Source organism: Streptomyces sp. RKAG337 (genome assembly GCF_023701715.1).
Lineage (GTDB): Bacteria > Actinomycetota > Actinomycetes > Streptomycetales > Streptomycetaceae > Actinacidiphila.
Genome location: NZ_JAJOZA010000001.1, coordinates 1,543,282 through 1,773,967 on the forward strand (window position 1 = coordinate 1,543,282; position 230,686 = coordinate 1,773,967).

At 71.9% G+C, this 230,686-nt stretch carries 193 protein-coding genes, 4 pseudogenes and 1 riboswitch (1 of these 198 cut by a window edge); of the genes and pseudogenes, 72 read left to right on the forward strand and 125 right to left on the reverse strand.

The window, feature by feature from the left end:
• Both LNW73_RS06815 and LNW73_RS06820 read left to right on the forward strand, forming a co-directional pair.
• Positions 1-128, forward strand: partial view of a GNAT family N-acetyltransferase gene (locus LNW73_RS06815; protein WP_250989320.1) — the end only. The gene continues 700 nt to the left of window position 1, outside the view; the window shows 128 of its 828 coding nt (coding positions 701-828); its start codon lies off the left edge, out of view; its stop codon occupies positions 126-128.
• Positions 129-190: 62 nt separating this feature from the next.
• Complete coding sequence (locus LNW73_RS06820) at positions 191-1,069, forward strand: lysophospholipid acyltransferase family protein (RefSeq protein ID WP_250992834.1); 879 nt, start codon at positions 191-193, stop codon at positions 1,067-1,069.
• 85 nt (positions 1,070-1,154) lie between these two features.
• On the opposite strand, the gene LNW73_RS06825 is transcribed toward LNW73_RS06820, so the two are convergent.
• The 3 genes from LNW73_RS06825 to LNW73_RS06835 all read right to left on the reverse strand — a co-directional run bounded on the left by LNW73_RS06825 (position 1,155) and on the right by LNW73_RS06835 (position 3,322).
• Entirely contained in the window at positions 1,155-1,832 is a 678-nt protein-coding gene (locus LNW73_RS06825) for an AIM24 family protein (protein WP_250989321.1), read from the reverse strand.
• Positions 1,833-1,925: 93 nt separating this feature from the next.
• Positions 1,926-2,585 carry a ScbR family autoregulator-binding transcription factor gene (locus LNW73_RS06830; RefSeq protein ID WP_250989322.1) on the reverse strand — a complete coding sequence of 220 codons (660 nt, stop codon included), beginning with the start codon at positions 2,583-2,585 and terminating at the stop codon, positions 1,926-1,928.
• Positions 2,586-2,626: 41 nt separating this feature from the next.
• On the reverse strand, positions 2,627-3,322 hold the full coding sequence (locus LNW73_RS06835; RefSeq protein ID WP_250992835.1) for a 4'-phosphopantetheinyl transferase family protein: 696 nt from the start codon (positions 3,320-3,322) through the stop codon (positions 2,627-2,629).
• A gap of 175 nt (positions 3,323-3,497) precedes the next feature.
• On the opposite strand from LNW73_RS06835, the gene LNW73_RS06840 reads away from it, so the two are divergent.
• The 5 genes and pseudogenes from LNW73_RS06840 (at position 3,498) to LNW73_RS06860 (ending at position 9,276) form a co-directional block, all read left to right on the forward strand.
• Complete coding sequence (locus tag LNW73_RS06840) at positions 3,498-4,187, forward strand: peptidyl-tRNA hydrolase (protein ID WP_250978217.1); 690 nt, start codon at positions 3,498-3,500, stop codon at positions 4,185-4,187.
• Between the two features lie 137 nt (positions 4,188-4,324).
• A pseudogene (locus LNW73_RS06845) lies at positions 4,325-5,668 on the forward strand (DUF692 domain-containing protein).
• 5 nt (positions 5,669-5,673) lie between these two features.
• Positions 5,674-6,696, forward strand: a complete 1,023-nt coding sequence (locus tag LNW73_RS06850; protein ID WP_250989323.1) for a TIGR04222 domain-containing membrane protein — start codon at positions 5,674-5,676, stop codon at positions 6,694-6,696.
• 109 nt (positions 6,697-6,805) lie between these two features.
• Complete coding sequence (locus tag LNW73_RS06855; protein ID WP_250989324.1) at positions 6,806-7,546, forward strand: TIGR04222 domain-containing membrane protein; 741 nt, start codon at positions 6,806-6,808, stop codon at positions 7,544-7,546.
• 158 nt (positions 7,547-7,704) lie between these two features.
• Entirely contained in the window at positions 7,705-9,276 is a 1,572-nt protein-coding gene (locus LNW73_RS06860) for an alpha/beta hydrolase (RefSeq protein ID WP_250989325.1), read from the forward strand.
• 8 nt (positions 9,277-9,284) lie between these two features.
• Here LNW73_RS06860 and hemQ read toward each other — a convergent pair whose 3' ends face one another.
• Both hemQ and hemG read right to left on the reverse strand, forming a co-directional pair.
• On the reverse strand, positions 9,285-10,019 hold the full coding sequence (hemQ, locus tag LNW73_RS06865) for a hydrogen peroxide-dependent heme synthase (protein WP_250978213.1): 735 nt from the start codon (positions 10,017-10,019) through the stop codon (positions 9,285-9,287).
• A gap of 4 nt (positions 10,020-10,023) precedes the next feature.
• A complete protein-coding gene (gene hemG, locus LNW73_RS06870) occupies positions 10,024-11,466 on the reverse strand; it encodes a protoporphyrinogen oxidase (RefSeq protein WP_250989326.1) in 1,443 nt (480 codons plus the stop codon).
• Positions 11,467-11,617: 151 nt separating this feature from the next.
• Between hemG and LNW73_RS06875 the strand changes: the two genes are divergently transcribed.
• Positions 11,618-12,571 (forward strand): DUF4349 domain-containing protein, encoded by a 954-nt coding sequence (locus LNW73_RS06875; protein WP_250989327.1) that lies wholly within the window; start codon positions 11,618-11,620, stop codon positions 12,569-12,571.
• A 7-nt stretch (positions 12,572-12,578) separates the two neighbouring features.
• Here LNW73_RS06875 and hemE read toward each other — a convergent pair whose 3' ends face one another.
• Positions 12,579-13,649 (reverse strand): uroporphyrinogen decarboxylase, encoded by a 1,071-nt coding sequence (gene hemE, locus LNW73_RS06880; protein WP_374117430.1) that lies wholly within the window; start codon positions 13,647-13,649, stop codon positions 12,579-12,581.
• Positions 13,650-13,712: 63 nt separating this feature from the next.
• Here hemE and LNW73_RS06885 point away from each other — a divergent pair, with 63 nt between their 5' ends.
• The 5 genes from LNW73_RS06885 to LNW73_RS06905 all read left to right on the forward strand — a co-directional run bounded on the left by LNW73_RS06885 (position 13,713) and on the right by LNW73_RS06905 (position 20,092).
• The gene (locus LNW73_RS06885) at positions 13,713-14,339 is read left to right on the forward strand and encodes a DUF3000 domain-containing protein (RefSeq protein WP_250978210.1); all 627 of its coding nucleotides are present in this window, start codon (positions 13,713-13,715) and stop codon (positions 14,337-14,339) included.
• A 218-nt stretch (positions 14,340-14,557) separates the two neighbouring features.
• Positions 14,558-15,223 carry a response regulator transcription factor gene (locus LNW73_RS06890; protein ID WP_138354287.1) on the forward strand — a complete coding sequence of 222 codons (666 nt, stop codon included), beginning with the start codon at positions 14,558-14,560 and terminating at the stop codon, positions 15,221-15,223.
• Positions 15,224-15,309: 86 nt separating this feature from the next.
• A complete protein-coding gene (locus LNW73_RS06895; protein WP_250989328.1) occupies positions 15,310-16,572 on the forward strand; it encodes an HRDC domain-containing protein in 1,263 nt (420 codons plus the stop codon).
• A gap of 176 nt (positions 16,573-16,748) precedes the next feature.
• Positions 16,749-17,969 carry a thiolase family protein gene (locus LNW73_RS06900; protein ID WP_138354285.1) on the forward strand — a complete coding sequence of 407 codons (1,221 nt, stop codon included), beginning with the start codon at positions 16,749-16,751 and terminating at the stop codon, positions 17,967-17,969.
• Positions 17,966-20,092, forward strand: coding sequence for a 3-hydroxyacyl-CoA dehydrogenase NAD-binding domain-containing protein (locus LNW73_RS06905; RefSeq protein WP_250989329.1), 2,127 nt, complete (start codon positions 17,966-17,968; stop codon positions 20,090-20,092). The genes LNW73_RS06900 and LNW73_RS06905 overlap by 4 nt, the downstream gene beginning before the upstream one ends.
• 60 nt (positions 20,093-20,152) lie before the next feature.
• Here the strand turns inward: LNW73_RS06905 and LNW73_RS06910 are convergent, their stop codons facing one another.
• From LNW73_RS06910 to LNW73_RS06975, 14 genes are all read right to left on the reverse strand, one after another.
• A complete protein-coding gene (locus LNW73_RS06910) occupies positions 20,153-21,151 on the reverse strand; it encodes an SPFH domain-containing protein (protein WP_250989330.1) in 999 nt (332 codons plus the stop codon).
• On the reverse strand, positions 21,148-22,431 hold the full coding sequence (locus tag LNW73_RS06915; protein ID WP_250989331.1) for a peptidoglycan-binding protein: 1,284 nt from the start codon (positions 22,429-22,431) through the stop codon (positions 21,148-21,150). The genes LNW73_RS06910 and LNW73_RS06915 overlap by 4 nt, the downstream gene beginning before the upstream one ends.
• 150 nt (positions 22,432-22,581) lie before the next feature.
• Complete coding sequence (locus tag LNW73_RS06920) at positions 22,582-23,388, reverse strand: DsbA family protein (RefSeq protein ID WP_250989332.1); 807 nt, start codon at positions 23,386-23,388, stop codon at positions 22,582-22,584.
• Between the two features lie 125 nt (positions 23,389-23,513).
• Positions 23,514-25,049 carry a glycosyltransferase family 39 protein gene (locus LNW73_RS06925; protein WP_374118050.1) on the reverse strand — a complete coding sequence of 512 codons (1,536 nt, stop codon included), beginning with the start codon at positions 25,047-25,049 and terminating at the stop codon, positions 23,514-23,516.
• Positions 25,050-25,070: 21 nt separating this feature from the next.
• The gene (locus LNW73_RS06930; RefSeq protein WP_250980365.1) at positions 25,071-26,513 is read right to left on the reverse strand and encodes an amino acid permease; all 1,443 of its coding nucleotides are present in this window, start codon (positions 26,511-26,513) and stop codon (positions 25,071-25,073) included.
• A gap of 246 nt (positions 26,514-26,759) precedes the next feature.
• Positions 26,760-28,697: a 1-deoxy-D-xylulose-5-phosphate synthase gene (gene dxs / locus LNW73_RS06935; protein ID WP_250978203.1), complete on the reverse strand. Its 1,938-nt coding sequence runs from the start codon at positions 28,695-28,697 to the stop codon at positions 26,760-26,762.
• Between the two features lie 217 nt (positions 28,698-28,914).
• Positions 28,915-30,207, reverse strand: a complete 1,293-nt coding sequence (locus LNW73_RS06940) for a sugar ABC transporter permease (protein WP_250989333.1) — start codon at positions 30,205-30,207, stop codon at positions 28,915-28,917.
• Entirely contained in the window at positions 30,204-30,992 is a 789-nt protein-coding gene (locus tag LNW73_RS06945) for an ATP-binding cassette domain-containing protein (RefSeq protein ID WP_250980364.1), read from the reverse strand. Before LNW73_RS06945 ends, LNW73_RS06940 begins: the two co-directional genes overlap by 4 nt.
• A 214-nt stretch (positions 30,993-31,206) precedes the next feature.
• Positions 31,207-32,277 carry a sugar ABC transporter substrate-binding protein gene (locus tag LNW73_RS06950; RefSeq protein ID WP_250992837.1) on the reverse strand — a complete coding sequence of 357 codons (1,071 nt, stop codon included), beginning with the start codon at positions 32,275-32,277 and terminating at the stop codon, positions 31,207-31,209.
• A gap of 150 nt (positions 32,278-32,427) precedes the next feature.
• Complete coding sequence (locus LNW73_RS06955) at positions 32,428-33,642, reverse strand: ROK family transcriptional regulator (protein ID WP_138354276.1); 1,215 nt, start codon at positions 33,640-33,642, stop codon at positions 32,428-32,430.
• Positions 33,643-33,826: 184 nt separating this feature from the next.
• The gene (locus tag LNW73_RS06960; RefSeq protein ID WP_285390722.1) at positions 33,827-34,930 is read right to left on the reverse strand and encodes a glycosyltransferase family 2 protein; all 1,104 of its coding nucleotides are present in this window, start codon (positions 34,928-34,930) and stop codon (positions 33,827-33,829) included.
• Complete coding sequence (locus LNW73_RS06965; RefSeq protein ID WP_250989335.1) at positions 34,869-36,584, reverse strand: condensation domain-containing protein; 1,716 nt, start codon at positions 36,582-36,584, stop codon at positions 34,869-34,871. Before LNW73_RS06965 ends, LNW73_RS06960 begins: the two co-directional genes overlap by 62 nt.
• Positions 36,581-37,216, reverse strand: coding sequence for an HAD family hydrolase (locus LNW73_RS06970; protein ID WP_250989336.1), 636 nt, complete (start codon positions 37,214-37,216; stop codon positions 36,581-36,583). The genes LNW73_RS06965 and LNW73_RS06970 overlap by 4 nt, the downstream gene beginning before the upstream one ends.
• On the reverse strand, positions 37,213-38,436 hold the full coding sequence (locus LNW73_RS06975; protein ID WP_250989337.1) for a nicotinate-nucleotide--dimethylbenzimidazole phosphoribosyltransferase: 1,224 nt from the start codon (positions 38,434-38,436) through the stop codon (positions 37,213-37,215). Before LNW73_RS06975 ends, LNW73_RS06970 begins: the two co-directional genes overlap by 4 nt.
• 280 nt (positions 38,437-38,716) lie before the next feature.
• On the opposite strand from LNW73_RS06975, the gene LNW73_RS06980 reads away from it, so the two are divergent.
• The 5 genes from LNW73_RS06980 to LNW73_RS07000 are packed head-to-tail and all read left to right on the forward strand — an operon-like array spanning position 38,717 to position 43,301.
• Positions 38,717-38,968, forward strand: coding sequence for an acyl carrier protein (locus tag LNW73_RS06980; RefSeq protein WP_138354271.1), 252 nt, complete (start codon positions 38,717-38,719; stop codon positions 38,966-38,968).
• A gap of 31 nt (positions 38,969-38,999) precedes the next feature.
• Positions 39,000-40,439: a class I adenylate-forming enzyme family protein gene (locus tag LNW73_RS06985; RefSeq protein WP_250989338.1), complete on the forward strand. Its 1,440-nt coding sequence runs from the start codon at positions 39,000-39,002 to the stop codon at positions 40,437-40,439.
• Positions 40,440-40,441: 2 nt separating this feature from the next.
• Positions 40,442-40,978: a hypothetical protein gene (locus LNW73_RS06990; RefSeq protein WP_250989339.1), complete on the forward strand. Its 537-nt coding sequence runs from the start codon at positions 40,442-40,444 to the stop codon at positions 40,976-40,978.
• Positions 40,975-42,264, forward strand: coding sequence for an NDP-hexose 2,3-dehydratase family protein (locus tag LNW73_RS06995; RefSeq protein WP_250989340.1), 1,290 nt, complete (start codon positions 40,975-40,977; stop codon positions 42,262-42,264). Before LNW73_RS06990 ends, LNW73_RS06995 begins: the two co-directional genes overlap by 4 nt.
• Before the next feature lie 38 nt (positions 42,265-42,302).
• Entirely contained in the window at positions 42,303-43,301 is a 999-nt protein-coding gene (locus LNW73_RS07000; RefSeq protein ID WP_250989341.1) for a Gfo/Idh/MocA family protein, read from the forward strand.
• Positions 43,302-43,306: 5 nt separating this feature from the next.
• Here the strand turns inward: LNW73_RS07000 and LNW73_RS07005 are convergent, their stop codons facing one another.
• The 5 genes from LNW73_RS07005 to acnA all read right to left on the reverse strand — a co-directional run bounded on the left by LNW73_RS07005 (position 43,307) and on the right by acnA (position 50,644).
• Entirely contained in the window at positions 43,307-44,131 is an 825-nt protein-coding gene (locus LNW73_RS07005) for an aldo/keto reductase (RefSeq protein ID WP_250989342.1), read from the reverse strand.
• Between the two features lie 31 nt (positions 44,132-44,162).
• Positions 44,163-45,074, reverse strand: a complete 912-nt coding sequence (locus tag LNW73_RS07010; RefSeq protein WP_250989343.1) for a carbohydrate ABC transporter permease — start codon at positions 45,072-45,074, stop codon at positions 44,163-44,165.
• 11 nt (positions 45,075-45,085) lie between these two features.
• Positions 45,086-46,015 carry a carbohydrate ABC transporter permease gene (locus LNW73_RS07015; RefSeq protein WP_250989344.1) on the reverse strand — a complete coding sequence of 310 codons (930 nt, stop codon included), beginning with the start codon at positions 46,013-46,015 and terminating at the stop codon, positions 45,086-45,088.
• A gap of 43 nt (positions 46,016-46,058) precedes the next feature.
• On the reverse strand, positions 46,059-47,477 hold the full coding sequence (gene ngcE / locus LNW73_RS07020) for an N-acetylglucosamine/diacetylchitobiose ABC transporter substrate-binding protein (RefSeq protein ID WP_250989345.1): 1,419 nt from the start codon (positions 47,475-47,477) through the stop codon (positions 46,059-46,061).
• Positions 47,478-47,932: 455 nt separating this feature from the next.
• The gene (gene acnA / locus LNW73_RS07025; protein WP_308407643.1) at positions 47,933-50,644 is read right to left on the reverse strand and encodes an aconitate hydratase AcnA; all 2,712 of its coding nucleotides are present in this window, start codon (positions 50,642-50,644) and stop codon (positions 47,933-47,935) included.
• Positions 50,645-51,084: 440 nt separating this feature from the next.
• On the opposite strand from acnA, the gene LNW73_RS07030 reads away from it, so the two are divergent.
• From LNW73_RS07030 to LNW73_RS07040, 3 genes are all read left to right on the forward strand, one after another.
• Entirely contained in the window at positions 51,085-52,614 is a 1,530-nt protein-coding gene (locus LNW73_RS07030; protein ID WP_138354261.1) for a helix-turn-helix domain-containing protein, read from the forward strand.
• A gap of 198 nt (positions 52,615-52,812) precedes the next feature.
• Entirely contained in the window at positions 52,813-53,772 is a 960-nt protein-coding gene (locus LNW73_RS07035; RefSeq protein WP_250989347.1) for an ATP-binding cassette domain-containing protein, read from the forward strand.
• A gap of 49 nt (positions 53,773-53,821) precedes the next feature.
• The gene (locus LNW73_RS07040) at positions 53,822-54,655 is read left to right on the forward strand and encodes an ABC transporter permease (protein WP_250989348.1); all 834 of its coding nucleotides are present in this window, start codon (positions 53,822-53,824) and stop codon (positions 54,653-54,655) included.
• A 100-nt stretch (positions 54,656-54,755) separates the two neighbouring features.
• Here LNW73_RS07040 and LNW73_RS07045 read toward each other — a convergent pair whose 3' ends face one another.
• Entirely contained in the window at positions 54,756-57,884 is a 3,129-nt protein-coding gene (locus LNW73_RS07045) for a BTAD domain-containing putative transcriptional regulator (protein ID WP_250989349.1), read from the reverse strand.
• Positions 57,885-58,099: 215 nt separating this feature from the next.
• On the opposite strand from LNW73_RS07045, the gene LNW73_RS07050 reads away from it, so the two are divergent.
• Complete coding sequence (locus LNW73_RS07050; protein ID WP_250989350.1) at positions 58,100-58,726, forward strand: TetR/AcrR family transcriptional regulator; 627 nt, start codon at positions 58,100-58,102, stop codon at positions 58,724-58,726.
• Positions 58,723-59,376 carry a VC0807 family protein gene (locus LNW73_RS07055; RefSeq protein ID WP_250989351.1) on the forward strand — a complete coding sequence of 218 codons (654 nt, stop codon included), beginning with the start codon at positions 58,723-58,725 and terminating at the stop codon, positions 59,374-59,376. The genes LNW73_RS07050 and LNW73_RS07055 overlap by 4 nt, the downstream gene beginning before the upstream one ends.
• Before the next feature lie 26 nt (positions 59,377-59,402).
• Here LNW73_RS07055 and LNW73_RS07060 read toward each other — a convergent pair whose 3' ends face one another.
• The gene (locus LNW73_RS07060) at positions 59,403-60,236 is read right to left on the reverse strand and encodes an alpha/beta fold hydrolase (protein ID WP_250989352.1); all 834 of its coding nucleotides are present in this window, start codon (positions 60,234-60,236) and stop codon (positions 59,403-59,405) included.
• A 180-nt stretch (positions 60,237-60,416) separates the two neighbouring features.
• On the opposite strand from LNW73_RS07060, the gene LNW73_RS07065 reads away from it, so the two are divergent.
• On the forward strand, positions 60,417-62,792 hold the full coding sequence (locus tag LNW73_RS07065; protein ID WP_250989353.1) for an immune inhibitor A domain-containing protein: 2,376 nt from the start codon (positions 60,417-60,419) through the stop codon (positions 62,790-62,792).
• Positions 62,793-62,867: 75 nt separating this feature from the next.
• On the opposite strand, the gene LNW73_RS07070 is transcribed toward LNW73_RS07065, so the two are convergent.
• From LNW73_RS07070 to LNW73_RS07095, 6 genes are all read right to left on the reverse strand, one after another.
• Positions 62,868-65,234 carry a collagenase gene (locus tag LNW73_RS07070; protein ID WP_250992838.1) on the reverse strand — a complete coding sequence of 789 codons (2,367 nt, stop codon included), beginning with the start codon at positions 65,232-65,234 and terminating at the stop codon, positions 62,868-62,870.
• 195 nt (positions 65,235-65,429) lie between these two features.
• The gene (locus LNW73_RS07075) at positions 65,430-66,488 is read right to left on the reverse strand and encodes an ABC transporter ATP-binding protein (protein WP_250989354.1); all 1,059 of its coding nucleotides are present in this window, start codon (positions 66,486-66,488) and stop codon (positions 65,430-65,432) included.
• Positions 66,485-67,576 carry an ABC transporter ATP-binding protein gene (locus LNW73_RS07080; protein WP_250989355.1) on the reverse strand — a complete coding sequence of 364 codons (1,092 nt, stop codon included), beginning with the start codon at positions 67,574-67,576 and terminating at the stop codon, positions 66,485-66,487. Before LNW73_RS07080 ends, LNW73_RS07075 begins: the two co-directional genes overlap by 4 nt.
• A complete protein-coding gene (locus LNW73_RS07085; protein ID WP_164294559.1) occupies positions 67,576-68,562 on the reverse strand; it encodes an ABC transporter permease in 987 nt (328 codons plus the stop codon). The genes LNW73_RS07080 and LNW73_RS07085 overlap by 1 nt, the downstream gene beginning before the upstream one ends.
• On the reverse strand, positions 68,559-69,539 hold the full coding sequence (locus LNW73_RS07090) for an ABC transporter permease (protein WP_250989356.1): 981 nt from the start codon (positions 69,537-69,539) through the stop codon (positions 68,559-68,561). The genes LNW73_RS07085 and LNW73_RS07090 overlap by 4 nt, the downstream gene beginning before the upstream one ends.
• 13 nt (positions 69,540-69,552) lie before the next feature.
• Positions 69,553-71,298 (reverse strand): ABC transporter substrate-binding protein, encoded by a 1,746-nt coding sequence (locus LNW73_RS07095; RefSeq protein ID WP_250989357.1) that lies wholly within the window; start codon positions 71,296-71,298, stop codon positions 69,553-69,555.
• A gap of 121 nt (positions 71,299-71,419) precedes the next feature.
• On the opposite strand from LNW73_RS07095, the gene LNW73_RS07100 reads away from it, so the two are divergent.
• A complete protein-coding gene (locus LNW73_RS07100) occupies positions 71,420-72,805 on the forward strand; it encodes an aminopeptidase P family protein (RefSeq protein WP_250989358.1) in 1,386 nt (461 codons plus the stop codon).
• 42 nt (positions 72,806-72,847) lie between these two features.
• On the opposite strand, the gene LNW73_RS07105 is transcribed toward LNW73_RS07100, so the two are convergent.
• The 9 genes from LNW73_RS07105 to LNW73_RS07145 form a co-directional block, all read right to left on the reverse strand.
• Positions 72,848-73,570, reverse strand: a complete 723-nt coding sequence (locus LNW73_RS07105; RefSeq protein WP_138356540.1) for a GntR family transcriptional regulator — start codon at positions 73,568-73,570, stop codon at positions 72,848-72,850.
• Between the two features lie 41 nt (positions 73,571-73,611).
• Positions 73,612-74,541 carry an ornithine cyclodeaminase family protein gene (locus LNW73_RS07110; RefSeq protein WP_250989359.1) on the reverse strand — a complete coding sequence of 310 codons (930 nt, stop codon included), beginning with the start codon at positions 74,539-74,541 and terminating at the stop codon, positions 73,612-73,614.
• Positions 74,542-74,629: 88 nt separating this feature from the next.
• Positions 74,630-75,631: a proline racemase family protein gene (locus tag LNW73_RS07115; RefSeq protein WP_250989360.1), complete on the reverse strand. Its 1,002-nt coding sequence runs from the start codon at positions 75,629-75,631 to the stop codon at positions 74,630-74,632.
• A 92-nt stretch (positions 75,632-75,723) separates the two neighbouring features.
• The gene (locus LNW73_RS07120) at positions 75,724-76,587 is read right to left on the reverse strand and encodes a dihydrodipicolinate synthase family protein (protein WP_374117429.1); all 864 of its coding nucleotides are present in this window, start codon (positions 76,585-76,587) and stop codon (positions 75,724-75,726) included.
• Positions 76,588-76,710: 123 nt separating this feature from the next.
• Positions 76,711-78,231, reverse strand: coding sequence for an FAD/NAD(P)-dependent oxidoreductase (locus LNW73_RS07125; protein WP_374118051.1), 1,521 nt, complete (start codon positions 78,229-78,231; stop codon positions 76,711-76,713).
• On the reverse strand, positions 78,212-78,526 hold the full coding sequence (locus tag LNW73_RS07130) for a (2Fe-2S)-binding protein (protein ID WP_250989362.1): 315 nt from the start codon (positions 78,524-78,526) through the stop codon (positions 78,212-78,214). The genes LNW73_RS07125 and LNW73_RS07130 overlap by 20 nt, the downstream gene beginning before the upstream one ends.
• Positions 78,516-79,751: an NAD(P)/FAD-dependent oxidoreductase gene (locus LNW73_RS07135; RefSeq protein ID WP_250989363.1), complete on the reverse strand. Its 1,236-nt coding sequence runs from the start codon at positions 79,749-79,751 to the stop codon at positions 78,516-78,518. The genes LNW73_RS07130 and LNW73_RS07135 overlap by 11 nt, the downstream gene beginning before the upstream one ends.
• Positions 79,752-79,834: 83 nt before the next feature.
• Positions 79,835-80,233, reverse strand: a complete 399-nt coding sequence (locus tag LNW73_RS07140) for a RidA family protein (RefSeq protein ID WP_250989364.1) — start codon at positions 80,231-80,233, stop codon at positions 79,835-79,837.
• Entirely contained in the window at positions 80,230-81,345 is a 1,116-nt protein-coding gene (locus LNW73_RS07145; protein ID WP_250989365.1) for an acyl-CoA dehydrogenase family protein, read from the reverse strand. Before LNW73_RS07145 ends, LNW73_RS07140 begins: the two co-directional genes overlap by 4 nt.
• A gap of 98 nt (positions 81,346-81,443) precedes the next feature.
• Between LNW73_RS07145 and LNW73_RS07150 the strand changes: the two genes are divergently transcribed.
• Positions 81,444-83,063, forward strand: coding sequence for an AMP-binding protein (locus tag LNW73_RS07150; protein WP_250989366.1), 1,620 nt, complete (start codon positions 81,444-81,446; stop codon positions 83,061-83,063).
• A gap of 4 nt (positions 83,064-83,067) precedes the next feature.
• The gene (locus LNW73_RS07155; protein ID WP_250989367.1) at positions 83,068-83,931 is read left to right on the forward strand and encodes a PaaX family transcriptional regulator; all 864 of its coding nucleotides are present in this window, start codon (positions 83,068-83,070) and stop codon (positions 83,929-83,931) included.
• Between the two features lie 73 nt (positions 83,932-84,004).
• On the opposite strand, the gene LNW73_RS07160 is transcribed toward LNW73_RS07155, so the two are convergent.
• The 10 genes from LNW73_RS07160 to LNW73_RS07205 all read right to left on the reverse strand — a co-directional run bounded on the left by LNW73_RS07160 (position 84,005) and on the right by LNW73_RS07205 (position 95,537).
• On the reverse strand, positions 84,005-85,216 hold the full coding sequence (locus LNW73_RS07160; protein ID WP_250989368.1) for a serine hydrolase domain-containing protein: 1,212 nt from the start codon (positions 85,214-85,216) through the stop codon (positions 84,005-84,007).
• Between the two features lie 182 nt (positions 85,217-85,398).
• Positions 85,399-87,660: a bifunctional salicylyl-CoA 5-hydroxylase/oxidoreductase gene (locus LNW73_RS07165; protein WP_250989369.1), complete on the reverse strand. Its 2,262-nt coding sequence runs from the start codon at positions 87,658-87,660 to the stop codon at positions 85,399-85,401.
• Between the two features lie 2 nt (positions 87,661-87,662).
• Complete coding sequence (locus LNW73_RS07170; RefSeq protein ID WP_250989370.1) at positions 87,663-88,490, reverse strand: enoyl-CoA hydratase family protein; 828 nt, start codon at positions 88,488-88,490, stop codon at positions 87,663-87,665.
• A gap of 123 nt (positions 88,491-88,613) precedes the next feature.
• The gene (gene argF / locus LNW73_RS07175) at positions 88,614-89,612 is read right to left on the reverse strand and encodes an ornithine carbamoyltransferase (RefSeq protein WP_250989371.1); all 999 of its coding nucleotides are present in this window, start codon (positions 89,610-89,612) and stop codon (positions 88,614-88,616) included.
• Positions 89,613-89,713: 101 nt separating this feature from the next.
• Positions 89,714-90,937, reverse strand: coding sequence for an arginine deiminase (locus tag LNW73_RS07180; RefSeq protein ID WP_250978155.1), 1,224 nt, complete (start codon positions 90,935-90,937; stop codon positions 89,714-89,716).
• A 144-nt stretch (positions 90,938-91,081) separates the two neighbouring features.
• Positions 91,082-91,972 (reverse strand): homocysteine S-methyltransferase, encoded by an 891-nt coding sequence (gene mmuM, locus LNW73_RS07185; protein ID WP_250989372.1) that lies wholly within the window; start codon positions 91,970-91,972, stop codon positions 91,082-91,084.
• Between the two features lie 98 nt (positions 91,973-92,070).
• The gene (locus LNW73_RS07190; protein WP_250989373.1) at positions 92,071-92,994 is read right to left on the reverse strand and encodes an LLM class F420-dependent oxidoreductase; all 924 of its coding nucleotides are present in this window, start codon (positions 92,992-92,994) and stop codon (positions 92,071-92,073) included.
• 188 nt (positions 92,995-93,182) lie between these two features.
• Positions 93,183-93,632 carry a DUF6099 family protein gene (locus LNW73_RS07195; protein WP_250989374.1) on the reverse strand — a complete coding sequence of 150 codons (450 nt, stop codon included), beginning with the start codon at positions 93,630-93,632 and terminating at the stop codon, positions 93,183-93,185.
• 119 nt (positions 93,633-93,751) lie between these two features.
• On the reverse strand, positions 93,752-94,111 hold the full coding sequence (locus LNW73_RS07200; protein ID WP_138356521.1) for a nucleotide pyrophosphohydrolase: 360 nt from the start codon (positions 94,109-94,111) through the stop codon (positions 93,752-93,754).
• A gap of 10 nt (positions 94,112-94,121) precedes the next feature.
• Entirely contained in the window at positions 94,122-95,537 is a 1,416-nt protein-coding gene (locus LNW73_RS07205; RefSeq protein WP_250989375.1) for an AAA family ATPase, read from the reverse strand.
• 89 nt (positions 95,538-95,626) lie between these two features.
• Here LNW73_RS07205 and LNW73_RS07210 point away from each other — a divergent pair, with 89 nt between their 5' ends.
• Positions 95,627-96,028: a hypothetical protein gene (locus LNW73_RS07210; protein ID WP_250989376.1), complete on the forward strand. Its 402-nt coding sequence runs from the start codon at positions 95,627-95,629 to the stop codon at positions 96,026-96,028.
• A 55-nt stretch (positions 96,029-96,083) separates the two neighbouring features.
• Positions 96,084-96,635 (forward strand): DUF1697 domain-containing protein, encoded by a 552-nt coding sequence (locus LNW73_RS07215; RefSeq protein ID WP_250989377.1) that lies wholly within the window; start codon positions 96,084-96,086, stop codon positions 96,633-96,635.
• A gap of 40 nt (positions 96,636-96,675) precedes the next feature.
• Here the strand turns inward: LNW73_RS07215 and LNW73_RS07220 are convergent.
• Positions 96,676-98,006, reverse strand: a pseudogene (locus LNW73_RS07220) (class I SAM-dependent RNA methyltransferase).
• Positions 98,007-98,110: 104 nt separating this feature from the next.
• Positions 98,111-100,162 carry an APC family permease gene (locus LNW73_RS07225; protein WP_250978133.1) on the reverse strand — a complete coding sequence of 684 codons (2,052 nt, stop codon included), beginning with the start codon at positions 100,160-100,162 and terminating at the stop codon, positions 98,111-98,113.
• 180 nt (positions 100,163-100,342) lie between these two features.
• On the opposite strand from LNW73_RS07225, the gene LNW73_RS07230 reads away from it, so the two are divergent.
• A complete protein-coding gene (locus LNW73_RS07230) occupies positions 100,343-101,008 on the forward strand; it encodes a potassium channel family protein (protein WP_250978132.1) in 666 nt (221 codons plus the stop codon).
• Positions 101,008-101,676 carry a potassium channel family protein gene (locus tag LNW73_RS07235; RefSeq protein WP_250978131.1) on the forward strand — a complete coding sequence of 223 codons (669 nt, stop codon included), beginning with the start codon at positions 101,008-101,010 and terminating at the stop codon, positions 101,674-101,676. Before LNW73_RS07230 ends, LNW73_RS07235 begins: the two co-directional genes overlap by 1 nt.
• A gap of 131 nt (positions 101,677-101,807) precedes the next feature.
• On the opposite strand, the gene LNW73_RS07240 is transcribed toward LNW73_RS07235, so the two are convergent.
• The 4 genes from LNW73_RS07240 to LNW73_RS07255 form a co-directional block, all read right to left on the reverse strand.
• On the reverse strand, positions 101,808-102,530 hold the full coding sequence (locus tag LNW73_RS07240) for a DUF3159 domain-containing protein (protein WP_138356514.1): 723 nt from the start codon (positions 102,528-102,530) through the stop codon (positions 101,808-101,810).
• A 3-nt stretch (positions 102,531-102,533) separates the two neighbouring features.
• Positions 102,534-102,932, reverse strand: coding sequence for an OB-fold nucleic acid binding domain-containing protein (locus tag LNW73_RS07245; protein WP_138356513.1), 399 nt, complete (start codon positions 102,930-102,932; stop codon positions 102,534-102,536).
• Between the two features lie 116 nt (positions 102,933-103,048).
• The gene (locus tag LNW73_RS07250) at positions 103,049-103,732 is read right to left on the reverse strand and encodes a response regulator (RefSeq protein ID WP_138356561.1); all 684 of its coding nucleotides are present in this window, start codon (positions 103,730-103,732) and stop codon (positions 103,049-103,051) included.
• A gap of 125 nt (positions 103,733-103,857) precedes the next feature.
• Entirely contained in the window at positions 103,858-106,398 is a 2,541-nt protein-coding gene (locus tag LNW73_RS07255; protein ID WP_250989378.1) for a DUF4118 domain-containing protein, read from the reverse strand.
• 281 nt (positions 106,399-106,679) lie between these two features.
• On the opposite strand from LNW73_RS07255, the gene LNW73_RS07260 reads away from it, so the two are divergent.
• The 5 genes from LNW73_RS07260 (at position 106,680) to LNW73_RS07280 (ending at position 110,638) form a co-directional block, all read left to right on the forward strand.
• Positions 106,680-107,912 carry an ROK family transcriptional regulator gene (locus tag LNW73_RS07260; RefSeq protein ID WP_250989379.1) on the forward strand — a complete coding sequence of 411 codons (1,233 nt, stop codon included), beginning with the start codon at positions 106,680-106,682 and terminating at the stop codon, positions 107,910-107,912.
• 76 nt (positions 107,913-107,988) lie between these two features.
• The gene (locus LNW73_RS07265) at positions 107,989-108,150 is read left to right on the forward strand and encodes a hypothetical protein (protein ID WP_250989380.1); all 162 of its coding nucleotides are present in this window, start codon (positions 107,989-107,991) and stop codon (positions 108,148-108,150) included.
• A gap of 225 nt (positions 108,151-108,375) precedes the next feature.
• Positions 108,376-109,329: a TauD/TfdA dioxygenase family protein gene (locus LNW73_RS07270; protein ID WP_250989381.1), complete on the forward strand. Its 954-nt coding sequence runs from the start codon at positions 108,376-108,378 to the stop codon at positions 109,327-109,329.
• A gap of 162 nt (positions 109,330-109,491) precedes the next feature.
• Entirely contained in the window at positions 109,492-110,439 is a 948-nt protein-coding gene (locus LNW73_RS07275) for a TauD/TfdA dioxygenase family protein (RefSeq protein ID WP_250989382.1), read from the forward strand.
• Positions 110,432-110,638, forward strand: coding sequence for a hypothetical protein (locus LNW73_RS07280; RefSeq protein ID WP_250989383.1), 207 nt, complete (start codon positions 110,432-110,434; stop codon positions 110,636-110,638). The genes LNW73_RS07275 and LNW73_RS07280 overlap by 8 nt, the downstream gene beginning before the upstream one ends.
• A 40-nt stretch (positions 110,639-110,678) precedes the next feature.
• On the opposite strand, the gene LNW73_RS07285 is transcribed toward LNW73_RS07280, so the two are convergent.
• The 4 genes from LNW73_RS07285 to LNW73_RS07300 all read right to left on the reverse strand — a co-directional run bounded on the left by LNW73_RS07285 (position 110,679) and on the right by LNW73_RS07300 (position 113,635).
• Positions 110,679-111,413: an ABC transporter ATP-binding protein gene (locus tag LNW73_RS07285; RefSeq protein WP_250978123.1), complete on the reverse strand. Its 735-nt coding sequence runs from the start codon at positions 111,411-111,413 to the stop codon at positions 110,679-110,681.
• A gap of 304 nt (positions 111,414-111,717) precedes the next feature.
• Entirely contained in the window at positions 111,718-112,497 is a 780-nt protein-coding gene (locus LNW73_RS07290) for a DUF3710 domain-containing protein (protein WP_250978122.1), read from the reverse strand.
• Between the two features lie 2 nt (positions 112,498-112,499).
• Positions 112,500-113,033: a dUTP diphosphatase gene (gene dut / locus LNW73_RS07295; protein ID WP_250978121.1), complete on the reverse strand. Its 534-nt coding sequence runs from the start codon at positions 113,031-113,033 to the stop codon at positions 112,500-112,502.
• Positions 113,030-113,635, reverse strand: coding sequence for a PaaI family thioesterase (locus LNW73_RS07300; protein ID WP_250978120.1), 606 nt, complete (start codon positions 113,633-113,635; stop codon positions 113,030-113,032). Before LNW73_RS07300 ends, dut begins: the two co-directional genes overlap by 4 nt.
• Before the next feature lie 89 nt (positions 113,636-113,724).
• Between LNW73_RS07300 and LNW73_RS07305 the strand changes: the two genes are divergently transcribed.
• Both LNW73_RS07305 and LNW73_RS07310 read left to right on the forward strand, forming a co-directional pair.
• On the forward strand, positions 113,725-114,609 hold the full coding sequence (locus LNW73_RS07305; RefSeq protein ID WP_250989384.1) for an SDR family oxidoreductase: 885 nt from the start codon (positions 113,725-113,727) through the stop codon (positions 114,607-114,609).
• A 46-nt stretch (positions 114,610-114,655) separates the two neighbouring features.
• The gene (locus tag LNW73_RS07310; RefSeq protein ID WP_138356504.1) at positions 114,656-115,102 is read left to right on the forward strand and encodes a DUF3093 domain-containing protein; all 447 of its coding nucleotides are present in this window, start codon (positions 114,656-114,658) and stop codon (positions 115,100-115,102) included.
• Here the strand turns inward: LNW73_RS07310 and LNW73_RS07315 are convergent.
• From LNW73_RS07315 to LNW73_RS07330, 4 genes are all read right to left on the reverse strand, one after another.
• Positions 115,089-115,871 (reverse strand): hypothetical protein, encoded by a 783-nt coding sequence (locus LNW73_RS07315; RefSeq protein ID WP_374118257.1) that lies wholly within the window; start codon positions 115,869-115,871, stop codon positions 115,089-115,091. The two genes, LNW73_RS07310 and LNW73_RS07315, sit on opposite strands and share 14 nt — an antisense overlap.
• Positions 115,850-116,152, reverse strand: a complete 303-nt coding sequence (locus LNW73_RS07320; protein ID WP_138356502.1) for a DUF4193 domain-containing protein — start codon at positions 116,150-116,152, stop codon at positions 115,850-115,852. Before LNW73_RS07320 ends, LNW73_RS07315 begins: the two co-directional genes overlap by 22 nt.
• A gap of 484 nt (positions 116,153-116,636) precedes the next feature.
• Positions 116,637-117,887 carry a sensor histidine kinase gene (locus LNW73_RS07325; RefSeq protein ID WP_250989385.1) on the reverse strand — a complete coding sequence of 417 codons (1,251 nt, stop codon included), beginning with the start codon at positions 117,885-117,887 and terminating at the stop codon, positions 116,637-116,639.
• Complete coding sequence (locus LNW73_RS07330) at positions 117,887-118,540, reverse strand: response regulator transcription factor (RefSeq protein WP_138357505.1); 654 nt, start codon at positions 118,538-118,540, stop codon at positions 117,887-117,889. Before LNW73_RS07330 ends, LNW73_RS07325 begins: the two co-directional genes overlap by 1 nt.
• Before the next feature lie 236 nt (positions 118,541-118,776).
• On the opposite strand from LNW73_RS07330, the gene LNW73_RS07335 reads away from it, so the two are divergent.
• The gene (locus LNW73_RS07335; protein ID WP_250978115.1) at positions 118,777-118,950 is read left to right on the forward strand and encodes a hypothetical protein; all 174 of its coding nucleotides are present in this window, start codon (positions 118,777-118,779) and stop codon (positions 118,948-118,950) included.
• A 211-nt stretch (positions 118,951-119,161) separates the two neighbouring features.
• On the opposite strand, the gene LNW73_RS07340 is transcribed toward LNW73_RS07335, so the two are convergent.
• Positions 119,162-119,950 carry an inositol monophosphatase family protein gene (locus tag LNW73_RS07340; protein WP_374118052.1) on the reverse strand — a complete coding sequence of 263 codons (789 nt, stop codon included), beginning with the start codon at positions 119,948-119,950 and terminating at the stop codon, positions 119,162-119,164.
• 8 nt (positions 119,951-119,958) lie between these two features.
• A complete protein-coding gene (locus LNW73_RS07345) occupies positions 119,959-121,086 on the reverse strand; it encodes a ferrochelatase (protein WP_250989386.1) in 1,128 nt (375 codons plus the stop codon).
• Positions 121,087-121,201: 115 nt separating this feature from the next.
• On the opposite strand from LNW73_RS07345, the gene LNW73_RS07350 reads away from it, so the two are divergent.
• Positions 121,202-122,452: an MFS transporter gene (locus tag LNW73_RS07350; RefSeq protein WP_250989387.1), complete on the forward strand. Its 1,251-nt coding sequence runs from the start codon at positions 121,202-121,204 to the stop codon at positions 122,450-122,452.
• A complete protein-coding gene (locus tag LNW73_RS07355; protein ID WP_250989388.1) occupies positions 122,403-123,731 on the forward strand; it encodes a D-arabinono-1,4-lactone oxidase in 1,329 nt (442 codons plus the stop codon). Before LNW73_RS07350 ends, LNW73_RS07355 begins: the two co-directional genes overlap by 50 nt.
• Before the next feature lie 22 nt (positions 123,732-123,753).
• Here the strand turns inward: LNW73_RS07355 and LNW73_RS07360 are convergent, their stop codons facing one another.
• A complete protein-coding gene (locus LNW73_RS07360) occupies positions 123,754-124,596 on the reverse strand; it encodes a hypothetical protein (protein WP_250989389.1) in 843 nt (280 codons plus the stop codon).
• A gap of 431 nt (positions 124,597-125,027) precedes the next feature.
• On the opposite strand from LNW73_RS07360, the gene sepH reads away from it, so the two are divergent.
• Complete coding sequence (gene sepH / locus LNW73_RS07365; protein ID WP_250989390.1) at positions 125,028-126,092, forward strand: septation protein SepH; 1,065 nt, start codon at positions 125,028-125,030, stop codon at positions 126,090-126,092.
• Positions 126,093-126,195: 103 nt separating this feature from the next.
• On the opposite strand, the gene LNW73_RS07370 is transcribed toward sepH, so the two are convergent.
• Positions 126,196-127,023: a sulfurtransferase gene (locus LNW73_RS07370; protein ID WP_250978108.1), complete on the reverse strand. Its 828-nt coding sequence runs from the start codon at positions 127,021-127,023 to the stop codon at positions 126,196-126,198.
• A 214-nt stretch (positions 127,024-127,237) separates the two neighbouring features.
• Here LNW73_RS07370 and LNW73_RS07375 point away from each other — a divergent pair, with 214 nt between their 5' ends.
• A complete protein-coding gene (locus LNW73_RS07375) occupies positions 127,238-128,011 on the forward strand; it encodes a VOC family protein (RefSeq protein ID WP_250989391.1) in 774 nt (257 codons plus the stop codon).
• Here the strand turns inward: LNW73_RS07375 and LNW73_RS07380 are convergent.
• Genes LNW73_RS07380 through LNW73_RS07395 form a run of 4 tightly spaced genes read right to left on the reverse strand, consistent with a single transcriptional unit; the run spans position 127,992 to position 133,307 of the window.
• Positions 127,992-128,675, reverse strand: coding sequence for a thymidine kinase (locus LNW73_RS07380; protein ID WP_138357497.1), 684 nt, complete (start codon positions 128,673-128,675; stop codon positions 127,992-127,994). The two genes, LNW73_RS07375 and LNW73_RS07380, sit on opposite strands and share 20 nt — an antisense overlap.
• A 55-nt stretch (positions 128,676-128,730) precedes the next feature.
• A complete protein-coding gene (locus LNW73_RS07385) occupies positions 128,731-129,930 on the reverse strand; it encodes an alkaline phosphatase family protein (RefSeq protein ID WP_250989392.1) in 1,200 nt (399 codons plus the stop codon).
• Complete coding sequence (locus LNW73_RS07390; protein WP_138357495.1) at positions 129,930-130,514, reverse strand: DUF5998 family protein; 585 nt, start codon at positions 130,512-130,514, stop codon at positions 129,930-129,932. Before LNW73_RS07390 ends, LNW73_RS07385 begins: the two co-directional genes overlap by 1 nt.
• Positions 130,515-130,541: 27 nt before the next feature.
• The gene (locus LNW73_RS07395; protein ID WP_250989393.1) at positions 130,542-133,307 is read right to left on the reverse strand and encodes a bifunctional acetate--CoA ligase family protein/GNAT family N-acetyltransferase; all 2,766 of its coding nucleotides are present in this window, start codon (positions 133,305-133,307) and stop codon (positions 130,542-130,544) included.
• Between the two features lie 228 nt (positions 133,308-133,535).
• Between LNW73_RS07395 and LNW73_RS07400 the strand changes: the two genes are divergently transcribed.
• Entirely contained in the window at positions 133,536-133,817 is a 282-nt protein-coding gene (locus LNW73_RS07400; RefSeq protein WP_138357493.1) for an HPr family phosphocarrier protein, read from the forward strand.
• Between the two features lie 122 nt (positions 133,818-133,939).
• On the opposite strand, the gene LNW73_RS07405 is transcribed toward LNW73_RS07400, so the two are convergent.
• From LNW73_RS07405 to LNW73_RS07420, 4 genes are all read right to left on the reverse strand, one after another.
• On the reverse strand, positions 133,940-134,641 hold the full coding sequence (locus LNW73_RS07405; RefSeq protein WP_250978104.1) for a GntR family transcriptional regulator: 702 nt from the start codon (positions 134,639-134,641) through the stop codon (positions 133,940-133,942).
• A 150-nt stretch (positions 134,642-134,791) separates the two neighbouring features.
• The gene (locus LNW73_RS07410) at positions 134,792-135,634 is read right to left on the reverse strand and encodes a M23 family metallopeptidase (RefSeq protein WP_250989394.1); all 843 of its coding nucleotides are present in this window, start codon (positions 135,632-135,634) and stop codon (positions 134,792-134,794) included.
• Between the two features lie 15 nt (positions 135,635-135,649).
• A riboswitch (cyclic di-AMP (ydaO/yuaA leader) is annotated at positions 135,650-135,806 on the reverse strand.
• Between the two features lie 210 nt (positions 135,807-136,016).
• On the reverse strand, positions 136,017-137,387 hold the full coding sequence (locus tag LNW73_RS07415) for a M16 family metallopeptidase (protein ID WP_285370810.1): 1,371 nt from the start codon (positions 137,385-137,387) through the stop codon (positions 136,017-136,019).
• Between the two features lie 17 nt (positions 137,388-137,404).
• Positions 137,405-138,763 carry a M16 family metallopeptidase gene (locus LNW73_RS07420; RefSeq protein WP_250978101.1) on the reverse strand — a complete coding sequence of 453 codons (1,359 nt, stop codon included), beginning with the start codon at positions 138,761-138,763 and terminating at the stop codon, positions 137,405-137,407.
• Positions 138,764-138,956: 193 nt separating this feature from the next.
• Between LNW73_RS07420 and LNW73_RS07425 the strand changes: the two genes are divergently transcribed.
• Complete coding sequence (locus LNW73_RS07425) at positions 138,957-141,407, forward strand: DNA gyrase/topoisomerase IV subunit A (RefSeq protein ID WP_250978100.1); 2,451 nt, start codon at positions 138,957-138,959, stop codon at positions 141,405-141,407.
• An 84-nt stretch (positions 141,408-141,491) separates the two neighbouring features.
• Positions 141,492-142,403, forward strand: a complete 912-nt coding sequence (locus tag LNW73_RS07430; protein WP_250989395.1) for a sucrase ferredoxin — start codon at positions 141,492-141,494, stop codon at positions 142,401-142,403.
• A 33-nt stretch (positions 142,404-142,436) separates the two neighbouring features.
• Here the strand turns inward: LNW73_RS07430 and LNW73_RS07435 are convergent, their stop codons facing one another.
• From LNW73_RS07435 to LNW73_RS07445, 3 genes are all read right to left on the reverse strand, one after another.
• Positions 142,437-143,465, reverse strand: a complete 1,029-nt coding sequence (locus LNW73_RS07435) for an ABC transporter substrate-binding protein (RefSeq protein WP_250989396.1) — start codon at positions 143,463-143,465, stop codon at positions 142,437-142,439.
• A gap of 76 nt (positions 143,466-143,541) precedes the next feature.
• Positions 143,542-144,426, reverse strand: a complete 885-nt coding sequence (locus tag LNW73_RS07440; RefSeq protein ID WP_250989397.1) for an ABC transporter permease — start codon at positions 144,424-144,426, stop codon at positions 143,542-143,544.
• Positions 144,416-145,231, reverse strand: a complete 816-nt coding sequence (locus tag LNW73_RS07445) for an ABC transporter ATP-binding protein (protein ID WP_250989398.1) — start codon at positions 145,229-145,231, stop codon at positions 144,416-144,418. Before LNW73_RS07445 ends, LNW73_RS07440 begins: the two co-directional genes overlap by 11 nt.
• Positions 145,232-145,477: 246 nt before the next feature.
• On the opposite strand from LNW73_RS07445, the gene LNW73_RS07450 reads away from it, so the two are divergent.
• Both LNW73_RS07450 and LNW73_RS07455 read left to right on the forward strand, forming a co-directional pair.
• Positions 145,478-147,160, forward strand: a complete 1,683-nt coding sequence (locus LNW73_RS07450) for a sensor histidine kinase (protein WP_250989399.1) — start codon at positions 145,478-145,480, stop codon at positions 147,158-147,160.
• Positions 147,157-147,849 carry a response regulator gene (locus LNW73_RS07455; protein ID WP_250989400.1) on the forward strand — a complete coding sequence of 231 codons (693 nt, stop codon included), beginning with the start codon at positions 147,157-147,159 and terminating at the stop codon, positions 147,847-147,849. The genes LNW73_RS07450 and LNW73_RS07455 overlap by 4 nt, the downstream gene beginning before the upstream one ends.
• Positions 147,850-147,880: 31 nt before the next feature.
• Here the strand turns inward: LNW73_RS07455 and LNW73_RS07460 are convergent, their stop codons facing one another.
• The 3 genes from LNW73_RS07460 to LNW73_RS07470 form a co-directional block, all read right to left on the reverse strand.
• Positions 147,881-149,506, reverse strand: a complete 1,626-nt coding sequence (locus LNW73_RS07460) for a solute symporter family protein (protein ID WP_250989401.1) — start codon at positions 149,504-149,506, stop codon at positions 147,881-147,883.
• Positions 149,506-149,976: a DUF485 domain-containing protein gene (locus tag LNW73_RS07465; RefSeq protein WP_250989402.1), complete on the reverse strand. Its 471-nt coding sequence runs from the start codon at positions 149,974-149,976 to the stop codon at positions 149,506-149,508. Before LNW73_RS07465 ends, LNW73_RS07460 begins: the two co-directional genes overlap by 1 nt.
• A 195-nt stretch (positions 149,977-150,171) precedes the next feature.
• Positions 150,172-152,295, reverse strand: a complete 2,124-nt coding sequence (locus LNW73_RS07470) for a DNA gyrase/topoisomerase IV subunit B (protein WP_250978091.1) — start codon at positions 152,293-152,295, stop codon at positions 150,172-150,174.
• Between the two features lie 406 nt (positions 152,296-152,701).
• Between LNW73_RS07470 and LNW73_RS07475 the strand changes: the two genes are divergently transcribed.
• Positions 152,702-152,932, forward strand: a complete 231-nt coding sequence (locus LNW73_RS07475; RefSeq protein ID WP_138357478.1) for a DUF7455 domain-containing protein — start codon at positions 152,702-152,704, stop codon at positions 152,930-152,932.
• A gap of 84 nt (positions 152,933-153,016) precedes the next feature.
• On the opposite strand, the gene LNW73_RS07480 is transcribed toward LNW73_RS07475, so the two are convergent.
• From LNW73_RS07480 to LNW73_RS07505, 6 genes are all read right to left on the reverse strand, one after another.
• The gene (locus LNW73_RS07480) at positions 153,017-153,865 is read right to left on the reverse strand and encodes a S1 family serine peptidase (RefSeq protein WP_250989403.1); all 849 of its coding nucleotides are present in this window, start codon (positions 153,863-153,865) and stop codon (positions 153,017-153,019) included.
• A gap of 83 nt (positions 153,866-153,948) precedes the next feature.
• A complete protein-coding gene (locus LNW73_RS07485; protein ID WP_250978089.1) occupies positions 153,949-155,505 on the reverse strand; it encodes an RNA polymerase sigma factor in 1,557 nt (518 codons plus the stop codon).
• Positions 155,506-155,764: 259 nt separating this feature from the next.
• Entirely contained in the window at positions 155,765-156,715 is a 951-nt protein-coding gene (locus LNW73_RS07490) for a FadR/GntR family transcriptional regulator (RefSeq protein ID WP_308402049.1), read from the reverse strand.
• A gap of 111 nt (positions 156,716-156,826) precedes the next feature.
• Positions 156,827-158,578: an ATP-binding cassette domain-containing protein gene (locus LNW73_RS07495; RefSeq protein WP_250989404.1), complete on the reverse strand. Its 1,752-nt coding sequence runs from the start codon at positions 158,576-158,578 to the stop codon at positions 156,827-156,829.
• 22 nt (positions 158,579-158,600) lie between these two features.
• On the reverse strand, positions 158,601-159,335 hold the full coding sequence (locus LNW73_RS07500) for an NUDIX hydrolase (RefSeq protein WP_250989405.1): 735 nt from the start codon (positions 159,333-159,335) through the stop codon (positions 158,601-158,603).
• A 271-nt stretch (positions 159,336-159,606) separates the two neighbouring features.
• The gene (locus LNW73_RS07505; RefSeq protein WP_374118053.1) at positions 159,607-161,616 is read right to left on the reverse strand and encodes a glycogen debranching N-terminal domain-containing protein; all 2,010 of its coding nucleotides are present in this window, start codon (positions 161,614-161,616) and stop codon (positions 159,607-159,609) included.
• Positions 161,617-161,720: 104 nt separating this feature from the next.
• Here LNW73_RS07505 and LNW73_RS07510 point away from each other — a divergent pair, with 104 nt between their 5' ends.
• Positions 161,721-163,031: an alpha/beta fold hydrolase gene (locus LNW73_RS07510; RefSeq protein WP_250989406.1), complete on the forward strand. Its 1,311-nt coding sequence runs from the start codon at positions 161,721-161,723 to the stop codon at positions 163,029-163,031.
• Here the strand turns inward: LNW73_RS07510 and LNW73_RS07515 are convergent.
• Positions 162,943-164,172, reverse strand: coding sequence for a DUF4192 domain-containing protein (locus LNW73_RS07515; protein WP_250989407.1), 1,230 nt, complete (start codon positions 164,170-164,172; stop codon positions 162,943-162,945). The two genes, LNW73_RS07510 and LNW73_RS07515, sit on opposite strands and share 89 nt — an antisense overlap.
• A 133-nt stretch (positions 164,173-164,305) precedes the next feature.
• Here LNW73_RS07515 and LNW73_RS07520 point away from each other — a divergent pair, with 133 nt between their 5' ends.
• Together LNW73_RS07520 and LNW73_RS07525 are read left to right on the forward strand one after the other, a co-directional pair.
• Positions 164,306-166,486, forward strand: coding sequence for a RecQ family ATP-dependent DNA helicase (locus tag LNW73_RS07520; RefSeq protein ID WP_250978084.1), 2,181 nt, complete (start codon positions 164,306-164,308; stop codon positions 166,484-166,486).
• Positions 166,487-166,684: 198 nt separating this feature from the next.
• Positions 166,685-167,275 carry a hypothetical protein gene (locus tag LNW73_RS07525; RefSeq protein ID WP_250989408.1) on the forward strand — a complete coding sequence of 197 codons (591 nt, stop codon included), beginning with the start codon at positions 166,685-166,687 and terminating at the stop codon, positions 167,273-167,275.
• Between the two features lie 12 nt (positions 167,276-167,287).
• On the opposite strand, the gene LNW73_RS07530 is transcribed toward LNW73_RS07525, so the two are convergent.
• The 3 genes from LNW73_RS07530 to LNW73_RS07540 form a co-directional block, all read right to left on the reverse strand.
• Complete coding sequence (locus tag LNW73_RS07530; protein WP_250989409.1) at positions 167,288-167,746, reverse strand: hypothetical protein; 459 nt, start codon at positions 167,744-167,746, stop codon at positions 167,288-167,290.
• Positions 167,747-168,004: 258 nt separating this feature from the next.
• Positions 168,005-168,691 (reverse strand): ribonuclease HII, encoded by a 687-nt coding sequence (locus LNW73_RS07535; RefSeq protein WP_250989410.1) that lies wholly within the window; start codon positions 168,689-168,691, stop codon positions 168,005-168,007.
• 24 nt (positions 168,692-168,715) lie between these two features.
• Positions 168,716-169,327: a TetR/AcrR family transcriptional regulator gene (locus tag LNW73_RS07540; RefSeq protein ID WP_250989411.1), complete on the reverse strand. Its 612-nt coding sequence runs from the start codon at positions 169,325-169,327 to the stop codon at positions 168,716-168,718.
• A gap of 67 nt (positions 169,328-169,394) precedes the next feature.
• Between LNW73_RS07540 and LNW73_RS07545 the strand changes: the two genes are divergently transcribed.
• The gene (locus LNW73_RS07545) at positions 169,395-170,942 is read left to right on the forward strand and encodes an MFS transporter (protein WP_250989412.1); all 1,548 of its coding nucleotides are present in this window, start codon (positions 169,395-169,397) and stop codon (positions 170,940-170,942) included.
• Between the two features lie 67 nt (positions 170,943-171,009).
• Here the strand turns inward: LNW73_RS07545 and LNW73_RS07550 are convergent, their stop codons facing one another.
• The 3 genes from LNW73_RS07550 to LNW73_RS07560 all read right to left on the reverse strand — a co-directional run bounded on the left by LNW73_RS07550 (position 171,010) and on the right by LNW73_RS07560 (position 173,355).
• Entirely contained in the window at positions 171,010-171,924 is a 915-nt protein-coding gene (locus tag LNW73_RS07550; RefSeq protein WP_250989413.1) for an ADP-ribosylglycohydrolase family protein, read from the reverse strand.
• Between the two features lie 56 nt (positions 171,925-171,980).
• Complete coding sequence (locus LNW73_RS07555; protein WP_250989414.1) at positions 171,981-172,649, reverse strand: histidine phosphatase family protein; 669 nt, start codon at positions 172,647-172,649, stop codon at positions 171,981-171,983.
• A gap of 97 nt (positions 172,650-172,746) precedes the next feature.
• Positions 172,747-173,355 carry a YdbC family protein gene (locus tag LNW73_RS07560; RefSeq protein WP_250989415.1) on the reverse strand — a complete coding sequence of 203 codons (609 nt, stop codon included), beginning with the start codon at positions 173,353-173,355 and terminating at the stop codon, positions 172,747-172,749.
• Between the two features lie 86 nt (positions 173,356-173,441).
• On the opposite strand from LNW73_RS07560, the gene LNW73_RS07565 reads away from it, so the two are divergent.
• Positions 173,442-173,846, forward strand: coding sequence for a VOC family protein (locus LNW73_RS07565; protein ID WP_250989416.1), 405 nt, complete (start codon positions 173,442-173,444; stop codon positions 173,844-173,846).
• Between the two features lie 55 nt (positions 173,847-173,901).
• On the opposite strand, the gene LNW73_RS07570 is transcribed toward LNW73_RS07565, so the two are convergent.
• The 4 genes from LNW73_RS07570 to nrdR all read right to left on the reverse strand — a co-directional run bounded on the left by LNW73_RS07570 (position 173,902) and on the right by nrdR (position 179,354).
• The gene (locus LNW73_RS07570; protein ID WP_250989417.1) at positions 173,902-174,795 is read right to left on the reverse strand and encodes an arylamine N-acetyltransferase family protein; all 894 of its coding nucleotides are present in this window, start codon (positions 174,793-174,795) and stop codon (positions 173,902-173,904) included.
• Positions 174,792-175,574: an MBL fold metallo-hydrolase gene (locus tag LNW73_RS07575; protein ID WP_250989418.1), complete on the reverse strand. Its 783-nt coding sequence runs from the start codon at positions 175,572-175,574 to the stop codon at positions 174,792-174,794. Before LNW73_RS07575 ends, LNW73_RS07570 begins: the two co-directional genes overlap by 4 nt.
• A gap of 239 nt (positions 175,575-175,813) precedes the next feature.
• Complete coding sequence (locus LNW73_RS07580) at positions 175,814-178,708, reverse strand: vitamin B12-dependent ribonucleotide reductase (protein WP_250989419.1); 2,895 nt, start codon at positions 178,706-178,708, stop codon at positions 175,814-175,816.
• A gap of 133 nt (positions 178,709-178,841) precedes the next feature.
• A complete protein-coding gene (gene nrdR / locus LNW73_RS07585) occupies positions 178,842-179,354 on the reverse strand; it encodes a transcriptional regulator NrdR (protein WP_138357303.1) in 513 nt (170 codons plus the stop codon).
• A 561-nt stretch (positions 179,355-179,915) separates the two neighbouring features.
• On the opposite strand from nrdR, the gene lexA reads away from it, so the two are divergent.
• Positions 179,916-180,686 (forward strand): transcriptional repressor LexA, encoded by a 771-nt coding sequence (lexA, locus tag LNW73_RS07590; protein ID WP_138357304.1) that lies wholly within the window; start codon positions 179,916-179,918, stop codon positions 180,684-180,686.
• Between the two features lie 71 nt (positions 180,687-180,757).
• Here the strand turns inward: lexA and LNW73_RS07595 are convergent, their stop codons facing one another.
• On the reverse strand, positions 180,758-182,836 hold the full coding sequence (locus LNW73_RS07595) for an ATP-dependent DNA helicase (protein WP_250989420.1): 2,079 nt from the start codon (positions 182,834-182,836) through the stop codon (positions 180,758-180,760).
• A 103-nt stretch (positions 182,837-182,939) separates the two neighbouring features.
• On the opposite strand from LNW73_RS07595, the gene LNW73_RS07600 reads away from it, so the two are divergent.
• Complete coding sequence (locus LNW73_RS07600; protein WP_250989421.1) at positions 182,940-184,172, forward strand: serine/threonine-protein kinase; 1,233 nt, start codon at positions 182,940-182,942, stop codon at positions 184,170-184,172.
• On the opposite strand, the gene LNW73_RS07605 is transcribed toward LNW73_RS07600, so the two are convergent.
• The 5 genes and pseudogenes from LNW73_RS07605 to LNW73_RS07625 form a co-directional block, all read right to left on the reverse strand.
• The gene (locus LNW73_RS07605; RefSeq protein ID WP_250989422.1) at positions 184,150-184,671 is read right to left on the reverse strand and encodes an FHA domain-containing protein; all 522 of its coding nucleotides are present in this window, start codon (positions 184,669-184,671) and stop codon (positions 184,150-184,152) included. The two genes, LNW73_RS07600 and LNW73_RS07605, sit on opposite strands and share 23 nt — an antisense overlap.
• 39 nt (positions 184,672-184,710) lie before the next feature.
• Positions 184,711-186,494, reverse strand: a pseudogene (locus LNW73_RS07610) (IucA/IucC family protein).
• A gap of 189 nt (positions 186,495-186,683) precedes the next feature.
• Positions 186,684-187,409, reverse strand: a complete 726-nt coding sequence (locus tag LNW73_RS07615) for a GNAT family N-acetyltransferase (RefSeq protein ID WP_250992842.1) — start codon at positions 187,407-187,409, stop codon at positions 186,684-186,686.
• Positions 187,406-189,340: an IucA/IucC family protein gene (locus LNW73_RS07620; RefSeq protein ID WP_250989423.1), complete on the reverse strand. Its 1,935-nt coding sequence runs from the start codon at positions 189,338-189,340 to the stop codon at positions 187,406-187,408. Before LNW73_RS07620 ends, LNW73_RS07615 begins: the two co-directional genes overlap by 4 nt.
• A gap of 74 nt (positions 189,341-189,414) precedes the next feature.
• Positions 189,415-190,830, reverse strand: coding sequence for a diaminobutyrate--2-oxoglutarate transaminase family protein (locus tag LNW73_RS07625; protein WP_250989424.1), 1,416 nt, complete (start codon positions 190,828-190,830; stop codon positions 189,415-189,417).
• 163 nt (positions 190,831-190,993) lie between these two features.
• On the opposite strand from LNW73_RS07625, the pseudogene LNW73_RS07630 reads away from it, so the two are divergent.
• Positions 190,994-192,156: pseudogene (locus LNW73_RS07630) on the forward strand (trypsin-like serine peptidase).
• Between the two features lie 109 nt (positions 192,157-192,265).
• Here LNW73_RS07630 and hflX read toward each other — a convergent pair.
• The 6 genes from hflX to miaA all read right to left on the reverse strand — a co-directional run bounded on the left by hflX (position 192,266) and on the right by miaA (position 200,363).
• Positions 192,266-193,771, reverse strand: a complete 1,506-nt coding sequence (hflX, locus tag LNW73_RS07635; protein ID WP_250989425.1) for a GTPase HflX — start codon at positions 193,769-193,771, stop codon at positions 192,266-192,268.
• A gap of 80 nt (positions 193,772-193,851) precedes the next feature.
• Entirely contained in the window at positions 193,852-195,324 is a 1,473-nt protein-coding gene (locus LNW73_RS07640; RefSeq protein ID WP_250989426.1) for a M1 family metallopeptidase, read from the reverse strand.
• A gap of 150 nt (positions 195,325-195,474) precedes the next feature.
• Positions 195,475-197,652 (reverse strand): RelA/SpoT family protein, encoded by a 2,178-nt coding sequence (locus LNW73_RS07645; protein ID WP_250989427.1) that lies wholly within the window; start codon positions 197,650-197,652, stop codon positions 195,475-195,477.
• 230 nt (positions 197,653-197,882) lie between these two features.
• Entirely contained in the window at positions 197,883-198,791 is a 909-nt protein-coding gene (gene dapF / locus LNW73_RS07650) for a diaminopimelate epimerase (protein ID WP_250989428.1), read from the reverse strand.
• Between the two features lie 57 nt (positions 198,792-198,848).
• Positions 198,849-199,307 carry a hypothetical protein gene (locus LNW73_RS07655; RefSeq protein ID WP_250992843.1) on the reverse strand — a complete coding sequence of 153 codons (459 nt, stop codon included), beginning with the start codon at positions 199,305-199,307 and terminating at the stop codon, positions 198,849-198,851.
• Positions 199,308-199,412: 105 nt separating this feature from the next.
• Positions 199,413-200,363, reverse strand: coding sequence for a tRNA (adenosine(37)-N6)-dimethylallyltransferase MiaA (gene miaA, locus LNW73_RS07660; protein WP_250992844.1), 951 nt, complete (start codon positions 200,361-200,363; stop codon positions 199,413-199,415).
• A gap of 195 nt (positions 200,364-200,558) precedes the next feature.
• Between miaA and LNW73_RS07665 the strand changes: the two genes are divergently transcribed.
• Both LNW73_RS07665 and LNW73_RS07670 read left to right on the forward strand, forming a co-directional pair.
• Complete coding sequence (locus LNW73_RS07665) at positions 200,559-200,804, forward strand: hypothetical protein (protein ID WP_250989429.1); 246 nt, start codon at positions 200,559-200,561, stop codon at positions 200,802-200,804.
• Between the two features lie 31 nt (positions 200,805-200,835).
• The gene (locus tag LNW73_RS07670) at positions 200,836-201,066 is read left to right on the forward strand and encodes an antitoxin (protein WP_308407645.1); all 231 of its coding nucleotides are present in this window, start codon (positions 200,836-200,838) and stop codon (positions 201,064-201,066) included.
• 123 nt (positions 201,067-201,189) lie between these two features.
• Here LNW73_RS07670 and LNW73_RS07675 read toward each other — a convergent pair whose 3' ends face one another.
• Together LNW73_RS07675 and miaB are read right to left on the reverse strand one after the other, a co-directional pair.
• The gene (locus tag LNW73_RS07675; protein ID WP_250989431.1) at positions 201,190-201,912 is read right to left on the reverse strand and encodes a hypothetical protein; all 723 of its coding nucleotides are present in this window, start codon (positions 201,910-201,912) and stop codon (positions 201,190-201,192) included.
• Between the two features lie 102 nt (positions 201,913-202,014).
• Entirely contained in the window at positions 202,015-203,514 is a 1,500-nt protein-coding gene (gene miaB, locus LNW73_RS07680) for a tRNA (N6-isopentenyl adenosine(37)-C2)-methylthiotransferase MiaB (protein WP_374117348.1), read from the reverse strand.
• A gap of 147 nt (positions 203,515-203,661) precedes the next feature.
• On the opposite strand from miaB, the gene LNW73_RS07685 reads away from it, so the two are divergent.
• Positions 203,662-204,645 carry a TAXI family TRAP transporter solute-binding subunit gene (locus tag LNW73_RS07685; RefSeq protein ID WP_250989432.1) on the forward strand — a complete coding sequence of 328 codons (984 nt, stop codon included), beginning with the start codon at positions 203,662-203,664 and terminating at the stop codon, positions 204,643-204,645.
• Between the two features lie 46 nt (positions 204,646-204,691).
• A complete protein-coding gene (locus LNW73_RS07690) occupies positions 204,692-206,662 on the forward strand; it encodes a bifunctional serine/threonine-protein kinase/glutamate ABC transporter substrate-binding protein (RefSeq protein WP_250989433.1) in 1,971 nt (656 codons plus the stop codon).
• 70 nt (positions 206,663-206,732) lie between these two features.
• Here LNW73_RS07690 and LNW73_RS07695 read toward each other — a convergent pair whose 3' ends face one another.
• Positions 206,733-208,139: a sensor histidine kinase gene (locus tag LNW73_RS07695; RefSeq protein WP_250989434.1), complete on the reverse strand. Its 1,407-nt coding sequence runs from the start codon at positions 208,137-208,139 to the stop codon at positions 206,733-206,735.
• Between the two features lie 17 nt (positions 208,140-208,156).
• Positions 208,157-208,891 carry a response regulator transcription factor gene (locus LNW73_RS07700; RefSeq protein ID WP_250978056.1) on the reverse strand — a complete coding sequence of 245 codons (735 nt, stop codon included), beginning with the start codon at positions 208,889-208,891 and terminating at the stop codon, positions 208,157-208,159.
• Between the two features lie 293 nt (positions 208,892-209,184).
• Between LNW73_RS07700 and LNW73_RS07705 the strand changes: the two genes are divergently transcribed.
• From LNW73_RS07705 to LNW73_RS07725, 5 genes are all read left to right on the forward strand, one after another.
• Positions 209,185-209,961, forward strand: coding sequence for an amino acid ABC transporter ATP-binding protein (locus LNW73_RS07705; protein ID WP_250978055.1), 777 nt, complete (start codon positions 209,185-209,187; stop codon positions 209,959-209,961).
• Between the two features lie 57 nt (positions 209,962-210,018).
• Positions 210,019-210,942 carry a glutamate ABC transporter substrate-binding protein gene (locus LNW73_RS07710; RefSeq protein WP_250978054.1) on the forward strand — a complete coding sequence of 308 codons (924 nt, stop codon included), beginning with the start codon at positions 210,019-210,021 and terminating at the stop codon, positions 210,940-210,942.
• 207 nt (positions 210,943-211,149) lie between these two features.
• Positions 211,150-211,797: an amino acid ABC transporter permease gene (locus LNW73_RS07715; protein ID WP_250978053.1), complete on the forward strand. Its 648-nt coding sequence runs from the start codon at positions 211,150-211,152 to the stop codon at positions 211,795-211,797.
• Positions 211,794-212,645, forward strand: a complete 852-nt coding sequence (locus LNW73_RS07720; protein WP_250989435.1) for an amino acid ABC transporter permease — start codon at positions 211,794-211,796, stop codon at positions 212,643-212,645. The genes LNW73_RS07715 and LNW73_RS07720 overlap by 4 nt, the downstream gene beginning before the upstream one ends.
• A gap of 222 nt (positions 212,646-212,867) precedes the next feature.
• A complete protein-coding gene (locus LNW73_RS07725; protein WP_250989436.1) occupies positions 212,868-214,553 on the forward strand; it encodes an FAD-dependent monooxygenase in 1,686 nt (561 codons plus the stop codon).
• Positions 214,554-214,621: 68 nt separating this feature from the next.
• Here the strand turns inward: LNW73_RS07725 and recX are convergent, their stop codons facing one another.
• The 4 genes from recX to LNW73_RS07745 form a co-directional block, all read right to left on the reverse strand.
• Positions 214,622-215,191, reverse strand: coding sequence for a recombination regulator RecX (recX, locus tag LNW73_RS07730; protein WP_250978050.1), 570 nt, complete (start codon positions 215,189-215,191; stop codon positions 214,622-214,624).
• Positions 215,192-215,195: 4 nt separating this feature from the next.
• On the reverse strand, positions 215,196-216,314 hold the full coding sequence (gene recA / locus LNW73_RS07735; protein ID WP_250978049.1) for a recombinase RecA: 1,119 nt from the start codon (positions 216,312-216,314) through the stop codon (positions 215,196-215,198).
• Between the two features lie 172 nt (positions 216,315-216,486).
• Positions 216,487-217,572: an AI-2E family transporter gene (locus LNW73_RS07740; RefSeq protein WP_250992845.1), complete on the reverse strand. Its 1,086-nt coding sequence runs from the start codon at positions 217,570-217,572 to the stop codon at positions 216,487-216,489.
• Positions 217,573-217,686: 114 nt separating this feature from the next.
• The gene (locus LNW73_RS07745; protein ID WP_250989437.1) at positions 217,687-217,881 is read right to left on the reverse strand and encodes a DUF3046 domain-containing protein; all 195 of its coding nucleotides are present in this window, start codon (positions 217,879-217,881) and stop codon (positions 217,687-217,689) included.
• A 137-nt stretch (positions 217,882-218,018) separates the two neighbouring features.
• Here LNW73_RS07745 and LNW73_RS07750 point away from each other — a divergent pair, with 137 nt between their 5' ends.
• The 3 genes from LNW73_RS07750 to LNW73_RS07760 all read left to right on the forward strand — a co-directional run bounded on the left by LNW73_RS07750 (position 218,019) and on the right by LNW73_RS07760 (position 221,020).
• A complete protein-coding gene (locus LNW73_RS07750) occupies positions 218,019-218,582 on the forward strand; it encodes a potassium channel family protein (RefSeq protein ID WP_250989438.1) in 564 nt (187 codons plus the stop codon).
• On the forward strand, positions 218,579-219,979 hold the full coding sequence (locus tag LNW73_RS07755; RefSeq protein ID WP_250989439.1) for a chloride channel protein: 1,401 nt from the start codon (positions 218,579-218,581) through the stop codon (positions 219,977-219,979). The genes LNW73_RS07750 and LNW73_RS07755 overlap by 4 nt, the downstream gene beginning before the upstream one ends.
• A gap of 126 nt (positions 219,980-220,105) precedes the next feature.
• Positions 220,106-221,020 (forward strand): hypothetical protein, encoded by a 915-nt coding sequence (locus tag LNW73_RS07760; protein ID WP_250989440.1) that lies wholly within the window; start codon positions 220,106-220,108, stop codon positions 221,018-221,020.
• Positions 221,021-221,040: 20 nt separating this feature from the next.
• On the opposite strand, the gene LNW73_RS07765 is transcribed toward LNW73_RS07760, so the two are convergent.
• From LNW73_RS07765 to LNW73_RS07775, 3 genes are all read right to left on the reverse strand, one after another.
• Positions 221,041-221,352: an AzlD domain-containing protein gene (locus LNW73_RS07765; RefSeq protein ID WP_138358577.1), complete on the reverse strand. Its 312-nt coding sequence runs from the start codon at positions 221,350-221,352 to the stop codon at positions 221,041-221,043.
• Positions 221,349-222,116, reverse strand: a complete 768-nt coding sequence (locus tag LNW73_RS07770; RefSeq protein ID WP_250992846.1) for an AzlC family ABC transporter permease — start codon at positions 222,114-222,116, stop codon at positions 221,349-221,351. Before LNW73_RS07770 ends, LNW73_RS07765 begins: the two co-directional genes overlap by 4 nt.
• A gap of 103 nt (positions 222,117-222,219) precedes the next feature.
• Positions 222,220-223,095 (reverse strand): AraC family transcriptional regulator, encoded by an 876-nt coding sequence (locus LNW73_RS07775; RefSeq protein ID WP_250989441.1) that lies wholly within the window; start codon positions 223,093-223,095, stop codon positions 222,220-222,222.
• Positions 223,096-223,235: 140 nt separating this feature from the next.
• On the opposite strand from LNW73_RS07775, the gene LNW73_RS07780 reads away from it, so the two are divergent.
• The 3 genes from LNW73_RS07780 to LNW73_RS07790 are packed head-to-tail and all read left to right on the forward strand — an operon-like array spanning position 223,236 to position 229,598.
• On the forward strand, positions 223,236-227,960 hold the full coding sequence (locus tag LNW73_RS07780) for an Lhr family ATP-dependent helicase (protein ID WP_250989442.1): 4,725 nt from the start codon (positions 223,236-223,238) through the stop codon (positions 227,958-227,960).
• Positions 227,961-227,967: 7 nt separating this feature from the next.
• A complete protein-coding gene (locus LNW73_RS07785; protein ID WP_250989443.1) occupies positions 227,968-228,768 on the forward strand; it encodes a DNA-formamidopyrimidine glycosylase family protein in 801 nt (266 codons plus the stop codon).
• Positions 228,769-228,800: 32 nt separating this feature from the next.
• On the forward strand, positions 228,801-229,598 hold the full coding sequence (locus tag LNW73_RS07790; RefSeq protein ID WP_250989444.1) for an SDR family NAD(P)-dependent oxidoreductase: 798 nt from the start codon (positions 228,801-228,803) through the stop codon (positions 229,596-229,598).
• Positions 229,599-230,195: 597 nt separating this feature from the next.
• Here LNW73_RS07790 and LNW73_RS07800 read toward each other — a convergent pair.
• On the reverse strand, positions 230,196-230,666 hold the full coding sequence (locus LNW73_RS07800) for a Dps family protein (RefSeq protein WP_250989445.1): 471 nt from the start codon (positions 230,664-230,666) through the stop codon (positions 230,196-230,198).
• Between the last annotated feature and the right edge of the window lie 20 nt (positions 230,667-230,686).

Sequence of the window (230,686 nt, forward strand, 5' to 3'; positions counted from 1 at the left end):
CCTGGGTCTGCGGCGAACCCGCGCACGACCCGGACTTCGGCGTCGCCGACCTGTACATCCTGCTGTCGCTGCGCCGGACCGACCCGCGCTATCTGCGGCACTTCCTCTCGCTCGCCCCCACCCAATGAGACTCCTGACGCGCCCGTCACCCGACACGGTGGCGGTTCCCCCCACGGCGCCGCCGACCGGTGTGCCGCACTGGCTGCCGAGTGCGCCCTGCACCCCCGGACACTGTCTGGCCGGGACCATCGCGACCGTCGGACGGCCACGTCAGGCGGCGCGCTGCGCGGCGGGGATCGTGGTGGTGGCCGCCGGGCTCGCCCTGGCGCCGCTGGTGCGCTGCTGCCGTCCGGCGCTGCGGGGCCGGCTCACCCGGGCCTGGGCCCGGACGGTGCCCGCCGCCTTCGGGGTGCGGGTCCGGATCCGGGTGTCCGGTGCGGTGGGCGTCCCGGCGGGCGGTGTGCTGGTGGTGGCCAACCACATCTCCTGGCTGGACATCCCGCTGGTCGCCGCCGTCCGCCCGGCCCGGATGCTCGCCAAGAGCGAGATCGCGTCCTGGCCCTTCCTGGGCGCCTTGGTGTCCCGCGGCGGCACCCTGTTCATCGAACGCGACCGGCTGCGGGCGCTGCCCGGCACCGTCGCCCGGATCGCCTCGGTGCTGCGCGCGGGCACCCCGGTCGTGGTGTTCCCGGAGGGCAGCACCTGGTGCGGACGGCGGCAGGGCCGCTTCCGGCCCGCCGTGTTCCAGGCGGCACTGGACGCGGGGGTCGCGGTGCAGCCGGTACTGATCCGGTACCGGCTCGGCGCGGGTCCGGCCACGGCGGCCGCGTTCGTCGGTGAGGACACACTGGTGGCCTCGCTGCTGCGGGTGACCGCCGCCCGCGGCCTCGTCGCCGAGGTCAGCGTGCTGCCCCCGATCCCGCCCGGTGCCCACCACGACCGCCGTTCGCTGGCACGGGCGGCCCAGCGGGCGGTGGCCGGGCCGGAGTCCGTCCCGCAGGACCGGCACGGCCCGCCCCCCGAATCCCGCCGGCGTCCGGAGGGCCGGCTCGTCAGCGGCGGGCGGTGAGCCGGCCGTCCGCGAAGCGGTGGACGCCCGCAGCACCCAGGGCCCGCCGAGGCCGTAGTGCCGGCCGACGCCCTCCAGCCTCATGTCAGTGGGAGTGCGGCGGGACGGAGGCGCCTTCGCTCGGCCGGACGATGACGAACCCGTCGCCCTGCAGCATGAGCTGCAGCGCTTCCCCGGAGCCGCCGCGCAGCATCGAGCCGAAGCTCTGCGAGCGGTGCAGGGAGGTCTGCAGGTGGGCGCTCCAGCCGACGACCGCGTCGGTGTCTATGTAGACCGGCGACTGCTGGCTGACGGGGATGATGATGGGGTTGCCCTCGCAGATCACGCCGAGCCGGCCGTAACCGGTGAAGACGCTGTTGAAGAGGCCGCCGCCGACCATCCCTGCGCCCTTCACCACCTTGATCTCATACGCGAGCGTGGTGTCGAAGCACAGCACGTTGCGGCCGTTCATCGTGATGGCGTCGCCCTGATCGAGGCTGATGATGAAGCAGTTGGCCGCCTCGTGCGCGAACCACGCCTCGCCCAGGCCGCGCACGGACATCAGGGGCAGTCCCTCTCCGGTGAAGGCGCGCTTGAGGAACTTGCCGACGCCCTGGCCCTTCACCTCGAACTGGAGGTTGCCGCGGAAGGCGATCATCGCCCCCTGGCGGGCGTAACACTCGCCGTTCACCGCGTACTTGATGGACTTGGCGTTCTCCAGGGTCATACCGGGCTCGGTGGCCGGCTTGGCCATGTTCTCGGCCGCGAAGAGGTCACTGTTCATGATCGCCATCCTGACCCGCCGACCCCTTCCCCGCCAAGGCTTTTGGCCCCATGGGCTGCACGGGAACCGGCCGTGCCAGGCACCTCCGACGGCTCACGGTCGAGGGCGGGACGTACCTGCCGGCGCCGATCCGGCGGTGGGCGCTGCGGCCGTCGCGAGGACCTCCGGACTGCCGTCCGGCAGGAAGCGCTTCATCCGGCGCGGTGGAACGAGGGCCGGCAGCAGCAGGTTCCACATGTCCGAGGTGCGCCGGGTGAGGTCCTGCCGTCCGGTGAGCACGTCCGACGTGAGCTGGAGTCCGGTCCAGCAGCCGACGATGAACTTCGCCACCGAGTCCACATCGACCTCGGGTTTGACGTCACCCCGGCCCTGCGCCTGTGTGAGGCAGTTGCGGAAGAGGTCGATCCAGGTGAGGTACGGCGCGGGGTTGGCGCCCCGCAGCGTGCTCTGCTCGACCACCAGCCGGATGCCGGCGCGGACCCGCTCGTTCTCCCGCAGGCTCTTCGCCATGCTGTGGAGCAGGTCGATCACCGTCTGGACACCGGGGTCCGCCACGTTCCGGAACGGGCTCCAGACGGCGAACTGCTCGGCGACGAGGGCTTCGCGGAGGGCTTCCTTCGACGCGAAGTGGAAGTAGAGCGCCCCCTTCGCAGGACCGGCGAGCCGGCCGAGCCCGACTTCGGCACGGCGGCCCGGATGCACCGCGTCCTGGACGCCGTCGAACGGTCCTCGGAGACCGGTGAACGCCGGCACCTGTGCTGAGAAGTCCGGACGCCGCGCGCGGCCCGGCCGGTTCAGTGCGCGGCGGCCTCCGTGGCCACGGAGGCCGCCGCGTCCGGGTCGGCGACGGCGACCGCGGCGGCGCGGCTCTCCCCCACGGCCACGTCGGCGATGGACCAGCCCGCCGGGCCCGGCGGGGGCGCCGCACCGGTCCCCACGTAGTCCGCCGAGGGATCGCGGCCGAGACCGATGCCCAGCCCCTTGAGGTACGCCTCCTTCCGCACCCACGCCCGCGCGAAGGCCGCTGGCCGCTCCGGCGGCTCCAGGGCGCCGAGTTCGGCGATCTCCACCCGGTGCATCACGGAGGAGATGTCCGCCACCGCGTCGGCGGACGGAACGGTCTCCACGTCCACCCCCACCGGGGTCGCGGCGAACGCCAGCAAGGCGAAGCCGCCGCTGTGCGACAGCGAGAAGTGCACCCCGCCGCCCGCCACGGCCGGCCGGCCGTGCGGCTCGCCGCACCCCGGGCAGTCCTCCCTGACCAGCCGAACGTCCGCTGGCGCGCTGCCGAGCTGGGCGCCGAGCAGCAGCCGCAGTCCGACGTGCGCGGCGCGGTAGCAGTCGCGGTCGGCGTCGGCGCGGAAGGCCGCGGCGCTGCGCAGTTCCCGCGGGTCGAGGACGTCGGCCGCCAGCCGGGCCGCGAAGGCGGCGTGCCGGGCCGCGTTCACCAGCCACAGCAGCGGTGGCTCACCGGGGGCGGGAAGCGCCATCCGCTCGACCGGTGCCACCGGGTCGAGCTCGCTGGGAACGCGTATCGCGGCCGTATCCACCCGGTCATCGTAGATCGTCGGCGGTTCCCGACGGGGCGGACCCGATGGCGGGCGCGGCGGCGAGCCCCGGCGGACCGAACGCGTCCGGCGCCCCGCTCGGTGGCAGACTGTGGCTGTGACCAGCATCGACCGCGACGCGGCGCCCCAGTTCGTCCTCCCGCTCGTCGTCCGCATCGAGAAGGACGACCCGCCGGCGCGCACCGACGCCCTGGAGACCGCGGCGCGCGCCGTGCTCACCCTGCTGTCCGACGAACGGGCCGAGGGCGAGGGCGAATGGGCCGAGGCGGTACGGGACTGGCAGGACGCCCGGATCCGCAAGGTCGTCCGCCGGGCACGCGGCTCGGAGTGGCGCCGGGCCGGATATCTGCCGGGCATCACCGTGACCGGGCTGGCGGCCGAGGTACGGGTCTATCCGCCGGTCCCGCTGGACGGCTGGCCCAAGCTGCTGGCGAAGCTCCAGGTCTCCGGCACCGAACTGGACGATCCGGAACCCCCGCCGCCGGCCGAGGCCGGGCTGCCGGTGCTGTGGATGAACCCGGAGCTCGAGATGTCCGCGGGCAAGGCCATGGCCCAGGCGGGCCACGGCGCGCAACTCGCCTGGTGGGAACTGACGGACGCCGAACGCACCGCGTGGCGCGACGCCGGTTTCCCGCTCGCGGTCCGCACTCCGGCGCCCGCCCGCTGGCCGGCGCTCACCGGCTCCGGCCTTCCCGTGGTGCGCGACGCCGGTTTCACCGAGATCGTGCCCGGCTCCTGCACCGTCGTCTCCGACTACCTCCCGCTGCGCCGCACCACCAGCGCGTAACGCCGGGCGGGCGGCGGGCCCGCACCGGCACTCGAACCTCAAATCAAGCTCTGAACCGGCCACCCGCAGGGTTCACCCGGTCCCGGCGGGGCCATCACCCCGGCACGGCGTGTGCGGGAAACGCGGAGGGGGACGGCATGAAGGACTTGGGTACGGGTATCGGCTGGCGGCCGGAGATCGCGGACGCGATCGAGGAGCTGCCCGGTGTCGACTGGGTGGAGGTCGTCTCGGAGAACCTCTGCGCCGACCACCTCCCGGAACCGCTGCGGCGGCTGCGGGAACGCGGCACGGTGGTGATCCCGCACGGCGTCTCGCTGGGCCTCGGAGGCGCGGAGCGCCCGGATCCCGGCCGGCTGGCGGCGCTCGCCACGCGGATCGGGCTGCTGGGGGCACCCCTGGTCAGCGAGCACATCGCGTTCGTGCGGGCCGGCGGGCCGATGACCGGTTCGCCGCGGCTGGAGGCCGGGCACCTGCTCCCCGTGCCCCGCACCCGTGACGCGCTCGACGTGCTCTGCGCGAACGTCCGCATCGCACAGGACGCGCTGCCCGTGCCGCTCGCGCTGGAGAACATCGCGCCGCTGCTCGGCTGGCCCGACGAGGAGTTCAGCGAGGGCGAGTTCCTGTACGAGCTGGTGGAGCGCACCGGCGTCCGGCTGCTCATCGACGTCGCCAATCTGCACACCAACCATGTGAACCGGGGCGAGGACCCGGTCGCGGTGCTCGACGAACTGCCGCTGGAGGCCATCGCCTACGTCCATGTGGCGGGCGGGACCGAGAAGGACGGCGTCTGGCACGACACGCACGCCCATCCGGTGACCCGGCCGGTACTGGACGTGCTCACGGCGCTGCGCGAGCGGATCCGGCCGCCTGGCGTCCTGCTGGAGCGGGACGACAACTTCCCGTCCGCTGCCGAACTGGCCGCGGAACTCACGGCGATCCGTGGCGTCCCGTCGGCGGCGCGGCCCCAGGAGGCGCACTGTGTCTGACACCCGCGCCGTGTCCGACCCCGACGGCGCCGACGGCGCGCGGCAGCGGCTCGCGCTCGCGCAGACGGCACTGCTGTCCGCGCTGGTGGCGGGCACGCCCGTCCCGGAGGGCTTCGACCGCGGCCGGATCGGCGTCCAGTCGCGGGCCCTCGCGGCCAAGCGCGCCGATGTGACCGCCAAGGTGGCCCCGAACTGCCGGAGATCCTCGGCGACCGCTACCGCCCCGCCTTCCTGCGGTACGCGGCCACGCACCCGCTGCGGGGCGGCTACCGCCTCGACGCGCTGTGCTTCGCGGAACATCTCCTGGACGGGAACGAGGACACGGCAGCGCTCGACGACGCCACCCGCCGCCTGCTGGACGGCTGGTGGCGGGAGCGTTCGGGTCCCGCGCCGCTGTCCGCGGCCGACCGTCCCGGCCGCCCCGCGCGGAGCGGACGGTCCGGACGGCTCGGCCGGCTCATGGACGCCGCGCGTACCGCGCTGCCGGGAAGGTGACCTCGATGACCGTCATGACCGGCCTCACGCTCACCGTGTACCTGCTGATCGCCGCCACCTCGGCGTATCTCGTCGGGGAGAAGATCCGCGCCCGCCGCTTCACCCGGCCGTACCACGGCGACATCCCCCGGGATCCGCTGGAGACCGCCTTCCTGGCCGGCGGTCCCGGCCGGGTCGCCGACACGGTGATCGCGGCGATGCACGCGGACGGCCGGATCGCGGTGGCCGCTCCCGGAGGGCTGACCGTGCTCCGGCCGGTCGCCGGGAATCCGGTCGAGACCGCCCTGCTGGAAGCCTGCGGCGCCGAGTGGGGCGGCGGGCTGCGCCAGGTGCGTACGGCGGTGCTGACCGGACCCTCGGTGCAGTCGATCGGCGACCGGCTCGCCCGCCGCGGCCTGTTCTTCCAGCCCGAGGTGCACCGCAGATGGCGGCGGGTGTCGACGCTGCACAAGACCGTCTGGTGCCTGCTGCTGTTCCTGTCGCTGGCGGAGGTGATGCCGCACCTCGTCGTCGGTTCAGGGCTGCCGCTGTTCGTACGGGTGCTGCCGGGGCTCGCCACCGGGTTGTTCGTCCTCCTGACGTGCTCGGCGCCGCGCGGCAGGCTCACACCGGCCGGCAAGCGGGTGCTGCACGGGCTCCGCCTCAGCAACCGTCCGCTGCTCGCCTCCCGCACCGCGACCACCGGCTCGGACGCCACCCTGCTGTTCGCGCTGGCGGGTGCCGCCTCGATCCAGGACACCGTGCTGCGCGACCAGTTGGCGCAGTCCTCCCAGCCGTCGTCCAACGCGTCCGACCCGGGCTCGTGGGGCGAGGCGGCGGGCGGCTGGGCCGGCGGCGGCACCGGCTGCGGTGGTTCCGCCGCGAGTTGCGGAGGATCGTCGTCCAGCTGCGGCGGCGGTTCAGGGTCCAGTTGCGGTTCGGGTTCGGGGTCGAGCTGTGGTTCGAGTTCCGGTTCCAGCTGCGGCTCGAGTTCGGGTTCCAGCTGCGGATCCAGCTCGGGTTCCAGCTGCGGCAGCAGCAGTTCGTAACGGGCCGGCCGCCGTACCGGTCCCACGGATCTCCCGGATCCCACGGGTCCCGCCGGCCGATCCGTGGAATTCCCGGCGGAGTGTCACTACCGTCGAGTAGAAATCCCTTATGTGGATGCTGTTCCTTCTCGTCGCGTGCGTCGCGGCGGTCGTCTCCTGCGCCCGTCTGTGCCGGGCCGCGATCGCGGCGGGCGCGCTGCCCGCCGCCGAGCCCGGCGGCCGGCCCCCGGTCGCCGGACTCGGTCTGTACGAGACGGCGTTCCTGTCCGGCGGACCGCGCCGCGTCACCGATCTGACGCTGGTCTCGATGGCGGGCGAGCAGCGGCTGCTGCTCGCGCACACCGGGTGGGCGACGGTGGTCGACGCCGAGGGACGCGACGATCTCGAACGGTCGCTGATCGCCTCGATCGGGCCGGGCGGCCAGTCCCCGGTCGCCGCGATACGGGTGGCGCACGCCGCGGCCGGCGCCATCCGCGCCCTCGGGGAGCGGCTCGCGGGCGACGGCCTCGCGGTGCCTGCGGCGGCCCGGGAGAGCGTCACCGCCGGGATCCGGCAGGTGCGCGGCGCCATACTCCTGAACCTGCTGATGGCCGGCGCCGCTCTGGTCCTGTCGGCCGGCGGGCAGCCCGACGGCGGACCGGCGCAGATCTGGTTCGTGCTGCCGCTGCTGCTGACCACCGGCTGCTGGATCATCGCCCGCGTGGAGGTGCACCCGTACACCCGCTGGGCCTCCCCCGCCGGGCAGGACGCGCTGCGCGCCGCTCCGGACGGCCCCGGCCCGCTCAGCGCGCTGGCGGTGCGCGGCCCGGGCGCGCTGCTGGACCCCGCGCAGCGGGCCGCGCTCGGCTGACGGCCCCGGCCGGTCCTGCCCGTCCCGCGCGGCCGGGGTGGTCGGAGTGGTCGGGGTGGTCGGGGTGGTCGAGGACGACACCCGCCGCTTGTCCTTTACTTCATCCACCACCGCCCCAAGGATCCCTTTTGTCATGACCTGACACGAGAGGATCATTGGTGCGATCAATTGCCCTGTACGGCGTCGCAGGAACCCTGGCGCTGAGCACCCTGGCCATCGCTCCCCCCGGATCGGCGGCCCAGGGACCGCCGCACGGCGACCGGGTGGCCGAGGCGCGCGGCGTGGCCGTCGCCGCCGGGCGCGCCGCTCTGGCCGGGGTGACGTACGGCAAGTGCGCCACCGCGACCCGGCTGCCCGCCTCCGTCCGGTGCGGCACCGTGTCCGTACCGCTGGACTACGCCCGGCCCGACGGCGAGCGGCTGAAGCTGGTCATCAGCCGCGTCGCCGCCACCGGACCGGCCGGCGAGCGGCAGGGCGCCCTGGTCTACAACCCCGGCGGACCCGGCGGCTCGGGGCTGTACTTCCCGCTGTTCAGCGTCCTGAAGATCAAGGAGTACGCCAAGGCCGCCCGCGCCTACGACTTCGTGGGCTTCGACCCGCGCGGCGTCGGCCGGTCGGCGCCCATCTCCTGCGAGGCCCCCGCGGACTACGCCAAGGCCCCCACCCGCGACGCGCGGCCGACCAGCGAGCGCGACAAGCAGGCCCGGATCGCGGACGCGAAGGCGTACGCGGAAGGCTGCGAGCGCCGCTCCGGGCATCTGCTGCCGTACCTCACCTCGCTCAACAGCGCCCGCGACCTCGACGTCATCCGCGCCGCGCTCGGCGAGCGCAAGCTCAACTTCTACGGCGCCTCCTACGGCACCTACCTCGGCGCGGTGTACGCGACGCTCTTCCCCCGGCATGTGCGCCGCATGGTCTTCGACAGCGTCGTCAATCCCGACCCGCGCCAGATCTGGTACCAGGCCAACCTGGAGCAGGACGCCGCCTTCGAGATCCGCTGGGCCGACTGGCGCGATTGGGTGGCGAAGTACGACTCCGCGTACCACCTGGGCACCGACCGGGCGCAGGTGCAGAAGGCCTACGACGCGGTGCGGTCCGAGCTGGCCGAGCGGCCGGCGGGCGGCGTGGTCGGCCCCGGCCAGCTGCAGGCCGCCTACCTCGGCGCCGGGTACTACGACGAGACCTGGCCGGAGCTGGCCGCCGCCCTGTCCGCGTATGTCCACGGCGACCCGAAGCCGCTGATCGCCGAGGCCTCCCCCAACCCGGCCAGGGCCGTCGAGAACGAGAACGGCAACGCGGTCTACACGGCCGTCGAGTGCGCCGACTCGCCCTGGCCGCGCGACTGGTTCACCTGGGACCGCGACAACACCGCACTGGCCCGCACCGCCCCCTTCGAGACCTGGGACAACGCCTGGATGAACCTGCCGTGCGCCTTCTGGAAGGGACCGCACCGGCAGCCCCTGGAGGTGCGCACGTTCGGCCATGAGCTGCCGCCGGTGCTGCTCGTCTCCGCCGAGCGCGACGCCGCGACGCCGCACGCGGGCGCCGTGGAACTCCAGCGCCGGCTGCCCGGTTCCGTACTCCTCACCGAGCGGCGCTCCGGCTCGCACGGCGTCGCGTACGGCCCCAACACCTGTGTCAACAACCGCGTCGACGCGTATCTGCTGCGCGGTGAGACGGGAACGGACCGCACGCCCACGTGCGGTCCGCATCCCGAGCCCAAGCCGTAGGGCCGGCGTTACGCCAGGCCGGCCACCAGCTCGCCGATCTCCTTGCGCCGCCCGGTGTAGAACGGCACCTCCTCGCGTACGTGCATCCGTGCCTCGGACGCGCGGAGGTGCCGCATCAGGTCGACGATGCGGTGCAGTTCGTCCGCCTCGAAGGCGAGGATCCACTCGTAGTCGCCGAGCGTGAAGGCCGGGACGGTGTTGGCCCGCACGTCCGGGAAGCCGCGCGCCATCTTGCCGTGGTCGGCGAGCATCCGGCGGCGGTCCTCGTCGGGCAGCAGGTACCAGTCGTAGGAGCGCACGAACGGGTAGACGCTGACGTACCTGCGCACCGTCTCGTCGGCGATGAACGCCGGGACGTGCGACTTGTTGAACTCCGCGGGGCGGTGCAGCGCCATGTTCGACCACACCGGGACCATCGCGCGGCCGAGCTGGGTGCGGCGGAAGAGGTTGTAGGCCTCCTGCAGCGCCTCCGCGGTCTCCGCGTGCCACCAGATCATGAGGTCGGCGTCCGCCCGGAGCCCCGACACGTCGTAGGTGCCGCGCACCGTGACGTCCTTCGCGGCGAGCTGCGCGAACAGCTCCTCCACCTCGTCGGCGTATCCGGAGCGGTCCTCGGGCAGCACGTCGCGCAGCCGGAAGACGGACCAGAGGGTGTAGCGGATGACCTCGTTGAGGTCCTTCGCCTTCTTGCCGGCGTTCGGAGTCCTGTCCGGGGCGTCGGGGGCAGCAGTCGAGTCAGTCATGCCGTCATTCTCCCGTGTCCCGTGCGCCGCCTGTCGCCAGGGTCGTGGCCAGGGAGGTCAGCACCTCGTCGGCCGCCCTGCGGGCGCTGGCGACGCAGGCCGGAATCCCGACCCCGTCGTACACCGCGCCGCAGACCGCGAGCCCCGGCAGCTTCCCGACCTGTTCGCGGATCCTGGCGACGCGCTCGACATGGCCGACCGGGTACTGCGGCAGTCCGCCGTCCCAGCGGGTGACACGGGCCGCGACGGGCGCCGCGGACAGCCCGATGGCCTCGCCCAGGTCGCGCCGCGACAGGCGGACGAGGTCGGTGTCGTCCCAGGCCAGGTCCGCCTCGTCGCCGTGCCGGCCGACGGAGGTGCGCAGCACGAAGGTGTCGGGTCCCGCCTCGTCGATCCATCCCCACTTGTGGGAGGAGAAGGTGGACGCCTTGATCGTCTTTCCGTCGACCGGCGGCACCAGGAAGCCGGTGCCCTTCGGCATCCGCAGCACGTCGCGCCGCCGGAACGCCATGGTGACCAGCGCCATGCTGGCGTACTCCACCGCCGACAGCTCCGCGGCGGCGACGGGCGACTCGGCCGCCAGCAGCCGGGCGGCGGCCGGGGCGGGCGCGGCGATCAGGACGGCGTCGGCGTCGAGCACCCGGTCGCCGACGGTGACCTGCCAGCCGCTCGCCGTGCGGCGCAGCTCCCTGACCGGCGCGCCGGTCTCGATGGTGACACCGGCGGCCCGGCACGCCTCGGCGACGGCGACCGGCAGCTGCCCGACGCCCCCGCGGATGCCCATGAACACCGGTCCGTCCGGGGCGGTCCTGGCGGCGCGCCGCTGGACACCGCGCACGGCCTCGATGAGGGAGCGTCCCGACCGGGCCGCCTCGAAGAGCTGGGGCATGGCCGCGCGCAGCGAGATCTCGTAGGCGTTGCCCGCGTAGACACCGCCGAGCAGCGGCTCCACCAGCCGGTCGACGACCTCGTGACCGAGCCGCGCGGCGACGAACCCGCCCACGGCGACGTCCTCGCCGATCTTCGTCCGGGGCAGTACGTGGTCCAGCGGCAGCCGGGCGAGGCCCGCGGGCGACAGCAGGCCGGAGGCCGCGAGAGGGCCCAGATCGCCGGGGACTCCCATGACGTGCCCCTGTGGCAGGGCCCGCAGCCGGCCCCGGGTCCACAGGGCGGCGCCCGACACCGCGGGCGGCTCCAGCCGGTCGCCGAGCCCCACCTCGCGGGCCAGCGCGACCGCTTCCGGCCGGCGCGCGAGCATCGACTCGGCGCCCAGGTCCACGGGCACGCCGGCGATCTCGTCCGCGTAGAGCTTTCCGCCGAGCCGGGCCGATCCCTCCAGCACCGTCACCCGCGCGCCGCCTCCGGCCAGGAAGTGGGCGGCGGCGAGTCCGGAGACGCCGCCGCCGACGACGATCACATGCCCTGTTCCGCGGTGTGTGTCGGTCATGCCCTCCACTGTCCCAGATTCCGGAACGAGCTCTGAACGTGACCGCTTCGGGACCGGGGATCCGCAACCCCGGCCGGCCTCTCCACGTCGTATCGCCAACACCGGTTCCATCACCGGTTTCCTGCCGGTGAACGATCTCTGGGGGAGTTCGATGCGCCAGCCGACCACCATCCGCCGCAGACCTTTCGCGGCCCTCGCCGCCGTCGCACTGACAGCCGTGCTCACCGTCTCGGGGTGCGGTGCCTCGGGCTCGTCGAACGACAGCAAAGCGGACAAGGCCGCCGCGGCGCCGCAGCAGGCGGACGCGCGGGGCGCGGCGGACGCGCCGTCGGCGGCGCCCGGCACCGCGAAGGGCGCCACCACCAAGACCCCCGCGCCGTCCCAGAACTACGTGGTGCGCACCGCGACGCTCAGCGTCGAGGCGAAGGACGGCGTCGCCGCCGCCCTCACGTCGGCACGGACCCTGGTCACCGGGGCGGGCGGCTACATCGGGGACGAGAACACCAGCCGCGACGGTCAGGGCCTGGAGCACTCCACCATCACCCTGCGGGTGCCGCCGGAGTCCTACGACAAGGTGCTGAACGATCTCGCCGGCCTCGGCAGGCTGCTCGAACGCAAGGTCAGCACCGAGGACGTCACCGGCCAGGTGGTGGATGTGGAGAGCCGCATCCGCTCGCAGCAGGCGAGCCTCGCGCGGGTGCGGGAGTTGATGAACCGGACCGCACAGCTCAGCGACGTGGTCACTCTTGAGGGTGAACTCAGCACCAGGGAAGCCAACTTGGAGGCGCTGCAGGCCCAGCAGGCATCGCTGAAGGAGCGCACGAACCTGGCGACCGTCACGCTGGTGCTGTCCGAGCCGGAACACCCCGCCTCCGGGCCGCCGCCGAAGAAGGACGACGGTTTCTGGGAGTCGGTCGGGAACGCGCTGGGCACCGGCTGGCACGCCTTCTACGTGGCGCTGCGCGGGATCCTGATCGTGCTCTCGGTGGCGCTGCCGTTCGCCGCCCTGGGCCTCGCCGGCTGGTTCGTCTTCGTGGTCGTCCGCCGCAGGCTCTCCCCCTCGCCGCGCGTGGTGCGGGAGAAGGAGAGCGCCGCCGAGGAGTAGAGCCCCGTCAGACCTCGGTGGTGCGGTGCACGAAGTCCACGAGGCGGGTGAGCGCGTCAGGGTCGGTGCTGGGCAGGACGCCGTGGCCGAGGTTGAAGATGTGGCCGGGCAGATCGGTCGCCGAGTAGAGCACCTCGCGGGTCTTCGTCTCGACGGCGGACGTCGGGGCGAAGAGCACCGCCGGGTCGAGGTTCCCCTGGAGCGCCTTGTGGGGGCCGACCCGGCGGGCCGCCTCGTTGAGCGGGACGCGCCAGTCGACGCCGACGACGTCCGCGCCGGCCTCGCCCATCAGCCCGAGCAGCTCACCGGTGCCGACGCCGAAGTGGATGCGCGGTACGCCGTAGCCGGCGACGGCCTCGAAGACCTTCACCGAGGACGGCATGACATAGCGCCGGTAGTCCTCCGGGGAGAGCGCCCCGACCCAGGAGTCGAAGAGCTGGACGGCGCTGGCGCCGGCCTCGATCTGCACCTTGAGGAAGGCGGCGGTGATGTCGGCGAGCCGGTCCAGCAGGTCGGCCCACAGCTCGGGGTCGCCGTACATGAGCGCCTTGGTGCGCTCGTGGTTGCGGGACGGGCCGCCCTCGACGAGGTAGCTGGCGAGGGTGAAGGGCGCGCCCGCGAAGCCGATGAGCGGGGTCTCGCCCAGCTCTCCGGTGAGCATCCCGATGGCCTCGGTCACGTACTTCACGTCGTCGGGCTCCAGCGCCCGCAGCCGGCCGAGGTCGGCGCGGGTACGGATCGGCTCCTCGACGACCGGGCCGACGCCGGGCTTGATGTCGAGGTCGAGACCGATGGCCTTGAGGGGGACGACGATGTCGCTGAAGTAGATGGCCGCGTCGACCTTGTGGCGGCGCACCGGCTGGAGCGTGATCTCGGTGACCATGTCGGGCCGCATGCAGGACTCCAGCATGGCGGTGCCCTCACGGAGCTTGAGGTACTCGGGCAGCGATCGGCCGGCCTGCCGCATGAACCACACCGGGGTGTGCGGCACGGACTGACGCCGACAGGCGCGGATGAACGGGGAAGCAGCGGTCTGCTGGTGCGCACTCACGCCGTGAATCTTCGCACGCGCCGGGATGCGACCCACGCGCCCGGGTGTTGCTCCACCCGTGGAGGCCGCGGGCGGCCTAGTCTTCCGGGCATGGCAGCGGTTCACGGGCACCTTGCGGACGGGGACGGCGCACCACTCCCCTTTCAGCGCGCGGTAGACGCGTTGAGTTCCGCGCGGGTACGGCCCGAAGTGGAGATCGACACGACAGCTCCGCCCAAGCGTCTCGCGTCGTACGCGTACGCGCTGGAGGCGGCGGTCGTGGTGGACGGCGAGGAGCTGGCCGACGGCCGGCTCATCCTGCTCCACGAACCGGACGGCCATGAGGCCTGGAACGGCACGTTCCGACTGGTCACGCTGGTGCGCGCCGATCTGGAGCCGGAGATGGCGGTGGACCCGCTGCTGCCCGAGGTGAGCTGGTCCTGGCTGACCGGCGCCCTGGAGGCGCGCGGCGCGGAGTACACCGAGCCGAGCGGAACGGTCTCGCGCAGTTCCTCGCACTACTTCGGCGGGATCGCGGAGCGACCCGACGCGACGGCGATCGAGATCCGGGCGTCCTGGACCCCCACCGAGGGCCCGGACGGGATCCCGGCCGTCGCGGACCACCTGGCGGCCTGGTGCGATCTGCTCTGCGCGTGCGCGGGGCTGCCGCCCACCGAGGGCCATGAGTCGCAGGACCTGCCCGGCGGCGTCGTGCCGATGCCCAAGCGCCGCGGCTGACTGCCCGTCCGGTAACCGCGTATTTGGCCTGTTTTCCCGGTATTTTGGCGCGATTCCGCCGCGTGTCCGACCGCCGCTCGACATGATCTTGTTCGAGCGAGCGTCCGATTTGCCGGAATTGTTACTCAACAAATCGTGATCATTCCCTAAAGGCCGGGGCAATTGCTGCCGAAGGAGACTGTGACCCTCTCAGTCCCCCCTTTGCCACAGGAGGCCCGGTGTCAGTTCTTCTCGAGCAGCCCACGAGCCTGGTCGCCTACCGTCCGAACAAGCCGACGGCCATGGTCGTCGTCGCCGACCCCCGCGTCCGATCCACCGTCACCCGGCACCTGTGGGCGCTCGGTGTGCGCGATGTGATCGAAGCCTCGTCGATCGCCGAGGCCCGGCCCCGGGTCAGCAGCCCCCGCGACATCTGCGTAGCCGATGTCCACCTCCCCGACGGTTCCGGCCTGACCCTTCTCGCCGAGACCCGCGCGGCCGGCTGGCCGAACGGCCTCGCGCTCTCCGCCGCCGATGACATCGGCGCCGTCCGCAACGCACTCGCGGGCGGCGTCAAGGGATACGTCGTCACCGGTACCCGCAACAACCTCGGCGGCATGCCGGGCCGTCCCGGCGCCGCGCCGGTCGGTTCGGCGGGCGCCCGTATGCAGCGCCGCCCGCCCGGCACGCCCGGCCACCCCGGCGGCTACCGCGAGCTCTCCGGCCGTGAGGTCGAGGTGCTGCGGCTGGTCGCCGAAGGCCAGTCGAACAAGGCGATCGGTGTCTCGATGGGCCTGTCCGCGCTCACCGTGAAGAGCCACCTGGCCCGTATCGCCCGCAAGCTCGGCACCGGCGACCGGGCCGGAATGGTCGCTGTCGCCCTGCGTACGGGCATCATCCACTAGCCCTCCCACACCCCCGCATGGCCGCTGCGCCCGTCGACGGAACGTTCCGTCGACGGGCGTTCGCGATACACGGATACCCTTAGGGGGTGACCGACGCCCGAGAGACCGCAACAGAGGCTGCCCCGGCGCCGGTCCCGCTGCTGGACCCGCGCGAAGGAATTCCGCCGGTGACCGCCAGCCCGGAGGCCCTCGCAGACATCGTCGCGGCATTCGCCGCGGGCTCCGGTCCGGTCGCCGTGGATGCCGAGCGCGCGTCCGGATACCGCTACGGACAGCGGGCCTATCTGGTCCAGCTGCGCCGTACGGGAGCCGGGACCGCGCTGATCGACCCGGTCGGCTGCCCCGACCTGTCCACCCTGGGCGCTGCCCTCACCGACACCGAATGGGTGCTGCACGCGGCCACCCAGGACCTTCCGTGTCTCGACGAGATCGGTATGCGGCCCAAGAGCCTGTTCGACACCGAGCTGGCCGGCCGGCTCGCGGGCTTCCCCCGGGTCGGACTCGGCGCCATGGTCGAGAACGTCCTGGGCTTCGCCCTGGAGAAGGGCCACTCGGCCGTCGACTGGTCCACCCGCCCGCTCCCCGAGCCCTGGCTGCGGTACGCGGCGCTCGACGTCGAGCTGCTGGTCGACCTGCGGGACGCGCTCGAGGAGGAACTGCGCGAACAGGGCAAGCTGGACTGGGCGCTGCAGGAGTTCTCGGCCATCGCCGCCGCGCCGCCGCCCTCGCCACGGGTCGACCCGTGGCGGCGCACTTCGGGCATGCACAAGGTCCGCCGCCGCCGGCAGATCGGCGTGGTGCGCGAGCTGTGGAACGCCCGCGACCAGGCCGCCCAGGAGCGGGACATCTCGCCGGGCCGGATCCTCACCGACGCCGCGATCGTCACGGCCGCCCTGGAGGGCCCGCCGAACGTGACGGTGCTCGCGACGCTGCCCGGCTTCGGGCACCGGATGGGCCGCCGCCAGCTCGACCAGTGGCAGGCCGCGATCGACCGGGCCCGCGCCCTGCCGGAGCGGGAGCTGCCGCAGCCGGGGCCGGCCTACGTCGGTCCCCCGCCGCCGCGCGCCTGGGCCGACAAGGACCCGGTGGCGGCGGCCCGGCTGTCCGCCGCGCGGGCCGCGGTGAGCAAGCTCGCCGAGGAGCTCAACCTGCCGCAGGAGAACCTGATCACCCCGGACACCGTGCGCCGGCTGTGCTGGGACCCGCCGGCCGAGGCCACCACCGAGGAGGTCGCGGCGGTGCTGACCGGCCACGGAGCGCGCGCCTGGCAGGTCGGGCTGACCACGCCGATCCTCACCGCGGCCCTCGCAGCCCAGCCGCCGGCGGCTCCGGAGGCCCCGGCGCCGTAGGGCCTGTCCGGGGTCGGCGCCCCCGCGGAACCCGGCCGGGAGCGGCCTCGTCGTATGTGACGTTCGCCGCTCCGGGCGAGGGGACTGTCCCCGTTGGTTACTGGCTAGTAGCATGGGTGTCGTAGCCGCAGCCTCGCGCCCAGTGGCAGCGAATCCGCATCTGGAGGAGAGCCAACGTGCCTCGTACCGCTAGGGACGTCGTCTTTGTCGACGGCGTCCGCACCCCGTTCGGCAAGGCGGGCCCGAAGGGCATTTACCACGAGACCCGTGCCGACGATCTCGTGATCAAGTGCATCCGGGAGCTGCTGCGGCGCAACCCGGAACTGCCCGCCGAGCGGATCGACGAGGTCGCTCTCGCCGCCACCACGCAGATCGGTGACCAGGGTCTGACCCTCGGCCGCACCGCCGGCATCCTGGCCGGCCTGCCGACCACGGTCCCCGGGTACTCGATCGACCGCATGTGTGCCGGCGCGATGACCGCGGTGACCGCGGTCGCCGGCGGCATCGCCTTCGGCGCGTACGACGTCGCCGTGGCCGGCGGTGTCGAGCACATGGGCCGCCACCCGATGGGTGAGGGCGTGGACCCGAACCCGCGCTTCGTCTCGGAGAAGCTGGTCGACGAGTCCGCCCTGTTCATGGGCATGACCGCGGAGAACCTGCACGACCGCTACCCGGCCATCACCAAGCAGCGCGTCGACGAGTACGCCGTGCGCAGCCAGGAGAAGGCCGCCAAGGCGTACGCCAACGGCAAGATCCAGCAGGACCTGGTGCCGGTCTCCGTGCGCAACAGCAACCCCGAGGCCGGCGAGACCGGCTGGGGGCTGGCGACCGCGGACGAGCCGATGCGCCCGGGCACCACCCTGGAGCAGCTGGCCGGCCTCAAGACGCCGTTCCGCGCCCACGGCCGGGTCACCGCGGGCAACGCGGCGGGCCTGAACGACGGCGCGACCGCCTCGCTGCTCGCCGCCGAGGACGTCGCCGTCGAGCTGGGCCTGCCGGTCCGCATGCGGCTGGTCTCGTACTCCTTCGTGGGTGTCGAGCCCGAGGTCATGGGCATCGGCCCGGTCCCGGCGACCGAGAAGGCGCTGGCGCAGGCCGGTCTGACCATCGACGACATCGGCCTCTTCGAGGCCAACGAGGCGTTCGCCGTCCAGGTGCTCGCCTTCCTCGACCACTTCGGCATCGCGGACGACGACCCGCGTGTCAACCAGTACGGCGGCGCGATCGCGTTCGGCCACCCGCTGGCCTCCTCCGGCGTCCGGCTGATGACGCAGCTGGCCCGCCAGTTCGAGGAGCAGCCGCACGTCCGCTACGGCCTGACGACCATGTGCGTCGGCTTCGGCATGGGCGGAACGGTCATCTGGGAGAACCCGCACTTCGACGGAGGCAGCAAGTGACATCCACCGCCGAGCTTTTGAAGGGTGCGGCCGAGCTGTTCCCCGACGAGGTCGTGACGAGCGCACACGTGCGCCACCTCGACCTCCCGGGCGCCGGACGCTTCGCGCTCATCACGCTGGACAACGGCCTGGACCACACCAAGCCGACCACCTTCGGCCCGCAGTCGCTGGCCAACCTCGACGCCGCGATCGACCAGGTCGAGGCCGAGGCCGCCGAGGGCACGATCACCGGTATCGGTGTCACCGGCAAGCCGTTCATCTTCGCGGTCGGCGCCGACCTCAAGGGTGTCGAGCTGCTGAAGCGCCACGAGGACGCGCTCGCCATCGGCAAGGGCGGCCACGAGGTCTTCAAGCGGCTCTCGCACCTCGCGGTCCCGACCTTCGCGTACTACAACGGCGCGGCGATGGGCGGCGGTGTCGAGGTGGGCCTGCACTGCGCCTACCGCACCGTCTCCGCGGCGCTGCCGGCGTTCTCGCTCCCCGAGGTCTTCCTCGGTCTCGTTCCCGGCTGGGGCGGCTGCACCCTGCTGCCGAACCTGATCGGCGCGGACCGCGCGGTGACCGTCGTCATCGAGAACTCGCTGAACCAGAACCGTCAGCTCAAGGGCTCCCAGGTCTTCGAACTCGGCATCGCCGACGCGCTGTTCGAGGGCGCGGACTTCCTGGAGCAGTCCCTCGCGTGGACCGCTGCCGTGCTGCGCGGCGAGATCGTGGTGGACCGCCCCGAGATCGACCGCGGTACGGCCTGGGACCAGGCCGTCGAGCGCGGCAAGGGCATCGCCGACTCCAAGGTGCACGGCGCCGCCCCGGCCGCGTACCGCGCGCTGGAGATCATCGCCAACGCCAAGGACGGCGACCTGCAGGCGGGCTTCGACGCCGAGGACACCGCTCTCGCGGACCTCATCATGGGCGGCGAGCTGCGCAGCGGCATCTACGCCTTCAACCTGGTGCAGAAGCGTGCCAAGCGCCCGGCCGGCGCGCCGGACAAGAACCTGGCCCGCCCGGTCACCAAGGTCGGCGTCGTCGGCGCGGGCCTGATGGCCTCGCAGCTGGCGCTGCTCTTCGCCCGCCGGCTGGAGGTGCCGGTCGTGCTGACCGACATCGACCAGGAGCGCATCGACAAGGGCGTGGGCTATGTCCACGGCGAGATCGACAAGCTGCTCGGCAAGCGCCGCATCAAGCAGGACCAGGCCAACCGCCTCAAGGCGCTGGTGACCGGTTCGCTCGACAAGGCCGCCGGTTTCGGTGACGCGGACTTCATCATCGAGGCCGTGTTCGAGGAGATGGGCGTCAAGCAGCAGGTGTTCGCGGAGGTCGAGGCGGTCGCCCCGGCGCACGCGATCCTCGCCACCAACACCTCCTCGCTGTCCGTCACCGAGATGGCGTCGAAGCTGAAGAACCCCGAGCGGGTCGTCGGCTTCCACTTCTTCAACCCGGTCGCGATCCTCCCGCTGCTGGAGATCGTGCGCGGCGAGTCGACGGACGACGCTTCGCTGGCCACCGCGTTCGGTGTGGCACGCAAGCTCAAGAAGACCGCCGTGCTCTGCAAGGACGCCCCGGCGTTCGTGGTGAACCGGATCCTGACCCGCTTCATGGGCGAGATCCAGAACATCATCGACGAGGGCACCCCGGTCGAGGTCGCCGAGAAGGGCATCGACCCGCTCGGCCTGCCGATGTCGCCGCTGGTGCTCCTGGAGCTGGTCGGCCCGGCCATCGGGCTGCATGTCTCCGAGACCCTCAACCGGGCGTTCCCCGACCGGTTCACCGTCTCGCAGAACCTGGCCGCGGTGGTCAAGGCCGGCAAGCGCGGCTTCTACGTCTACGACTCCGGCAAGCCGGAGCTGGACCCCGAGGTCGCCGCGCTGCTGGTGCAGGGTGACTCGGTGCTCACCGAGGAGCAGGTCCGTGCCCGGGTGCTGGACGCCGTGGCGCAGGAGATCGGCCTCATGCTCGACGAGGGTGTCGTCGCCGAGGCGCAGGACATCGACCTGTGCCTGATCACCGGTGCCGGCTGGCCCTTCCACCTGGGCGGGATCACCCCGTACCTGGACCGCGAGGGTGTCTCGCAGCGGGTGAACGGCAAGCCGTTCCTCGCCCCGGGCGTCGCGAGCGTGCCCGCGTAACACCGTGAGTGACGGCCCCCGGCCGGGTCCTGACCGCAGTTGGTCAGGACCCGGCCGGGGCTATTTCCTGGGCGCCTCGACCGCGGGACCGCGGGCGGTGTAGAAGGCCACGGTCAAGTCCCGGACCAGGGACTTCCGCTCGTAGTCGTCGAGCTGGACCAGCCCGCGGTCGGTCAGACCGCGCACCGTCTCGGCGACCGCCGCGAGCACGTCGTCGAGCACCGCGCGGCGGTGCCTGGCGTCGAGCGCGGTGACCTGGGCCCGCCGCATCGCGGCGGCCACCTCCGGCGCGTACTCCAGGCGTACGGGCTGCGCCGAGAAGACCTCGACGCCGACCGGGCGCATGTCGGCGGCGAGCAGCCGGGTGAGCTGGTCGCCGAGGCGTTCCGAGTCCCGCAGGGTGGGCCCGGAGCCGCGGAAGTCGTCCGCGGGCAGCCGGGAGACGGCGCGGGTGACCGCACACTCCACCTGTTCGCGCAGGTAGCGCGAGTGGTCGTCGACGGCGAAGGCGGCCCGGGCGGTGTCCCGGACCCGCCAGACGATCAGGACGCTGGCGTGCAGCGGGGTGCCGTCCGCGTCGACCGTCTCGATGGCGCGGCTGCGCCAGTGCCGCAGGCTGACGTCCATCCGGCGGCGGCCGAGCAGCGGACTGATCCACAGCAGTCCGGTGTCCCGGACGCTGCCCTGGTAGGCGCCGTGCCGGGTCAGTACCCAGACCTTGCCGGGACGGCCCCGGGTGAGGCCGCCCGCGGCGAACGCGGTCAGCGCGCCGAGCAGCAGTACCGCGCCCCACAGACCGGTCAGGTCCCGGGGCGCCGGCGCCTCGGGCAGCACGGTGTGGCCGGCGAGCCGCTCGGGCAGGACGCCCGTCCGCCACAGCAGCCAGCCGCCGGCGGCCGCCGCGGCCAGCGCGGTGAGCGCCGCGGTCCAGCCCGGCAGGCAGCGCCCTGGCTTCTCGACGAGATCGGAAACGGTGACGGTGGCGGCGGTGGGGAGGACGGCGGGGAGGACGGCGGTGGCGGCCAGGGCCGCGTCCGCCGTGGGTGCGTGAGTCGTCACAGGAAGAGTCGTCTCCAGGTCTCCGGTCCGGGATAGCCGTCCGCGTCGCGCCCGGACCAGCCCTGGGCGCGCTGGAACGCCTCGACGGCGCGGCGGTCTGCCTCGCCCCAGGTACGGCTGGGGCCCACGTGGTAGCTCTTGCCGAAGCCCTTGGCGACGAGGCGCCGTCCGAGGGTCAGCACGTGGTCGTTGGACTGTCCGGGGCGGAAGGAGGCGGCGCCCGGGTAACGGGGTGCCGTGGAGCCGCCGGCCGGCCGCGTCGTGGGGGTGCCCGCGGCGATGTTCTTGCCGCTGCCCTCCACCAGGTATCCCCAGGTGGTGGGTCCCGGCAGGCCGTCGGCGTCGCTGCCGGTCCAGCCCTGGGCGCGCTGGAAGGCGCTGGTGGCGCTGCGGTCGGCCTCGCTCCAGAGCGGGCCGGGGCCGACGATGTAGTAGGGCCTGGCACCGCGGGTCATGAGCATGGTGCCCAGCCGGGTGACGGCGGCGTTGTTCGCGCCGGGTCCGAAGGCGGCGGTGCCGGGATAGGCGCTGCTCCCCGTGGTGCCGGTGCTCCCGGGTGTTCCCGGTGCCCCTGTGGTGCCCGATCCGGAACTGCCGGTACCCGACCCCAGGTACTTGTACCGGTAGGCGACGTACTTGTCGGAGTTGGTCCAGTAGGCCATCGGCGTCGTCTGCGCGCGGGTGTGCGGCTGGGTCTGCTCGATCGCGGTGTACAGGTTGTGCCCGGAGTCGGCCCAGCCGTCGAAGATGACGGCGTGCGAGCCCTTCTCCGGGTTCGCCTGGTTGTGGAACAGCAGGATGTCACCGGGCAGCAGATCGTCCCGGTCGATCCGGGTTCCGTAGTCCGCCAGGCTGCCGGTCCAGGCGTTGGTGCCGAGGCCCCAGGCCATCGAGATGAAGCCCGAGCAGTCCTGGCGGTAACCGTCCGACCAGTACGCGGTCATGCTGTAGGGCACCTCGGCGTCCACCCAGCGCTGTGCCCGGTCCAGGATCTGGTCCCGCGTCAGATGCAGCGGGGCCGGGGCCGGCGCCGTGAGCAGGGCGTGGCCGAGCATGGAGCCGGTGGCGGCGCTCGGGGCGGTGGCCGCGGCGACCGCGCCCGCTCCGCCGCCGATGGCCGTGCCCGCGGCGGCCGCCACGACCATCACACGGGTGGCCGCGGTGGTGGTGCAGCCGGTGCCGGCGTCCCGCGTCACCGAGTCGGCGAGGCGCTGTCGCGCGCATTCCTCGCAGACGCAGCCGGAGAGCGGTTCTACCTCGTCGAACAACGGTATGGACATGCGCACACTCCTCCGTGATCGGGCGTCACATGCCTTCAATACCCGATTTCGCCAGAAAGTTGACGAAATGTCGGATACGTCTCGGCCAGGTGATGACGCGCCCGGTCACGGAGGGGTGGAGAGGAGTGCGGAAAGGGTGCGGAAAAGAGCTCAGCTCGCGAGGCTCGGCTGCCCGGACGGGACGGTCTCGTCGGACACCTTCTTGGCCTCCTTCTCCACCAGTGAGCTCAGCTTGACCGGCGTCAGCGACGTCTGGACGTCCGGCACCGTCTCGCCGTTGATCTGGACGACGGGCACCTCGCCGTAGCCGCCTGACATGAAGTCGGACTCGGACTTCGCGACCCAGCCTTCGTGGTCGTTGCCCTTCATGCACGGGACGAACTTGCCCTCGTCGATCTTCCCGGCCTTCTCCGACAGCTCCTTCAGCAGCTTCTGGCTGCTCAGCGCGTCGTCCGACGGATCGGGCTGCCGCTTCCAGACCTGCTGCACGAACTGCGTGTACCGCCCCTGGTCCTGGGCGCACGCGGCCGCGTTGGCGGCGGCCCGGGAACCGCTGCCGCCCAGCTGGGTGTCGGTGTGGGTGACCAGCCGGTACTGGATCTCCACCTGCCCGGTCGCCAGCAGCTTCGTGAAGGTGTCCGCGTACTGCTCGGCGAACGCCTTGGACTGCGGGCTGCGCAGGTCCTCGTACACGGTGAGCGTCACCGGGACGCTCGGCTTCACCGGCACCGCCAGCTTCGCCTGGCCGTCCGGCCCCGCCGCGTTCGCGGGCGGCTTCACCTTGTCGGCCTTCGCGCCGCGCACATGCGCGCCGATGGCCGCGGACGCCCCGAACACCACCACGAGCACCACAATGCCCGCGGCGTACGGCCGCCAGCGCTGCAGAAGACTGTTACGGGGCGCCGCCCCGGAGTCCGCCGTGTCGTTCCGGTCCTTGAGTCCCTTGGACTCCGTCATGAAATACCGCCACCTCGATCAGCGTGCTCTGCTACGTCGCCTGTATACCACCGGGACGCGTCGGGACCGGCCCGGGGGCCCGGCGGAGGCGCTGTGCGGGGCCGGCGGGAGCGCCCGGTGCGAGGTCAGCGCAGGGCCGGGGCCCGGGCGTAGAGGACCGCGCCTCCGACGGTGTCCACGGGACGGTATCCGGCGTCCAGCATCCGCTTCAGGGTGGGCGTCAGGGCGGGGGCGTACGGCGCTCCGCGCGAGTCGTCGACGATCAGGTCGGCCGGGCGCAGCGCCGCCTCCTCACCGAAGGTGCGCCAGGCGCCGGGGACCGCGTACTCCTCCCCCACCCGGACGCCGCCGCGGCCGCCGCTGAAGTTCGTCAGGAAGCCGGCGGTCAGATAGCGGCTCGCGGGGGCCCGGCCGGAGAGCCAGTACTGCTCGGGGTGCATGCCCCAGACCAGAACGGTGTCCCCTGGGCCGGTACGGGCCCGTACGGCGGCGGCGACGGCGGCGGCGTGGTCCAGCTCGGTCCGCGGCGCGGTCAGGCCCCAGACGGCGAATACGGCGCTCGCGAGCACCGTCCAGGCGGTGGCCGCGGGCCACCAGCGCGGCAGCCCGCGCAGCGCGGCCACGCCGGCGAGCACCAGCGGCGGGATCAGCTGCAGGAAGTAGTGGCCGTAGAACTGGAAGCCGAAGGCGGCTCCGAGCGCCGAGGCGCCCAGCCAGACCCAGAGGTCGGCGGGCAGCCGTTCGGCGCCGCTCCGGCGGGCCAGGGTGAGGACCGTGGGGACCACGAAGGCCGCCCCGGCGGCGGCCAGTATCCCGGCGTTCCCCAGGCCCCGCCCCAGCGCCACGCCCCAGGCGCCGGACGCGGAGGCGTAGGAACCGGAACCGGTGACCGTCCAGAACAGGAACCGGGACGGGCCGGTGAGGACGGCGACGGCCGCCACCGGCAGGGCGCAGCCGGCGAGCAGCCGCAGCACGGCGACCCTGCCGGGCGGCTCCGCCGCGCGGCGGGCGCTCCAGAGCATCCAGAGCACGGGCAGCAGCGCCGCGCCGCCGGTCTGCTTGGTCAGCGCCGCCCCCGCGACGGCCAGGCCCGCCAGGGCCCACCGGCGGCGGTCGGTCGCCCAGAAGGCCAGGACGGTCCACGGCACCATGAACACGCCGAAGGAGGCGGCCTGGGCGTCCTCGGGGGCCAGGCCGATGGAGAGCAGCAGATACCCGGCGCCCGCGGCGGCGCCCGCCCGGTTCCCCCAGCGGCGGCGGGCCACGGAGGCGAGCAGCAGGGCGGTGCCGAGCTGCGCCACGACGGCGGCGGCCCGCAGCGGCCACAGCGAGGCGTCGCCGAAGACCGCGAACAGCCCCTCGTAGAGCCAGGGCAGCAGCGGCGGCTTGCGGTCCACGACGGTGTCGTAGAGCACCCCGCCGTGCGCGAGCATCCGGGCCTGCACCGCGAGGTAGCCCTCGTCGGGGTTCCAGACCGGACGCAGGAACGACGGAACGCGCACGAGGGTGGCGAGCACGGCCAGCACCGCCGCCGGCCGCAGCCAGTAGCGGTCCGGCGGCCGGAGCCACCGGGCCCGACGGCGGGCGCCCCCGCCGTCCTCCGCGCACGGGGCGGGGAGTCCGGCGGGGGCGCCGCTCGTGATCTTCGGGGCCGATGGCACGCCTGACAACGTACCGGTCCGTCAGGCGCCCTTGTTCGCGCGGTTCATACGGCTGTGGCTGCGGCCGTACAGGAAGTAGACGACGACACCGATCACCATCCAGATCCCGAACCGCAGCCAGGTCTCGCTCGGCAGATTCAGCATCAGCCACAGCGAGGCGGCCACCGAGAGGATCGGCAGCACCGGCACCCAGGGGGTGCGGAAGGAACGCGGCAGGTCGGGCCGGGTATTGCGCAGGATGATGACGCCGACCGCGACGAGGACGAAGGCGAAGAGGGTGCCGATGTTCACCAGCGCCGCCAGCTCCGAGATGCTGGTGAAGCCCGCGATCACGGCGATCAGCCCGCCGAGCAGGATCGTCGAGCGGTAGGGCGTGCGGAACTTCGGGTGGACCCGGGAGAAGAACCGGGGAATGAGGCCGTCGCGGCTCATCGCGAAGAACACCCGGGTCTGGCCGAGCAGCAGGATCATGCAGACCGTGGTGAGACCGACCGCGGCCCCGAAACTGATGACGCCCGCGTACCAGGGGTGTCCGGTCGCCTTGAAGGCGTCGGCGAGCGGCGCGTCCACCGACAGTTGGGTGTACTTCTGCATACCGGTGACGACGACCGACACGGCGACGTAGAGCGCCGTGCAGATGAAGAGCGAGCCGAGGATGCCGCGCGGCATGTCCCGCTGCGGGTTCTTGGTCTCCTCGGCCGCGGTCGCCACGATGTCGAAGCCGATGAAGGCGAAGAAGACCACGGCCGCCGCGGTGAAGATGCCCTGGACGCCGAAGCTCGTCGGCGCGTAACCGAACAGCACCTGGATGAGCGGCGACTTGAGACCGGACTCCTTGACGGAACTGATCGCCGGCGGAAGGAAGGGCTTGTAGTTCTCGCTGTGGATGAAGAACGCGCCGGCGATGATGACCAGCAGCACCACGGCCACCTTGATCGCGACGACCACCGTGGTGACCCGCGCGGAGAGCTTCATACCGAGGACGAGGATCCCGGTCAGCAGCAGCACCAGCAGGAACGCGAGGAGGTCGAAGCCGAACCCGTCCGTGTCGCTGGTGCCGGACAGCGCCTGCGGCAGATGCCAGCCCGCGTTGTCCAGCAGCGACCGCACATAGCCGGACCAGCCGACCGCGACCACCGCCGTACCGAGCGCGAACTCCAGCACCAGGTCCCAGCCGATGATCCACGCCGGCAGCTCGCCGAGGGTGGCGAAGGAGAACGTGTACGCGGACCCCGCGACCGGCACCGTGGACGCCAGCTCGGCGTAACAGATGGCCGCGAGCCCGCACACCACACCGGCCGCGACGAAGGCGAGGGCGACCGCGGGTCCCGCGTTGTTCTTCGCCACCGTGCCGGTGAGCACGAAGATGCCGGTGCCGATGATGACACCGACGCCGAAGACCGTGAGGTCCAGGGCCGACAGCGACCGCTTGAGTTGGTGCTCCGGCTCCTCGGTGTCCCGCATGGACTGCTCGACGGACTTGGTCCTGAAGAGCCCGTCCTGCCTGCCCGAGGGCGGGTTGTCCTGCGTACTCGTACTCACCGGCGCGCCTCCTGTTCGTCCTGCCGACAGGTTGGGGTGCGTCGGCAGTCGCTACTCCACTCCCACGATTCGCTTCACCCGAATAGGCGCGCCTATGCCTACGCCAATGGGTGAGGGGTCCACCCGGATGGGTGGACCCCCTCACTCGACAGCTCCGCGGAGCGGGACTCAGTCGCTGACCGCCGCCGGCTCGGCCGATCCGACGCTCTCGCCGTACCGGCCGTCGATCGTCGCGACCAGGCCGGTGACCTGGCGGGCGATGTCGGGCGCGGTGAGACCGATCTCGGCCATGACCTCCTTGCGGGAGGCGTGGTCCAGGAACTCCGCCGGGATGCCGAAGTCGCGCAGCGGTACGTCCACGTCCGCGTCGCGCAGCGCCTGCGAGATCGCCGAGCCGACACCGCCGGCCCGGCAGTTGTCCTCGACGGTGACCACGACGCGGTGGCCGGCCGCGAGCCCGGGCAGCGCCGCGTCCACCGGCTTGACCCAGCGCGGGTCGACGACGGTGGTGGTGATGCCCTGGGCGTCGAGCAGATCGGCGATCTCCAGGCACATCGGGGCGAGGGCGCCGACCGAGACCAGCAGGACGTCGGGGCGCTCGAAAGCCTCGTCGGGGGTCGCCTTGCGGAGCACGTCCATGCCGCCGACCCGGCCGACGGCCTTGACCGCCGGGCCGACCGCGCCCTTGGAGTACCGGACGACGGTGGGCGCGTCGTCGACCTCGACGGCCTCGCGCAGCTGGGCGCGGACCTGGTCGGCGTCGCGCGGCGCGGCGATCCGCAGGCCGGGTACGACCTGGAGGATCGACATGTCCCACATGCCGTTGTGCGAGGCGCCGTCGGTGCCGGTGACACCGGCCCGGTCCAGCACGAAGGTGACACCGCACTTGTGCAGCGCCACGTCCATCAGCACCTGGTCGAAGGCGCGGTTCAGGAACGTCGCGTACACGGCGAAGACCGGGTGCAGGCCGCCGGTGGCCAGGCCCGCCGCCGACACGGCGGCATGCTGCTCGGCGATGCCGACGTCGTAGACCCGCTTCGGGAAGACCTTCGCGAACTTGTCCAGGCCGACCGGCTGCAGCATCGCGGCGGTGATCGCGACGATGTCCTCGCGCTCCCTGCCGAGCTTGACCATCTCCTCGCCGAAGACCGAGGTCCAGTCGGCGCCGGAGGCGGCGATCGGCAGGCCGGTGTCCGGGTGGATGGGGCCGATGCCGTGGAAGCGGTCCGCCTCGTCCTGCTCGGCCGGGCGGTAGCCGCGGCCCTTCTCGGTGAGGCAGTGCACGATGACCGGTCCGCCGAAGCGCTTGGCGCGGTGCAGCGCCGACTCCAGCGCGTCCACGTCATGGCCGTCGATCGGGCCGACGTACTTCAGGCCCAGGTCCTCGAACATGCCCTGCGGGGCGATGAAGTCCTTGAGGCCCTTCTTGGCGCCGTGCAGCGTCTCGTAGAGCGGCTGTCCGATGAGCGGGGTGCGCTCCAGCAGGTCCTTGGTGCGGGACAGGAAGCGCTCGTAGCCGTCGGTGGTGCGCAGCGTCGCCAGGTGGTCGGCGAGCCCGCCGATCGTCGGGGCGTAGCTGCGCTCGTTGTCGTTGACGACGATGACGAGCGGCCGGTCCCGGGCGGCGGCGATGTTGTTCAGCGCCTCCCAGGCCATCCCGCCGGTCAGCGCGCCGTCACCGATGACGGCCACCACGTGGTCCTGCTTGCCGAGCACCTCGTTGGCCTTGGCGAGCCCGTCGGCCCAGCCGAGCACCGTGGAGGCGTGGCTGTTCTCGATGACGTCGTGCTCGGACTCGGCGCGCGAGGGGTAGCCGGACAGGCCGCCCTTGCTCTTGAGCCGCGTGAAGTCCTGCCGCCCGGTGAGCAGCTTGTGCACATAGGACTGGTGCCCTGTGTCGAAGAGCACCTTGTCCCGGGGCGAGTCGAAGACCCGGTGCAGGGCGATGGTCAGCTCCACCACACCGAGGTTGGGGCCCAGGTGTCCGCCGGTCTTGGAGACCGCGTCGACGAGGAAGGTACGGATCTCGCCCGCCAGCTCCACCAGCTGCTCCTGGCTGAGCCGGTCGAGGTCGCGCGGTCCCTTGATACGGGTCAGCAGCGCCACCCGTGCCTCCTATGCAGTCGAACTGGTCGATCCGTCGAGTCTAATGTTCCGCGTGCGGCGCCGTGGAGCGCCCCGTGCGACGTTTGTCACCCGCGACCCGCCCGCAGCGCACCCGCGGCACACCCGGCAACACGAATGCCCGGTGCAGGGATGATCATCCCCGCACCGGGCCGGTGCCGCCACACCACCGACATGCGGAGGTGTGTGCGATGGAGCGTTACGCGCGGCCGGAGGCCTTCTGCGTCTTGCGCGACACCGAGTCGATGACCACGGCGGCGAGCAGTACGGCGCCGGTGATCATGTACTGCAGCGAGGTGTTCATGTTCAGCAGGTCGAGACCGGTCTGGATGGACTGGATGACGAGCATGCCGAGCAGGGCGGACCAGGTGTTGCCGCGACCGCCGAAGAGGCTGGTGCCACCGATGACCGCGGCCGCGATGGCCAGCATCAGGAGGTTGCCGCTACCGGCGGCCAGCGTCGCGGTGTAGGTCTGCGCGGCGAGGAACAGACCGCCGGCCGCCGCGAAGCCGCCGGAGATGGCGAACACCGAGATGCGGATCAGGGCCACGTTGATACCGGCACGGCGGGCGGCCTCGATGCTGCCACCGACGGCGAAGATCTTGCGGCCGTACGAGGTGCGCCGCAGGACGAAGTCGGTGATCACGAGCGCCACGAGGAAGATCACCAGGGCGTTGGGCACACCCGCCGCCTGGTTCAGCACGTACGCGGCGACGAAGGACACCACGGCCAGCGCACCGACACGTACGGCGATCTCGCCGGTCGGCCGGTACGGGACCCCGGCCTGGCGGCGGCGGCGCTGCTCGATGAGCGAGCCGGCGAGCAGGGCGACGGTGCCGAGACCCGCCAGCAGGTACGCGCCGGCGATGTCCTGGTTCATGAAGAAGGAGCGCTGCCCGAGCAGGTGCAGCGGGCCCTTGTCCTGGATCGAGAGGCTGCCGGTGTCGCCCAGCAGCCACAGCATCAGGCCGTTCCAGCCGAGGTTGCCGGCGAGGGTGACCACGAAGGCCGGCACACCGATCTTGGCGAAGAAGTAACCGTGCAGCGCGCCGATGGCGATACCGGTCAGGAGGGTCAGGAAGACGGCCAGCCAGGGATTCACATCGTGTGTCGTCGCCAGGATGGCGAAGACGGCGGCCGACAGACCACTGACGGAGGCGACCGACAGGTCGATCTCACCGAGCAGCAGCACGAAGACCAGGCCGATGGCGATCATGCCGGTGGCGGACATGAAGTAGCTGATGTTGAGCATGTTGCCGGCGCTCAGGAACAGGCTGTCCTGGGACTGGAACACGGACCAGATGATGATCAGACCGACGACGACGGGCAGCGAGCCCAGCTCACCACCGCGCACCTTGCGCTTGAACTCGGTCAGATAGCCCTTGAGTCCCTCTTCGCGGACCAGCAGTCGCGGGTCGACGACGGGGATCGCCGCCGCGGTGGGGTCTTCGGCCGGGGGCGTGTCCTTCACCGTCTTGGACAGGTCGCTCACTTTGCCGCCTCCGTGTTGCGCGCCTGACGACGGGTCACGGCGTTCTCCGTGGCTCCGGTGATCGCCGCGATGATCTCTTCGGGACTGGTGTCCTTCACCGGGAAGGCACCGTTGTTCTTGCCCAGGCGCAGGACGGACACCACGTCCGCCACGGCGCGCACATCGGCCATGTTGTGGCTGATGAGGATGACGGCGAGGCCGCGCTCGCGCAGCCTCTCGACCAGGTCGAGGACCTGGGCGGTCTGCTCCACACCGAGGGCGGCGGTGGGCTCGTCGAGGATGACGACCTTGGGGTCACCGATCAGTGCGCGGGCGATCGCGACGACCTGCCGCTGACCACCGGACAGACTCGCGATCGGGATCCGGACGCTCGGGATGCGGATCGACAGGGTGTCGAGCAGCTCGCGGGCGCGCTGCTCCATCGTCACCTCGTCGAGCGCCAGCCCGCGGCGCAGTTCGCGTCCGAGGTAGAGGTTGCCGACGACATCGAGGTTGTCGCACAGCGCGAGGTCCTGGTAAACGGTGGCGACGCCGAGACCCTGGGCGTCGTGCGGCCGGTTGATGCTGACCGGCTTGCCCTCCCACTCGATGACGCCTTCGTCGATGGGGTGCACACCGGCGATCGTCTTGACCAGAGTGGACTTGCCGGCACCGTTGTCGCCGACGAGCGCGACGACCTGACCGGAATGGACCTCCAGCTCGACATCGGTGAGGGCTTGCACCGCACCGAATCGCTTGGAGACTCCGCGCAACGCCAACACGGGCGTAGCGGACACGTGAATCATCTCCTTCGCCGCCTGACCGGCGGGGATGCCGCGCCCCTTGGAAGGGCGCGGAAGGACGTGCATGAAGCACAGGATTGCAAAGTCAAAACGTGGGGGTAAGTCCCGTGTCCCGTAAGCGTTTCCGTCCGGCGCCCCACCCCGAAGCGGGGATGTTGGTGGGGCGGGGCGCCGGACAGGCTTTTACCGGACCGAGGGCCCGGAGGGGCCCCGGGTTCTACTGAATGCCGGCCGTCTTGCAGGCGGCGGCGAATTCAGGGGTGCAGATCTGGGCCACGGTGAAGAGCTGGTCCTTGACGACCGTGTCCTTCACGTTGTCCTTGGTCACCGACACCGCGGTGAACAGCTTGGCGGGCACGGTGGTGCCGGAGCCGCTGGTCGCCGTGATGTCCGCGACGCTCTTGATGTCCTCGCCGTTGAGCAGCTTGACCGCGATCTCGGCGGTCGCGTCCGCCTCGGGCTTGTAGGCCTTGTAGATGTCGCTGGTCTGCGTGCCGGCGAGGAGGCGCTGGATGCCGGCGAGCTCGGCGTCCTGACCGGTCAGCGGAACGTTGATGCCCGCGCCCTTGAGGGCGGTGGCGATACCGCCGGCCATGCCGTCGTTGGCGGAGTAGACGCCGGCGATGTTCTTGGCGCCGAGCTGGGTGATGGCCGCCGTGACCTTCTGGTTGGCGACGGTGTCCTTCCACAGACCGCTCTGCTCGTACGCGATCTTGACCTTGCCGTCGAGCGCCTTGTGGGCACCGGCCTTGAACATGGCGGCGTTCGGGTCGGCGTCGTCACCGTTGATCATGACAACGTTGGCAGTCGGGGTGGCCTTGTCGCCCATGGCGGCGAGAAGCGCCTCGCCCTGCAGCTGGCCGACCTTCTCGTTGTCGTAGGAGACGTAGGCGGAGACCGGGCCCTGGGCGAAGCGGTCGTACGCCACGACCTTGATGCCCTTGTCCACGGCCGACTGGACCGAGGCCTTGATGCCGACCGCGTCCTGCGGGTCGAGGATCAGGACCTTGACGCCCTTGGTGATCATGCTGCTGACCTGCTGCGCCTGCTTGGCCGGGTCACCGGCGGCGTTCGCGTACTCGATCTTGCAGTCGGCGCAGAGCGCCTTGATCTTCGCTTCGATCAGCGGGCGGTCGAACTTCTCGTAGCGCGTCGTCGCGTTCTCCGGAAGGAGCAGGCCGATCGACTTGTCCTTGCTGCTGTCGGACTTGTCGTCTCCGGCCTTGCCGCACGCGGCCACGGACAGGGCCATCGTTACCGCAAGCGAGCCAATTACGGCACGACGCATCATTGCGTTCATTTTGGGTTGCCTCCCTGACGAGGCCGCAACGCTGCGGCCGAGGTTCACGTGAGTCAACTCCGCCGTTGCCATGCCGTCAATAAGTAAACACTTAACGAGATGGCAACGGCGCGTTTCGTTAGCTGTGTGAACTCAGGGTTATGCAGGTCGTTGCGCTGAAAGGGCCGGAACCGCCGCCGGAGCATTCCCATCAAGAAGGGTCGAATCACCCATTTCGCTCAGCACCAGAGCGAGTGCTCCGAGTACTTCCGCGCGGGCGCCGAGCCCGCCGGGGACGATCGACAGCTGCCGGGCCGCGCTGGGAATGGCGTAGCGCGCCACCGACTCGCGGATCGGCGCCAGCACCAGCTCGCCGGCCTCCGCGAGATCGCCGCCGAGGACGACCCTGCTGGGGTTGAGGAGGTTGCAGAGACTGGCCACGCCCATGCCGATGTGCCGCCCCACGTCCGCGATCACCCGGCGGCAGCCCGGATCGCCCTCACGGGCGTACTGGACCATCCGCGGCACCGTGAGATCGGCGCCGTGGCTGCTGCGCAGCAGCTCCAGGGTGTAGCGCGCGGCGGTGAAGGTCTCCAGGCAGCCGCGGTTGCCGCAGCGGCACACCGGGCCCGACTCGTCCAGCGTGATGTGCCCTATCTCGCCCGCCGTGCCGCCCGGGCCGCGGTAGATGCGGCCGTCTATCACCAGGCCCGCGCCGACGCCGCTGGCGACCTTGATGTAGGCCAGGTCCCGCACCCCGCGGCCGCCGCCCCAGACCAGTTCGCCCAGCGCGCCGAGGTTGGCGTCGTTGTCCACCTTCACGGGCATGCCGAGCCGGTCGGACAGCTCCTGACGTGGGTTGATGCCGCTCCAGCCGGGCAGGATCGCGGTCGATCCGATGGCTCCGGACTCCACGTCTATGGGGCCGGGGACACCGAGGCCGACCCCGAGCACCTTGTCCACGCCGATGCCGGTCGACTCGATCAGCTGGGCGACCAGCTGCTCGGCCCGGTCGAAGCCCTGGGACGCGGAGGCGTCCACGTCGATCGGCTCGGACTGCTCGGCCAGCACCTGGTGTGCCAGGTTCCCCACCGCGACCCGCAGGTGGGAGTGTCCGAAGTCGACGCCCACGACGATGCCGACATCGCCGGACAGCGCAACGCTGCGGGCCCGTCTTCCTCCGGAGGAGGTAGGCGTGACCTGCACCGTTCCGTTGTCCCGCAGCTCCCGGACGATATTGGAGACCGTGGCGGCGGACAGCCCGGTACTCCGGGCGATCTCCGCCTGGGTGAGCGAGCCTGCCAGCCGTACGGCGCGGACCACACGCTCTAGGTTGGCCCGGTGCAGCGATGACTGCGATCCCGGAGTCTCCACGACCATCCACTCCTGCCTCGGCAGGCGGTACTAACCGCCGCCCGAACGGACGAGGCCGCACCAGTGAGACCCCGTCGTCTACAACATGTGAACCCTAAGCTGAGCCTTTAGGGTGATGTCCCGTCAAGGGCTGAGACCATTCTGCGACGGAAAGCCCGATGCGTCATAGGTCGCCCGTGCCCGCTCAGCACCTCAGGACGTCACGGAGGGAAGACGTGTCGCGGCGCAGCAGCTCGTCCTCGACGAAGGTGACCTCGTAGTCGTTCCCCCCTCCGGTCATCCGCAGGACGAGCCGGCCGTCGTCCGCGATCACCGCCGTCGCCGGCCCGCCCGTCGATTCGTCCCGGCCGGCGAGCACCCAGCCGAGATCCGGATCCCGCCGCACGTACACAAGGTGATCGCGCCCGATGCCCGCCCGGGCGAGCACCGCCGCGTCCACCCCGGGCGCCGCCAGCGGATCGTGTGCCTCCGGCAGACCGTCCGTACCCGTCCGCTGGAGCAGGGCGATCTTGACCGCCCGGCGCAGTCGCGGGTCCCGGGTCTCGGCCAGGAAGCGGCCGAGCACCTCGGTCTCCGCCTCGTTCCGCGCGAAGCCGCCCGCGTAGCTGGAGGCCCGGACGCGGTAGACGTACGAGGGGTCCGCCGGCTTGCTGACGACCGCGCCCGCGGCGACCAGCCGCAGCCACAGGTCCCACTCCTCGCCGTAGGCGATCTTCCGGAAGCCGCCGACCTTGTCGTACAGCGCCCGGCTGTACAGCGCGCCGACCACGACGTAGTTCTGTGCGAGCAGCTGGACGAGCTGGTCGCCGGGGAGCGGCAGCCGCCCCTTGGTGTACGTGCCGGGGACGAACGGCCCGCGGCCCGTCCAGGTCAGCGGGCGGGGGCTGATCAGCCCCGGGCCGGCGTCGTAGGCGTCGCACATCGCCTCGACGTGGTGCGGAAGGAAGGCGTCGTCGCCGTCGAGCTGGCACACCAGGTCGGTGTCGAGCCGCTCGATCCCGGTCCCCCGGGCGCCCCAGACGCCGAGCCGGCGACTGTTGCGGACCAGCGTCAGCGGCAGCACCCCGCTCCAGCGCTCCACGCGCCGCACGGTGTCGTCGTCGGAGCAGTCGTCCACGACGACGATCCGGTCGACGGGCCGGGTCTGCATGGCCACCGACCCCAGGGCCTGGTCGATGAAGTCCGAGGAGTTCATGGCGGGGACGATGACGCCGACCGTCGGTCGGTCAGTGGGACGCGACACGGAACTGGGGCCTTTCGACGATGTAGTAGTGCGGGAGAACGACATCGGGCAGGACGGAGAGCGCCGCTTCGTACGCGCGCCGCACCTCCCCGACGGTGACGGGCCGGCCGCCGTCACCCCTTGGCTGCGGGACCACCCGCGCCGTCACCCGGGGCACGCCGCCGGTGTCCCGGTCGACGAGCAGTTCGGCGCCGGCCACCGGTTCCAGGCCGAGCAGGGCCCGGCGCATGGCACCGAGATCGGCCCAGGAGGAGTCGGTCAGCAGCCAGTCGTCGCCCCTTGCCAGGGGCCGGACGAGGTAGCCGTCCGGCGACGCCGCCATCGGCACCCCGGGACTGCGGGCGGACTCGGTCAGCAGCGTCTCCATGTCCAGGAGCAGCCCGCGGACGTCGTCCCTGGGCAGGTACGCGGTGTCCGCGACGAGTCGGTGCACCGTGCGCGGGCCGTCCGGCTCCGCGCTCACGTTGTAGTAGAGCTTCAGCGCCGGCAGGGCGAACGGCGGCGCCCAGGAGAAGGAGCGGTCGTCCGCGCTCTCCCGCTCCGCCGTGTCCTCTGTTTCCTCCGGTGTCCGGGTCCGTTGTGCCGGGTCGCCGAACAACAGGGTGGTGTCGTTGTGCAGGACGGACAGGTCCAGTCGCAGTCCCCGCGCCGCGCCCGCCGCCGCGATCAGCCCGTCGAGGTCCGCCGGGTCGTACTGGGCCCTGGCGTACCCGCGCAGCGTGTCCTTGTGGGTGGCGCGGACGACGTCGTCGAACGCGGGCCCGGAGACCTCCGGGCAGAGCAGGACATCGGAGGCGAGCGGGGCGACCATGCCCTGCCGGTCCGCGCCGACCCGGTTGGCGAAGATGGTCTTCAGCGCGCAGCGGGTGGTGCCGTTGCGGCGCGCGAGGAGCGTCGCGAACGCCGCGAGGTGGACGGTCGCCGTGCTCACCTGACAGCGCAGGGCGATCGTCCGGGCGGCGGCGTCCATCGGGGCGGAGCGCAGCTCGCCGTGCGCGGCGCCGGGATCGCCCGACGCCCCCGCGAACATGGACCGCGGGGCGCCGTCGAGGACCTTGCGCACATACGCGCCCGACCGGCGGTTCATCGCCCGGCCCCGCTCGGACTGCTCCTGCTCCGCCAGATCCAGCGGCTGGGTGCGCGGCGCCCCGGCCGGATCCGCGGCGGGCCGGCCCGCCAGCCGGTCCCGCAGGTCCTGTTCCAGGATCCGCAGCGCCCAGCCGTCCAGCGCCACGTGGGAGAGATAGAGGAGGACGCGGAACGGCGCTCCCCCGGGCGCCAGCAGCAACGTGACCCGGATCCCCCATTCGTGTGACAGGTCGAAGCCGGATTCCGCCATCCGGGTGTGCAGCCGGACGGTCTCGGCCTCGGGGTCGGCGCCGGCCGCCATGCGGTCGATCCGGACGGGCAGCCGTCCCTCCCCCTGGACCGACTGCCGGGGCGGCGCGCCGTCCACTCCGGGGAGGTAGACGGTGCGCAGGCTCTCGTACCCGGCCACCACCTGCCGCAGGGCGGCCAGCACGTCCTCGGTGGTGGAGGTGCCGTCCAGCTCCACGAAGTACTTGATGTTGTAGTCGTAGCCGTGCGCCTCGGTCCTGCTCAGCACCGCCTCGTAGATCACCCGCTGGCCCCATGTCAGGGGCGCCTGGGCGGAGCGCAGCCCGGTGAAGTCCAGCTGGAACGTCTGCGCGTCGCTCACCCCGCGCTCCCGGCGGTCGGCAGCGGCGAGGCGGTCAGCAGGGCGGGCAGTCCGGCGAGTGACGCCAGCGCGGCACCCGGGGCGCCGCCCACCAGATAGGTGGTGATGCCCGCCGCCTCCCCCTGCCGGACGTCGTGCGCGGTGTCCCCGGCGAAGACCACCTCGGCCGCGGAGAGTCCCAGCAGCCCGCGGGCCCGGTGCAGACCTTCCGGGGCCGGTTTGGGCTGGTCCACGTCCTCGCGGGCGACCAGCAGCGGGACGTCGAGGCCCGCGGCGGTGAGCAGCAGGGCCGCGGCGGCCCGGGAGCGGCCGGTGCACACCCCGAGGGCGAGGCCCAGCGCGGCCAGCGCCTCGATCGCCTCGGCGGCGCCCGGCCGGGGCGGCGCGGGCGCGGCCGCGAGCGCGACCGGGAAGTGCGCGTTGTAGGCCGCCATCGCCCGCTCCGCGAGCGGCTCGCCGGCCAGCCGGGCGAGCGTCGCCAGATCGGTCGCGGCCGACCGGGTCGCGATGAGGGCCGCGCTCGGCCGCGGCAGCCCGAGGTCCTGGCACGCCGCGCGCAGACAGCGCACATGCACGCCCCGGGAGTCCACGAGCGTTCCGTCGAGATCGAGGATGACGCCCCGGACCGTCATATGCGTTCGCTTCCTGAAGGGTCGGGAGTCCGCACCGTTGCGTTGCCGGACTGCTCTGCCGAGGGGGGAGAAGCCGCAGGTGGAGGGGCGGACGCGGCGGCCAGTTCGGTCACCGCGAGCAGTGCGTTGACCGGGCCGGCCGCGAGCGCGGCGCCCGATCCCATGCCGAGCCGCATCTCCAGGTCGAGCACCGGCTTCAGCCCCATCTCGTCCAGCAGCATCCGGTGGGCGGGTTCGGTGGAGACATGGGAGGCGACCAGGTACTCGCGGACCTGCGGGCACAGCCGGCAGGCGATCAGCGCGGACACCGCCGTCATACAGCCGTCGAGCACCACGAGGCAGCCGCGGGCGGCGGCGGCCAGGATCAGGCCGACATTGCCGCACAGCTCGTAGCCGCCGAGCGCGGCGAGCTGCCGGACCGGATCCCCGCCGTGGACCGGCTCGCCGGCGAGCCCGGACGTGCGCTCCAGCGCCTGCTGCACCAGCCGCGCCTTGAGCCGGACGGTCTCCTCGCCGACGCCGGAACCCCTGCCCGCGAGGTCCCCCGGATCGGCCCCGAGCAGCCGGGCGGCCAGCGCGGCGGCCGACGTCGTGTTGCCGACGCCGATCTCACCGCAGGCGGCCATGCTCCCGGCGGGGAAGACCTCGTGGGCGAACCGGGCGCCGGCCTCGATCGCGTCCAGCGCCCGCCCATAGGTCATCGCGTCGGCACGGGTGATGTCCGCCGTGCCGTTCCCGACCTTGTAGCGGTGGTCCCTGGTGTCGGTGCGCAGCCCCAGGTCCGCGGCCGCCACCCGGCCGCCCACCCGGGAGGCGAGCGCGCAGACGGGCGCCCGTCCCGCGACGATCTCCGCGAAGAGCAGGGCCGTGGACTCCGGCTGGTGGGCGGAGACTCCGTGCTCCGCCACCCCGTGGTCGCCCGCCAGCACCGAGACCACGACGGGCAGTGGCCGGACGCGGTGCGTCCGCAGGATTCCCGCGACCTGCCAGCCGATCTCGTCGAGGCGGCCGAGGCTGCCGGCCGGTCGGGATCCCGTCGCGGCGACCAGCCGTGCCAGCCGCGCGGTCCGCCGGTCGAACGCGCCGACCGCGTCGGTCAGTGCGCCCAGCCGTTCCTCCGGCAGCGCTCCGGCACGCTCGCCGGCACCACCGTGGGCACCGCCGTCGGCACGGTCACCGGCGCCGTGCCCGCTCCCGTCCGCCGCCCTCGAAACCTCCACCAGCCCTCCCCCGTCGAAGCGTTCACCGCGGCCGCTCCCCCGGCCCCGGCCGCGGCCGGGCCACACAGTACGCGGCGGTTTTGCCGATGTCACGAGGTGATCCCCAGCGCTCGGGAGCTGTCCGGGAGGCCGTTCAGGGACCGCGCCACAAGTCCAAGCGCTCTTCACGGAAAGCCCTTTCGCCCCGACCGGGCCCGCTGTTACGCTCGCGCCCTCAACCGGTCTAGACAACTTACCGGCTGAGTACGGGGCGATCCTGCCATGGCGTGGGAGAGGGACGATGATTTCACGGGAGACAGTCGTGGCGGCGCTCGTCGGCCGCCTCGCGGAAACCCTGCCGGAAGCGCGCGGTGCCGCGCTCCAGGAGACGGACGATCTGCGGCAGTTCGCCGGATTCGACTCCCTGGGAATCCTGGAGACCCTGGTGTGGCTGGAGTCGGAGTTCGACATCACCATCCCGGACGAGGACCTGGACGTGGAGAACTTCCAGTCGGTCGGCCGGATGGCCGACTTCGTCCTCACCCACCGCTGACCGGCTCTTGACCGGATATCCAGGAGGAGCAGTGGCGGACGCCGGATTCTTCGCGGCGGTTCGGGACGGGGCGGGACGGGGCGACGCCGTCGCCCTCATCTCCGGCAAGCGGGCCTGGACCTACCGTGAGCTGATCACCTCGGCGGAAGTCTTCGCCGGGCACCTCGGGCGGCACCCCACCGCGGGAGTTCCGGTGGTCGTGGACGTCGCCGACGCGGCCGTCCGCGCGGTGGTCACCCTCGCCGCGGACCTGGCCCAACTGACCGTCCTGCACAGCGATCCCGGGGCGCCCACCGACTTCGGCGGGCTCGTCGTCGGGGACAGCGCGACGCTCCAAGAGCCATCGCAACCGTCGGAGCCGTCGGAACCACCGCATCCGTCGGAGCCGCCCGCCGTGCGGACGTCGGACGGCGGTGTCGAGCTGTGGACGCACACCCGGGCCGCCACCCACAGCCTGGCCGGCATCCCGGCCCGCTCGCAGATCTTCCTCACCTCCGGATCCACCGGAACGCCCACCGGCGTGGTCCGGCCGGCCGCCACCGTCCTCACGGACGCGCACCGGATCGCGGCGTTCATGGGATACGGGCAGGGCCTGCCGGCCGTCGTCAGCACCCTGTCCTTCCACTGCTACGGCTTCGCCTACGGCATCGCCGCGCCCCTGCTGCACGGCACCCCGGTCCGGCACGTCCCCTCCCGGTCCATACCGTCCCAACTGGCCCGCGCGGTGCGCGAGCACGGGGCGGGGACGCTGGTCGGGCTGCCCTTCCAGTTCCAGCTGCTGGCGGGCATCGCCGCACCGCTGGACTTCGGGGAGCTGCGGATGGCGGTCTCCTCGGGCGCCCCGCTGCCCCCGGCCACGGCCGGCGCCATCACCGGGCGGTACGACTTCGCCCTCTACAACGCGTACGGGTCCTCGGAGACCGGGGCGCTCTCCGCGGCGCTCAGCACCGGGGAGCAGCTGCCGGGCGAGGTCGGCACGCCGTTCCCCGGCGTCTTCCCCCGGCTGGTCCCGGTCGACGGCGTGTCCGGCGGCGGTGAACTGCAGCTGCGCACCGACGCGTTGGCGGCGGGCTACACCGGCACCGACGGGCTGCTCCCGCTCGACTTCGACGGCGACTGGTACCGCACCGGCGATCTGGCCCGGATCGAGGACGGCGGCATCCGGATCAACGGCCGGCTGAAGAACATCATCAACGTCGCGGGCAAGAAGGTCAGCCCGGCGGAGATCGAACGGGTGCTGGCCCGGCACCCCGCGGTGACCGACGTCCAGGTGGTCGCGGCCCCCGACGACGTACGCGGCCAGGTACCGGCCGCCCGCATCGTCACCGGCTCCGACCTCACCGTCGCGGAACTGCTCGCGTGGTGCCAGTCCCGGCTGGCCCCGCACCAGATGCCGCGGCGGATCAGCTTCCTGGACGAGATCCCCCGGTCGGCGATGGGCAAGCCGCTCAGGGGACCGGAACCGAGCTAGCCATGGAGAACTCCGCTCCCGGTATCCACCGCACCGCACGCGGCACGTTCATGGAACTGCCCCCGCAGACCCGCATGCTGCTGGAGAGCGAGGGATCGACCACGATCCTGCTGGAGTCACTCATCGCCTGCCGGCTCACCGTCCGCGTCGACTCCCAGCTCCCGGTGGACGCCGGCTCCCTGGACCGCCGGATCCGCGACGAGCTGGGGCTGTCGCCGCACGCGAAGCCGGTGCTCCGCAGGTCCGCGCTGCTCACCCCGGCCGGGGAGGTCGTCAGCAGCAACCGTGTCGTCTTCGACGGGTCGGCCGTGCCGTGGCTGGCGGACAGCCAGGACTCCACACCGCTGGGCCGTGAACTGCGCGCCCGCAACTCCATGCAGCACCGCGTCATCCTCGACAACGGGCTGGCGAGCTGGCCGCCGGGCGGGGCCGGTACGCCCTGCGCGTTCAAGGAGTACATCATCAACTGCTCCGACGGCAGCCGCATCCACCTGCACGAGACGTTCAGCCCGCACTTCGTCCCGGTGCCCGGGCGATGAGCTGGGACGGGGTGCCCGAAGCGTTCCAGGAGTGGTGGACCAAGCGCGCCAGGGCGGGCTGGTTCGACGTCACCCGGATTCCGTTCGACGAGATGGAGGGCTGGTCCTTCGACGAGCCGACCGGGAACCTGGTCCACGGGAGCGGGAAGTTCTTCTCGGTGGAAGGGCTGCGGGTGACCGACGGGGACGGCCGCGGCACCTGGGCCCAACCGGTGATCCACCAGCCGGAGTTCGGTGTCCTCGGCATCCTCGTGAAGGACTTCGACGGGGTCCCGCACTGTCTGATGCAGGCGAAGATGGAACCCGGCAACATCAACACCCTGCAGCTGTCCCCCACCGTGCAGGCCACCCGCAGCAACTACACCCGGGTGCACGGCGGCCAGCCGACCCGCTACCTCGACCACTTCCGCGGTCCCGGCCGCGGGCAGGTCCTGGTGGACACCCTGCAGTCCGAGCAGGGCACCTGGTTCTGGCACAAGCGCAACCGCAACATGGTGGTGCGGGTGACCGAGGACGTTCCGCTGCACGAGGACCACCAGTGGATCGCCTGGGACGACCTGCGGCGGATGCTGCGCGTCGACGACCTCGTCAACATGGACAGCCGCTCGGTGATCGCCTCGCTGCCCTTCCCCCCGGGCCCCGGTTCTGCCGGGGCCGCGCACCACGCCATGAGCCACGTCCTCAGCTGGTTCACCGAGGCCAAGACCCGCTGCGACTGGTCCGCGCGGCTGGTGCCGCTGACCGGCGTGCCGGGCTGGACCCGGTCCGCGCGGCGGATAGGCGACGAGGCCGGGGACCGCTTCGACGTCATCGCGGTACGGGTGCAGGCCGGGAACCGGGAAGTGCCCGGCTGGACACAGCCGCTGCTCGCGCCCCGCGGCCTGGGACTCGCGGCGTTCCTCGTCCGCCGGATCGACGGCGTACCGCATCTGCTCGCCCGCGCCGGGCACGAGCCGGGGCTGCTGGACCGGGTCGAGATCGCGCCCACCGTGCAGCTCCCCGACGCGGCGGCGGGCGGCTTCGGCGGGGCGCCGCCGTTCCTCGACGTGGTGCTGGGTGCCTCGCAGGACCAGGTGCGCTTCGACACGGTGCTGTCCGAGGAGGGCGGCCGTTTCTACCACGCCAGGACCCGCTACCGGCTGATCGAGGTGGGTGACGAGGTGCCGGTGCGGGTGCCGGAGGACTTCTGCTGGACGACCGTGTCCCAGCTGATGGAACTGGTGGGTCACGGCCATTATCTGAACGTGGAGGCGCGCACCCTGCTCGCCTGTGCGCGGAGCCTGTGACCGGCGGCGCGCTGAGGAACGTGTGAAGGGGAACCCCGATGAGCGAGCCAGAACCGGCCTCCGGCGTCCTGCGGCTCGGGGTGCTGGGCTGCGCCGACTTCGCCTGGCGCAAGATGCTGCCCGCGATCGCCACCGTCCCGGGGCTCCGGATCACGGCGCTGGCCAGCCGCGACCCCGCGAAGGCGGCACGCTTCGCGGACCGCTTCGGCGGCGAGCCCGTCACCGGGTACGAGGCGCTGCTGGAGCGGGAGGACGTCGACGCCGTGTACGTGGTCCTGCCCACCGGCCTGCACCACACATGGGCGATGCGGGCGCTGGCCGCCGGCAAGCACGTACTGGCCGAGAAGTCCCTGACGACGGGGGCCGAGGAGGCCGCGGAACTGGTGGCCGCGGCGCGGGACCACGGTCTGTGGCTGATGGAGAACTTCCTCTTCCTCCACCACTCCCAGCACCCGGCCGTGCGCGAGCGGATCGACGCCGGCGCGATCGGTGCACCGCGGGTCTTCAGCGCCGCCTTCGGCGTCCCGCCGCGCCCCGCCGGGGACATCCGCAACAGCCCGGAACTCGGCGGCGGCGCCCTGCTGGACGTGGGTGCCTACACCGTCCGTGCGGCGACGTACTTCCTCGGCCCCGATCTCACCCTGGCCGGCTCCCAGCTGCGGATCGACGGGCGCACGGGGGTGGACGTGGGCGGCAGCGCCCTGTTCCACACGCCCGCGGGCGTCTCGGCGGAGCTCTCCTTCGGCTTCGACTCCTCCTACCGCACCACTTACGCGCTGTGGGGCAGCGAGGGCCGGATCAGCGTGGACCGGGCCTTCACCCCGCCCGCCGATCTGCTGCCGTCGGTGCGCTGGGAGCGGCAGGACTCGGTGCAGGATCTGGTCCTGCCGGCCGACGACCAGTACGCCAACGGGGCCCGGGCGTTCGCCCACCGCGTGCTGACGGGTGCGCCCTTCGACGCGTACGGGGAGTCGCTGGTGCACCAGGCGGCGCTGCTGGAGCAGATCAGGGACCGGGCGCACCACGTGACGGTCTAGAACCGTTACCCGACGCCGTTCAGGTCGGGCCCCAGCCGGTGCCCCGCGTCCAGGTCCGCGATCGCCGCCAGGTCCGCGTCGTCCAGGGTGAAGCCGAGCAGGTCCGTGTTCCGCCGGATCCGGGCCGGGTCGGCCGAGCGGGGGATCGCGATGTGGCCGAGCTGCAGATTCCAGCGCAGGACGACCTGGGCGGCGGTCACCCCGTACCGCCCGGCGATGGCGGTGAGCACCGGCAGCGCGAGCACCTCGCCCTGTCCGAGGGGGCTGTACGCCTCGGTGGCGATGCCCCGCGCACGGTGGTGGGCCCGCAGTGCGGGCCGCTGGTACCAGGGGTGCAGCTCGATCTGGTTGACGGCCGGGACGATGCCGGATCCGGCCGCCAGCCGTTCGAGGTGCGGGATACAGAAGTTGGAGACACCGATGGCGCGGGCGCGCCCCTCGGCGTGGATCCGTTCCAGCGCCCGCCAGCTCTCCGGGTACAGCTCGCGGGCCGGCTGGGGCCAGTGGATCAGGTACAGGTCGACGTACTCCAGGCCGAGCGCGGCCAGCGAGGCGTCGAAGGCGCGCAGCGTCCGGTCGTGGCCCTGGTCGGCGTTCCACAGCTTGGTGGTGACGAAGAGGTCGGCGCGCGGCAGCCCCGAGGCGGCGAGCGCCCGGCCGGTCCCGCGCTCGTTGGCGTACACCGCGGCGGTGTCGATGCCGCGGTAGCCGCATTCCAGTGCCGTCGACACCGCGACAGCGGCCTGGGCGTCGGTCAGATGACCGACGCCCAGGCCGAGCTGTGGCATCGCGGTGCCGGTGTTGAGGGTGACGCGCGGAAGACCGCTCACGCCGCCCCCGTCCGTCCCCGGCGCCGGGTGACTACTTGAGCGCACCGGCGGTGAGGCCGGCCTGGATCTGCTTCTGGAAGACGACGTAGACGGCGAGCACCGGGAGCATCGCGATGGCGAGGCCGGCGAAGAGGGCCGCCCAGTCGCCGGCGTAGCCCTGCTGGACCGCAAGATCAGCCAGGCCCTGAGTGAGCAGGTAGTTCTTCTGGTCGCCCTGATTGAGGACGATCGGCAGCAGGTACTGATTCCACTGACCCAGCACATTGAAGACGCCGATGCTGATGAGCCCCGGCTTCGACATCGGCAGCATGATCTGGAAGAAGGTCCGCGTGTGCGAGGCTCCGTCGACCAGTGCCGCTTCCGCCACCGTGGTCGGCAGCGTCCGGAAGAACGATGTCATGAAGAACACGGTGAACGGCAGCGAGTAGGCGATGTAGACCAGGATCAGCCCCGGAAAGGTGTTGAGCAGGCCCATGCTCTTCGTGACGAAGAAGAGCGGGACCAGCACCATCACGACCGGGAAGGCCATGCCGCTGACGAAGAGAAAGTAGATGAACCGGTTGCCGGGGAATTCGAAACGCGCCAGGACATAGGCCGCCATCGACCCCAGAATCATCGTGCCGACCGTCGAGAAACCGACCACGATGGCGGAGTTGATGAAGTACTGCCCGATGCTCGCTTCGCTCCAGGCGTGACTCCAGTTCTCGAAGTGCGGGTGAGTGGGGAGCGACCACGGGTGGGCGAGGATATCGCCCGAGGTCTTGAGCGAACTCCACAACACCCAGAGCATGGGCACGCCGACCATGATTCCCCACAGGAAGAGGAACCCGTGCGAGAAGACGTTGAGCACGCCGCCTTCGCTGCGCCGCCAGTTCCGGCGGGCCTTTCCGGCAGCCGGGGCCGCGGAAGTCTGATTTTCCACCGATACGGTGTTCGCCGTCATCGCGCCACCCCTTAGAACTCGATACGCTCGCGGCGCGACAGCCGCATGCTGAGAATGGCGAACACCAGTGTCACGATCAGCATGGCGACACCGATCGCCGCCGCGGAACCGTATTGGCTGTTGTCCCGGAACGCCGTCTTGTACAACAGCAGCGGCAGTACGTCGGTGCTTTCGTCGGGCCCGCCGAGGTTCACCGACATCAGCTGGACGAAGGCGAAGCCGTCCATGGCCATGATGCCCATGTAGACCCAGCCGGTGGCCACCGTGTCACGCAGCAGCGGCAGCGTGATCCTGAAGAACGTCGCGGCGCGCTCGGCGCCGTCCAGCCGTGCGGCCTCGTAGAGCTCGGTCGGGATGGAGGCCATCCCGGCGGAGAAGAGGACGACGAAGAAGCCGACGTTCGCCCAGATCATGACGACCATGATGCAGGCCAGCGCGGTGGACTTGTCCCCCAGCCACGCGTGCTGCAGCGAATCGAGACCCACGCTTCCCAGCAGGGAATTCAGAAGCCCGTCACTCGGGTCCGGGTTGTAGATCTGCTGCCAGAGGACCGCGATGATCGTGACCGACAACACCTGCGGGAAGAAGAAGACCACCTTGTAGATGGACGATCCCCGCACGCCGGAGACCCCCGCAGAGCTTCCCCTGCGGCGGCCTCCGACGTTGAGCATGAAGGCGAAGAACAGACCGAGCGACAGCGTCACCAATGGCACCACCAGCAGCATGATGATGTTGTGCGACAACGCCTTCCAGAACAGGTCGTTGTGGATGAGCTTCTGATAGTTGTCCAACCCGACCCAGTTCTGCTCGGGTGTGATACCGCTCCAGTCCGTCATCGAGATCTTGAAGTCCTGGACGAAGGGCGAGATCACGAGGACCCCGTACAGCGCCAGAGGAATCGCCAGAAACCCGATGATGAACCGGTACTTGCCATGTCGCATGTCGCCGGTCGCTCTCGTCTCAGCCAGTGGAAGTGAAGCAGCGTCAGGCGTGCTTGAACTTCGGGATCGCGGAGTCCTTCGCGGTCGCGTCCGAGGCCGCCTGCGCCTTGGTGATCCACTCAGCGGCCTTGATCTTGCCGGAGAGCAGGTCGAGGGTCAGGTTGCCGATCGTCTCTTCGTTCAGCTTCTTGTACCAGTCGCCGAGCCGCGGGTTCACGACGTTGGCGGCGGCGGCCTTGAGGCCCGCGCTCGCGGAGGCGAGACCCGGGGTCAGGGTCAGGCCCTCCTCGGCGCCCGCGACGGCGGTCAGGGACTTCAGGGACTCGGTGAAGGCCTTGGCCTGGGCCTTGCTCAGCATGATGCGGAGCAGCTCCATGCCGCCGGCCGGGTTCTTGCCGTCCTTGGCGACGATGAAGGGCTCACCGGCCGCGGCGCGGATCGCACCGTACGGAAGCTTGTCGCTGGCGGCACCCTGGATCGGGCCGACCGCCAGGTCGAAGTCCTTCGACATGGTGGGCGCTGCCTCGTTCTCCACCCAGGAACCGTTCGGGATGAAGGCGGCCTTGCCCTTCGTCCAGTCGGTCTGCGCCTGGATGTGGGTCTTGCCCTCGGAACCCTGGAGGATGTAGCCCTTGGCGGCCAGCTCCTCGTAGTACGCGATGACACCCTTGACCGCGTCGGTCTGGAACGCCTTCGGCTCCAGGTTGTCGATGGCGTTGATGCCCTCGACGCCGCCGGCCTTGGCGATCTGGGCGAAGATGTCGAAGTGCACGTAGTACGGGTACTTGCCCGGGTACGTGTAGGGCGCGATGCCCGCGGCCTTGATCTTCTCGAACAGCGCGAGCTGCTCGGTGAGGGTCTGCGGGTACGTCCAGCCCTTCTCCTTGAAGAGCTTGTTGGAGTACCAGGTGCCGTAGACGGTGAACGCGTAGTTGAGCGCGTACACCTCCTTGCCGCCGTACTGGCCCTGCTCGATGGTGCCGGCGATCAGGGTGTCGCGGACCTTCTTGGCCGGGTCGTCGAAGGACGCGGCGTCGAGCAGCGGGGTGAGGTCGACGAGCTTGCCCTGCTTGGCGAGCGCCGCGGTGTCCAGGTTGTCGGCACCCGAGTTGTCCATGACGTCGGGCGGGCTGCCACCGGCGAAGCGCGGCTGCAGCTTCGGGCCCAGGGCCTGGGTACCCGTGTGCTTGACCGTCGTCTTGTAGGTGGTGTTGTAAGCCGTCTCGGCGTTCTTGACGTAGTCGTCGCCGAAGCCGCCCTTGAAGATGAACGCCTCGAGAGGCGCGCCCTCCTTGACACCGAGCGGGTTCTTGGCGGACACCGTGCCCGTCTCCTTGGGCTTGTCGGTCTTGTCACCGCTGTCGGAGGCACATGCGGTGAGGAAAGATGCCGACGGTACGGCGACCAGGCCAACGGCCATCGCGCGCTTGACCAGATCCCGGCGGTTCAGTTCGGATCCCATGCTCAAGTCCTCGCCCTCTACAGGACTCATGCGGTGCAGCGGAATCCGCCGGCGCCCGCGAACAGATGAAGCTTCAGTGATGCTGCCATCCACCGGAGGGGTGGTCCTGCCACGAGCGGGCGTTTTCGGCCCGTCGATCCCCCCGCCCGGCCCGCGCTCGCGGGCTTCCCTGGACGCGACAGGTATAGTCCACTTCTCGTTGAGAGGGCAAGATCGAAAGCCCGTTTGGCCGTGAAGCTTTCCCGAGTTGAGACCTGGCCGAAACGCGGAGGAGCAGACTCCGTTTCTGGAACCACCTCGAACAGTAGGCATTTGCCTTCACTTATCTACCATTGATCACCCCTCTCGCGTTCACTTCTTGAAGGACAAATGCGGACGGACCGCACCCCGGGGTGAGGGGGTGCGGTCCGTCCGGACGGCCGTGGCGGGCCGTCCCGGCCCGTGTCGGGCGGTGCTTACTTGGTGATCAGCGAGCGCAGCACGTACTGCAGGATGCCGCCGTTGCGGTAGTAGTCCGCCTCGCCGGGGGTGTCGATGCGCAGCTTGGCGTCGAACTCCACGTCGCCGGCCGTCACCTTCACCGTCTCCGGGATCCCGCCGTCGTTCAGCGCGGTCACGCCGGTGAAGGAGAAGGTCTCCTCGCCGGTGAGCCCCAGGGAGGCCGCGGTCACGCCCTCCGGGTACTGCAGCGGCAGGACGCCCATGCCGATCAGGTTCGAGCGGTGGATGCGCTCGTAGGACTCGGCGATGACGGCCTTGACGCCGAGCAGCGCGGTGCCCTTGGCGGCCCAGTCGCGGGACGAGCCCGAGCCGTACTCCTTGCCCGCCAGGATGACCAGCGGGATGCCGGCGGCCTGGTAGTTCTGCGAGGCGTCGTAGATGAACGACACCGGGCCGCCCTCGACGGTGAAGTCGCGGGTGAAGCCGCCCTCGGTGCCCGGTGCGATCTGGTTGCGCAGCCGGATGTTCGCGAAGGTGCCGCGGATCATGACCTCGTGGTTGCCGCGGCGCGAGCCGTAGCTGTTGAAGTCACGGCGCTCGACCTTGTGCTCGGTGAGGTACTTGCCGGCCGGGGTGTCGGCCTTGATCGCACCGGCCGGGGAGATGTGGTCGGTGGTGACCGAGTCGCCCAGCCGGGCCAGCACCCGGGCGCCGGTGACGTCGGTGACCGGGGTGGTCTCCATCGTCATGCCGTCGAAGTACGGGGGCTTGCGGACGTAGGTGGACTCGGCGTCCCACTCGAACGTGTTGCCGGTCGGGATCGGCAGCGCCTGCCACTGCGCGTCACCCGCGAAGACGTCCTGGTAGGACTTGTTGAACATGTCCTCGCCGATGGAGTTCGCCACGACGTCGTTGACCTCGGCCTCGGTCGGCCAGATGTCCTGCAGGAAGACCGGCTTGCCCTCGGTGTCGGTGCCGATGGCGTCCTTGGTGATGTCCACCTTCATGGAGCCCGCGATGGCGTACGCGACGACCAGCGGCGGCGACGCCAGGTAGTTCATCTTGACGTCGGGGTTGATCCGGCCCTCGAAGTTGCGGTTGCCCGAGAGCACCGAGGTGACGGCCAGGTCGTGCTCGTTGATCGCCTTCGAGATCTCCTCGTCCAGCGGACCGGAGTTCCCGATGCAGGTGGTGCAGCCGTACCCGACGAGGTTGAAGCCCATCTTGTCGAGGTACGGGGTGAGGCCGGCCTTGTCGAAGTAGTCCGTGACGACCTTCGAACCCGGGGCGAGGGTGGTCTTGACCCACGGCTTGCGGGTCAGGCCCCTCTCGACCGCCTTCTTCGCCACGAGCGCGGCGGCGACCATGACGTAGGGGTTCGAGGTGTTGGTGCAGGAGGTGATCGCGGCGACGGTGACGGCGCCGTGGTCGATCTCGAAGGACGTGCCGTCCGCGAGGGTGACCAGGGTCGGACGGCTCGGGACGCCGTTCGTGGACGCCGGGGAGTCGGAGGCCGGGAAGGACTCCTTGCCTGCCTCGTCGTCGTCCTCGACGTAGTTGCGTACGTCGCGGGCGAACTGCTGCGAGGCGTTGGCGAGGACGATGCGGTCCTGCGGGCGCTTCGGGCCGGCGATGGAGGGGACGACCGTGGAGAGGTCGAGCTGCAGCTTCTCCGAGAAGTCCGGCTCGGCGGCCGGGTCCAGCCACAGGCCCTGGGCCTTGGCGTACGCCTCGACGAGCGCGACCTGCTGCGCGTCGCGGCCGGTCAGCCGCAGGTACTTCAGGGTCTCGTCGTCGATCGGGAAGATCGCGGCGGTGGAGCCGAACTCCGGCGACATGTTGCCGATGGTGGCGCGGTTGGCGAGCGAGGTGGCGGCGACGCCCTCACCGTAGAACTCGACGAACTTGCCGACGACGCCGTGCTTGCGCAGCATCTCGGTGATCGTCAGCACCAGGTCGGTGGCGGTGGTGCCGGCCGGCAGCTCGCCGGTCAGCTTGAAGCCGACGACGCGCGGGATGAGCATCGACACCGGCTGGCCGAGCATCGCTGCCTCGGCCTCGATGCCGCCCACGCCCCAGCCCAGCACACCCAGGCCGTTGACCATGGTGGTGTGCGAGTCGGTGCCGACGAGGGTGTCGGGGTACGCCTGGCCGTTGCGGACCATGACGGTACGGGCCAGGTGCTCGATGTTCACCTGGTGAACGATGCCGGTGCCCGGCGGCACGACCTTGAACTCGTCGAACGCGGTCTGGCCCCAGCGCAGGAACTGGTAGCGCTCCCGGTTCCGGCCGTACTCCAGCTCCACGTTCTGCGCGAACGCCTCCGGCGTACCGAACTTGTCGGCGATCACGGAGTGGTCGATGACCAGCTCGGCCGGGGCCAGCGGGTTGATGCGGGACGGGTCGCCGCCGAGCTCCTTGACGGCCTCACGCATGGTGGCGAGGTCCACCACGCAGGGCACGCCGGTGAAGTCCTGCATGATCACGCGGGCCGGCGTGAACTGGATCTCCTGGCTGGGCTGGGCGCTCGAGTCCCAGTTGCCGATGGCCCGGATGTGGTCGGCGGTGATGTTCGCGCCGTCCTCGGTGCGGAGCAGGTTCTCCAGCAGGACCTTCAAGCTGTAGGGAAGGCGGGCGGAGCCCTCGACCTTGTCCAGCTTGAAGATCTCGTACGACTCGTCGCCCACCTGCAGCGTGCTGCGGGCGTCGAAGCTGTTCGCCGACACGACAGTCTCCTTCATGCATGTAATTCGCGCGTACCACCGCAATCCTGCCGACACGACCGACACGACTCCATGCCGATCCGCTAAGGTGAGCGCTAGGTTAGGTATGCCTTACCTAGTAGCTCGGTGACTGCGGCGTGGTACGCCTCGGCAGATATCTCGATGTCGAGATAACTCTAGTACATCACCGGTGCGGGGTCATGCCCCGGCACCCCTGTGGCGCTCGCGCGCGCCCGGCGCCATGACCCGGAACCCACTCGTCCATCTGGAGCAATCCTTCACACGATCAGGCACATTAATCTCATATCCGAGATAGTGACCTTGTGTGACGTTGCCGGATCGAGGGCCACCGCGCCACGTCTACCCCGTTCCCGACGATCCACACGCCGCACCTGCCTTTCGCCACACAGCCCCCATCTCATGTGTGAGATACCGTTTGCCACATGATCGATGACTACCTCGCCCGTATCGGCAAGCTCATCCGTGACGCCCGCCAGCACCGCGGCTGGACCCAGTCCCAGCTCGCGGAGGCACTGGGCACCAGCCAGAGCGCGGTCAACCGCATCGAGCGCGGCAACCAGAACATCAGCCTGGAGATGATCGCCAGAATCGGCGAGGCCCTCGACAGCGAGATCGTGTCGCTCGGCTACGCGGGGCCCATGCACCTGCGGGTGGTCGGCGGGCGGCGGCTGTCCGGCGCGATCGACGTGAAGACCAGCAAGAACGCGTGCGTCGCGCTGCTCTGCGCCTCCCTGCTGAACTCCGGGCGCACCACGCTGCGCCGGGTCGCCAGGATCGAGGAGGTCTACCGGATCCTGGAGGTGCTGAACAGCATCGGGGTCCGCACCCGCTGGATCAACGACGGCAACGATCTGGAGATCGTGCCGCCGGCCGAGCTGGACCTCGACGCGATGGACACCGAGGCGGCCCGGCGCACCCGCAGCGTGATCATGTTCCTCGGCCCGCTGCTGCACCGCACCGACCGCTTCCGGATCCCGTACGCCGGCGGCTGCGACCTCGGCACCCGTACGGTGCAGCCGCACATGAACGCGCTGCGCCACTTCGGCCTCGACGTGACGGCCACCGACGGCACCTATCACGCGGTCGTCGAGCGGGCGATCTCCCCCAGCCGGCCCATCGTGCTGACCGAACGCGGCGACACGGTCACCGAGAACGCGCTGCTGGCCGCCGCCCGCAACAACGGCATCACCGTGATCCGCAACGCCAGCTCGAACTACATGGTCCAGGACCTCTGCTTCTTCCTGGAGGAGCTCGGGGTACGGGTCGACGGCGTCGGGACCACCACCCTGACCGTGCACGGGGTCACCGACATCGACCGCGATGTGGACTACGCGCCCTCCGAGGACCCGGTCGAAGCGATGAGCCTGCTGGCCGCCGCCGTGGTCACCGAGTCGGAGCTGACGATCCGCCGGGTGCCGATCGAGTTCCTGGAGATCGAACTGGCCGTCCTGGAGGAGATGGGCCTGGACCACGAGCGCACCGAGGAATACAAGGCCGACAACGGCCGGACCCGCCTCATCGACCTCACCGTGCGCCCGTCCAAGCTCCGCGCGCCCATCGACAAGATCCACCCGATGCCGTTCCCCGGCCTCAACATCGACAACGTCCCCTTCTTCGCCGCCATCGCCGCGACCGCCCAGGGCTCCACGCTCATCCACGACTGGGTGTACGACAACCGCGCGATCTATCTCACCGAGCTCACCCGTCTGGGCGCCGGCGTCAAACTGCTCGACCCGCACCGCGTCCTCGTCGAGGGCCCGACCCGCTGGCGCGCCGCCGAGATGATGTGCCCGCCCGCGCTGCGCCCCGCCGTCGTCATCCTGCTCGCGATGATGGCCGCCGAGGGCACCTCCGTACTGCGCAACGTCTATGTCATCAACCGCGGCTACGAGGACCTGGCCGAGCGGCTCAACACGATCGGCGCGCAGATCGAGACGTTCCGCGACATCTGACCGAGCGCCCGCCCCAGCAGGCCCGGCACCCGCTCCTCGAGGAGCGGGTGCCGGGCCTGATCGCTGTTCGCAGAAGCCCTGACAGCCCCTGACAGCGGTCGTCGACCGTCGTCAGCGCACTGTCCGCGGGCTGTCAGCCGGGCCCGGCATCGTCATGGTCATCGAGAACGACGAGGACCTGACGAGGAGTTGTTGAACATGGGGTACGCGATCCGGGCCGAGGGTCTGGTCAAGAAGTACGGCGACTTCACCGCCCTGGACGGCGTCGACCTGGAGGTCCCGGCCGGCAAGGTCGTCGGCGTCCTGGGTCCCAACGGCGCCGGCAAGACCACCACCGTGCGCATCCTGGCCACGCTGATGCGCCCCGACGCCGGACACGCCAGAATCGGCGGCTACGACATCGTCAAGGACCCGGTCAGGGTCCGGCAGCTGATCGGGCTGACCGGTCAGTTCGCCTCCGTGGACGAGACCCTGTCCGGCGCCGAGAACCTGGTGCTCATCGGACGGCTGCTCGGCCTGTCCCGGCGCGACGCGAAGGCGCGGGCCACCGAGCTCCTGGAGAACTTCTCCCTCACCGAGGCGGCCCGCAAGCCGATCGCCACCTTCTCCGGCGGTATGCGGCGGCGCCTGGACCTGGCCGCCTCCCTGGTCGGCCGGCCGCGGGTGCTCTTCCTGGACGAGCCCACCACCGGTCTGGACCCGCATGCCCGGCAGGAGGTCTGGAACGTCGTACGGCAGCTGGTCGCGGACGGCTCCACCGTGTTGCTGACCACCCAGTACCTCGAAGAGGCCGACCAGCTCGCCGACTCCATCACCGTCTTCGACAAGGGCCGCAAGGTCGCCGAAGGCCGGCCCGGTGAGCTCAAGCGCCGCGTCGGCGGCCAGATCCTCCAGGTCCGGCCCGCCATGGCCGCCGATGTGCCGCAGGTGGCGCAGCTGCTCGCCGAGCTGTCCGGCCACTCCCCCGCGCAGGACTCCGGTGTGCTGACCGTCCCGGCCGACGACCCGCTGCTGGTCGCCGCGGTCGCCCGCCGCCTGGACGGCGCCGGCATCACCGCCGACGAGCTCGGGCTGCGGCTGCCCAGCCTCGACGAGGTCTTCCTCGCCCTGACCGGACACCAGCCCGCCGTCGCCGACGAGCAGCCCGTCGCCGTCTGAGCCACCGGCTCCCCCGTTCCGCGCAGACCTTCCCGAGAGGACCTCCGTCATGAGCACCCAGACCCTCAGCAGCACCCAGCCCCTCGTCGCCCCCGCCGAACTCCCCGGCCGTATCGGGCTCGCGCAGACCGTCCAGCACAGCCTGGCCCTCGCCGGCCGCGGCGTCACCAAGTTCATGAAGTCGCCGATGCAGCTGGTCGATGTGATCCTCACCCCGATCATCAGCCTGCTGATGTTCATCTACCTGTTCGGGGACGCCATGTCGGGCGGCGACACCCACGGCTATCTGCAGCACGTCACCCCAGGCGTCATGGTGATGGCCGTCTTCCAGGCCAGCATCGGCATCGGCGCCTCGCTCAGCGCGGACGCCGGCACCGGGATCTTCGACCGGTTCCGCAGCATGCCGATCGCCCGCTCCAGCCCGCTGATCGGCGCCGTCCTGGCCGACATCGTCCGCTACGTCGCCTGCCTGGGCACCCTGGTCGTGCTCGCGCTGATCATGGGATACCGCGTCGGGACCGACCCGGTCGCCTCGCTCGCCGCGATCGCCCTGCTCATCGGCTTCGCGCTCAGCTTCTCCTGGATCTCGGTGTTCCTCGGCATGCTGATCAAGAACCCCGCCTCCGTGCAGGGCCTGATGACCATCCTGATCCTGCCGCTCACCTTCGCCAGCAACGTCTTCGTCTCCGACAACAAGATGGCCGACTGGCTCCAGGCCTGGTCCGACGTCAACCCGGTCTCGCTGGTCGCCGACGCGGTCCGCGGTCTGCTCAACGGCGGGCCGGTCGCCGGCTCGCTGGCCGGCAGCCTCGCCTGGATGGCCGGTGTGGTCGTGGTCTTCTTCCCGCTCGCCATGCGGGCCTACCGCAAGAACGCCGGATGATCCGCATCGTCCTCCGGTGACAAGCCCGGCCGGGCGGGGTCCGCACCCACGGGGGTGGAGCGGACCCCGCCCGGCCGTCCGCGTGACCGCGTCCGGCTCGTCAGGTCCGCGGCACCGTCCGCAGGGTCTCCGCCTCCAGCCACCGCAGCGCGTCCCCGCGGGAGTACCCGGCCCCCTCCTCGAACGCCTTCCTGAAGCCCTCCTCGCCCAGCGTCCCCACGATGCGGTCGACGAGCTCGCGCCACTCGGGCTCGCCCCAGTCGAAGGCGCCGCGCATCACCTGGCTCATGCCGAGCGACCTGGCGCCCTCTTCGGGAGCGCCCTCCAAGGTCCGCAGTCCGCCCAGCAGTTCGGCCACCCAGGCGAGCGCGGCGCCGGCGCCCTGGCCGAACAGGGCGCCGGCCGCCTCCGGCAGCAGGGCCCTGGCCCGCACGGCGTCACCCTCGGCGAGACGGTTCTCGACGCGGGTGCTGACGATCAGGTCGCGGGCGGTCTGCCTGAGGGAGGGGCGCCGGGCGCTCAGCGCCTCCAGCCGGTCGAGGGTCGCGTCGGATTGCGCCAGGTCCCCGGCCCTGCGTTGCACATTGGCCAGGCCCACGAGGATGTTGGCCTCCAGGCGCAGCTGTCCGCGCTCACGGGCCTGCCGGTGTGCGGCGTGCAGATCGCGGAAGGCGCCTTCCAGGTCGCCGCTGCGCCGGCGTTCACGGGCGAGTCTGGCCTTGCTGAGGTAGAGGTAGTCCTCGGTGCCGAGTTCGGAGCTGAGTGCCACGGTCCGCTCGAAGGTGGCGATGGCCTGCGGGTACTCGCCGCGCAGGGAGTGGTCACGGCCGATCGGGAGCAGGCTCATCACGAGCCCCCAGCGGTCGCCGACCTCCTCGAAGCCGCGCAGCGCCTCGAGCCGGGACGCGGCGCCGGTGACCAGGTCTCCCTGCTCGGTGAGGGCGAAGTCCCGTGCCAGGTGGGCGCCGGCCCGGACCCAGGGGTCGGGCGAGTGGAGCGGGTCCTGGTCCGCGGTTCCGCCCGGTCCCGCTGCGCGGGCGGGGAAGGAGACCTGGGACATCCGCAGGAGCAGTACGGCCGGGTGGAACTCACGCGCCGTCGCCGATTCCCCCTCGACGCCCGGACGTTCGCCGCCGGCTGCCCCGCGTCCGGAGTCCTGTGCAGGTACGGAATCCGGCCCGGTGGCCTCCGCCAGATGGGTGTCGAGCTGGGTGCTCATCCCCCGGATGCCCCAGTACCAGAACATCGCCCCGGCGAAGCGCGCGGCCAGGTTCCCGTCCCGGGCGTCGACGACCGAGCGCAGCGCGAGCACGAGGTTGTCGTGTTCGGCGTCGAAGACCTCGATCGCACGCAGTTGTTCACCGGTACGGAGGCGTGGTTCGTGTTCTTCCGCGAGAGCCAGGAAGTACGCGGCGTACCGCTGGGTGACGGCGTCCCCGGACTCGGCGTCGGCGAGTTGCCGCGCCGCGTACGCGCGGACCGTCTCCAGCATCCGGTAGCGCGGTTCGCCCAGCCGCTCGTCGACGGTGTGGACCAGCGATTTCTCGACCAGGGCGTCCAGCACGTACGGGATGTCGGCGGCCGGCAGCGACGGGTCCGCGCAGACCGCTTCGAGCGCGGGGACGGTCGCGCCGCCCGGGAACACCGACAGTCTGCGGGCGAGGATCCGCTCGGGTTCGTCGAGCAGGTCCCAGCTCCACTCGACGAGCGCGAGCAGGGTGCGCTGACGGGGCAGGGCGGTGCGGCTGCCCGAGGCGAGGAGGCGGAAGCGGTCGTCGAGGCGGCGCGCTATCTGCTCGACGCTCATCGAGCGGAGCTTCGCCGCGGCCAGTTCGAGGGCGAGCGGCATCCCGTCGAGCCGGCGGCAGACCTCGACCACGGCGTCGAGGGTCGAGTCGTCGAGCGTGAAGTCCGGCCGGACTCCGGCGGCCCGGTCGACGAAGAGGCGGACGGCGGGCGACTGCGCGGCCTCGGCGGGCTCCGGCGATCCCATCGGGATGTCGAGGGGGCCGAGGTGACACAAGGACTCACCGGTGATGGCGAGGGCCTCGCGGCTGGTGGCGAGGATCCGCAGCTCCGGCAGCTTGTCGAGGAGTTCGGCGGCGAGTTCCGCGGCCGCCTCGACGAGGTGCTCGCAGTTGTCGAGCAGGAGCAGGGCGTCGCCGCTGCCGAAGAGTCCGGCCATGCGCTCGACCGGGGTGGCCCGCTGCCCCTGGCCGGCGTCGTACAGGCGGCCGTCGGTGGAGCTGAGGGCACCGAGTACCGCGTCGGCCAGCTGGTCCGGTGCGCTGACACCGGCGAGCGGCACGAACCAGACCCGGCCGCGCGGGTGGGCGCGGTCCTTGGTGGCCGCTTCGAGGGAGAGCCGGGTCTTGCCCGCGCCGCCGGGGCCGACGATGGTGATGAGCCGGCCGCGGTCCAACTGCCCGGCGAGCCGCTCCAGTTCGCCGTCCCGGCCGACGAAGCTGGTCAGCCGGGCCGGGAGGCGGTTCGGGGCGGCCTCGGCCCGCTCGGCCGGGGTCTCCAGCTCGCCGCGCAGCAGGACCAGATGGATCTCCCGCAGTTCGGCCGACGGATCGACGCCGAGTTCACCGGCGAGCCGCTTGCGTATCGCCTCGTACACCGCGAGTGCGTCGGACTGCCGGCCGGCTGCGGACAGCGCCCGCATCCGCAGCCCGGCGACCCGCTCGCTCAACGGCCGTTCGGCGCCGGCCGCTTCGAGGTCGGCGAGCACCTCTCCGTGCCGTCCGAGCCGCAGTTCGGCATCGCAGCGGTCCTCGGCCGCCGCGGTCCGCAGATCGTCGAGCCGGGTCGCGACGGGTCCGGCGAACGGCGCGTCGAGCACATCGGCGAGCGCCGCGCCCCGCCACAGCCCGAGCGCCGTTCCGAGCAGTGCGGCCGCCTCGCCGGCCCGGCCGGCCGCGAGGGCCCGTCTGCCCTGGGCGGCCAGGTCCTCGAAGCGGTGAACGTCCACGTCCTCGGCCCGGACCGAGAGCCGGTAGCCGCCGGACGCGGACTCCACCGTCGCGGACCCGCGCAGCGCCCTGCGGAGCCGGGACACCAGCGCCTGCAGCGCGTTGGCCGCTTCGGCGGGCGGCTCCTCGCCCCACAGGCCGTCGACGAGCGAGTCGACGGACACCGTACGGCCCTCTTCGAGGGCGAGCCTGGCGAGGAGCATCCGCAGCCGGACGCCACCCACCTCGACCGGCGTCCCGTCGTCGGCGTCCACGTGAATCGGTCCAAGCAGCACTACGCGCACACTGCGGCCTTCCCCTCCGAACCGACCGGCTCCCGCCGTGTCGATCATTCCTCCAGCGCCGGGACAGCATCACCCACGCGAACACCCCTGGTAAAGGGCCTGCGGCAGCGGACGGCAGCACGGTGGACGGGCGCGCGATCCGCCGGCCCTTGCCAGGCCTTACTCATTCAGGTAACTTTTTACTCATGCGAGTAACAGAGAATGCCGGCGCACCCACCGGACGGTCGGTCACCGCGACCGCCCGGCGGGCGCAGATCGTCGGGGCGGCCATCGAGGCCATCGCGGAGCTGGGATACGCCCAGACCTCGTTCGCGAAGATCGCCGCACGGGCCGGGATCAGCAGCACGCGGCTGATCTCGTACCACTTCGCGGGCAAGGACGATCTGATGCGGGCGGTCGTCGACGAAGTGACGACCGCCGCCGCGGCCTTCATCCGGCCGCGGATCACGGCCGTCGCCGGGCGGGCGGCGGTCCTTGCCGCCTACATCGAGGCGAACCTGGACTTCATGAGCACCCACTCGGCGCACATCCGCGCACTGGTGGACATCGCGGTGAACGCGCGGACGCCGGAGGGCGCACCGCTGACCGTCCAGGACGGGCCCGCGCTGGAACTGCTGGAGCGGCACTTCCGGGACGGCCAGGCGGAGGGCGTGTTCCGGGACTTCGATCCGCGGGTGATGGCGGTCAGCCTGCGGGCGTCCATCGACGCGGCGGCGGGCGTGCTGGCCCGCGAGCCCGGCGCCGACCTGAAGGCGTACGGCACGGAACTGGTCGGAATCTTCGAGCGGGCCACCCAAGGGGAGACGTCATGAGCGAGGTCACAGCGGTGCGGGAGCCGGCCAGTGGACGCAAGGCCGTGCTCGGCACGGTCCTGACGGATCTGGTGCTGCCGCTCGCGGTGTTCTACGGGCTGCGCGCCGCGGGCGTCGACCAGTGGTGGTCGCTGCTGCTCTCCGCGATCGTGCCGGCCGTGATCGTGGTGCGGCGGTTCGTCCGGCGGCGCCAGGTCGAGTACTTCGCGCTGTTCGTGCTCAGCCTCGTCGCGCTGGGCCTGGTCCTGTCGGTGCTGACGCACGATCCCCGGACGATGCTCGTCCGGGACGCGTGGGTCGGCATGGCGGGCGGGCTCGCCGCCGTGTGGATGCTCGGTTCCGTGGTGCGCGGACGGCCCGCCCTGATGGTGCTGTTCCGGTCCTTCGTGCTGACCAAGGCAGGCCCGCAGGGGCTGCGCACCTGGGAGGCGCGGTGGGACGACGACCCCGCCTTCCGGCACGGACTGCGGGTGCTGACGACCGTCTGGGGCCTCGCCGGCCTGCTCAACGCCTTCGCCAATCTCGCCTTCGCGTACGCGCTGCCCATCGACGACGCCCCGGCCGCCATGCACCTCGTCTGGCCGGTGATCGCGGTACCGCTGACGGTCTTCCACGTCGTCTACACCAAGCGCCGCGACCTGCGCGCCTGAGCGCTCCTCCCTCTTGCCCGGACTCCTCAGCCCTCGGCGCCGATGAATTCGCGCAGTGCCGCCGCGAGGGCCGCCGGCTGGTCCACCGGGATGAGGGTGCGGCAGTCCGGGATCTCGACGAGCCGGCCCTGCGGCAGCAGGTCGGCGAGCCGGCGGCCGTGGGCGCGGGGCATCATCCGGTCGTCCTCGGCCCACACGACCAGCGCGGGGCGGTCGAACTTCCTGAGCCGTTCGGCCGCTTCGAGCATGGCGCCCTTGCGGGCGCTCAGGAGGTAGCGCCGCAGATCGGCCCGGATCGCCCGGTCGGTGAGCAGCGGCCGGAGCCAGTCGTCGAGCATCTCGTGCGGCACACCGTGCACGGACATCGGACGGAATCCGACCGGCAGTCCGCGCAGCGCGCGCAGGTTCATGAAGTGGGCGAGCGCGTACACGCCGCCGGGAATGCGGCTCACGGCGGTCAGCATCTTGCCGCCGGCCCCTGGCGGGTAGTTCTCGAACGCCTCGCCGGAGGTGATGACCAACCGGCCGATCCGCTCCGGGCGTTCGCCGGCCAGCACCTGGGCGTGACCGGAGTCGTTCTCGACCAGCGTCACCCCGTCCAGCTCCAGCCGCTCCAGGAACTCCCCGACCAGCAGGGCCACGGAGCGCAGTGACAGCTCGGCGTCCGGCCGCATCGGACGGCGGTGGCCGCCGGTCGGCAGGTCCGGGATCACACAGCGGTGGTCGGTGCGCAGATCGTCGACGACCCGCTTCCACACGGTGCCGCTCTGGCCGAGTCCGTGCAGCAGAACGACGACCGGGCCCGACCCCCCGGTGTCCTCGAAGTCGACGGTTCCGGCGGTGAGTTCGATCCCGGGCACGTGGTCCCCCTCGCGAGTCGGCTACCGATCCTGGCGACCGTATCGCGCCCCCGCCGGACGAGTTCCGGGCGTCTCGGCGCATCCCCTACACATCACCTTTGACATGTGAAATATTACCTGCGCTCACCGGCCCTCCCCTCCGGGAGGCGCTCCCGCAGTTCCTCCGAAAGGACCTGTACGTTGCGCAGAATCACCCTGCCCGGCATAGCGGCGCTCACCAGCGCCGCGATAGCCGGCGCGCTGCTGCTCACCGGCCCGGCCGCGGCCTCGTCCGCACCGCCGGCCGCCGCCCCGGGCCCGGCCAACAGCGCCCCCGAGGACGCCCGGCACGCCGATGCCCCGTCCAGCCCGATGGACCTGCAGCGCCAGGCGCTGCGCCGGCAGGCGCTGGAGCACGTCGCCGCCGGTTCGGTGGCCCGCGCGCCCGGCGGCACGCTCCCGCACACGGTCAAGATCGGCAAGCAGTACGCAGAACTCGCCCAGGAGCGCACGGACAAGATCTTCGTCATCCTCGCCGAGTTCGGCGACCAGGTGGACAGCACCACCATGAACAACGGCCAGCCCCGCTACGGCGGTGAGCCCGGCCCGCTGCACAACACCACCGGCCGCCCCGCGAAGGCCGACAACCACACCGTCTGGCGCAAGGACTTCGACCGCGCCTACTACCAGCAGCAGTTCTTCGGCGACGCCCCCGGCACCGTCTCGCTGCGCAACTTCTACCGCACCCAGTCCTCCGGCCGGTACGACATCGAGGGCACCGTCACCGACTGGGTCAAGCTGCCCTGGAACGAGGCCCGTTACGGCAGTGACAACTGCCCCGAGGGCCAGCAGTGCCACAGCAACTGGGACATGGTCCGGGACGCCACCACCGCCTGGTACGACGGTGAACGCGCCAAGGGCCGCACCCCGGCGTCCATCAAGGCCCAGATAGCCCACTACGACCACTACGACCGCTACGACTTCGACCACGACGGCAACTTCGACGAGCCCGACGGCTACATCGACCACCTCGTCGTCGTGCACGCCGGCAAGGACCAGACCTGGGGCGGCGGCGCCCAGGGCACCGGGGCGGTCTGGGCGCACCGCTGGTTCGCGTACTACGACCAGGCGGGGCAGGCGGGCCCGCAGGGCAACCGGATCGGCGGCACCCCGGTCGGCGACACCGGCATCTGGGCGGGTGACTACCTCACCGGCGGCGAGAACAGCGGCGTCGGCCTCTTCGCCCACGAGTACGGCCACGACCTCGGGCTGCCCGACCTGTACGGCGCCACCGGCGACAACAGCGTCAACTACTGGTCGCTGATGTCCTCGGCCTCCTACCTCGGCAAGGGCCCGAACACGACCGGCGACTACCCGGGCGACCTCGACGCCTGGAGCAAGCTCCAACTCGGCTGGCTCGCCTACGAGGAGACCGCTTCGGCCGCCCCCGCCTCCACCCACAAACTCGGCGTCTCCAGCTACAACACCGCCGACCCGCAGGGGCTGCTCGTCCATCTGCCGCCGTCGACCACGACCACCGACCTCACCGACCCGTACGAGGGCGGCAAACAGTGGTGGAGCGGTACCGGTGACTTCCTCGACAGCTCACTGACCCGCACGGTCGACCTGCGCGGCGTCACCGCCCCGGCCGTTCTCGACACCCGGCTCTGGTACGACATCGAGAAGGACTACGACTTCTTCACCGTCGAAGCCTCCACCGACGGCGGCGGCCACTGGACGGCCCTGCCCGGCACCGTGGACGGCACCGCGATCCCCCGCACCCCCACCGGCACCCCCGTGGTCACCGGCACCTCCGGCGCCTGGACCGCACTGAGCGTCCCGCTCGACGCGTACGCCGGACAGCAGGTGCAGCTGCGCTTCCACGTCACCTCGGACAGCAACACCCACGGCAAGGGCGTCCTCACCGACGCGGTGAGCGTCAGCGCGGGCGGCACGCGGCTGTTCGCGGACGGCGCGGAGGCCGGCGCCGCCGGCTGGACCGCACAGGGCTTCACGATCGTCAGCGGCCGCACGGGCGTCACCGACCACCCCCGCGCGTACATCGTGGAGAACCGCCGCTACACCGGCTACGGCGCCTTCCTGAAGACCGGCCCCTACAACTTCGGCTGGTCGAACGACCCGAAGAACCCGGCGAAGAAGGACACCGTCGAGTTCTACCCGTACCAGCAGGGCGCCCTCATCTGGCTCTGGGACACCGCCTACAGCGACAACACCACCGCCAACCACCCCGGCGGCGGGCTGCTCCTCCCCGTCGACGCCCGCCCGGCGGCCCTGCGCTACACCGACGGCACCGTACTGAACGCCCGCGCCCAGACCTTCGACGCGACGTTCTCCCTCGGCCGCACCGACCGCCTCACCTTCCACAAGGACGGCGTCCCGGTCACCGTCCCGTCCCACGCCGGCGTCCCCGTCTTCAACGACCACACCGGCGTCTACTGGAACGCGGACCTCCCCCAGGTAGGCGTGAAGGTGCCCGACACCGGCACCCGCATCGCCGTGACGAACGAATCCCACGACGGCCGCGTCACCACCGTCCGCGTGAGCCACGTTTCCTGACCGCTGTCCGCACAGGAGTCCGCCCTGGCCCCGCGAATGCGGGGGCCAGGGCGGACTCCTGTGCAGGAGGGACGGTCAACGGCGCAGCGGGCCCTCGCACGAGTAGTCGCTCGTGCCCGCCAGGCCCGACGACCAGACATCCACCGCACCGAACGTGCAGTTCATGTCGGCCAGGTTGTTCGCCGCCGCTCCGGCCCGGTCCAGGATGAAGTAGTCGACGGTCTCCGACATGTCCTTGAAGACCCGGTCCGGGTCGCCGGAGGCGGAGAGGTTGGCCGTGATGCGGCCGGTGCAGGTGAAGCGGACCTTGTTGTCCCGGTCCGCGTTGTCCTTGCAGACAGGGCTGTTGGCGGTGGCCGCGGCGAACGCCGCCTGCACCTCGGCGGCCGTGGCGAACGTCAGCGATCCGTTGGCCGTGTACTTCGTGTCGGGCACGTACAGCGTGGCGACCTGGGCGATCTGATGGTCCAGGAAGGCGTCGTACTCCCGCTGGAGCGCGGCGTCGGCGCCGGTTCTGGTGCGCCAGGCGTCGAAACCGGCCGGGTCGTCGGCCCGCTCGTAGCCGTACATCTCGCGCAGCAGCGTCGGGTGCTCGGTCCAGAGGAACTCGAAGAACGTGCCCGCGTAGTCGTAGAAGCGGAATCCGTCGCCGTCGTAGGTGGCGTGCAGCAGCTGGTCGACGGTCATCCGCGGGCCGCCGCCCGCGGTGTCGTCGATGACGCCCTGCACCAGGGACTTGCGGACCTTGATGCCGTCGTCGCGGGTGCCGCCGTCGAAGAACTCGGCGGTCCCCTCGTCCATGGCGGTGGTCAGGTCGTTGGAGTACCAGCGGGTGTCACCGAAGGTGCCGGGGACCGCCCAGCGGCCGTTGAGGTAGTGGGTGTACTCGTGGCGGAACAGCTCCTCCAGGGTGAGCGAGGAGTCCTGCGGCACCCGGCGCTGGTAGGTGTAGAAGGTGGCACCGTCCTCGATGTAGATGCCGCCGTTCTCGGTGCCGTAGCCCGTGAGCAGCGGCTGGAAGACCTCGTAGTCGGCGCGCGACGCGTACAGGTGGATGTGCAGGGTGGTGTTGGTGTCCCCGGCCAGCGGGGTGGAGGTGCCCAGGACGCGCAGGAACTGGGTCTTGACCTGCTTGCTGGCGTAGTAGAGCTGGTCGACGGTGGCCTGGTCGAGGCCGGTGTGGACCTCGATGGCGCCGTTGTCGTACGTGTAGGTGTGCGGGAAGAGCATCGCCTCGATCTGGGCCTTGCAGACGTTGAACCGCGCGCAGTCGTCGTAGTAGTTGAGCCAGGACGCGGCGCTGACCCAGGGCGGGCTCATCTTTCCGAAGGCGGCCTCGGTGGTGCCCAGCAGTGCGCCGAGGTCGTTGACGATCGCCGGCTTGAGGGCGTCGATCTGGCCGAACCGGCCGTACTCACCGACCGCGTCGCGCGCCGCCCAGTCGTTCGTGGTGCCCTTGAGGTGGCCGTAGCCGCCGAACACCCGGAAGGCGCCGCGGTAGGCGGCGTCCGCGGTGGCCGCCGCGCGGAAGGCGGTGTCGTTGTTGCCGGGGTAGACGCCGAGGTAGTTGACGGACAGGGCGGCGAGGACGGCGCCGCCCCAGTCGGCGCTGGTGGCGGTGGCCGCTCCCGGGGCCATGGTGGCGAGCACCTTCTTGATCAGCGGGAGCTGGTACTGGCGCAGTCCGGGCGCGCTGGCCGCGTAGAGCGCCTCGCGCAGCGTCTGGGCGTTCTGCTTGGTCGCGTCGAAGGTGCGCGGGGCGGTCCCGAAGGCGGCGATGGCCTTCTGCATGGCGGCGACCGTCGGGGCGTCGGTGACGTCGATCTCGGTGTGCGAGTAGTCGTGGTACGCGACGGCGTGCAGATACGTGAACATCTCGTACAGGTTGTTGGCGTTGGTGCCCCGGTGCTTCGGCGCGAGCAGGGCTATGCGCCGGGAGACGGCCTGCACATGGGCGTCGGACATGACGGGTATCAGGCGCGGGTCCCAGGTCCAGAGCAGCTTGCTCAGACAGTTCTCCACGGAGACGGTGTAGTTGTCGGCGAGGAAGTCCGCGAAGCGTTCCGGGCTCAGCTTGGTGATGGCGTCGAGGGTGCAGGGGACGGTACCGCCCAGCGCCTTGGCCGGAGCGGCCGACCGGTCACGGGCGGCCACCGCCGGGCCGCCCGCCGGTGCGGACTGGTCGCCGGGCAGTCTGCCCTCGGCGTGCGCGCCGCCGCCGGGGGCGGGCGCCTGGTGAGGGGCGACCGTGCCGGCCTTGGCGAGCCGCTGGACCTCGTCGAACGGGTTGCCGTCGGCCGCCCGCGCCCCCGCGCCCGGCGCTCCGGCGCCCGGCGCTCCGGCGCCCGGCGCTCCGGCGAAGGTCGCCGGAACGGCCGGAGCGGCGGGTGCGGCCTGCGGACCTGCCGGTCCCGCCTGCCCCGCCTGGGCGACGTTCATCATCGGCAGGGTGAGCGACGCCGACAGGGCGGCGACGAGCAGGCTCTTACGCACGGCGCGGGTGGTGCGGGTGGTGGTGCCGGTGGTGCGGGTGCTTCCCGCGGGACGTGCGGAACGGGCGTGGGACACCAAGGACTCCTAGAAGTGGGTTGGAGTGTGGAGTGGGTGGGACACCGCCGGCAGGGCCGGGGCGGCCGATCACGAACGGCCGGACAGGCCCTGGCCGGCGGGTGCGGGCTCCGGGAAGTGGCAGGCGGCCTGCCGCTGTCCCGGGCCGGCGATCTGCAGCAGTGGTGCTTCGGTGCGGCAGATCTCCCGCGCCTTGTGGCAGCGCGGGTGGAAGGTGCAGCCCGCCGGCGGATGCGCCGGGCTGGGGGGATCGCCGAGCAGCACGATCCGTTCACGGGCCCGCTCCGCCGCCGGGTCGGGCAGCGGCACGGCCGACAGCAGGGCCCGGGTGTAGGGGTGGGCGGGAGCGCCGTAGACCTCGGCCTTGCGGCCGATCTCGACGATCCGGCCGAGGTACATCACCGCGACGCGGTCGCAGACCCGTTTGACGACCGACAGGTCGTGCGCGATGAAGAGGTAGGCGAGGCCGAGTTCGCGCTGCAGGGTCTCCATCAGGTTCACGATCTGGGCCTGGATGGAGACGTCGAGGGCGGACACCGGCTCGTCGGCGATGATCAGGCGCGGCCGGGTGGCGAGCGACCGGGCGATGCCGATGCGCTGTGCCTGGCCGCCGGAGAACTCGTGCGGGTAGCGGTCGAGATGCTCGGGGATGAGGCCGACCAGGTCCATCAGCTCGGCGGCCCGCTTGCGGGCGTCGGCCGCTCCGCTGCCCTGCGCCAGCATCGGGTCGGAGATGATGCGGGCGACGGTCTGCCGGGGGTTGAGGGACGAGAACGGGTCCTGGAACACCATCTGCACATGGCGCCGTACCGGGCGCAGGGCGCGCGCGGACAGATGGCTGATGTCGCGGCCGTCGAAGGTGACGGAGCCCGAGGTGGGCTCCAGCAGCCGGACGACCATCCGCCCGGTGGTGGACTTCCCGCAGCCCGACTCCCCCACCAGGCCCAGTGTCTCGCCCGCGGCGATGTCGAACCCGACGCCGTCCACCGCCCGGACGGGGGCGCCCGCGCGCCCGCCGCGGGTGCGGCGGCCGGGGAACGTCTTGACGAGGTCGCGGACGGACAGCAGCGGCGGCGCTCCACCGTCCGCCGGGCAGCCGGTGGCGGCGACCGTCTCCAGGGCGCTCATCGTGATCCTTCCGGGGCCGGAGCCGTTGCCGGGGCCGGGGCCGCTGCCGTAACCGGGGCCAGGGCTTTGGCAGGGACGGCGGCAACCGCGTCCAGTGGGTAGTGGCAGGCCACGCGATGCCCGCCGGCCGATGAGAACGCCGGGCCGAAGGCCGGACGCTCCGAGGCGCACCGGTCCCGTTCCGCCGCGCTCCCGGCCGCCGCGCGCGGGCAGCGCGGCACGTACGGGCAGCCGGGCGGTGGTGCGAGCAGCGAGGGCGGGCTGCCCGGGATGGCGCGCAGCGGCGCGTCGTCGGTGTCGTCGAGCCGGGGCAGCGAGTCGAGCAGACCCCGGGTGTAGGGGTGCGCGGGCGCGGTGAACAGCTGGTCCACCGGCGCCTGTTCGGCGGCCCGGCCGCCGTACATGACCAGCACCTCGTGGGCGACGCGGGCGACGACGCCCAGGTCATGGGTGATCATCACGACGCCGAGGCCGCGGTCGGCCTGGATGCGGGCGATGAGTTCGAGGATCTGCGCCTGCACGGTGACGTCGAGCGCGGTGGTGGGCTCGTCCGCGATCAGCAGGTCCGGTTCGCAGGCCAGCGCCATGGCGATCATGACGCGCTGCCGCATGCCGCCGGAGAACTGGTGCGGGTGGTCCGCCGCCCGGCGGGCCGGCTCCGGGATGCCGACCTCGCCGAGCATCTCGACGGCCCGCCGCCTGCCGACCGCGCGACTGGCCTTGAAGTGCACCCGGTAGTGCTCGGCCACCTGTTCGCCGACCGTGTAGTAGGGGTGCAGGCTGGACAGCGGGTCCTGGAAGATCATCGCCATCCGGCGGCCGCGCAGCCGGTTCAGCTCGCGGTCGGGCAGCGCGGTGAGCTCCCGGCCGTCGAGCGCGATGGATCCGCTGACGGCCGCGTCCCGGTGCAGGCCCATGACGGCCAGCGACGTGACGGACTTCCCGGAGCCGGACTCGCCGACGATTCCGAGGGTGCGGCCCGCCTCGACGGTGAAGCCGATGCCGTCGACGGCGCGGACCGGGCCCGCCGGGGTGGGGAACGTGACCTGGAGGTCACGGACTTCGAGCAGGGGGCCTGGCGTGGCCATCAGTACCTCACTCTCGGGTCGACAAGGGCGTAGAGGAGGTCGACGACCAGGTTGGCGATGACGATGAAGAACGCCGCCAGCAGGGTGACGCCGAGGATCACCGGCTGGTCGGAACGGACGAGACCGTCGTAGAACAGCCGTCCGACGCCCGGCAGCCCGAAGATGGACTCGGTGATGACGGCGCCGGCCAGCAGCCCGCCGAGGTCCATCCCGAAGAGGGTGAGGATGGGCGTCATCCCGGAGCGCAGCCCGTGCTTGACGATGACGGTGCGCTCCGGCATGCCCTTGGCGCGGGCGGTGCGGATGTACGGCTCCGCCATCGCCTCGATCATCGAACTGCGGCTCTGCCGGGCGTACATGGCGGCGTAGAGCAGGGCCAGTGCCAGCCAGGGCAGGATCAGGTTGGAGGCCCAGTCGAGCGGGTCGGCGGTGAAGTCGGTGTACGTCGGGTAGGGCAGCAGGCCGGCGATCCTGATCACGCCGTAGATCAGCATCACCGAGGTGAAGTAGACCGGCATGGAGGCCGCCGCGACCGCGCCGACCATCAGGGTGCGGTCGACGAGGGTGTCCTTGCGCAGCGCGGCCGTCACCCCGGCGCCGAGGCCGAGCAGCAGCCACAGCGCGGACGCGCCGACGGCGAGCGAGACCGAGACCGGCAGCCGGTCCATCAGCAGGTCCCAGACCGGGACCGAGTTCTCGTAGCTGTAGCCGAAGCAGGGGAATCCGCAGTGCAGCGCGTGCGGCCCCTCCCCCAGGGTGCGCCCGGAGAAGATTCCGGTGAGGAAGTCGCCGAACTGCCGCCAGACCGGCTGGTCCAGGCCCATGTAGTGGCGGACCAGTTCGAGGCGCTCGGGGCTGCAGCTCTTGCCGCAGGCGGCCGCGGCCGGGTCGGAGGGCAGGACGTAGAAGATGGTGAACGTGATGGCGGAGATCGCGAAGAGCACGCCGGCGACTCCGGCGAGCCGGCGGGCGAGATAGAGGATCACCTGCGGCCTCCCCGGGGATCGAGGATGTCGCGCAGCGCGTCGCCGAGGAGCGTGAAGGCGAGGACGGCCAGGAAGAGGAAGAGGCTGGGGATGATGAAGTACATCGGGTCGGTCTCGTAGAACGCGACGCTGTCCGCGATCATCTGGCCCCAGGAGGGCGTGGGCGGCCGGACGCCGACGCCCAGATAGCTGAGGGCGGCCTCGGTGCTGATCATCCCGGGGATGAGCAGGGTGGTGTACGCGATGATCGGCCCGGCGACGTTGGGCAGGATCTCCCGGCCGAGGATGCGCCAGGCGCCGGAGCCGCCGACCCGGGCGGCCTCGACGTATTCGCGGTGCTTGACCGAGAGCGTCTCGCCCCGGACGACGCGGGCGATGCCGGGCCAGCCGAAGACGCCGATGATGGCGGTCATCAGGAAGATCCGGTTGACGTCCTGGGCCACCGACATCATCGCGATCATGAAGATGAGGGATGGGAAGGACATCGTCAGATCCATCAGACGGCTGAGCACGGCGTCGGTGCGGCCGCCGAAGTAGCCGGCCGCGATCCCGGTGGCGGTGCCCGCGAGGACGACCACCGCGGTGGCGCTCAGCGAGATCAGCAGCGAGACCTGGGCCCCGTTGACGACCCGGGCGAACAGATCGCGGCCGGTGACGGGTTCGACGCCCAGCCAGTGGTCGGGGCCGATGCCGCCGAGCGGTCCGAGCGGCAGACCGCCGAGGTAGGGATCGACGGCGGTCTGGTCGAACTCGGTGGGCGACCAGCCGCCGAGCGCGCTGAGCAGCGGCGCGCTCACGGCCGTCACGACGAGCAGCGCCACGACCACCAGGCCGAAGCGGGCGGCGGGGCGGCGGCTCAGCTGCCGCCAGGCGAGCCGCCACGGCCCGTACCCGGGCGCGGCTCCGGTCGCCGGTTTCCCGGCGGGGTCAGGGGGTTCGGGGGGAGGTACCCGGTCGGGCACGGTGACGGTGGCCATCGCCGTACGCCCCTCAGCCCTGGCTCTTGGACGGGTCCTTGAGGCCGATGGCCGCGTAGTCGAGCTGGCCCGACCACACCGGGTGGCCGAAGGCGCCCGCGATGTTGGTGCCGACCAGCAGCGGCTTGCGCTCCAGCATCAGCGGTACGGCCGGAGACTTGGCCATGATCTGCGCGTCGAGGTCGATCCAGGCCTGGTTGGCCTTGGCCGCGTCGGACATCGCGGCGATCTCGTCCATCCGCCGCATGACCGCGTCGTCGCGGAACTGCGAGTAGTTGCCCTGGTTGCCCTTGTCCCTGATGGTGCGGCCGTCGAAGACGAAGGGCAGGAAGGTGGAGCCGGACGGGTAGTCGGGGCACCAGCCGGCCATCACCATGTCGGGCGCGCTCTTGATGTCGCCGATCGACTCGTAGTAGGCGGACGGGTCGACGGTGTTGATGGTGACCGCGACCCCGACCCGGGACAGGCCCTGCTGGATCGCCTCCGCTCTGGTCTTGTCGCCGGTGGAGACGGTGAAGGTGGCCCCGAAGCCGCCGTCCTTGCCGGCCGCCTTCAGCAGGTCCTTGGCCTTGGCGACGTCGCCGGCCGGCGCGATCTTCAGGGTGTCGGCCTGCTTGGCGCCGGTGAGGGCCGGCGGCAGGTAGGCGGTGGCGATGTCGTTGAGCGCGGGGCCGCCGGACGCGGTGAGCAGCGACGCCTTGTCGACGGCGTACTGCATGGCCTCGCGGACCTTGGGGTCGTTGAACGGGGCCTTGCTGGTGTTGAGTTGCAGCATCTCGGTGCAGCCGGAGGACTCGGCGATCAGCCGGCTCTTGACGTCGGCCTTGGGCAGCACCTTGGGCGCGCTCTCCGGCCGCATGTTGGACCACTCGATCGTGGAGGCGTCGCCGCCCGCGGAGGCGATGACGCGGTCGTCGACCTGGCCGCCCTTGAGCCCCTGGACGAACACGAAGCGGTCCGGGTAGGCCTTGCGGACGGTGTCGGTGGCGGCGTCCCAGTTCGTGTTGCGGACCAGGACCAGCTTCTTGCCCCGGTCGTAGCTCTCGACCTTGTACGGGCCGGAGGAGAACGGCCGGGCGTCGTACTGCGCGCCCTTCTCCTGGGCCTGCGGTACGGGCGAGAAGGTGGGCAGCGTGGCCGTGGAGGCGAAGTCGGCGACCGGGCGCTTGAGCTTGAAGACGATGGTGAGGTCGTCGGGGGTCTCGATGGAGCTGAGGTGCTTGCCCGTCAGGGGGCCCTGGTAGCCCTTGGTGTCGGCCAGGTACTGGGCGGCGTAGTCGGGGCCGCCGGTGAGGTCGGGCGAGAACGACCGCTCGACGTTGTACTTGACGTCCTTGGCGGTGATCGGGGTGCCGTCCTCGTACTTCAGGCCCTTCTTGAGGGTGAAGGTCCACACCTTGCCGCCCTCGGTCGGGGTGCCGAGGTCGGTGGCCAGGTCGGGGACGATCTCGCTGCCGGCCTTGCCGGGCTCGCTCCTGAAGGTGGTCAGGGTCCGGTAGAGCAGCCGGATCCCCATGTCCATGTTCGGCATCGTCCAGTTGCGCGCCGGGTCCAGGTGCGAGAAGTCCTGGTTGGACAGGACGGTGAGGGTGCCGCCCTTGACCGGGGTGCCGCCGACGACCTGTCCTTCGTTGGCCGCCGCCGGGTTCTTCCCCTTGCCGCTCTGGCTGCCTTTCGCATCGCCGGAACAGCCCGCGATGCCGAGGGCGAGGGACGCCAGGAGGGCGGTGGACAGGGCGAGTTGGGTGCGCTTGGTCATATGAGTCACTCCGCTGAGAAGAACCGCACTCTAAGATGTGACCCGTAACATAGTAATGTGAAATTGCACTGACAAGATGTGTGCGTCGCCGTTACCGACCCGTGTCCGAAGGAGCTCATCGATGAACGGAACCCCCGCCCGACTGCATACGGGAAGTCATGATCTGCCGACCTCGCCGGCGTTGGACGCCTTCATGGGCGCCGGCTGGGCCGCCACTCCGCTGCCCGACGGCACCCGCGTTCCCGCCTCGCACCTCACCCCGGCCCGCCGCGACCGGCTCTCCGCCCGCTTCCCCGGCGAGCGGCTCGTCGTCCCCGCCGGGCAGCTCAAGGTCCGCTCCAACGACGACGACCACCGCTTCCGCCCGCACAGCGCCTACGCCTGGCTCACCGGCCTGACCGGCGAGGACCAGCCCGGCAACGTCCTCGTCCTGGAACCGTCCGGCCCCTCAGGACACGAGGCCGTGCTGTATCTGCGGCCGCGCTCACCGCGCACCGAGGCCGGGTTCTACCGCGACCGCCGCTACGGGGAGTTCTGGGTCGGGCGCCGCCCCGACCTCGCGGAGGCCGAGCGGATGACCGGCATCCGGTGCGAGCACCTCGACGGCTTCGGCGCCCTTCCGCCGGGCCGTGACGCCGCGACGGACACCGAACTAGCCAGTGCGCTCTCGGAGTTGCGCCTGGTGAAGGACGCGTGGGAGGTCGACCAGCTGCAGCTCGCCGTCGACCACACGGTCGCCGGCTTCGAGGACGCCGTACGGTCCCTGCCGCGCGCCCTGCGGCACGCGCGCGGCGAACGCTGGATCGAGGGTGCGTTCAACCAGCGCGCCCGCCTCGAGGGCAACGGCACCGGGTACAACACCATCGCCGCGTCCGGCGCGCACGCCTGCGTGCTGCACTGGATACGCAATGACGGCGCGCTGGACCCCACACAACTGCTGCTGCTCGACGCGGGCGTGGAGGCCGACACCCTCTACACCGCCGACGTCACCCGCACCCTGCCGCTCTCCGGCAGCTTCTCCCCCGTCCAGCGCCAGCTGTACGAACTGGTCCTGGCCGCGCAGGACGCCGGCATCGCGGCGCTCAAACCCGGCGCCAGCTTCCGGGACTTCCACCTGGCCGGGATGCGCGTCATCGCCGAAGGGCTCGCCGACTGGGGCGTGCTGCGGATCTCCGCCGACGAGGCGCTCGCCGAGGACAGCGGCCTCTACCGCCGCTACACCCTGTGCAGCAGCGGCCACATGCTCGGTCTCGACGTGCACGACTGCGCCCAGGCCCGCGCCGAGACCTACCTCGACGCGGTGCTGGAGGAGGGCCACGTCCTCACCGTCGAACCGGGCCTGTACCTGCAGCCCGACGACGAGACGCTGCCGCTGGAACTGCGCGGCGTCGGCATCCGGATCGAGGACGACCTGGTGATCACCTCCGACGGTGCCCGGCTGATGTCGGGGGCGCTGCCGCGCGATGTCGCGGGGATCGAGAGCTGGATGGGCGAGCTGCTCGGGTAGGCGGGGCGCCCTGCGGGCTGCGCCTCCCGCAGGGCAACCGGCCTAGGCCTTGCCGAGCTTGCGCTTGAGGACCGGCTCCGGCTTCGCCGCGGCCGGTTCCTCCTTGCCCACCGCCCACAGCGACCGCACGTGCCCGAGGTGCCGGGCCATGCACTCCTCCGCGGCCTCCGCATCGCCGAAGATCATCAGGTCGAGCAGCTCGATGTGCTCCTCGGCCGACGAGACCAGCTCGCCGCGCTCGTCCAGCCGCGTCAGACCGTACAGCCGGGAGCGCTTGCGGAGATCGCCGACGGCCTCCACCAGCCGCTCGTTCCCGGCCAGGCCGAGGAGGGTGAGGTGGAAGCGGCGGTCGGCCTCCAGATAGCCGATGAGGTCGTGCGCCCGGGCGGCGGCGACGATCTCCTCGGCGGCCGGCCGCAGTTCCTCCAGTTGTTCCGGGGTGGCGGTGCGGGTGACCCGGCCGACGGTGGGGACCTCGATGAGGGCGCGGATCTCGGTGTACTGGTCGAGGTCGCGCTCGTTCATCTCGGTGACCCGGAAGCCCTTGTTGCGCACCGGTTCGACCAGACCCTCGCGCGCCAGGTCGAGCATCGCCTCACGCACCGGGGTGGCGGAGATGCCGAAGTCCGCGGCGAGGGCGGGCGCCGAGTAGACGACGCCGGGGCGCAGTTCACCGGCGATGAGCGCGGCACGCAGGGCGTGGCCGACCTGATCGCGCAGCCGCTCCTGCGCTGTGATCAGGTTGCGCTGCTTCAGGTCACCCATCGCTGTTCCTCCGTCATCGCGCGGACGTCCAGCGTACAATGTCACGTTGCTTTCGCGGCCCGGAAGATCTCAGCAGCTACGGCGAGATCCTGCCACGCCATACCCGTGCCCTTGAAGAAGCGCGGGCGGCCCGCTTCCGGCCGCACCCGGCCCTCGACGAGGTCGGCGAGGGTGCCCGCGAGATCCTCCGGCCGGTAGGCGCCCTCCGCGATCGGGACCAGGATGTCCCCCGCCTCGCGCAGCGCGGCCGACCTCGCCTCGACGACGACGGTGGACCGGGTCACCAGCGCGGTGTCGGTCTCGCGGGCCGTCGGTTCGTGCGAGCCGACGGCGACCACGGTCGTGTGTCCGGCGACGGTGCCGCCGTCGAACAGCGGGGTGCGGGCCGTGGTGCAGCAGATCACCAGGTCGGCCTCGGCCACCGCGTCGGGACCGCCGGACACGGCGTCCAGTCCGAGCCTGCGGGCGTGGGCCATCAGCGCCCGCGCGGGCTCCGGCCTGCGGGCGACCACGGTGAGCCGGGTCAGGGGCCGTACCGCGAGGGCCGCCGCCAGATGCCCGTACGCCTGCGGTCCCGCGCCGAACAGGACGAGGTGCGAGGCGTCGGGCACGGCCAGGTGGCGGATCGCGACGGCGGACACCGCGGGGGTGCGCAGCGAGGTGAGGGCGGGCCCGTCGAGCAGCGCGACCGGCTCCAGGGTCGCGCCGTCGAGGAGGAGATAGCTGCCGGTGATCCGGGGCAGGCCGCGGGCCGGATTGCCCGGCGCCACCCCGGCGATCTTCACCCCGGCGAAGTCCTTCGTGGCGGCGGGCATCAGCAGCAGCTCGCCGGCCGGGACCGGAACGCCGGTGCGCGGCGGCCCGGTCTCCGGGTCGAGCCCGTCGCGCAGCGCCGCTTCGACGGCGTTCGCCGCGTCGGCGGGCCCGAGGAGTCGGGCGATGGCGGCGGCGTCGAGGTGCGGCAGTGTCACAGGGGTGGCCCCGTTCCCGGAAGGTCGTCGGAGGGCGCCACCGCGGCCCGGTGAGCCCCTTCCACCCGACCGTACCCGCCGTCGGTGATCACAGCAGGAACCCGCCGGGGAAGGGGTCGGACGGGTCGAGGAAGTACTGGGCGGTGCCGGTGATCCAGGCGCGGCCGGTGACGGTGGGCACCACGGCGGGCAGCCCGCCGACCGTGGTCTCCTCGACGAGCCGGCCGGTGAAGGACGTTCCGATGAAGGACTCGTTGACGAAGTCGGTGTGCAGCGGGAGTTCACCCCGCGCGTGCAGCTGCGCCATGCGCGCCGAGGTGCCGGTGCCGCACGGCGAGCGGTCGAACCAGCCGGGGTGGATGGCCATCGCGTGCCGGGAGAGCCGCGCGTCGGAGCCGGGGGCGATCAGCTGGACGTGCTTGACGCCGCTGATGTCCGGGTTCTCGGGGTGTACCGGCCGGTCCGCCGCGTTGATGGCCTCCATGACGGCCAGCCCGGCGGCGAGGATGTCGTTCTTGCGCTCCCGGTCGAAGGGCAGCCCGAGGTCGGCCAGCGGCAGCATCGCGTAGAAGTTGCCCCCGTAGGCGAGGTCGTAGGTGAGCGTCCCGTGGCCGGGGACCTCGACCTTGAGGTCCAGGCCGGCGGAGAACGCCGGGACGTTCCGGAGGGTGACGGCGGTGGCCGCCCCGTCCTCGACCTGGACGTCGACAGTGACGAGCCCGGCGGGGGTGTCCAGCCGGACGGTGGTGACCGGTTCTGTGACGGGCACCATCCCGGTCTCGACGAGGACGGTGGCGACGCCGATGGTGCCGTGGCCGCACATCGGAAGATAGCCGGAGACCTCGATGTACAGCACCCCGTAGTCCGCGTCGGGCCGCGTCGGCGGCTGCAGGATCGCGCCGCTCATCGACGAGTGCCCGCGCGGCTCGTACATCAGGAGCGTGCGCACCCGGTCGTGGTGCTCCATGAAGTACAGCCGGCGCTCGGCCATCGTGGCGCCGGGGATGACGCCCACGCCGCCGGTGATGACGCGGGTCGGCATGCCTTCGGTGTGCGAATCGACGGCGTGGTAGATGTTCCGGCTGCGCAAGGGGTCCTCCTTCTGGTGGGCCTGCTCGTCGGCGTTCTCGTGGGTCCGCTCGGGGGCCTGCTCATGGGTTTGCTCGGGGACCTGGTCGGGGGTCAGCCGAGTCCTTCGGCCATCGCCTTCTCGGTCGCGGCGCGGACGACGGCCTCGATGTCGGCGGGAAGCGGGGAGCGCGGCGGGCGGACCGGGCCGCCGGGCCGGCCCACGAGGTCCATGGACACCTTGATGGCCTGGACGAACTCGGGCTTGGAGTCCCAGCGCAGCAGGGGGTGCAGCGCCCGGTAGAGCGGCACGGCGGTGTCGAGGTCGCCGGAGAGCGCCGCCCGGTACAGGGTGGCGCAGGCCTCGGGGAACGCGTTGGGGTAGCCCGCGATCCAGCCGACGGCGCCCGCGATGCCGAGTTCGAGCAGGACGTCGTCGGCCCCGACCAACAGATCGAGACCGGGCGCGAGTTCGGCGATCTCGTAGGCCCGGCGGACATCGCCGGTGAACTCCTTGACCGCGACGATGCTGCCCTCGTTGTAGAGCTCGGCGAGCAGTTGCGGGGTGAGGTCGACCTTGGTGTCGTACGGGTTGTTGTAGGCGACGACCGGCAGCCCGGCCCTGGCCACCTCGGCGTAGTGCGCGCGCACCGCCCGCTCGTCGGCGCGGTAGGCGTTGGGCGGCAGCAGCAGGACGGATCCGGCACCGGCCTCACCGGCCTGTTCGGCCCAGCGGCGGGCCTCGGCGCTGCCGTAGGCGGCGACACCGGGCATGACGCGGTCCCCGTCGCCGGCCGCCTCGACGGCGGTCCGGACGACCCGGGCCCGCTCGTCGTCGGTCAGGGTCTGGTACTCGCCCAGGGAGCCGTTGGGAACGACACCGTCGCAGCCGGATTCGATGAGCCAGGCGACGTGCTCGGCGTAACCGTCGTGGTCCACGCGCAGGTCGGCATGGAACGGGAGGGCGGTGGCGACCATGATGCCGTGCCAGGGCTGGTCGCGGGGCGGGGTGTTCGTGGTCACGGTGGTTCTCCCTTTAGTGAGATGTGACATTTTACTGTGTGGTGGACAGAGACCACAAGGGGCTCGCGGAGGAGAGTCCTACGGTTCTTCCGTGATCGCAGGCAAGCCGGCCTGTCCGGGCAGGGCGGCCGGTTCCGACAGGGCGGCCAGCGGAACCGGGCAGGACAGCGGACGGCGATCCGGGCCGGCGCCTCCATCCGTGCACGCGTCTGCGGACGAGTCGGCGCCCGCCAGGCAGTCGACCGCCGGGCCGCACATCCGGCCCTGGCACCAGCCCATCCCGGCGCGGGTGAACAGCTTGACGGTGCGGGCGTCGTGGGCGCCGAGATCGGCGACCGCCGCCCGGACCTCACCGGCGGAGACCTCCTCGCAGCGGCACACATCGGTGTCGTCGCTCAGCCAGCCCGGCCAGCCGGGGCCCGGCCGGTGGGCGGCGGCCATGACGGCCGCGAAGGCCCGCAGCCGGGACCGGGTCCGGCGCAGCGCGACCGCCCGCCGGGCGTCGGGGCGTGCCGCGGAGCGCGACACGGCCGCGATGGCGAGGGCCGCCAGTTCCCCCTCGGTGAGGGCGAGCTGAGCGCCACCCACTCCCCCGGCCTCGCCGGCCGCCCAGACTCCGGGCACCGAGGTCCGCTGGCGGTCGTCGAGCGCGAGCGCGTACGTGCCGTCGGGGGTGCGGTGGGTGGCGCAGCCGAGTCCGGTGGCCAGTTCCAGCTGCGGCACCAGGCCGTGGCCGACCGCGAGCGCGTCACAGGCGATCCGGCGGCCGGTGCCCGGCACGGGACGCCAGTCGCGGTCCAGCCGGGAGACGGTGACGGCTTCCACCCGGTCGGTGCCGTGGGCCTCGGTCACCGCGCTGCGGGTGCGCGGGCGCAGGCCGTGGCGCAGCAGGGCGGCGCCGTGCACCGCGCCTTCGAGCAGCTTGCCGGGATTCGCGGCCAGCGTCCGGGGGTTTTTGGCGTACCCGGCGTAGCCGGCCGCCTCGACGACGGCGGGCACCGTCGCGCCCGCGGCGGCCAGCGAGCCGGCGACCGCCAGCAGCAGCGGGCCGCTGCCCGCGACGACGATCCGCCGTCCGGGCAGCACCAGGCCGGACTTGAGCATCGCCTGGGCGCCGCCCGCACCGACCACCCCGGGCAGCGTCCAGCCGGGGAAGGGAAGTTGGCGCTCGTAGGAGCCGGTGGCCAGCAGCAGCGCGCGTGACGTCACGGCCGCCCGGCCCTGCCCCGGCCCGTCGGGACCGGTGACGGCATGCGCGGTCCACGCCGTCGAACCGCCCCGTTCCACGGTCCACACATGGTGGTTGACGAGGTGCCGCACCCTGCCGGTCCCGGTGTGCCGGTCGAGCCGTCGCACCAGATCGGCGAAGACGGCCCAGCCGTGGTGCAGCGCCTCGGGGCGCGCGGCGCCGAGTCCCGGTGCGGGATGGCGGTAGTACTGGCCGCCGGGGGCGGCCGCCGCGTCGAGGACGACGACGCTCATCCCGAGGTCGGCCGCGGTCACCGCGGCGGCGAGCCCGGCGGGGCCCGCGCCCACGATCGCGAGGTCGTACTCCGGAGGTACCGGCGGCACCGGGGGCTCAGACGGCGAGGTCGGCACGGCCGTGGCCCTCCTGGGTGGTGACGAGGTCGCCCGGACGGGCCGGGACCAGACAGGCCCGCTGGTTCGGGGCGCCGTTGACGGTGGCGAGGCAGTCGAAGCAGGAGCCGATGCCGCAGAAGGCGCCGCGCGGGCGGCCGTTCACCCGGGTGGTGCGCCAGGCGAGGATGCCCGCCGACCACAGGGCCGCGGCGATGCTCTGGCCCGGCAGCGCGGGCACCGCGCGGCCGTCCATCGTGATCTCGAACGACGGCCCGGGCGTCGCCCCGGCCAGCTCGACGGGGTTACGCGCCATCGTGATGTCCTCTCGGGTCCGCATGGCCTCTCGGTTCCCCGCCGGGAAGCGGATCCGTGCCGGGAACCGGGTCCGCGCCGGTGAAGCGGTCGGGGCGGAACGGTGCCAGGTCCAGGGCGGGCCGCTCGCCCCGGATCGCGGCGGCGAGCAGCAGTCCGGTCGCGGGGGCGAGTCCGATGCCGGCGCCCTCGTGGCCGCAGGCGTGGAAGAGGCCGGGGGCGCGCTGGTCGGGCCCGATCGCGGGCAGATGGTCCGGCAGATAGGGCCGGAAGCCGTGATAGGCGCGCATCACCCGGACCCCGGCCAGTACCGGGAAGAGCCCGGCGGCCCCGGCCGCGAGCCGGCGCAGCACCTCGACCCGCAGCGTACGGTCGAAGCCCACCCGCTCCCGGCTGGCGCCGATGAGCACCGGTCCCGAGGGGGTGCCCTCGACCACGGGCGAGGTCTGCAGGGCCGCGGAGCCGCTGGCCACATCGGCGACGTAGTCGGCGGCGTAGACCTTGTGCCGGACGAGCCGGGGCAGCGGTTCCGTGACGAGGACGAAGCCGCGCCGTGGCATGACCGGCAGGTCCACTCCGGCCAGCGCGGCGAGTTCGCCGCCCCAGGTCCCGGCCGCGTTGACCACGGCGGGTGCCGACAGTTCCCCGCGGTCGGTGCGCACCCCGCGGACCGCGCCGCCGGGGCCGGTCAGGACGGCGGTGACCTCTTCGCCGAGCCGCAGCACCGCGCCGGCGCGCCGGGCGGCGCGCAGCAGGTGGGCGGCGGCCAGGGCCGGCTGGACCTGGGCGTCCTGCGGGTAGTGGAAGGCGCCGGCGAGGCCGGGCGCCAGATGCGGTTCGAAGTCGTGCAGCCGGTCCGCCGGCACCCGGGCCGCGGTGACACCGGCCGTCGCCTGCTTGGCCGCGAACGTGCTCAGCGCGTCCAGGCGGGCCTCGTCGGACGCTACGACGAGGCCGCCCTTGGACTCGAGCTCGATCTCCGGTGGGAGTTCGTCGGCGAGCTCGCGCCAGAGCCTGGTGGACAGCAGCGCGAGGTCGAGTTCCGGGCCGGGCTCCTTGTCGGAGACCAGCAGATTGCCTTCACCGGCGCCCGTGGTGCCGCCCGCGACGGAGCCGCGGTCGACCACGGCGACGGACAGTCCGGACCGGGAGGCGTAGTAGGCGCAGGCCGCGCCGACCACCCCGGCCCCGACGATGACGACATCCAGCGAGTGTCTCGTGGGCACGGCAGTAATATGTCACATGGCTTAGGTGCTGCCAAGGGACACCGCGGAATGCCGAGGGATCACGTCCGCGCCCGCTTTCCGCGCTACGCGAGGACGGCGATCCCGTCGAGTTCCACCAGCGCCTCCTCGTCCCACAGCCGGACCACCCCGATGACCGCCATCGCCGGATAGTCACGGCCCGCCAACGACCGCCACAGCCGCCCGAGTTCGGCGGCGTTCTCCCGGTAGGCGGCGACGTCGGTGGTGTGGACGGTGATCCGGGCGAGGTCGGCGGGGCCGCCGCCCGAGGCGGCCAGCGCCGCCAGGAGATTGGTCAGCGCCAGCTCGAACTGGGCGGGCAGCGTGTCACCGACGATCTTGCCCGCCCGGTCGAGGGCGGTCTGGCCGGCCAGGAAGACCAGCGTGCGGCCGGTCGCGGTGACGGCGTGGCTGAAGCCGGTGGGCGGCGACAGCTCGCCCGGGTTGATGCGCCGCAGGCTCATCGGTACAGCTCCTTCGCGATGATGGTGCGCTGGACCTCGGTGGCACCTTCGTAGATACGCGGCGCCCGCACTTCACGGTAGAGGTGCTCGAGCAGATGGCCGCGTTCCAGGGCGCGGGCGCCATGGATCTGGACGGCGCGGTCCACGGCGAACTGCGCCGTCTCGGTCGCGTACAGCTTCGCCATCGCCGACCGCTTGGCGATGTCGGGCGCGCCGCTGTCGTACGCCTCCGCCGCCGCGTAGACGAGCAGCCGCGCGGCCTCGGTGCGGGTCGCGGTCTCGGCGAGCGCGTGGGACACCGCCTGCAGATCCTTCAGCGGGCCGCCGAACGCGGTGCGCCCGCCCGCGTGCTCGGTGGCGGCGTCGAGCGCGGCCTGCGCCATGCCGACGGCGAACGCTCCGACGCTGGGCCGGAACAGGTTCAGGGTGTCCATGGCGACGCGGAAGCCCCGGCCCGGCTCGCCCAGCAGATCGCCGGGGCCGACCGGAACGCCGTCGAAGGCGAGCCGGCCGATGGGGTGCGGGGAGAGCATGTCCAGATGCTCTCCGGACAGCCCGGGCCGGTCGGCCGGGACGAGGAACGCCGTCACCCCGCGCGACCCCGCGCCGGGCGTGGTGCGGGCGAAGAGCGTGTAGAAGTCGGCCTGCGGAGCGTTGGAGATCCAGCACTTCTCGCCGGTCAGCCGCCAGCCCGGGCCGTCCGGCTCGGCGGCCAGCTCCAGTGCCGCCGCGTCGGAGCCGGCGGCGGGTTCGGTGAGCGCGAAGGCGGCGACCGCCCGGCCCGCCGTGACCTCCGGGATCCAGCGGGCGGCCAGCCCGGCGCTGTGCAGCACCGGGTGCGCGCCCAGCCCCTGCAGGGCGAGGGCCGTCTCGGCCTCGGTGCACTCACGGGCCAGAGACTCCCGCAGCAGGCACAGGTCCATCGCCGACACCTTGCCGCCGGGCGGGAAGACCCGCTCCAGCAGGCCGAGTTCGCCCAGTTCCGAGAGCAACGGACGGTTGACCCGGCCGGGTTCGCCCGCCTCGGCCAGCGGCCGCAGCCGGCTCGCCGCGAGGGAACGGACCTGGGCGCACCACTTCAGCTGTTCCGGGTCGAGAGCGAACGCGGGCATCCGGCGCCTCCAAGCGGTATCGCGTACCGTTGACTGTCGTCAGCAACACGTTACGCTGAATTCGTCCGCTCTCAGGTGCCAACGAAGGCGGTACCGCCATGGACCTGCTGCCATCCGCCCACGTGGACACCTTCGCGCGGGACCATCTCCCGCCGCGCGACCAGTGGCCGGAACTCGCCTTCGAGCTGCCCGCGCTGCACTACCCCGACCGGCTCAACTGTGCGGCCGAGCTGCTGGCCGGCGGCAGCCCCGGCGCCCCCTGTCTGCGCACCCCCGGCGGCGAGGTCTGGTCCTACGAGGATCTGAACGCCACCGCCGCCCGTATCGCGCACGTCCTGGCCGACGACCTCGGGGTGCGGCCCGGCAACCGGGTCCTGCTGCGCGGCCCGACCACCCCGTGGCTGGTGGCCTGCTGGTTCGCGGTGCTCAAGGCGGGCGCGGTGGCCGTCACCGTCCTGGCCGCGCAGCGCTCCGGGGAGCTCGCGACGATCTGCGACATCGCGGCCGTCCGGCACGCGCTGTGCGATCTGCGGTCGGTGGACGACCTGGCCAAGGCCGAGATCCCGGACCTGCGGATCACCACGTACGGCGGCGAGGCGCCCGAGGACCTGCTGCGCCGGGCCGCCGCCAAACCCGATCACTTCACCGACGTCGCCACCTCGTCCGACGACGTCGCGCTCATCGCCTTCACCTCGGGGACCACCGGCCGCCCCAAGGGCTGTATGCACTTCCACCGCGATGTCCTGGCCATCGCCGACACGTTCTCCGCCGAGGTGCTGCGCCCGCGCGCCGACGACGTCTTCGCGGGCAGCCCGCCGCTCGGCTTCACCTTCGGCCTCGGCGGGCTGGTGATCTTCCCGATGCGGGCCGGGGCGTCCAGCGTGCTGCTGGAGCAGGCCGGACCTGAACAGCTGCTGGCGGCCGTCGCGCGGCACCGGGTGAGCGTGCTCTTCACGGCGCCGACGGCGTACCGGGCGATGCTCGGTCACCTGAATGACACAAGCGGCCCCGCCTCGTACGATGTCTCGTCCCTGCGGCGCTGCGTGTCCGCGGGCGAGAACCTGCCCGCCGCCACCTGGCAGGCCTGGCACGACCGGACCGGTCTGCGCATCATCAACGGCATCGGCGCCACCGAGCTGCTGCACATCTTCATCTCCGCCGCCGACGACGCCATCCGCCCCGGCACCACGGGCCTGCCGGTCCCCGGCTACCGGGCGCGGATCGTCGACGCCGCCGGGGAGCCGGTCCCCGACGGCGAGCCGGGGCTGCTCGCGGTGCGCGGCCCGACCGGCTGCCGCTACCTCGCCGACGAGCGCCAGACCGTGTACGTGCAGGGCGGCTGGAACCTCACCGGCGACACCTATGTCCGTGAACCCGACGGCTACTTCCGCTATGTGGCCCGCGCCGACGACATGATCATCTCGGCGGGCTACAACATCGCGGGCCCGGAGGTCGAGGAGGCGCTGCTGCGCCACCCCGACGTCAGCGAGGCGGCCGTCATCGGCGTCCCGGACGAGGAGCGCGGCCAGATCGTCCGTGCCTTCGTCGTCCTGCGCGACGGGGTGCCGCGCGGCGCGACTACCGTGGGGGCGCTGCGCGACTTCGCCAAGGGCGTGATCGTGCCCTACAAGTGCCCGCGCGACATCGTCTTCCTGGACGCCCTCCCCCGCACTCCCACCGGGAAACTGCAGCGCTTCCGGCTGCGCGACCTGGAGTGATCATGTGACCGAGCACACCCCCAGTTCGCTGATCGTGACCTTCTTCGGTGCCTACGGGCGCGCCGAACTGGACGGCCGGGTACCGGTCGCCGCCCTCATCCGGCTGATGGGCGCGGTGGACGTCGACCCGCAGTCGGTCCGCTCCGCCGTCTCCCGGCTCAAGCGGCGCGAACTGCTGGTCCCGGACCGGGTCGGCGGCGCCGCCGCGTACGCGCTCTCCGACGACGCCCGCCAGCTCCTCGCCGACGGCGACCGCCGCATCTACGGCGGCCCCGGCTCAGGCCCCGGCTCAGGCTCCGGCCCCAGGTCCGGTTCTGCCGAGGATGACGGCGACGGCTCCTGGGTGCTCGCCGTCTTCTCCGTCCCCGAGACCGAGCGCCACAAGCGGCATCTGCTGCGCTCCCGGCTGGCCCGGCTCGGCTTCGGCAGCGCCGCACCCGGCGTCTGGATAGCCCCGGCGCACGTCCAGGAGGAGGCCCGCCACACCCTGCGCCGCCTCGAACTCGACTCCTACGTGGACCTCTTCCACGGCACGCACCTCGGCTTCGAACCGACCGCCACCGCCGTCCGCCGCTGGTGGGACCTCGACGCCATCGCCGGCCTCCACCGCACCTTCCTCGACGCCCACGAGCCGGTGCTCGACCGCTGGACCCGGCGTCCTGACGTCCCCCCGCGCGACGCCTTCCCTGACTACCTCCGCGCCCTCGACTCCTGGCGCCGGCTCCCCTACGCCGACCCCGGCCTCCCCACCGCCCTGCTGCCACCCGACTGGCCCGGCGCCCGCGCCTCCCAGGTCTTCACCGCGCTGCACCAGCGGCTGCACGCGGCGGGCGCCGCCTTCGTCCGCGCGGCTCCCGGGCCCGCCTGAACGACCGAGCGCGGTACCCGGCCGGAGAGGCCGCGTACCGCGCTCGGTCATGACTGCGGGCGGTACGCCGCGGTCAGCCCTCGGCCGGGAGCTCGTAGACGTTCTTCGGGGTGATGATCGAGGTGATCGCCTTGGCGAAGAGGGTGCTCGGCTCGAAGCCGTCGTGCAGGATGTCCGTGTTGAGCAGGATCACCATGGTGGCGTCCTGCTTCGGCAGGTACATCGTCACGCTCTCGTAGCCCGGCAGCGAGCCGTTGTGCCCGATCCAGCCATGGGTGTTGAAGAGGCCCAGGCCGTACGCGGCACCGTCGAATCCGGGTACCGGGATGAACTTCTCCCGCTGCGCCTGGGTGGCCGGGGTGAGCAGCGTGCCGGTGGCGACCACCTTCGCCCAGTGGTGCAGGTCGTGCAGGTTGGAGATGATCGCGCCGGCCGCCCAGCCCCAGCTCGGGTTCCAGTTCGTCGCGTCCTCGACGTCACCGGTCAGCGTCTGGTTCGTGTACCCGTGCGCGTGCGGCGACGGGAACTCGGCGCCCTTCGGGAGGAACGTGTGGTTCAGGTGGGCCGGCCCCGTGACGCGCTTGTGGATGAACTCGGCGAGCGGCATCCTGCCGAGCTTCTCCACGAGCAGACCGAGCAGGATGTAGTTGGTGTTGGAGTACTGGAACTCCGTGCCCGGGGGGAAGACGTTCGGGTGGCTGAAGGCGTAGGCCAGCAGTTCCTTCGGGGTGAACTGCCGGGTCGGGTCGCTGAACAGCGCCTGGGCGAAGTCCGGGTCGGCGCTGTACGAGAACAGGCCGCTGCGCATCTCCAGCATCTGGCGGACGGTGATGTGCTCACCGTCGGGCACGCCGTGCAGGTAGGTGGAGATCGGCTTGTCCAGTTTGACCAGCCCCTGGTCGACCAGCTCCAGGACGGCGGTGGCGGTGAAGGTCTTGGTCTCGCTGCCGATCCGCATGTTGAGGTCGGGCTTCATCGGCGCGCCGGTCGCCTTGTCCGCCACGCCCGTCGACCGGATGTAGCTGCCACGGCCGGGCAGCCACAGACCGACCGTCACGCCGGGGACGCCGGCCTCCTTGCGCACGTCCTCGATCGCCTTGTTGAGGCGGGCCACGAGCTTGGGATCCAGGCCCTGGGGCGGGCAGTCGTCGGCGTACGGGTCGACGGCGGTGACCGCGGCCGTGGGCGGGGCGGCCTGGGCCGCGGACGACGTCAGGGTGAGCGGGACGAGGGTGGTGAGGGCGAGGAGGGCGGTGGCGAGTCGGCGGGTGGGGGCACGACGCATGGCGGGATGCCTCTTCCAGAGGTGAGGGGACCTTGCGAGGCCAAGATGACTTATCGCACCGGCTGGGACCCCGCGCCCACGGTCACCACCCGGCAAGTCCACCCGTACGGCCCCGGGCCCCGGGCCCCCGGCCTCCCGCGGCGGTCCACGCGCACAACTCGTGATCGGCGCGGCTGGCGCGGCTAGAGGGTGAGCCGCGGCTTCGGGGCGTCCGTGCGGCCGCTCGGGGGGCGGCGGCTGCCTGCCGCGTACTGCTGCGGCCAGGGGGCGGCCGGGCCGCTGTAGTTCTGTTCCGCGGCGGCGTGCAGGGTCCAGTTCGGGTCGTAGAGGTGGGGGCGGGCCAGCGCGCAGAGGTCGGTGCGGCCGGCCAGGAGGAGCGAGTTGACGTCGTCCCAGGAGGAGATGGCGCCGACGGTGATCACGGGGACGCCGAGCTCGTTGCGGATGCGGTCGGCGTACGGGGTCTGGTACGAGCGGCCGTACTGAGGGCGCTCGTCGGCGACGACCTGGCCGGTGGAGACGTCGATGGCGTCGGCTCCGTGGGCCGCGAAGGCGCGGGCGACGGCGACGGCGTCGTCCTCGGTGGTGCCGCCCGGCGCCCAGTCGGTCGCGGAGATACGGACGGTCATCGGGCGGTCCTCCGGCCAGACGGCCCGGACCGCGTCGAAGACCTCCAGCGGGTAGCGGAGCCGCCCGTCGAGGTCGCCGCCGTAGGCGTCGGTGCGGTGGTTGGTGAGCGGGGAGAGGAAGGACGAGAGCAGATAGCCGTGGGCGCAGTGCAGTTCGAGCAGGTCGAAGCCGGCGCGGGCGCCGCGCACGGCGGCCGCCGTGAACTCCTCGCGGACGGCGGCGAGACCGGCCGCGTCGAGCTCGCTCGGCACCTGGTTGACGCCCGGCCGGTAGGACAGCGGAGAGGGGGCGACGAGCGGCCAGTTCCCGTCCGGGAGCGGTTCGTCCATGCCCTCCCACATGAGGCGGGTGGAGCCCTTGCGCCCGCTGTGGCCGAGCTGCAGGCCGATGGCGGCGGTCGACTGCGCGTGGGCGAAGTCGGTGACGCGCCGCCAGGCCGTCTCGTGCTCGTCGGTGTACAGGCCGGCGCAGCCGGGGGTGATGCGGCCGTGCCGGCTGACGCACACCATCTCGGTCATGACGAGGCCGGCGCCACCGAGGGCCCGCGCGCCGAGGTGCACGAGGTGGAAGTCGCCGGGGGTGCCGTCCACGGCCGAGTACATGTCCATCGGCGAGACGACGACACGGTTGCGCAGGGTCAGCCCGCCGAGCCGGAAGGGGGTGAACATCGGCGGGGTGGCGGGCTCGGTGCCGAAGTCCCGTTCCACCGCGTCGGTGAAGCCCCGGTCGCGCAGCCGCAGGTTGTCGTGGGTGACGCGGCGGCTGCGGGTGAGGAGGTTGAAGGCGAACTGCAGCGGCGGCTGTCCGGTGTACTGCCCGACCTGCTCGAACCATTCGAGGCTGGCGCGGGCCGCGCGCTGGGTGCTCTCGACGACGGGCCTGCGCTCGGTCTCGTACGCCGTCAGTGCGGCCGGTACGTCCGGCTGCTCCTGCAGGCAGGCGGCGAGCGCGAGCGCGTCCTCCATGGCGAGTTTGGTGCCGGAGCCGATGGAGAAGTGCGCGGTGTGGGCGGCGTCGCCGATCAGCACGGTCCGTTCGTGCCACCACCGCTCGTTGACGACGGTGCTGAACGCGCCCCAGCGCGAGCGGTTGCCGTGCAGCGCGTGGCCGTCCAGAGAGCCGGCGAAGAGCTTCTCGCAGCGGGCGATCGACTCGGCCTCGTCGAGCCGGTCGAACCCCGCGCGCAGCCACACCTCCTCGCGCATCTCGACGATGAACGTGCTGGCGCCGTCGCGGTACGGGTACGCGTGCCCCTGCATGACGCCGTACTCGGTCTCGGCGATCTCGAAGCGGAAGGCGTTCAGGGGGAGGTCGCTGCCGAGCCAGATGTAGCGGCAGCGGTGGCCGGTGATCCTCGGCCGGAAGACGTCGGCGTGCGCGGCGCGGGTGGTGCTGTTGGCGCCGTCGGCGGCGATGACGAGGTCGTGGGTCGCGGCGAGCTCCGCGGCGGCGGGGCCGGTCTCCCGCAGCCGCAGCTCGACGCCGAGGTCACGGCACCGCTGGTGCAGGATCGTCAGCAGCCGGCGCCGGTCGAGGGCGGCGAAGCCGTGCCCGCCGGAGGTGACCACCTCGCCGCGGAAGTGCACGTCGATGTCGTCCCAGCGGGTGAACTCCGCCTGCAGCGCGCGGAAGACCACCGGGTCGGCGTGTTCGATGCCGCCGAGCGTCTCGTCGGACAGCACGACGCCGAACCCGAAGGTGTCGTCGGGGGCGCCGCGTTCCCAGACGGTGATGTCCCGCGCAGGGTCGAGGCGCTTGAGCAGGGCGGCCGCGTACAGGCCGCCGGGGCCGCCGCCGATGACCGCGATCCGCATGGTCAGCGCCCTTCCCAGCGGGGCGGGCGCTTCGCGGTGAACGCGGCGTGGAATTCTGCGTAGTCGGCGCTGGTCATGAGCAGCGCCTGGGCGGCGGCGTCCATTTCGACGGCGGCCGCCAGCGGCATGTCGAGCTCGGCGGTGAGCAGCGCCTTGGTCTGCTGGTAGGCCAGCGAGGGGCCGGCGGCCAGCCGTTCGGCCAGCGCGGCGGCCACGGCGTCGGCCTCTCCTTCGGCGGCGGTCTGGCTGACCAGCCCGATGCGCTCCGCCTCTTCGGCACCGACCGTCTCGCCCAGCATCAGCAGCCGGGTGGCGTGGCCGAGCCCGACCATGCGGGGCAGGAGGTACGCGGCTCCCATGTCGGCGCCGGCGAGCCCGACCCGGGTGAAGAGGAACGCGAACCGGGCCGACGGCTCGACGATCCGGAAGTCGGCGGCCAGGGCGAGCACGGCGCCCGCGCCCGCCGCAATCCCGTGCACGGCGGCGATGACGGGGAACGGTGCCTCGCGGATCGCCCGGACGACCTGGCCCGTCATCCGGTTGAAGCCGAGCAGCTCGCCCGTGCCCATGCCGAGGGTGGCGCCGATGATCTCGTCCACGTCACCGCCCGAGCAGAAACCGCGGCCGGCGCCGGCCAGCACCAGCACCCGGGTCTCCCCGTCGTGCGCGAGCTCGGCGAGCAGGTCGCGGAGGTCGGCGTAGGAGCCGAAGGTGAGGGCGTTCAGCTTGTCGGGGCGGTCGAGGGTGACGGTGACGACGCCACCGGCGCGCTCCACCCGCAGGTGTTTCCACTGACCGGTGGGGCTCGCTGAGCTCGGATAGGGACTCAAGGCACGTCCTCCTTGGCGGGGGGAGGGGGTGCGGACGCCCGCAGAGCGAAGTTATCACTCATCTGTGACCGCCGTCACGAGTGCGAGATATCCGGACGCCGCCACGCGGACCGCGCTGCGCCGTCAGGCCAGCGTCGCCACCAGGATCGCCTTGATGGTGTGCATCCGGTTCTCCGCCTGGTCGAACACGACGGAGTGCGCGGACTCGAAGACCTCGTCGGTGACTTCGAGCGAGGTCAGGCCGTGCCGCTCGAAGATCTCCTGGCCGATCTTCGTCCCGAGGTCGTGGAAGGCCGGCAGGCAGTGCAGGAACTTCACGTCGGCGTTGCCGGTGGCGCGGAGCACCTCCATGGTCACCGCGTACGGGCCGAGCAGTTCGATCCGCTCGTCCCACACCTCCTTGGGCTCCCCCATCGACACCCAGACATCGGTGTGGACGTAGTCCACGCCGCGCACGCCCTCGGCGACGTCCTCGGTGAGGGTGACGCGCGCGCCGGTGGTCTCCGCGAGCCGGCGGGCCTCGGCGACCACCGAGTCCTGCGGCCACAGCTGCCGGGGCGCGACGATCCGGACGTCCATACCGAGCAGCGCGCCGGTGACGAGCAGCGAGTTGCCCATGTTGTAGCGGGCGTCGCCGAGGTAGGCGTAGGCGGTCTCACCCAGCGGCTTGTCGGTGTGCTCGGACATGGTGAGCACATCGGCGAGCATCTGGGTCGGGTGCCACTCGTCGGTGAGACCGTTCCAGACCGGCACGCCCGCGTACTGCGCGAGCTCCTCGACGATCACCTGGCCCGCGCCCCGGTACTCGATGCCGTCGAACATCCGCCCGAGCACGCGCGCGGTGTCCTTGGCCGACTCCTTGTGCCCGATCTGCGAGCCGGAGGGGTCGAGGTAGGTGGTGCTCGCGCCCTGGTCGGCGGCCGCGACCTCGAACGAGCAGCGGGTCCTGGTCGAGGTCTTCTCGAAGACCAGCGCGATGTTCCTGCCGGTCAGCCGCCGGACCTCGGTCCCCGCCCGCTTGGCCGCCTTCAGCTGGGCCGCCAGCTCCACCAGGTGGTGGAACTCCTCGGGGCTGAAGTCCAGCTCCTTGAGGAAATGACGGCCCTTGAGGTCGATGGCCATGGGGACTCCTAGGTAGCGGCAGAGGGGAGGACCTTGGAAGTCTATACGATCAATGACATGTTTATACAGATCTGCTTTTCCGCCGCTACGGCCTGTCCGCCCTAGACCGCGTCGCGTTCGATGGGACAGCTCATACAGCGCGGGCCGCCGCGCCCCCGGCCCAGCTCGCTCCCCGGGATCTCGATCACCTCGATGCCGCGCTTGCGCAGGAAGGTGTTGGTCGTGACGTTCCGCTCATAGGCCACCACCACCCCCGGTTCGACGGCGAGCACGTTGCACCCGTCGTCCCACTGCTCGCGCTCCGCCGAGTGCACGTCCTGCGTCGCGGTCAGCACCTGGATGTCGTCCAGGCCCAGCGCCGCCGCGATCGCGCGGTTCATGTGCTCCGCCGGATGATCGGTCACCTTCAGGTCCCGGTCCCCCGCTCCCGGCTCGATCGAGTACGAGCGCAGCATCCCCAGCCCGGCGTACTTGGTGAAGGTGTCGCCGTCCACCATGGTCATCACGGTGTCCAGGTGCATGAAGGCCCGCTTCTTCGGCATGTCCAGCGCCACGATCGTGCGCGCGGAACCCGCCGCGAACAGCCCCTGCGCGAGCATCTCCACCGCCTGCGGGGTGGTTCTCTCGCTCATCCCGATGAGCACCGCCCCGTTGCCGATGACCAGGACGTCACCGCCCTCGATGGTCGACGGATACGCCGCCTGCCCCTCCGACCAGATATGGAAGCCGCCGCCGGCGAACAGCGGATGGTGCTGGTAGATCGCCTCGAAGTGCACGGTCTCGCGCTGCCGGGCCGGCCAGCGCATCGCGTTGATGCTGACCCCGTCGTAGACCCAGGCGGAGGTGTCCCGGGTGAAGATGTGGTTCGGCAGCGGGTTGAGCAGGAAGTCGTCCAGGCGCATGGCGTGGAAGAGCACCGAGATCGGTTCGGCGAACCGCTCGAGGAACTCCCGCTTGGTCATCCCGCCGACCAGCGCCTCGACGAGGTCGGGCACGGACAGCTCGTCGAACGACGCACGCAGATGATCGGTGGCCAGCGGCCCGTACTGCTTCTCGTCGAAGACCCGGTCCAGCACCAGGGCCCGCGCCTCCGGCACCGCCAGCGCTTCCCGGAGCAGATCCCCGAAGAGATGGACCTCGACCCCGCGGTCGCGCAGCACATCCGCGAAGCCGTCGTGCTCCGCGCGCGCCCGGCGCACCCACAGCAGATCGTCGAAGAGCAGCGCGTCCTTGTTGGACGGGGTGAGCCGCTTCAGTTCAAGGTCGGGTCGATGGAGGATGACGCGGCGCAGCCGCCCGGCCTCGGAATCCACGTGAAAGCCCATGGACACAGTCCTTCCCCTCTCACAGGCGCCTCGCACGCCCGGCGCACGCCCCGGTACCGGATGGACGTGTGGGGCGGATCTACGGTGGCAGGGCCGGTGACCCGGCCGGTGTCCGGCAAGCGGCGGGCGCGTGCCGGCAGGGTGTCAACCCTCCTGGCGCATCACCTCCGCCAGCGCGGCGATCTGATCGGGCCCCACCCGGCAGCAGCCGCCGATCAGCCGGGCTCCAGCGGACCGCCAGTCGCGGACCCGGGAGGCTTCGAAGGTCACCTCGCCCTGCCACTTCCGGGCCTGCGCGTCCCACTCCTCGCCGCTGTTCGGATAGACCACGACGGGCTTGCCGGAGACCTCCGCGGCGAGGGCCACGGCGTGGTCGGCGTCCCGCGGGGCACAGCAGTTGACGCCGACCGCCACCACCTCGTCCCGCCCGGCGGCCAGCGCGAAGGCGGCTTCCAGCGGCTGCCCGGCGCGGGTCAGGTCGCCGTCGATGCTGAACGAGAGCCAGACCGGCACCCCGATCCCCTCGACCGCGCGGAGCAGTGCCTCCGCCTCGTCCGTGTCCGGCACCGTCTCCAGGGCGAGCAGATCGGGGCCCGCCTCGGCCAGCGCCTCGATCCGCGGCCGGTGGAAGCGCTCCAGCTCCCGCACGCTCAGCCCGTACCGCCCCCGGTACTCGCTGCCGTCCGCCAGCATCGCCCCGTACGGACCGACGGACGCCGCCACCAGCACGTCCGTACGGCCGCCCGCGGCGCTCCGCGCCAGCTCGACGCTGCGCCGCAGCAGCGCCGACGCCTCCTCCCGACCGGTCCCCCGGCGGGCGAAGCCCTCGTAGGTCGCCTGGTAGCTGGAGGTGATGAGCACCCGCGCACCCGCCCGGACATAGGCCGCGTGCGCCGCCTCGATCTGCTCGGGCGCATCGGCCAGCAGCCGGGCCGACCACAGCGGATCGGACAGATCACAGCCCTGGGCGGCGAGTTGGTTGGACAATCCGCCGTCCAGGACGAGCGGGGTGCCCAGGGTCAGGTCGGGCGGCATGGCGGTCGCTCCTTGCTTCGGCCCCGGGTCGGGTGCACCGGAGGTTCGTTCAAAGGGTCAGCTCGGATGGGTTCAGTTCAGTTCAGGTGCAGGTGGGTTCAGGTGAGTTGGGACTGGACCTCGGCGGAGATCAGTTCCAGGTGGTCCAGATCGCCCAGGTCGAGGATCTGCAGATAGAAGCGGGTCGAGCCGGTCGCGGCGTACCGGCCGATCTTGTCGATCACCTCGGCCGGGGATCCGGCCAGCCCGTTGGCCTTCAGCTCGTCGACCTCCCGGCCGATGGCCGCGGCACGGCGCGCGACCTCGGCGTCGTTCCGGCCGACACAGGCGACCAGCGCGTTGGAGTACACCAGCTCGTCCTTCTTGCGCCCCTCCGCCTCGGCCGCCTCGCGCACCCGGCCGAACTGCCGCCTGCTGTCCTCGACGGAGGCGAACGGGATGTTGAACTCGTCCGCGTAGCGGGCGGCGAGAGCCGGGGTCCGCTTGGCACCGTGCCCGCCGATCAGCACCGGGATCTTCGTCTGGACCGGCTTGGGCAGCGCGGGCGAGTCCTTGAGCTGGTAGTACGTCCCGTCGAAGTCGAACGTCTCACCGACCGGCGTGGCCCACAGGCCGGTCACGATCGCCAGCTGCTCCTCCAGCCGGCCGAACTTCTCCTTCGGGAACGGGATGCCGTAGGCGGTGTGCTCCTTCTCGTACCAGCCGGCGCCCAGTCCCAGCTCGACGCGCCCGCCCGACATCTGGTCCACCTGCGCGACCTGGATGGCGAGCACGCCCGGCAGCCGGAAGGTGCCGGCCGTCATCAGGGTGCCGAGCCTGATGCGGCGGGTCTCACGGGCCAGCCCGGCGAGGGTGATCCAGGCATCCGTCGGGCCCGGCAGCCCGTCTCCGCCGCCCATGCTCACGTAGTGGTCGGAGCGGTAGAAGGCGTCGAATCCGAGGTCCTCGGTGGCCTTGGCGACCGTGAGGAGGGTGTCGTAGGTGGCCCCCTGCTGGGGCTCGGTGAAAATACGAAGATCCATGCCTCCCATCCTCCACGCCGGACCGCCCCGCACGTCAACCACGCGTACGGCGTCGCCGATCTTGTGCACCGGTGGGTGTGTCCAGGGCGGGCCGGACCCCGGATCATGAACCGGTCGGTTTCATGAGGCGGTCCGTTTCATGAGCCGGGCGGTCTCTGAAGCGGTCCGTTTCATGAGCCGGGTCGGTTTCATGAGCCGAGCGCGCCGAGCAGCGCGCAGACCCGGTCCTTGGAATCCTCGGCGGCGTCCATCGCGTCGATGCACTGCCAGTACACCGCCTCCTCCTCCGCGGAGCAGGCCAGCCCCACGAGGGCCGCGCCCAGCTCCGAGAGCAGGTCCCGCAGTTCCGTCAGCGCACGGGCCGGTTCCCGCACGCCGGTGAGTATCGACGCCCGGACGGTCTCCGGCCGGACGCCCGGCAGGCCCGAGAGCCCGGTCGGTCCGCAGACCCGGCCGCCGCCCGTCTCGCACACCGAGAGCCCGGCGGCCCGCAGCTCCGCCGTTCCGTGCAGGGCGAGATGGCCACCCACCGCCTCGGCGAGTGCCTGCGCCTGCCACGCCTCCGTGATCAGGTCCTCCACCTGCCACGCCTGCTCGAGGGCGTGCCGGGTGGCCAGGATGAGCCGTACCGCGTCCATGATGTACTCCCCCTGCCGCTGCGTGCTACCGACCTGTTACCCAGAGTGACGGTCGGTGGCCGCGAGCGGAAGGGGGGTCCCAGTGCCTGTGGATTACTCGCCGGTTGTGGATATCCCGGTCACCCGGTCGGGTGAAGCGTGCCCGGCCCCTCGTCCTCCGCCGGCATCGGGAAGCGCAGTTCATTACGGTCGATCTTCGCCGAGAGGGCCTTCAGCACATCGATCTCCAGCACCTGGCAGAACTGCAGCAGATACGCCAGGACGTCCGCCACCTCGTCCTCCACCCGGTGCGCGGTCCCGGCGTCCTCCATCACCCGGCCCGCCTCCTCCGGGGTCATCCACTGGAAGATCTCCAGCAGTTCGGACGCCTCGACGCTCAACGCCGCGGCCAAGTTCTTGGGTACGTGATATTGCTGCCAGCGCCTGGCCGCCGCGAAGGCGGTCAGACGGCGCTGCAGCGCCTGCAGATCCTCGCTCATCCGCACAGGTCTACCGCATGGTCGGCGCCGACCGCGCGGGCACCCGCTCCCCGACGCCCTCCCCCGCTTCCGGCCCCGGCTCCGTTCCGGGCTCCGTCCGCGGCCCGGTACCAGGATCAGCGCCGGCCGTCCCCGACGCCGCCTCGTCCGCCCCAGTCTGCTCCGGCCCCGTCTGCTCCGGCCCCGCCTGCTCAGGCCCCGCCTGCTCAGGCCGCCGCGGGCGGACCAAGTCGATGACCGACACCCCGCCCAACCCCTCGGCGACGGAGGCGTCGTGCACCGCGCCCAGCAGCCGGATGTGACCGCGTCCGGCCGCCATACCCGCCAAGGAGAGCAGCTCACGGGTCTGCCGGCGGTCCATTCCCAGATCGAAGCCGTCGCTGAGGACGGTCAGTACCTGGGCGGCCGGGAGGAGTTCGGCGCTCGTGTCGACCTCCAGCACCCCCGGTCCGGTCAGCAGGACCAACGCGATGGCCAGGAAGCGCAGTTCGCCGTCGCCCAGCCGGTCCACCGGCACCAGCCCCAGCGGCCCGCGGTCCACCGCCGCGATCACCGAACGCAGTTCGGCCCCGGAATCGGCGCCGGCCGCCTGGGACCGCAGGACGGTCAGCCCGTCGACCGGCGGGCTGCAGACCTCCCGCATCGCCCGCACCAGCGCCGCGTGCCGCGTACGGCACTCGCCTTCGGTCCTGGCCAGCACCGCCGACAGATTCTCGCAGCCACGGCGGAGCATCCCGTCCCCGGCGTCCACCGGCGCCCGCATCGTCTCCGGCCGGGGGTCCACCGGGAACACCCCGCGTAACGCCAGCACCAGTTGTTCCACCGCCGCCAGCACCAGCCGCTGGCCCTCGGTGCGGCCCGCGACGCGCAGCGGCAGCAGCGCCGTCGCCAGCAGATCGTCGGGGAGCGGCGCGCGGGTGACGGGCACCAGGCCCGCCGTGTGCCACGCCGCCTGGACGGTGCGCCGTTCCGGGTCACGCAGCGCGGTGGTCAGCAGCCTCTCCCCGCCACCGGTCAACCGCTCGCCGACGATGCGCAGTTCGGGCTCGGCCTGTACGGCCACATCCAGCCGGACCGGTCCGACGGGTCCGGTGACCGTGCAGCCGATCCGGAATCCGCGCCGCCCTTCCGCGTCCGGCTGCGCGCCCTGCGGCACGCAGGCCGCGGCCCCGCCCCGCACGCTCCCCGACCTGTTCCCGGACCCGCTCCCGGAGCCGTTCCCGGACCCGTCGAACACCTCGCTCAGCGTCTCTCCGCCGGCCAGCCGCCCCAGCGCGCTCAGCGCCTCCAGAACGCTCGATTTCCCCGTCCCGCTGGCGCCGGCGAGCAGGGTGAGCGGACCCAGCGCGAAGCTCGCGCCCCGGTGCGACTTGAAGGCGGACAACCGCAGTTCGGTGACAGCGGGACGCTCACTCGTGAGGTTCATATCCGCGAACGTAGCCAGCGCCACCCCTGCCGAACCGTTACGTCAGCCCCCACGTCCTCCGAACGGGCGAAGCCCGGCAGGATGACGGTATGGAGATCAAGGATTCCGGCCCCACAGCGGGCATCGATCTGACCGCGTTCGGCAGCCATGGCGTGCGCCACGTGAGCATCCACCGGAACGCCGGCCCCGGCGCCGCGTCCGGCCCCGGCGCGGCCGTGGTCGCGGTGGCCCTTATGCACCTGGCCCCCGGCGGCCGCATCGGCCGCCACGAGGCGACGATTCCGCAGGCGCTGACCGTGGTCGCGGGCGACGGCTGGGTGAGCGGCGCGGACGGCCGAGCGGTTCCGATCACCGCGGGCCGGACCGCCTGCTGGGCGGCCGGCGAGGACCATGAGACCTGGACCGACACCGGCCTGACGGCCGTGGTCGTCGAAGCGGCGGAACCACATCCCGCGGGCCTGCTCGGACGCACCCCGGCCACCGGAGCTTGAGGTCTGAGGTCTGAGGTCTGAGGCATTGTCCGACCCCTGGTCTACGGTGGGCCGCGTGACGAGCTATGTGGCGCTGCTCCGCGGGATCAACGTGGGCGGCAAGAACAAGGTGCCGATGCAGACCCTGCGCGAGCTGCTGACCGGGCTGGACTGTACGGACGTCAGAACCCATCTCCAGAGCGGCAACGCCGTCTTCGGCCACCCCCGGGCCGATCCGGCCGCGCTGGCCACCGACCTGGAGGCGCGCATCACCGAGGAGCTGGGGCTCACCATCCGCTGCCTGGTGCGGGACGGCGCCGATCTCCAGCGGGTGGTCGACCACAACCCCTTCGACATGGAAGGCATCGACCCGTCCCGGTTCCTGGTGACCTTCCTGTCCGGCCCGCCGGAGCAGGAACGCCTGACCGCCATCGACCCCGCGGCCTACGCCCCGGAGGAGTTCCGGCTCGCCGACCCCAAGGCCCCGCACGAGATCTATCTGCACCTGCCGACCGGCATCCAGAAGTCCCGTCTCGCCCTGCTGTTCACCGACAAGAAACTGGGGGTGACCGCGACGGCCCGCAACTGGAACACCGTGCTCAAGCTCGCCGCGATGGCGGCCGGGTAGCCCGGGACCGGCTACGCCGGAACCCGAGCCTCCCGAAGCCTCAGGCCGACTTCGCCACCGGCGCCAGGATCGCCACGCACTCGACGTGGTGCGTGAGCGGGAAGAGGTCGAAGGCGCGCAGCGAGACCGGCTTGTAGCCCGCCTCCGCGAAGTACGCCAGGTCGCGGGCGAGCGCGGCCGGGTCGCAGGCCACGTAGGCGATGCGGCGGGGGCCGAGCGAGGCGAGGTGCTTGACGGTGGACTTGCCGGCGCCGACCCGCGGGGGTCGAGGACGATCAGGTCGGCCTCGGTGATCTTGATGCGCGGCAGTACGGTCTCGACCTTGCCGTGCTCGATCCGCACGCGCTCCAGATCGGCCAGGTTGTGCCGGGCGTCCTCAACCGCGCGCTTGCCGGACTCGATGCCCAGCACCGCGCCGGTCTCGCCGACCTTCTCGGCGATCGCGCCGGCGAACAGGCCGACGCCGCAGTACAGGTCGAGGGCGGTGTCGCCGTCACGCGGCTGGAGGCCGTCCAGGACCGCCTCGGCCAGCAGGTCGGGGGCCTGCGGGTGGACCTGCCAGAAGCCGCCGGAGCCGACCCGCCAGGTGCGGCCGACGGCGCGCTCGCGGACGAAGCCACGGCCGTGCACCTTGTGCACGCCGCCCTGCTCGTCGACGCGGGCGACCGAGACCGGCCGGTCCAGCTCGACGATCGGCAGCCGGCCCTCGGGCGTGGGGGTGACGATGACCTGGCGGTCGTTGGAGCCGGTCGCGGCGATGGCCTCGACGGACGCGGTGTCCGGCCACTCACGCGTCTCGATGCCGAGCTCGGTGACGCCGGGCGCCGCGATCAGGCACTGGTCGATCCGCTCGATCTCGTGCGAGCGGTGCCGGCGCAGTCCCGCGTAGCCCTCGGCGTCCACGGCGAACTGGACGCGGGTGCGCCACGCGGGCACCTTGCCCTCGACGCCCTGGTCACCGGGCGCGGGCTCGACGGTGCCGTCCCAGCCGGCGTCCTGCGGGCTCAGGCCCGCGAGGCGGCTGAGCTGCTCGGTGATGACGTCGACCTTCAGCCGGCGCTGGGCGCCGGGGGCGACGTGCTGCCAGTCGCAGCCGCCGCAGGCGCCGGGGCCGGAGTACGGGCAGGGCGCCGGGACGCGGTCGGGGGACGCCTGGAGGATCTCCACGGCGTCGGCACGCAGGAACTTGGAGTCCGGTCCGCCCTCGGTGACCTTCGCGACGACGCGCTCACCGGGCAGTGCGTGCCGGACGAAGAGCACCCGTCCTTCGTGACGGGCGATGCAGTGACCGCCGTGCGCGACGGGGCCGACCTCGACCTCGTAGCGCTCCCCGACCAGCTCGTCGGCCTGTTCCTTCGTACGGTTCTGCATGATGAACAGGCTCCTGCGAGAGGTGGTGCGGCGGGGTGGTGCGGGCGGGACCGTAGAACGGCAGCTCACCAGTCTACGTCCCGCCGCACCCCCCGCCTTACGGCCTACTTCTGGCCGGTGTGTTCCTTGTCCCGCTTCGGCGGGCTGACCGGGCCGCGCCGGATCGCGCCGGGGGCGTTCCAGTCGGCACGCTTGCGCGCCCGGACCTTGGCCCGCTCGGAGGAGTCCAGCTGCCACGGCACCGAGGTGACCATGACGCCGGGGGTGAACAGCAGCCGGCCCTTGAGCCGCAGGGCGCTCTGGTTGTGGAGCAGGTGCTCGTACCAGTGGCCGACGACGTACTCGGGGATGTAGACGCTGACCACGTCACGCGGGCTGGCCCGCCGCAGGCCCTTCACGTACTCGATGATCGGCCGGGTGATCTCGCGGTAGGGCGAGTCCAGGACCTTCAGCGGTACGTCGATGCCGCGCCGGGTCCAGTCGGCCTGCAGGGCCTTGGTGTCGGCCGGGTCGACGTTGATGCTGAGCGCTTCGAGGGTGTCGGAGCGCATCAGCTTGGCGTAGGCCAGGGCGCGCAGCGTCGGCTTGTGGACCTTGGAGACCAGGATGATCGAGTGCACCCGGGACGGGCGCACCTCCTCGTCGGTGCGCTCGTCGCCCGCCGCGATCTCCTCGGCCACCCGGTCGTAGTGGCGCCGGATGGCGGTCATCATCGCGTAGAAGAGCACCATGCCGAGGACCGCGACCCAGGCGCCGTGCGTGAACTTCGTCAGCAGGACGATGATCAGCACCATGCCGGTGAAGAAGGCGCCGAAGGTGTTGATCGCCCGGGACCGGTGCATGTGGCGGCGCTTGGCGGTGTCGGTCTCGCTGCGCAGGTGGCGGTTCCAGTGCCGGACCATGCCGATCTGGCTGAGCGTGAACGAGACGAAGACGCCGACGATGTAGAGCTGGATCAGCCGGGTCGAGTCGGCGCCGTAGAGGTACACGAGGACGGCGGCGAAGCCGGCCAGCACCACGATGCCGTTGGAGAACGCGAGCCGGTCGCCGCGGGTGTGCAGCTGGCGCGGCAGGTAGCGGTCCTGGGCGAGGATCGAGCCGAGGACCGGGAAGCCGTTGTACGCGGTGTTGGCCGCCAGGAACAGGACGAGCGCGGTGACCGCGGCCAGGAAGATGAACGGGATCGAGTTGTGCCCGAAGACAGCCTCCGCGACCTGCGCGATGACCGGGTCCTGGGTGTAGCCGGGGCCCACCGGCTTGCCGTCGACCAGCAGGTCGGTCGCCGGGTTCTCGGCCATCCGGACCTTGGTGTACATGGCCAGCGCGATGATGCCGCAGAACATGGTGACGGCGAGCACGCCCATCGCGGCGAGCGTGGTGGCGGCGTTCTTGGACTTCGGCTTCTGGAAGGCCGGGACACCGTTGCTGATGGCCTCGACCCCGGTGAGCGCGGCACAGCCGGAGGAGAAGGCCCGTAGCAACAGGAAGACCAGGGCGAAGCCGCTGATCCCGCTGACCTCGGCGTGGATCGTGTAGTGCGCGGTGGGCGCCTCCATGGTGTCGCCGGTGGCGATCTTGAAGCAGCCCCAGAGGATCATGCAGAAGACGCCGACGACGAAGGCGTAGGTCGGGATCGCGAAGATCGACCCGGACTCGCGCACCCCGCGCAGGTTCATCACCATCAGCAGGAAGATCATGCTGACCGCGCCCAGCACCTTGTGGGTGGCGAAGAACGGTACGGCCGAGCCGAGGTTCTCGATGCCCGAGGCGACGGACACGGCGACGGTCAGCACGTAGTCGACGAGCAGCGCGCTCGCGACCGTGAGACCGGCCTTCGGCCCGAGGTTGGTGGTGGCGACCTCGTAGTCACCGCCGCCGGACGGGTACGCGTGCACGTTCTGCCGGTACGACGCCACGACGGTGAACATCAGCACGACGACCGCGACCGCGATCCACGGGCTGTAGTGGTAGGCGGACGCGCCCGCGATCGACAGGACCAGCAGCACTTCGCCGGGCGCGTACGCGACCGACGAGAGCGGGTCGGAGGCGAACACCGGAAGCGCGAGCCTCTTAGGGAGGAGCGTTTCTCCCAACTTGTCGCTGCGCAGGGCGCGGCCGATCAAGATCCGTTTCGGCAGGTCAGTCAGTTTGGGCACGGAGAGGATGGTAAGCGCTGCGCCGTACGTGCATGCGACCGCCACCCTCCTAAGAGAAGGCAAAGTCCCCCTCGGGCCGTCCACAACCTCCCGCTGGGGTGCCAGCGTGTGTAGCTTGGGCCGCGGTCTGAGACGCTTATCGGGTATCGGCCAAAAATGTTGACAGCCGGAAGGACGGGCGTGCACGTCGTGATTATGGGCTGCGGAAGGGTGGGTTCCACTCTTGCGCAATCCTTCGAACAGCAAGGTCATACGGTCGCTGTGGTGGACCAGGACCCGACGGCTTTCCGCCGTCTGGGATCAGGGTTCGGCGGGCGCCGGGTGACCGGAGTCGGGTTCGACCAGGACACGCTTCGCGAGGCCGGAATCGAGGAGGCAGGCGCCTTCGCGGCGGTCAGCAGCGGCGACAACTCCAACATCATCGCGGCCCGGGTGGCCCGGGAGATGTTCGGTATCGAGAACGTGGCCGCCCGGATCTACGACCCCCGGCGTGCCGAGGTCTACCAGCGGCTCGGCATCCCGACCGTGGCCACCGTGCGGTGGACCGCGGACCAGATGCTGCGCCGGCTGCTGCCGTCGGGCGCCGAGCCGCTGTGGCGGGACCCGAGCGGCGGTGTACAGCTCGCCGAGGTGCACACCTCGCCGGCCTGGGTGGGTCACAAGATCAGCAAACTGCAGGACGAGACCGGGGTCCGTGTGGCATTCCTCACCCGGCTGGGCGAGGCGATGCTGCCGACCTCCCAGACGGTGCTGCAGGAAGGCGATCTGGTGCACGTGATGATGCGCACCGACGGAGTCGCCGAGGTCGAGGCCGCGTGTGCCAAGGGTCCTGAGGAGGCGCACTGATGAGAGTCGCCATCGCCGGAGCCGGCGCGGTCGGCCGCTCGATCGCGGGCGAGCTGCTGGAGAACGGGCACGAGGTCCTGCTCGTCGACAAGAACCCCACCTCCATCTCGGTGGAGCGGGTACCGCAGGCCGAGTGGCTGCTCGCCGACGCCTGCGAGATCACCTCGCTGGACGAGGCGGCGCTGCAGCGCTGCAACGTGGTCATCGCCGCCACCGGTGACGACAAGGTCAACCTCGTCGTCTCGCTGCTCGCGAAGACCGAGTACGGGGTGCCGCGGGTCGTCGCCCGGGTCAACAACCCCAAGAACGAATGGCTCTTCAACGAGTCCTGGGGCGTCGACGTGGCCGTCTCGACCCCGCGGCTGATGTCCGCGCTGGTCGAGGAGGCCGTGAGCGTCGGCGACCTCGTCCGGCTGATGCGCTTCAGCCAGGGTGACGCGAACCTGGTGGAGCTCACCCTGCCGCCGGAGGCCGCGCTGGTCGGCACCCGCGTCGGTGACGTGGAATGGCCGCAGGACACCTCGCTGGTGACGATCATCCGGGGCAACCGGGTGCTCACACCGACCTCGGACGACGCGCTGGAGGCCGGTGACGAGCTGCTGTTCGTCGCCGCACCGCACCGCGAGGAGCAGTTGGAGGACCTGCTGTCCGTCCAGCGCGAGGACTGACAGGACCGGTCATGACGACGGGCGCCCCGGACCGGGAAGGTCCGGGGCGCCCGTCGTCATGCTGAGCGGAGCTGAGCGGGGTCGAGCGGGGTCGAGCGGGGTCGAGCGGGGTCGAGCGGGATGAGCGGAGATCAGGACGCGGCCGCGGCCTTCTTCGCCTCTTCCTCGGCCTCCATCTCGGCGATCACGTTGATCGGCGGCGGAGCCTTCGACAGGAAGATCCACGTCAGGTAGACGGACAGCAGCATCGGCGGGATGCCCAGCGCCACCTTGACCCAGCCGAGCTGGGTGGCGTCCCCCCACCAGTACAGCGGGAAGAGGATCGCCGACTTGGCCAGCAGGATCAGCCCCCAGGCCCAGCTGGCCTTGGTGTAGGCGCGCAGCCGGCCGGGGTTGCGCTTGCGCCAGGAGAGGTTCTCCTTGAAGACCGGGCCGAGGATCAGGCCCAGCAGCGGGACGCCCGCGATGGCGGTGGCGATGTACGCGACGGCCAGCCCGAGGGTGTAGAGCATCCCCGGCAGGTAGAAGTTCTTGGCATCGCCGGACATCATCGCGAAGACCGCGCCGAAGGCCACCCCGAACACACCGCTGAAGGCGTGCTTGAGGGTGTCCTTGCGGGCCAGCCGGGCGATCCCGAGCAGCACGGAAAGACTGAGCGCGGCGATGGCCGCGATGTGGATATCTCTGTTGATCGTGTAGATCAGGACGAAGACCAGGCCGGGCACGGTGGTCTCCACCATGCCCCGGATGCCGCCGAACGCCTCGAAGAGGGCGGCTTCGGTGATCGCTTTCGAATCGCCGTCCGTGCCCTCCCCGGTCCGCGGGTCCTCTGTCTGCTTGTCGATCGACGCCACCGACTACTCCTGTCCGACCGGACGCAGTTCGTACTTGGGATTGAACAGGACGGGACGGCCGTGGTTCATCGAGATCCGGCCCGAGGCGATGATCTTGCGCCCCGGCTCTATCCCGCTGATACTGCGGCGTCCCAGCCACACCACGTCAAGGGCGGCGGAGCCGTCGAACAGCTCCGCCTCCAGCGCGGGCACGCCGGCCCGCGGTCGCAGTGTGACCGTGCGCAGACTACCGGTCACCGTCACTATCTGCCGGTCCCCGCAGTCGCAGATCCGCGTGCAGCCGACCGACAGGGCGTCCTTCTGCAGCTCCTCGGAGTGCAGCTCCTCCTGGGAGGACGACAGGCGGTCTATCATGCGCCGGAAGCGGCCGGTGGGTCGGTCCGAACGGGTGGCACCACTCATGTCTCCAGCGTACCGGGCCCGGCCGGCAAGGCGTCCGCTACGCCGGACGGCCGATCGCCACCCCGCGGATGTCCGTTCCGTGCTCGAAGCGGCTCTTCCGTGCTCGAAGCGGCTTTTCAGTGCTCGAAGCGGTAGCCCATGCCCGGCTCCGTGATGAAGTGCCGCGGATGCGCGGGATCCGCCTCCAGCTTGCGCCGCAGCTGCGCCATGTAGACCCGCAGGTAGTTGGTCTCGGTGCCGTACGAGGGCCCCCACACCTCCTGCAGGAGCTGCTTCTGGCTGACCAGCCGCCCGGTGTTGCGGACCAGGACCTCCAGCAGATGCCACTCGGTCGGGGTGAGCCGGACGTCGGCGCCGCCGCGGTTGACCTTCTTCGCCGCCAGGTCGACGGTGAAGGTCTCGGTCTCGACGGTCGCCGCGTCGTCCTCGGGCCCGCCGGGCGCCGCCCGGCGTACGGCGGCCCGCAGCCGGGCCAGCAGCTCGTCCATGCCGAACGGCTTGGTGACGTAGTCGTCCGCGCCGGCATCGAGCGCCTCGACCTTCTCGTCGGACGTCTGGCGGGCCGACAGGACGATGATCGGGACCCGGGTCCAGCCGCGCAGCCCCCGGATCACCTCGACGCCGTCCATGTCCGGCAGGCCGAGGTCCAGGACGATCACATCGGGGTGGCGGGCGGCGGCCAGCTGCAGCGCGCTCGCGCCGTCGTGGGCGGCGTCCACCTCGTACTTGCGGGCCCGCAGATTGATCACGAGCGCGCGCACGATCTGCGGCTCGTCGTCCACCACGAGCACCCGGTACATGGAGTTCCTCTTCTCGGTCACATCGGTCGCTTCGGTCGCCGTCACGTGGGTCGTGCCGGTTGCTTCGGTCGCGACCTTCGCGTCGGTCACGGTGCTGCTGCTCGCGGTCCCGTCCACTTCCGCCGTCACGACGTGGCCCCCGCCGGCAGGTCCGGACGGGCCGGACGGCCGCCGAGGGCGGCCTGGAGGGTGAGGACCATGGTCAGGCCGCCGCCGGGGGTGTCCTCGGCGACCAGCGTGCCGCCCATGGACTCGGCGAAGCCGCGGGCGACCGCGAGGCCCAGGCCGACGCCGTTGCCGCGCGGGGCGTCGCCGTAGCGCTGGAACGGCTCGAAGATCCGGTCCTTGGCGGTCTCCGGCACCCCGGGGCCGCGGTCGACGACCCGCACCTCCACCCGGTCGCCCAGTGCGCTGGCGGCCACCACCACCTTGGAGCCCGGGGAGCTGTACTTCACGGCGTTCTCGACGACGTTGGCGACACTGCGCTCCAGCAGGCCGGGATCGACGGCGACCATCGGCAGGCTCTCCGGGATGTCGAGGACGACGCTGCCCTCGGGAACGCCGCCGAGCGCCATCGGCACCACCTCGTCGAGGTCGATCTCGCGGATCAGCGGGGTCACGGTGCCGGTCTGCAGGCGGGACATGTCGAGCAGGTTGCCGACCAGGTGGTCCAGCCGGTCGGCGCCGTCCTCGATCCCCTCCAGCAGCTCGGCCTCGTCCTCGTCGGACCAGGCGACGTCGTCGGCTCGCAGCGACGACACCGACGCCTTGATGGCCGACAGCGGTGTCCGCAGGTCGTGGGAGACGGCCGCGAGCAGTGCGGTGCGGATGCGGTTGCCCTCGGCCAGCTCGCGGGCGTGCTCGGCCTCGCCCTCCAGCCGCCGCCGGTCCATGACGACGGCCGCCTGCGCGGCGAAGGCGGAGAGCACCCGGCGGTCGGAGGCGGGCAGCACCCGTCCGGTGAGCGCCAGCGAGAGCCGGTCGCTGACCGGCACCTCGACGTCGGCGTCCTCGGGGCGCAGGCAGGGGCGCTCCCCCACGCTGGCCTCCCGGGTCCAGGCGCCGTGGTCGCTGTCCCGGGCCAGCAGCACCACCGAGTCCATGCCGAACGTCTCGCGGACCCGTTCCAGCAGGGCCTCGAGGGAGCTCTCGCCGCGCAGCACGCTGCCGGCCAGGTACGACAGGATCTCGGCCTCCGAGCGCAGCCGGGCGGCCTGCTGGGTGCGGCGGGCCGCGAGGTCCACCACGGAGGCCACCGCGAGACCCACCACGACGAAGATCACGATCGCGATGATGTTCTCGGGCTCGGCGATGGTGAAGGAGTGGGTGGGCGGTGTGAAGTAGTAGTTGAGCAGCAGCGATCCGGCGAAGGCCGAGGCCAGCGCCGGGAGCAGCCCGCCGACCAGCGCTGCCGCGACCGTGAGGGTCAGGAAGAGCAGCATCTCGGTGGCCTGGCTCATCCCGGGGTGCCAGTTGGTGAGCAGCAGCGCCAGCAGGACGGGACCCACGACCCCGGTGAGCCAGCCGGCCACGACCCGGGCGCGGCCCAGGCTGGCGCCGCGCGCGGAGGGCAGTCCGCGGCCCTTGGCGGCGTGCTCGTGGGTGACGATGTGGACGTCGATGTCGCCGGACTCGCGGGCGACGGTGGAGCCGACGCCGGGGCCCAGCACGTACTGCCAGGCCTTGCGGCGGCTGGTGCCGAGCACGATCTGGGTGGCGTTGACCCCGCGGGCGAAGTCCAGCATGGCCTCGGGGATGTCCTCCCCGATGACGTGGTGGAACGATCCGCCGAGGTCCTCCACCAGGGTCCGCTGGGCGGCCAGTTCCTTGGCGGAGCCCGAGGCCAGCCCGTCGCTGCGGACGATGTGCACGGCGAGGATCTCGCTGCCCGAGCCCTTGGCGGCCATCCGGGCGGCCCGGCGGATCAGGGTGCGGCCCTCGGGGCCGCCGGTGAGGCCGACGACGATGCGCTCGCGGGCCTGCCAGGCGGCGGAGATCCGGTGGTCGGCGCGGTACTCCTGGAGGTACTCGTCGACCCGGTCGGCGACCCAGAGCAGCGCCAGTTCACGCAGCGCGGTGAGGTTGCCGGGCCGGAAGTAGTTGGAGAGCGCCGCGTCGACCTTGTCGGAGGCGTAGATGTTGCCGTGCGCCATCCGGCGCCGCAGCGCCTGTGGCGACATGTCGACCAGCTCTATCTGGTCGGCGCGGCGCACCACCTCGTCGGGCACGGTCTCGCGCTGCCGGACGCCGGTGATCGACTCGACGACGTCGCCGAGCGACTCCAGGTGCTGGATGTTGACCGTCGAGACGACGTCGATCCCGGCCTGGAGCAGTTCCTCGACGTCCTGCCAGCGCTTGGCGTTGCGCGAGCCGGGCACGTTGGTGTGCGCGAGCTCGTCGACGAGCGCGACCGCCGGATGCCGCGCGAGCACCGCGTCCACGTCCATCTCGGTGAACACCGCGTCGCGGTATTCCAGCTCCCGGCGCGGGATCTGCTCCAGGCCGTGCAGCATCACCTCGGTGCGCGGGCGCCGGTGGTGCTCGACGAAGGCGACGACGATGTCGGTGCCACGCTCGGTACGCCGGTGCGCCTCGGAGAGCATGGCGTAGGTCTTGCCCACGCCGGGGGCCGCCCCGAGGTAGATGCGCAGTTTGCCGCGTGCCATGGCCCCATCGTTCTGCTCGGATGCGCCTGTCGCCCGGACGCGCGTGCGGCGCTTGTCTCGACCTTAGAACGACCGAAGGGGACATATGGGACCGGGGTCGCCCCCGGGGAGTACCTTGACGGCGCCTTAACCCCCCTGGGCCCTCGCCGGCCCCGGTGCTCCCGGGCCGGACGGGCCGCGAGAGGCCCCGGCGGACGGTGACGGACCGCGTTCGCAGGACTGCCATACGGACGTAACGCCGGACCGTTGACCCGCCGCGCGCCGCCAGCGAGCATCGGCGCATGCCCTCCACCGACCGCCCGCCATGGCTCGTCGCCCTGCCGTCCGTGTCCGCGCCGGCCGCCGGCCGCGGCGGCGAGGGCGGCGCCACCGGGGCGGTGCTGCGGGCCGTGCTGCGGGGCGGTCCGGTGGCCAGGACCGCGCTGGCACGGGACACCGGGCTGAGCCCGGCCGCCGTCTCCCGGCACACCGCCGAGCTGATCGGGCTCGGGCTGCTGCGCGAGCTGCCGCCGCCGGACGGTCCGCCACGAGCCGGCCGGCCCCAGGTTCCGGTCGACGTCGACCCCGTCCACCACGCCGTCTGCGGGGTGCACATCGCGCTGCCGCACACCACCTTCGCCGTGGTGGACCTGCGCGGGCGGGTGACGGCCCAGGAGCGGCTGCCGCACGACGGTTCGGTGGGCGACGTCCTGGGCGGGATCCGCGGCCATCTGCCCGGGTTCCTGCACCGGCACGCCGCCGGGCGTTCGGTGCTCGGCCTCGGGGTCGTCACCGGCGGCTGGGTGGACAGCGAACAGGGCACCGTCGTCGAGCACGCCCCGCTGGGCTGGCGGGACGTCCCCGTACGGAGCGTGCTGACCGCCGCGACCCGGCTGCCGGTCCATGTCGACGGGCACGCACGGGCGCTGGCGCAGGCGGAGCTGATGTTCGGGGCGGGCGTGGGACGCGAGGAGCTGGTGCAACTCTTCGTCGGCAATGTGGTCGACGCGGCGATCGCGACGGGCGGCAGCGTGCTGCGCGGCCGCAGGTCGGGCGCGGGCGACGTCGCGCATCTGCCGTTCGGCGCTCCCGGACAGCGGTGCACGTGCGGCCGTACCGGCTGCCTCCAGGAGGCGGTGTCCGAACTCCGTCTGGCCCAGCGGGCCTTCGAGGCCGGCATCGTGCCCGTGCCGGACTTCCGGCTGCTGCTGTCCCGGGCCCGCGAAGGCCACGCGGGCGCGGTGCTGATGCTGCGCGAGCGGCTGCGCACGGTGGGCCGGGCGGCGGCCCTGCTGCTCGACGTCATCAACCCCGAGGTGCTGGTCGTCGCGGAGGCCGCGGCGGTGCACTTCCCCGAGCTGCTGCCCGACCTCTACGAGGAGGTCGCCGCGCACTCCCATCTGTGCACGGACCCCGAACGGGCCGTGGTCCCCACGAGTTTCGGGGAGCAGGTGCTCGCGGTCGCGGCCGGGGCCGTGGTGCTCGACGCGGTCTACCGGCGGCCGATGGAACTGCGTACGGCCCGGTCGGCGTAGCCGGTCCGGCGGCAGGGTTTCTTCCACCGCGTCGTTAATCATTGCCCGGCGGCCCGGGGTTCCGGAGAATCGACCCATGGACGTGACAGGTAGGGCAGCGGCGCGCGACGCCGCCGGGCGGGAGGCGGTCAACGCCTTCCGCGCCCACCATTTCGCCGGTCTCGGCTGTCGTCCCACCGGCTCCACCGGCACCGCCGGTCACGCCCCCCTCGCCGGCCCTGTCGGCCGCACGCGCTGACCGGGCGGTCCCGCCTCCTGGCGCCTGATCTCCGTTCATCTCCTGGCGGCTGATCACCGTTCTCATCCGGACGCCTGATCACCGTCCTTCTCCAGGCGCCCGCTCTCCCGTCGCCCTTTTCCGCCTCCACAGGGGCCGGTTCTCCGGTCCGCGGTTCGCCGCGCCCTGTGGTGGCCGGTTCCGCCCTGCCCACCATGCCCACCCATGAGTTGGAGCTGCTCCGTCATGACCGCACCCACCCGGACCGCACCCACCCAGACCGCACTCGACGTCGCCAAGGTCGCCGGGAACATCGGCGCCGAGATCAGCGGAGTGGACCTCGCCGCCGATCTGTCCGCCGGGACGATCGCCGGGATCCGCGCAGCGCTGCTGGAGCACAAGGTCGTGTTCTTCCGCGGCCAGGACCTCGACCAGGCGGCGCACGAACGCTTCGCCCGCCGCTTCGGCACGCCGACCACCGCCCATCCGACCATTCCCGCGCTGGAGGGCTCGCCCGCCGTCCTCGATCTCGACTACGGGCGCACCGCGGGGCGCGCCAACCACTGGCACACCGACGTCACCTTCGTCCGGCACCCCCCGCTCGGCTCGATCCTGCGGGCGGTCACCATCCCGCCGTACGGCGGTGACACCGTGTGGGCCAACACCGCGGCCGCCTACACGCAGCTCCCCGCCGAGCTGCGCGAACTCGCGGACCGGCTGTGGGCGGTGCACTCCAACAGCTACGACTACGCGGCCTACAAGCCGTCCGACGACACCGACGCCGCCCGCCGGCAGCGCGAGGTGTTCAGCTCCACCACGTACGAGACCGAGCACCCGGTGGTGCGGGTGCACCCCGAGACCGGTGAACGCTCCCTGGTGCTCGGCGGCTTCGTCCGCCGGTTCACCGGCTGGAACGGTGACGACTCCCGCGATCTGTTCCGGCTGCTGCAGTCGCACGTCACGGAGCTGGAGAACACCGTGCGCTGGCGCTGGACACCGGGTGACGTGGCGTTCTGGGACAACCGGGCCACCCAGCACTACGCGGTGGCCGACTACGGAACCCTGCCGCGCCGGGTCCAGCGGATCACCCTCGCGGGTGACGCCCCGGTCGCCGTGGACGGCTCGCACAGCCGGGCGGTCACCGGCGACGACACCGCGTACAACACCGCCCTCGCCCAGCCGGGCGACGGGGAACGCTGATGCGCCGGCCCCCGTGGCCGCGGCTGCGACCACTCGCCGTCCCGCTCCTGGTCGCCCTCGTCAGAACCGCCGCCGACCTCAGGGGCCGGAAGGCATGTCTCCCCAGTTCGACCTCGACCTGCTCAGGAACTTCAACTCCCAGCTGACGAAGGGCTGATCACCATGGCTGTCACCGTCCGTCCCGCCTCCGGCCGCACCGGAGCCGACATCTCCGGCGTGGACCTCTCGTTGCCGCTCTCCGAGGAGAACCTGCAGCTGATCAAGGAGGCGCTGCACCGCTGGAAGGTGGTCTTCTTCCGCGGCCAGGAGCTCGACCACTCCTCGCAGATCGCCTTCGGCCGGCAGTTCGGCGAGCTGACCTACGCCCACCCGCACGACGACACCCCGCCGGAGGACCATCCGGAGATCTTCACCATCGACCCGCGCCGCTACGAGAAGCGGTACGGCGCCGGCTTCCGCGAGGCCGTGCGCAAGCGCCAGTACAGCTACTTCGCCGGCTGGCACACGGACGTCACCGCGGCCGTCAACCCGCCCGCCGGTTCGATCCTGCGCGCCGAGACCGTACCGGAGTTCGGCGGCGACACCACCTGGACCAACCTGGTCGCCGCGTACGAGGGGCTATCCGCGCCCGTCCGCGCCTTCGTCGACACGCTGCGCGCCGAGCACCGCTACGGCGGCGCGGAGAAGGCGGAGGGCAACAGCGAGTACGCCCGCCGGATCAACGACAATCTGCTCGTCGCCGTGCACCCCGTGGTGCGGGTGCACCCGGGGACCGGCGAGCGCGCGCTGTTCGTCAACCCCGGCTTCACCAGCCACCTGGTGGATGTCACCCCGCGCGAGAGCCGGGCCGTCCTCAACCTGCTCTACGAGGAGATCACCCGGCCCGAGTACACCGTGCGGTTCCGCTGGGAGCCGGGCAGCGTGGCGTTCTGGGACAACCGCGCCACCGCGCACCTCGCGCCGCGCGACATCGAGCACCTCGACGTCGAGCGCCGGCTGCACCGCGTCACCCTGATCGGTGATGTCCCGGTCGGCCCCGACGGCACCCCGTCCGAGCTGATCGAGGGCCGGCCCTTCACCGCCGACCACAAGGTGGTCGTCGGTGCCTGACGCACTGGCCGAGGCCGTGGCGCCGCCCCTCGCGGGCGGCGCCACGGCGCCACCGGCCGTGTCCCCGCCACCGGTCCCGGACCCGGAAGGGCTGGTCGACGCCGCGTCGCTGAGCAGACCGCGCCGCACCCTGATCCGGCTGCCGCGGCCCGTCCGCCGGCTCGCCGGCCCGCTGCTCGTGTCGCGGACGGCGGGCTGAGTCCCGGTGCGGTGACGGTCCCCGCGCTCGGCCCGCCGGCTCAGCCCTCGTCGACGATCCGGCCGTCGCGCAGTTCGAGCACCCGGTCGGCCAGGGCCAGCAGCTGGGCGTCATGGGTGGCGACGAGGGCGGTGACGCCCTCGCTGCGGACGACGGCACGCAGCAGTTCCATGACGGCGAGCCCGGTCTCGGCGTCGAGCTGGCCGGTCGGCTCGTCCGCGATGATCAGGACTGGCCGGTTGGCCAGGGCGCGGGCGATGGCGACCCGCTGCTGCTGGCCGCCGGACAGCTCGCCGGGGCGCTGCGCCGCGTGGTCGGAGAGCCCGACGAGCGACAGCAGCAGCTCCACCCGCTCCTCGCGCTCGCGCGGCGGCACCTTGCGCAGCCGCATGGGGACGCCGACGTTCTCGGCGGCGGTGAGGATCGGGATCAGTCCGAAGGACTGGAAGACGAAGCCGATACGGTCGCGGCGCAGTGCCAGCAGGCCGTTGTCGCCGAGCCCGGCGAGGTCGGTGCCGTCCAGCGTGATCCGGCCGCCGTCCGGCGAGTCCAGGCCGCCCACCAGGTTGAGGATGGTGGTCTTGCCGGAGCCGGAACGGCCCTTGAGGGCCACCAGCTCACCGCGCGGCACCCGGAAGGAGACACCGCGCAGCGCGTGCACGGCCGTCTCCCCGCTGCCGTAGGTGCGGCGCAGGTCCTCGACGACGACCATCTCCCCGGTCGCCGGCCCGTCCGCGACCGCCGTCCCCGCGTGCCCCGTCGACTGCTCGCTCATGCGCTGTCCCCCTCCTGACCCGGATCACCGGGCCACACCCCGTTGTGGTCGTTCCCGGCCGTGCGCCGCACCCGTCGGCCCCGGCCGGCGTACCGCTGCGCGTACGCGCTTGCCAGCTGGAGCCTATCCACCCGGTCAAGGATTTCCCGGCCCGGGCTCCCGGCCCCCGCCCCGGTCCAAGGCCCCGACCCCGGCCCCGGTCCCGCCCTCCGGACACGGCGAAGGGCCGGATCCGTGATCATGGATCCGGCCCCTGGCCGTGGTCGGTCCTCCGACGCACCGGTGGAACGGGGTGCGGCGGGTTCTAGTGGATCTGGGTGATCTCCGGGCCGCGGCGCAGCGGGTCGAGCCCGTCGCCGAACTTCGGCCCTTCGCTCTCCTCCTGCGCGATGCCCTCGGGCACCATCTGGGCGTCGGTCGGCAGCTTCAGCACGATCGGGTCGCGCGGCGCCATCGGCGTCTCGCCGCGCACCACGACGGTGTCACGGAAGACCGACTCCAGCAGGCCCGCGGCCTCCGGCTGCACCGCGCCCTGGCCGGAGATGACCCCGCGCAGGAACCAGCGCGGACCGTCACAGCCGATGAAGCGGACCAGCTGCACACCGTTCGTACCGTCCGGCAGCTGTACGGGCACCTGCGCGCGCAGCTCCCAGCCCAGCGAACCCTCGATCTCGTCGACGATGCCGCCCTGCTTGGTGATGCCGGACGCGATCTCGTCCCGCACCTCGCCCCAGATGCCCTCGGACTTCGGGGCGGCGAACGCCTGGAGCTGGACAGCGCTGTCGTTCAGCACCACGGTCGCGGCGACGATCGACTCACCGGCCACCTCGACGCGCAGCTCCATGCCCTCGACACCGGGCACGAACAGTCCGCCGAGGTCCACCCGGCCCTCGCCGGGCTGCTTGACCTCGCTCAGGTCCCAGGGCCCGTCGGGCCTGGGGGCGGGCGGAAGGTTGTACCGACCCGATTCGCCGGAGTCGTCGGACTCCCCGGCGTCTTCGGCGTCTTCGGCCAGCTCGTCCGGGCTCGCGCCCTCGAGCTCGTCGAGGGCGTCTTCGCGCTCCTTGCGACGACGACGGAACACGGTCACTGTCCTTCCCGGTCTGCAACGACCGAAGCGAATCCATTACTGGTCTGGCCGTCGGGGGCATCACCTACCGAGGCATGCCCCCCGGTGGAGCCGAAGCCCCCAGCGGCCCTGGCAGAACCGGGAAGTTCCGCGACCTCGTGGAAGCGGACCCGTTCGACCTGCTGGACGACCAGTTGGGCGATCCGGTCTCCCCGTTCGAACCGCACGCTCTCGCGTGGGTCCAGGTTGACCACGATCACCTTGATCTCCCCACGGTACCCGGCATCGACCGTTCCCGGGGCATTCACAAGGGTCACTCCGCACCTGGCCGCGAGGCCCGAGCGGGGGTGTACGAAGGCCGCATACCCGTCCGGCAGCGCGATGGACACGCCGGTGGGGAGCACCGTCCGTTCGCCGGGGGCGAGTTCCGCGGCCTGGGTGGTCACCAGGTCGGCTCCCGCGTCGCCCGGGTGCTCGTAGGCCGGGATGGGCACCGAGTCGTCGAGACGGCGGATGAGGACGTCCAGGGGACGTCGTACGGCTTCACTCACGGGTTCACCTCGAAGGCGCGGGCGACCTTGACCTGATCGGGGTCGGACATCGCGGCCTGGATCTCCTCGGGACGTCCGTTGTCCGTGAAGTGGTTGAGCTTCACTTCCAGGAAGAGCGCCTCGGCGCGGACCGCGACCGGGCCGTCGGGGGCGCCGATCCGGCCCTCGGCGGTGCTGTAGATCTTCCGTCCGGCGACCGCGCGGCAGTGCGCCCGCAGATACAGGGTGGTGCCGACGGGCACCGGGCGGACGAAGTCCGTCTCCAGCCGGCCGGTCACCGCGATGACCTGCAGCAGCCAGTTCAGCGAGCCGAGCGTCTCGTCCAGCGCCGAGGCCAGCACACCGCCGTGCGCGAGGCCGGGCGCGCCCTGGTGGGCGGTCTGTACGGTGAACTCCGCGGTGACGCTCACGCCGTCACCCGCACGGGATTCCAGGTGCAGTCCGTGCGGCTGTCCCTCGCCGCAGCCGAAACACTGGTCGTAGTGCGCCCCGAGCAGTTCGCCGGGCGCTGGCGCACCGGGATGCCGTACGGGCAGGGCTGCGTCTGGCGGCGGCTTCAGGCCCGGCCGGCCAGGGCTCTCGGATGCGGTAGCTCCACTCACGCCCGAGACCCTACCCTCCTGCGGGATCCTTTCCCGTCGGCCGTCCGTTGACCCGTACCGGCTTCTACCCCACCTTGACCGGAGCGCACATGAGTCCCAAGTCCGTCGTCGTCACCGGAGCCGGCCGAGGCATCGGCCTCGCCGTCACCCTCGAGCTCGCGCACGCCGGATTCGACGTGATCGGCACGGTGCGGACGCCGGAGAAGGCCGGGGCACTGCGGGCGGTGGTGGAACGCACGGGGGCGGCGGTGCGGACGGTACTGCTGGACGTGGCCGACGCGACGTCGTGCGTCCAGGCGTTCACCGAGATCGCGATGATGACGGACGGCGGCCCCTGGGCGGTGGTCAACAACGCGGGTTTCGCCCAGCCGGGCGCCGTCGAGGACGTGGACGACGAGCAGGCGCGGCGCCAGCTGGAGACGAACCTGATCGCCCCGGCCCGCATCGCCCGGCTGGTGCTGCCGGCGATGCGGGAGCGCCGGGACGGCCGGATCGTCAACATCTCGTCGGTCGCCGGCCGGGTCTCGCTGCCGATGCTGGGCTGGTACTGCGCCAGCAAGCAGGGCCTGGAGTCGGTGACGGACGCGCTGCGCATGGAGACCGAGTCGTTCGGTGTGAAGGTCGTGCTGATCGAGCCGGGCTCGCACCGCACCGGGATCTGGGAGCAGGGAGCGGAGCTGCTGCCGGCCGAGCGGACCTCGGCCTACCGCGACCAGTACGCCGCCGCCGACCAGGTGGTGCGCGACGCCCGGACGCTGCCCGGTCCGCGTCCGGTGGCCCTGGCGGTCCTCAAGGCGCTGAACGCCCGGCGCCCGCTGCCGCGGTACCTGGTGGGCGGCGGCGCCCGCTCCGCGGCGGCCCTGGACGTGCTGGCGCCGACCGCCGCGACGGACTGGGCCAAGCAGCTCGCGACCGGCCTGCGGGCCGCCCCGCCCCGGGTGGCGCGGGCGGTGGACCGGCTGCGCGGGAAGTGACGGCCGGGCGGCGGACGGCCGGAAAGCGTCTGCCAAGCTGGGTGCCATGCAGCCCTACGACGAACGCCTCACCGTCCCGCGCTCCTGGTGGCTCCTGGCTCTGGGAGCGGGCGTCTCAGCCGCGCTGATCCTCTTCCCCTTCGGGGTGCTGCCGATGCTGGCGGGTCTCGCCGGCGGGACCGCGCTGGCGGCGATGGGCCTGAGTTCGTACGGTTCGGCGCGGATCCGGGTGGTGGCCGGCTCGCTGGTCGCGGGCGAGGCGAAGATCCCGGTCGCGGCGCTGGGCGAGGCGACGGTGCTGGACCCGGCGGAGACGATCGCCTGGCGCGGGCGGAAGGCGAATCCGCGCGCCTTCATGCTGCTGCGCAGCTACGTGCCGACCGCGCTCAAGGTGGAGATCACGGACCCGGCGGACCCGACGCCGTATGTCTATCTGTCGACGCGCTCCCCGGAGCGCCTGGCACAGGCCCTGGAGGCCGTCAGAGCTCGATAGCGGGAGGCGGGGGAGGCTGGGGCAGCTCGGGGGCGGGCAGCGCGTCCCAGGGGATCTGGGCGGCACGCAGGTCCTTCCGGACCTTCTCCGCGAGCTTCTTGGTGTCGCGCCGGTTCATCGTGGCGCCGACGGCCGCACCGATCATGAACGGCGTCAGCGTCGGCAGGTTCCGCACCGTGCGCTTGATGAGCTGCTGGCGCAGCTCCCGCTTCATCTTGCCGCCGAGCGCGACATTGATCGAGGACAGCTTGAGCACGTCGATGCCGCGCTGCTCGGTCCACGACCACAGGTAGGCGGTCGCGCGCTCCCGTACGGTGCCGGCCGCACGGAGCCCGTAGACCTCGTGCAGCTCGGCGATGAGCTTGTACTCGACCGCCGCGACGCCGAGCGTCTCCGCGGCCAGCTCCGCCGGCATGGCGGGCGGGGTCGGCAGCATCGCCGCCGCTCCCACGCCTGCTCCGACGGTCATGGTGCCCTTGACGGCACCGGCGACGAGTTTGTCCGCGATGTCCTCGGGACCCAGACCCGGGAACTGCTTGCGCAGTGTGTCCAGGTCGCGCACGGGGATGCGCGGGGCCGCGTCGACGAGCCGCTCGGCGAGCGAGCCCATGCCGACCCGCGCGCCCTTGCCGCTCTTCCTGGCCCCGCTCTTCACCCCGCGCCCCATGGCGGCCGCGAGCGAGGCCGCACGGCCCCGCTCGTCGTCCTCCCGGCCCTCAGACGAGCCCTTCACGGCTACCCGCTGCCTCAGGCCGCGCAGTCGCGGCAGATCGGGTCGCCGTTCTTCGCCTCGCCGGCCAGCTGGCTGCGGTGGTGCACCAGGAAGCAGGTCATGCAGGTGAACTCGTCCGCCTGCCGGGGAAGCACCCGGACCGAAAGCTCCTCGTTGGAGAGGTCGGCGCCGGGCAGCTCCAGGGACTCGGCCTGGTCGAACTCGTCGACGTCCACCGCGGACGTGGACTTCTCGTTCCGGCGAGCCTTCAGTTCCTCGATGCTGTCCTCATTGACGTCATCGTCAGTCTTGCGTGGTGTGTCGTAATCCGTTGCCATGTGTCGCTCTCCCCCTCTGGGTATCTGCTGGTGTCTGCGCACGTAACGCGCGGGAGGCCGGACTTGTGCCCGACCTGAGGCGGAGATTTTGCCTCACATCAAGGCCTGTTACTCAATCGACACCCAACGTCACCCCGGATGAGGTGATCGTGGCAGTGGCCGATCAGGACCTGTTCCGGTCTGAAAGTCGCACATCACTCGTGCCAACACGTGTACTTCCCGTGATCATGACCAGCGGAAACATGGATTTTCCGGTCTTTTTTCGGGCGTAGTGATCACACAGGGTAGGCGGGACCGGAATTCCAGGTGTGATCAATCACACCAGCTTCCTGCGATTCACAGACCGCGAAATTACTCGCAAAGCGAACACGATCCGACCCTCACGAGGGGTTCCGCGGCCCTCGGAAGACCCTTCGGAAGACTTCGGCCGACCACGGCGGAGCTGTCACCGGGTCCGCCGCTGGGTCCCCCGCCGGGTCCGCGGTCAGAGCGGGATGACCACTCGCATGACCAGGCCACCGCCCTCCCTCGGCTCCGCCGAGATGAAGCCGCCGTGGGCGCGCGCCACGGAGCGCGCGATGGACAGCCCCAGGCCCACGCCCTTGTCGCTGCCCGTGCGCTCCGTACGGAGCCGGCGGAAGGGCTCGAAGAGGTTGTCCACCTCGTAGGCGGGCACCACCGGGCCGGTGTTCGTCACGATCAGCAGGGCCTGGCCGGCCTCGGTGCCGGTCGTCACCTCGACCCAGCCGTCCGCCGTGTTGTACCGGACCGCGTTCTGCACCAGGTTCAGCGCGATGCGCTCCAGCAGCACGCCGTTGCCCTGCACCACCGCGGGCCCGAGCTCGCTGCGCAGCTCCACGCCCTTGGCCTGCGCCTCGGAGCGGGTCTGGTCGAGGGCCTGGGAGGCCGCCTCCGCCACGTCCACCGGCTTGCGGTGCACGATCTCGTTGTCGCTGCGGGCGAGCAGCAGCAGGCCCTCCACGAGCTGCTCACTGCGCTCGTTGGTGGCCAGCAGGGTCTTGCCGAGCTGCTGGAGGTCGGCCGACGCATCCGGGTCGGCCAGCTGCACCTCCAGGAGCGTGCGGTTGATCGCCAGCGGCGTCCGCAGTTCGTGCGACGCGTTGGCCACGAAGCGGCGCTGCGCGTCGAAGGACCGCTCCAGCCGGTCGAGCATGTCGTCGAAGGTGTCGGCGAGCTCCTTGAGCTCGTCGTCCGGGCCGTCGAGCTCGATCCGGCGCTTGAGGTCGGAGCTGACCACGCCGCGCGCGGTGCGGGTGATCCTGCCCAGCGGGGAGAGCACCCGCCCGGCCATCACGTAGCCGAAGGCGAAGGCGACCACGGTCAGCCCTATGAGGGCCATCAGCGAGCGCCTGAGGAGCGTGTTGAGCGCCAGCTCGCGCTGGTTCTGCATACAGCTGCCGATGGCCCGGGTGAACTCGTCGGCGCTCCCCGAGGAAGGGAGCGCGCAGGACGAATTCCCGGACACCTGGCCGGTGATCAGCCGGAAGGGCAGCTCATTGCCCTGGTGCAGGGCCTGCGCGGCCAGCAGGTAGATGATCCACAGCAGCAGGACACCGGCGATCAGGAACATGCCGCCGTACAGGACGGTCAGGCGTATCCGGATCGTCGGCCGCAGCCAGGGCGGCGGGCTCTCGACCGGAATCGGTTCCCACCCGGGTTTCTGGGGAGCCGTGGACGGCGGCGGGGGCGGGGCGGCGGAAGTGGTCACCGCCATCAGATCCGGTATCCGGAGCCCGGCACGGTGACGATCACCGGGGGCTCGCCGAGCTTGCGGCGCAGCGTCATGACCGTCACCCGCACCACGTTCGTGAACGGGTCGGTGTTCTCGTCCCACGCCTTCTCCAGGAGCTGCTCGGCGGAGACCACCGAGCCCTCGCTGCGCATCAGCACCTCCAGCACCGCGAACTCCTTCGGCGCCAGATGCACCTCGGCGCCGTCCCGGAAGACCTCCCGGCGGTTGGGGTCGAGCTTGATGCCGGACCGCTCCAGGACCGGCGGCAGGGCCGTGGTCGTCCGGCGGCCCAGCGCGCGGACCCGCGCGGTCAGCTCGCTGAACGCGAAGGGCTTGGGGAGGTAGTCGTCGGCGCCCAGTTCCAGCCCTTCCACCCGGTCGCTCACATCGCCCGCGGCGGTGAGCATCAGCACCCGGGTCGGCATCCCCAGCCCGACGATCTGCCGGCAGACGTCGTCACCGTGGACGACCGGAAGGTCACGGTCGAGGACCACGACGTCGTAGTCGTTCACCCCGATCCGCTCCAGGGCGGCGCCACCGTCGTACACGACGTCGACGGCCATGGCCTCGCGGCGAAGTCCGGTGGCAACCGCATCGGCGAGCAGTTGCTCGTCCTCGACGACCAGTACGCGCAAGGCGCTTTCCTTCCATGAGCAGTACGAATGTCCTCCCATCCTGCACCGGACGGCCGTAAACCGGCGGTAAGTGGCGACCGGACCGGAATTCGTCGTCCGCTCAAGGTTTCCTCGTCGCCGGGCCCGGGGAGGACCCGTCGTACACCCACCAACCAAGCCCCGACGCGCATCCCGCCGCGCCGTTATGGGCTTTGACACACCCCGTGTCAACGACGACGACGAGGGGGCGCCAGCAGATGGACGCATTCACCACCGGAATCCTGCAGCGGATACACAGCACTGAATCCGACCTCCACCACGCCCGTGAGGCCGGCGACGAGTTCCTCGCCGAGGTCGAACAGAGCGAGCTCGACGATCTGCGGCGCCTGGCCGCGGAACATGGCGTGCACATCCAGTCCAAGGTCGCCTGACCGACCCTCCGACCCGGAACCCGACCCGGAACGGCAGCGCAGCGGCCGTCGGCCCGCCCCGGACACCTCCACGGTGCCGGGGCGTTCGCGTGCGCGGGCGGGGAAACGCGGGCGGGGACCGGACGGGCGTTCCGGCGGGGATCCGCCGGAGCACCCGCCGAAGGACACCGGCGCACCCCTGCCGCCCGCGGACGGCCGTCCCGGTCCGGGGTCAGTCGTGCCAGGCTCCCAGGTCCTCCAGCAGGCCCTGGAGCGCTTCGAAGAGGCCGGGTCCCGCGGCGACGGTCAGCTCGTTCGAGGGAGCCTGTCCGGGGCGCCCGCCGGTGCGGACGCCCGCCTCCCGGGCGAAGAGGGCGCCGGCCGCGAAGTCCCACGGATTGAGGCCGCGCTCGTAGTACGCGTCGAGCCGTCCGCAGCCCACGTCGCAGAGGTCGATGGCGGCCGATCCCCCGCGCCGGATGTCGCGCACCTTCGGCAGCAGGGTGCGCAGCACCTCGGCCTGCGTCACCCGGCGGTCCGTGAGGTAGCTGAAGCCGGTGCCGACCAGGGCGTGCGAGAACTCGGGCACCGGGCGCGGCCGGGCGGGGGTGTCGTTGACGAAGGCGCCCTGCCCGAGCACCGCCCGGTAGGTCTCGCCGCGCATGGGGGCCGCGACGACCCCCACCACCGTCTCGCCGTCCCGCTCGGCCGCGATGCTCACGGACCAGGAGGGCAGCCCGTACAGGTAGTTGACGGTGCCGTCGAGCGGATCGACGACCCAGCGCACCCCGCTGGTGCCCGGGCTCTCGGTGCCCTCCTCGCCGAGGAAACCGTCCTGGGGACGGTGCTTCGCGATGAGTTCGGTGATCAGCTTCTCGGCGGCGATGTCCATCTCGGTGACGACGTCGATCGGGCTCGACTTGGTGGCCGCCACCCCGAGGTCGGCGGGCCGGCCGGTGCGCAGCAGTTCGCCCGCCTTGTGGGCGGCTTCCAGCGCGATCTCCAGCAGTTCGGTGCTCACGGCTCTCCTCAGTCGGTGCCCGCGACAGCGGGCTGGGGGCTCCGGGACGGGCAGCAGCCCGCCGGGCAGACGTCGTGGCTCGAGCCGAGCGCGCCCAGCGCGCAGGGCCGCGGCGCCAGGCCGCGCTCCTTCGCCGCCCGCTCCAGGACCAGGTCGCGCACGGCGGCGGCGAACCGGGGGTCGGCGCCCACGGTCGCGGCCCGGGCGACCGGCAGCCCCAGCTCGGCGGCTTTGGCGGCCGCCTCGGTGTCGAGGTCGTACGTGACCTCCATGTGGTCGGAGACGAAGCCGATCGGGACCATGACGACCGCGGGCGCGCCGCTCTCGTGCTGCTCCACGAGGTGGTCGCAGATGTCCGGCTCCAGCCACGGGATGTGCGGGGCGCCGCTGCGCGACTGGTAGACGAGCCGCCACGGGTGCTCGGTGCCGGTCGCCTCCCGTACCGCGTCGGCGATCACCCGGGCGGTGTCCAGGTGCTGCGCCACGTAGGCGCCGCCGTTCCCGTGGCCCTCCACCGGGCCCGAGGTGTCGGCGGCGGCGGTCGGGATGGAGTGCGTGGTGAACGCCAGGTGGGCGCCGGCCCTGACCTCGGCGGGAAGTTCGCCGAGCGCGGTGAGGACCGCGTCGGTCATGGGTTCCACGAAGCCGGGGTGGTTGAAGTAGTGCCGCAGCTTGTCGACGCGCGGCACCGGCCGGCCCTCGGCCGCGAGCTCGGCGAGGGCGCCGGCCAGGTTCTCGCGGTACTGGCGGCAGCCGGAGTACGACGCGTAGGCGCTGGTGGCGAGCACCAGGATGCGGCGGTGCCCGTCGTCGGTCATCTCGCGCAGCGTGTCGACCAGGTAGGGCGCCCAGTTGCGGTTGCCCCAGTAGACCGGCAGGGCGACGCCGTGCTCGCCGAAGTCCTTGCGCAGCGCGTCGAGCAGCTCGCGGTTCTGCGCGTTGATCGGGCTGACCCCGCCGAACAGGAAGTAGTGCTGTCCGACCTCCTTCAGCCGCTCCCGGGGGATGCCCCGGCCCCGGGTGACGTTCTCCAGGAACGGGACGACGTCGTCGGGTCCCTCGGGGCCGCCGAAGGACAGCAGGAGCAGCGCGTCATAGGGCCCGGCCGCGGGACCGGCCTCGTTGTGATCGGACATGGGTCCGATCCTGCCACTGGTGCCCGGCGTCCAGAAAAGCGATTGCCCCGCCACGTAACCTGTGGAGGACAGTCACAAGCCTTACCGACGCCGGCGAAGACGCCGTGGAGTGCCCGTGTCCAGCCCGTATCGCGCGATCTTCGCAGCACCTGGAACCAAGGGTTTCTCGGCCGCCGGTTTCATCGGCCGGCTGCCGCTGTCGATGCTGGGCATCGGCATCGTGACGATGATCTCCCAGGTCACCGGCCGCTACGGGCTGGCGGGCGCGCTCTCCGCGACGCTCGCGATGTCCGGCGCCGTGATGGGCCCGCAGGTGTCGCGGCTCGTCGACCGCCACGGGCAGCGCCGCGTGCTGCGCCCGGCGGCGGCGGTCACCGTGCTGGCGGTGGCGGGCCTGCTGCTGTGCGTCGTGTGGGACACGCCGGACTGGACGCTCTTCGTCTTCGCCGTCATGGCGGGCGCCACCCCGAGCCTGGGCGCGATGGTCCGGGCCCGCTGGGCGGTGATCCACCACGGCACCCCCGCGATGCACACCGCGTACTCGTTCGAGTCGGTGGTCGACGAGGTCTGCTTCATCGTCGGCCCGATCCTGTCGATCGGGCTGTGCACCGTCTGGTTCCCCGAGGCCGGCCCGCTGCTCGCGGCGGTCTTCCTCGCGGTCGGCACGTTCCTGCTGACCGCTCAGCGCTCCACGGAACCGGTCCCGCACCCCACCGCCTCCCACGCGGGCGGCTCGGCGCTGCGCTCCCCCGGCCTCCAGGTGCTGGTGACCACCTTCGCCTGCACCGGCGCGATCTTCGGCTCGGTCGAGGTCACGACGGTGGCCTTCGCCGACGAGCTGGGCCACAAGGCCGCGGCCAGCCTGGTGCTCGCGGTGTACGCGTTCGGCTCCTGCGTCGCGGGACTGGCCTTCGGGCTGCTCCGGCTGAAAGGGCCCGCCTCCCGGGGCTTCCTGGTGGGTGTGTGCGTGATGGCTGTGAGTATGATCCCGCTCCTACTGGTCGGAAACTTGTGGTTCCTGGCCGTAGCGCTGTTCGTCGCGGGCCTGTCCATCGCACCGACGATGGTCATCACCATGGCCCTGGTCGAACAGCTGGTACCGCGTGCGAAGCTGACCGAAGGCATGACGTGGGTGAGCACAGGCATCACGGTCGGCGTGGCTCTCGGAGCCTCGGTGTCCGGGTGGGTGATCGACTCGTCGGGGGCGGAAGCGGCGTACGCGGTGCCGGCCGCCGCCGGGGCACTCGCCGTGGTGGTGGCAGTCCTGGGGTTCCGCCGGCTGCGGCCGGCGCCGGAGCAGGAGGGGCCGCGTACGTATGAGCACGACGAGCACGATGAACGGATCCGCCGAGAAGGTGTGGCGTAACTGGGCGGGGAACGTCACCTCCCAGCCGCAGCGCAGTGTGTCGCCGGCCTCGGTGGACGAGCTGTCCGCCGCCGTTCGCAGGGCAGCCGAGGACGGGCTGACGGCGAAGGCCGTGGGCACCGGGCACTCCTTCACCGCCGCGGCCGCCACCGGTGGGGTCCTCATCCGGCCGGACCGGCTGGCGGCGATCCGGGAGATCGACCGCGAGCGCGGCACGATCACCGTGGAGGCGGGGGTTCCGCTCCACCAGCTGAACGCGGCGCTGGCCGCCGAGGGCCTGTCGCTGACCAACATGGGCGACATCATGGAGCAGACGGTGGCGGGCGCCACCAGCACCGGCACCCATGGCACCGGCCGTGACTCGGGATCGATATCCGCCCAGATCAAGGGCTTGGAACTGGTGCTGGCCGACGGCTCGGTGCTGACCTGCTCGGCGGACGAGAACGCCGATGTCTTCGCGGCGGCCCGGCTCGGCCTCGGCGCCCTCGGGGTGATCAGCGCGATCACCTTCGCGGTCGAACCGCTGTTCCTGCTCACCGCCCGCGAGGAGCCGATGGGCTTCGACCGGGTCATGGCGGAGTTCGACCAGCTGACGACGGAGAACGAGCACTTCGAGTTCTACTGGTTCCCGCACACGGACAGCTGCAACACCAAGCGCAACAACCGCAGTCAGGGCCCGGCCGCCCCGCTCTCCCCCGTCAAGGGCTGGATCGACGACGAGCTGCTGTCCAACGGGCTGTTCCAGGCCGCCTGTTCGCTCGGCAGGGCCGCTCCCGGCACCATCCCCGGCATCGCGAAGGTCTCCAGCCGCGCGCTGTCGGCCCGCACGTACACCGACATCGCGTACAAGGTCTTCACCAGTCCGCGCCGGGTGCGGTTCGTGGAGATGGAGTACGCCGTGCCGCGCGAGGCGGCCGTCGGGGCGATCCGCGAGCTCAAGGCGATGGTCGAGTCCTCGGGGCTGCGGATCAGCTTCCCGGTGGAGGTGCGGATCGCGCCCGCCGACGACATCACCCTGTCCACCGCCTCCGGCCGCGACAGCGCGTACATCGCCGTCCACATGTACCGGGGCAGCCGCTACCAGGAGTACTTCACCGCGGCCGAGAAGATCATGACCGCGCACCAGGGCCGGCCGCACTGGGGCAAGGTGCACACCCGTGACGCGGAGTACTTCTCCGGGGTCTATCCGCGCTTCGGCGAGTTCACCGCCCTGCGCGACCGGCTGGACCCGCAACGGCTCTTCGCCAACGACTATCTGCGGCGCGTGCTCGGCGCGTAGGACCGGCCGAGGTCCCCGGCGCTCAGTTCTGCGTCCCGGCGCCCGCCGCGGCCCCCTGGGCGCCGCCCTGGGCGCCGGGAGACGCGGAGCCGCCCGTACCGCCCTTGCCGTCGTCCGAGGACCGGCTGGGGTCAGGGGTCGGCGGGGTGCTGGTGCTCGGGCTGCCGCTCGGTGACGGGGAACCGCTCGGGTCCGGCGTCGGCGAGCCGCTGCCGCTGCCGCTGCCGCTGCCCGAGGGGGTCGGCGACGGCGACGAGGACTCCGAAGGAGTCGTCGACGATCCGGGCGAGGGGGTGTCCCCTGAGGTGCCGGCCGGATCGGAGGCCGGGGCGCTCGGCCGGTCGGCCGGTCGGTGGTTCGAGCCGCCGTCGAAGACCGCCTTGACCGACGGCTCCGATCCGGTGGCCAGCTCGATCGAGGTGACGGTGCCCATCGCCAGCACGAAGACGACCACGGCGCCGATCGCCGACTTGCGCCAGCCGCGCTTGGTCGTGCCGTGCACGGTCGCCTCGCCGTACTCCCCGTCGGGCCTTTCGTCCTCGCCCGGTGGCGGCAGTTCCTCCAGCAGCCGGGTGGAGCCCGCCCCCGCCTCCGGGTCCGTCCCCGGGACGGAGACCGGCAGGTGCCGGGTGGACACCGTGCGGATCTGTTCGCCGGTGCGCCGGAAGAAGTGCTGGAAGACCGTGCCGCCCGCGGTGGCCACGATGCTGACCACGCCGGCGCCGATGATCGTCCCGTACACACCGAGCTGCGACGCCAGCAGCGCCGCGGTCACGGCCGCCAGCGCACTGCCCGCCACTTGGGGGACGCTCAGGTCCAGCCGTCCCCGCTGGGACGTTTCCTCGCGCTCGTCCTTTTCATCCATATCCATACCTGGGTAGCCGATCTCATCCTCCTTGCACAGAGAAGAGACATATGGGCGAAGGCAGTAGTTCCACTTGCGGACATTCTGTGAGCCTCGCCACTCAACTCCCTTGTCGCGGGAGAACTTCGGCGGCGCCGCAACCCACCCCAGTGGCCCGAATGGAGTACTGTGGCGAATCCTGGCTCCGGCTTCCCGTCCGGTTGCCCGGACCAACGGGAGGGGAGCCCGGAGGCGGTGCTCATCCCGGGGTGCCGCGTTTGGTCACTCTGAGTGGTCAACTGGTCACCGTCCCATAACGGCGAGTCACGGCACCTGCCCGACACGCCGGGTAACCCTGCAAGGTTGTGGCGTGCCGCACCTGGGCAGGCCACACTCGTCCAACGGGAGCAGCGACGCACGTGACGTCGGCAGGCACCACCCGGGAGGTTCCCATGCCCGAACTGCGTGTCGTGGCCGTCAGCAACGACGGCACACGACTGGTGCTCAAGGCTGCAGACAGCACGGAATACTCGCTCCCCATCGACGAGCGACTCCGGGCAGCGGTACGCAATGACCGTGCCCGCCTCGGTCAGATCGAGGTCGAGAGCCACCTGCGGCCACGGGACATCCAGGCACGGATACGAGCCGGAGCCTCGGCGGAAGAGGTGGCCCAGACCGCCGGTATCGCGGTGGAACGGGTGCGCCGCTTCGAGGGTCCGGTGCTCGCCGAGCGCGCCTTCATGGCCGAGCGGGCCAGGAAGACCCCGGTGCGGCGGCACGGCGAGAGCGCCGGACCGCAGCTCGGGGAAGCGGTCGCGGAGCGGCTGCTGCTGCGCGGCGCCGAGAAGGAGACCGTTCTCTGGGACTCCTGGCGTCGTGACGACGGCACCTGGGAGGTCCTGCTGGTCTACCGGGTGGCCGGTGAACCGCACTCCGCGAGCTGGACGTACGACCCGCCCCGGCGGCTCGTCCAGGCCGTGGACGACGAGGCACGGGCGCTGATCGGCGAGACCACCCAGCAGGAGACTCCGGAGACCCAGGACTCCAAGGAGCCGCCGAGCTTCCCCTTCGTACCGCGGATCGCCCGGCTGCCCAGGGACCGCCCGCTGGACCGGGCGCTCGACCGGCAGCTGGAACGCCCCGACCGGCCGCAGGAGCGCAGTGCCGAGCGTGCCGAGGAGGACCGGGACTCGCTCACCAGCCTGCTGGAGGCGGTGCCGAGCTTCCGCGGCGACATGGTCGTACCGTCACCGCCGTCCGCGCCGCCGGAGACCGCTCCGGCGGAGCAGCCGGAGGAGCCGGCGGCCGAGGAGGCCGCTCCGCCCGCGGCGAGCGCGGGTGCGGGTTCCGCCTACGCGGACGTCCTGATGCCGCGGGCCGTCGCGGGTCACCGTGACCGGCTGGTCGGCACCACGGACCGGCAGGCCGAGGCGGACGGTGTCCGGCCGGGACGCCGGGCGACGGTGCCCAGCTGGGACGAGATCGTCTTCGGCAGCCGCCGCAAGAAGCAGGAGTGACCGGCAGACATCGACGGTAAGGGGCGGCGCACCTGGTGCGCCGCCCCTTACCTGTCCGCCCCACCCCTGTCAGGGGCCCCGGTCCTGAGCCCCGGTTCGGGGGTCAGCCCGGCTGCGCGCCGGTGGCGACCGGACGGTCCGCGTCGGCCGTCCATTCGCTCCACGAACCCACGTACAGCGCGGCGGGGATGCCCGCGACCGCCAGCGCCAGCACCTCCTGCGCCGCCGAGACGCCCGAGCCGCAGTAGACGCCGACCTCGGCGGAGTCCTTGGCGCCCAGCTCCGCGAACCGGGCCGCCAGCACCTCGGCCGGCAGGAAGCGGCCGTCCGCCGCCAGGTTCTCCGTGGTCGGAGCGCTCACCGCGCCCGGAATGTGGCCGGCGACCGGGTCGATCGGCTCGACCTCGCCCCGGTACCGCTCGCCCGCCCGCGCGTCGAGCAGCAGTCCGCGCCGGGCCAGCGCCGCCGCGTCGTCGGCGGTCAGCAGCGGCGTCGATCCGACGGCGGGGGTGAAGTCACCGTGGACGGGATCCGCCGTTCCGGTCTCCAGCGGCTGCCCGGCGGCGGTCCACGCGGCCAGTCCGCCGTCCAGGACCCGGACCCGGGTGTGGCCCGTCCAGCGCAGCATCCACCAGGCGCGAGCGGCCCCCCAGCCCTGCGCGGCATCGTAGACGACGACGTCACGGTCGGCGCTGACGCCCGCCGCGCGCATCGCGGCGCCGAAGACCTCCGGGTCGGGCAGCGGGTGCCGGCCGCCCGCGCCGGGTTCGCCGGCCAGCTCGGATTCGAGGTCGACGTAGACCGCTCCGGGGATGTGACCCGCCTCGTACTCCGGACGGCCGGGAGGAGCACCGAGCCGGTAGCGGACGTCGAGGACGGTGGTCCGGCTCAGCTCGCTCGCGAGTTCGGCTGCAGCGATAATGGGTTCCATACGTCCATTGTGGGCCTCACACGTTGGACGTTCGACTGATCGCCGTCGCGCGGCCACCGTCTCGAAACGGAAGTCAAATACCAAAACGGGCACTATTCAGCACTTAGGGGTTGGATGCGGCGCGGCCGGGGCGCGCCGCGGGCCCGGTGGTGGAACCATCGACTTCGGCACCTCCCCCGAATGCCCCCCGCGCCGGCCCCGAGGAGAGAATTCAATGACCGAGGTACCGAGCCGGCGTCCCCCCGGCACGCCCTGCTGGGTCAGCTTGATGGCACACAATCTGGATGCGGCCCAGGAGTTCTACGGTGCCCTGTTCGGATGGGAGTTCCACGAGGGACCGCAGCACCTCGGCCCCTATGTCCGGGCCGAGCTGGGCGGGCGGCAGATCGCCGGGATCGGAGACGGCCCGAAGGACCGGCATCTGCCGGTCTCCTGGACCACGCTGCTGGCCTGCGACGACGCGGACGTCACCGCGGAGCTGATCCGGGAGTGCGGCGGCACGGTGGGCGTCGGCCCGCTGGACGCCGATCACGAGGGGCGGATGGCGGTGGCCGTCGACCCGTCGGGCGCGGTCTTCGGGATCTGGCAGGCCCAGCGCCACCCCGGCGCCGACGTCATCGGCGAGCCGGGCACGCTGGCCTGGAACGAGCTGGTGACGCGCGAGTCGTCGACCGTCGCGAAGTTCTACACCGATGTCTTCGGGTACGAGACGGAGCCCGAGGTGGCGGCGGACTTCGACTACCTCACCCTGCGGCTGAAGGGCCGTCCGGTGGCCGGGATCCACGGCGTCGGCCAGTCGCTGCCCCGTGACCGGGGCGCCCACTGGATGACGTACTTCGCCGTGGCGGACACCGACGCGGCGGCCCGCCGGGTGGTCGAGCTGGGCGGCCGGGTGCTGCAGCCGGCCCGGGACTCGGGCTACGGGCGGCTGGCGACGGTGGCCGACCCCGAGGGCGCCGTCTTCACCGTCATCGACGCGGCCCGCTGACCCCGTTCCGGTCGACGGCCTGGTCCACCGGCAGCACGTCCGGGGACAGCGTCGCGGCCTGAGCGCTCGCCGCCGTCATCCGCCGGGTGTGGTGACGGCGGCACAGCACCTCGTAACCCACTTCGCTGGCCGGGCGGTTGACGTCGCCGACGACGACCTGCGCGCCTTCGACGACCATCTGGCCGTCTATGGTGCGGGCGTTGTGGGTGGCGCGGGCCCCGCACCAGCACAGCGCCTCGACCTGCAGGACCTCGATGCGGTCGGCCATCTCGACGAGCCGCTGCGACCCGGGGAAGAGCTTGGTCCTGAAGTCGGTGGTGATGCCGAAGGCGAAGACGTCCAGGCCCAGGTCGTCGACGATCCGGGCGAGCTGGTCGATCTGGGCGGGCGCGAAGAACTGCGCCTCGTCGACCAGGACGTAGTCGGCACGGCCGCCGCCCGACAGGTGGGAGACCACATAGCCGTAGAAGTCGACGTCGTCGGCGGCCTCGATCGCCTTGGTGGACAGGCCCAGCCGGGAGGAGAGCACGCCCTCGCCCGCCCGGTCGTCGCGGGTGAAGATCATGCCCTGCAGCCCCCGTGTCGAGCGGTTGTGCTCGATCTGAAGAGCGAGGGTGCTCTTTCCGCAGTCCATCGTTCCGGAGAAGAACACGAGCTCGGGCATGAGGAGGGCGACGGCCTTTCAGGAGGCAGGACGGAGGAGGGGGCTGCGCTGCGGGTCAGGAACGTACTTCGAGCAGCGGCACCTGCTGCTCGACGGGGGTCATCGAGCCGTGCAGGCCGACCATCTGGGACTCCCCCGCCTCGGTGCGGCTCGCGATGACCGCGATGTCGTCGCGGGCCACGGCGATCACATCGCCGATCCGGCCGAGCACCCGTTCGTCGACGGGGTCGCCGGGGCGGCCGAACCAGCCCGCCGCGACGGCCTCTTCACGGGTGGCGACCCACATCTGTTCGCCGAGCACCTCGCTCCACACCGTGTACACGTCGGCGGCGGCACCCGGCACGGCGTAGACATGGCGGGCGCGGGCCTCGCCGCCGAGGACGGCGACGCCGGCGCTGAGTTCCCAGTCCTCGTCGAAGTCGATCCTGGACTCGTCGTCGAACGGGATGTCGATCATGCCGTGGTCGGCGGTGATGTACAGCGCGGAGCGCGGCGGGAGTTGCTCGGCCAGCCGCTGGGCGAGCCGGTCGACCATCATCAACTGGCCGCGCCAGGCGTCGGAGTCGACGCCGTGCCGGTGGCCCATGGAGTCCAGCTCGCTGTAGTACGTGTAGACGAGCGTCCGGTCGGCGGCGCCGAGCCGGTCGGCCGCCAGGTCCATCCGCTCGTCGCCGGTGAGCCGGCCGTGGAAGGTGCCGCCACTGAGCGCGATCTTCGTCAGCGGGGTGTGCTGGAAGTTCGGCGAGGACACCTGGCAGGTCGCGACCCCGGCGGCGTCGGCGAGCTGGAAGACGGTGGGGTACGGCTGCCACACGTGCGGATCGGTCCAGGGCTGCCAGCGCAGCTGGTTCATCAGCCGGCCGGAGGAGGGGTCCAGCACGGTGTAGCCGGCGAGCCCGTGGCGGGCCGGCGCCAGGCCGGTGCCGACCGAGGCGAGCGAGGTCGCGGTGGTGGACGGGAAGCCCGCGGTGAGCGGCTGCCCGGTGCCGCCGGTCGAGGTGTGCATCAGGGAGGCGAGAAAGGGCGCCTCCTCGGGGTGCGCGCGCAGCAGCTCCCAGCCCATGCCGTCGACCAGGAAGACGCAGACGCGGTCGGCGGGGGCCAGTTCGAGGCCGGTGGCGGGCATCCCGGGGACGGCGAGCCCGGCGGCCGCCGCGGGGAAGAGGTCGCAGAGCGAAGCGGTGCCGTAGAGCGGTGCCGGTGCGGTACGCGGATCCAGGGGCGCGGGGTCGTAGGCGGGTACGGCGTGCACCATCAGCGGTCGGCCGCCGTCGCCTCGGAGAGCGCCTGCGCGAAGGCCAGGGCCTGGCGTACCGCGTCGGGCCCGTCGCCGGCCTCGCTGACGCGCAGGGACAGGTCGTCGGCGGTCGAGGAGCCGGTGTAGCCGTGGTCGGCGTCGCAGTTGGGGTCGCCGCAGGCGGCGGGCTCCAGGTCCAGCCGGCTGACGGCGCCCCAGCCGATGGTCAGCACGACCTCGCGCGGCAGCGTGCCCGGTACGTACGCCTCGGGGTTGGCCACCACGCGGCTGACCACCACGGACGAGATCCGGCCGATCTTCACGGACTCGGTGGAGGTGGTCGCGTACGGGGTCGGGGACGTGTCGTCGGCGGCCTGCTCGTCGGTGTGGCTCACGATGAAGCGGTGGTCGGTGATGACCAGCACCGTCACATGCCGGCGCACCTCGTTCGCGTCGAACGTCGTCTCCTGATGGACCAGGTACGACGCCACCGGTTCGCCGCCCACCGCGGCCTCGACGGCCTCGGCCACCAGGGCCGGGTAGTAGCCGCTGCGCTCGATGGCCGTGCGCAGGCCCTGGGTCGTCATACCGGTCTTCGCCATGGGGTCCATCTTAAGGGCGGGTACCGCTCAGAAGGACGACAGTGCGCGTGGTCCGAGATCGGTTCTGGCGGGCGGCCGGTCGAGGCGGACGGACGCTCCCAGCACGGTGAGGCCGCGGGCCGCGACGACCACCGGCTCCAGGTCGACGGCGACCACTTCCGGGAGGTCGTCGACCAGCAGCGAGACCCGCAGCAGCAGCTCCTCCAGGGCCGCGGTGTCCACCGGTTCGCTGCCGCGCCAGCCGAAGAGCAGCGGGGCGGCCTTGATGGAGCGCACCAGTTCGGCGGCGTCCCGGTCGGTGGCCGGCACCAGTCGGTGCGAGGTGTCCCCCAGCAGCTCCGAGGGGGCTCCGGCCAGGCCGAACGAGAGCACGGCGCCGACCGCCGGGTCGACCGCGGCGCGGACGACGGTGTCCACCCCGCGCGGTGCCATCGCCTGCACCACCAGCAGCAGCTCCTCCGGCTTGCCGAGCCGCGCGGTCAGCTCCTCGTAGGCCCGCCGCAGATCGCCCTCGTCCGCGAGGTCGAGCCGGACCCCGCCGAGGTCGGCCCGGTGCCGCAGGTGCGGCGCCGTCGTCTTGAGCGCCACCGGGTAGCCGAGCCGCCCGGCGGCGGCCAGCGCGGCGCCGATCCCGGGCGCGGGCAGCGCGGACCGCACCGTGATCCCGTAACGCCCCAGAAGCGCGGCGGCGGCCGTGTCGTCGAGGACGACGCCGTGCTCGCCCTCCGTCTCCCCCGCGTCCAGCAGCCGCGCCACGTCGGCGGCGGCCGCGCTCTCCTCGATGTCGGTGAACTGCGGCACCCGGCCGGGTGTCTCGGCCTCGTGCCGCCACCGCGCGTACTCCACCGCCTCCGCCAGCGCCCGCACCACGCGGTCGGCGGCGGGATACGCGGGAATCCGCGCCTGCTCCGCCGGCTGCCCGGCGGGGTCCTCCGGGAGCGGGGCGCCCAGCCGGTCGGCCATGGTCTCCAGGGCGAGATGGGCGACCACGACGGGCTTGCCGGAGCCGGCCGCGGCCGCGCGCAGCGCCCGCGCGAGGGCCGGGTCGTCGCCGGACTCGGGGTCGGGGGCGTCCTCGCAGCCGACCCGGGGGATGGCGGTGACGACGACGGCGTCGCTGGCGTCGTCGGCCAGCGCCGCGGCGAGCGCGGTGCGGAAGTCGTCGGGCCCGGCCGACGTGGTGAGGTCGATCGGCGCGATCGGCCGCAGCCCGGCGGTCAGGGCCGCGTCGTAGGTGAGCAGCCCGAGGGAGTCGGAGTTGCCGAGGATCGCGACCCGGCCGCCGCGCGGGATGGGCTGGAAGGAGAGCAGCAGGCCCACGTCCAGGAGTTCGGTGACCGTGTCGACGCGGATCACCCCGGCCTGCCGGAAGAGCGCGGACACCGTGCTGTCCGGGATCCGTGTCGGGGACACGGCGTGCCCGGCCGGGGTGGTGCCGGAGTGCAGGGCGCCCTTGACGACCACGACCGGCTTGCTGGCGGCGGTCCGCTTGGCGAGCCGGGTGAACTTGCGCGGGTTGCCGAAGGATTCGAGGTACATCAGGACCGCGTCGGTGTCCGGGTCGTCCTGCCAGAACTGCAGCAGGTCGTTGCCGGAGACGTCGGCCCGGTTGCCCGCCGACACGAACGAGGAGAGGCCGGCGCCGCGCCGGTGCAGTCCGGACAGCAGTGCGATGCCGATCGCCCCGGACTGGGTGAACAGCCCGAGCCGTCCGGTGGCCGGGACCTCGGGCGAGAGCGAGGCGTTGAGGCGTACGCCCGCCGCGGTGTTGACGATGCCGAAGGCGTTGGGGCCGATGACCCGCATGCCGTACGAGCGGGCCTGGCGCACCAGTTCGCGCTGCCGCTCCCGGCCCTCGGGGCCGGATTCCGCGTATCCGGCGGTGACCACGACCAGCCCCTGGACGCCGTGTTCGCCGCAGGCCGCGACGGCGGCGGGCACGTTCTCGGCGGGCACCGCGATGATCGCCAGGTCGACCGGTTCGGGGATCCCGGCGACGTCGCGGTGCGCGCGGACGCCGTCGAGGGTGCTCTCCCCTTCGGGGAACGAGCGGTTGACGGCGTGCACCCGGCCGGTGAAGCCGCCAGCGACCAGGTTGCGCAGCAGGGTGCGGCCGACGCCGCCGGGCCGCCTGCTCGCGCCGATCACCGCCACCGACCGGGGGGTGAGCAGCCGCTGCACCGAACGGGCTTCGGCGCGGTGCTCGCGGGCCCGCATCACCTGGACCGACGCCTCGGTGGGCTCCAGGTCGAGTTCGAGGTGGACGACGCCGTCGGTGAAACTGCGCTGCTGGGTGTAGCCGGCGTCGGTGAAGACCTTGACCATCTTGCGGTTGGCGGGCAGCACTTCGGCGATGAAGCGCAGGATGCCGCGCTCGCGGGCGACCGCCCCGATGTGCTCCAGCAGCGCGGAGGCCACGCCGCGGCCCTGGTGGGAGTCCTGGACGAGGAACGCCACCTCGGCCCGGTAGGCGTCCCCGCTGGCCGGCCGGCCCTCCGCGTCGATGCGGTCGTAGCGGACGGTGGCGATGAACTCGTCGCCGATGGTGGCGGCCAGGCCCACCCGGTCGTCGTAGTCGTGGTGGGTGAAGCGGTGCACGTCGCGGTCGGAGAGCCGGGGGTACGGCGCGAAGAAGCGGTAGTACTTCGACTCGTCGGAGACCTGCTCGTAGAAGTCCACCAGCCGCTGGGCGTCGCCTGGCCCGATGGGCCGGATGTGCGCGATGCCGCCGTCGCGCAGGACGACGTCCGCTTCCCAGTGCACCGGATACGGGCGGGGGGCCGGAGTCGTCATGGGGCCAGGGTATGCGGACCGGTGTCCGGGCGCGCCCCGCTGACCGGGCCGGTGTGCGGGCCGGTGTCCGGGCTGGTGTCCAGGCGGCCGACCGGGCGGCTGACCGGGTGCGCCCGGCTAGCGTGGGGTCGTCGCAGCGGGCAGGCTGAACCGCGTCGAGGTGCCTGAGCAGTCTTCTGCCCGTGCGAGACTGGTCTAGACAACAGGAACGACCTGAAGGGCTACACCATGGTTGAGCGCCGTGTCACCGTCGGCTGGGCCGAGGGCCTGCACGCCCGCCCCGCTTCACTCTTCGTCCGCGCGGTGACCGCCGCCGGCGTCCCGGTGACGATCGCGAAGGCGGACGGCAACGCCGTCAACGCCGCCTCGATGCTGGCCGTGCTCGGCCTGGGCGCGCAGGGCGGCGAGCCGATCGTGCTCGCGTCGGAGGCCGATGGCGCCGACGCCGCGCTCGACCGGCTGGCCAAGCTGGTCTCCGAGGGTCTCGAGGAACTCCCCGAAGCCGTCTGAGCCCATGGGCGCAGGCCCGTGCAGGAATTCGGCGGGGCCGCGTTGTCCGAATGGATAACGCGGCCCCGCCTTTCTTTATTCAGGGCCACGGTATTTCTGCCCACTTGTATACGGCGCCATTGTTAATTCCGCCGCCGCGCGGCGTATACAGGGTGTTTCGGAGTCCTCACCGAGACCGCGCGCTCCACATGCCCGGCCGAGATCCTGCGGGCCCGTTCCGCGTCGCCGCGGGCCACGGCGTCGACTATCGCGCCGTGCTCCTCCCAGGACTCCACCGCCCGGCCGGGGTCCCCCTCCCCGTACACCCAGGCGATCTTGTGCCGCAGCTGGGTGAGCAGCGCGGCCAGCGTGGGGCTGCCGGAGGCCTGGGCGAGCGTCTCGTGGAACCAGCCGTTCAGGGACGGCAGATCCGACAGCTGGCCCTGCTGGGAACGTTCCTGACCCAGCCGCACCAGCCCGCGCAACACCTTGAGGTGGGCGTCCGTGCGCCGCTGCGCGGCCCTGGCGGCCCCCAGCGGCTCCAGCAGGCCGCGGATCTCCAGCAGGTCGGCCGCCTCCTGCTCCGTCGGCTCGGCGACGGAGGCGCCCGCGTGCCGGCGGGTACGGACGAACCCCTCCGACTCCAGGGTCCGCAGCGCCTCGCGCACCGGGACCCGGGAGACCCCGTAACGCCTCGCCAGCAGTTCCTCGGTCAGCCGGCTGCCCGGCGGATAGAAACCGCCGACGATGTCGTCACGGATCGCGGTGCACACGACCTGTGCGGAGATACGACGCCCCGCGCCGTCCGTCCCGTTCACATCCGATTCCGCATCGCCGGTCTCCATTCTTTTCCCCGTATTCTTCGGCGACTCTATTCCAGCACAACCAGGATTCCGACCGCAGTCCAGAATTCATGGATTATTTTTGGACAGCACGAAGGCCCCGGCGGGGAGCCGGGGCCTTCGAGGGGGACGGGGGTGCTGGTCTCCGGTGGATCAGATGGAGACGCCGTGCGAGCGGAGGTACGCCACGGGGTCGATGTCCGAACCGTAGTCGGGCGTGGTGCGGGCCTCGAAGTGCACGTGCGGTCCGGTGACGTTGCCGGTCGCGCCGGACAGGCCGATCTGCTGACCGGTGGTGACGGTCTCGCCGACCGACACGCTGAGCGAGGACATGTGGGCGCACAGCGTGTAGATGCCGTCGCTGTGCCGGATCACGACGTTGTTGCCGTACGCCGAGTCGAAGCCCGCGGTGACGACGGTGCCGGCGCCCACGGCGTGGACCGGGGTGCCGGTGGACGCGGTGAAGTCGACGCCGGTGTGGTAGCCGGAGGCCCACATGGAGCCGGGGACCTTGTAGCCGGTGCCGATGCCGCTGTCGACGGGCAGCACGAAGGAGTTGAGCTTCTTGCGCTCCTCCTCGGCACGGGCGGCGCGGGCCTCGGCGGCACGCTCGGCCTTGATCCTCGCCTCGGCCGCGGCCTTCTTCTTGGCGGCTGCGGCGGCCTGGGCCACGCGCCTGGCCTCATCGGCCTTGCGCTTGGCCTCGGCGGCCACACGCTTGGTCTCGTCGGCCGCCTTGTGCTGGGCGGCGGCCTGGGCGGCGAGGGAGTTGGTGAGGCTGTCCGAGGTGTCGAGGGCGCGAGCGAACGACGTGTCCTCGATGGTGTTGGGAACGACGGCGCGTTCCGGCGTGGAGAGCGCGGTGGCCGCGGTGGCGCCGAAGGTGCCGGCCGCGGTCAGAACGGCGACGCCGGCCAGGGTGGTCCCGGTGCGGAGTGCGGCACGACGGGGACGGCGGTGCTTCCCGCTGGGCGCGGGCAGAACAGTGAACGCCATGGGTGCGGCGAGATCCTTTCCTTCCTTCTCGCCTACCGGGTTAGCTGACGGGTTCGGAGCAGGAAGGTCTCCTACGGGCCGCCTCGTGGTGCGGACGGCCCGATTCACCCCAGGGACGTGGGTCCCCGGCTCCCCAGGCTCGCGCCAGACGGGGACTCGGCGATCACTGCCCGGTTGCCGCTGGACGCGGCGGATGGTGACGGACAGCAGAGCAGGACGCTAATCGGACCGTGTCGGTTACGGCAAACAGATCAGGTGATTTGTTGCGTTCGCCACAAGGGAGGTTTGCGGGCCGATAAAGATCGAAAAGCCCGGAACCCCGGCGCCCCAAGGGGTGCGCCAGGGTTCCGCCGCCCATCGGCCGGCGCGCGGCCGAAGCCGGTCAGCCGGCCGCGATGACCTTCACGGGGCCGAGTCCCAGCTCTGTGACGGGCCCCTCGATCGCCGAGGCGTCGCCCACGAGGACGACGACCATGCGGTCCAGCGGGAAGGCACTGACCACCGCGGCGGTCGCCTCCACGGTGCCGGTCCGCGCCAGCCGCGCGTACATCTGGGCCTGGAAGTCGTCCGGCAGGAACTGCTCGACCTGGTCGGCGAGCGTGCCGGCGACGGCCGCGGCCGTCTCGTAGCGCAGCGGAGCCACTCCGACGAGGTTCTGCACGGCGACATCGCGCTCGTCGTCGGTCAGCCCCTCGGCCGCCAGGGTGCGGACGACCTGCCAGGCGTCGGCGAGCGCGGGTCCGGTGACCTCGGTGGCCACCGAGCCGCTGATGGCGAGCAGCGAGGCGCCCGTCCCCTCCGGGGTGGACAGCAGCACCTGGCCGAACGCCCGCACGCCGTACGTGTAGCCCTTCTCCTCGCGCAGCACCCGGTCCAGCCGGGACGTCAGGGTGCCGCCCAGGCAGTACGTGCCGAGCACCTGGGCCGCCCAGACCGGGTCGTGCCGGTCGGAGCCGGTACGGCCGATCAGCAGCTGGGTCTGTACCGCGCCCGGCCGGTCCACGATCACCACGCGCGCGGTGTCGTCGGCGGTGATCTGCGGCAGCGGGCGGGGCTCCGCGGTCGAGCCGGTCCATTCGCCGAGCGTCTCGTCCAGCAGCGCGACCAGGTCGATGCCGGTCAGGTCACCGACGACGACGGCCGTGGTGGTGGCGGGCCGCACATGCGCGTCGTAGAACGCCCGGACGGCCGCGGCGTCGATCCTCGCCACCGTCTGCTCGGTGCCCTGGCGCGGGCGGGAGCAGCGCAGATCGGCGGGGAACAGCTCCGCGGAGAGCGCCATGGAGGCGCGGCGGGCCGGGTTGGCCAGCTCGTGCGGGATCTCGTCGAGCCGGTTGTTGACCAGCCGCTCGACCTCGCCGTCGGGGAACGCGGGGGCGCGCAGGGCGTCCGCGAGCAGCCCGAGGGCCTTGTCCAGCCGGGAGGCCGGGACCTCCAGCGAGACCCGGACGCCCGGGTGGTCGGCGTGCGCGTCGAGCGTGGCGCCGCAGCGCTCCAGCTCGGCGGCGAACTCCTCCGCGGTGAGCTTGTCGGTGCCCTCGGAGAACGCGCGGGCCATGATCGTGGCCACCCCGTCCAGGCCCTCGGGTTCGGCGTCCAGCGGCGCCGAGAGCAGCACCTCCACCGCCACGACCTGCTGGCCGGGGCGGTGGCTGGTGAGCACGGTCAGCCCGTTGCCGAGCGTCGACCGGTCGGGGGCCGGGAAGGCCCACGGCTTGGGGGCGCCCGGCTGCGGCTGGGGGTGGAACGTCATGGTCGCGGCGACGTCGGTCACTGGTCCGCGCCTTCCTGCTCGGTCTCGTCGGCCGCCTCGTCGGGCGAGCCGGTGGGCTCGTAGACCAGAACGGCTCGGTTGTCGGGGCGCAGCCGGGCCGCGGCGACGGCCTGTACTTCCGCGGCGGTGATCTCCAACACCCGCTGGACGGCGCTGAGCGCCAGCTGCGGGTCGCCGTAGAGCACCGCGAAGCGGCACAGTTCGTCGGCCCGGCCGCCCACGGTCGCGAGCCGGTCCAGCCACTCGCGTTCCAGCTGCGCCTGGGCGCGCTCCATCTCCTGCGGGGTGGGTCCCTCGGCGGCGAAGCGGGCCAGTTCCTCGTCGACGGCCGCCTCGATGTCGGCGAGTTCGGCGCCGCTGGACGCCTTGATGTCCAGCCAGCCGAGCGACGGCGCGCCGGCCAGCCGCAGCAGGCCGAAGCCGGCCGCCACGGCGCTGCGGTCGTGCCGCACCAGCCGGTTGTGCAGCCGGGACGACTCGCCGCCGCCGAGCACGGTCAGCGCAAGGTCGGCGGCGTCGGACTCCCGGGTGCCGTCGTGCGGCAGCCGGTACGCGGCCATCAGGGCGCGCGAGGGCACGTCCTCCTCGACGACCTCGCGGAGCTGTCCGCCCATCACGTCGGGCAGTGATCCGTCGCGCGGGGCGGGCTTGCCGTCGTGGCCGGGGATGGTGCCGAAGTACTTCTCGACCCAGGCCAGCGTCTGCTCGGGGTCGATGTCGCCGACCACGGCCAGCACCGCGTTGTTCGGCGCGTAGTACGTGCGGAAGAACGCCCGCGCGTCCTCCAGGGAGGCCGCGTCCAGGTCGGCCATCGAGCCGATCGGGGTGTGGTGGTACGGGTGGCCGTCGGGGTAGGCCAGCGCGGTCAGCCGCTCGAAGGCCGTGCCGTACGGCACGTTGTCGTACCGCTGGCGGCGCTCGTTCTTGACGACGTCGCGCTGGTTCTCCAGGCTCTCCTCGTCGAGCGCGGTGAGCAGGCTGCCCATCCGGTCGGCCTCGAGCCACAGCGCCAGCTCCACCTGGTGGGCCGGCATCGTCTCGAAGTAGTTGGTGCGTTCGAAGCTGGTGGTGCCGTTGAGCGAACCGCCGGCGCCCTGGACCAGCTCGAAGTGACCGTTGCCCTTCACGCTGGCCGAGCCCTGGAACATCAAGTGCTCGAACAGGTGGGCCAGTCCGGTCCGGCCTTTCACCTCATGACGGGAACCGACGTCGTACCAGAGGCACACCGAGGCGACCGGGGTGAGGTGGTCCTGGGAGAGCACCACACGCAGGCCGTTCGCCAAGCGGTGTTCGGTTGCTGTCAGGCCGTCGGAGTCCTGCGGCTGTGTGCCGTCCGACGTGGCCGTGAGACCCATGGGCAAGCTGTCCTTCCGGTCGCGTGCACTTGTCTTGGTCGAGTGCTGACACTCTAGGCAAGCGTGCCGACACCACGCGAAGTTCCCACTAACGGCACGCTTATGCCGGGCGGTGGTCACCACTGTCAGTGGGCCGGTCCACAATGGTCCGCGTCAGTCCCGCTCAGGTCCAGGAAAAGGAGCAGCAGCCGCGATGGCCCGCCGCACCACGAAGACCCCTCCTCCCGACGACTTCGAGGAGCGCATCCTCGACATCGACGTCGTCGATGAGATGCAGGGCTCCTTCCTCGAGTACGCCTACTCGGTCATCTACTCGCGCGCCCTGCCCGATGCCCGCGACGGGCTCAAGCCCGTGCACCGGCGCATCGTCTACCAGATGAACGAGATGGGGCTGCGCCCCGACCGCAGCTATGTGAAGTGCGCCCGCGTCGTCGGCGAGGTGATGGGCAAGCTGCATCCGCACGGCGACGCCTCCATCTACGACGCCCTGGTGCGCATGGCGCAGCCGTTCTCCATGCGCCTGCCGCTGGTCGACGGGCACGGGAACTTCGGCTCCCTGGGCAACGACGACCCGCCCGCCGCGATGCGTTACACCGAGTCGAAGATGGCCGGGGCCGCCACGCTGATGGTGGAGTCCATCGACGAGGACACCGTCGACTTCTCGCCCAACTACGACGGCCAGGAGATGGAGCCGGTCACACTCCCGGCCGCCTACCCGAACCTGCTGGTCAACGGCGCGTCCGGGATCGCGGTCGGGATGGCGACGAACATGCCGCCGCACAACCTCGGCGAGGTCATCGCCGCCGCCCGGCACCTGATCAAGCATCCGGGCGCGGACCTCGAGACCCTGATGCGCTTCGTGCCGGGTCCCGACCTGCCCACCGGCGGCCGCATCGTCGGCCTGGCCGGGGTGCGGGACGCGTACGAATCCGGCCGCGGCACGTTCAAGATCCGTGCCACCGTGGCCGTCGAGGACACCTCGCCGCGCCGCAAGGGCCTGGTCGTCACCGAGCTGCCGTTCACGGTCGGCCCGGAGAAGGTCATCGCGAAGATCAAGGACCTGGTCGGCGCGAAGAAGCTCCAGGGCATCGCCGACGTGAAGGACCTCACCGACCGGTCGCACGGCCTGCGCCTGGTGATCGAGGTCAAGAACGGCTTCCACCCGGAGGCCGTGCTGGAGCAGCTCTACAAGCTGACGCCGATGGAGGAGTCCTTCGGCATCAACAACGTGGCGCTGGTCGACGGGCAGCCGCTCACGCTGGGCCTCAAGGAGCTGCTGGAGGTCTATGTCGACCACCGCTTCGAGGTCGTCAGGCGCCGCAGCGAGTTCCGCCGCACCAAGCGCCGGGACCGGCTGCACCTGGTGGCCGGCCTGCTCGTCGCCCTCATCGACATCGACGAGGTCATCTCGATCATCCGGTCGAGTGACAATTCGGCGCAGGCCAAGGAACGGCTGATCGCCCACTTCTCGCTCTCCGAGATCCAGACCCAGTACATCCTGGACACCCCGCTGCGCCGGCTCACGCGGTTCGACCGCATCGAGCTGGAGTCCGAGCGCGACCGGCTGAACGCCGAGATCGAGGCGCTCACGGTGATCCTGGATTCGGACGCCGAGCTGCGCAAGCTGGTCTCCAACGAGCTCGCGGCGGTGGCCAAGCAGTACGGCACCGACCGCCGCACCGTCCTCCTGGAGTCGGCGGGCTCGCCGGTCTCGGCCGTCCCGCTGGAGGTCGCCGACGACCCGTGCCGGGTGCTGCTGTCCTCGACGGGGCTGCTGGCGCGGACCGCCAACGGCGAGGAGTTCGACGACGGCGAGGGCAAGCGGGCCAAGCACGATGTGATCGTCTCCGCGGTGCCGACCACCGCGCGGGCCGACGTCGGCGCGGTCACGTCCGCCGGCCGGCTGCTGCGGCTCACCGTGATCGACCTGCCGATGATGCCGGACACGGCGGGGGCGCCGAACCTGGCGGGCGGCGCGCCCGTCTCGGAGTTCCTGTCCCTGGAGACCGGTGAGCGGGTGCTCTGCCTGACGACGCTCGACGAGTCCTCGCCCGGCCTCGCGCTCGGCACCGAGCAGGGCATCGTCAAGCGGGTGGTCCCGGACTATCCCGCGAACAAGGACGATCTGGAGGTCATCGGCCTCAAGGACGGCGACCGGGTGGTGGGCGCCGTGGAGCTGCGCACCGGCGAGGAGGACCTGGTCTTCATCACCGACGACGCCCAGCTGCTGCGGTACCCGGCCTCGCAGGTGCGCCCGCAGGGGCGTCCGGCGGGCGGTATGACCGGCATCAAGCTGACCGACGGGGCGAAGGCGATCTCCTTCACGGCCGTCGACCCGGCCGTGGACGCGGTGGTGTTCACCGTGGCCCGCGCCGAGGGAACGCTCGACGGTTCGGTCCAGGGCACCGCCAAGCTGACCCCGTTCGAGCAGTATCCGCGCAAGGGCCGGGCGACCGGCGGGGTGCGCTGCCAGCGCTTCCTGCGCGGTGAGGACGGCCTGGTGCTCGCCTGGGCGGGCGCGGTCCCGGCCCGCGCAGCGACGGCGACGGGCCTGCCCGCCGACCTTCCCCCGAAGGACCCCCGCAGGGACGGTTCAGGGGTGGCGCTTGCCAAGCCGATCACGGTGGTCGCCGGACCGGTCTAGCCACCGGTAACCGCTTGGCGCGAGAGAGCAGGGCGCGGCACCATCGGTGCCGCGCCCTGTCGCGCTGCGGTTAGGCTGCCCTGTGTGAGTACGTGCACGAACGCTTCGGCGGAGCTGGCCGAACCGCTCGCCGCCACCGCCGCCACCGCCAGAACCTGGCTCCTGCTCGAACAGCCCGGCCCCTGGGGCGCGAAGGCCTTCACCGCGAGTCATCTGGATCCGGTGGTGGGCCGGGCCCTGGAGAAGGCCGCGGACGGCACCGGCGTGCGGGTCGCGCTGATCCGGCGTCCAGGACGCCACGCGGACTGCCATGTCCCGTCCCGGCACCAGGTGCTCGTCGCCCATGTGGTCCCCGGGCGGTCCTGGGTCCGGCAGGACGTGATCGACGATCCCGCCACCCTGCTGGAGCTGGATTTCGCGGCGCTGGGCGCCGGCGAGCACCGGGGGTTCGGCGAGCCGCACCACGAGCCGGTCGCGCTCGTCTGCACCAACGGCAAACGTGACCGCTGCTGCGCCCTGTACGGCCGCCCGCTCGCCGCGCGGCTGGCGGCCGAGGGCGTCAGCGACGTCTGGGAGATCACCCATATCGGCGGCCACCGGTTCGCCCCCACCATGCTCGTCCTGCCGTCCGGCTACGCCTACGGGCGGATCGACACGGATCTGGCGCACTCGGTGCTCAAGGCGGCCCGCGACGGCCGGATCGCCCTCGACGGTTGCCGGGGCGCCTCCGCCTGGGACCGGCCGGGCCAGGCCGCCGACCTCGCGGTGCGCTCCCTGACCGGTGAGCTCCACGCGGGAGCGCTCGTGGTGACGCGCACGGACGGCTCGGAGCCGTCCTGGACGGTGCGGGTGACGCACGCCGACGGCCGGGGCTGGGACGTCGACGTCACCGGGTCCGCGGCGCTGCCGCCGCGCCCGGAGAGCTGCGGAGCGGCCCTCGGCACGCCCGCCCGGATGGATGTCACGGGGATCAGGGCGGTGGCCGGGGGCCGCTGACAGCGGCGGCGCGGGGGCCGGGCGGGGTACGGATCAGCCGGCCTTCTTCACGAACTCCGAGGTGTAGGTCTTCTCCAGGTCCACCGTGGCGTGCTGCAGGGTCGGGTTGAACGCCTTGAGGACCTTCTCGACGGTCCGCGGCCCGTCGGCCGGCATGACCCCGTCCTTGGTGAACATCGGCAGCGTGGCCTTGATCGACTGGGCGTACAGCTCCTTGCCGCCCTGCGCGTAGTCGGCCGGCATCTTCGCGGCGATCTCCTCCGGGGTGTGCGTGGACATCCAGCCGAGGGTCTTGACGAAGGCGTTGGCCATCTTCTGCACCGTCGCCTTGTGGCTGTTCACCCAGTCGGTGCTCATGTAGAGGCTGGACGACGGATAGAGGCCGCCGAGCGCCGCCTTCGAGCCCTCGGGGGTGCGCATGTCGTACAGCACCTTGCCGAGGCCCTTGTCGAGGATCTGCGCGACGGTCGGGTCGGTCGTCATACCGCCCTGGATCGAGCCCTGCTGCAGGGCGGCGATGAACGTCTGGCCCGCGCCGACGGCGACCGGTGTGAAGTCGCTGACGTCCACGCCGTTCTTGACGGCGAGGTACTTGGTGAGGAAGTCGGTGGACGAGCCGAGGCCCGTCACGCCGAGCTTCTTGCCCTTGAAGTCCTTGGCCGAGGAGATGTCGCCGGCCGCCTTGGTGGCGACCACCTCGACCTCGCCGGGGGCCTGTGCCAGCTGCACCACGGACTCGATGATCTTTCCCTTGACCTGGAGGTCGAGGGTGTGGTCGTAGAACCCGACGACGCCCTGCACATCGCCGGAGACCAGCGAGGTGGTGGCCTGCACACCGGCCGGCTCGGTGAGCAGCTGGACGTCGAGTCCCTCGGCCTTGAAGAAGCCGAGCTGCTGGGTGAGCATCGCGGGCATGTAGATGACCTTGTCCAGGCCGCCCACCATGATCTTGACCTTGCCGTTGTCGCCCGCCCCCGAGGAGTCGCCGCCGCAGGCGGTGAGGGTGGTGAGGGCGAGCGCTCCAGCGACCGCGGCCGCCGGGATTCTGGCCATGCTGCGCATGTTCACGTCCTTGTGAGGGGGTGGAGAAGGTGAAGGGGGTGCGGAGATCGGTACGGGGATCCCGGCGTCCGGGGTCTCAGCGTTCGGTGCCGGGCTCCGCCGGCTTCCAGCGGAACAGCCGTTTCTCGCCGAACGTCAGCAGTCCCTCGGCCAGCAGTGCCACCACGGCGAGGATCACCATGGCCGCGTACACCCCGGCCGCGTTGAAGGTGCCCTGCGAGGCGGAGACCAGCAGCCCGAGGCCCTTGGTCGCGCCGATGTACTCGCCGACGATGGCGCCGATCAGCGCGAAGCCGAACGAGACGTGCAGGCTGGTGAAGATCCACGACGTGGCGGACGGGATGACCACCTGCAGCGTCACCCGGCGGTTGCTGGCGCCCAGGATCCGGGCGTTGGAGACCAGGTTGCGGTCCACCTCCCTGGCCCCCTGGAAGGCGTTGAAGAAGACCGGGAAGAAGACCAGGACGACCGCGGAGGCGACCTTCGAGGCCGGGCCGAGGCCGAACCAGATGAGGAAGATCGGCGCCAGCACGATGCGCGGCAGCGCGTTGAGGACCTTGATGTACGGGCCGAGGACGTCGGCCAGGAAGCGGACCCGGCCGAGCGCGATGCCCAGCAGCACACCGGCGATGACGCCGATGATCCAGCCGAAGAGCGCCTCGTAGAGCGTGTACCAGATCTGCTCCCACAAGGAGCCCTGCGCGGTGCCGTGCAGCGCCCACTGCCGGATCTGGTCCCAGATCTTCGACGGCATCGAGAAGTTGAACGGATCGATGATCCCGGCGCGGGCGAACCACTCCCACAGGCCGATCACCGCGACGAGCAGCAGCAGACGGGTTCCGTAGACCAGGACCCGGCGGTTGCGGGCGGCCCGCGCCCTGGCCTGGGTGCGCTCGGTGGACGCCTTGGCGGGCCGGTCCTTGGTGGTGACGGCGTCGGCGACGGCGGTTTCAGGCTGCATGGCCGGCTCCCCTCTCGCGGGTGATGCGGACCTCTTCGCCCAGCGAGGACCAGATCTCCCGGTAGATCTCCAGGAACCGCGGTTCCATCCGGACCTCCTCGACCTTGCGCGGCCGTGGCAGGTCGATCGTGAAGACCTCCTTGACGGTCGCGGGTCCTGCCGTCATGACCACGACCTTGTCGGCGAGGGCGATGGACTCCTCCAGGTCGTGCGTGACGAACACGACGGAGGAGCCGGTGCCGGCCCACAGGTCCAGCAGCTCGTCCGACATCAGGGCCCGGGTCTGTACGTCGAGCGCCGAGAAGGGCTCGTCCATCAGCAGGATCTCGGGGTCGTTGACGAAGGTCGCGGCGAGCGCGACGCGCTTGCGCTGGCCGCCCGACAGCTGGTGCGGATAGCGGTCCTCGAAGGACGTCAGGCCCACCCGGGCCAGCCATTCGCGGGCCCGTTCCTTCGCCTCGGCCTTGGGTGCGCCGCGGAAGCGGGGGCCGGCCATCACGTTGGACAGCACGGTGCGCCAGGGGAAGACGGCGTCCTGCTGGAAGACGAACCCGACCTTGTCGCCGATGCCGCGGACCGGCTCGCCGGCCACCAGCACCTCGCCCTCGGTCGGCTCCTCCAGCCCGCTGACCAGGGTCAGCGTCGTGGACTTGCCGCATCCGGTCGGTCCGACGACCGCGACGAACTCGCCGCGTTCCACGGTCAGGTCCAGATCACGTACGGCGGTGTGCAGCGCCCCGGACGGGGTCCGGAACGCCTTGCTCGCTCCCCGCAACTCGATGGCGGGACTCGTTTGACTGCTCATGGGGCGGGACGCTAGGCGCGGCCCGGGCCGGGCGGCAGCCTTGTGAGCACAGGGCGCCTTCTGCTCACAACCGCTGTTCTGCTCGTTCTGCTCGCTCCCGCACAACGAATGCGAAACGGAGGGTGGGCATCCGCCTCTATGGCGTTTACGTTGCGTTCACAGCCGGGACACGGCGGCAGGCCATGGCAGCGAACCGTAGTGAATCGTCCGTTACCACCGCACATCACCACAGCAGAAGGAGACCGCATGCGCATCCGGTGGCCGCGTCGCGTCTCCGCACAGGTTCTGCTGACCCAGGTCGCGATCACCACGGGCGTCACGGTGCTGGCCACCGGGCTCTTCCTCGCGCCGCTGAGCCACCAGCTCGACGACCAGGCGATGCGCCGCGCCCTGTCCATCGCGCAGACCGCCGCGGCCGAACCGCAGATCGCGGACTCGCTGCTCACCTCGGAGCCCACCCCCGACGGGCCGGTCCAGGCCGAGGCCGAGCGCATCCGCCACGCCACCCGGGCCGAGTACGTCGTCGTGATGGACCTCAACGGAACGCGCTGGTCGCACACCACGGAGGACCGGATCGGCGAGCACGTCTCCACCGATCCCGGCGAGGCGCTGGCCGGTCAGGAGGTCATGCAGATCGACAACGGCACCCTGGGCCGCAGCGCCCGGGGGAAGGTGCCGTTGCGCGACAGCAGCGGCCGGATCGTCGGCGCGGTCTCCGTCGGCATCGCCTACGACAGCGTCCGCGACCGGCTGCTCGGCGCGGTCCCGGGGCTGCTGCTGTACGCGGCCGCCGCGCTCGCGGTGGGCGTGCTGGCCGCGATCGGCGGCTCGCGAAGGCTGCAGCGCCGCACCCACGGGCTCGCGTTCGCCGACATCTCCTCGCTGCTCGACGAGCGCGAGGCGATGCTGCACGGCATCCGTGAGGGTGTCGTGGCGCTCGACCGGCAGGGCAGGATCCGGCTGGTCAACGACGAGGCCGGGCGGCTGCTCGGGCTCGGCCCCGACGCCACGGGACACGTCCTGGACGACGTCCTGCCGCCGGGCCGTACGACGGACGTCCTGACCGGCCGGGTCGAGGGCACCGACCTGCTGACGGTGAGCGGCGGCCGGGTGCTGGTCACCAACCGGATGCCGACCGGTGACGGCGGCGCGGTCGCCACCCTGCGCGACCGTACGGAGCTGGAACTGCTCGGCCGGGAGCTGGACAGCACCCACGGGCTGCTGGACGCGCTGCGCGCCCAGGACCACGAACACGCCAACCGGCTGCACACCCTGCTGGGCCTGCTGGAACTGGGCCTGCACGACGAGGCGGTGGAATTCGTCGTGGAGGTCGCCGACACCCACCGGTCGTCCGCGGAACAGATCGCCGAGCAGGTGCGGGACCCGCTGCTGGCCGCCCTGCTGGTCGGCAAGGCGGCCATCGCCGCCGAACGCGGGGTCGCCCTGCGGATCTCCGCCGCGACCGGGCTGCCCGACCGGGTGGTCGATCCCCGCGATCTGGTGACCGTGCTGGGCAACCTCATCGACAACGCCCTGGACGCGGCGTCCGCGCACCGCACCGCCGACTCCTTCGTGGAGGTCGAGCTGCGGACCGAGGAGGACACCACCGCTGTCCTGCGGGTCTCCGACACCGGCCCCGGGGTGCCGCCCGAGGCCCGCGACCTCATCTTCACCGAAGGCTGGTCCACGAAGGAGCGGCCCGCGCACCGCGGCCGGGGGCTGGGCCTGGCGCTGGTCAGACGGCTCGCCGAGCGGTACGGCGGCATCGCCCGGGTCACCGCCCGCGCGGGCGGCGGCGCGGTCTTCACCGTGGTGCTGCCGGAGGCCCTGGTCGCGGAGGACGTCAGCGGCCGCCTGACCGGGCACCCCACCGAATGCGATCAGCTCGCCGGGCTCACCGGGCTCGCCGGCGCGAGGGAGACACGATGATCGAGGTACTGGTCGTGGACGACGACTTCCGCGTCGCCGAGATCAACGCGGCCTACGTGGCGAAGGTCCCCGGCTTCCGGGTGGCCGGCCGGGCGCACACCGCCGCCCACGCGCTGGCGACCCTGGAGCGCACCCGGATCGACCTGATCCTGCTCGACCACTACCTGCCGGACGAGACGGGCCTGACGCTGATCCGCCGGCTGCGCCAGCTCGGCCACCACGCCGACGTGATCATGGTGACCGCAGCCCGCGATGTCGCGACCGTCCAGGCGGCGATGCGGTACGGAGCACTGCAGTACCTGGTCAAGCCGTTCACCTTCGCCGGGCTGCGCGCCAAGCTCGACGGCTACGCGGCGCTGCGCCGGACCCTGGACGGGGTCGGCGGGGGCGGCGAGGCCGGCCAGGAGCAGGTCGACCGGATCTTCGGCGCGCTGCGGACGGCAGGGGCGGCCTCGGCCGAGCTGCCCAAGGGCCACTCGGCGCCGACCGCGGAACTGATACGGCGGGTGCTGCGCGAGGCCGGACATCCGCTGTCCGCCCATGAGGTAGCCGAGCGGGCCGGGTTGAGCCGCTCCACGGCGCAGCGCTATCTGAAGTACCTGGAGCAGGCCGGCCGGATCGGCCTGACCCTCAAGTACGGCGACACCGGCCGCCCCGAGCACCGCTACGCCTGGGCGGCGGCGGACTGACCCTGGGTGCGCGGGCCGTTCCGCCGCCGCGTCACACCGCTCCGGCGCCGGTGAAGGAACGGACCTCCGTCTCCGCGTACTTGGAGCCGTCCCCGGGTTCCGGGAAGAGCACGGTGCCCAGCCAGCCGGCCAGGAAGCCCAGCGGGATGGAGACCAGACCCGGGTTCTCCAGCGGGAAGAGATGGAAGTCCACACCGGGGAAGAGGGCGTCGGGCCGTCCGGAGACGACGGGCGACAGCACGACCAGGAGCAGTGCGGGGATCAGTCCGCCGTAGATCGCACAGACCGTTCCCCGGGTGGTGAAACGGGGCCAGAACAGGGCGAACAGCAGCGCGGGCAGGTTCGCCGAGGCGGCCACCGCGAAGGCGAGGCCCACGAGGAACGCGATGTTCTGCCCCTGCGCGAACAGGCTCAGCGCGATCGCCACCGCGCCGATCCCGACCGCAGCGAAGCGCGCCACCCGCACCTCGTCGTTCCCGGTCGAGGGGCCCGCGTGCTTCCCGCTGCGGCGGAGCGTTGCGTACAGGTCGTGCGCTACCGAGGCGGACGAGGCCAGGGTGATCCCGGCGACCACCGCCAGGATCGTGGCGAAGGCGACCGCGCCGACGACGGCGAACAGAACCGTTCCGCCTGTGGAACCGGCTCCCCCGCCCAGATCCTGGGCCAGCAGCGGTACGGCGGTGTTGCCGGCCGCGTTGGAGGTGCGGACGGCGTCCGAGCCCACGACCGCCGCGGCGCCGAAGCCGAGGACGATCGTCATCAGGTAGAAGGAGCCGATCAGCCCGATCGCCCAGACCACGGAACGGCGGGCGGAGCGGGCGGTGGGCACCGTGTAGAAGCGCGACAGGATGTGCGGCAGCCCGGCCGTACCGAGCACCAGGGCGATCCCGAGGCTGATGAAGTCCAGCTTCGAGATCCAGCTCCCGCCGTACTTGAGGCCGGGCGCCAGGAAGGCGCTGCCGTGCCCGCTGCCGGCCGCCGCGGACCGCAGCAGCCCGTTCAGATCGCCGTGGAAGCGGATCAGCACCAGCACGACGAGCGTGATGGTGCCGCCCATCAGCAGCACGGTCTTGACGATCTGGATCCACGTCGTGGCGCGCATGCCGCCGAACGAGACGTAGATGACCATCAGGCCGCCGACCCCGATCACCGTCCAGGTACGGGACGCGCCGCCCTGCCCGCCGAGAAGTAGCGCCACCAGGCTGCTCGCGCCGACCATCTGCGCGACCAGGTAGAGCACCGAGACGATGACCGAGGAGGTGCCGGCCGCGATCCGGACGGGGCGCTGCCGCATCCGGGCGGAGAGCACATCGGCGAGGGTGTAGCGGCCGCAGTTGCGCACCAGTTCCGCGACCAGCATGAGGACGACGAGCCAGGCGACCAGGAAGCCGACCGAGTACAGCAGGCCGTCGTAGCCGAAGAGCGCGATGAGGCCGGAGATGCCGAGGAACGACGCCGCCGACATGTAGTCGCCCGCGATGGCGAAACCGTTCTCCATGGGGGAGAAGAGCCGGCCCCCGGCGAAGAACTCGACCGACGAGCTGCGCCGCCGGCCCGCCCAGGCGGTGATGGCCAGGGTGACGGACACGAAGATCGTGAACAGGACGAGAGCGAGCCCCTGGTGCTCGTTCGCCGGATCTGCCAGGTACCGCACCATCAGCGCATCCGCTCCTGGGTGTCCCAGCGCAGGTCGAGCGCCGCCCGGTCCCTGCGCAGCCGCGCATGCCGCGAGTAGGCCCAGGTCAGCAGGAACGTCGTGGCGAACTGCGCCAGCCCCGCGACCATCGCCACATTGAGCTCACCGGCCACCGGGCGGCCCATCAGGCCCGGCGCCACCGTGGCCGCCACCACATAGAGCAGATACCAGGCGAGGAAGGCCGCGACCGCCGGAAAGGCGAAGCGGCGGTACTGGCCGCGCACTTCCTGGAACGCGGCACTCTGCTGCACCTCCAGGTAGATGGCGGCGCGGTCCTGCTCCGTCCCCGTGGCGGGCGCCGCGGGCGGCGCCGGCACGGGTGACGGTGCCGGAGCCGTCGGGTCCGGAACCCAGAGACCGGCGGCCAGGGCGTCGTACCAGGGGTCGTCCACCCGCAGCGCACCCGGGTCGCCCCCGTCGTGCTTGTCCACCGAACTCTCCTCGCTTCACAAGCCAATTGGCCGTGCGCCCAAGCATGGACAGAGTGGGAAGATCCGGTGCCATCAAGCTGAAACGTTCACCCCATCAGGTGATGCCGTGCCGGTAGGCATATCCGACGACCTGTGAAAGCAGCGGTGCTCCCCCGCCCCGGGGGCGGAGGAGCACCGGTCGGCTCACGGGAGCGGCTACGCGTCGATACGGGACCGGTCGAGCGTCGCCGCCGAGCTGGTGATGAACTCCTTGCGCGGCGCGACCTCGTTGCCCATGAGCAGGTCGAACGCCTGCTCCGCGGCCTCGAGATCGCTGATGTTGATCCGGCGCAGGGTGCGGTGGCGCGGGTCCATCGTGGTCTCCGCGAGCTGGTTGGCGTCCATCTCGCCCAGCCCCTTGTAGCGCTGGATGCCGTCCTTGTAGCGGACGTTGCGGCGCTGCAGGTCGAGCAGCGTCTGGCGCAGCTCGCTGTCCGAGTAGGTGTAGATGTACTTGTCCTGGCCCTTCTTGGGCTGGACGAGCTCGACGCGGTGCAGCGGCGGCACGGCCGAGAAGACCCGGCCCTGCTCGATCATCGGACGCATGTAGCGCTGGAACAGCGTGAGCAGCAGGGTGCGGATGTGCGCGCCGTCGACGTCGGCGTCGGCGAGGAAGATCACCTTCCCGTAGCGCGCCTGGTCGATGTCGAAGGTCCGGCCCGACCCGGCTCCTATCACCTGGATGATCGCGCCGCACTCGGCGTTCTTCAGCATGTCCGAAACCGACGACTTCTGGACATTCAGAATCTTGCCGCGGATCGGCAGCAGTGCCTGGAACTCCGAGTTCCGGGCCACCTTGGCCGTGCCGAGCGCCGAGTCGCCCTCGACGATGAACAGCTCGGTGCGGTCCACGTCGTCGCTGCGGCAGTCCGCGAGCTTCGCGGGCAGCGAGGAGGTCTCCAGCGCCGTCTTCCGGCGCTGCGCGTCCTTGTGCTGGCGGGCCGCGATACGGGTCCGCGCGGCGGCGACGGTCTTCTCCAGCACCGCCCGCGCCTGGAGCTTCGTGTCGCGCTTGGCGGAGGTCAGGAACTCCTTGAGCTCCTTGGCCACGACATTGGCCACGATCCGGTTGGCGGCCGAGGTGCCGAGCACCTCCTTGGTCTGGCCCTCGAACTGCGGCTCGGCCAGCCGTACGGTGACGACCGCCGTCAGTCCCTCCATGGCGTCGTCCTTGACGACGTCGTCCTCGGCGACCCGCAGCAGCTTCGAGGAGCGCAGCGCCTCGTTGACGGTCTTGGTGATGGCCCGCTCGAAGCCCGTGACGTGCGTGCCGCCCTTGGGGGTGGCGATGATGTTCACGAAGGACCGCGACACGGTGTCGTACCCCGTGCCCCAGCGCATCGCGATGTCGACACCCAGCTCACGGGTGACCTCGGTCGCCGTCATGTGGCCGCGGTCGTCCAGGACCGGGACGGTCTCCTTGAAGCTGCCGCTGCCGGTCAGCCGCAGGACGTCGCAGATCGGCTTGTCCTGGGAGAGGTACTCGCAGAACTCGCTGATGCCGCCGTCGTAGTGGAAGACGTCCTCGACGGCCTTGCCGTCACCCTCCAGGTCGCGCTCGTCGCGGACGACGATGGTGAGCCCCGGCACCAGGAAGGCCGTCTGGCGGGCGCGCTGGTGGAGGTTCTCCAGCGAGATCTTGGCGTCCTTGAGGAAGATCTGGCGGTCCGCCCAGTACCGGACGCGGGTGCCGGTCCTGGCCTTGGGGACCTTCTTCGACTTGTTCAGGCCACTCGCCGCGTCGAAGGAGGAGTCGGGACCCGCTCCGGAGAAGGAGCCGGGGACGCCGCGCCGGAAGCTGATGGCGTGCGTGTGACCGCTCCGGTCGACCTCGACGTCGAGGCGGGCGGACAGGGCGTTGACGACCGAGGCGCCGACGCCGTGCAGGCCGCCGGAGGCCGCGTAGGAGCCGCCGCCGAACTTTCCGCCGGCGTGCAGCTTGGTCATCACGACCTCGACGCCCGACAGCCCGGTCTTGGGCTCCAGGTCGACCGGGATGCCCCGGCCGTTGTCACGGACCTCGACCGAGGAGTCGCTGTGCAGGAAGACCTCGATGCGGTCGCAGTGACCGCCGAGGGCCTCGTCGACGGAGTTGTCGATGATCTCCCACACGCAGTGCATGAGCCCGCGGCTGTCGGTCGACCCGATGTACATGCCGGGGCGCTTGCGGACCGCCTCCAGCCCCTCGAGGACCAGAAGATGCCGCGCGGTGTAGTTGGAACCGTCGCGATCTGCGCCCGTCAGCAGCGCGGAGGACGGCACGGATGTTTCGGCGGTCACGCGGGCAGCTCCTCGATAAAGTTCTTCGGCCGTGTCGGTGAGAGGGTACCGAGACCTGGTACGCCGGTTGTGCCGCGACCCGGTATCCGGGCCTCGGAGTAGCCCCGTATCGATCATACGTTCGATACCTCATTTGAGTGATACACATGTCACGTTCCCATTGAGGCATGAACCATTTAGGCTCCGGGCACGTCCTCACCAACAACCGGCAACCCAGTCGGTGGACACAATCGGACAAGCGCCCCAAAAGCGACAACTAACGCATCAGAGGCCAATCCGCTACCAACAGGTAGCATCCAGTCACTTCGAAGTCAGATTTCGAGGAAAAGCCACGAGCGGGAACGTTTTCGGCCTGGTTGGATGTTGACCCTGGTACGACAGCTCGTCGAGCTAGAGAAGAGGCGACGTGACTACAGTTCTGACCCCCGCGAGCCCGCTGACGGCGGCGGACCGCTGCGACCGTTGCGGCGCCCAGGCATACCTGCGCGTCGTCCTCATCAGTGGCGGCGAACTGCTCTTCTGCGCGCACCACGGGCGCAAGTTCGAGCCCGAACTCAAGAAGATCGCTGCGGAAATACAGGACGAAACCGGCCGACTCACCGACACCCCGGCGCAAACGGTCGAGGACGAGCACTGACACATCGCACCTGCGACGAGCTCGGACCGACGGGCGGCCGGACCCCACCAGGGGCCGGGCCGCCCGTCGGCTCTTCCGGGCCCGTCAACGGTGCCGTGTGCCCATCGCGCTCGTGACCAGTGCGCTGACCGCGGAGATCCGGGTGTAGACACCGGGGTGTCCGGCCTCGGCGCAGCCGGTGCCCCAGGAGACCAGGCCGACCAGCTTGCCCCCGACGACCAGCGGACCGCCGCTGTCGCCCTGGCAGGCGTCCTTGCCGCCCTGTGGCTCCCCCGCGCACAGCATGGTCCTGTTGAGGTACGTGCCGTCCGCGTTGCCCGGGTAGGCGCGCTGACAGACCGCGTCGTCGAGCAGCGCCACTTCCGCGGACCGCAGGACCGGTGAGTACGCCCCGGTGCCTGTGGTGTCCCCCCAGCCGGACACCAGGGCCCTCGATCCCGCCAGATAGTCCTGCGGGTCGCCCGGCCCCGCCATCGCGATGGCCGAACCCGCGGGCAGCGGCTTCTCAAGTGTGATGACCGCCACATCGCCCGCATTGGTCACCGGGTCGTATCCCGGGTTGATCCGTACCTGGCTCAGCCGAATCTCCCGGCCGTCCACGCCCCTGAGGTCGAGCCGGCCGGCGATGACGCGCAGATCCCGGGCGTTCCGCCAGTCCCCGCCGAGTACATCGCGGCCGAAGCAGTGCGCCGCGGTGATCACGGTCGAGGCGGACACCACGGCCCCGCCGCAGAACTGGCCGGATCTCGACGGTCCGAAACGGTCACGGCTGGCCAGCGCCACCACCCAGGGCTGCTGCCCGGCGGTGACCTGGTCGCCGCCTATGACCACCGCCCCGGCCTTCGGCGCGGCGCCGGGGACCCCGAGCGGCACGATCAGCGCGGCCAGCGCCACCGCCGACCCGCTGAGCAGCATCCGGAACGTGGAACGCATACGGCCTCCTGACCCTGTGGATCCCTCTGGAAACCCAGAGTGATCCATAGGACCGGAGGCCGCATCCGCTGGATTCGGAAGGATCAGTCCAGATAGTCGCGCAGCACCTGCGAGCGCGACGGGTGCCGAAGCTTCGACATCGTCTTCGACTCGATCTGGCGGATCCGCTCGCGCGTGACCCCGTAGACCTTGCCGATCTCGTCGAGCGTCTTCGGCTGCCCGTCCGTGAGGCCGAAGCGCATGGAGACCACGCCCGCCTCCCGCTCGGACAGGGTGTCGAGCACCGAGTGCAGTTGCTCCTGCAGGAGCGTGAAGCTGACCGCGTCGGCCGGCACGACCGCCTCGGAGTCCTCGATGAGGTCTCCGAACTCGCTGTCGCCGTCCTCACCCAGCGGGGTGTGGAGGGAGATCGGCTCACGGCCGTACTTCTGGACCTCGATGACCTTTTCGGGGGTCATGTCGAGTTCCTTGGCCAGCTCCTCCGGGGTGGGCTCGCGGCCCAGGTCCTGGAGCATCTGGCGCTGCACGCGGGCCAGCTTGTTGATGACCTCGACCATGTGCACCGGGATACGGATGGTGCGGGCCTGGTCGGCCATCGCGCGGGTGATCGCCTGGCGGATCCACCACGTGGCGTACGTGGAGAACTTGAAACCCTTCGTGTAGTCGAACTTCTCGACCGCACGGATCAGGCCCAGGTTGCCCTCCTGGATCAGGTCCAGGAAGAGCATGCCGCGGCCGGTGTAACGCTTGGCCAGCGAGACCACGAGACGGAGGTTGGCCTCCAGCAGGTGGTTCTTGGCCCAGCGGCCGTCCTCGGCGATGATCTCCAGCTCGCGCTTGAGCTTGGGAGCGAGCTTGTCAGCCGCCGCCAGCTTGTCCTCCGCGAACAGGCCGGCCTCGATGCGCTTGGCGAGCTCGACCTCCTGCTCCGCGTTGAGCAGCGGAACCTTGCCGATCTGCTTCAGGTAGTCCTTGACCGGGTCGGCGGTGGCACCGGCCACCGCGACCTGCTGGGCGGGAGCGTCGTCCTCGTCGTCGTCGGAGAGCACGAAGCTCTCGGACTCGGGCTTGTCCGACTCCTCGTCACCCTTGCCGGGCGTGGTCGTCTCGTCGGCTTCTTCACCGTCGGCGGCCTCGTCGTCGCCCGAGGTCTTCTTGGCGGCGGTCTTCTTGGCCGCCGTCTTCTTGGCGGCGGTCTTCTTGACCGCCGTCTTCTTGGCCGCCGTCTTCGCGGCGGGTGCGTCGGATTCTTCGACCGAATCCACCGTCTCGGCCTCGACAGCCCCCGCGGGAGCGGTGGCGGCCTTGGCGGCGACGGTCTTCTTGGCGACGGTGGCCTTGGTGACGACCGTCTTGGTGGCGGTGCGCTTCGCCGGGCTCTTGGCTGCGACGCTCTTCCGAGTGCGCTTGGGCTCCTCAGCGGCACTGACCATCAGCGTCACACCTTCCTCATCGAGGACCTGGTTGAGGCTGCGCAGAACGTTCTTCCACTGGGTTGCCGGAATCTGGTCCGCTTCGAAGGCCCGACGCACGTCGTCGCCGGCGATCTGCCCCTGAGCCTTACCCCGCTCGATGAGCGCCATCAGAGACTCGGACTCGGCGATCTCCGGCGGGAGCGTACGGGATGTGCTGGCCGACACGAACAACCTCTCGGAACGATGGGAACGACTCGGTGGAACCGCTCAGGAACACAGCGTCAGAACTCTCGCTGCTATTCCTTGTGCGGCCATCACCTCTTAAGTCATCGCGCTGCCTCGCCAAGCGTTACGCCCGGCCCACGTGGCCCGAGTCACACCCCATACCAACTGTACTTATCAGATAGCGGGACACTCTTCGCGCATGGGCTGCCGCCGGCCCCGGACCGTCGGGTCCGGGGCCGGCTGCGGTTCGGCCGTACGGTCAGTGCTCGCGCGGCGCCGGGACGACGTGGTCGGTCGCGGCGACCTCGGTGTGCACGGCGAGCAGCTGGCGCATCGTGGCCTCGGCGCCGGCGCCGTCGCCCGACGCGAGCGCGTCGACGATCCGCCGGTGCAGGGTCACGGCGGGCTCGCCGGGCCGCTCGCAGCCGGTGACCGGGCCGCCCGAGACGTGCAGGGCGGAGGAGACGATGCCGGCGAGGTGCTCGAGCATCCGGTTCCCGGCCACCTGCAGGAGCAGGGAGTGGAACTCGGCGTCCGCCCGGGAGAACGTCAGGGAGTCGCCCTGGGCGGCGGCGTGCCCCATGATCTCCACCATGTCGGAGAGGCGCTGCTGGACGTCCTCGCGGCCGTGGCCGGCGGCGAGCCGTGCGGCGAGCGGCTCGATGGTCCAGCGCAGCTCGAACAGTTCCCGGCGCTGGTCGTCACGCTGCGGGCCGAAGGCCCGCCATTCGATGATGTCGGGGTCCAGCAGGTTCCAGTCGGCGACCGGGCGGACCCGGGTCCCGACGTTGGGCCTGGCGCTGACCAGGCCCTTGGCCTCAAGGACGCGCAGGGACTCGCGCACCACGGTGCGGGAGACCTCGAAACGCTGACCGATCTCCTCGGGGACGAGCGGCCGGTCGGCGCCCAGGTCGCCGGAGACGATCATCTGTCCGAGCTGCTGGACGAGTTGGCCGTGCAGCCCGCGGCCACGGCTGCCGCCGGCCCTGCGGCCGACGCGGCCCATGTCCGAGTCGGCGCCGTCCCAGGAGGGAAGGCCGGGGCGGTCGACACCTGAGGCGTCGGCATACGAGTAGCGGTCGAGCTCGGCCGGGCCGACGATGCTGGAGTCGGCGGAACGAGCCGTGGTCATCAGGGTGTGCGCAAGGGTACTCACGCATCCTTTGTCGGCGATGCCACGGCGGGCCTTGAGGGCTTTGCTGAAAAGCACACGAAAGGGTGAGCGCTCATCACCTGATAATTGACGCTTTATCGGAATGAAACGCCCTGCATGACAGGCCAGCGGGACAGTTCCGTTTATCCGACCGCGAGTTGGGCGGCGTCAACGTCCGCGCCCCCGCAACACCGTTGCGAGGTGGGCGCACAGCAACACGGTGAGCGACAACACGAAGGCGCAGCCGACCGGTTGGAGGGCCCTCCCGGTGACCCCCGCCGCGGTGCTGCCGACGCCTCCGGGCCAGCCGCCGAGGACGCTGAGCAGCGCCCCTGCCGCCTCGATGAGATGGCTTCCCGCGCGACTGCGGACCGCCAGCGCCACCGCGGGGGCCACGACCAGCGGGACCGCCAGCACCGCCGTCACACCGAGCGCGGTGGTGCGGAAGAGCCCGGCGGCCAGCAGCCCGGCCCAGGCGCAGCCGACGGCCAGCGCCGCCCAGCCGGCCGCCTGCGTGGGCCGGTCGGTGGGCAGCGGCACCGCGCCGGGACCGAGGATCGTGCGGAGCACGACGGTGTCGAGCACCGCGGCCACGGCCGCGAGCAGCAGCGCCGCCGCACCGCTCACCAGCATCTTGGCGACGAGCAGCCGCAGCCGCCGGGGCACCGGCACCTGGGCGGGCGCCAGCGCCGGGTAGCGGAACTCCTGCCCGTAGGCGAGCGCGCCCAGCAGACCGGCGCCCATCGCGGCCGGGGGCAGCGGAAGTTGCCGCACCCAGCCGGACATCATCGACAGCGCCGAGGTCGCCCCGGTGCGCGAGAGAACCAGGGCGCCGGCCACCGAGGCGAGCAGGGAGAGCGCGGCGATCCACCACGGGGTGCGGATTCCGCCGAGCCGGCGCAGTTCGTACCGGAGCGGCTGGGCGGGGGTGACCGGCGCGACGACCCCTCTGGACGGCGCGGGGATCCTGGCGGGTTCGGCGGACTCCCCCGGAGGCGCCTCGGCGGGGTCCGCCGGGGGCGCCGCGGGTCCGCGACCGTCGGCGCGGCTCAGCGGGGCGACCGGGCCGAGGTCGGCGACCTCGTCGGCCAGCCGGTGGAGCAGGATGCCGTTCCGGTAGGCGATCTCCCCGATGTGCGCGGAGGTGGTGCCGTAGATCACCAGACGGCTGCCGGTCGCCGTGGCGATCTCGGCGCCGCCGTCGGTCAGTACGCCGGCGAGCCGCTGGGCGTGCGGGGAGTGGACGGCCACGTGCGGGCGCAGCCGGGTGCGGGTGAACTCCTCGGCGGACTGGTCCGCCACCAGTCGGCCACCGTCGATCGTGACGACCCGGTCGGAGGTCCTGGCCATCGCCTTGGCATCGCGCCCGGTGACCAGGACGGCTCCGCCGTCGGCCGCGTAGGCCCGCAGCAGCGCGTGCACCCAGGCGGCTTCACGGGGCGTCAGACCGAACGACGGTTCGTCCAGGAAGAGGGTCCGAGGTTCGGCGAGGAGCGCCGCGCCGAGACCGAGCCGCCGGTCCATGCCCAGCGAGTAGGTGCTCAGCCGCTGGTCCGCGAGGCCGGTGAGGCCGACGACGTCGAGCACTTGGTCCGCCCGCTCCGCCGGCACGCCGAGTGCGGCGGTGAGCATGCGGAGATGGTTCCGCGCGGTGCGGCCGGGATGCCCCGGCACATCGCCCAGGAGGATGCCGACCTCGCGGCTCGGGTGCCGGACCCCGTGCAGGGGGGTGCCGTTGAAGAGAGTGACACCCCGGCCCGCCTCGAGTTCGAGCATCAGGCGCAGCGTGGTCGATTTTCCCGCGCCCGGCGCGCCGAGCAGGCCGGTGACCTGCCCGGGGCGGACCTCGAAGGTGAGGTCGTCGACCGCGGGCGGACCGTTACGGCGGGGCATGCTGGTCAATCCGATGGCCTGGATCACCCTTGCACCATAACGCCCGAAATCAGACCTCTGGTCGCAACATGGGCGGATTGAGCAGAGCAGCCCCTCCGGCCTGGAACAACTGGGCGGGGCGGCCGCCCTGACGGGTCGTCGTACCGCCGGTCGGTACGAGGAATCCGACGGTGCCCGTCACCTTGCGGTGGAAGTTGCGGGGATCGAGGGCCACCCCCCACACCGCCTCGTACACCCGCCGCAGCTCACCGACGGTGAACTCGGGCGGGCAGAAGGCGGTTGCCAGCGAGGAGTACTCGATCTTCGACCTGGCACGCTCGACACCGTCGGCCAGGATCCGCGCGTGGTCGAAGGCCAGCGGAGCGGCCTCGCCCGCCGTGTCGAGACCGTCCTGCTCCAGGAGTGAGCCGACCGGGGCCCAGCGGGCGCTGCGCGCGTCGCCGCCCGCGCGGGGCGCGGGCAGATCGGGCGCCAGGACGAGATGGGCGACGCTGACCACCCGCATCCGGGGGTCGCGGTGCGGGTCGCCGTACGTGGCCAGCTGTTCCAGATGCGCGCCGCTCTGGGCGCGCAGGCCGGTCTCCTCGGCGAGTTCACGGGCCGCGGCCTGGGACAGGTCCTCGTCCGCTCTGACGAACCCGCCGGGCAGCGCCCAGCGCCCTTGGTAGGGCGGCTCGCCCCGGCGGACGGCCAGCGCGCACAGGGCGTGGTCCCGCACCGTGAGCACGACCAGGTCGACGGTGACGGCGAAGGGTGGAAAGGCCGACGGGTCGTAGGGCGACATGGCGCGATCATAGTCGTCTGCCTGACGATAAACAGCAGGATGGCCCCCTGCACCCGCCCTTGTTTCACCCCGTCTCCCCCGCCACGGTCCACCCCACAGGCCACAGGGGTGCCGGGGTGTCGCCCGGGGGGGCGGTGCTGGGTGCCGCCCAGGGACGACACGCCGACGGGCGCACCCCGATGGCCGCACCGGGCGCCTGCGATCCGCCTGCGATGATCCGCCTGGGGTCCGTCTGTAGACCGCCTGCAGGCCCTGCGGGCAGCGCCGCCGGTCACGCGCCGAGCTGGAGGGCGGGGGCGGCCTCCTCGACCATCGCCATGCCGAGCCTGCTGACCCGCACCGCGAACGGCTGCTCGTCCACCCGCAGCCCCGAGAAGCGCACCGCGCCCAGCGGAGCGGTACTCATCGGCCGTACCGCGACGACGCCGCCGGGAGCGTCGGGGCGTACTCCCGCGAGCGAGGTCAGCAGATGGACGGCGCCCGCGGCGGCGACAGCGGACGGACGGCAGGCGGTGGGGTGCGGCAGCGGTGTCCGGTCGGCGGCGCGCTGTTCGCCCGCGTACATCTCGGGCAGTTGCCGTCCGAAGGTCCCGGCGGCGTCCAGGACACCGCGCAGGAGGGCGCCCGCCTCCCTCTCGTATCCGGCGGCGGCCAGCCCCGACACGGCGAGGGCGCTCTCATGGACCCGCACCGCACCACCCCGGTGGCCGAACGGACTGTGTCCCGGCGCTCTGGCCGAGAGCGTCCGCAGACCCCATCCGGAGTCGAGATCGGGGGCTCCGAGCAGCCGCGCCAGCTGCCCGGTCCGCGCCTTGCCGAGCAGCCCCTCGGCGAGCGTGCCGCCGCCGAGCAGCCCGGTGTCGAGCAGATGGACCGCGGCCGAGCCGAGATGGATCACCTGCCGGCCGCCGGGGGTGAGCGCGGCGGCGGGCCGGCCGCCGCCGCGGTCTTCGACCCAGAAGTCCTCCTGGAACCGCCCGCGCAGCCCCGCCGCGTACTCGCGCCACGCGCCGGCTCCGGGGCGGCCGTACGCGTCGAGGAGGTCGGCGCCGTGCAGCGCGGCCCGGTGGGCGTGGGCCTGCACCTCGCAGCGGAGCGGGCCGCCGGGGGCGGGATCCGGCACATAGCCCGCCGCGTCGGCGACCGTGCGCAGCCAGCCGAGGCAGCGCTCGGCGGCGGGCAGCAGCAGCTCGGCCTCCCGTTCCGGCATCCCCCAGCGCCGGGCCTCCGCCAGGACGGTGACGAACAGCAGGGTGGCCTCGACACCGGAGCAGGTGGGCGGCAGATGCGGTCCCGCGTGCCGCAGCACACCCGGGATCCGGCCGCTGTCCCGGTCCTGGAGCCGCGCGAGGGTACGCAGGGTGCCGGCGGCCAGCCGGGTGCCGAGCGGCAGCAGCATCCGGGCCGCCCACAGCGCGTCGGCGGGCGCCAGTCCCATCCGCCAGGGGGCGCCCGCCGCCACATGGACGTCGGCGAGCCGGGCCGGGTCGCGCAGCAGCAGCGCCCGCAGGCCGTCCAAACTGCCCCGCAGCAGCGCCTCACCCCTGGCGTCGTCGCCGGACAACTCCGCCGCGGACCAGGGCACGGGCGCCCGGTCACCGCGCACGGGCGCGGAGACCGCGGACCCGTGCGCCACGGATTCCCGGGACACCCGCAGTTCGAAGGTCCGGGCGGCCCCGGGCGGCACCGCCAGCTCCCAGCGCAGCACGCCGGCCGAAGCCAGCACGCCGGCGGGGGCCGGCCGTGCGGTGACCCTGACCCCGATGCCGGCATGCGACCAGCGCAGCCCCGCGTCACAGACGCTGGCCGGCAGATCGGGCCCCGCCCGCCCCGCGGCCGCCGCGCCGAGTTCGGCGAGGTCGGTGCCCAGTGCCACTTCGAGCGGCAGCCGGAGCACGGCCGGCCCGGTGTTGAGCACGGTGATCCGCTCGGTACCGTCGGCGTCCCGCAGCCGCTCCACCGTGACCGCCGGATCGGGACCGGTATCACCCGGGATCCTGACCACCGCCACGAACCGCGCCCGGTCCGCGCTGAGCAGCGTGCCCAGCACGGGGATCGGCTCGGCTCCCGCGAGCCGCACCTCGCAGCGCGCCAGCACCCGCCGGCCCTCCTGGTAGAAACCGTCGAGCCCCTGTCCTCGCAGCTGTCCGTCCTCGGCGGAGACGACGAGCGAAGGGGCGGCGACACAGATCACCGAGGTGTGCACGGGCTGCGGGCCGGAAGCGGGCCTGGTCAGGGCGGTGGGAGCGGGAACGGTCGGGGCGGTCGGCGGCGGGTTCACATCCCGGTGAACGGCCGTGTGGGCACCCGGGTCACGGCCCGTCTACCGTTCCTGGACAGGGATCGCTTCCCCGGTATCCGCCCGCACCACCGGAAAGAGACGCCATGGCCGTGTACCGCCAGCCCGGCACCGTTGTGACCGACCACGCTTTCGACGTACCGCTCGACCACGCTGCCCCCACCGGGGAGCGGATCCAGGTGTACGCCCGTGAAGTCGTGGCCGCGGGCCGGGAGGGCGAGCCGCTGCCGTGGCTGCTGTTCCTGCAGGGCGGTCCCGGCGGTCGCTCCCCGCGCCCGCTCGGCCGGGACGGCTGGCTGACCCGGGCCCTGGACGACTACCGGGTCCTGCTGCTCGACCAGCGCGGCACCGGCCGGTCCACCCCCGCCAACCGGCAGACCCTGCCCGCGCGCGGCGACGGCGCCGCCCAGTCGGAGTATCTCGCGCACTTCCGGGCCGACTCCATCGTGCGGGACTGCGAACTGATCCGCCGTGAACTGCTCGGCGCCGAGGGCCGGTGGAGCCTGCTGGGGCAGAGTTTCGGCGGCTTCTGCGCGCTGACCTATCTGTCGCTGGCCCCCGACGGTCTGCGGGAGGCGTTCATCACCGGCGGTCTGCCGGGGCTGCGCAGCAGCGCCGGCGACGTCTACCGCTCGGCGTTCCCCCGGGTGGAGCGCAAGAACACCGAGCACTACGACCGTTATCCCGGGGACGTGGAGGCCGCGCGCTCCGTCGCCCGCCATCTGCGCGACCACGACGTGACGCTGCCGGACGGCGGTCGGTTCACCGCGGAGGCGTTCCAGTCGCTGGGTCTGATGCTGGGCACGGGCACCGGCTCGCACACCCTGCACTACCTGTTGGAGGACGCCTTCCTGCCTGGCACGGACGGCCCGGTGCTCTCGGACGGCTTCCTCGCCGAGGCGCAGGGTCATCTGTCGTTCGCGGCCAATCCGCTGTACGCCGTGCTCCACGAGTCGATCTACGGGCAGCGCTCGGTGTCGGCCGCGGGCACCGGCTGGGCGGCGCAGGCCGCACATCTGGAGTTCCCCCAGTTCGACGTGGACAAGGCGCTGGCGGGCCAGGGACCGGTGCTGTTCACCGGCGAGATGATCTACCCCTGGATGTTCACCGGCGACCCCGCGCTCGTCCCGCTCCGCGCCGCGGCCGACCGGCTGGCGCTGCGCGAGGGCTGGCCTGACCTGTACGACCCGGCTCAGCTGGCCCGCAACGAGGTGCCGGTGGCGGCGGCGGTCTACCACGACGACATGTACGTCGACACCGCCGATTCGCTGGCCACCGCGCGCGCGGTGCGCGGTCTGCGCACCTGGGTCACCGACGAGTACGAGCACGACGGTCTCCGGGTGAGCGGCGGCCGGGTCCTCGACCGGCTGATCCGACTGGTCCGCGGCGAGCTTTAGACGCGTCGATCACCCGCTGCCGCCGCTCCTGGCGCAGGCACTGGCGCAGCGGCTCGGGATCGAGTCCCTCGTTCACCGAGTGATGGAGCAGCCGGGCGAAGGTGTATCCCGGATCGAGGTCGAGCGCGCGGCCGAGCGCGACGCGCGCCTCCGGTTCGTCCCCGGACGCCCAGGCGACCCAGCCGGCCAGGGTCAGCGGAGCGGCGGCATGGTCCTCGTACGGTCCGACGCACCGCCGGGCCAGGGCCCGCCACAGGCGCAGCGCGGGGTCGGTGTGCGGCGGCTCCATCCACTCCGCCGCCCGGTCCCGCGCGGCGCGGTCCTGCAGGCCCAGGATGATCTCGGCGGCCTCGTCGTCGCCAAGCAGCGCGTCATCACGCTGGTCACTGCGGCTCGCGTCCCCGTCCGCCGGGTTGGCGCGGAAGCGTTCGAGCGCCGCGCCGACCAGGGTCAGCGTCCGGTGCCGTACGACCTCGCAGTCGCCCACGTCCAGGATCCGCGGGACGAGTTCGGCGCAGGCCATGTCGAGCGCCCGTGCCTGCCCGGCGGTCCGCTCGGTGACCGACGGGACGAGCCGGGACTCCATGTCCCGCAGCGAACCGCGCACGTTGATGCCGGCGTACGCGGCGGCCGCGGCCATCACGGAGTCGCCCGAGGTCGCGATGGTGAAGCCGTCGGCGGGACAGCAGTCGGTGCCGGGGCAGCAGTAGGACCACCAGCGGCCCGCCGAGACGCACAGCGCCTCGACCACCGGCACGTCCAGGGCGCCGCAGGCCGTGCGCAGCCGCTGCGCCAGCGGCCGCAGGCGCTCCATGACCTGGGCCGGCCGCTCGGTGTCCGACGGGTCCTGGCACAGGAACAGGACGATCGAGGCGGCCCGGTCACCGCGCTGCTCGCTGCCCCGCACCAGACAGTCCGCCAGCTGCGAGGCGACCTCGGGCCATTCCGCGGAATCCTCGGGAATTCCCAGGCGCAGCCGGCCGCCGAAGCGGCCGTGGTCGCCGTGCAGGGCGACCATGACGATGGAGTCGCTGGGATGAAATCCCATCAGGTACGGCAGGGCGTCGGCCAGGTCGGCCGGGCTGCGCAGGGTGACCTTGGGATCGTTCTCGGACCGGGGCGATTCGATGTGCTGTGTCATGGCCCGACGGTCCCGCAGGCCGGTGATCTCCGCCAGACCCCCCAAAAACCTGTGGATAACTTCGGGGCCGAGTTGTCCACAGGTTCGGTGCGCGGTTCGCGTGTTGTCGGTGGCATCAGGTTGCATGGGGGGCATGACTGACTCCCCCACCGCGCTTCGTACCGCGGCCGACACCGTTCTGAGCCGCCTCGTCGGTGACTCCACCGGCACCGCCCGGCTGCGCGAGGACCAGTGGCTGGCGGTCGAGGCGCTGGTGGCGCACGGCCGCCGGACGCTGGTCGTGCAGCGCACCGGCTGGGGGAAGTCCGCGGTGTACTTCGTGGCCACCGCGCTGCTGCGCCAGCGCGGCGGCGGCCCCACCGTGATCGTCTCGCCGCTGCTCGCGCTGATGCGCAACCAGGTCGAGGCCGCGGAACGGGCCGGAATCCGGGCCCGCACGATCAACTCGGCGAACACCGAGGAGTGGGACACCATCGAGGCCGAGGTCGCGGCGGGCGACGTGGATGTGCTGCTGGTCAGCCCCGAGCGGCTGAACAACCCCGATTTCCGCGACCAGGTGCTGCCCAAGCTCGCGGCGACGACCGGGCTGCTGGTCGTCGACGAGGCGCACTGCATCTCCGACTGGGGCCATGACTTCCGTCCCGACTACCGGCGGCTGCGCACCATGCTGGCGGACCTGCCGCCGGGGGTCCCGGTGCTGGCCACCACCGCCACCGCCAACGCCCGGGTCACCGCGGACGTCGCCGACCAGCTGGGCACCGGCACGGCCGGGACCGGCGAGGAGGGCGCGCTCGTGCTCCGCGGGCCGCTGGAGCGCGAGAGCCTGTCGCTCGGGGTGCTGCGGCTGCCGGACGCGGCCCACCGGCTGGCCTGGCTCGCCGATCATCTCGACACCCTGCCGGGCTCCGGCATCATCTACACCCTCACGGTCGCCGCCGCCGAGGAGATCACCGCGTTCCTGCGGCAGCGCGGGTACCCGGTGGCCTCGTACTCGGGCAAGACGGAGAACGCCGACCGCATGGCGGCCGAGGCGGATCTGCTGGCCAACCGGGTCAAGGCGCTGGTCGCGACGTCCGCGCTGGGCATGGGGTTCGACAAGCCGGACCTCGGATTCGTCGTGCACGTCGGATCGCCGTCCTCCCCCATCGCCTACTACCAGCAGGTGGGCCGCGCCGGGCGCGGGGTGGACCACGCGGAGGTGCTGCTGCTGCCGGGGCGCGAGGACGAGGCGATCTGGCGCTACTTCGCGTCCCTCGCGTTCCCCACCGAGGAGCAGGTGCGCCGCACCCTGGAGGTGCTGGCCGACGCGGGACGCCCGGTGTCCGTCCCGGCGCTGGAGGCGCGGGTGGACCTGCGCCGGTCCCGGCTGGAGATCATGCTCAAGGTCCTGGACGTGGACGGGGCGGTGCACCGGGTGCGCGGCGGCTGGACCTCCACCGGGCAGCCGTGGGCGTACGACACCGAGCGGTACGCGTGGGTCGCGCGGCAGCGTGAGGCCGAGCAGCAGGCGATGCGCGACTACGCGTCGGCCACCAGCTGCCGGATGGAGTTCCTGCGGCTCCAGCTGGACGACGAGGAGGCCGCGCCGTGCGGCCGCTGCGACAACTGCGCCGGTGCCCGGTTCGGCATCGAGGTCTCCGGCGCGGCGCTGGACGCGGCGCGGGCGGCGCTCGGCCGTCCCGGCATCGAGGTGGAACCGCGCAAGATGTGGCCGACCGGGCTGCAGGCGATCGGGCTCGACCTCAAGGGCCGGATCCCGGCCGGTGAGCAGGCGGCGTCCGGGCGGGCGCTCGGCCGGCTCTCGGACATCGGATGGGGCAACCGGCTGCGCCCGCTGCTGGCCGACGGCGCACCGGACCAGGCCGTACCCAGCGACGCGGCGGACGCGGTGGTGCGGGTGCTGGCGGACTGGGCGAAGGGCCATGGCGGGTGGGCGAGCGGTGAGGCGGACGCCCCGCAGCGGCCCGTCGGCGTCGTCACCGTCGCGTCCCACACCCGCCCGCAGCTCATCGGAACCCTGGGCGCGCGCATCGCCGAGATCGGACGGATGCCGCTTCTCGGGCAGATCGCGTACACGATGGAGGACGGGCCCGGCCGGGTACCGCGCAGCAACAGCGCACAGCGGCTGCGGGCGCTGCACGGCGCGTTCACCGTCCCGCCGGAACTGGCCGCGACACTGGCCGCGACGCCCGGCCCGGTGCTGCTCGTGGATGATCTGGCCGACACGGGCTGGACTCTGGCCGTCGCGGCTCGACTGCTGCGCAAGGCGGGCGCGACCGCGGTGTTCCCGCTGGTCCTGGCCGCGCAGGGGTGATGGGTATCGACGTTTGAGACGATGAGTAGGATCTATCAGACGCAGGCGTCCATAACCGGTCAGAAGCTTCGAGTACCCGTTGCCGCTCGCAGCCATGCGGGGAAGAATTGGCGCTGGATCCCCGACCGGCTCATCGAGCCCCCTGACCGGCGTGCGCCCGCGCCCCGGTCGCCGGGTGCGTCCACCGAAGGGAGGAACGTGACCATCGGTTTCGCTCCGGAGACCACCACGCGTGCCTCCTCCCGACTCTCCCGCAGCCTGGAACCAGCCGAGTGGACGGCCGCGGGAATCCCGCTGCTCGCCAACCCGCGTGAGGTCGTCAAGGATCTGCAGTCCCGGCATCTCCCCACTCCGGTCACCGCCGTGGTCGCGGTGTTCGAACCGGAGGGCCGGCTCGCGGCGAGTGCCTCGTTCACCGGCAGTACCGGGGTCGTCGACGGCTGGGAGCACCGCAACGCGATCCTCGCGCATCTGCGCCGGGTGCTCCCGCACGATCTGCGGCGGCGCGCACCGGCGCGGACCGCGGTGCTGCTGCTGTGCCGCGACGGCACTCCCGGCTGGACCGAGAAGGACGGCGCGTGGATGTGGGGCCTGCGCGACGCGTGCATGCTGCACGGGCTGCGCTGCGGCGCGTACGTCACGCTCACCCGGGACGGCTGGCAGGTCCTGGGCGAGAACCGCGGTGGCCGCACCCCGAATTCCCACCCCTTCACCGAACGGCAGGACGGCGCAGCGGCCCTGCGCCCGCAAGGGGCGCCGGAAGCGCTGCGCCGCACAGCCGCTCGCTGACCAGGCCTTCGGTCAGGCCTTCGCGGCGACCGCCCCGTTGATCAGCCCGGGGTCGCCGCACACGATCAGCAGGGTGCCGGCGCGGGCCAGCGCGGTGGGCAGCCCCAGCGCGGCGGCCTCGGCGGTTCCGCCGTTGACCGCGACGACCACGACCTGACGGCCGACGGCACGTTCGGCCGTGATGCCGGCGTAGAAGACGTCGTCACCCGCGTCGTGCTGCGACCAGTAGGACGTCTCGCCGAAGGACAACTCGTGTGCGGCCCACGGGTGGTGCTCGCCCGTGGTGAGCACCAGGATCTCGCCGGGCGCGCGGCCGGTGTCCAGCAGCAGGTCGACGGCCTCGTCGGCGGCGTCGATCGCGCCGTCGGCCGGGGCCGGGATGAGCTGGATCCGCGCGGTGGCGGTGACGCCCCCGGTGCCGACCGACGGACGCCGCACCGACGGCGCGGTGGCCGTCGTGGTGGCCGTCACGGTGGCGGAAGCGGTCGGGGCGGGCCCACGGGCCGGACCGGGCCGGCCGGGCCCGGCGTTGGCCGCGTGACCGGCGCGCGGAGGCCCGGGGCGGGGGTAGGACGGGGACCGGGGACAGGACGGGGGGTCGACGCGCTGCGGCCTGCGGCCGGAGCTGAGCGGGGACCCGGGACACTCTCGTGAATCTGAGGCTCCTCGGGGATGAGAGGCATGGGCTGATGTCTATCAAATACGCCGCGATTGCGCAGCGGTGGGTCGTCAAAAATCGAAACCGAGCTGCTCCCCAGGGTCAGCGGGAGCCCGGACCTTCTTCAGGTGCCGCCAGCGCGGCAGCGCGTCGAGGTACGACCAGGACAGCCGGTGGTGCGGTGTGGGGCCGAGTTCCTCCAGGGCCGCACGGTGTACGGGCGAGGGGTAACCGGCGTTGTCGGCGAAGCGGAACAGCGCGTGGTCCGCGCCCAGTTCGGCCATCGCGGCGTCGCGGTGCACCTTGGCGATCACCGAGGCCGCGGCCACCGAGACACAGGACTGATCGCCCTTGATGACGGTGCGCACCCGCCAGGGCCCGCCGAGGTAGTCGTGCTTGCCGTCCAGGATCACCGCGTCCGGGCGCTCCGGCAGTCCTTCGAGCGCGCGGACCGCCGCCAGTCGCAGGGAGGCGGTCATGCCGAGGGTGTCGACCTCCTCGACGCTCGCGTGGCCGAGGGCGTAGGACGTCACCCAGTCGGCCAGCAGCGCGGCCATCGGGGCGCGGCGCGGCGCGGGGATCAGCTTGGAGTCGGTGAGGCCTTCGGGCGCCCGGCGCAGACCGGTGACGGCCGCGCAGACGGTGACGGGCCCGGCCCAGGCGCCACGGCCCACTTCGTCGACGCCTGCGACGATCTTCGCCCCGAGGGTGGCGCGCAGGGAGCGTTCGACGCTGTGGGTGGGAGGTTCATACGGCATGGCGGGGACCAGGGTACTCCCCTGTCAGGGGCGGAGCAGCGGGAGCATCACATGATCGACCAGATCGGCCATGTCCTGCTCGCCGATCCGGTGGTCGCCGATCTTGGCGCGGTACATCATCAGGGCGGGCGCCACGTCGGCGACGATGGCCGCGGTGGCGTCGGCGCGCACGGTGCCGCGGGTGATCCCGCGCCGCACCACGTCCAGGATGAGTTCCTTCCCCGGTTCGATCACGCCCTGGATGATCAGGTCGATGAACGGCTGGGCGGCGGCGTGGTCGCACTCGTCCAGAACGACCCGCAGCGCGATGCCGCCCTGTGAGTACATCGCCTCGCGCATCCGCATCACGAGGCACAGCAGGTCCTCCCGGAGGGTGCCCAGGTCCGGCGGGGCGCCGATCTGCGGCAGTCCGAGCCGCAGCGCGTCGGCGACCAGCGCCTCCTTCGACGGCCAGCGGCGGTAGAGCGCCGCCTTGCCCGTCTGGGCGCGCGCCGCGACGCCCTCCATGGTCATCCCGGCCCAGCCGACGGCACCCAGCTGTTCCAGAGCCGCGTCGAGGATCGCGCGTTCCAGAACCGACCCGCGGCGGCGCGGCAGAACCGGTGCCCCCGACCGGATTCGCTGCGAAGTACCCATCGACAAACCTCCGTTGAAGCATATAGTGAACGGTGTCGTTCACTAAATCACCGATGGGGGATCACCTGTGACGACCTCTCAAGTACACGTATCGCGTCCGCCCGGCACCGCCCGGCGCGAGGGACGACCCGGTATCGCTCTCGCAGTCATCGCCGCCTGTCAGCTCATGGTGGTCCTCGATGCCACGATTGTGAACATCGCACTTCCCCACATCAAGGACGCACTGTCCTTCTCCACCACAGATCTGTCCTGGGTGCTCAACGCCTACACCCTCACCTTCGGCGGCCTGTTGCTGCTCGGCGGCCGGGCGGGCGACATCCTCGGCCGGCGTCGGGTGTTCGTCTTCGGCATCCTGCTGTTCTCGCTCGCGTCCCTGCTCGGCGGCTTCGCCCAGGAACCCTGGCAGCTGCTCGCGGCCCGCTCGCTGCAGGGCGTCGGCGGCGCCATCGCCTCACCCACCTCACTGGCCCTGATCACCAGCACGTTTCCCGAAGGCCCGGAACGCAACCGGGCGTTCGGCGTGTTCGCCGCCGTCTCCGCGGGCGGCGGCGCCATCGGCCTGCTCGCCGGCGGCATGCTCACCCAATGGCTCGACTGGCGCTGGGTGCTCTTCGTCAATGTGCCCATCGGCCTGCTGATCGCCTTCCTCGCACCGCTGTTCATCAACGAGTCCGACCGGCAGACCGGGCGCTTCGACATTCTCGGCGCCATCACCTCCACGGGCGGAATGGCGTCGCTCGTGTACGGCTTCATCCGGGCCGCCGACTCCGGCTGGAAGGATTCGGTGACGCTCGCCGCCTTCGGGGCGGCCGTCGTGCTGCTGACCCTGTTCGTGGTGGTCGAGCGGCGGGCCGCCGATCCGATCACGCCGCTGCGGATGTTCGCCGACCGCAACCGCTCCGGCACCTACGTGATCATGCTGAGTCTGGCCGCGGCGATGTTCGGCATGTTCTTCTTCATCGTCCTCTTCGTGCAGAACGTCCTCGGCTACAGCCCGATCGACTCCGGCCTCGCGTTCCTCCCGATCACCGTCGCGATCGTGACCGGTGCCGGCCTCTCGACGCGACTGCTGCCCGTGCTCGGTCCGAAACCGTTCCTGGTCACCGGCACCCTGCTGACCGGCGCCGGCATGGCCTGGCTCACCCGGCTCGAGCCGGGCAGCGGCTATCCCGGCGGGGTGCTCGGCCCCATGGTGCTCTTCGGCTTCGGCATGGGGCTGAACTTCGTGACGCTCACCTTGACCGCCGTCTCCGGGGTGGCCCAGCACGAGGCGGGCGCCGCGTCCGGGCTCCTCAACGCCACCCAGCAGGTCGGTGGCTCGCTCGGGCTGTCGATCCTGGTCACCGTCTTCGGCACGGCGAGCCGGAACGAGTTCGGCGACCAGCTGCCGGACTTCCTCGCCAAGGCCACCCCGCAGCAGAAGGCCGAGTTCGCGAAGACCCATGAGCTGCCCGCCCCCTGGGGGCACGACGTCCTCTCCCAGGGCATATCCACGGCCTTCATGGCCGCCGTCGGCTTCGTCGTCCTGGCGGTGCTGACCGCGCTGTTCGTGGTGCGGGTGCGCAAGAGCGACCTGGAAGCGCTCAGCGGGAAGTCCGCCGCGCCGGCGGCCTGACGCCACGCCGCCGCCCGGCCCGGTGCGGGCGGCCGAGCGGCAGTGGGCTTACGCGGTCCACCGGGTCTCAGGCCTCCGTGGGCGCCGCGACCCACGGCGGAAGCGGTTCGGTGCGCTCCAGCCACTCGGCCGGCGGCTGCCCGGTCGGCCGTGAGGCGATGATCCCGCCGACGATCGCGCAGGTGGTGTCGACGTCACCGCCCGCCTTGGCCGTCGTCCAGAACGCCTGCTGGTAGTCGTCCAGGTGCCGGGCCGCCGACCACAGCGCGAACGGCACGGTGTCGTGCGCGCTGGTGCGCCGGCCGCAGCCGAGCACCGCCGCCACCGTCGCCACGTCCGCGTAGTCGAGCATGTCGCGCGCCCGCCGTATGCCGGCCTTCACCGCGCTGGTCGGCACCAGGTCCAGCACCGCGCCGAGCAGCGCCGAGGGGTCCTTCGGGCCGTCCGGGTCGGCGACCAGCGCCGCCATGGCCGCGACGGCCATCGCGCCGACCACGGCCTCACGGTGCTGGTGGGTGGTGTACGCCGAGATCTCGGCCTGGTGCGTCGCCTGCTCGGCGTCGCCCGCGTACCAGGCGCCCAGCGGGGCGACCCGCATGGCGGCGCCGTTGCCCCACGAGCCCTGGCCGTTGAACAGGCCCGCGGCCAGCTCACGCCAGTCGGCGCCCTCCTGCCGGATGAGGCGCAGCATGCGGTTCACGGCCGGGCCGTAGCCGCGGTCGAAGTCATGGTGCTCCGCGAAGGACATCGCCAGGGCGTCCTGGTCGATGCGGCCGTGGGCGGCCAGCACGGCCAGCACGGAGCAGGCCATCTCGGTGTCGTCGGTCCACTGCCAGACACCGGGCGGCAGCCCGCCGTTCTGGAGGGCCTGGTAGTTGGAAGGGACGAAGAACTGGGAGCCGAGGGCATCGCCGACGGCCAGCCCGCGCAGACTTGCCAGGGCGCGGGAGGTGTTTTCGGAGTCAACAGGGTGAGCGGTCATCGCGTCGGAAACTCTGACATCGTGCCTGATCCCGGTCAATCACCCTGTGCGCAAACTCACCTGCGGATTCCTTCGTCCACCAGGGGGTCGGGAAACCGCCACCGCGCGAACGGGCGGTCGAGGGTGTAGCGGCCGGAGGGTCCGATGAGCAGGGTGCGGCTCTCGGCGTTGCCCGGGTTGGACAGCGACTCGAACTCCTCAACCGTCCAGTGGAACCACCGCATGCAGAACAGCCGCATGGTCAGTCCATGGGTGACCAGCAGGACGTTCGGCGGGAAGTCCGGCTTGTCGAAGGCCCGGTAGAGGGTCTCCAGGAACGCACCCACCCGGTCGTACACATCGGCCCCGGACTCGCCCTGCGCGAAGCGGTAGAAGAAGTGCCCGTAGGCGTCCCTGGCCTTGCGCTGCCGCTGCACGTCCTCGACGTCCTGCCAGTTCCCCCAGTCCTGCTCCCGGAGCCGGGGCTCCTCCATCGCGTGGGTCAGCGACGGGTCGAGGTCCAGCCCGCGGAAGGTCTGCCAGGTGCGGCGGTAGGGCGACACGAACGCCTGGACCGGCTCGTCGCCGAACAGCGCCCGCAGGTTCTCCCCCGCGGACGCGGCCTGGCGGCGACCGGTCGCGGTGAGCTCAAGAGCATGGTCCGGCACCCTCTGGTAGATGGTGTCGTCGGCATTGCCCTGAGACTCTCCGTGCCGGATCAGCACGATGTGGCGAGGTCTGCCCATACTGATCAGCCTATTCCCGGGACGGAGCCCGGGCGCGCCGGTACGGCCTCCGCGGCCGACGCGCCCCCCAGGGCGCTCCCGGCCGGCGGCGGCCCCGTCACACCGTCCACGCCTGCACGATGTCCACGACGTCGCCTGCCACCGAGACCACATCGGCCTCCAGCTCGGTGCGCTCCCCCAGCCTCGTCATCGCGGCGGGGCGGTACTTGCCGCGCTCGTTCGCCGAGATCCACAGGGACAGCACCAGGAAGTCGCTGTCCGACCCCTCGGCGAAGGCCCCGCGCAGCAGTCCGGGCGACCCGGCCATCGCCGGGTTCCACACCTTCTTCTGCATCTCGATGAAGTGCTCGCCGCGTCCTGGCCGCACCCTCGAATGCGCGACACGCAGCAGATCGACGTCGGCGAAGCGCGCCTCGAAGCCCACCCGCACGTCCATCAGGTGCTCGAAGAGCAGCACCCCGAGGTTCTCGTACGAATCGGCCTGCGACCCCGCGAGCTGGTCGTGCGCGCCGCCCGTCATGAAGGCCTCGTACGCCGCCCTGCTGTCCCAGAACGCGAAAAGGTGCGCCACGCCCGGCTGCGCGCGGCTCCAGCCGCCGCCCTGTCCCCGGAATCCCGGCTGTCCCCGCAGCCCCGCCCACTTCCGCTGCCCCCGTTCGAACCCCGCCCGGTCCACGACCCCACAGCGAATCCACTTCACCAGCACCGCGCCATCCTAAGTCCGACGAGGGCCCCTCCCGCGCCCGCTCACCCGCTCAATTCCCCTGCCGGGGTGGCGAATAGGATCGATCCATGGACGCTATCCATCCCCGCCTCCTGGTGGAGGACTTCGCCACCGCCGCCGAATTCTGGACCGCCGCGCTCCGTGACCTCCTGGGCATCGAGCCCGTGAAGGTCATCCCGGAGGCCGGATACGCCAACTGGGACCTGAACGGCGAGGGTGTCCTCGTCCTGTTCTCCCGCGCCGCCGTCGCGGCGGTGGTCGGCACCGGGGCCCTGCCGGCCCGGCCCGCCGGGCAGGACGCCTCGATGCTCGTCTTCCGGGTGGACAGCGTGGACGACGCCGCGCCGTGCCTCGTCGCGCACGGCGCCGAGATCGTCGCGGATCCCCAGGACCGGCCGGCCTGGGGACCCGGCCTCCGTACGGCGCACCTGCGCACGCCGGACGGGACCCTCGTCGAGTTGCAGTCCTACTGAGGCGAGCCGCGGTGCACGGCTGAGGCGGACCGTGTCCCGCTCCTGACCCGTACCTCTAGCGGGCCGGATCGTGCAGGCGTCCCAGCCGTTCGGTGTCGGCGGCGGCGAGGACGAGGCCGAAGGTGCTCTCCAGCACCTCGGCCAGTTCCCCTGCCGGTATCTTCCGCCGCTCCTCCGCGCCGTCCGCCGCACCCGCGCGCGTCACCGTCAGCTCGTCCCGCACCAGGGAGTACCGCGCCTGCGGTGTCACCCGCTGCACCACGAGCTGGCCGGTGAACCGGGACAGCGGGTGCGTCGACGTGAAGTGGTTCAGGATGACGACGTCCACCGGGTACAGCGGATTCGGCGCGAACGCGTACAGGTCCGACCAGCCCCGCGCGCCGAGCGAGCGCAGCACGCGCACGCCGCCCGCTTCCTCGGCGACCTCGTAGGCCCAGCCGCCCTGCCACGTCGGGGTGCCCACCCGCACCTCGACCGGCTCCAGCGTTCCCGGGCCGCCGAAGCCGGTGTCCGCGATCCATTCCGCGCCGTCCACGACGACCCGCAGCAGGACGTGCGTGATGGGCCGCAGCGTCGGGCCGGCCGTACGGACCCTGGCGCCGTGCGCCGTGAAGACGAAGCCCAGCCGTTCGAGCACCGCGGCGAAGAGGGAGTTCTGTTCGTAGCAGTAGCCGCCGCGGCGCTCCGTGACGAGCTTGCGCTGCACGCTGTCCAGGTCGAGGCGGACCTCGCGCTCCAGCGCGACTTCCAGGTTCTCGAACGGAATCGCGGCGGTGTGCGCGCGGTGCAGTCCCCGCAGCGTCTCCGCCGTCGGGTCCAGACCGCCTGTGTACCCGATCCGCGCCAGATAGGCGTCCAGGTCGAGCTGGTCACCGCTCCAGACGGACTCCGCACCGGATCCAGCCGCTGACTCCCGCTCCGCCACCGGCCCCGCCGGGGTCGCCGTCATCGGGCGGTCCCGGACTCGAAGCGCTCCCCGGGCTTCAGCAGATGCAGGCGGTCGCTGATCCCCGCCCGCTCGAAGGCGTCCACGAGGGTGTCGCCGTTCTGCGTGAAGTGCCCCCAGTGCTCGAAGTGCAGCGGTACGACCTGCCGCGCGCCGAGGATCTCCGCCGCCTCGGCGGCGTGGACGCTGCCGAGCGTCAGATCGGCGCCCGGAAGCAGCGGGGTCTGCGCGGCACCGGCGAACAGCACCGCGACATCGAACGGCCCGAACCGCTCCGCGATGTCTTGTACGACCTTCAGTGACGCGTTGTCCCCGCTCACGTAGACCGTCGGCAGCCCCTCGCCCGAGAGAACGAAGCCGGTGACCTCGCCGACGACGGGCTCACTGCCGTCCGGCCCGTACTGCGCCGGCACCCCGGTGATGCGCAGGGTTCCCCCGTCGGGGCGGGTCAGCTCGGTGTGCTCCCAGTTCGGCAGTGCGGTGACGTTTCCGCCGATCCGCCCCAGCGCCGAACCGGTGGACAGGGTCAGCGGCACACTCGCGAGGTACGCCCGCCCCGAGGTGTCGAGGTTGTCCGGGTGCTGGTCGTGCGAGAGCAGCACGGCGTCGACGGCCCCGACCGCGTCCGCGGCGACCGCGGGGCCGGTGGTCTTCACCAGCGCCCGGTTGCCCATCGGGTACTCCCCCGGCGCGTCGAACGTCGGGTCGGTGAGCAGCCGCAGACCCCCGATCCCGATCACCGCGGTCGGCCCGCCCACGTAATGGATGTCCAGCTCGGTCATCGCAACTACCCCCTGTCATCAGCGGAAACGGTGGGCAGCACACCGTACGGGCACCCCGCCCGCGACACCGCCCCCGTGTCTTCACCGATGACAAGTCCGCCAAGATCACAGCTATTCCCGGCCAGGACGCGGACGCCGAACCCGTCACCCCCGGCACGGAAAAGGTCCGGCGCCGACTCCCGTCGGCACCGGACCTCTCACTTCCTCACCCGCGGTTCACACCCGCGGCGCGCGCACGATCAGCTGCAGCCGCTGGTCGAGCCGCAGCCCTCGCACAGGTAGCAGCTGCCCGCCCGGCGCATCTTCGTGCCGCAGGAGAAGCAGAGCGGGGCGTCGGCGTTGAGACCGAGCTGGATCTCCAGCAGCTCCGTGGAGTTGTGCGCCTGCTTCGGGGCCGGCACGGCGGCCGGGCTCTCCGGCTTGGCGACGGCGACCGGCTTCGGCGCCGCCTTCGGCGCGGGAGCCTCCACCTGGCGCGGTGCGGACTGGGCCAGGCCCTCGACGTCCACATCGTCGTCGCCCGGCTCGTAGGAGCCGGTGTCGAGGTGGCGCTGACGCTCGCCGGCCGAGTGGATGCCGAGCGCGGAGCGGGTCTCGAACGGCAGGAAGTCCAGCGCCAGGCGGCGGAAGATGTAGTCGACGATCGACTGCGCCATCCGCACGTCCGGGTCGTCGGTCAGACCGGCCGGCTCGAAGCGCATGTTGGTGAACTTGGAGACGTAGGTCTCCAGCGGCACGCCGTACTGCATGCCCACCGACACCGCGATGGAGAAGGCGTCCATCATGCCCGCGAGGGTCGAACCCTGCTTGGACATCTTGAGGAAGACCTCGCCCAGACCGTCGTCCGGGTAGGAGTTGGCGGTCATGTAGCCCTCGGCGCCGCCGACGGTGAACGAGGTGGTGATCCCCGGACGGCCCTTCGGGAGGCGCTTGCGGACCGGGCGGTACTCGACGACCTTCTGCACCTCGGCCGGGACGACGACCTCGGCGACCGGCTCCTTCTTCTTCGCGGAGAGCGGCTGGCCAACCTTGCAGTTGTCGCGGTAGATCGCGAGCGCCTTCAGGCCGAGCTTCCAGCCCTCGAAGTAGACCTCTTCGATCTGCTCGACGGTGGCCGTCTCGGGCACGTTGACCGTCTTGCTGATCGCGCCGGACAGGAACGGCTGGGCCGCCGCCATCATGCGCACGTGGCCCATGGCCGAGATCGACCGCTCGCCCATGGCGCAGTCGAAGACCGAGTAGTGCTCGGTCTTGAGCGCCGGGGCGTCGACCACGTTTCCGTGCTCGCCGATGTGGGCGACGATCGCGTCGACCTGCTCCGGCTGGTAGCCGAGGCGGCGCAGCGCCTGCGGGACGGTGCCGTTGACGATCTGCATGGAGCCGCCGCCGACGAGCTTCTTGAACTTGACGAGCGCCAGGTCGGGCTCGACGCCCGTGGTGTCGCAGTCCATCATCAGGCCGATGGTGCCGGTCGGCGCGAGCACGGAGGCCTGCGCGTTACGGAAACCGTTCTTCTCGCCGAGGCGGAGCACGTCCTGCCAGGCCTCGGTGGCCGCGGCCCAGACCGGGACGTCCAGGTCGTCGGTGCGCTTGGCCACCGCGTTGGCGTCCGAGTGCTGCTTCATGACGCGCTTGTGGGCGTCGGCGTTGCGGGCGTAGCCGTCGTACGGGCCGACGACCGCGGCGAGCTCGGCGGACCGCTTGTACGAGGTGCCGGTCATCAGCGAGGTGATGGCGCCGGCGAGCGCGCGGCCGCCGTCGCTGTCGTACGCGTGGCCGGTGGCCATCAGCAGGGCGCCGAGGTTGGCGTAGCCGATGCCGAGCTGGCGGAAGGCGCGGGTGGTCTCGCCGATCTTCTCGGTGGGGAAGTCGGCGAAGCAGATGGAGATGTCCATCGCGGTGATGACCAGCTCGACGACCTTCGCGAAGCGGTCCGCGTCGAACGACTGGTTGCCCTTGTCGTCGTCACGCAGGAACTTCATGAGGTTCAGCGAGGCGAGGTTGCAGGACGAGTTGTCCAGGTGCATGTACTCGCTGCACGGGTTGGAGGCGGTGATGCGGCCCGTCTCCGGCGAGGTGTGCCAGTGGTTGATGGTGTCGTCGTACTGGATGCCGGGGTCGGCGCAGGCCCAGGCGGCTTCGGCCATCTTGGTGAAGAGGGACTTGGCGTCGACCTCTTCGATGATCTCGCCGGTCATCCGGGCGCGCAGGCCGAACTTCGAGCCGCTCTCGACGGCGTTCATGAACTCGTCGTTCACGCGGACGCTGTTGTTGGCGTTCTGGTACTGGACGGACGTGATGTCGTCGCCGCCCAGGTCCATGTCGAAGCCCGCGTCGCGCAGGGCGCGGATCTTCTCCTCCTCCTTCACCTTGGTCTCGATGAAGGCCTCGACGTCCGGGTGGTCGACGTCCAGGACGACCATCTTGGCGGCGCGGCGGGTGGCGCCGCCCGACTTGATGGTGCCGGCGGACGCGTCGGCGCCGCGCATGAAGGAGACCGGGCCGGAAGCGTTGCCACCGGAGGAGAGCAGCTCCTTGGAGGAGCGGATGCGGGAGAGGTTCAGGCCGGCGCCCGAGCCGCCCTTGAAGATCATCCCCTCTTCCTTGTACCAGTCCAGGATCGAGTCCATCGAGTCGTCGACGGAGAGGATGAAGCAGGCGGAGACCTGCTGCGGCTGGGCGGTACCGACGTTGAACCAGACCGGCGAGTTGAAGCTGAACACCTGGTGCAGCAGGGCGTAGGTCAGCTCGTGGTCGAAGATCTCCGCGTCGGCCGGGGAGGCGAAGTACCCGTGGTCCTCGCCGCCCTTGCGGTAGGACTTCACCACGCGGTCGATGAGCTGCTTCAGGCTCGACTCGCGGGTCGGGCTGCCGACCGCACCGCGGAAGTACTTGCTGGTGACGATGTTGACCGCGTTCACCGACCAGGAGTCGGGGAACTCGACGCCACGCTGCTCGAAGTTGATCGAGCCGTCGCGCCAGTTGGTCATGACGACGTCGCGGTGCTGCCAGACCACCTCGTCGTACGGGTGCACGCCCGGGGTGGTGTGGATGCGTTCGATCCGCAGGCCCTTGCCACCCTTGGATCCCTTGGTCCGGGATCCTCGTGCCGCGCCGTTCGTCGTCTCAGTCATGTGCCGCCTCCCAATACAGGCAAAACGCCTAGAAGTGCGCGGATCATCCCGCCGCACGGTTCGTTGTCCTACGCCTCGGCGCAGCGCGCCTCGGCAAATCTGTGGGTACTGCCGCTGATCGGCCGTCGCTCGGTCAGTCAGCGGCGGGGGCGGGCGCGGGGACCCCGAGGTCCTCGTCGAGCCCGCGAAGGTTCGTGGGTGGGAGCTGCTCGCGCAGCTCGACGATGGCGGCCTCGAAGTCCTCGAGCGAGTCGAAGGCCCGGTAGACCGAGGCGAAGCGCAGGTACGCGACCAGGTCGAGATCCTGCAGGGGGCCGAGTATGGCCAGACCGACGTCGTGGGTCGAGAGCTCGGCACTGCCGGTCGCCCTGACCGCCTCCTCGACCCGCTGCCCGAGCTGGGCGAGCGCGTCCTCTGTGACGGGGCGGCCCTGGCACGCCTTGCGGACGCCCGCGATGACCTTGTTCCTGCTGAAAGGTTCCGTGACGCCGCTGCGCTTGATCACCATCAGGGACGCCGTCTCCACCGTGGTGAAGCGGCGGCCGCAGTCGGGGCACTGCCGACGGCGCCGGATCGAGGTGCCGTCGTCCGTGGTGCGGCTGTCGACCACACGACTGTCGGGGTGTCTGCAGAAGGGGCAGTGCATGTTCCCTATCCCCTCCTTCATTCAGCCCGTACCGGCGGCTGAGCGCACGACGATGACGCTCCCGGGGTCTGGTCTCAACCCCTGGGAACAGCCCCAAGCATAGGCGATCCCCTGAGGGGTTGACCCACCGGGACCACTACTGGTGGGTGGCTGGCACATACTTAACCACTAGATCTGGTGCCAGAGCCCCAAGCCCGACATTCCGCGTGTCGCGGCGGCGCGGCGCGTCGGAGCTTACGCGACGCCGCGCCTCGGCGTGGCGGGCGGACGACGGTGCGACACTGGGGGCGCGGCCCGCCGGCGATCCCGGCCCCCACAGGGAATCGAATGACCGTTCGGCCAATACACCCGATACCTTGATCACGTCAGGTGATTTACAAAATTTCACTCGAACGTGTGTTTGGCGCAACCTTTCGAAACCCACTACCGTTGTACTAACTGTCCGCGACAGCTGAGCGGGCCGACCGCGCGCACTTGGTGCGGTCGTAGGACGTGGAGACCTTGCCGCCGGGCAGTCTGCGAAGCGTCTGTCACAGGGAGAACATCTCGAGAGGGGCCGCCGTGACCACCACCGCAGACACCGCAGCATTGACCGCCCAGGACCGCTCCCAGGATCGGCTCAGCCCGATGGATGCGATGAACGACGAAACGCCCAAGCCCACCCGCTCGCTCCCCGGCCGGCCGCCCGGGATCCGCGCGGACAGCTCCGGCCTCACCGACCGTCAGCGCCGGGTCATCGAAGTGATCCGCGATTCGGTCCAGCGCCGTGGCTACCCGCCGTCCATGCGGGAGATCGGCCAGGCCGTCGGGCTGTCCAGCACCTCCTCGGTCGCCCATCAGCTGATGGCACTGGAGCGCAAGGGATTCCTGCGCCGCGACCCGCACCGCCCGCGCGCCTACGAGGTCCGCGGCTCCGACGCCACGCACTCGCAGCCGACCGACACCACCGGCAAGCCGTCCGCGTCGTACGTGCCGCTCGTCGGCCGGATCGCCGCCGGCGGTCCGATCCTCGCCGAGGAATCGGTCGAGGACGTCTTCCCGCTTCCCCGCCAGCTGGTGGGTGACGGCGAGTTGTTCGTCCTCAAGGTGGTCGGCGACTCGATGATCGAGGCCGCCATCGTCGACGGGGACTGGGTCACCGTCCGCCGTCAGCCCGTCGCCGAGAACGGCGACATCGTCGCCGCCATGCTCGACGGCGAGGCGACCGTCAAGCGCTTCAAGCGCGAGGACGGCCATGTCTGGCTGCTCCCGCACAATGCCGCTTACCAGCCCATCCCCGGTGACGAGGCGACGATCCTCGGCAAGGTGGTGGCGGTACTGCGCCGGGTCTGAACGACCCCTCCCGACCGGGCCCCGGAACCTCTGCGCCGGTTCCGGGGCCCTGCCATGTCCGGCCCCAGTGCTCAACCGGTGGCGGGTACTTCCGCCGCCTCGACCGCCGCCGCCTCGGCCGCTTCCTCGGTCACCGTCTCCTCAGTCACCACCGCGGCTTCCTCACCGACGGCTTCCTCGGTCTCGGCGATGGCGTTCGCCGTCGCGTCGATGGCCGCCAGCGAGCGGCGCACCTGGTTGCGGTCGGTGGTGTACCAGAGGTCCGGCATACCGGCCCGCAGGAAACTGCCGTACCGAGCGGTCGCGAGCCGCGGGTCCAGGACGGCGACGACGCCCCGGTCGCCCGAGGCCCGGATCAGCCGGCCGGCGCCCTGCGCCATCAGCAGCGCCGCGTGCGTGGCGGCCACCGACATGAAGCCGTTCCCCCCGCGCTCCTCGACGGCCTTCTGCCGCGCGCTCATCAGCGGGTCGTCCGGGCGCGGGAACGGGATCCGGTCCATCACCACCAGCTGGCAGTTCACCCCCGGCACGTCCACGCCCTGCCAGAGCGAGAGCGTGCCGAACAGACAGGTGGCCGCGTCCTCGGAGAAGGTGCGGATCAGCTCCCCCAGCGTCTCCTCGCCCTGCAGCAGGATGGGATTGTCGAGCCGGCCCCGCAGGTCCTCGGCCGCCGCCTGGGCACCCCGCATCGAGGAGAACAGCCCCAGCGTGCGACCCCCCGCGGCCTGGATCAGCTCGGCGAGTTCATCGAGCATGTCCTCGCGGCGGCTGTCCCGGCCCGGCTGGGCGAGGTGCTTGGCGACGTAGAGGATCCCCTGCTTGGGGTAGTCGAACGGCGAGCCGACATCGATGCCCTTCCACGGCGGCACGTCCTCGCCCTCGACGCCCTCAGGGGCCAGGCCGAGCGAGGCGGCGACCCCGTTGAAGTCGCCGCCGAGCTTGAGGGTGGCGGAGGTGAGCACCACGGAACGTTCCGTGAAGAGCTTCTCGCGCAGCAGGCCGGAGACGCTGAGCGGAGCGACGCGCAGCGAGGCGCCGAACCGGTCGTGGCTCTCGCACCAGACCACGTCGTACTCGGAGCCCTGCACGATGCGCTCGGCGACCTCGTGCACGTGCTCGACCGAAGCGAGCGCCTGCTTGCGCACCGCGTTCTCGTCCTGGACCGACTTGTCGCGGGTCTCACCGATCGCGGTGATCACCTGACGGCAGGCGTCGCGCAGCGCCGCCAGCGCGTAGCCGAGATCCTCCGGGATCTCCTCCAGTCGGCCGGGCAGTGCCAGTTCCATCAGCCGCTCGAAGCCCTCGGAAGCGCTCAGCAGCGCGTCGGCGGCCTTCTCGTTGACGAGCTTGGCGGCCCGCCGGACGGCACGGTTGACGCTGCCGGGGCTGATCTCGCCGGTCGCGACGCCCGTGACGCGGGAGACCAGCTCATGGGCCTCGTCCACGATCAGGACCTCGTGGCTGGGCAGCACCGGCGCGCCCTCGATGGCGTCGATGGCCAGCAGGGCGTGGTTGGTGACCACCACGTCCGCGAGCTTGGCGCGCTCGCGGGCCGCCTCGGCGAAGCACTCCGCGCCATAGGCGCACTTCGTGGCGCCGAGGCATTCGCGCGAGGTGACGGAGATCTGCGACCAGGCCTTGTCGGAGACGCCCGGGGTGAGGCCGTCCCGGTCGCCGGTCTCGGTCTCGTCCGCCCAGTCGCGCAGCCGGAGCAGGTCCTTGCCGAGCTTGCTGGTGGGCGCCGCGGCTTCGAAGACGTCGAAAAGACCGTCCTCCTCTTCCTGCGGCACCCCTTCGTGCAGGCGGTGCAGACAGAGATAGTTCGACCGACCCTTGAGCATGGCGAACTGCGGCTCGCGGCGCAGCAGCGGCTTCAGCGCCTGGACGGTACGCGGCAGGTCGCGCTCGACCAGCTGCCGCTGCAGGGCGAGGGTGGCGGTCGCGACCACCACCCGCTCGCCGTGGGCGAGGGCGGGCACCAGATAGCCGAGGGACTTTCCGGTGCCGGTGCCGGCCTGGACGAGCAGATGGGCGCTGTCGTCCACGGCGGTCTCGACGGCCTGGGCCATCGTGACCTGGCCGGGGCGCTCCACGCCGCCGACCGCGGTGACGGCTGCGTGGAGGAGTTCGGTGAGGGCGGGCTTCGTCATAGGGAAACCAGCCTAAGGGGGCGCACTGACAACGCGGTCCCGACCCGGGATGCGGTGATCGTTCACCGCACGGAATGCGGCCTCCGGTGCTAACTTCTGGCCCATGTCGTTCGAGTTGGCCGGGGAAATCGGCGTCGGAACGGTTCTCAACGGCCGGTACCGGCTGGAGGTCGCGCTGGGTGGCGGCGGCTTCGGGCAGGTGTACTCGGCGTGCGACCAGGCGCTGGGCCGGCAGGTGGCGGTCAAGGTACTGACGCTGCGCCCCGAGTGGGCGGACGGCGAGCGGTCGGCGCGGCAGGGCCGGTTCCGCCGGGAGGCCTCGGCCGCGGCCCGGCTGAGCCACCCGAACGTGGCCGCCGTCCATGACGCGGGCGAGCACTCCGGGTCACCGTTCATCGTGATGGAACTGCTGCGCGGCAAGGACCTGCGGCAGGTCCTGCTGGAGCGGGGCGCCCTGCCGGTCGCCGACGTCGTGGCGTACGGCGTCCAGATCTGCGCGGGGCTGGAGCACGCGCACGGCAAGGGGCTGGTCCACCGGGACATCAAGCCGGAGAACCTGATGCTGCTGCCCAGGGGCGTCATCAAGATCTGCGATTTCGGGCTGGTGACGGAGCGGGACGCGAACGTCACCCGGTACACCGAGCCGATGTCCATCCTGGGGTCGCCGCCGTACTTCTCCCCCGAGCAGGCGCTGGGGCAGGAGGTGACCGGCCGCTCCGACCTGTACTCACTGGGGTGCGTCCTCTACGCGCTGCTGGCGGCGTCCCCGCCGTTCGAGGCGGGGAACACCGTCGGCTACGCGTACCAGCATGTGCACGAGGTGCCGGAACAGCTGACCGCCCGGCGGCCCGGGGTTCCCGCCGCGCTCGCCGAGGTGGTGCACGCCCTGCTCGCCAAGAACCCGGCGGACCGGCCGGCCGGCGCCGCGGAGACCGCGGAGCGGCTGCGCGCGGCGGTCCGGCCCGCGCCCCTGCCGGCGCCGAGACCGGAGCTGCCCCGGACGCCGACCGTGCTGGACCGCGGACCGCAGGACCCCGCCTGGTCGCGGCTCGAGGAGGCCGAGCGGCTGCTCGCGGCCGGCCGCTTCGGCGACGCCGACCGCTGCTACTGGAATCTGTACCAGCAGCTGAGCGGGTCGGGCGGGGAGGGCGAGCCGGCCGCGTTCGCCGCGCTGTTCGGCCGGGCACGGGTCCTGGAGGGGCTGAACGGCGCGGCGACGGTCGTCCGCCGGCTGACGGATCTGTCGGCGCGTACCGAGGCGGCGCTGGGCCCCGACCATCCGCTGGCGCGCTGTGTGACGTCCTACGCGGCGGTCAGGACTCCACGCGGGCGGTGACATCGGCGGCGAGCCGCAGCGCGTCGCCCGGGCGCAGTGCCACCCGCTCTCCGGCGGTGATCCGGGTGCCGCGCACGAAGGTGCCGTTGGTCGAGCCCTCGTCGGTGATCCAGGCGGAGCCGTCGGGGTCGACGCCGACACTGGCGTGCACCCGGGACAGATTGTCGCGGCCGACCAGGAAGCGCACGTCCGGGCACTGCTGCGGATCCCGGCCGAGCCGGATCCGGCCGCCCGGCTCGACGACCGCCGCACCGTCGGGAAAGACGAGCCGCAGCGCACGGCCGGGCGCGTCGCGGCGGGTGATGCCCGGCAGTTTCAGCGGGGCGGCCTTCGGGGGCGCCGTCATCAGCGCGAACGGTACGTAGCAGCCCCGGCAGACGAGTTGGCCCGCGGCCGCGCCGGCGAGGCCGCACTCCGGGCACGGCCCCCTGGTGCCGTGGTCCTCGCCGGCACGGCCCTCGCCGCCCTCGCGCATTGCGCCCCCGCCTCTGTCTCCCATGGTCTCCCGTCACGGTATCGCCACCCGGACGCAGCCGGGTCAGGGACCGCTCAGGGGGTTGCGGACGGTGCCGTGGACGGCGGCGTGCGGGCGGTCGGGACGGTCCCGGTAGCCGTCGAGGTACAGCCGGTTGCGGTTGAGGCACAGCCGGTCGATCCGCGGGGTGAGCAGGTCGAAGGTCGCGAAGCGCTCCTTCAGCTCGGGGAAGCGGTCCTGGTGCCGCAGGACCGTCTCGCGGACCAGCCCCCAGAAATCGCCCTCCGGGACGCCCAGCTGGTCCGCGCACAGCGGCGCGAGGTACCGGAACACCCCGATGAAGAGCCCGGAGTGGATGAACTGGGTGAGGAAGGCGGGGGGTTCGGTGAGCAGCACGGCGCGGACGTCCGCCGGCATCGACCCGTGTTCCGGCAGCGCTTCCGCGGAGACGTTGATGTCGTCGACGAAGTCCTTGACGGCGAGCCGGACGGGAATGTCGTGCTCGTCGAAGACGACGATGGCGTTCTCGCCGTGCGGGGAGAAGACCGTCCCGTACTGGTACAGGAAGTGCAGCAGCGGGGGCAGCAGGGCCGCGAACAGGTGCCGCAGCCAGACGCGCGGCGCCAGCCCGGAGCGTTCGACGAGCTCCGCCGTGAAGGCGCGCCCTTCCGGGTCGGTGTGCAGCAGCGCCGCGAGCGTACGGGCCCGCTCGCCGGGGCCGAGCCGGCCGGTGAGCGGCTCGCGCCAGATACAGCCGAGGAGTTCGCGGTACTGGTAGGGCACCCCCGGGAGCCGGTCGTACAGCGGGTGTTCGACGGTGATCGAGGCGACCTCGCCGAGCAGGATCACCCGGGTCTCGTCGCGCAGGAACGGGTCGGCGTCCCGCAGTCCGTGCACCCAGGCGGTGACCGCGGGGGCGGCGAGGGTGCGCTCGGTGGGCAGCCCGCGCCAGACGAGGGTGTTGAGGACGGACAGCGGCAGTTTGACCGTGCGGCGGTCCGGGCGGCTGGTGTTGAGGAAGGTCCGGATCGACTGCTGGGGCAGCCGAAGGTCGTTGTCAGTGCCGAGGGGCAGGATGGAACCGTCGGCGAGATGAGCGGCGAAAAGGGGTGCGATGGTCTCCTCCCACTGCCAGGGGTGGACGGGCAGCAGGAGGTAGTCGGCGGGGTCGCGCCCCTGGTCGGTGATGGTGCGGGCGAAGGCGGCGCGGACGTCCGGGGGAGTTCTTCGGCCTAGAGCCGGTCGGGGGTGTCGAGGGCGGCGACGCCCCGGTACCGGGCGAGGTCGCGGTGGACGGCGATCCAGGGAAGGCGGTGGTGCCGGCGGGCTTCGGGAGCCCATGCGGCGGAGTCGGCGGCGGAGAAGCCGAGCCGGCCCTTGTTGGCGACGAGCCAGGGGTGGCCGGTCTGGTGGCCTTCGAGGTCGGCGTAGTCGAGTGCGGCGAGCTCGGCGGCGGTGACGGCGGAGGCGGCGAGCCGGACATCGGCCGCCAGGGTCGCCAGGAGTTCGCGGATCAGATGTCCCGTGGTGTCGCCCGGCAGGTCCAGCACGGTGTCGTGTCCCTGGACGAGGAAGTGCAGCGGGTCGCCGGTGGGCGTGATGGAGCCGGCGTCCACGTACCAGCTGCCGTAGGAGCCGCGGCGGGCGCAGAACCGGTAGACGACGTCGTCGCGCAGCACCAGCCGGTAGGGCGACCAGCCGGTCCCCGAACTGGTCCCGGAACCGGTCCCGGAGCCGGCACCAGAGGGGGAACCGGAGCCGGCGTCGAGGTCGGCTTCGCCATCCGGGTCCGGCTCCGGGGTGATGACGGCTTCGTATGCGTACTCGGCGAGCATCTTGGCCAGCATGCGGCGGGCGGCGAGCTGCCAGCCGGTGCCTCGGAGCGGGGGCGGGATGGGCAAGGTCGGTGCTCCTCTGCGGGGGACAGTGCGGCGGCGGACAGGGGTCGGCGAAGGGCCCGAAAGGGCCCGGAAGGTCAGGCTGCGGAAAAGGCGGTCAGACAAGCCAGGCGGTCAGGCGGTCAGGCGGTCAGGCGGTCAGAGGAGGTGTCTCACGGCACGGTCGCGGATCATCAGACCCGCCCGTTTACCGGGCAGCTCCACCTCGGCGGAGAACCGGAAACCCCCGGCGAGGAAAGCGGCGACGGAGGGGGTGTTGCGCAGATCGGGTTCCGCGATGACGCGCGCGCAGGCCGGCCGGCGGTCGAGCACGAGATCGGCGACGGCTCGCAGCAGGGTGGCACCCAGGCCGCGGGCCCGGTCGTCGACGCCCCCGATCAGCAGATGCAGCCCGGTGTCATGGGGCCGGGAGGGGTAGTAGCGGGCCACGGAGTCGAGATCGGCCCGATAGATCTCCCAGTAGCTCATGGGGGCGCCGTCCAGGACGCCGAGGCAGGGGACGCTGCGGCCGTCGCCGTCGAGCTGGCCGCGCAGATGCCGCTCGGTGATCCGCGGTTCTCCGGAGAGCTCCCAGAACTCGGCGACGGCCGGATCGTTCATCCAGCCGGAGATCATCGGCAGATCGCGCTCGACGGTCGCGGGAACGAGCTGGAAGGTGCCCGCCCGGGTGGCCGTCGGCCCCCAGTCCGCGACCCCGCCGAGCAGACCGCCGTCGGCGCCCTGAGCCCCGGCGGACCGCGCCGGATCCGGCGCGTTGAAGAGGGCGAGGACCTCGTCCGACAGTGTCAGGTCCAGGGTGTCCTCGGTGTTGGAGTCGGCGGGCGGCAGCACGGCTCCCTCCTCTCCTGCGGTCGGACCGCTCAGGCGGCCAGCGGATTGCGGATCGTCACGTAGACGGACTGGGTGTCGACCGGGCCGACGAGTTCATCCATACCGTGCAGCCGGGTCAGCAGATTGGCTTTGCAGCGCAGTGTCGCGGCCCCGAGCAGCTGTTCCGGGAGGCGGGAGCGGCCGGTGGCCGCCGCCAGGCCGAGGAACCGGCGGAAGGCGGCGAGGAGCAGGCGCTCGTCGGCCAGCCCCTGGGAGCCGAACGCGCCGATCAGGCCGAGGACGTTGTTGATGCCGAGGTAGTAGGCGAAGCGTTCGTCGGCGATGGCGTCCGCGACGAAGGTGTCGCTGTCCGCGCCGATCCCGGGCAGCCTGCGCTCCAGGGCGGCCCGGTGGGACTCACGGAAGTAGTAGCCCTGGTTGTCGCGGTAGCGGCCGCCGGACGGCCAGCCGTCCGCGTCCAGCAGGACGAGGGTGTTCTGCTGGTGGGCCTCCAGGGCGATCCCCGCCTCCCCGTCCAGCCAGAGGACGGGACGGACGACGGCGTCCAGATACCGCAGGAACCACTCGGTGGCCACGGCCGCGGCCGGGCGCCCGGTCCTGGCCGCGAGCCGGCCGGTGAGCTCCGCCAGGCGGGAGCGCACGGCGGGCGCGTCCTGTCCCGGCCAGGGGCGCGGCGAGGTGAGGCCCGCCAGGCAGTGGGTCTGGTCGCCGGGGCCGAACGGGTTGTGCCGCAGCACCACGTCCAGGCCCTGGAGCGGCTCGCCGCCCGGCGCGTTCACCGCGAGCCATGCGGGGTCGCGGACGATGTCGAAGCCGGGGTGCGCGGCGCGCCACTGCTCGGCGAGTCCGCTGCGCAGCAGCCGGTGGACCTCGGTACCGCGCAGGAGTTCCTTGCGGAGGTTCTCGCGGCGGGAGTTGGTGATGCGCAGCGCCAGCGAGAGCTTCAGCATCGCGGGGGCGCCGGACCGGTACACCGTCCGGACGGAGGAGGTGGGGTGCCAGGGGTCGCCGAGCGGCCCGAGGTCACGCAACTGTCCCGTCGCGAAGAGCTCCCGCACTTCGGGCCTGTGCCGGACCTCGCGGGCCTGCCAGGGGTGCAGGGGCAGGGCGGCGGCGCCGTCGGGGAGTTCGAGACCGGGGCCCGCGAGGTCGTTGAGGAGCTGTTCCGCGGGAATGGCCCGGCCGCGTTCGGTCCAGGCGGAGTCGGTGGCGATCAGGGAGCGGTCGACGGCGAACCAGTGCAGCGGGAAGGAGCCGCGCAGTTCCGGCGAATAGGCATGCGCCTCCGCCTCGGAGAGCCCTTCCCGGCCCTTGGGCGTGGGGTGCAGCGGGTGGCCCAGGATGAGCGACTGCTCGGCTTCGAGGAACGGATCCGTGGCGGCGGGCGCCGCGGGCCGCTCCCGCCGGTCGGTGAGGAACAGGGCGGTGCGGCGGGCCGAGTCGGCGACCCGGCCGATCAGGTCGCCGCCCTCGGCCGGGTCCGTGCCGGCCTCGCGCGCCAGCAGCGCCGCCAGGCAGACGGCGGTCAGCGGCAGCTGGTCGGCGAGGGCGAGCCGTACGGTGCCGAACCGGTGGTGCCCGGTCGCGGACCAGTGCCGGACCCGGACGTCGAACCCGGTCCCGCTGGCGGGGAGCGGTACGCGCAGCACGCCGTCCCGCGGCTCGGTCAGCGCGGTCTCGCGCACCCAGCAGCGCAGCAGGCTCTCGATCGATGCCGCGTCGGCCGCCGCGTAGGCGTCGGCCGCTTCGAGGGGATCGGGCTCGCCCGGCAACGGCGGGGCCGCCCGCCGCGACTGCGACGGTACGAGGGCGGCACTGTCCTGAACCGCCGTGCCGGCCTGGTGAACCGGCCCGCCCGGGAGGGTCTGCCTGTCCTGCGGGACAGCGTCGGCCTGGACAGCGCCGGCCCGGGCCGGCGGGCTGTCGGCGGCAGGGTCGGCGTTCGTGCCGGGGCATACGCTCATGCCGGTGCTCCGTGTGTCGGTGGGGCCCGTCGGCCCGGAGGTCGGGGGGTGCTCGGCCGTCGCCAGTGGGCTCGTCATGCGCGCTCGGCCGCCGCGATCGAGTCGGCGAGCCGGTCGAGCACCGCCTCGGCCTGCTCGTCGGTGATGGTGAGGGGCGGGAGCAGCCGGACGACACTGCTGTGCCGGCCGCCGAGTTCGATGATGAGACCGCGCCGCAGCGCCTCCTGCTGCACGGCGGCGGCGAGCCGGGGCGCGGCGGGCAGCGACCCGTACGCGTCGGGTTCGGCCTCGGTGTCGACGAGTTCCAGGCCGATCATCAGGCCGCGGCCCCGCACATCGCCGATGCACGGGTGGTGCGCGGCCAGTCCGCGCAGCCGGGCCGACATCCGGCTGCCGAGGATGCCGGCCCGCACGTCCAGGTTGTGCTCGCGGACGTACTTCAGGGTGACGGCGCCCGCCGCCATGGCGAGCTGGTTGCCCCGGAAGGTGCCCGCGTGGGCACCGGGCCGCCAGGTGTCCAGCTCCTCCCGGTAGACGATGACGGCGAGCGGGAGGCTGCCGCCGATCGCCTTCGAGAGCACCATCACGTCGGGCACGATCCCGCTCTGCTCGACGGCCCAGAAGGTCCCGGTGCGCCCGACGCCCGTCTGCACCTCGTCGACGATCAGCGGGATGCCGCGCCGGGCGGTGATCTCCCGCATCCGGCGCAGCCACGCCTCGGGCGCGGGGATCACCCCGCCCTCGCCCTGCACCACTTCGAGCAGCATCCCGGCGGGTGGCTGGACGCCGCCCTTGGGGTCGTCCAGCAGGCTGGCGGTCCACCGGGCGGACAGCTCCGCCCCGCGGTCGCCGCCGGTGCCGAACGGGCAGCGGTACTCGTACGGGTAGGGGAGCCGCGTCACCCGCGCGTCGGCCTCGCCGACCGTGGCGCGCGCCGTGGTGTCCCCGGTCGCGGCCAGCGCGGCCGCGGTCATGCCGTGGTACGCGCCGGTGAAGGCCAGCAGGCCGGCGTGACCGGTGGCGTTGCGCACGAGCTTGATGGCCGCCTCGACCGCGTCCGTGCCGGCGGGTCCGCAGAACTGCACCCGCCCGTGGGCGGCCAGTTCCGGTGGCAGCGTCTCGAACAGGGCGGTGGTGAAGGCGTCCTTCACCGGGGTGGCCAGGTCGAGGACGTGCAGCGGGGCCCCGGAGTCCAGGACCGCGCGGATCGCCTCCAGGACGACCGGGTGGTTGTGCCCGAGCGCCAGCGTGCCCGCGCCGGACAGGCAGTCCAGATAGCGGCGGCCGTCGGCGCCCTCGACCGTCATCCCGCGGGCTCTGACCGGGACGACCGGCAGCGAACGGGCGTAGGTGCGGGCCGCGGACTCCCGCAGCGACTGCCGCCGCAGGATTCCCTCCCCCGCGCCGAAGTCGTCTGCCGACGCGGCCAGTTGGTCCGGCCCGCTCTGGATGGCGGCCACGTGCTCACTCCTCCGGTCGACGTCCCCCATCCGCACTAACGACGCGCCCCTGGTCCGATCACGGTCGGCCGGGAGATCTTTCGGGCCGGAACCGCGGACCCGGCGGGAACCGTCCCTCACAGCACCCGGCATAGTGGGGGACCGCCCCCTCGCCGGGGTGAACTGCCGTTAGACGACCAGGGGGACCCAACCCATGCCATCCATAAGCCGGCCACTGGCCGCCGCCGCGGTCGCGGCCCTGCTCGCGGTCTCGGCGACCGCCTGCGGGCCGTCCGACGACAAGGCGGATCCCAAGCCGAGCGCCTCGGTCACGAGTGCGGACGGCCCGAAGCTCCCCTCCGCCCTGCCCACCAGCCTCGGGGACCTCGAGAAGTGGAAGAAGGCGTACAAGGACGGAGCGTGGAAGAACTGGGACAAGGACCAGTGGCTGCGCAAGGCTTCCGACTTCATCAACCCGGTCATCGACGGTCTGTGGGACAACGACCGGATGAAGGGCGCGGAGCAGAACGACAAGAAGGTGCCCGACGACGTCGCGGCGGACAAGGGCAAGACCGACCCGGTGCCCGCGGTCAACAAGGCCAGGGCCGTTGACGCGCCGTACCACGAGAACGGCCCGGGCGACGGGAAGATCTTCTTCGACGGCCCCAAGGGCTCGATGGTCTGCTCCGGCACCGTGGTGAAGGACCCGGCCCACCCGGGCAAGTCCAACCTGGTGTGGACCGCGGGCCACTGTGTGCACGCGGGTGGCGCGGGCGGCTGGTACCGCAACGTCATCTTCGTCCCGTCGTACAACGACGCCGGGAAGACCGAGGCGCAGCTGAAGGGCGCCAAGCGCGACGAGCTCGCCCCGCTCGGCGTGTTCTGGGCCGACGGCGCCGCCACCTCCGACCAGTGGATCGCGAACGGCGCGGAGACCGGGGCAAGGGCTCCCCGTACGACTTCGCGGTGCTGCACGTGGCTCCGGACAAGGCGAGCGGCACCAAGTCGCTGGAGGAGAAGGTCGGTTCGGCCCTTCCGGTGTGGTTCAACGCTCCGTCGGTGACGAAGATGGGCAACATCGGCGCCTGGGGCTACCCGGCCGCGCCGCCGTTCGACGGCCAGCGGCTGTTCAACTGCACGGGCAAGGCCGGCCGGCTGTCGCTCTTCGCCGACCAGCCGACCGAGTACCGGCTCGGCTGCACCATGACCGGCGGTTCGTCCGGCGGCGGCTGGTACGCCAAGAACCCGGCGAACAATGAGGTGTCGCTGGTCAGCAACACCTCGATCGGCCCGATCACGGCGACCTGGCTGGCGGGCCCGCACCTGGGCGCCGAGGCGAAGGCCGTGTACGACAAGGTGAGCAAGCAGTTCAAGTAGCACCGGAGTCCATCCGGTCGCAGGCACCGGAGTCCACCCGGCAGCAGGTCACGCGGAAGGGCCCGCCCCCATCGGGGACGGGCCCTTCCGTCGTGCTCCGGCGGACCGGTCAGTTCTTGGCGACGAGCGCGAAGGACTCGAACTCGGCGGCCAGGTCCTCGTGCACCCGTGCCTTGAGCAGGGTGCCCTCGCCGGTGTGCTCCTCGGAGAGCACCTCGCCGTCGGCGTGCGCCCGGGCGATGAGCGCGCCCTGGCTGTACGGCACGAGGACGTCGATCTCGACCTGAGGCCGCGGCAGCTCCTCGTCGAGCAGCGCGAGCAGCTCGTCGATGCCCTGGCCGGTGCGGGCGGACACCGCGATGGCGTGCTTCTCGTTCCGCAGCATGCGCTGCAGGACGACCGGGTCGGCCAGGTCCGCCTTGTTGATGACGACGATCTCGCGCACCTTGAGCGCCTCGACCTCGCGGAAGACGTCCCGCACGGCGGCGAGCTGCTCCTCAGGGACCGGGTGCGAGCCGTCCACCACGTGCAGGATGAGGTCGGCTTCCGCGACCTCCTCCATGGTGGAGCGGAACGCCTCGACCAGGTGGTGCGGCAGGTGCCGGACGAACCCGACGGTGTCGGTCAGCGTGTACAGCCGGCCGCCGGGGGTCTCGGCCCGGCGCACGGTCGGGTCCAGGGTGGCGAACAGGGTGTTCTCCACCAGGACGCCCGCGCCGGTGAGCCGGTTGAGCAGCGAGGACTTGCCCGCGTTGGTGTATCCGGCGATCGCGACGGACGGCACCTTGTTGCGCTTGCGTTCCTGCCGCTTGAGGTCGCGGCCGGTCTTCATCTCCGCGATCTCCCGGCGCATCTTCGCCATCTTCTCGCGGATACGGCGCCGGTCGGTCTCGATCTTGGTCTCACCGGGACCGCGGGTGGCCATACCGCCGCCACCGCCGGCCCCGCCGCCGCTGGAGCCGCCACCGCCCATCTGGCGGGAGAGCGAGGCACCCCAGCCGCGCAGCCGCGGCAGCATGTACTGCATCTGCGCGAGCGAGACCTGGGCCTTGCCCTCACGGGACTTGGCGTGCTGGGCGAAGATGTCGAGGATCAGGGCGGTGCGGTCGACCACCTTGACCTTGACGACGTCCTCGAGCTGGATGAGCTGTCCGGGGCTGAGTTCACCGTCGCAGACGACCGTGTCGGCGCCTGTCTCCTGCACGATGTCCCGCAGCTCGCGCGCCTTGCCCGAGCCGATGTACGTGGCCGGGTCCGGCTTGTCACGGCGCTGGATCACGCCGTCGAGCACCAGGGCGCCCGCGGTCTCCGCGAGGGCGGCGAGCTCCGCGAGGGAGTTCTCCGCGTCGTGCACGGTTCCGGAGGTCCAGACACCGACGAGTACGACGCGCTCCAGACGGAGCTGCCGGTACTCGACCTCGGTGACGTCCTCCAGCTCGGTGGACAGACCCACGACGCGGCGCAGCGAGGCGCGGTCGGAGCGTTCGAGCTGAGCACCGTCCCGCTCTTCGTCGATCTCGTGGCTCCAGGCGACGTCCTCTTCCATCAGGGCGTCTGCGCGAAGGCTCTCGGGGAGGCGCTGGCGGTCGTTTGAAGAGGAGGAAGAGGAGGTCATTGGATCCTTTGGTCGATCGGCTGGGAGGGGGACGGGCGTGTTGTCCGTCATTACGATGGTCGCACGCCCGCCGCCGGGGGTCACGCGGGTTTCGGCGCCGTCGCCGTACGGGCCCTGGCCGCGCCGGCGACCCAGTCGCCGTGACCGGGCATCGGCGGGGTGACGGCCCCGTACAGCCAGGCGTGCAGAAAGCCGCTGAGGTCCCGTCCGGCGACCTCGGAGGCGAGGGCGGTGAAGTCGGCCGTCGAGGCGTTCCCGTCCCGGTGACGGGCCACCCAGGCGCGCTCCAGCCGCTGGAAGGCGGGGGCGCCGATCTCCTGGCGCAGGGCGTACAGGGCGAGCGCCCCACCGTCGTAGACGTTGTTCCGGAAGATGCCGAGCTTGCCCGGCTCCGGCACCTTCGGTTCGGCGGGCGGGCCGTCCGCCGTCCGCACCTGGTCGTCGCCCCCGTAGACGGCGCGGACCTGCTGGTCGAGGCCGACGCCGTACTTCTGCGCGTTGTACAGCCACTGGTACCAGGTGGCGTGGCCCTCGTTGAGCCAGAGGTCCGACCAGGCCGCGGGGGTGACGCTGTCGCCGAACCACTGGTGGGCGAGCTCGTGCACCATCAGCGGGGCGGCCAGCGCCTCGGGGGCGAGCAGGACGCGGCGCTCGAAGAGCGAGAGGGTCTGGGTCTCCAGCTCGAATCCGGTGGTGGTGTCGGCGCTGAGGATCCCGTACGTCTCGAACGGGTAGGGGCCGACCTGGTCCTCCATCCAGGAGATCTGCCCGGGGGTCATCGCGAGCCGCGCCGCCAGCCGGTCGCGGTCGGCGACTCCGACGACGTCGCGCAGCACCAGCCCGTGCGGACCGGCGCGGTGCAGTACGGCGGAGCGGCCGATGGAGACCTGCGCGAGCTCGGTGGCCATCGGGCTCGCGGGACGGTACGTCCAGGTGAGGGCGGATGCGGGCGCGGCCTCGGGGACGGTGTCCGGGACGCCGTTGGTGACGACGGTGAGGTCCTTGGGAGCCGTGACGTGGAAGGTGAAGGCGGCCTTGTCCGAGGGATGGTCGTTGCACGGGAAGACGCTGTGCGCGGCGTCGGCCTGGTTGGCCATCGCCAGTCCGTCGGCGGTCCGCACCCAGCCGGTGTTCGCGACGCGCGGATCGCTGGTGTGGACGACGGTGATCAGCAGCTCGCCACCCGCCGGCACCGGCTCCTCGGGGGTGACGACGAGCTCCTCGCGCTCCCGGGTGTAGCCCGCCGGATGCCCGTTGACCTGCACCGATGAGACCGTGCCCGCGGCGAAGTCCAGATGGAACCCGGTCAGCGGCGCCGTCGCGCGGGCCTTGATGCGGGTGACGGCGTCCAGCGGCCGGTCCTGGCCGTGGTAGTCGAAGGAGAGGTCGTAGGCGGCCACGTCGTAGCCGGGATTGCCGAGGTCGGGATAGAGCCGGTCGCCGAGACCCGACACCGATGCGGCGGGATCGCCGGGCAGGTCCGCCGCGGTCAGGGTCAGGACGGCGGCGAACGCCGCCAGCACGGCGCCGCTGCGCGGCGTGATGGGGATCATGCGCTACCGCTATCAGGGGGCGGCGGCCGGGGACGCGCGACGCGCAGCAGCACACCCGATCGGCCGTGATCCGCCCGGCCGCCTGTCCGGACCCGACCGGACCCGACCGGAGCGGAGCGGATCGGACCGGATCAGGCCGCGTCGCGCCCGTTACCGACGCGCGGCGGCCATCGCCCGCTGGGCCCGGTAGACGTCGTAGACGCCCGGTACCGACCGCATGGCGCGCATCAGGCCCGGCAGGGCCTCCGCGTCGGGCAGCTCGACGGTGTACGTGTGCCGCACCCGGTGCTCCTGCGGGGGTTCGACGGAGGCGGAGACGATGCCCACGCCCTGGCCCGCGATGGCCTCGGTGAGATCCGCGAGCAGCCGCGGCCGGCCGAGTGCCTCGGCGAGCAGGGTGGCGCGGAATCCGGCCCCGGCGGGGCGGCCGCCCCGCCACCGGACGGGCACCGGCTCCCGTCCCGCGCCGGTCATCCGGACCGCCGTCGGGCACTCCTCGCGGTGCACGGCGACCGTGCCGCCGCGGATGACGAACCCGGTGACCTCGTCGGGCGGTACCGGCGTACAACAGCGCGCCAGCCGGACGGCGGCGCCCGCCAGGTCGGTGACGGCGACCGGTTCGTCCTCGGCCGTGGTGTCCGCGCTGTACGCGGGGCGTTCCGCGCGGGCGGCCGGTTCCTCGTCGGCGGGCGGCGCCGGATGGAGTTCCAGCCAGCGGGTGACGGCGATCCGGGCCGCCGGCGTACGCACGTGCTCCAGCCAGTCGGCGGACGGGCCGGAGGCGCCGCTCTCGTCCAGCAGGATCTGCACGATGTCGCCGTCCCGCAACTTGCTGCGCAGCGGTGCGAGGCGGCCGTTGACGCGGGCGCCGACGCAGGCGTGGCCGGCCTCGCCGTGCAGCGCGTAGGCGGCGTCGACACAACTGGCCCCGGCGGGCAGCCGGATGGTGCCGGTGGTGTCCCCGCCGTGCGCGGAGAAGACGGTGACCTCGCGGTCCTGGGCGAGGTCGGCGCGCAGCGCGGTCCAGAACGTGTCGGGGTCGGGGGCGTCGCGCTGCCATTCCAGCAGCCGCGACAGCCAGCCCGGCTGGGTGGGGTCGACGCGTTCGCCGTCGGCGGCCTGCGGGGGCTCATCGACGGTGTGCGGATTGCCGAGCGCGATGACACCGGCCTCGGCGACCCGGTGCATCTGCCGTGTACGGACCAGGACTTCGGCGATCCGGCCCTCCTCGTCGGCGACGGCGGTGTGCAGCGATTGGTACAGGTTGAACTTGGGGGCCGCGATGAAGTCCTTGAACTCCGCGATCACCGGGATGAAACAGGTGTGCAGCTCCCCGAGGACGGCGTAGCAGTCGGCGTCCTCCGCGACGAGCACCAGGATCCGGCCGAACTCGCAGCCGCCGAGTTCGTCCGCGCCGCGCTTGAGCAGCACCCGGTGGACGGAGACGGCGTGCCGCGGCCGGATGGCGACCTCGGCGGCGATCCCGGCCTCGCGCAGCACGGCCCGCACGGCGTCGGCGACGGCCGCCAGCGGGTCCGGGCGGACGGAGTTGGCGCGGATCATCGCGCGGGTCCTGGCGTACTCCTCGGGGTGGAGGATGGCGAAGACCAGGTCCTCCAGTTCGCTCTTGAGGGCCTGTACGCCCAGCCGTTCGGCGAGCGGGATGAGCACGTCCCGGGTGACCTTGGCGATCCGCGCCTGCTTGTCGGGGCGCATCACCCCGAGGGTGCGCATGTTGTGCAGCCGGTCGGCGAGTTTGATCGACATGACGCGGACGTCGCTGCCGGTGGCGACCAGCATCTTGCGGAAGGTCTCGGGCTCGGCGGCGGCACCGTAGTCGACGCGTTCGAGCTTGGTGACGCCGTCGACGAGATAGCAGACCTCCTCGCCGAACTCCTCCCGCACCTGATCGAGCGTCACTTCCGTGTCCTCGACGGTGTCGTGCAGCAGAGAGGCCGTCAGGGTCGTTGTCTCGGCGCCGAGTTCGGCGAGGATGAGGGTCACGGCGAGCGGATGCGTGATGTACGGCTCGCCGCTCTTGCGCATCTGGCCGCGGTGCGAGGACTCGGCGAGCAGATACGCGCGGCGCAGTGTCTCGATGCCGGCCGCGCCGACCCCGGGGTGCCGCAGCCGGTGCACTTTGGCGAGGTGCTCGATGGCGTCCGGCACGCGCTGGCCCCGGCCACCGGCGGGCAGGCCCCACTCCCGGCCGCCGGGGCCGAGCAGTGCCGCCCGGCCGAGCCTGCGCAGGTCGATGCGGCGAAGTCCGCGCCTGCGGCCCTCATCGTCGGGGACGGGGGCGGCATCCACTGCGTTGTCCGCGCTCATCGGGCACCTCCGGCAGCGTCAACCGGCGGCGGGCGCTCTCCACGGAGAATGGGGGCCGCGCCGGTGCTTGATGCTACCGAGCCCACCACGTGCGGCAGCCACGCTCTCGTCCAGAGTGATCGCCATCACCCGTTCGAGGGAACAAGTGCGGGAGGTCAGTACGGGAGGCCAGTTCGGAAAGGTGGCTCAGGAGTCCGATTCCCTGCCGTGTTTGGGGCGGTGGCGGGCCGTCAGACGGACGGTGCGTCCAGCCACTCCCGGTCGATGGTGCCCTCGGCGACGATGACGGCGGGGCCGGTCATCTCGATCTCGCCGTCGGCGCGCTCGGTGATCACCAGACGGCCGCCGGGCACGTCCACCGTGTAGGTGACGGGGCGTCCGGTGATGGCCGGGTCGGCGCCGTCGCGGCGGGCGGCGGCGACCATGACGGCGCAGGCGCCGGTGCCGCAGGAGCGGGTCTCGCCGGAGCCCCGCTCGTGGACGCGCATCGCCACATGCCGCTCACCGCGGTCGACGACGAATTCCGTGTTCACGCCGGTCGGGTACGCGGCGGCGGGCGAGACGGTGGGCGCGGTGTACAGGTTTCCCGCGTCGTCCAGGCTGTCGACGAAGGCGACGGCGTGCGGATTGCCCATGTTGATGTTGCGCGCAAGCCAGCTGCGGCCGCCCACGGTGACGGTCACCTCGCCCGCGGGCAGGGCGGCCGCGCCCATGCCGACGGTGATCTCACCCAGGGTGCCGTCCGGGTCCGTCTTGGCGATGTGCACCCGGCGGACGCCCGCGCGGGTGGCCACGGCCAGGTCACCGGCGCCGGTGAGCCCGGCGCGCTGCAGATACCGGGCGAAGACCCGGACGCCGTTGCCGCACATCTCGGCGATGCTGCCGTCACTGTTGCGGTAGTCCATGAACCACTCGGCCTCGCCGGCCATACCGGCGGCCTCCGGATGGGCCGCGGAGCGCACGACCCGCAGCAGCCCGTCGCCACCGATGCCCGCCCGGCGGTCGCAGAGCCGCGCGACGGCCGCCGCGGACAGCTCGATGCGGCCGTCCGCGTCGGGGACGATCACGAAGTCGTTCTCGGTGCCGTGGCCCTTGAGGAAGGACGGGCCCTGGTGCGTGGTGGGCTGCGAGGTGGTCACAAGGACAAGCGTAAGGCCACCGGCCCGGCACGATCCGGGGCGTCCAGCGGGCGGGACTCAGCGCAGGCGGGCCACGCGCCAGATGGCGAGGACCGCCAGCAGGCCGCTGATCAGCGTGTAGGCGACGATGTAGCGCCAGTCCGCGCGGCGGCCCGAGCCACGGGCGGGCAGTCCCGGCCAGGTGTGGCCGACCCGGCGGGCCGCCATGATGCCCCAGCCCGCGGAGCAGCAGCTCAGCAGCAGGCCGAGCATGGCCACGACCGCGCCGCCGTCACCGAACTCGAAGGCGAGCGGGAAGGCGAACATCAGGGAGCCGCCGACGCCGAGGGCGACGATCGGGGCGAGCTGCCAGATCCGCAGCCGCCGCTGCGGCCGCAGCTCCACCGGAACGAGTTCCGGTTCGATCATCGCCTCCGGGTCGATCAGCGACCCGGGTTCGAGCAGTTCGTCCGTCCCGAGCTGTGCCTCGGACGCGGCATGACGGTCGGGTGAGGAGTCTCGGGGACCAGCTTCCATCGCCACGCGCCCTCCCCCATCTCCGACGCCGTCACTCGTTGCTCGATGATGGCACGGCCGCGTGGCCGTCTCCTCACGCTGAGGCGTCCCGATGCCATCACGTGATCAGGCTGTAACCGCAGCTTCGACCAACGTCAGCGCCTGATCGGTGAGTTCCGGACCCCGGGCGGAGAGCCAGTGCACCCGCTGGTCGCGACGGAACCACGAGTCCTGGCGGCGGGCGAAGCGCTTGGTGGCCCGTACGGTCTCGGCGCGGGCCTCCTCGTCGGTGCACTCCCCCACGAGCGCGGCGAGTACCTGCTGGTAGCCCAGCGCCCGCGAGGCGGTGCGGCCGTCCCGCAGCCCGACCGCGGCCAGCTCCCGTACCTCGTCCACCAGCCCGGCGTCCCACATCCGGTCGACGCGCAGCGCGATGCGCTGGTCGAGCTCGGGCCGCGGCACGTCGACACCGATCTGGACGGTGCCGTAGATGGAGTCGGGGCCCGGCAGATTGGCCGTGAACGGCCGGCCGGTGATCTCCACCACCTCCAGCGCCCGGACGATCCGCCGGCCGTTGCTGGGCAGGATCGCCCGGCCCGCCTCGGGGTCGACCGCGGCCAGCCGGGCGTGCAGCGCCGCGGAGCCCTGCTCGGCGAGCTCCGCCTCCAGCCGGGCCCGGACGGCGGCGTCGGTGCCGGGGAACTCCAGCGCGTCGATGGCGCCGCGCACGTACAGGCCTGAGCCGCCGACCAGCACGGGGGTCCGGCCGGCAGCGTGCAGCCGGTCGATCTCGGCGCGGGCGAGCCGCTGGTACTCGGCGACGCTCGCGGCCTCGGTGACGTCCCAGATGTCCAGCAGGTGGTGCGGCACGCCGTGGCGCTCGTCGGTGGTGAGCTTGGCGGTGCCGATGTCCATGCCCCGGTAGAGCTGCATGGAGTCGGCGTTGACGACCTCACCGTTCAGGGCCTGGGCCAGGGCTACGCCCAGATCGGACTTGCCCGCCGCGGTGGGGCCGACGACGGCGATGACGAGGTCTTTGCTCGGAAGTACGGGGGGTCGCTCCCCGGGAGTGTGCAGCACGTGTCCAGTCTCCCAAACCTACGGGCCCCCTCACGATCGAGGGACGTGACGGAGCGCTGCCGGACTCGTTGCCTCTGGAGAGATTCCGCAGGCCGGATTCCGGGTCACCCGGACCGGCCGGACCCGAGCGGCGCAACGAGGCGCCCCGGGCAACGCGGATTTTCGACCTCACGAGTATGGTCTGGAGTAGAAATGAGCGTTTTCGGATGGTTTCGACGTCAGTCGGCCGACCCGTCAACCGAAGCGGCGGAAGCCGTCACTCTGACGGCGGAGCCGGAGGACGTCGAGGCGGCCGCTGAGCCCGCCGAGGCGGAGCACGCGGCGGAGCCGGGCGGGGACGCGGAGCCCGCGGGGGCGGCGGAGCCCGTCGGCATCCCGAAGCAGCAGTCCACGGCGGACGCCGCCGACAGCGAGGCCGGTGAGGGCGCCCGCGCATAGCAGTCCCGAGGGAAGGTGCCAGATGGGCCTGATGGACACGATCAAGGACAAACTCGGACTCGCCAAGGACAAGGCGGGCCACCTCGCGCAGCAGCACGGGGGAAAGATCGAGTCGGGGCTGGACAAGGCCGCCCGGACGGTGGATTCCAAGACCCACGGGAAGTACACGGACAAGATCGATACGGGTGTGCACAAGGCGAAGGGCGCCCTGGACCACCTGAAGAGCGGCAACGAGGGCGGCGGGCCGGACACTCCGGCCTAGGTCCCCCGGCTACCGCTGGGAGGTGCCCCCGGACCACCGGCGCGGGAAGGCCGCGGGCGCTTCGGCTCCGCGGTCTTCCGCCGTCCCGGCCCGCACCAGGCGGCGGCTGAAGCTGAGCGGCGGCTACGTCCACGTGGCGACGAAATAGCCGACGCCGTACGGGGCGTCCTCGTAGAGCAGCTGTCCGGCCAGGCCCGCGCCCTGCGCGGCGCCCGCGAGGACCTGCCAGGGGGCGCGTCCCGCGGCCTGGAGCGCCTCCGCCAGTTCCGCGTCCAGTGCGGCCAGCGCCTCCGTGTCGGCGGCGGCCAGCGCGGCGGCGACCGACGCGTCGAAGGGTGCCGCGCGCTCGTCCAGATAGCCGGGGGCCTTGAGGGTGCGGCAGGCGCTGCCGTCGCCCATCACCAGCAGCGCGACCCGGTCCGCCGTTGACGCGATCATGGCGCCGGTGGCCGCGCAGCGGTCCTGCTCGAGCGGCTCTCCCACGCCCAGGCCCTCCAGCGGAGCCGCGGCCCAGCCGCGCAGCAGCCAGGCGGCGACCGCCAGCGAGGGCGGCAGCGCGCGGTCGGCGCCGACGTCCTCGGACGGGGTCCCGGGTGCGGTGCCGAGGCGTACGTCCAGGTCGACGCCGAACTCCCGGAACGAGCCCCGCGCGCCCTCGTGGTGCCGCCCGCGGTCGGGCTGCTCGGCCGGGCCGATCACCACCAGCCGGTCCGGCCGGGACGCCGCGAGCACCCCGACGGCGTCGGCGCACGCGGCGCGCAGCGCGTCCAGTTCGAACGCGGCACCGGCCGCGACCTCGGGTACGAGCAGCGGGGCGGACGGGCAGACTGCGGCGGCTACGAGCATGAGCGCAGCCTAACGGGGCTGATCACGGTTCCACAGGACCCTTCACCCCGTTCCGCAGGACCGTCGGTGCCGGCCCTGCGGAACGACGCGCCGCCGCTGTCGTCAGCCGAGCCCGCAGCCGCTCTCCACCACGGGCGACGGCGCCGGGGCGCCGATCGTCGGCAGCCCGAGCATCACCCCGGCCGGCGCCTTGGGCGCGGCGTTGCGCTGCTCCCACGCGTCGCCGGCCCGGGTGCGCCGCACGGAGAGCGCGGGGCGCTCGGCGAGCAGGTGGTGCGGGGCGGCGTAGGTGATCTCCACCGTGGCCATGTCACCGGGACGCGGGTCGGTGCCCGCCGGCTTCTCGAAGTGCACCAGACGGCTGTCGGGGGCCCGGCCGGACAGCCGGTGGGTGGCCTTGTCCTTGCGGCCCTCGCCCTCGGCGACCAGGACCTCCAGCGTGCGGCCGATCTGCGTCTTGTTCTCCTCCCAGGAGATCTCCTCCTGGAGCGCCGACAGCCGCATGTAGCGCTCCTGGACGACCTCCTTGGGGATCTGCCCGTCCATGTCGGCGGCCGGGGTCCCGGGGCGCTTGGAGTACTGGAAGGTGAAGGCCTGCGCGAAGCGCGCCTCGCGCACCACGTGCATCGTCTGCTCGAAGTCCGCCTCGGTCTCGCCCGGGAAGCCCACGATGATGTCGGTGGAGATGGCGGCGTCCGGCATGGCCGCGCGCACCTTCTCGATGATGCCGAGGTAACGGTCCTGCCGGTACGAGCGGCGCATCGCCTTGAGGACGGTGTCGGAGCCGGACTGCAGCGGCATGTGCAGCTGGTGCATCACGTTCGGCGTCTCGGCCATCGCGGCGATCACGTCGTCGGTGAAGTCACGCGGATGCGGGGAGGTGAAGCGCACCCGCTCCAGCCCCTCGATCTGCCCGGTCGCCCGCAGCAGCTTGGAGAACGCCTCGCGGTCGCCCATCCCCGAGCCGTACGCGTTCACGTTCTGCCCGAGCAGGGTGATCTCGACGACGCCCTCGGCGACCAGCGCCTCCACCTCGGCGAGGATGTCGCCGGGCCGCCGGTCCTCCTCCTTGCCGCGCAGCGCGGGCACGATGCAGAAGGTGCAGGTGTTGTTGCAGCCCACCGAGACCGAGACCCACGCGGCGTAGGCGGACTCGCGGCGGGACGGCAGCGTCGAGGGGAACGCCTCCAGCGACTCGGCGATCTCGACCTGCGCCTCTTCCGCGATCCTGGCCCGCTCCAGCAGCACCGGCAGCCGGCCGATGTTGTGGGTGCCGAAGACCACGTCGACCCAGGGGGCCCGCTTCACGATGGTGTCGCGGTCCTTCTGCGCGAGACAGCCGCCGACCGCGATCTGCATGCCCGGCCGGGCCGCCTTCTGCGGGGCGAGCTGGCCGAGGTTGCCGTAGAGCCGGTTGTCGGCGTTCTCCCGCACCGCGCAGGTGTTGAAGACGACGACATCCGCCCCGTCCGCTCCCTTGGGCGCGCGGACATAGCCCGCGCCCTCCAGGAGGCCGGACAGCCGTTCCGAATCGTGCACGTTCATCTGGCACCCGTAGGTGCGGACCTCGTATGTCCTCAAACCAGCCACCTCACCGCTCACCCGACCAGGGTACGGGGGGCGCGGGGGTACGGAGAGCCGCGGGCGGCCCGGCCCCTCGGCCCCTCCCGCCCCACCGGCCCCGCCCGCGAGGCCGGCCGCCGGGGTCTGCCCTACCCAGGGCGACGCCCGCCTGGCAGGATCCGGACCATGAACATCCCCCACATCGGCAGACGCCGCGCGCTGCAGTCGGTCCTCGCGGCCGCCGCCGCCCTCGCGCTGCTCCTGTGGTGGCTGCTGCCGTCCCGCGGCCCCTCGTATCCGAACGAACCGGTCTCGTTCTCCACCGGTGTGGCCGCCGGGGTGTACGAGACCTACGGGAAGATGCTCAAGACCGATCTGCGGGACCAGCTGCCCGGGGTGACGGTGAACCTCGTCCAGTCGCAGGGCTCGGTCGACAACGTGAAACGCGTCGCCTCGGGGCAGGCCGACTTCACGATCGCCGCCGCCGACGCGGTCGCGGACTACCAGGGCCCGGGCAAGGACCGGCTGCGCGCCTGCGCGCGGCTGTACGACGACTACATGCAGCTCATAGTCCCCAGGGACTCGCCGATCAGCTCCGCCCGCGATCTGCGCGGCAAGCGCGTCGGGGTGGGCCAGGCGGCCTCCGGCGTGCACCTCATAACCCGCAGGCTGCTGGACGCGGCCGGGCTCGACATGGCCAAGGACCTCACCGCGGTGCCGGTCGGCATCGACACGGCGCCCGGCCTGCTCAAGGCGGGCAAGCTCGACGCCTTCTTCTGGTCCGGCGGGCTGCCGACGAACACCGTGACCAATCTGGCGGCGTCCAGCAACGTCAAGCTCGTCCAGCTCGGCGACCTGGTGGACAAGCTGCACGCCAAGGGCGACACGATGGGCTACTACCGGCAGGCGGTGATGCCCGCCGACGCCTATCCGACGATGCAGCACGGCACGGCCGTCACGACCATCGCCGTCGCCAACCTGCTGGTGACCACCGACCGGGCGGACACCGGGCTCGTCGAACGGCTCACCCGCGCGGTCATCGACAGCCGCGACGAGATCGGCAACAAGGTCCACGCCGCCCAGCTGGTGGACCTGCGCACGGCCGTCTTCACCGACCCCCTCCCGCTGCACGAAGGGGCCAGCCGCTACTACCGGTCGGTAAAGCCCTAGGGCGGGCCCTCGCACGAGTGTCGGGGATAGGCCCTAATCTCTACGCATGCGAAACGGGGGTACACCAGACGGCGGGCCCCACACTCTTGTCGACGGCCGGTACGAGCTGCAGCGCCCGCTGGGCCGTGGCGGTATGGGCGTGGTGTGGGAGGCGTACGACAACCGGCTGGGGCGCCAGGTCGCCGTGAAGGAACTGCTGTTCCGGGGCGCGGTGGACCCCGACACCCAGGCCCAGTGGGTGGAGCGGGCGCGCCGGGAGGCGCGGGCCATCGCCCGGATCGGGCATGAGCACGTGGTGGCCGTGCACGATGTGATCGAGGCCGACGGCCAGGTCTGGATCGTGATGGAGCAGGTCAACCCGCGGTCCCTCGCGGACCAGTTGCAGGAACGCGGCCGGCTGGCGGCACTGCAGACGGCCCGGATCGGCCTGGAGGTGCTGCGCGGGCTGCGGGCGGTGCACGCGGCGGGCGTGCTGCACCGGGACGTGAAACCGCACAACATCCTGTTCCGCCGGGACGGCCGCGCGGTGCTGATGGACTTCGGCATCGCGACCTTCGAGGGCGCGGCCCAGGTGACCCGGCTGCACGAACTCGTCGGCACCCCGCGGTACCTGGCACCCGAACTGTGCACCCCGCAGGGCCGGTCGCCGCGCGAGGCGACGCCCGCCGCCGACCTGTGGTCGCTCGGGGTGACGCTGTACGAGACGGTCGAGGGACGCGCGCCCTTCCGCGGGCCGACCCCGTACGAGGTCCTGGAGGCGGTGCGCGAGGACGAGCCGCCGCCGATGGAGTACTGCGGCCCGCTGCGGCCGCTGATCGACGGCCTGCTGATGAAGGACCCGCTGGAGCGGCTGACGGCGCAGCGCGCGGAGCAGCTGCTGCAGCATGTGGCGCAGGAGACCCCGCAGTATCCGACGGCGTTCTACCCGGAGGACGGCCGCCCGCCGGTCACGGAGTCCCCGTGGACCGCGGGCGACAACGTCACGAGCACCGGCGCCGACACGGGCCCGCTGGAACCGCCGGACGTGACCGACCCGCCCGTTTCGACTGCTTCATCCGGTTCAGCTGATCCTTCTCTTCCTTCTGATCCGTCCGCTTCGGCGGACTCGGGTACGCCCGTCCCGCCCCGCGGCCTCGCCGCCCGCCTCCGCGGGCGCCGTGCGGGGGCGGCGGCCGCACTGGCGATGGTCGTGCTCGTGACCGCCGGCTGGTTCACCGTGGACCGGCTCACCGCGTCCGCCGCCCCGTCCATCGGCAGCTCCGCGACCCTGCGGGCGGCCCGGGAGCGCGGCTTCCTGCTGGTCGGGGTGAAGGGCGACCAGCCGGGGCTCAGCGAGCGTTCGCCGGAGGCTCCAGGCGGCTTCCGCGGCTTCGACATCGACATCGCACGGGCGGTCGCGAAGCATCTGGGCTTCGCCACGGTGCGGTTCGAGGTGGTCAACACCCAGAGCCGCGAGTACCGGCTCAGCACCGGGCAGGTCGACCTGATAGTGGCCAGCTACTCGATCACCCAGGAGCGCAAGGAGTCGGTGGACTTCGCCGGCCCGTACTACGTGGCAGGACAGGACTTCCTGGTGCCGGCCCGGTCGACCGGCGTGAACGGCGTCGCCGACCTGGACGGTCACAAGGTCTGCACCGTGCAGGGCTCCACGCCGGAGGCGCGGCTGCGCACCGAGTACCCGCGGATAGTGCTGGAACCGCGCGCTTCGTACGGGTTGTGCGTCACCGACCTGCTGGCCGGCACGGTGGACGCGGTCTCCACCGACGATGTGATCCTGGCCGGCTACCGGGCCCAGCACCCAGCGGAACTGCGGCTGCTCGGCGCCCCGTTCGCCAGCGAGCAGTACGGGGTGGGCCTGCACCGGGGCGAGCCGGCGCTGCGCGCCGCGGTGTGCGACGCCATACGGGACGAGATCTCCTCGGGCCGCTGGAAGTCCTCGTACAACACCTACCTGAAGCCGCTGGCCCCGAAGGAGCTGGCGGACCAGCTGCCACCCGACCAGACGGAGTGCGGCTAGGGAGCCGGAAATCGCCCGCTTCCGGGGAGCCGCCAGGTGCTGCTCCACGGCGGAGCCGCCAGGTGCTGCGCTACGGCGCCGAGCGCGGGACCCTGAGGGTCACGGCGAGGCCGGTGGGCTCGTTCGCCGCGAAGGAGAGCCGGCCGCCGCTCCGGGTCAGCAGGACGCGGGCGATGGACAGGCCGAGCCCGGAGCCGTCGATGTTCTGGTGGCGGGGGCTGCGCCAGAAGCGGTCGCCGATCCGGGCGAGCTCCTCCTCCGTGAGGCCGGGTCCGCCGTCGGAGACGGTGACGGCGACCTCGTCGCCCTCCCCCGCGACCAGCACCTGGACCAGCCCGCCGCGCGGGGTGAACTTCAGCGCGTTGTCGATGACGGCGTCCAGCGCGCTGGACAGCGCGACCGGATCGGACCAGCCGGTGACCGCGGTCTTGCCCGCGTACTCCAGGGCGACGCCCTCGCGCGCGCCGACCGGTCGCCACGCGCCGAGGCGCTCGCCGACGAGTGCGGCGATGTCGGTGAGGGCGAGGTCCGCGTCCGCGTGCTCCGCCAGCGCCAGGCCGAGCAGATCGTCCAGGACCTGGGCGAGCCGTCTGCCCTCGTCCTGGACGGAGGCCACCTCCGCGTTGCCCTCGGGAAGTTCGAAGCCGAGCAGCTCGATCCGCAGCATGAGCGCGGCCAGCGGATTGCGCAGCTGGTGGGAGGCGTCGGCGACGAAGGCCCGCTGCTGTTCGAGCACCTGCTCGACGTTGTCGGCCATCTCGTTGAACGACCGGGACAGCCGGCGCAGTTCGGGCGGCCCGCCGGCCGCCGCGACCCGGGACTTCATCCGCCCGGTGGCGATGTCGTGCGTGACGCGGTCGAGGATCGCGACCGGTCGCAGCACCCAGCCGGTGAGCCGGAACGCGAACAGCACGGCGATGGCCATCGCGGCCAGCTCACCGGCGCCGAGCAGCAGCCAGCCGTGCAGGATGCGCGAACGCAGCGCTCCGGTGGGCGATTCGGTGAGGACGACGGCGACGACGTCCCCGTCGCGGATGATCGGTGAAGCGACGGCCAGCGTGCGGCGCTGCCAGGGCCAGACCTGCTCCGGGTCGTGGCTGCGGCGGCCGGCCAGTGCCGCGCTGTAGGCGCCGTACGCCTCGCCCGCCTCGGGGAGCGCCCAGTCCGCGGGCGCCACACCCATCGCGGTGCCGTCGCGGTAGAAGACACCGACGCGGATGCCGTACAGCTCCTCGTACCGGCTGAGTTCGGAGCGCAGCGCGTGCAGCCGCTCGTCGTCCCCGACGTCGCTGGCGGACTGCGGGGTGCGGGAGGTGACGAACTGGGCGAGCGACGCGAAGCGCGCGGTGTCGTCGATGCGGTCGACGACGACGCGCTGCTGCTGTGCGGCGGCCATGCTCGCGGCCAGCGGAAAGCCCAGGGCCAGCAGGACGCCCGCCATCAACGCGAGCAGCAGGGGGAGAAGACGCGAGCTCAACGGCGGGGTCCTGGATCTCAGACGGCGGGAACGACGAGCCGGTAACCGACCCCGCGCACCGTTTCGATCATGGACGGCATCCGCAGTTTGGCGCGGAGCGAGGCGACGTGCACCTCCAGGGTGCGCCCCGTCCCCTCCCAGCTGGTGCGCCACACCTCGCTGATGATCTGCTCGCGGCGGAAGACCACCCCGGGCCGCTGGGCGAGCAGGGCCAGCAGGTCGAACTCCTTGCGGGTGAGCGCGATCGGCTCGCCGCTCACCATAACGCGGCGGGTGGGCAGTTCGATGTCGACGGGGCCGAGCTGCAGACTGCCGGCCGGCGGCCGCTCGCCGGCACCGGATCCGCCGTCGGGCGCGGTGGCGGCGGACTCCGCGCCGGGCCGCAGCGGGGGCCGGCGGCCGACGGCGTGGATCCGGGCGAGCAGCTCACCGGTGTCGTACGGCTTGACGACGTAGTCGTCGGCGCCGAGGTTCAGACCGTGGATCCGGGACCGCACATCGGCGCGGGCGGTGACCATGATGACGGGGGTGGAGGTGCGCCGGCGGATCCGGCTGCACACCTCGAAGCCGTCCTGGTCGGGCAGGCCGAGGTCGAGCAGCACACACCCGTAGGACGGGCCCTGGGCGGGCAGCAGCGCGCGCAGCGCCTCCTCGCCGCTGCGGGCATGGGTGACGTCGAAGCCGTGCTTCGCGAGCACGGCCGACAGTGCGGCGGCAACCCGGTCGTCGTCCTCCACCAGCAGCAATCGCATCGGTTCACCCTCCTTTCCCACATCGGCAATCGTTCGGTCATGGATCGGACGCCCGCCGTCGGCCTGCATCCGGTACCTACCCGGAATACAGACCGACCGGCGAGGGGCGCGTCAAGGGGGCATCGGTACCTGCCGCGGACTGTTATCCAGCCGGTACGCACGACAACACAGGGCACATCACTCGTGGCGGAGAGTATCCGAATCGTGATGCTCAAGTTCAGCTCAGATGTAATGACGCTCGTCATCATGCATCACTAAGGTCTGCCAGACCGACGAGGATGGAGCACAGGCCGATGACCGAAGTCTCAGTGACCAAGGACGCCGCGCCGGCGACCGATGAGCTGGTCGTACTGGGAGGCGTGAACAAGCACTTCGGCGCGCTGCACGTGCTCCAGGACATCGACCTGACGATCACCCGCGGTGAGGTCGTGGTCGTCATCGGTCCTTCGGGGTCCGGCAAGTCCACGCTGTGCCGCACCATCAACCGGCTGGAGACGATCGATTCGGGCTCCATCACGGTGGACGGGAAGCCGCTTCCCCAGGAAGGGCGGGAACTGGCCCGGCTGCGTGCCGATGTGGGCATGGTCTTCCAGTCCTTCAATCTCTTCGCGCACAAGACCGTTCTGCAGAACGTGATGCTCGGACAGGTCAAGGTCCGCAAGACCGACAAGAAGGCGGCCGAGGACCGGGCGCGACAGCTGCTCGACCGGGTCGGCGTGGGCGTCCAGGCGGACAAGTACCCCGCGCAGCTCTCCGGCGGACAGCAGCAGCGGGTGGCCATCGCCCGCGCGCTGGCGATGGACCCCAAGGTCATGCTCTTCGACGAGCCCACCTCCGCGCTCGACCCGGAGATGATCAACGAGGTGCTGGAGGTCATGCAGCAGCTCGCCCGGGACGGCATGACGATGATCGTCGTCACGCACGAGATGGGCTTCGCCCGCTCCGCCGCCAACCGGGTCGTCTTCATGGCCGACGGACGGATCGTCGAGGAAGCGACGCCGGAGCAGTTCTTCAGCAATCCGCGCAGCGACCGCGCCAAGGACTTCCTCTCGAAGATCCTTCACCACTGACGTTGCCTGACGACCGACGACTTATGCCTGACGCCTGACGACGCAAGGGATGTCCCCATGAATATCCGTAAATCCGCCGCCGCCGGACTCGTCGTCCTGGCGCTGACCGCCTCCGTGACCGCCTGTGGCGGCAAGGAGGGCACGCCGACCGCGCCCGGCGCCAAGGCCACCACCGGCGCCGACGCCCCGAAGCTGCCGACGTACGCGCCGAAGACGGGCGTCACGCTCGACTCCGCCGTACTGAAGAAGGCACAGCAGCGCGGCAAGCTGGTCATCGGCGTCAAGTCCGACCAGCCGTTCCTGGGCTTCCAGCCGCCCGGCAGCAACGACCGCAACGGCTTCGACATCGAGATCGCCAAGATGGTCGCCGCCGACCTCGGCTTCGGTCCCGACAAGATCGAGTGGAAGACCTTCGACTCCAGCCTGCGCGTCCCGGCGATCAAGAAGGGCGACGCGGACTACTACGTCGGCACCTTCACGATCAACGACGCCCGCAAGAAGGACATCTCCTTCGCCGGCCCGTACTACATCGCCGGCCAGGACCTGCTCGTGGCCAAGAGCAACACCGACATCACCGGCCCGGACACCCTCAAGGGCAAGAAGGTCTGCAGCATCACCGGCTCCACGCCGCTGGAGCGGATCAAGGACCCGAAGTACGGAGCCGTCGTCAACGCGCTCGGCAAGTACTCGGACTGCGTGCAGCAGCTCCAGACCGGCCAGGTCGACGCGGTCACCACGGACGACGCGATCCTCAAGGGCTACGCGGCGCAGGCCCCCGGCAAGTTCCGGGTGGTCGGCAAGCAGTTCTCCCAGGAGCCGTACGGCGTCGGCCTCGCGCACGACGACAAGGTGCTGCGCGACGCGATCAGCGACGCGCTGAAGGCGCACCAGGACAACGGCGACTACAAGAAGGCCTACGACGCGACGCTGGGCCTGTCCGGCGCCCCGTACACCGCGCCGCCGGCCCTCGACCGCTACTGATCAGCCGACCCGCAGGCCGGCCGCCGCGGCACCGTCGTCCTGACGACGGGCCGCCGGCCGGCCGGCGGGCCGCAACGCCCTCGTGAGGCCAACCTCGATGCTGCTTCCCTCCGGGGCGCGACCCGTCGTACCCCCCGCACGCCCTGGACCGACGATGCCTTCCTGGCCTTCCTGCCAGACCCCAGCGAACCGGCGAGGTGAGCCACGATGAACGTGCTGTTCGACAATTTCGCCCTGTTCCGCCAGGGATTCTTCGGCACGCTGTCGCTCACCGGTGCCAGCGCGGTGCTCGCCCTGCTGCTCGGGGTGCTCATCGCCGCGTTCCGGGTCTCGCCGGTGCCCCCGCTGCGGGCCTTCGGCACGCTGTGGGTGACGCTGCTGCGCAACACCCCGCTGACGCTGCTGTTCCTCGTGGCCACCTTCATCGTGCCCGAGGTCCTCACGACCGGCCTCACCTCGTACCAGCTGGCGGTGCTCGCGCTCGGCTTCTACACCTCGGCGTTCGTCTGCGAGGCGGTGCGCTCCGGCGTCAACACCGTGCCGCTCGGACAGGCCGAGGCCGCGCGCAGCATCGGGATGACGTTCACCCAGATCCTGCGGCTGATCATCCTTCCGCAGGCGGCCCGTACGGTCATCGCGCCGGTCGGCAGCCTCATGATCGCGCTGACCAAGAACTCGGCGATCGCCGGTGCGTTCAGCGTCACGGAGCTGTTCTCCACGCAGAAGCTCCTGAGCGACCGGGGCCTCAACCTCACCGTGATCTTCATCTGGATCGCCCTCGCGTACCTGATCATCACGTTTGCGATCAGCGGCCTGTTCCGGCTGCTCGAGAACCGGCTGGCGGTGGCCCGATGACGGCGAGTGTGCTGTACGACGCCCCGGGTCCCAGGACCCGGCTGCGCAACCGGATCTACACGGTCATCGGCAGCCTGGCGCTCGCCGGGCTGCTGGTCTTCTTCGCCGTGCGGCTCAACTCCAAGGGCGAGTTCAAGTCCTACATGTGGGACCTGTTCCAGTACGCCGGGGTCCAGCAGCAGATCACGGACGGCGTGGTCGCCACCCTCAAGGCGTTCGCCCTCGCGGCGGTCTTCTCGCTGCTGCTGGCCACCGTGTTCGCCGCCGGACGGCTCTCGGACCACAAGCCGGTGCGGATCGCCGCCTCGGCCGCCGTGGAGTTCTTCCGCGCACTGCCGCTGATCATCATGATCTATCTGCTGTGGGCGACCGTCTTCGAGCCCTTCTGGGCCCTGGTCATCGGTCTGACGCTCTACAACGGCTCGGTCCAGGCGGAGATCTTCCGGGCCGGCATCAACTCCGTGCCCAAGGGTCAGAGCGAGGCCGCCTACGCGCTGGGCATGCGCAAGACCCAGGTCATGCTGACCATCCTGGTCCCGCAGGCCGTACGGGCCATGCTGCCCAGCATCATCAGCCAGCTCGTGGTGACCCTGAAGGACACCTCGCTCGGCTACCTGATCGCCTACACCGAACTGCTGTACGTCGGCCGGATCCTGGCGGGCAACACACCGACCCTCGGGAACTACCCGTACTTCCAGGTGCTGCTCGTCATCGGCACGATCTACATCGCGATGTGCATGCTGCTTTCCGCCATCGCCACCTGGGTCGAGAAGCGCGCCCGCCGCAGCCCGAAGGGCGCCCCGCCGGCCACGCCGGAGGCGGAGGCACTGGTCGCCACGGCGGAGTGACAGCGACATGAGGGCGGCGTGAGGCCGGAGTGACGGCAGCGGGGATGTGCCGTCATCCGCGCTGGAATTGACGGTGCGTCGGTGACGGAAGTGACGGTACGTCGGTTCGCGGAGTGACGGTGTGCCGGTTCGCACCGCGCCGACGTTCCGCCGTCACTTGACGCACGCACCCGCAGTGGATTGCATACGTATCGTGACTGCACATCTTCCGGGGACCGCCCTGTGGACCCGGTGATCGTCGCGGGGGCGGGCCCTGTGGGCCTCGCCCTCGCGCTCGCTCTGGCCAAACGCGGTGTCCCGACCATCGTCCTCGACGAAGCCGAGGGGCCGGCCGACGCCCGTGACGACCTGCGCCATCCACGCACCACCGTCCTGGGCGCGGATACCGCCGCCCTGCTGGAACGGCTCGGCTATCCGCAGGTGTACGCGGACGGCACCACCTGGACCGGGTGGCGCACCCTGCGCCGGCGGCAGGAGGTGCTGCGCGTCGACTTCGGCCCCGCGTCCGACGGCGAACCCGCCCGGCCGTCCCCGGTGCACATCTCCCAGCACCGGCTGGAACGGGGCCTGCGCCAGACCCTGCACGGCCACGGCCTCGTGCGGATCGTGACCGGCTCCCGCGTCGACGCGGTCGACGAGGACGCCACCGGCGTCACCGTGCACACCCGGGGCGCCGACCGCACCTGGTGGCGCGGCAGCTATCTGGTGGGCTGCGACGGGCCGCGTTCCACGGTCCGCAAGCTGCTCGCGGTGCGCTTCCCCGGGAAGACCGCCGTCGACCGGCACGCCGTCGCCGCGCTGCGCGTCGAGCTCCCGGAACCCGGTGTGGCGCTGCTGCACCGCGATCCCCCCGGCGCCGGTACCGGCCAGGAGGTGACGGCCCGTCCGCTGCCGGACGGCCTGTGGCGGTTCGACTGGCTGCTGCCCGCCCGGGGCGACCTGCTGACCGCCGATGAGCTGGTGACCCGGATCCGCTCCATCCTGACCACGTGGTGCGGCAGCGTCGTACCGTACGAACTGGCCGGCTCGGCCGAGTACCCGGTGCACCAGCGGCTCGCCCGCCGCTGGCGGGTGGGCCGGACGTTCCTCGCCGGCGACGCCGCCCATCTGATGGGCGCCCTGGGCGCCCAGGGCGTGGAGGAGGGCCTGCGGGACGCCGAGAACCTGTCCTGGAAGCTCGCGCTCGCCTGGCACGAGGGCGCGTCCGAGACCCTGCTCGACAGCTATCAGGCCGAGCGGCGCGAGGCGGTCGGCGCCCGACTGCGCGCCACCGACCAGGCTCTGCCGCTGGTACGCGCCGGCGGGACCTGGAACACGGTCCGCCATTCGCTGCTCTCCGGATCCGCCCGCGGGCACGCCGAGCTGCTGACCGACAGCCACCTCGGCCGGGGATCCGCCGCGTCCCCGCCGGTCTACGGCCGCTCGCCGCTCGCTCTGCCCGCGCCGCGGCCGGGCGGGGGCGGCAGTGGCGGCGGCAAGACCGCCGGGTCACCGCTGGTCGCCACCTGCGCCACTCCCCCGGGCGGGCTGGTCGTCGATGTGCCGGTGACGGCGCTGGACGGCACGGTCGGCCGGCTGCGGGACCGGCTGGGCCAGAACCTGCTGGTGATGCTGATCGCCCCGGGCACCGGTGTGTGGGACAGCCGGCACTGGCTGACGGCCGGTCTGATGCCGCGGCTCGCGTCGGCGGTCGCCGCACTGCCGATGAGCGCCGAGCTGCTGGTCGCCGAGAGCTATCCCGGTGCGACGGCGCACAGCGTGCTGCTGATCCGCCCGGACGGCCATCTGGTGACGGCGATGGTCGGCTGCCGCCCGGCCGAGCTGTACTCCTACGCGGACCTGGCCCGCGGCGGCCCCCCGCACCGGACCGCACCGCAGGACGAACCGGTCAGCGGCCGGACGCCCTAGGGCCAGTCCGTTCCCGGCCGATGAACGGCCGGGAGCGGGCGGGTGTGGGGGTCCGTCGCAGCGGGGCGTCATCCCAGCGGGTGGTACTCCAGGACATCGGGCTCGTCCTCGCCCTCCTGCTCCAGGGCCCTGCGGACCACCCGGAGGGCGAGGCCCTCCGGATAGCCCTTGCGGGCGAGCATTCCCGCGAGGCGGCGGAGCCGCTTGTCGCGTTCCAGCCCCCGGGTGGTCCGCAGCTTGCGGTCCACCAGCTCGCGGGCCCGCTCCTCCTCCTGGTCGGAGTCGAGCTGGCCCACCGCCTCGGTGACCAGCTCCGCGTCCACCCCACGGGTCTGGAGCTCCCTGGCCAGCGCCCGGCGGGCGAGGCCGCGCCCGCGGTGCCGGGACTCCACCCAGGCGTTGGCGAACGCCTGGTCGTCGATCAGGCCGGCTTCCTGGAACCGCTCCAGCAGCTGCTCCGCCACGTCGTCCGGGATCTCCCGCTTGCGCATCGCGTCGGCGAGCTGCTTACGCGTGCGGGGGTTCCCGGTGAGCAGGCGCAGGCACAACGCCCGCGCCTGCTCCTCCGGGCTGAGCGGCGGCTCTTTCGAGGCCCTCGACTCGGAAGAGCCGCCGCGATCGGGGTACCGACTCGCCACGGCCTCAGGCCTTGGCCGCGGTGGCCTTGGTCGCCTTCACCGTCTTGGGCGCCGGAACCTCGGCCTTGGCGGGATCGGCCGCCGGGCCCGCCGCGTCCGCGCCCGGCTCCACACTGGGGGCTACGGTCCGGACACCGATGCCGAGCTTGTCCTTGATCTTCTTCTCGATCTCGTCGGCGAGGTCCGGGTTGTCCCTGAGGAAGTTACGGGCGTTCTCCTTGCCCTGGCCGAGCTGGTCGCCCTCGTACGTGTACCAGGCACCGGCCTTGCGGACGAAGCCGTGCTCGACACCCATGTCGATCAGGCCACCCTCCTTGCTGATGCCGTGGCCGTAGAGGATGTCGAACTCCGCCTGCTTGAAGGGCGGTGCGACCTTGTTCTTGACGACCTTGACGCGGGTCCTGTTGCCGACCGCGTCCGTTCCGTCCTTGAGCGTCTCGATACGGCGGATGTCGAGCCGTACGGAGGCGTAGAACTTCAGCGCGCGGCCACCGGTGGTGGTCTCCGGCGAGCCGAACATCACACCGATCTTCTCGCGGAGCTGGTTGATGAAGATCGCCGTGGTGTTGGACTGGTGCAGCGCACCGGTGATCTTGCGCAGCGCCTGGCTCATCAGCCGGGCCTGCAGACCCACGTGCGAGTCACCCATCTCGCCCTCGATCTCGGCCCGCGGCACGAGGGCGGCCACGGAGTCGATCACGATGAGGTCGATCGCGCCGGAGCGGACCAGCATGTCCACGATCTCCAGCGCCTGCTCGCCGGTGTCCGGCTGGGAGAGCAGCAGGTTGTCCGTGTCGACACCGAGGGCCTTGGCGTACTCGGGGTCCAGCGCGTGCTCGGCGTCGACGAACGCCACCGTGCCGCCGGCCTTCTGCGCGTTGGCCACCGCGTGCAGCGTGAGGGTGGTCTTGCCGGAGGACTCCGGCCCGTACACCTCCACCACACGGCCACGCGGGAGACCGCCGACGCCGAGTGCCACGTCCAGTGCGGTCGACCCGGTGGGGATGACATCGATGGGGTCGTTCGGCTTGTCGCCGAGGCGCATGACCGCGCCCTTGCCGAACTGCCGTTCAATCTGTGCGAGCGCGGCGTCCAGCGCCTTCTCGCGGTCGTTACCTGCCATGGGCTCCACCCGGGATGTTTGAGTCGATCGCTTCACGTCCATGACGCTAGTCCCTGCCACTGACAATGCGCCTGGCCGTCGCTCCGAGCTGTGGAAAACCTCCGCGGATAACCGGCCCGGACCACCCATGAGAATGGATGTTCGATTTGCGTGTCAAGCGACACGCGGGGCCTCAGGTGCGATGTCTGCTCCGCAGCCAGGGCCGCCGCCGCGGCCCGTGCGCCCTCGGGTCCGTCACCGCGTACCGCTTCACGTACGCCCCGAAGAACCCCTGCAGCGTCGCGGTCACCGGGATCGCGACCAGCGCGCCGACCGCCCCCAGCAGCGCGGTACCGGCGATGACCGACCCGAAGGCGACGGCCGGGTGGATGTCCACGGTCCTCGCCGTGATCCGCGGCTGCAGCACGTAGTTCTCGAACTGCTGGTAGACCACGACGAAGCACAGCACCCACAGCGCGTCCCACGGATCCTCGGTGAACGCGATCAGCATCGGCAGCGCGCCCGCGAGATACGTCCCGACCGTCGGCACGAACTGCGACACCAGCCCCACCCACACCGCCAGCGCCGGGGCGTACGGCACCCCCAGCACCTGCAGCAGGACGTAGTGCGCGACGCCCGACACCAGGGCCATCAGCGCCCGCGAGTAGATGTACCCGCCCGTCTTGGCGACCGCGATCTCCCAGGCCCGCAGCACCTCCGCCTGCCGCGCAGGCGGCAGCACCGAGCACAGCGCCCGGCGCAGCCGCGGTCCGTCGGCCGCGAAGTAGAACGCGAACAGCACCACGGTGAGGAGCTGGAAGACGGCCCCGACGACCGTGGCCGACAGCCCCCACACGTTGCCCGCGCTGTTCTGCAGGTAGTTGCGCAGCCAGTCGGAGTGCAGCACGTTGTCCTGCAGCTTTCCGACGTCCAGCTTCGTGTGGAAGTTCCGGTTGAGCCACACCACGACGTCGTTCACGTACTGCGGGAAGTTGTCGGCGATCGTCGTGATCTGGTCCACGAGCAGCGAGCCGAGCGCCACCACGAACGCCGCGACCGCGATGATCGCCCCCAGCAGGACCAGCCCGGTGGCCACCCCGCGCCGCATCCCGCGCGCCGCCATCCAGTCCACCGCCGGCTCGATGGCCAGCGCGCCGAAGAACGCGATCAGGATGTTGATCAGCAGCCCGGTCACCTGGTGGAACGCCCAGCCGGCCAGCTGGAAGCAGCCCACCAGCGCCAGCGCCAGCAGCATCGCGCGCGGCAGCCACTGCGGCATCCCCGCACGCGGAGCCGGTGGCTCCTCCTCCTGAACGGTGCTTTCGCCGGTTCCTGACACGAACCCCAGTCTGAACGCGCGGGGCGGAAAGTCCGGGACCAACCCTCCGCGGTCTCAGCGCCGTCCGGCCGGCACATCCATCGCCGTACAGACCGCGCGCCACACGTCCTTGGCCTCCCACCCCGAGTCCAGCGCCTCCCGCACCGTCCGCCCGCCGAGCTCCGCCATCACATGATCCCGGGCGAACGAATCCGCATACCCCTCCCCGAACTGCACCCGCATCCGCTCCCAGAACACCGTCAACTTCATGCGCCCAGTATCCCGCGCCGCGAGAGGTGCGAAGGGGGGTCGGGCGGACGGGGGCGGAGGGTGAGCGCGAGGTGCGGGGTGCTGGGGCGGGTGTTGCAATGGCCGCAGGGCGCCGAGGCCCGTGGTGAGGAGAGGTGATGAGCGGCATCCCCATCACGCGGCAGCGCCGGCGGATTCTGGTGGGACGGCTGCTCCGCTCGGCGGCCTCGGCCGCGGTGCTCACCTGGATGTACTACCTGATGCCCCTGGACCGCGCACTCAACGCCACCACCGCCGTTCTGCTCACCCTGGGTCTGATCGCCTTCGGCAGCCTGATCGCCTGGCAGGTCGCCGCCGTCACTCATGCGGCGTATCCCGGGCTGCGCGCCATCGAGGCGCTGGCCACCGCCGTGCCGCTGTTCCTGCTGCTGTTCGCCTCGACGTACTTCCTGGTCGCCAGGGACCGGCCGTCGTCGTTCTCGGAGCCACTGAACCGGACCGACGCGCTCTACTTCACCGTCACGGTGTTCGCGACGGTCGGCTTCGGGGACATCACGCCCGTCAGCGAGCTCGGCCGTGTGCTGACCACGGTGCAGATGATCGCCGATCTGATCCTGGTGGGCCTGATCGCGAAAGTTCTCTTCGGCGCGGTCCGGATCGGGCTGCGGCGGCGGGAGACGGCATCGCACTCCCCGTCGGAACTCCCGGAGGACGGCCCATGACGGAACCGCAACCCCGGCCGGCCGCAGCCGACGGTGCGGCGCAGCCGGAGGAACCGGACCTGCTGCGGGGCATCCTACTGACGCCGGGCTACCTCAAGTCGCTCGTCTTCTGTGCCCTCATCGGCATCCCGGTGTCCCTCGCCGCGTTCTGGTTCCTCGTCGGGATGCACGAGTTCGGACACGTGCTGTGGGCCGACATCCCGCACGCCTGGGGCTGGGACACCGCTCCCTGGTGGTGGCCGCTGCCCCTCCTGGCGATCGCCGGTGTCTGCGTCGGCCTGATCGCCACGCACCTGCCGGGCGCAGGCGGCCACATCCCCTCCTCCGGTCTGCACGTCGGAGGCGCGTCGCCCATCGCGCTGCCCGGTGTGCTGCTCGCCGCGATGGCGAGTCTGCCGTTCGGCGCGGTCCTGGGACCCGAGGCGCCGCTGATCGCGCTCGGCAGCGGCCTGGCGCCGCTCTTCAGGAACCTCGTCCGGGGCGCGGCGACCCCGCAGAGCACGGCCCTCCTGGCCGCGGCCGGCGCCGCCGCGGCCATCGCGGCCATCTTCGGCAACCCGCTGATCGCGGCCGTGCTGCTCATCGAGGTGGCGGGCATCGGCGGTCCGCGGCTGTTCGCCGTCATGCTGCCCGCCCTGCTGTCCAGTGGCGTGGGGGCACTGGTGTTCACCGGCTTCGGACGGTGGACCGGGCTGCAGACCGGCAGCCTGGCGCTGAAGCTGCCCACCCCCTTTCCCCGGCTGGACGCGGGGGACGTCCTCTGGTCGCTGCTCATGGCCGTGGCCATCGGCACCCTCGTGCACCTGGTGCTGGGCACGGGCCGGCTGACCGCGGCGTTCGTCGCGGTACGGACGTTCCCCCGGACCGTGCTGTGCGCACTGGGCGCCGCGGCCTGCGCCGCCCTCTACGCGCTGATCACCGACCGCACGCCCGAGGAGGTCGCCTCGTCGGGCCAGGCCACACTGAGCGCGATGGCCACCGACCCGCACGCCTGGGGGATCGGGGCGCTCGTCGCCATCCTGCTGTTCAAGGGTGTTGCGTACGCGCTCTGTCTGGGCAGCCTGCGCGGCGGCCCGATCTTCCCCGCGCTCTTCCTGGGAGCCGCCGCGGGCGTCCTGTGCGCGCCTCTTCCGGGCCTGGGGCTCGTTCCGGCCCTGGCGGCGGGAATGGCGGCCTCGGCGGCCAGCGCCCTGCGGCTGCCGGTCAGCAGCGTGGTGCTCGTGGTCCTGCTGCTCGGCAGCTCCGCCATGATGCCGGTGGTGATCCTGGCGGCCGTCGTCGCCTTCGTCACCACGGAGCTGCTGCCTTCCTGGCCCGGTCCTGCACCGGCCGCCCCGGTCCCCGCCCCGTCCCCGTCCCCGGCTCCCGGAGCACAGCAGGGCCCGACGAAGGCCTGAGGAGCGCGCCGGAGACGTCAACTTCGGGGCGGGAGGATCCCGCACATGGGGGCTTGGGGTCGCACGGCCGGGTGCTCCCTCGTGACAGGCGTATGCAGTGCGCGGAAGGCGCCCTACTGTGCGGACATGCCAGGAACTCCCCTCGCGCGCGCCGAGCACTTCGTGTGGCTGACCGCGCGCGTGCTCGAGCAGCGCAGGTTCACCCACCACTTCCTCGACGGTTCGGACGCGGCGGTCGAGGCGGTCGAGACCGCGCTGAACGCGTACCGCAATGACGACGGCGGCTTCGGGCACGCCCTGGAGCCGGATCTGCGGGGGCCGGTGAGCCAGCCGCTGCACACGGCCCACGCGCTGCGCGTACTCGATGGGATCGGGCGGTGCGGGGGGCAGCGGGCGGAGCGGGTGTGCCGGTATCTGACGGAGGTGTCGACGGCGGAGGGAGCGCTGCCCGCGGTGCATCCGTCGCTGCGGGGCTATCCGGCGGCACCGTGGATCCCGGTCGTCGAGGCGCCGAAGGGCGCGCTGCTCGCGACGGGTCCTGTGGTGGGAACGCTGCACGGCAACGGGGTGTGGCACGCGTGGCTGTTCCGGGCCACGGACTTCTGCTGGGCGGCGATCGAGGCGCTGGACGCGACGCATCCGTACGAGGTCGAGGCGGCGGTGGCGTTCCTGGACGCCGTCCCCGACCGGGCGCGGGCGCGGGACGCGGCGCACCGGCTGGGGAAGCTGGTGCGCGAGCAGCAGCTGGTGGTGCTGGATCCGGACCGCGCGGACCGGTATCCGCTGCCCGCCGGATACGCGCCGGGCGAGTACCACTTCGCGTACGACTACGCGCGTGGCCCGGATTCGCTGGCCCGGCAGTGGTTCACCGACGCCGAGCTGGAGCGGTCGCTGGACTTCCTGGCAGCGGAGCAGGGCGAGGACGGCGGCTGGCCGATGCGCTGGCGCGCGTGGGCGCCGGGCACCCGGCTGGAGTGGCGGCCGATCATCACCATCGAGGCCCTGCGGACTCTGCGCGCCTACGGACGCCCCATCATCTGAAACGTGTTCGGGTGGTTCGCTCAGCCGGTCAGGGCCCGTACGGCGGCGGTCACCAGGACCGCCGCGCCGATGACGACCAGGAACGGCGCGCGCAGCAGCAGCGCCACCGCCGCGGCGGCGAGCCCGGCCGCGCGGGCGTCGACGACGAGTTTCAGCTCGCTGGTGCTGAACGTCTGCAGCGCGGTGAGGGCGGCGAGCAGGGCGAGCGGGACGAGGGCGGCGAGCCGCTTCACCAGCGGCCGCTCCAGGATCCCGGCGGGCACGGAGAGGCCGAGCAGCTTCACCGCGTAGCAGCCGAAGGCGGTCACACCGATCGCGATCCAGGTGGTCATCGGTCCTTCTCCGTCCGCTGTGCGGTGGTGGTGGTAGCCGTGGTGGCAGTGGTGGCCTTGGTTGCAGCGGTGGCCTCGATGGCGTCCTCGCGTGCCGTCCCGCGGCGCCCGGCGACCAGGACGATCGGTGCGGCGAGAGCCGCGACGAGTACCGGCACCCCGGCGGGCAGCAGCGGCAGACAGGCCAGGGCGAGGATGACGGCGAGCCCGGCCACCGTGCGCTCACGGCGGCCCTTCAGCATGGGCGCGAGCAGCGCGAGGAAGACGGCGGGACCTGCCGCGTCCAGCCCCCAGCCGGCCGGATCGCCCAGCGCGGAGGCGCCGAGCGCGCCCAGGAGCGTGGTCAGGTTCCACAGCAGGTAGATGGTGACGCCGGTGACGGTGAAGCCGAGCCGCGCGCTGCGCCGGTCGGGCTGCGCCAGGGTCACGGCGGAGGTCTCGTCGATCACCCACTGGGCGGCGAACGGGCGCACGGCCCGGGGGAGGCGCAGCAGCTGAGACAGCCGCAGCCCGTAGAACGCGTTGCGCGCGCCGAGGAAGAACGCGCCGGCGGCCGCCGCGAACGGGCTGCCGCCCGCACCCAGCGCGCCGACCAGGGCGAACTGCGAGGCGCCGCTGAAGACCAGCAGGGAGAGCGCGCAGGTCTGCGCGACCGTCAGCCCTGCCCCGGCCGACGTCACGCCGAAGGCGAACCCCGACAGGCCGACGGCGACTCCGACGGCCAGCGCGTCACGGACCACGGCGGACGTCGGCCGCGTCGGCAGCTCCGACGGCTCCGACGCATCCGGGGACTCGGACGCCTCCGGGGACTCCGCCGGCTCCGCCTGAGAACTGGGTATGTGTGCTGCTCCTGTCACTCAACGAACGTTATGGAGCGAGGTCCTCGCCTGTCTTGTACGTTCTTGCGCGTTCGCGCCGGTAGGCGCCCGGGGGTACGCCCACGATGCGCGTGAAGTGCCGGTTCAGATGCGGCTGGTCGGTAAACCCCACCGCGAGTGCCGCTTCGGCGGGCGGGGTCCCCGTGTCGAGCATCCGGCGCGCCGCCCGCACCCGCTCGCCGGTCAGCCAGGCGTGCGGCGGCAGCCCGTAGGCGCCCTTGAACGCGCGCAGCAGCGCGAACGGCTTGGTGCCCAGTTCCGCGGCCAGCTGGTCCAGCGTCGGCGGGCACGCGATCCGCTCGACGAGCAGTTCCCTGGCCCGGCCGGCGGCGAGCGCACCGGCGGACGGCAGCGCGCCCGGCGCGGCCGGGTCCGCGCCGTAGCGGCGCAGCAGCCTGGCGACGGCGAGCCGCAGCAGGGTGTCGGCCGCGAGCGCGTTGTCTCGTTCCGCGGCGGCGTGGATGTCCGCGATCAGCCGGGCGCAGTCCGGGTCGTCGAGGACGGTGTCGGTGAACGCCGGGGTGCCGTGGGTGCCGTTCCGGCCGGTCGTCTCGGCCGCGACGGCCGCCACCACGTCGATGCTCGGGTAGAGGACGCGATAGCTCCAGCCGTCCGCCGTCCCCGCGTACGCGGAGTGCGGGGTCTCGGGATTGATGAGGACGACCCCGCCCGCGCCCGCGCGGAGGTCGCCGCCGGGCATGCCGATGCCCTCGACGCCCTTGGTGACCGTCGCGATCACGTATCCGTCGTGGGAGTGCCGGGAGAACGTGTGGCTGACGTACCGGGCGCGCAGCAGGTCCACGCCCGGCAGCTGCGGGTGCTGCCAGTGCCGTGCCTGCTCGGGTGCCGGTTCGCGTCGTGCCATGAACCCATTCTGCGTCCGGGCCGGGAACCCCGCGGAACGGCCCCGGCTCGGGTCCCGGCTCGCCTTCCGACGCGGGTTCCGACGCGGGTCCCGGCGCGGGTCCCGGGGCCGTTGTCAGTGGGGCGGGGCAGGATGGGGACATGTCGCGACGGAGCAGTCAGGGCAAGCCGGAACCGGAAGAGGACCCGGCCGCCGCCCTGGAGGCGTTCTCCCCGGCCACCCGCGCGTGGTTCACGGGAGCCTTCAGCGCGCCCACCGCCGCCCAGGCCGGTGCCTGGCGGGCGATCGGCGAGGGTTCCGACGTCCTGGTGGTCGCGCCGACCGGCTCCGGCAAGACGCTGGCCGCGTTCCTGGCCTCGCTGGACCGGCTGGCGAGCGTCCCGCCGCCCGCCGAGACCCAGCGCCGCTGCCGGGTGCTGTACGTGTCCCCGCTCAAGGCCCTCGCGGTCGATGTGGAGCGCAATCTGCGCAGCCCGCTCACGGGTCTGCGTCAGGAGTCCGTCCGGCTCGGTCTGCCCGAGCCCGAGGTCCGGGTCGGGATCCGCTCGGGGGACACCCCCGCCGCCGAACGCCGCACCCTGGTCACCCGCCCGCCGGACATCCTGATCACCACCCCCGAATCGCTCTTCCTGATGCTCACCTCGGCCGCCCGCGAGGCGCTGCGCGGTGTGGAGACGGTGATCCTGGACGAGGTGCACGCCGTCGCCGGCACGAAGCGGGGGGCCCATCTGGCCCTGTCGCTGGAGCGGCTGGACGAGCTGCTGGACCGGCCCGCCCGGCGGATCGGGCTGTCCGCGACGGTCCGGCCGGTCGAGGAGATCGCCCGCTATCTGTCGCCGCAGCGCAAGGTGACGATCGTCCAGCCGGCGTCGCAGAAGAAGTTCGACCTGTCGGTGGTCGTGCCCGTCGAGGACCTGGGCGAGCTGGGCGGCTCCCCCGTCGCGGATCACAGCGGGCCCGCGGCCGGAGCGGAGCAGCGGGCGTCGATCTGGCCGCATGTGGAGGAGCGGATCGCCGATCTGGTGCAGGCGCACCGCTCGACGATCGTGTTCGCCAACTCCCGCCGGCTGGCCGAGCGGCTGTGCAACCGCCTCAACGAGATCGCCTACGAGCGGGCCACCGGCGAACCGCTGCCCGACACCTCGCCGCCGGCCGAGATCATGGCCCAGTCGGGCGCCGCTCAGGGCGCGCCGCCGCTGATGGCCCGTGCGCACCACGGGTCGGTGTCCAAGGAGCAGCGCGCCCTCGTCGAGGAGGACCTCAAGGCCGGGCGGCTGCCCGCCGTGGTCGCGACGTCCAGTCTGGAACTGGGCATCGACATGGGCGCGGTCGATCTCGTCATCCAGGTGGAGTCACCGCCGTCCGTCGCCTCCGGGCTGCAGCGCGTCGGCCGGGCCGGGCACCAGGTGGGTGCCGTGTCGACGGGCGTGGTCTTCCCCAAGTACCGCGGTGACCTCGTGCAGGCGGCGGTCGTCACCGAGCGGATGCGGACCGGCTCCATCGAGTCCCTGCGCGTGCCGGCGAATCCGTTGGACGTCCTGGCGCAGCAGATCGTCGCCATGACCGCGCTCGACACCTGGGACGTGGACGAGCTGCTCGCCCTGGTGCGCCGGGCGGCGCCCTTCGCGGCGCTCCCGCACTCGGCGTACACGGCGGTGCTCGACATGCTGGGCGGCCGCTACCCCTCCGACGCCTTCGCCGAGCTGCGGCCGCGCATCGTCTGGGACCGGGTGGCGAACACGGTCGCCGGCCGCCCCGGAGCGCAGCGGCTGGCCGTGACCTCCGGCGGCACCATCCCGGACCGCGGGCTGTTCGGTGTGTTCCTGGCCGGCTCCGACCCGAAGAAGGGCGGCGGCCGGGTCGGTGAGCTGGACGAGGAGATGGTCTACGAGTCGCGGGTCGGCGATGTCTTCACGCTGGGCACCACCTCCTGGCGGATCGAGGACATCACCCGCGACCGGGTGCTCGTCTCGCCCGCGCCCGGGGTGCCGGGCCGGCTCCCCTTCTGGAAGGGCGACCAGCTGGGCCGCCCGCTGGAGCTCGGCCGGGCGGTGGGCGCGTTCGTCCGCGAGGTCGGGCGGCTGGGGCCCGAGGAGGCCCGCGAACGGCTGGCCGCGGCCGGGCTCGACACCTGGGCGACGGACAACGTGCTGGCCTATCTGTCGGAGCAGCGGCAGGCCTGCGGCCACATCCCCGACGACCGGACCATCGTCGTGGAGCGGTTCCGTGACGAGCTGGGCGACTGGCGGGTGGTGGTGCACTCCCCCTTCGGCGCGCAGGTGCACGCACCCTGGGCGCTGGCGCTGGGCGCCCGCCTCATGGAGCGGTACGGGCTGGACGCCCAGGTGATGCACGCCGACGACGGCATCGTGCTGCGACTGCCGGACGCGGATCTCATGGGTCTCGATCTGCTCGACACCGACACCAGCACCGGATTTGGCACCGGCACCGACACAAGCACAGGCAGCGACCCGGTCCGGGCGGGCGCGGAGTTCGACAGCGACCGGTCGCCGGTCGGCGCCGCGGACGTCGCCTTCGACAAGGGCGAGGTCGAGCAGCTGGTCACCGACCAGGTCGGCGGCTCCGCCCTGTTCGCCTCCCGCTTCCGCGAGTGCGCGGCCCGCGCCCTGCTGCTGCCCCGGCGCTCCCCCGGCAAGCGCACCCCGCTGTGGCAGCAGCGCCAGCGCGCCGCCCAGCTCCTCCAGGTCGCCTCGGACTTCGGCTCCTTCCCGATCGTCCTCGAAGCGGTCCGCGAGTGCCTGCAGGACGTCTTCGACGTGCCGGGTCTCGTCGAGCTGATGGGTGACATCGAGGCGCGCCGGGTGCGGTTGGTGGAGGTCACCACGCCCGAGCCCTCCCCCTTCGCCCGCTCGCTGCTCTTCGGCTACGTCGCACAGTTCCTCTACGAGGGGGACTCGCCGCTCGCCGAGCGCCGCGCCGCAGCCCTGTCGCTGGACTCCCGGCTGCTGGCCGAGCTGCTGGGCCAGGCCGAGCTGCGCGAGCTGCTGGACGGCGATGTCCTGGCCGAGCTGGAGCAGGAGCTGCAGTGGCTGACGGAGGACCGCCGGGTCAAGGACGCCGAAGGAGTCGCCGACCTGCTGCGGCTCCTCGGACCGCTCACCGAGGCCGAGTTGGCGGCGCGCGGCGCCGAGCCGGACTGGGCGGCGCACCTGGAGTCGGCGCGCCGCGCGATCCGGGTCCGGATCGCCGGCGGCGAGCACTGGGCGGCGGTCGAGGACGCCGGGCGGCTGCGGGACGCGCTGGGTACGGCACTGCCCGTCGGAGTCCCCGAGGCCTTCACCGAGCCGGTCAAGGACCCGCTCGGCGATCTGCTCGCCCGGTTCGCCCGCACCCACGGTCCGTTCACCTCCGTCGAGGCGGCGCGGCGGTTCGGTCTCGGCACGGCCGTGGTGGACGGTCTGCTGCAGCGGCTCGCCGCGGGCGGCCGCGTCGTCCAGGGCGAGTTCCGGCCGGGCGGCGCCGGCCACGAATGGTGCGACGCGGCGGTGCTGCGCCGGCTGCGGCGCCGCTCGCTGGCCGCGCTGCGGCACGAGGTGGAACCGGTGCCGCCCGCCACCCTGGCCACGTTCCTCCCCCAGTGGCAGCACGTCGGCACCCACAGCCTGCGCGGAATCGACGGGCTGGTCCGGGCCGTCGAGCAGCTGCAGGGCGCCGAGGTGCCCGCCTCCGCGCTGGAGAAGCTCGTGCTGCCGTCCCGGGTCTCCGGCTACACCCCGGCGATGCTGGACGAGCTGACCGCCTCCGGTGAGGTCCTGTGGTCCGGTGCGGGGGCGCTGCCCGGCAAGGACGGCTGGGTCTCGCTCCATCTCGCCGACACCGCTCCGCTGCTGCTCAAGGAGCCCCAGCCGCTCGAGCTCTCGCCGCTGCACCAGGCCGTCCTCGGCGCCCTGTCCGGCGGCTACGGGCTGTTCTTCCGGCAGATCGCCGACCAGGCGCGGGCCGCGGGTGAGGCCCCGTCCGACCCCGAGCTGGCGGACGCCGTCTGGGATCTGGCGTGGTCCGGGCGGCTGACCAACGACACCCTGGCCCCGCTGCGCGCCCTGCTCGGTTCCGGGCGCACCGCCGGGTCCACCGCGCACCGCGCACCGCGTTCGGTCCCCCGCGGGCGCTACGGTTCCCTCACCGGCCGGGTGCCACGCGCGACCGCGTCCCGCACCGGGCCCCCGACGACGGCGGGCCGCTGGTCGCTCGTCCCGCCCCCGGAGTCCGACCCGACACTGCGCGCCCACGCCCTGGTCCACACCCTGCTGGACCGCCATGGTGTCGTCACCCGCGGGGCGGTCGCCGCCGAAGGCGTCGAGGGCGGCTTCTCCGCCGCCTACCGGGTGCTGTCGGCCTTCGAGGAGACCGGCCAGACCCGGCGCGGATACGTGGTCGAAGGGCTCGGCGCCGCACAGTTCGCGATGGACGGCGCGGTCGACCGGCTGCGCGCCATCAACACCGCCCGCGACCGCGAGGAAGGCGCCCGCACCGGCCAGCGGGCCGTCGTCCTCGCCGCCGCCGACCCCGCCAACGCGTACGGCGCCGCCCTGCCCTGGCCAGCGCAGCCCGACGGCGTCACCCACAAGCCGGGCCGCAAGGCGGGCGCCCTGGTGGTCCTCGTCGACGGCGAGCTGGCCCTGTACGTGGAACGCGGCGGGAAGACGCTGCTCGCCTGGCCCGACGAGGAGGAGCGGCTGCGGGCCGCCGCGGACGCCCTCGCGCTGGCGGTCCGGGAGGGCGCGCTCGGCCGGCTCACCGTGGAGCGCACCAACGGGGAGTCGGCCCTCACCTCACCGCTGGGCCGCGCCCTGGAGACCGCGGGCTTCCACGCCACTCCGCGCGGTCTGCGGCTGCGGGGATGATGGGGAGGTGCCCGAAGGAGACACGGTCTGGCTGACCGCCCGCCGGCTCGACGAGGCCCTGGCGGGCCGGTCCCTCGTCCGCGCCGACCTGCGCGTGCCGCAGCTCGCCACCACCGACCTCGCGGACCGTCGCGTCACCGGGGTGATCGCGCGCGGCAAGCATCTGATGACGCGGTTCGACGGCGGTCTGACGCTCCACTCGCATCTGCGCATGGACGGCTCCTGGCATCTGTACGCGCCGGGCGACCGGTGGCGCGGCGGCCCCCTCCACCAGGTCCGCGCCGTACTGGAGACGCCCGCCCGGGTGGCGGTCGGCTACCGGCTGCCGGTGCTGGAGCTGCTGCCCACCGCCGAGGAGGACAGCGTCGTCGGCCATCTCGGCCCCGACCTGCTGGGCCCGGACTGGAATCCGGCCGAGGCCGTCGCGCGGCTGGGCGCCGAACCCGCCCGGCCGGTCGGCGAGGCGCTCCTGGACCAGCGCAATCTGGCGGGCGTCGGCAACGTCTACGTGTCGGAGCTCTGTTTTCTGCGCGGCATCACCCCCTGGACGCCGGTCGGCGAAGCCGGGCCGGAGAAGCTGGTGGCGCTCGCCAAGAAACTGCTGGAGGCGAACAAGGCCCGCCCCGGCCACATCACCACCGGGGACCTGCGGCGCGGCCGCACCCACTGGGTGTACGGCAGGGAGCACCGGCCGTGCCTGCGCTGCGGCACCGCCGTCCGCGTCGGGCAGCACGGACCGCCGGAACGGGCCCGCGTCGCCTACTGGTGTCCGCGCTGCCAGCGAGGCCCGCACCCGCACGCCAATTGACGGACCGTCAGATACGGTCGTACCGTCGCGTCATGCCCATGAAGGCGTACGACCTCACCGGACGCACCGCCCTGGTCACCGGCGCCGCGAGCGGGATCGGCCGCGCGTCCGCCGTTCTGCTGGCCCAAGCCGGCGCCACCGTCGTCTGCGCGGACCGCGACGGTCCCGGCGTGCGGGAGACCGCGGAACTGATCGAGAAGGCCGGCGGCGCCGCCCGCGCCCGGCAGCTGGACGTCACCGACCGGGCCCAGATCGCCGAGACCGTCGCCGAGACGGTCCGCGACCACGGGCGGCTGGACATCCTGGCGGCCATCGCGGGGATCATGCACAGCAGCAGCGTCCTGGAGACCGACGACGCCGATCTGGACCGCGTCCTCGGCGTCAACTTCAAAGGCGTGCTGCACAGCGCCCAGGAGGCGGCCCGCGTCATGACCGCCCAGCGGTCCGGCAGCATCATCACCATGGCCTCCGGCGCGATCGACACCGGCGCCCGCGGCCTGCTCTGCTACAGCGTCTCCAAAGCCGCCGTGGTGCAGCTCACCAAAACCCTGGCCGCCGAACTCGGCCCGCTCGGCATCCGCGCCAACGCCATCGCCCCGGGATTCATCCGCACCCCGATGACCTCCCACTACGGCACGGGGTCCGACGGATCCTTCGACGAGACCACCCAGGCGCGCGCCGAGGCGTCGCTCGTGCGGATGGCACCGCTGGGACGGGTCGGCACCCCCGAGGACGTGGCGGGGTCGGTGCTCTTCCTCGCCTCCGACGCCTCGGCCTTCACCACCGGCCAGATCCTCCGGCCGAACGGCGGGGTCGCCATGCCCTGGTAGCGGCCGCGCCCGGCACGAGCGGCGGTCCGCGGTACGGCGTGCAGCGGTATCAGGCCCAGCCCCCAGCCGCCCGCCAGCACGGCACTCTCGAGGGGCCCGGCCCGGTCGGGCTGCACGGCGAGCCGCAGCGCGGCCCACCACCACAGGACGCCCAGGCCCAGCGCGACGGTCCAGCGGACCGCCCTGCGGGACCACAGACTCCGGATGACCTGGAGCTGGAGCACGCGCATGGCCGCCTCCTTCGGAACCCCGAGGTTGCGGCGGAGAGCCCCGGGAGGCCCTCCGTACCAGGGTGCGATGCCCGGTTCCCAAGATCGCTAGCCCTCTGCCGACGCCCCCGCCCGGACGTTCACCCGATGGGAGCAGCACATCGCCACTGCCTGCGACGATACATCGACGCAACGTGACGAGCCGCCTATCGTAGACCGCTCCGGACCCCGGGCGCCAGGGCGTACGAGGCACGTGGGCCGCACAGCCCGGGGCACGCGGGACGCAGGAGGCGTCCGGGGCGCCCGGAGCGGCCGGGCCGCACCGCGGAGCACCAGGCCATCCCCGAGCGCCACAGACGCCCACCGAGCGCGGCGCCGGCGCTTGCCGCTACACGTTCTCGGCCTGGAACATCCAGTGGAACTTCTCCAGGTCCGCCGTGAGCCCGATGATGATGTCCTGCGAGACCGGGTCGGCGTCCGCCGTCGTCCCGATGCGCTCCCGCATCCGCTCGATCACCGAGTCGAGGGCCGCGATGAGGATGCCCACCGCCTGCGTGTCCTTGATCCAGCCGTCGGTGACCGTGTCGATCCCGCTGGTCTTCGAGACCGTGCCGGCCCGCCCGTCCGCCGTGACGCCGATCGCGGAGGCCCGCTCCGCCACCGTGTCGGCGTGCAGCCTGGCGGTGTCGACGACCTCGTCGAGCTGCAGATGGACCGAGCGGAAGCGCGGGCCCACCACGGTCCAGTGGACCTGTTTGGACACCAGCGCCAGATCCACGAGATCCACCAGAGCGCCCTGCAGCGCCTCACCGACGATCTTGCGCTGCTTCTCGGACAGCGGGCTCTTGACGACACTCATGCCGAATCCTCCTACTGGCG

Excerpts from the sequence above, each read along its gene's own strand:
- LNW73_RS06825 (WP_250989321.1), bottom strand. The coding sequence starts at position 1,832 with ATGAACAGTGACCTCTTCGCGGCCGAGAACATGGCCAAGCCGGCCACC.
- LNW73_RS06835 (WP_250992835.1), bottom strand. The coding sequence starts at position 3,322 with ATGGCGCTTCCCGCCCCCGGTGAGCCACCGCTGCTGTGGCTGGTGAAC.
- LNW73_RS06850 (WP_250989323.1), top strand. The coding sequence starts at position 5,674 with ATGACCGTCATGACCGGCCTCACGCTCACCGTGTACCTGCTGATCGCC.
- LNW73_RS06855 (WP_250989324.1), top strand. The coding sequence starts at position 6,806 with ATGTGGATGCTGTTCCTTCTCGTCGCGTGCGTCGCGGCGGTCGTCTCC.
- hemQ (WP_250978213.1), bottom strand. The coding sequence starts at position 10,019 with ATGACTGACTCGACTGCTGCCCCCGACGCCCCGGACAGGACTCCGAAC.
- hemG (WP_250989326.1), bottom strand. The coding sequence starts at position 11,466 with ATGACCGACACACACCGCGGAACAGGGCATGTGATCGTCGTCGGCGGC.
- LNW73_RS06875 (WP_250989327.1), top strand. The coding sequence starts at position 11,618 with ATGCGCCAGCCGACCACCATCCGCCGCAGACCTTTCGCGGCCCTCGCC.
- LNW73_RS06885 (WP_250978210.1), top strand. The coding sequence starts at position 13,713 with ATGGCAGCGGTTCACGGGCACCTTGCGGACGGGGACGGCGCACCACTC.
- LNW73_RS06915 (WP_250989331.1), bottom strand. The coding sequence starts at position 22,431 with ATGTCCATACCGTTGTTCGACGAGGTAGAACCGCTCTCCGGCTGCGTC.
- LNW73_RS06920 (WP_250989332.1), bottom strand. The coding sequence starts at position 23,388 with ATGACGGAGTCCAAGGGACTCAAGGACCGGAACGACACGGCGGACTCC.
- LNW73_RS06930 (WP_250980365.1), bottom strand. The coding sequence starts at position 26,513 with ATGCGGGACACCGAGGAGCCGGAGCACCAACTCAAGCGGTCGCTGTCG.
- LNW73_RS06945 (WP_250980364.1), bottom strand. The coding sequence starts at position 30,992 with ATGATTCACGTGTCCGCTACGCCCGTGTTGGCGTTGCGCGGAGTCTCC.
- LNW73_RS06950 (WP_250992837.1), bottom strand. The coding sequence starts at position 32,277 with ATGCGTCGTGCCGTAATTGGCTCGCTTGCGGTAACGATGGCCCTGTCC.
- LNW73_RS06960 (WP_285390722.1), bottom strand. The coding sequence starts at position 34,930 with ATGTCGTTCTCCCGCACTACTACATCGTCGAAAGGCCCCAGTTCCGTG.
- LNW73_RS06970 (WP_250989336.1), bottom strand. The coding sequence starts at position 37,216 with ATGACGGTCCGGGGCGTCATCCTCGATCTCGACGGAACGCTCGTGGAC.
- LNW73_RS06980 (WP_138354271.1), top strand. The coding sequence starts at position 38,717 with ATGATTTCACGGGAGACAGTCGTGGCGGCGCTCGTCGGCCGCCTCGCG.
- LNW73_RS06990 (WP_250989339.1), top strand. The coding sequence starts at position 40,442 with ATGGAGAACTCCGCTCCCGGTATCCACCGCACCGCACGCGGCACGTTC.
- LNW73_RS06995 (WP_250989340.1), top strand. The coding sequence starts at position 40,975 with ATGAGCTGGGACGGGGTGCCCGAAGCGTTCCAGGAGTGGTGGACCAAG.
- LNW73_RS07000 (WP_250989341.1), top strand. The coding sequence starts at position 42,303 with ATGAGCGAGCCAGAACCGGCCTCCGGCGTCCTGCGGCTCGGGGTGCTG.
- LNW73_RS07010 (WP_250989343.1), bottom strand. The coding sequence starts at position 45,074 with ATGACGGCGAACACCGTATCGGTGGAAAATCAGACTTCCGCGGCCCCG.
- LNW73_RS07015 (WP_250989344.1), bottom strand. The coding sequence starts at position 46,015 with ATGCGACATGGCAAGTACCGGTTCATCATCGGGTTTCTGGCGATTCCT.
- ngcE (WP_250989345.1), bottom strand. The coding sequence starts at position 47,477 with ATGGGATCCGAACTGAACCGCCGGGATCTGGTCAAGCGCGCGATGGCC.
- LNW73_RS07030 (WP_138354261.1), top strand. The coding sequence starts at position 51,085 with ATGATCGATGACTACCTCGCCCGTATCGGCAAGCTCATCCGTGACGCC.
- LNW73_RS07035 (WP_250989347.1), top strand. The coding sequence starts at position 52,813 with ATGGGGTACGCGATCCGGGCCGAGGGTCTGGTCAAGAAGTACGGCGAC.
- LNW73_RS07040 (WP_250989348.1), top strand. The coding sequence starts at position 53,822 with ATGAGCACCCAGACCCTCAGCAGCACCCAGCCCCTCGTCGCCCCCGCC.
- LNW73_RS07050 (WP_250989350.1), top strand. The coding sequence starts at position 58,100 with ATGCGAGTAACAGAGAATGCCGGCGCACCCACCGGACGGTCGGTCACC.
- LNW73_RS07055 (WP_250989351.1), top strand. The coding sequence starts at position 58,723 with ATGAGCGAGGTCACAGCGGTGCGGGAGCCGGCCAGTGGACGCAAGGCC.
- LNW73_RS07070 (WP_250992838.1), bottom strand. The coding sequence starts at position 65,234 with ATGATGAACGTCGCCCAGGCGGGGCAGGCGGGACCGGCAGGTCCGCAG.
- LNW73_RS07075 (WP_250989354.1), bottom strand. The coding sequence starts at position 66,488 with ATGAGCGCCCTGGAGACGGTCGCCGCCACCGGCTGCCCGGCGGACGGT.
- LNW73_RS07080 (WP_250989355.1), bottom strand. The coding sequence starts at position 67,576 with ATGGCCACGCCAGGCCCCCTGCTCGAAGTCCGTGACCTCCAGGTCACG.
- LNW73_RS07090 (WP_250989356.1), bottom strand. The coding sequence starts at position 69,539 with ATGGCCACCGTCACCGTGCCCGACCGGGTACCTCCCCCCGAACCCCCT.
- LNW73_RS07095 (WP_250989357.1), bottom strand. The coding sequence starts at position 71,298 with ATGACCAAGCGCACCCAACTCGCCCTGTCCACCGCCCTCCTGGCGTCC.
- LNW73_RS07100 (WP_250989358.1), top strand. The coding sequence starts at position 71,420 with ATGAACGGAACCCCCGCCCGACTGCATACGGGAAGTCATGATCTGCCG.
- LNW73_RS07105 (WP_138356540.1), bottom strand. The coding sequence starts at position 73,570 with ATGGGTGACCTGAAGCAGCGCAACCTGATCACAGCGCAGGAGCGGCTG.
- LNW73_RS07120 (WP_374117429.1), bottom strand. The coding sequence starts at position 76,587 with ATGGTCGCCACCGCCCTCCCGTTCCATGCCGACCTGCGCGTGGACCAC.
- LNW73_RS07130 (WP_250989362.1), bottom strand. The coding sequence starts at position 78,526 with ATGGCGCGTAACCCCGTCGAGCTGGCCGGGGCGACGCCCGGGCCGTCG.
- LNW73_RS07140 (WP_250989364.1), bottom strand. The coding sequence starts at position 80,233 with ATGAGCCTGCGGCGCATCAACCCGGGCGAGCTGTCGCCGCCCACCGGC.
- LNW73_RS07145 (WP_250989365.1), bottom strand. The coding sequence starts at position 81,345 with ATGCCCGCGTTCGCTCTCGACCCGGAACAGCTGAAGTGGTGCGCCCAG.
- LNW73_RS07150 (WP_250989366.1), top strand. The coding sequence starts at position 81,444 with ATGGACCTGCTGCCATCCGCCCACGTGGACACCTTCGCGCGGGACCAT.
- LNW73_RS07160 (WP_250989368.1), bottom strand. The coding sequence starts at position 85,216 with ATGCGTCGTGCCCCCACCCGCCGACTCGCCACCGCCCTCCTCGCCCTC.
- LNW73_RS07165 (WP_250989369.1), bottom strand. The coding sequence starts at position 87,660 with ATGCGGATCGCGGTCATCGGCGGCGGCCCCGGCGGCCTGTACGCGGCC.
- argF (WP_250989371.1), bottom strand. The coding sequence starts at position 89,612 with ATGGCCATCGACCTCAAGGGCCGTCATTTCCTCAAGGAGCTGGACTTC.
- LNW73_RS07180 (WP_250978155.1), bottom strand. The coding sequence starts at position 90,937 with ATGGGCTTTCACGTGGATTCCGAGGCCGGGCGGCTGCGCCGCGTCATC.
- mmuM (WP_250989372.1), bottom strand. The coding sequence starts at position 91,972 with ATGCCGCCCGACCTGACCCTGGGCACCCCGCTCGTCCTGGACGGCGGA.
- LNW73_RS07190 (WP_250989373.1), bottom strand. The coding sequence starts at position 92,994 with ATGGATCTTCGTATTTTCACCGAGCCCCAGCAGGGGGCCACCTACGAC.
- LNW73_RS07195 (WP_250989374.1), bottom strand. The coding sequence starts at position 93,632 with ATGGACGCGGTACGGCTCATCCTGGCCACCCGGCACGCCCTCGAGCAG.
- LNW73_RS07200 (WP_138356521.1), bottom strand. The coding sequence starts at position 94,111 with ATGAGCGAGGATCTGCAGGCGCTGCAGCGCCGTCTGACCGCCTTCGCG.
- LNW73_RS07205 (WP_250989375.1), bottom strand. The coding sequence starts at position 95,537 with ATGAACCTCACGAGTGAGCGTCCCGCTGTCACCGAACTGCGGTTGTCC.
- LNW73_RS07210 (WP_250989376.1), top strand. The coding sequence starts at position 95,627 with ATGGAGATCAAGGATTCCGGCCCCACAGCGGGCATCGATCTGACCGCG.
- LNW73_RS07235 (WP_250978131.1), top strand. The coding sequence starts at position 101,008 with ATGAGAGTCGCCATCGCCGGAGCCGGCGCGGTCGGCCGCTCGATCGCG.
- LNW73_RS07245 (WP_138356513.1), bottom strand. The coding sequence starts at position 102,932 with ATGAGTGGTGCCACCCGTTCGGACCGACCCACCGGCCGCTTCCGGCGC.
- LNW73_RS07250 (WP_138356561.1), bottom strand. The coding sequence starts at position 103,732 with ATGTACCGGGTGCTCGTGGTGGACGACGAGCCGCAGATCGTGCGCGCG.
- LNW73_RS07255 (WP_250989378.1), bottom strand. The coding sequence starts at position 106,398 with ATGGCACGCGGCAAACTGCGCATCTACCTCGGGGCGGCCCCCGGCGTG.
- LNW73_RS07260 (WP_250989379.1), top strand. The coding sequence starts at position 106,680 with ATGCCCTCCACCGACCGCCCGCCATGGCTCGTCGCCCTGCCGTCCGTG.
- LNW73_RS07265 (WP_250989380.1), top strand. The coding sequence starts at position 107,989 with ATGGACGTGACAGGTAGGGCAGCGGCGCGCGACGCCGCCGGGCGGGAG.
- LNW73_RS07270 (WP_250989381.1), top strand. The coding sequence starts at position 108,376 with ATGACCGCACCCACCCGGACCGCACCCACCCAGACCGCACTCGACGTC.
- LNW73_RS07275 (WP_250989382.1), top strand. The coding sequence starts at position 109,492 with ATGGCTGTCACCGTCCGTCCCGCCTCCGGCCGCACCGGAGCCGACATC.
- LNW73_RS07285 (WP_250978123.1), bottom strand. The coding sequence starts at position 111,413 with ATGAGCGAGCAGTCGACGGGGCACGCGGGGACGGCGGTCGCGGACGGG.
- LNW73_RS07305 (WP_250989384.1), top strand. The coding sequence starts at position 113,725 with ATGAGTCCCAAGTCCGTCGTCGTCACCGGAGCCGGCCGAGGCATCGGC.
- LNW73_RS07310 (WP_138356504.1), top strand. The coding sequence starts at position 114,656 with ATGCAGCCCTACGACGAACGCCTCACCGTCCCGCGCTCCTGGTGGCTC.
- LNW73_RS07320 (WP_138356502.1), bottom strand. The coding sequence starts at position 116,152 with ATGGCAACGGATTACGACACACCACGCAAGACTGACGATGACGTCAAT.
- LNW73_RS07325 (WP_250989385.1), bottom strand. The coding sequence starts at position 117,887 with ATGGCGGTGACCACTTCCGCCGCCCCGCCCCCGCCGCCGTCCACGGCT.
- LNW73_RS07335 (WP_250978115.1), top strand. The coding sequence starts at position 118,777 with ATGGACGCATTCACCACCGGAATCCTGCAGCGGATACACAGCACTGAA.
- LNW73_RS07345 (WP_250989386.1), bottom strand. The coding sequence starts at position 121,086 with ATGTCCGATCACAACGAGGCCGGTCCCGCGGCCGGGCCCTATGACGCG.
- LNW73_RS07355 (WP_250989388.1), top strand. The coding sequence starts at position 122,403 with ATGAGCACGACGAGCACGATGAACGGATCCGCCGAGAAGGTGTGGCGT.
- LNW73_RS07360 (WP_250989389.1), bottom strand. The coding sequence starts at position 124,596 with ATGGATGAAAAGGACGAGCGCGAGGAAACGTCCCAGCGGGGACGGCTG.
- sepH (WP_250989390.1), top strand. The coding sequence starts at position 125,028 with ATGCCCGAACTGCGTGTCGTGGCCGTCAGCAACGACGGCACACGACTG.
- LNW73_RS07370 (WP_250978108.1), bottom strand. The coding sequence starts at position 127,023 with ATGGAACCCATTATCGCTGCAGCCGAACTCGCGAGCGAGCTGAGCCGG.
- LNW73_RS07375 (WP_250989391.1), top strand. The coding sequence starts at position 127,238 with ATGACCGAGGTACCGAGCCGGCGTCCCCCCGGCACGCCCTGCTGGGTC.
- LNW73_RS07380 (WP_138357497.1), bottom strand. The coding sequence starts at position 128,675 with ATGCCCGAGCTCGTGTTCTTCTCCGGAACGATGGACTGCGGAAAGAGC.
- LNW73_RS07385 (WP_250989392.1), bottom strand. The coding sequence starts at position 129,930 with ATGGTGCACGCCGTACCCGCCTACGACCCCGCGCCCCTGGATCCGCGT.
- LNW73_RS07390 (WP_138357495.1), bottom strand. The coding sequence starts at position 130,514 with ATGGCGAAGACCGGTATGACGACCCAGGGCCTGCGCACGGCCATCGAG.
- LNW73_RS07395 (WP_250989393.1), bottom strand. The coding sequence starts at position 133,307 with ATGACGACTCCGGCCCCCCGCCCGTATCCGGTGCACTGGGAAGCGGAC.
- LNW73_RS07400 (WP_138357493.1), top strand. The coding sequence starts at position 133,536 with ATGGTTGAGCGCCGTGTCACCGTCGGCTGGGCCGAGGGCCTGCACGCC.
- LNW73_RS07405 (WP_250978104.1), bottom strand. The coding sequence starts at position 134,641 with ATGGAGACCGGCGATGCGGAATCGGATGTGAACGGGACGGACGGCGCG.
- LNW73_RS07410 (WP_250989394.1), bottom strand. The coding sequence starts at position 135,634 with ATGGCGTTCACTGTTCTGCCCGCGCCCAGCGGGAAGCACCGCCGTCCC.
- LNW73_RS07415 (WP_285370810.1), bottom strand. The coding sequence starts at position 137,387 with ATGACGTTCCACCCCCAGCCGCAGCCGGGCGCCCCCAAGCCGTGGGCC.
- LNW73_RS07420 (WP_250978101.1), bottom strand. The coding sequence starts at position 138,763 with ATGGGTCTCACGGCCACGTCGGACGGCACACAGCCGCAGGACTCCGAC.
- LNW73_RS07425 (WP_250978100.1), top strand. The coding sequence starts at position 138,957 with ATGGCCCGCCGCACCACGAAGACCCCTCCTCCCGACGACTTCGAGGAG.
- LNW73_RS07435 (WP_250989396.1), bottom strand. The coding sequence starts at position 143,465 with ATGCGCAGCATGGCCAGAATCCCGGCGGCCGCGGTCGCTGGAGCGCTC.
- LNW73_RS07440 (WP_250989397.1), bottom strand. The coding sequence starts at position 144,426 with ATGCAGCCTGAAACCGCCGTCGCCGACGCCGTCACCACCAAGGACCGG.
- LNW73_RS07445 (WP_250989398.1), bottom strand. The coding sequence starts at position 145,231 with ATGAGCAGTCAAACGAGTCCCGCCATCGAGTTGCGGGGAGCGAGCAAG.
- LNW73_RS07450 (WP_250989399.1), top strand. The coding sequence starts at position 145,478 with ATGCGCATCCGGTGGCCGCGTCGCGTCTCCGCACAGGTTCTGCTGACC.
- LNW73_RS07455 (WP_250989400.1), top strand. The coding sequence starts at position 147,157 with ATGATCGAGGTACTGGTCGTGGACGACGACTTCCGCGTCGCCGAGATC.
- LNW73_RS07460 (WP_250989401.1), bottom strand. The coding sequence starts at position 149,506 with ATGGTGCGGTACCTGGCAGATCCGGCGAACGAGCACCAGGGGCTCGCT.
- LNW73_RS07480 (WP_250989403.1), bottom strand. The coding sequence starts at position 153,865 with ATGCGTTCCACGTTCCGGATGCTGCTCAGCGGGTCGGCGGTGGCGCTG.
- LNW73_RS07500 (WP_250989405.1), bottom strand. The coding sequence starts at position 159,335 with ATGTCGCCCTACGACCCGTCGGCCTTTCCACCCTTCGCCGTCACCGTC.
- LNW73_RS07510 (WP_250989406.1), top strand. The coding sequence starts at position 161,721 with ATGGCCGTGTACCGCCAGCCCGGCACCGTTGTGACCGACCACGCTTTC.
- LNW73_RS07515 (WP_250989407.1), bottom strand. The coding sequence starts at position 164,172 with ATGACACAGCACATCGAATCGCCCCGGTCCGAGAACGATCCCAAGGTC.
- LNW73_RS07520 (WP_250978084.1), top strand. The coding sequence starts at position 164,306 with ATGACTGACTCCCCCACCGCGCTTCGTACCGCGGCCGACACCGTTCTG.
- LNW73_RS07535 (WP_250989410.1), bottom strand. The coding sequence starts at position 168,691 with ATGCCGTATGAACCTCCCACCCACAGCGTCGAACGCTCCCTGCGCGCC.
- LNW73_RS07540 (WP_250989411.1), bottom strand. The coding sequence starts at position 169,327 with ATGGGTACTTCGCAGCGAATCCGGTCGGGGGCACCGGTTCTGCCGCGC.
- LNW73_RS07550 (WP_250989413.1), bottom strand. The coding sequence starts at position 171,924 with ATGACCGCTCACCCTGTTGACTCCGAAAACACCTCCCGCGCCCTGGCA.
- LNW73_RS07555 (WP_250989414.1), bottom strand. The coding sequence starts at position 172,649 with ATGGGCAGACCTCGCCACATCGTGCTGATCCGGCACGGAGAGTCTCAG.
- LNW73_RS07565 (WP_250989416.1), top strand. The coding sequence starts at position 173,442 with ATGGACGCTATCCATCCCCGCCTCCTGGTGGAGGACTTCGCCACCGCC.
- LNW73_RS07570 (WP_250989417.1), bottom strand. The coding sequence starts at position 174,795 with ATGACGGCGACCCCGGCGGGGCCGGTGGCGGAGCGGGAGTCAGCGGCT.
- LNW73_RS07575 (WP_250989418.1), bottom strand. The coding sequence starts at position 175,574 with ATGACCGAGCTGGACATCCATTACGTGGGCGGGCCGACCGCGGTGATC.
- LNW73_RS07580 (WP_250989419.1), bottom strand. The coding sequence starts at position 178,708 with ATGACTGAGACGACGAACGGCGCGGCACGAGGATCCCGGACCAAGGGA.
- nrdR (WP_138357303.1), bottom strand. The coding sequence starts at position 179,354 with ATGCACTGCCCCTTCTGCAGACACCCCGACAGTCGTGTGGTCGACAGC.
- LNW73_RS07595 (WP_250989420.1), bottom strand. The coding sequence starts at position 182,836 with ATGACGAAGCCCGCCCTCACCGAACTCCTCCACGCAGCCGTCACCGCG.
- LNW73_RS07600 (WP_250989421.1), top strand. The coding sequence starts at position 182,940 with ATGTCGTTCGAGTTGGCCGGGGAAATCGGCGTCGGAACGGTTCTCAAC.
- LNW73_RS07605 (WP_250989422.1), bottom strand. The coding sequence starts at position 184,671 with ATGGGAGACAGAGGCGGGGGCGCAATGCGCGAGGGCGGCGAGGGCCGT.
- LNW73_RS07620 (WP_250989423.1), bottom strand. The coding sequence starts at position 189,340 with ATGAGCGTATGCCCCGGCACGAACGCCGACCCTGCCGCCGACAGCCCG.
- LNW73_RS07625 (WP_250989424.1), bottom strand. The coding sequence starts at position 190,830 with ATGGGGGACGTCGACCGGAGGAGTGAGCACGTGGCCGCCATCCAGAGC.
- hflX (WP_250989425.1), bottom strand. The coding sequence starts at position 193,771 with ATGACCTCCTCTTCCTCCTCTTCAAACGACCGCCAGCGCCTCCCCGAG.
- LNW73_RS07640 (WP_250989426.1), bottom strand. The coding sequence starts at position 195,324 with ATGATCCCCATCACGCCGCGCAGCGGCGCCGTGCTGGCGGCGTTCGCC.
- LNW73_RS07645 (WP_250989427.1), bottom strand. The coding sequence starts at position 197,652 with ATGAGCGCGGACAACGCAGTGGATGCCGCCCCCGTCCCCGACGATGAG.
- LNW73_RS07655 (WP_250992843.1), bottom strand. The coding sequence starts at position 199,307 with ATGGAAGCTGGTCCCCGAGACTCCTCACCCGACCGTCATGCCGCGTCC.
- LNW73_RS07665 (WP_250989429.1), top strand. The coding sequence starts at position 200,559 with ATGAGCGTTTTCGGATGGTTTCGACGTCAGTCGGCCGACCCGTCAACC.
- LNW73_RS07670 (WP_308407645.1), top strand. The coding sequence starts at position 200,836 with ATGGACACGATCAAGGACAAACTCGGACTCGCCAAGGACAAGGCGGGC.
- LNW73_RS07675 (WP_250989431.1), bottom strand. The coding sequence starts at position 201,912 with ATGCTCGTAGCCGCCGCAGTCTGCCCGTCCGCCCCGCTGCTCGTACCC.
- LNW73_RS07685 (WP_250989432.1), top strand. The coding sequence starts at position 203,662 with ATGAACATCCCCCACATCGGCAGACGCCGCGCGCTGCAGTCGGTCCTC.
- LNW73_RS07690 (WP_250989433.1), top strand. The coding sequence starts at position 204,692 with ATGCGAAACGGGGGTACACCAGACGGCGGGCCCCACACTCTTGTCGAC.
- LNW73_RS07700 (WP_250978056.1), bottom strand. The coding sequence starts at position 208,891 with ATGCGATTGCTGCTGGTGGAGGACGACGACCGGGTTGCCGCCGCACTG.
- LNW73_RS07705 (WP_250978055.1), top strand. The coding sequence starts at position 209,185 with ATGACCGAAGTCTCAGTGACCAAGGACGCCGCGCCGGCGACCGATGAG.
- LNW73_RS07710 (WP_250978054.1), top strand. The coding sequence starts at position 210,019 with ATGAATATCCGTAAATCCGCCGCCGCCGGACTCGTCGTCCTGGCGCTG.
- LNW73_RS07715 (WP_250978053.1), top strand. The coding sequence starts at position 211,150 with ATGAACGTGCTGTTCGACAATTTCGCCCTGTTCCGCCAGGGATTCTTC.
- LNW73_RS07720 (WP_250989435.1), top strand. The coding sequence starts at position 211,794 with ATGACGGCGAGTGTGCTGTACGACGCCCCGGGTCCCAGGACCCGGCTG.
- recA (WP_250978049.1), bottom strand. The coding sequence starts at position 216,314 with ATGGCAGGTAACGACCGCGAGAAGGCGCTGGACGCCGCGCTCGCACAG.
- LNW73_RS07740 (WP_250992845.1), bottom strand. The coding sequence starts at position 217,572 with ATGCCGCAGTGGCTGCCGCGCGCGATGCTGCTGGCGCTGGCGCTGGTG.
- LNW73_RS07745 (WP_250989437.1), bottom strand. The coding sequence starts at position 217,881 with ATGAAGTTGACGGTGTTCTGGGAGCGGATGCGGGTGCAGTTCGGGGAG.
- LNW73_RS07750 (WP_250989438.1), top strand. The coding sequence starts at position 218,019 with ATGAGCGGCATCCCCATCACGCGGCAGCGCCGGCGGATTCTGGTGGGA.
- LNW73_RS07755 (WP_250989439.1), top strand. The coding sequence starts at position 218,579 with ATGACGGAACCGCAACCCCGGCCGGCCGCAGCCGACGGTGCGGCGCAG.
- LNW73_RS07760 (WP_250989440.1), top strand. The coding sequence starts at position 220,106 with ATGCCAGGAACTCCCCTCGCGCGCGCCGAGCACTTCGTGTGGCTGACC.
- LNW73_RS07765 (WP_138358577.1), bottom strand. The coding sequence starts at position 221,352 with ATGACCACCTGGATCGCGATCGGTGTGACCGCCTTCGGCTGCTACGCG.
- LNW73_RS07775 (WP_250989441.1), bottom strand. The coding sequence starts at position 223,095 with ATGGCACGACGCGAACCGGCACCCGAGCAGGCACGGCACTGGCAGCAC.
- LNW73_RS07780 (WP_250989442.1), top strand. The coding sequence starts at position 223,236 with ATGTCGCGACGGAGCAGTCAGGGCAAGCCGGAACCGGAAGAGGACCCG.
- LNW73_RS07790 (WP_250989444.1), top strand. The coding sequence starts at position 228,801 with ATGCCCATGAAGGCGTACGACCTCACCGGACGCACCGCCCTGGTCACC.
- LNW73_RS07800 (WP_250989445.1), bottom strand. The coding sequence starts at position 230,666 with ATGAGTGTCGTCAAGAGCCCGCTGTCCGAGAAGCAGCGCAAGATCGTC.